Raw genomic sequence first — 230,686 nt, forward strand, 5'->3', positions numbered from 1 at the left:
CATGGGCATATTCATTGCGCAGCCTCCATGGCGACCGTCTCAGCGGCATCCGCGGCATCGACGAAACGCAGTGTGATCCCCTCCTCCTCGCAATACCCCAAGTGCACCCCGCGTGTGCGCAACTGTGCTGCCCGACGCTGCAGCAGCTGTTGGCTGAGCACCGGCAGGATCTGTTCGTTGAGCAGGCTGTCGATGTTGCGGGCCCCGGTGTCGGGCAGCAGGCAAGCGGCAACGATGGCCTCGTTCAGGGCGTCATCGATCTTGCAGTCCAAGCCATAGTGACGCTGCAAGCGACTGGCCACCTGGGCCAGCTTGATAGCGGCGATGCATTGCAGGGCATCGACTTGCAGCGGTCGATAGATAAGGGTCTGGAAGCGTGCCAACAGGGCCGGTTGGAAGTGTTCGCGCAGGATCGGCCGCATGAGCTCGTGCAGCGTGCTGTCAGCTGCGTCGGGTTGATCCAGCAGACAGGCCTGCAACGCGTCGCTGCCCAGGTTGGAGGTCATGAGAATGACGGTGTTGCGAAAGTCGATCTCGCGCCCTTCCCCATCGCGCATGAAGCCGCGGTCGAAAACCTGGTAGAACAGGTTGAGCACATCACGGTGGGCTTTTTCCACCTCGTCGAGCAGCACGACGCTATAGGGTCGCTGGCGCACGGCTTCGGTCAGCACCCCGCCCTGCCCGTAACCCACGTAACCGGGCGGCGAGCCCTTGAGCTGGCTGACGGTGTGGGCTTCCTGATATTCGGAAAGGTTGAGGGTGATGAGCGCTTTTTCTCCGCCGAACAGGCTGTCGGCCAGGGCCAAGGCGGTTTCGGTCTTGCCAACCCCGCTGGTGCCCACCAACAAAAAGACCCCCAGCGGCCCCTTGTCATCGCTGAGCCCTGTCTTGGCCGCCCGCAGGCGCTGGGCCAGGGCATCGAGTGCCGGGGCCTGGCCGATGACGCGCTCGGCCAATTGCTGTTCCAGATCCAGCAAGCTGGCTTGTTCGTCCTTGAGCAGGCTGCCAAGGGGGACGCCGGTCCAATCGGCGACGACTTCGGCCACGCTGCGGGCGTCGACGTCCAGCAGCAACAAGGGTTGGTCGCCCTGGATGGCATCCAGCTGTCGCTGCAACCGCGCACAATCAGCCCATCGCATCGGCTCTGCCTCGCGGGCGTCGAGCAATTGCTGGGACACATCGAGCGCGTGGCGGTATTGACGCTCCAGCTCGACCCGAGTGTGCTTTAACTCGGCGTGCTGCACGGCGATCTGCATCAGCCGTTCGGTGTCGACACTACCGCCCAGGACCTGGTCCGCTTCCAGCGCCTCGCGTTCCAGTTCCAGGGCGATTTGCCGCGCCTTGACGCGGACCAACGCGTGGGGCTCGCAATCGACACTCATGCGCACCCGGGCGCTGGCCGTATCCAGCAGGTCGACGGCTTTGTCCGGCAACTGACGGCCCGTAAGGTAACGCCGCGACAGGCTGACGGCGGCCTGCACCGCCGCATCCTGGATGTGCACGCCGTGGTGGCTGGCGTAACGGGCCTTGAGCCCGCGCAACATGAGGCAGGCGCGATCATCATCAGGCTCGTCGACCTTGACCTGTTGGAAGCGTCGCGCCAATGCCGCATCGCGCTCGAAGTATTGCTTGTACTCGCTCCAGGTGGTGGCGGCGATGGTGCGCAACTCGCCACGGGCCAGGGCGGGCTTGAGCAGGTTTGCCGCGTCGGCGCCCCCGGCCTGGTTGCCAGCGCCGATCAACGTGTGGGCTTCGTCGACGAACAGCAGGATCGGTGTTTCGGATTGCTGCACCGCGTCGATCACGCGCTTGAGGCGCTGCTCGAATTCGCCCTTGACCCCGGCGCCGGCCTGCAACAAGCCCAAGTCCAGCGCGCGCACGCTGACCGACTTGAGGCTGTCGGGCACGTCGCCCTGGGCAATGCGCAGCGCCAGCCCTTCGACCAGCGCGGTCTTGCCCACGCCGGGCTCGCCGACCAGGATCGGATTGTTCTTGCGTCGGCGACTCAAGATGTCGATGACCTGGCGTATTTCATCGTCGCGACCGAACACCGGATCGATCAGTCCTTCCCCTGCCCGGACAGTGAGATCCTGGGTGAACCGGTCCAGCAGCGCCTGCCGTGCATCAGGCCTGGCGCTACCGGCGGCAGGCTCGCTCAATGTCACATCCGTCCTGCCCACGACAAGGAGCTCTTGTTCGCCGGGACGCTCATCGGAGAGTTGATCCAGCAACCCGGACAACCGCTGCAATTGCGACTCGCCAAGGCTGAGGGCGATTCGCGACGATGCCAGCAATGACGCCATGCCGACCATTACCAGCCGCGCCAGCAGCGAACTGGGCAAAGGCCAGAATCCGATGGGGCAGACTGACGACCGGATCAATTCCGAGCGTTACGACCTGGGCCTGGACATGGCCTGGGAGCTGGACCTGTTCGGACGCATCCAGCGCAACCTGGAAGCGACCGATGCCGACCAGCAGGCCGCCGAGGCCGATCTCTACCAACTGCAGGTGACGATGATCGCCGAGCTGGTGGACGCCTATGGCCAACTGCGCGGCGCACAGCTGCGGGAGAAAATTGCGCTGGCGAACCTCGACAACCAGCAGGCGTCCCGCAAGATCACCGAAAGCCTGCGCGACGCCGGCGTAGGCGATCAGCTTGACGTGGTGCGTGCCGATGCCCGCCTGGCCGCGGTGGAGGCCAGCGTGCCGCAATTGCAGGCCGAACAGGCCCGCCAACGCAACCGCATCGCAACGTTGCTGGGCGAACGGCCGGACAAGCTGACCGTAGACTTGAGTCCTAAACAGTTGCCAGCCATTGCCAAGGCCCTGCCAATAGGCGATCCAGGGCAACTGCTGCAACGCCGTCCCGACATCCTCAGCGCCGAGCGTCAACTGGCCGCTGCCACGGCGCGCATCGGCGTGGCCAAGGCCGACCTTTTCCCTCGGGTCAGTCTCAGCGGTTTCCTCGGCTTCACTGCCGGGCGCGGCTCGCAGATCGGCTCTTCGGCGGCCAACGCCTGGGCGCTGGGCCCGAGCATTACCTGGGCCGCTTTTGACTTGGGCAGCGTGCGGGCTCGCTTGCGTGGCGCGAACGCCGAAGCGGATGGCGCCCTGGCCAACTACGAGCAACAAGTGCTGCTGGCCTTGGAAGAATCGGAAAACGCCTTCAGCGACTACGGCAAGCGCCAGCAACGCCTGATCTCGCTGATCCGCCAGAGCGAATCGAGCCGCGCGGCCGCCGACCTGGCCGAGATCCGCTACCGCGAAGGCACCGAGGATTTCCTTGTGCTGCTCGACGCCCAGCGTGAACGCCTGGCCGCCGAAGACAGCCAGGCCCAGGCCGAAGTCGACCTGTATCGCGGCATCGTCGCGATCTACAAGGCCCTGGGTGGCGGCTGGCAGCCGGAAACCGTCGCCAGCAACTGACCCCCTTCCCAACCGAGCTCCTTTGGTTGGCCGCAACCAACCAATTGTTTGCCCCGCGTCTCATTCGGACGCGGGGCTTTTTTATTTGTCGAGCGGGGTTCGTTGCGGGGTCGATCCATAATTCACAGGGTTTGACTCGGGCCGCCGCCTGACCGAAGCTTGCGACATTTCGCGCTACTGGTTATGGATTACCTGCATGTCTTCGTCTCGCCGCTACCTGCTTCTCAGTCTCGCCGTTGTGTCGGCGATCGGCATCGTCGCGATGTGGTTGCGCAACGCCACACCGCAGGTTCCCGAGGCCATCAAGCGCGGTTACAGCGAAGCATTGGAGAACGCTCGCAACGGCCAGCCAGGCGCGGCGCGAATGCTTTACCAGCAACTGGCACGTCCGGACCTCTCTGCGAAGCGCCGCATATGGCTACACGCCGAACTTCCCAACTATCCCAGCCCCCAAGCCTTGAAACTGGCGCAGGCGGATCTGCACAGCGAATCGCCGGCCGTGCGTCGTGCCGCCATCAGCAGCATCGTCGGGCTGGTGCCGAACGCCCAGCGCAGCCTGCTGCTCGGCCCGCTCCTGGATGACAACGAGCCGGACGTCCGCTTCGCCGCCGTGAATGCACTGCTGGGTCTGTCGCCAGATGAACTGGGCCTGTATTTCGGCGCGATGCAGATTGCCGTCGATACTTGGAAGCAAGTGCTGAACGACGGCCCACCCACGCCCGAATCGCTCTATCAGCTCGCCCGCCTGCATGTGCATGACGCCGAGCTGAAAAAAGCCCAGCAGGCGCTGGAACAGACCCTGCAGCTGCAACCGGACAACCTGCCGGCACTGGTGATGCAGATCGATGTGCTGGACAAACAAGGCCAGGGAGAAGCCGCACGCCAATTGCTCGCCCGGCAGTTGCAAGCGCAGCCGGCATCGGCTTATCTGCAACATGCATTGGGCATGTGGCTGTTGCAGCACGGGCAAAGTGAATATGCGGTGCTAGGCTTGGCGAAAGCCGTGGAGCTGGAGCCTGATAATCGCCAATACCGCTACGACCTGGCGACCACGCTGCATGCTGAGCAGGAGGTGGAAGCGGCGCAGAAACAGCTGCAGGAAATTGTCCAGCGCTATCCCGCCGACCGCAACGCTCGGGTCCTGCTGATCAACTATTGGAAGGAAACCGGTCAGTTGCAACATGTCCAGGTATTGCTGGCTCAACTGGAACAACTGAACCCCGACGACCCGGCGATACAGCAAGGTTTATAGACCGATCTGTGAGGGCAAGAAGTTGTGCAGCAGTACGCGTTTTGTCAAAGGAAGCGGAACCGCCATCACTGCCAAAGGTCAAGTATTCAGGCAGTTCATTTCAGGCACGAACCCGCCAGCTGCCCACTTCCCTAGTCATGAGAGGGCTATTTTTGACTACATCTAACGAGTTGATCAGCGCAAAAGCCGCCACCGGTATCGAAGGGCTGGACGACATCCTTTCCGGTGGTTTGTCCCGAGGCCATGTGTTCCTCCTGGAGGGAGAACCGGGCACTGGCAAAACCACGGTCGCGTTGCACTTCCTGCTAGCCGGTGCCGAGGCCGGCGAGCGCTCGTTGTACATCACGCTATCGGAGACCGAGCGTGAATTGCGCCAGGGCGCAGCGTCCCACGGGTGGACCATGGATGAAAACATCCACATCTTCGAGTTGACCCCGCCCGAGAGCCTGCTCAACGCCGAGCATCAGCAAAGCCTGCTGTATTCCTCGGACCTGGAGCTGGGCGAAGCGACCCGGCAGATCTTCGAAGTGGTCGAGCGATTCAAGCCGACCCGCGTCGTGCTGGACAGTCTTTCCGAGATCCGCCTCCTGGCGCAAAGCTCCCTGCGCTATCGCCGGCAGATCCTGGCGATCAAGCACTATTTCGTACGCTACGACGCCACGGTCCTGCTCCTGGATGACTTGACCACCGAATCCCTGGACAAGACGGTGCACAGCGTGGCCCACGGCGTGGTCCGCCTCGAAGAATTGACTCCGTCTTACGGTGCCGAGCGGCGACGGTTGCGCGTGGTCAAGTACCGCGGGCAGAAGTACCGTGGTGGCTACCACGATTTCACGATCATGGGCGACGGCGTGCATGTCTTCCCTCGCCTGGTGGCCGCCGAGCACCGTGGACAGTACGTGCGCCAGCAATTGTCCAGCGGCATCCAGGAAATGGACGCCCTGCTCGGCGGCGGTATCGAGACCGGCTCCAGCACGCTGATCCTTGGTCCGGCCGGTACCGGCAAATCGTTGATCTCCCTTATCTTCGCGGCAGCAGCTGTACAGCGCGGCGAAAAAGCCGCCCTGTTCATTTTCGATGAAGAGCTGGGTTTGCTGTTCGAGCGCATGAAGCACATCGGCATCGATCTGCTGGAGCTGCAGAAGACCGGCAACCTGCTGATCGAACAGGTCGATGCCGCCGAGCTGTCCCCCGGCGAGTTCTCCCACCGGGTACGCCGTTGCGTCAACGAAGGCGACATCAAGACGGTGGTGATCGACAGCATCAACGGCTACCAGGCCGCGATGCCTGAGGAAAACGCCCTGGTCTTGCACATGCATGAGCTTTTGCTCTACCTCAACCGCAAAGGCGCAGCGACGTTCATGACTGTCGCGCAACACGGCCTCGTGGGTGATATGCAGGCGCCGGTGGACATCACCTACCTGGCCGATACCGTTATCCTGCTGCGTTATTTCGAGGCGCTGGGGAAGGTTCGCCGCGCGATTTCCATTATCAAGAAGCGCACCGGCAGCCATGAATCCACCATCCGCGAATACCGTATCAACAAGCGGGGCATGACCATCGGCGAGCCCCTGGAAGCGTTCCAAGGCGTATTGCGCGGAGTGCCAACGTATATGGGAGCGGGTCACCCGTTGCTTGAGGATGAAGCCCAGTGACGTCGGCCGAGCCACTGTCCGAGCGGGCGCTAATTCTCGCGCCGCTGGGACGGGACAGCCAGATTGCCCTGATGATTCTCAACGAAGCCGGCTTCCATGGCCTCGTATGCAGTCATCTGGGCCATTTGTGCGAAGAGTTGGAGCACGGGGCGGGCATGCTGGTGATTTCCTCGGAAGCCCTGGTAGGTCCGGAGCTGGAGAACCTGCTCCAGCACATAGAACAGCAGCCGGCTTGGTCCGACCTGCCCATTGTCCTGCTGACGCATCACGGAGGACCGGAGCAGAATCCAGTCGCGCGCATTGGCGCGCAACTGGGCAACGTGACCTTCCTTGAGCGGCCGTTCCATCCGGTCACGCTCGTCAGCCTGGTGACCACTGCATTGCGCGGACGCCGAAGGCAATACGAAGCCCGGGACCGCCTGATCGACCTCAGCAACAGCGAGCTGCGCCTGCAAAACACCCTCGAAACCCTTGAACAGCAGGTCGAGGAGCGTACCGCCCAGTTGCGCCACAATGAGGAGGCCCTGCGCCAATCGCAGAAAATGGAAGCGGTTGGACAGCTCACCGGTGGCATCGCCCATGATTTCAACAACATGCTCACCGGCATCATCGGCAGTCTTGAACTGCTACGTCGACGCCTGGCGCGGGGCCGCACCGAAGACCTCGATAGCCTGATCGACCTGGGCGTGACCTCGGCCAATCGCGCCGCGGGCCTGACCCACAGGCTCCTGGCGTTCTCCCGTCGCCAGTCCCTGGACTCCAAGGCCGTGCAGATGAACACCTTGGTGCTGTCGATGGGCGAATTGCTGCAACGTAGCCTCAACGAAAGCATCGCCCTGGAAATGCGCCTGGACGAACAGCTCTGGATCGCCGAAGCCGACCCCAACCAACTGGAAAGCGCCCTGCTCAACCTGGTCCTCAATGCCCGCGATGCCATGCCCGACGGCGGGAAGCTGGTGGTAAAGACTTTCAACAAGTACCTGGATACCGGTTTTACCGATGCCTACACGAATCTCGAACCCGGCGACTATGTGGTATTGAGCGTACAGGACACAGGGTACGGCATGCCGGAAGCGGTGATGAGTCGCGCATTCGATCCCTTCTTCACCACCAAGCCCATCGGCCAGGGCACCGGCCTGGGGCTTTCGATGATCTACGGATTCAGCAAGCAGTCACGCGGACACGTGACCATCGACAGCGAGGTCGGCAAAGGCACCACCGTGAACCTTTACCTGCCGCGCTTCATTGGCGAAGAAATACACGAACCCCAGGTCGTCGTTCCACAAGCGCCTTATGCGCAAGATGGCGAAACCGTGCTCATCGTCGAAGATGATCCGGCGGTGCGTGTCCTGGTCAGCGCGGTGCTGGGCGAACTGGGCTACGCCTTCGTCGAAGCCGGCGACGCCAATGGCGCGATGCCGATCCTGCAATCAAGCCAACGTATCGACCTGTTGATCAGCGACGTAGGGCTACCTGGCATGAACGGCCGACAGCTGGCTGAAATCGGCCGGCAAATCCGGCCCGACCTCAAGGTGCTCTTCATCACTGGTTACGCTGAACACGCGGCAGTGCGCGGTGGTTTCCTCGACCCGGGCATGCAGATGATTACCAAGCCGTTTACATTTGATTTGTTGACGGCGAAGGTGCGGGAGATGATCAAGGTCTGAGGCGTGGCACTGCTTTTGATCTTGACCTTGACCTTGACCTTGACCTTGACCTTGACCTTGATCTTGATCTTGACCTTGACGCCCCGTTAACCACGATGGCTGAACGCAGGCCTTGCGCAGTGGGCACCTCGGCATGGATGCCGAGGTAGCCGCGCTGGGCCATGGATGGCCCTTCGCGGCGGCCCACGGAGCAAGGCCGGAGTGAGGGCACACCGAGCCTCGGCGAGGTGCCGAATGGTGGGGCAAAGCCTTTTTGGTTACTTTTTTGGCGTCTGAAAAAAGTGACCCGCTGTAAGAGCGGAACCATAAGCAGCCGTTACCGCAGAAACGGATATGTACTCAACCAGCCATTACAGCAGAGACTACGACAACATCCCCTGCATAATCCCCTGCAACACATCCAAATCAAACGGCTTATCCAGAATCGGCGCCTTGCGAGTAATGGGACTATCCGTCTCACGCACTTCCTGGGCATAACCACTGATGAAAATAACCTTCAGATCCGGACGCAACCTCACCGCCGGCTCGGCGATCTGCACACCGGAGATGCCACCCGGCAGGCGGAAGTCGGTAATCATCATGTCCAGATGAGGTTTGCTCGCCAGGATCTCGAACGCCTGCTCACCGTTTTCGGCCTGCAAGACCCGATACCCCTCGCCTGACAGATAAGCCGACAGCACCATCAGGATCGAAGGATCATCCTCGACGATCAATACAACGTCTTGCGCATCTTCACTCATGAGAAGCCTTTGTTGGATCAATAGCTGCTGATACGACCTTGGGGTCGCTCAGAGGTTGCGTCCGTTCGCCAGTTTTCTGAAAAGGCAGACAAACGCGGAACAACGCCCCTTCGTTGAGGCGACTATTGACCGTGATGATACCGCCATGGGCAGTGACGATCTGCTCGGAGATGAACAATCCCAGACCCAGGCCGGCGGCGGCGGCCTTGGACGACACCCGTTCAAATTGCTGGAAGATGCGCTTCTGGTTCTCTTCGCTGATACCGATACCGTGGTCCTGGACTTCGACACAGGCATGCTCGGGCGTCTGGTAGACCCGCACCTCGATCGGACTCTTGCTGCCATAGCGCAACGCATTGGTCAGCAGGTTGGAAACCACCTGTTCGATGCGAAACTCATCCCAGTGCCCTTCCACCAAAGGCTCGGCGATGCACGTCACGGTGCATTCGGCGGCGGCGATTTGCGGCTGGAAGTTGTGCAGCAGATTTTGCACCAGTGCCGTCAGATTGAAACGGGTCGGACGGATCGACAACTTGCCGGTGCGGATCCGCGACACATCGAGCATGTCCTCGATCAAGCGGATCAGGCTTTTGATCTGGCGCTCGTCGCGCTCGACCATCGCCTTCACCTTGTCCAGGGTGAACGCCGCGGCGTTATCCCGTGCCAGGTGCATCTTGCGCAACTGCGTTTCCAGGATCAGGCCGTTGAGCGGCGTGCGGACCTCGTGGGCGACGATCGACATGAAGTCATCGCGCATGCGCACGGCCTGCTCCAGCTCCCCGCGAGTGGCTTGCAACTGCTGGAGCAACTGCTCCTGCTCCCGACGGCTCTGCTCAAGGGCATTGACTTGCTCCTTCATCGCCTTGCGCTGGCGATAAAGTTCGACGAACACATTGACCTTGCTTTTGACCGCATGGGTGTCCAACGGCTTGTGCAGGAAATCCACCGCGCCGTTTTCGTAGCCGGTGAAGGCGTAGTTGCGTTCGCGGCCGGCGGCGCTGACAAAAATGATCGGGATGCTGCGCGTCTTTTCCGTGCTGCGCATCAACTCGGCCAGTTCAAAACCGTTCATCCCTGGCATCTGCACATCGATGATCGCCAGGGCAAAGTCATGTTGCAGAAGCAGCGACAGCGCTTCGTCCGCCGACAAGGCCTTGAACACCTCGCGGTCGTCGCGCTGGATCAGCGCTTCCAGGGCCAATAGATTCTCAGGCAGATCGTCGACGATCAGCAGTTTGGCTTGAATATCTCTTGGCATTTAGTTCATTCCAGCCCGGCCAGCAATTGGCCGATGCCCTGCAAAGTTAGGATATGGTCGGGCTCGTGCAAGCCAAGCGCCGCTTCAGGCATGGTGGCAACCTGTGCCTCTGTCGGGTCCTGGACGACCGTGATGCCGCCCAGCGCCTTGACCCTGGCCAAGCCCTTGGCCCCGTCGCTATTGGCACCCGTCAGCACCACCGCCAGCAAACGCGGGCCATAGACATCGGCGGCCGATTCGAACAGCACGTCAATCGACGGCCGAGAATGGTGAACCGGCTCTTCGAGGCTCAGCGACAGGCTACGGTCAGCCTCGACCGAGAGGTGATAACCAGGCGTCGCAACATACAAGGTGCCCGGACAGATGTCTTGCTTGTCGCGCGCTTCTTCAACGGGTATCGCGAGACGGTGGCGCAACACCTGAGCCAACTGGCTGTTGCGCTCGTCGGGCAAATGCAACACCACCAGGACAGGCAGGCGAAAACCTTTGCGCAACGGCGTGAAAATCTTGAGCAATGCTTCGACGCCACCGGCGGACGCACCGACGACGACTGCCTCGATCAACTGGCTGGATCTGTCCGTCATTGGATTCATAACTTGCGATAGATCCGTTCCTGTTTGACCAAGGGTTCGAACTGCGCACTAAAGGCTGAAAAATCCAGCGTCTCCTTGCTACCCAGCACCAGGAACCCGCGGTGGCAGAGGGACTCATGAAACAACCCGAAAGCGCGATCTTGCAGCTTTTTATTGAAATATATCAATACGTTACGACAGGAAATTAATTGAGTTTCTGAAAACACGCTGTCGGTTGCAAGGCTATGGTCGGCGAAGGTCACGTTCTTGCACAGCGTCTTGTCGAACATGGCGTAATCGTAGGCGGCCGTATAGTAGTCGGCAAACGAACGCTTACCTCCGGCAAGCTGGTAATTCTGGGTGTAGGCCCGGACGTTTTCCAGGGAAAAGATGCCCTGCTTGGCTTTTTCCAGGGACCGCGGATTGATGTCCGTGGCGTAGATGAACGTGCGATCCAGCAGTCCTTCTTCCCGCAGCAGGATCGCCATGGAGTAGACCTCTTCCCCGGTGCTGCAACCGGCGATCCAGATCTTGATCGACGGGTAGGTCTTGAGCAGCGGCACCACTTCCTCGCGAATGGCCAGGAAGTGCGCAGGGTCGCGAAACATCTCGCTGACCGGGATCGTCAGCAACTGCAACAACTGCATGAACGCGCCTGGGTCATGCAACACCCGTTCTTGCAGGGCCGATATGGTCTTGCACTCGAACTGGCTCAGCGCATGCAGCACCCGGCGCTTGATGGAAGCGCCGGAGTAATCGCGGAAGTCGTAGCTGTACTTCAGGTAGATCGCTTCGATCAACAAACGAAGTTCAATGTCTGTGTTTCGTTCCACTAAATTCTTTCCATATTTGGCAACCACACGCGAATCAGTGAAAACAGGCGATCCAGGTCAATCGGCTTGGCCAGGTAATCGTTGGAGCCCGCCGCCAGGCAACGCTCCTGATCATCCTTCATAGCCTTGGCGGTAACGGCGATGATTGGCAATTTGCGCCAGCGAGGATCCTTGCGGATCAGCGTGGTGGCTTCGAAGCCATCCATCTCGGGCATCATCACGTCCATCAGCACCAGGTCGATGTCTTCGACCTCGTTCAAGCGTTCAATCGCCTCATAACCATTGCGCCCGATAACGACGATCGCTCCTTTGGCCTCCAGGGCGCTGGTCAGGGCGAAGATATTGCGCACATCGTCGTCCACCACCAGTACCTTGCGGCCTTCGAAAACCTTGTCGCGACTGCGGGCAGTCTGGAGCATGCGCTGTCGTTCATGGGACAACCGCGATTCGACTTTGTGCAGAAAGAGTGTGACTTCATCCAACAAACGTTCCGGAGAGCGAGCCCCCTTGATGATGATCGAGCGTGAATACTTGCGCAGCTCGGCTTCTTCGTCGCGCGTCAGGTTACGCCCGGTGTAGACGATCACCGGCGGGAATGAACAGATCTCTTCGCTGGACATGCGCTTGAGCAAGTCATTGCCCAGCATGTCCGGTAGCTTGAGATCGATGATCATGCAGTCGTAGACGTTGTCGCGCAGCAGATCCAAGGCTTGCTGTGCCAGGCCGACGGCGGTGATCTCGATGTCGTCGTCGCCGATCAGGCGGGTAATGCTGTCGCGCTGCAAGTCATCGTCTTCAACCAACAGCACCCGCTTGACCTTTTGGGTCAGCTTGGCCTCCAGTCGCGCGAACACGTCCTTGAGTTCGTCCCGGGTGGTCGGCTTGACCGCGTAACCGATGGCGCCCATGTGCATGGCCGCTTCGACGCGGTCTTCGACGGAAATGACGTGCACCGGAATATGGCGGGTCTGGGCTTGTTCCTTGAGCCGTTGCAGGACGGTAAGCCCGGAGTGATCCGGCAGGCGCATGTCCAGCAGGATTGCATCAGGGCTCAGTTGCAAGGCCAGGTCAAAGCCTTCGTCGGCGCCGTGGGCCACCAGGCACTGGTAGCCCAGTTCATGGGCGAGGTCGAACAGGATACGGGCGAACTTGGGTTCGTCCTCGATGACGAGGATGCAACGGGAATCGAACGGCGCCTTGTCCCGGTCGTCAGGGAATTGCGGGAGTGGCGCGTCTACCTCGGCCACCAGTGGCGCCGGCGCGGGCGCACGGCTCAGTGCCGGGACGGTTGCGGTAGGAGTGAATGTCACCGGTTCAATGGGGTTCTCCCCTGGCTCGACGTAGCGCTCCGGCAAGACCAGCGTGAAGACACTGCCCTGTCCTGGCGCGCTGGATACCGAAATCGAACCCCCCAGCAACGTTGCCAGGTCCCGGGAAATCGACAGTCCCAGCCCAGTGCCGCCGTAACGGCGATTGGTGGTGCCATCTGCCTGGCGGAACGCCTCGAAAATACTCTGTTGTTGATCGGCGGCGATGCCGATCCCCGAATCACGCACCATGAAGGCGATGCCCGAACCCGGCTGGCCGGTCACGGACAGCTCGACGGAGCCGTGTTCGGTGAACTTCACGGCATTGGACAACAGGTTCTTGAGTATCTGTTCCAGACGCTGGCGATCGGTGTACAACATCGCCGGCGCATCAGGCAGCAGCTGCACTTCAAACGCCAGGCCCTTTTCAGCCGTCAGCGGCCTGAACACGTCCTGGAGCCCATCCACCAGACGCGCCACGCTGGTGTTTTCCGGACGCACTTCCAGCTTGCCGGCCTCGACCTTGGAAATGTCCAGGATGTCGTTGATCAGGTTAAGCAGATCATTGCCGGCAGAGTAGATCGACTCGGCAAACTTGACCTGTTCGTCGCTGAGGTTGTTATGCGGGTTCTCCGCCAGCAATTTCGACAGGATCAGCGAGCTGTTGAGCGGCGTGCGCAGTTCATGGGACATATTGGCGAGGAACTCGGACTTGTACTTGCTCGAGCGCTGCAATTCTTCGGCGCGTTCCTGCAGTTGGATCTGGGCCAGGTTCAGCTCGCTGTTCTTCTGGTCCATGGCGTCGCGCTGCTCGGCCAATTGCTCGTTGGTCTGCTCCAGTTCCTGTTGCTGGGCTTCCAGGTGCGCCTGGGACTCCTTGAGGATGCGCGACTGTTCCTCCAACTCTTCATTCGCGGTCTTGAGCTCTTCCTGCTGCACTTGCAGCTCTTCGTTCAATTGCTGGGTCTCGGCCAATACCTCTTGCAGGCGCTGGCGATAGCGAGCCGCCTCGATGGACGTGCCGATGTTGCCGGCTACCAACTCCAACAGTTCGATGTCGCGCTCGGTCAATGGCCTCAGGAAGCCCAGCTCAACGACACCGTTGATGCGATCATCGTCACGGGTCGGCACCACCAGCACACAGTTGGGCAGCCCCTGGCCGAGCCCCGAGCTGACCTTGAGGTAATCGCCCGGCACATCGTCCAGCCGGATAAGACGCCCTTGCCGCACGGCTTGGCCGACGATGCCCTCGCCGTCGATGATGACCTGCTGCAGTTCGTCATCTTCCCTGGACATGCCATAGGTGGCGATGCGTCGCAGGGTGCCGTTTTCTTCTCGTGCGTAAAGGGCGGCGACCACAGTGCCCAGGTACTGCGCGCAGAACTGCAGGATGTTGCGCCCAAGGAGGTTCAGGGTCAGTTGGCCCAGGACCTGTTCGGCCAACTGGGTCTGGCCATTGCGCAACCAAGCCTGCTTCTCCAGGTGCAACGCGCTCTGCTGCTGGACTTTCAGGCTGGCGCTGTAGTTGCCGGACAGCGTCAGGAGGTCCCGACGGCCAACATAGGCCAGTAATCCACTGACAGCCGCAACGAACAGCAAATACAGGGCGATGCTCCAGATCGTGGTAGTGCGTACCTGCTCGTTGCGCTCGGCACGCAGTTGCTGTTCGGTCTCGACGACATCTTCGAAAGACTTGCGTATCTCGTCGGTCAGCCGCTTGCCGCGCCCGGCCTTGACTGCTCCGCGGTAATCGCCGCTGCTGCGTTGCAGATCGATCATGCCTTGGGCGTAGTTGGTCCATTCCACCTGCAGCGCCTGGATCCGGTGCAGACGGTCGGTCTGTACCGGATTGTCGGCTGTCAATTCCAACAATGTGTCGAGCGCGACTGCGATCCGCGGCTTGGCGACCTCATAGGGGTCGAGGAAGTGCTCGTCGCCGCTCAACAGGTAACCGCGCATGCCTGTTTCCAGGTCGACGCTCAGCTTCAGCGCTTCATTGGCGTTATTGATCACCCGATCGGTGTGCCCGACCCATTGGATCACCGAAAGCAAGTACGTGATCAGCGCGATGAAGAACACCGCGCTGAGAGCACCGATGCCAAGAGGAAGGCTGATGTTACGGCTTAGGAGCTTGCGAAAACTTTGTTCGTCAACCGAAGACGAAGGAGTCATGGAAGAAGGCCTTGGTGAGCAGTTGAAAATCATGGAGTTTGCCCAAAATCACGGGCTGGATCCACATTTCTGACGATTCAAGGACGCAAATCCCAAAGGGTGCTGTACCTCGGTTTTAAGGATGCGACTATCCTTGTCAGCTCTTGTACTATAGATCCTTTCTTGTACAGCTTCGGGAACTTGTGCCACCTCTCGACTTACTCATGCATTAAGGCCGTTTTTATCGCCCCTCCCGATTCCATCTTTCGAGAAGTCCATTATGTCCGTCCCCACACCTGTCACCTCCCCCACCATTCTGGTCGTCGAAGACGACACCATCGTGCGCATGTTGATCGTCGATGTGCTGGAGGAATTGAAGTACACGGTGTTGGAGGCGGACGGTTGTGGCCAGGCATTGGAGTTCTTGCGCAACGACAAGCTGCCCATTGCCCTGATGATGACGGACGTGGGCCTGCCGATCATGGACGGACGGGAACTGGCCAAGCAGGCTCGAATCGAGCGGCCGCAACTGCCGGTGCTGTTTGCCAGCGGTTATGCCGAAAGCATCGATGTACCTGAAGGCATGTCGGTGATCGGCAAGCCCTTCTCCATCGATCAGTTGCGGGACAAGGTCAAAAAGATTCTTTCTTGAGCCCAGGCGCATTCTTGGTCACTATCGGCGCCCCGCGCGCCGCCCGCGCCTGAAACGCTCCAAGGATCGCCCGCCATGCCCCATCCCACCACCAAAGTCCTGGTTATCGGCTATGTCTGGCCCGAGCCACGTTCATCGGCGGCCGGCGGGCATGTCATGCAGCTCCTGGAGGCCTTTCTCGGACAAGGCTGGGACATCACCTTCAGCAGCCCCGCCAAGCCCGGCGAAAACCGCGCCGACCTGGTCGGCCTGGGCATCCGTGAAGTACCGATCGAACTCAATAACAGCAGCTTCGACGCATTCATCGCTGAATTGGCGCCAGATATCGTCCTGTTCGACCAATTCATGATGGAAGAACAGTTTGGCTGGCGCGTCGAGAAACATTGCCCCGATGCACTGCGCGTGCTGGAAACCTCGGACTTGCAAAGCCTGCGTCATGCGCGGCACCAGCGACTCAAAGATCGCTTGAAGGCCGATGAAGCCTCCCAGGACTTCAGTGACTTGTTCGCGCCGGCCCTGCGCGAGGAATTCGAGCTGATGGCCGACACTGACCTGGCCAGGCGGGAAATTGCCGCCCTGTTCCGTTGCGACCTGAACCTGATGGTGTCGGAATTCGAAATCGAGCTGTTGGTGGAACACTTCAACGTGCCCCGCGAGCTGTTGCTCTGGTGTCCGTTGATGCTGGACCTGCCCATTGAACCGTTCGCCACCTACGAAGCCCGGGCGAATTTCCTCAGCATCGGCAACTTTCGTCACGCACCGAACTGGGACGCCGTGCTCTGGATGAAAAATGCGGTATGGCCGCTGATTCGCCAACGACTGCCCGGTGCGCAGCTGCACCTCTACGGCGCCTACACTCCGCCGAAGGCGGCGGCAATGCACAATCCGAACCAAGGATTTCATATCATGAACTGGGCCGAGGACGCCTTGCAGGTCATGTCCGCGGCACGCATCTGCCTGGCGCCACTGCGTTTCGGTGCCGGCATCAAGGGCAAGCTGATCGAAGCCATGCTCTGCGGTACGCCCAGTATCACCACGCCCGTGGGCGCCGAAGCCATGCACGGCGGCATGCCCTGGCCCGGCGTGATCGCCCAGAGCGCCGAAGACATCGCCGCAGCCGCCGTGCAGTTGTATTGCGACCCGGCGCGCTGGACCCATGCCCAGCAGGCCGGATTGGCCTTGCTCAATGAACGTTTCCGCAGGCAGGTCCACGGTCCGGCCTTGATTGACAGTCTCAATGCGTGCCGTGCCGATCTGCCACGACGCCGCCGGGATAACTTCACCGGCAGCATGCTGCGCCACCACCAGCACAAGAGTACCCAGTACATGTCCCAATGGATCGAAGAAAAGAACCGCAACAGCTGAGTCCCTCATTGTTCCCGGGGCTGGAACGCGGGCGCCGAAGGGGGCATTATCCAGCGGCGATAACAACAAAAGCACCAAGCCCATGACCCGCACAGCCAGAGTCACCGACCCTTCGTACGAGTTGATGGACGACCACAACGGGCTGTCCATCATCTACCGCCAGCACGGCTTCCCCTGCCCGCTGGTGCGCTGGCATTTCCACAAGGAATACGAGCTGCACCTTATCGTCGCCAGCTCGGGCAAGGTCTTCATCGGCGACTACATCGGCAATTTTTCCCCCCAGTCGCTGTTCCTCACCGGCCCCAACCTGCCCCATAACTGGATCAGCCAGGTGGCCGAGGATGAGGTGGTACCCAAGCGCGACATGCTGGTGAACTTCACCGACGAGCTGTTTGAAAGCGGCAACCAAGTGTTCGCCGAACTCAAGACACTGGCACCGCTGCTCGAACGCGCCCAGCACGGCATCGAATTTCGCTGCAAACGCACCATTCGCCAGGCCATGACGTTGATGCAACGCATCGCCGACGCCCAAGGAATGAGCCGGCTGGGCTACTTTTTCATTCTGATGGAGCTGCTGGCGAGCTGCGACGATTATCAATTGCTGTCCGGGGCTACTACCCCACAAGCGGCGGATGAGCACAGCATCGACCGCACCAACCGCGCGGTGGACTACATTTTCGCGCACTACGCCCGGGAATTGCCCCTGGAAGAAGTCGCCGAGCACCTGGGCATGAAGCCCACTTACTTCAGCCGAGTGTTCAAGCAAGCCACCGGCCGTTGCTTCATCGAATTCGTCAATCGACTGCGCATCAGCAAATCCTGCGAACTGCTGGCCGATGGCGACAAACCGGTGACCGATGTGTGCTTTGAGTCGGGCTTCAACAATATTTCCAACTTCAACCGGCGCTTCCAGCAACTCAAGGGCATGACCCCGTCCCACTACCGGCGGCTGGCGGTGCAGCGGTTGACCGAGCAGAACCAGGGCTGAATATTCGCCTCGCACGGCTCCCTTGAAATACAACCAGTGCAAAAAAGTATCAGTCAAAGTGCGACGGATGATTTGTCACGCCGTCCATTGAGGGCTGTAATCAGCGCACATTCTTCCTCTCATCCGGAAGACACAAAAACAATAACTGTCCTTCTGCAGCCCGTGGGCGCGGAAAAGGAGTGCGCGATGAAACCTTCGGTAAAAGCTCTGCTTGTCTCCACCTGCATGACCCTCAGCAGCGTCAGTTTCGGCGCGCAAACCCTGACCATTGCCACCGTCAACAACAGCGACATGATCCGCATGCAAAAGCTCTCGAAAACCTTCGAGGCCGAGCACCCGGACATCAAGCTGAACTGGGTGGTGCTCGAAGAAAACGTCCTGCGCCAACGCCTGACCACCGACATCGCCACCCAGGGCGGGCAGTTCGACGTGCTGACCATTGGCATGTACGAAGCCGCACTCTGGGGTGCCAAGGGCTGGCTGGAACCGATGAAGGACCTGCCCGCCGCCTATGACCTGGAAGACATCTTCCCATCCGTGCGCGATGGCTTGTCGGTCAAGGGCTCGCTGTACGCCCTGCCGTTCTATGCCGAAAGCTCGATCACTTACTACCGCACAGATTTGTTCAAGGACGCCGGGCTGACCATGCCCGAACACCCGACTTGGACCCAGATCGGTGAGTTCGCTGAAAAGCTCACCGACAAGACCAAGGAACAATATGGCCTATGCCTGCGCGGCAAGGCCGGTTGGGGCGAGAACATGGCGCTGATCACGACCCTGGCCAACGGCTTTGGCGCGCGCTGGTTCGATGAGAAGTGGCAGCCGCAATTCAATGGACCCGAGTGGAAGGATGCCCTGAACTTCTACGTTGACAACATGAAGAAGTCCGGCCCGCCGGGCGCTTCCAGCAACGGTTTCAATGAAAACCTGGCCCTGTTCAACAGCGGCAAGTGCGCGGTCTGGGTCGATGCCAGCGTCGCCGGTTCGTTCGTCACCGACAAGACCCAGAGCAAAGTGGCCGATCACGTCGGTTTCACCTTCGCCCCCCACGAAAAAACCGAAAAAGGCACCTCCTGGATGTATTCCTGGTCGCTGGCGATCCCGACCAGTTCCAAAGCCAAGGACGCCGCCAAGGTGTTCACCACTTGGGCAACGTCCAAGGAGTACGGTCAGTTGGTCGCCAAGACCGACGGCATCGCCAACGTACCACCGGGCACCCGCACCTCCACCTACAGCGACGAGTACATGAAAGCCGCGCCGTTTGCCAAGGTGACGCTGGAGTCGTTGAAAGTCGCCGACCCGAAAGCCCCGACCCTCAAGCCCGTGCCCTACATTGGCATCCAGTTGGTGACCATCCCCGAGTTCCAGGCCATCGGTACCCAAGTGGGCAAGTTCTTCTCGGGTGCGCTGACCGGCCAGCAGACCGTGGACCAGGCGTTGACCGCCGCCCAATCCACCACCGAACGCGAGATGAAGCGCGCCGGGTACCCCAAGTAAAGACTTGTAAATATCCATTTGTGGCGAGGAAGCTTGCTTCCGCTGGCGGGCGAAGCCCGCCCTGGCGATCGGAACGATTGCCGATCGGCATGGGCCCGCTGCGCGGTCCAGCGGGAGCAAGTTCCCTCGCCACAGGGAATGTGTCGCATAAGAGTAAGCGCTCATGAATAGCTCAACGACAACAGTCAAAGCCCCCATCGAAATAGCCCCGCCAGCCCGCAAGATCCGACTGGCCAACCCCGGCTGGTTCCTGGTCAGCCCTTCGGTCGCCTTGTTGCTGCTGTGGATGATCGTGCCGCTGGGCATGACCGTGTACTTCTCGACGATCCGCTACAACCTGCTCTACCCCGGCGAGAACGAATTCGTCGGGCTGGAAAACTTCACCTATTTCCTGACCGACTCGGGCTTCATGCCTGGTGCCACCAATACGTTGCTGCTAGTGGGCAGCGTGCTGCTGATCAGCATCGTGCTCGGGGTATTGATCAGCGCCTTGCTGGAGGCCAGTGAGTTCTTCGGTCGCGGCATCGTGCGGGTATTGCTGATCTCGCCGTTCTTCATCATGCCCACCGTCGGTGCGCTGATCTGGAAGAACCTGATTTTCCATCCGGTCTCCGGGATCCTCGCCTCGGTGTGGAAGCTCTTCGGTGCCCAGCCAGTGGACTGGCTGGCTCATTACCCGTTGCTGTCGATCATTATCATCGTCAGCTGGCAATGGCTGCCCTTCGCGATCCTGATCCTGATGACCGCCATGCAGTCGCTGGATCAGGAACAGAAAGAAGCCGCGCGCCTGGACGGTGCCGGCCCCATCGCCATTTTCTGGCACCTGACCCTGCCGCACCTGGCCCGCCCGATTGCCGTGGTGGTGATGATCGAGACCATCTTCCTGCTGTCGGTGTTCGCCGAAATCTTCACCACTACCAACGGTGGCCCAGGCTATGCCTCCACCAACCTCGCCTACCTGATCTACAACCAGGCGCTGGTGCAGTTCGACGTCGGCATGGCGTCGGCCGGAGGCTTGATTGCCGTGGTCATCGCCAATATCGCCGCCATCATCCTGGTCCGGATGATCGGCAAAAACCTCACCGACAAGCATTGAGGCCGTCGCCATGACTCTTCAACAATCCCGTCGCCTGCAAAGCCTGCTGTTGGGCACGCTGGCCTGGGCCATCGCGATCCTGATCTTTTTCCCGATCTTCTGGATGGTGCTGACCAGCTTCAAGACCGAGATCGACGCCTTCGCCACGCCACCGCAGTTCATCTTCGCGCCAACGCTGGAGAACTACCTGCACATCAACGAGCGCAGCAACTACTTCAGCTTCGCCTGGAACTCGGTGGTGATTTCCTTCAGTGCCACCGCCCTTTGCCTGCTGATTGCAGTGCCGGCGGCGTACTCCATGGCGTTCTACGAAACCCAACGTACCAAGGGCACGTTGCTGTGGATGCTCTCCACCAAGATGCTGCCGCCGGTGGGCGTGCTGATGCCGATCTACTTGCTCGCCAAGCAATTTGGCCTGCTGGACACCCGTATCGCGTTGATCATCATCTATACGCTGATCAACCTGCCCATCGTGGTCTGGATGATCTACACCTACTTCAAGGACATTCCTCGCGACATCCTCGAAGCCGCGCGCCTGGACGGTGCCACGTTGTGGCAGGAAATGGTCCGCGTCCTGTTGCCGATCGCCAAGGGCGGCCTGGCCTCCACCGTGTTGCTGTCGCTGATCCTGTGCTGGAACGAGGCCTTCTGGTCGCTGAACCTCACCTCGTCCAAAGCCGCGCCACTGACCGCGTTGATCGCCTCTTACTCCAGCCCGGAAGGTTTGTTCTGGGCCAAGTTGTCCGCCGTCTCGACCCTCGCCTGCGCGCCGATCCTGATCTTTGGCTGGATCAGCCAGAAACAGCTGGTGCGCGGTTTGTCCTTCGGCGCGGTGAAGTAACGCGCCCTACACAGTTATCCGAAGTGGAGGCCCATCATCATGGCCAACCTGAAAATCAAGAATCTGCAAAAAGGTTTCGAAGGTTTCTCGATCATCAAGGGCATCGACCTTGAGGTGAACGACCGTGAATTCGTAGTCTTTGTCGGCCCATCGGGCTGCGGCAAGTCCACGTTGCTGCGGCTGATCGCCGGCCTGGAAGAGGTCAGCGACGGCACCATCGAACTCGATGGCCGGGACATTACCGAAGTCAGCCCGGCCAAGCGCGACCTGGCGATGGTGTTCCAGACCTACGCCCTGTACCCGCACATGAGCGTGCGCAAGAACATGTCCTTCGCCCTGGACCTGGCCGGCGTGCCCAAAGCCGACGTCGAGAAGAAGGTCAACGAAGCGGCGCGCATCCTCGAACTGGGACCGATGCTCGAGCGCAAGCCCAAGCAACTGTCCGGCGGCCAGCGCCAGCGCGTGGCAATCGGCCGGGCCATCGTACGCAATCCCAAGATTTTCCTGTTCGACGAACCGCTGTCCAACCTCGACGCTGCCCTGCGCGTGCAGATGCGCCTGGAACTGGCGCGCCTGCATAAAGAACTGCAAGCGACCATGATCTACGTGACCCACGACCAGGTCGAAGCCATGACCCTGGCCGATAAGGTCGTCGTACTCAACGGTGGGCGCATCGAACAGGTCGGCTCGCCGCTGGAGCTGTACCACCAACCGGCCAACCTGTTCGTGGCCGGATTTCTCGGCACGCCGAAGATGGGTTTCCTCAAGGGCAAGGTCACCGCTCTGGACGGCCAGGGTTGTGAAGTGCTGCTGGACGCCGGCACGCGTATCAACCTGCCGCGCAGTGGTGCCAACCTGAGCGTCGGCGGCGCGGTGACACTGGGGATTCGCCCGGAACACCTGAACCTGGCCCAACCGGGCGATTGCACGCTGCGGGTGACCGCCGATGTCAGCGAGCGCCTGGGCAGCGACACTTTCTGCCACGTCGTCACCGCTTCCGGCGAAGCCTTGACCATGCGGGTGCGCGGCGACCTGGCGAGCCGATTCGGCGAGCAACTGGACCTGCACCTGGACGCCGAACACTGCCATTTATTCGATGCCGAGGGCGTAGCGGTTTCCCGCGCGCTGCGCGCTGCCGCCTGATAGCCGAGATTTTGCGATGAAACTCAACCGACAGAACCTGCACAACCTCAACGCCGAGGTCGTCCTGCCCGCGTACAACCTGGACGACCGACGCCAAGGCATCGCCCACATCGGCGTCGGTGGCTTCCACCGTGCGCACCAGGCGTACTACACCGATGCGTTGATGAACACTGGCGAAGGCCTCGACTGGGCCATTTGCGGCGTAGGCCTTCGCCCGGACGATCGCCGCGCCCGGGATGACCTGGCCGGCCAGGATTACCTGTTCACCCTTTATGAACTGGGCGACACCGACGACACCGAAGTTCGCGTGATCGGCGCTATCACCGACATGCTGCTCGCCGAAGACAGCGCCCAGGCATTGATCGACAAACTGGCCGACCCGCAGATCCGCATCGTCTCCCTGACCATCACCGAAGGTGGCTACTGCATCGACGACAGCAACGGCGAGTTCATGGCCCATCTGCCGCAGATCCAGCACGACCTGGCCCATCCCGACGAGCCGAAGACCGTGTTCGGCTTCCTCTGCGCTGCCCTGGCCAAGCGCCGCGCCGAGGGCACGCCGGCGTTCACCCTGATGTCTTGCGACAACCTGCCCCACAACGGCGCCGTCACCCGCAAGGCGCTGCTGGCCTTCGCCGTGCTGCGCGATCCTGCGCTGGGCCAATGGATCGACCAGAACGTGAGCTTCCCCAACGCCATGGTCGACCGCATCACGCCGATGACCAGTAGCGCCCACCGCTTGCAACTGCATGACGAGCATGGCGTCGATGACGCATGGCCAGTGGTGTGCGAGCCGTTCGTGCAGTGGGTGCTCGAAGACAAGTTCGTCAATGGTCGCCCGGCCTGGGAAAACGTCGGCGTGCAATTCACCGACGACGTGTCGCCCTACGAAGAAATGAAGATCAAGCTGCTCAACGGCAGCCACCTTGCCCTGACCTACCTGGGTTTCCTCAAGGGTTATCGCTTCGTCCACGAAACCATGAACGACCCGTTGTTCGTGCGCTATATCCGCGCGTATATGGACTTGGACGTGACACCGCAGTTGGCGCCCGTGCCAGGCATCGACCTGACGCAATACAAGGACACCCTGGTGGAGCGCTTCTCCAACCAGGCCATCGCCGACCAACTGGAACGGGTGTGTTCGGATGGCTCGTCGAAATTCCCGAAATTCACCGTGCCGACCATCAATCGCCTGATTGCCGATGGGGGCGAGACCCGCCGCGCGGCATTGGTGGTGGCGGCCTGGGCGGTGTATCTGAAGGGCGTCGACGAAAATGGCACGACCTATTCGATCCCCGACCCTCGCGCGGCGTTCTGCCAGGCACTGGTGGCCGATGATGTCCTGGTGACCCAGCGGATGCTGGACGTGGAAGAAATTTTTGGCACGGCTATCCCCCGATCACCCGAATTCGTGGCAGCCTTCGAGTGGTGTTGCAACAGCCTGCGCGAGCATGGGGTAACGAGAACGCTTGAGCGGGTGCTGGCTGAAGCGGATTAATGCCTGGACGCATTTTTTGTGGCGAGGGGATTCATCCCCTCGCCACAAGTCATTCCATTGCCACAGGTTTTGTGTTTTGTTCTTTTGATCCGAGGATTTCCATGGCAAACCAACAATTGTTCCTGGGCATCGACTGCGGCACCCAAGGCACCAAGGCCCTGATCCTGGACTCGGTCAGTGGCCAGGTGCTCGGCCAGGGCGCCGCTGCCCATAGCATGATCAGCGGTGCCAACGGCCGCCGTGAACAAGACCCCCAGCAATGGCTCGATGCGTTCACCCAGGCCACTCGACAGGCATTGGCAGACGCGAACGTCGACGGCCGCGCCATCCTCGGTATCGGTGTCTCCGGCCAGCAACACGGCCTGGTGCTGCTCGATGACCAAGGTCAGGTGCTGCGCCCGGCAAAACTGTGGTGCGACACCGAGACCACGCCGGAAAACGACCGACTCCTGGCGCACCTGGGCGGTGAAGACGGCAGCCTTGAACGCCTCGGCGTGGTGATTGCGCCGGGCTACACGGTTTCCAAACTGCTCTGGACCCAGCAACAGCATCCCCTGGTCTTCGAGCGCATCGCCAGTGTCCTGCTGCCCCATGACTACCTCAACTACTGGCTCACCGGCCGCCATTGCAGCGAATACGGCGATGCCTCGGGCACCGGCTATTTCAACGTGCGCACCCGCCAATGGGACGTCGAGCTGCTGCGCCATATCGACCCCAGCGGCCGACTGCAATCGGCGTTGCCCGAACTGATCGAGGCTCACCAACCCGTCGGCCGGATCCTGCCGGAAATCGCCGCGCACCTGGGGCTCAATCCCGCGGCGATAGTATCCAGCGGTGGCGGTGACAACATGATGGGTGCCATCGGCACCGGTAATATCCAGCCCGGCGTAATCACCATGAGCCTCGGCTCCTCTGGCACCGTGTATGCCTTTGGAGCGGAGCCTACCGTCAGCCCGCAAGCGTCGGTGGCAACCTTTTGTTCTTCCAGCGGTGGTTGGCTGCCGCTGATCTGCACCATGAACCTGACCAACGCCACCGGGGCGATTCGCGAGCTGCTGGACCTGGACATCGACACCTTCAACACCCTGGTAACCCAGGCGCCGATCGGTGCGGAGGGCGTCTGCATGCTGCCGTTCCTCAACGGCGAACGCGTCCCCGCCCTGCCCCACGCCACCGGCAGCCTCCTCGGGCTGACGACCACCAACCTGACCCGGGCCAATCTGTGCCGCGCGGTCGTCGAAGGCACGACGTTCGGCCTGCGCTACGGCCTGGACCTGTTGCGCGCCAACGGCCTGAAGGCACAAAGCATCCGCTTGATCGGCGGCGGCTCGAAGAGCGCGGCCTGGCGGCAGATCGTCGCCGATATCATGGACACCACCGTCATCTGCACCGAGCAGAGCGAGGCGGCTGCGTTGGGTGCGGCGATCCAGGCGGCGTGGTGTCATTCAGGCGCGCAAGACGGCCTGGCCGAACTCTGCGAGCGCTGCGTCAAGCTCGACCCGGCCAGCGAAACCCGGCCAAACGCTGCGCGTGTCGAAGCGTCCCAGCAGGCTTATGAAATTTATCGGCAACACGTCGCGACCCTTTGAGAGCAGGCAATTATGTATTTGGTGTGTGGTGAAGCGCTGTTTGATTTCTTTAGCGCAAACGAAGCGGGAACTCCGGCTTCGCAAGTAAATTACAAGGCGATTGCCGGTGGCTCGCCCTTCAACGTGGCGGTGGGACTGCGTCGGCTAGGGGTTGAATCGGCGCTGCTTACCGGGCTTTCCACTGACTACCTGGGCCGTCGCCTGCATCAAGTGCTGGTCGATGAAGGCGTCAGCACTCGGTTTGCCCATGATTTCGACGCGCCAACAACCTTGGCGATGGTCGCCGTCGGGGCCAATGGCTCGCCGCACTACAGCTTCCGTGGCGAAGGCTGCGCGGACCGGCAACTGAACCTGGCACATCTGCCGGAGCTGGGTCCGGAGGTGCGCGGCTTGCACGTCGGCTCGTTTTCCCTGGTGGTGCAGCCAGTCGGCGACACGCTGCTTACGCTGGTTCAGCGCGAGAGCGGCAAACGCTTAATCAGCCTGGACCCGAACGTGCGGCTCAACCCGCAACCGGATATCGAGTTGTGGCGCTCGCGGATCGCGACACTGGTTGAGTATGCCGACCTGATCAAAGTCAGCGATGAAGACCTGAGCCTGCTGTATCCCGGCCAAGACCCGCAGGTGGTCATTGGTAGCTGGCTGGAGCATCGTTGCCAACTGGCATTCCTGACCCGTGGTGGCCAGGGCGCGACGGTGTTCAGCCGCCAGCATGGGGTATGGTCGCTCCCCGCTTGCCCGGTGCAAATTGCCGATACCGTGGGCGCAGGCGACACCTTCCAGGCGGCACTGATCGCCTGGCTGACCGAACAGCAATTGGATGATGTGGAGGGTTTGCATTCGCTGGACGCTGGGCAAATCGGCAAGATGCTCGACTTCGCCATGCGCGCTGCTGCGTTGACCTGCACTAAAACCGGGCCGGACCTGCCGTACCGCCAGCAACTGGACCAATAAACGTCTTCAGAGACTCGACGCCGGGCTCGAAGGGATCGGACCCGGGCGTCAAGTCAAGAAAGCCGGACTACGTTTAGCGCCCGCTCATTCGATGCTGCTGATGGAAATAATTCCCTGAACCCTGGCCGTGATCGAGTTCGGTCCGCAGTTCGGCAATCAGATCATTGATCGCACGGCAGCCCGTGAGCTTGGTGGCATCGATGTCGCTCTTGATCAGCGCCACACGATCGGTTTCATGATCGTCGTAGATCTTGACGGTCATGGACAGGTCCGGTGACAACGTGCATTGGGACCGCTTGGGCAGCAGGCTGCTTTCAATGATGTTTCGCATTTCGAGGGCAGATAAAAACATGGCAACTCTCTCCTGTTGAGCCAGCCAATTTATGTTCACGACGGCGGTATTTTCGTCCGATTCTTCCCTGCGGACTGGACTAGGAATGCCGTGCCGTTCGTTCATTTTTGGCGTTTCTGGTGTTGGGGCCCGTAGATCGGGCTCCTGTATCCAGCCGCAATAAATATGCCCATATCCTGATACATCCAGGTTGTGACAAATCAAAGACTTAGCCAGCAAGGCCGACGTACGGGTCATGCAAAATGCATGGAGCCAGTCTTTCTTCCATGCAAACTGCAATCGCGCCGTTCGGCTTGCCAGGCTCAGAGTAGCCATTATTTCGACTTCATGGCCGGGCATCCGTCGGGTGACTCAAAAATATGTGCAGCGCCATTCAAAATCAGGCGATTGCCACCGCTGCGCGTTCAGCCACGTGGCGCAAACTGTCGAAGTTGATGTTGGCGCCGGAGTTGATGGCAACCAGCGTTTGGCCTTGCGCTGCGCTTTGCGCCACGTATTGCTTGATACCTGCCACCGCCAGCGCGCCGGAGGGCTCGGTGATCGAGCGGGTATCGTCATAGATATCCCTGATCGCTGCGCAGAGCTGATCATTGGCTACAGTCATCACTTCATCGACACAGAAACGACATATATCGAAACCATGGGCACCGATTTGCGCCACTGCCACGCCATCGGCAAAGGTGCCCACTGCAGGGAGCGTCACCCGTGTGCCGGCCGCCAGTGCGGCTTGCAGGCATGCGGAGTGTTCCGATTCGACGCCGATGATGCGGATCTCCGGACGCAGGTATTTGACATATGCCGCCACCCCGGCGATCAGGCCGCCGCCGCCCACCGGAACAAAAATAGCGTCCAGCCGGCCCGGATGCTGGCGCAGGATTTCCATCGCAACGGTTCCCTGGCCGGCGATGACATCCGGATCGTCAAACGGCGAAACGAATTCCCGCCCTGTCCGGCGAGCCAGGTCCAGCGCGAACGCCAGGGCAAACGGGAAGCTTTCGCCGTGCAACAGCGCCTCGGCGCCTCGGCTACGCACACCCGTCACTTTCAGCTCTGGGGTGGTCAGCGGCATGACTATGCAGGCCGAAACGCCCAGCTCCCGTGCCGCCAGCGCTACGCCTTGGGCATGATTGCCCGCCGAGGCCGTGATGACACCACGGCTGCGCTGCTCCTGGGTCAGTTGCACCAACTTGTTATAGGCACCGCGGATCTTGAAGGAAAAGGTCGGCTGAAGATCTTCACGCTTGAGCAGGATCCGGTTGCCCAAGGCCTGGGACAACGCAGGAGCCGCCTGCAACGGCGTGGCCACCGCCAGCTCGTAGACCGGCGCGGCGAGAATTTTCTTCACGTAATGTTCCAGCAAATCCTGCTCGGCGCTGGTCGGGGTCATGGCGGTCTCCTGGTTCTGAGAGAGTCCCGGAGACAGAAAGAAAAAACCCGCCTCTAGGGCGGGTTCGGTGCAGCCGTCAGCTAGCCCGCCAATAAGGAATGGCGGTAATAATGCTTGGCTGGCTGCGCAATGGTGTGGAAGTCATGGTTGGAAACTAGCCGCGACCGCTTGGCAAGTCAATCAAAATCCCAACCTGCGCATTCCTGTGGCGAGGGAGCTTGCTCCCGCGCCACAAAGAGCTTGATCGCATCGCCGTTATTTCAGACCGACTTTGTACAGCGCACCGTCGTCTTCATCTGTCAGCACATAGAGGAAACCATCCGGGCCCTGGCGAACGTCCCGGATACGTTCCTTGAGTTCACCCAGCAAGCGCTCCTCATGAACGACCTTGTCGCCCTCGAATTCCAGGCGGATCAGGTCCTTGGACACCAACGCCCCGATAAACGCGTTGCGTTGCCAGGGCTTGAAGCGGTCATTGTCATAGAACGCCATGCCGCTGAGCCCTGGCGACACCTGCCAGACATGGTGCGGCCCGACGGTGCCTTCGACGGTCTTGCCCTGGGCCTCGGGGATCGGCGCGCCTGAATAGTTGTCGCCGTGGGTCGCCAGCGGCCAGCCATAGTTCTTGCCCCGCTCGACGATGTTCAACTCGTCACCGCCCTTGGGGCCGTGCTCGTTCTCCCACACCGTGCCGTTCCACGGGTTGAGCGCAGCGCCCTGGGGGTTGCGCAGGCCGTACGACCAGATCTCCGGGCGTACGTTCTTCTGACCGACAAAGGGGTTGTCGTCAGGCACCTTGCCGTCGGGGTAGATCCGCACGATCTTGCCCTGCAACTTGTCCAGGTCCTGGGCGGTCGGGCGATCGTTGTTTTCCCCCAGGGTGATGAACAGGTAGCCGTCCCGGTCGAACACCAGGCGGGAGCCGAAGTGATTGCCGGTGGAGAGCTTGGGCTGTTGTCGGAAAATCACGTCGAAACCGTCGAGGCTTTTCAAGTCCTTGGACAGTTGCCCCCGGCCCACGGCGGTACCGGCCTTGCCGTCCTTACCGGCCTCGGCGTAGGACAGGTAAATCGTACGGTCCTGCTTGAAGTCCGGCGACAGCACCACATCCAGCAAACCACCCTGCCCCTTGGCCCAGACCTCGGGAACACCGTTCAACGGTGCGGATAATTTGCCATCGGTGCCCACAAACCGCAGGTTGCCGGCGCGCTCCGTCACCAGCATGCCCTGCTGGTCGGGCAAGAACGCCACGGACCAGGGATGCTCGAGCCCCCTGACCACGGTTGTCACTTCGAGGGTGCCTTCCTCGCTCTTCAGTGCCTGCACTTGCGCGGCGAAGACTGGCGTGGCGAAGACCACCATAGCGCTGGCACACAGGGTGGTCCGGATTGTTTTACGCAACATGCACACTTCCTTCTGTGGTGATGTGGATCAGGACGGCGCCTCAGCGATTGCCGTTATTCATGTTCCTGGGAGGTGTCGGGGATTCGATGGTGGGGCGTGGCGAGCCGGGAGCCGAGCCAGCCCGGGGGTAACCATTGCCGATGCCGCCGTTTTCCAAGGTCGGAGGGCGTGGCACCGGCACTGTCGGGTTGCTGCGAATCGTCGGCACGTTGGGCTGGGTGCCCTGCATGCTGTTGGGATTGGCCCGGCGGATCGGGCTGTTGTATGGGTTGTTGTTGCCCGGCAGGTTCTGGGCCAGCACTGGCCCCACGCCCGGCGTGACCGCTTGCGCGGCGGCGCTCATTGATAGCGCGGTTAGAACGAGTATCAGCCTGTTCATGGAACCTCCCAGCGACACGGTGATGACACCGGCATATCGAAAGCACGCTACGCCGCAGGTTCGTTGTTGTTAAGCGAAATATCCCCGCGAAGATGTAACTAGGCATCTCCGCTGCCAGGCTATTCCAAGCGGCCAACCGCAGCCAGCCGGCGGCCGGCGGAAACTTTTTCCAAGCCCTGGGGGTCACCAGAGAGACCATTCACCGGTAAGGAAAATTGCACCATGGCACGGGCAATCTGGAAAGGCGCAATCAGTTTCGGGCTGGTCCACATTCCGGTGGCACTGGTGTCGGCCACCGCGTCCCAAGGTGTGGATTTCGACTGGCTGGACAAACGCAGCATGGATCCGGTGGGCTACAAGCGCGTCAACAAGGTCACCGGCAAGGAAGTGACCAAGGATGACATCGTCAAAGGCTTGGAATACCAGAAGGGTCAATATGTGCTGATCAGCGAGGATGAAATTCGCGCAGCCCACCCCAAGTCCACCCAGACCATCGACATTTTCTCTTTCGTGGACAGCGAAAAGATCCCGCTCCAGAACATCGACAAGCCGTATTTCCTGGCGCCGGACAAACGCGGTGGCAAGGTCTATGCGTTGCTGCGCGAGACGCTGCTCAAGACCAACAAGGTCGCCCTGGCAAATGTCGTGCTGCATACCCGCCAACACCTGGCGGCGCTCATGCCGTTGCAAGAGGCCCTGGTGCTGGTGATGCTGCGCTGGCCCGCCGAGGTCCGCGAACTCGACGTCCTGGAGCTGGGCGACGAAGTGACCAACCCAACGCTGGCAAAGGGCGAACTGGACATGGCCAAGCGCCTGGTGGAAGACATGAGCGGCGACTGGGAACCCCAGGAGTACCGCGACAGTTTCCAGGAAAAAATCATGGAACTGGTGGAAAAAAAGGCCACCGAAGGCCGCCTCGAAGCGGTGGAAACCGACCCGGGCGAAGAACAACGCAAGACCGCCGACGTCATCGACCTTACCGAGCTGCTCAAGCGCAGCCTCGGTGGCAAGGGCAAGAGCCCGGAAAAACCGGCTGAAAAAACGGCAGCAAAATCGACCAAGACGCGTAAATCCGCTCCTGCTAAAAAAGCCACCAAGGCCTCCCGGGGCTAAACCCCGGGCGCCTGTAACACAAGGGAATCTGTCATGGCCAAGGCCGAGAGTGAATCTGCCCGTCTGTCCGCCGTGCAAGCGCACGCAACAACGACTCGCAGCCGTGCCCGACGGGGCGATCAGGTGGACAACGGCCGGCTGCCGGAACGTCTGTCACCGCAATTGGCCACGCCCGTGGAACAACCGCCGGCCGGGGAATGGCGCTATGAGATCCAATTCCACGGCTATCGCCTCATGGCGCGCATCGAGAATGGCGAGGTCCGGCTGTTTAACCGCCACCACACGGACTGGACCGAGCGGCTCAAGCTGCATGCCGACGCCTTGGCGAAGCTGGACCTGGGCAATTGTTGGCTCGACGGCGAACTTGTCCTGCTCGACGACGCCGGCCATTCGGACTTCCCTGCCCTGCGCCAGGCCTTCGAAATCGGACGCAGCGTCGACATGGTGTATTTCCTGTTCGACGCGCCGTTCCTCAATGGTGTCGACCTGCGCGAGAAACCGGTGGAAGAACGCCGCTCCGCGCTCAAGAACGCCCTGAAGAACAACGCCAGCAAGCGCCTGCGGTTTTCCGAGGCATTCTCCGCCAGCCAACACGACATTTTCGAAAGTGCCACCGCGCTGTCGTTGGACAGTGTGGTCGGCAAACGTCTGGGCAGCCCTTATGTCTCGGGCCGCAATCCCGATTGGGTCAAGCTCAGATGTCGGCTGCGCCAATGCTTTGTCATCGTGGGATTCACGCGCCCACAAGGCAAACGCAACGGCTTCGGCGCCCTGTTGCTGGCGGTCAACGGGCCGTCGGGCCTGGTGTATGCCGGCCGCGTCGGCACGGGCTTCAGCCAGGCTCAACTCACGCAGTTGCACGAAAGACTCTGCGCCCAGGAGCGCGATACTTCCCCGCTGGACCAGCCACTGCGCGGTGCACAGGGACGCGGTGTGCATTGGGTCGAGCCGGCCCAAGTCTGCGAAGTCGAATTTGCCGAATGGACCGCCGAGGGCCTGGTTCGCCAAGCGGTATTCCTTGGCCTGCCGGGCGACGGGCACGCCAGCCGCGTGGTGCGCGAGCAGCCCATGCCGATAAAAGCCGCGCCTCCCAAGCCCAAGCGCCGCACCAAGGCAGACGCCGCCAAGGTCGACGGCGTGATGATCACCCACCCCGACCGCGTCGTTGACAGCGTCAGCGGCGTACAAAAAGCCGAACTGGCGCAGTATTACCTGGAGATCGCGCCATGGATCCTACCGCACCTGAAGTTGAGGCCTGTCGCACTTGTGCGGGCACCGGAGGGAATCGGCGAGCAACTGTTCTTCCAGAAACATGCAGATCGCCTTGAAATACCCCATATCAAGCAGTTGGATCCGAAGCTTGACCCGGGCCACGCGGCGCTGATGGAAATCGACAGTATCCATGCCCTGGTCGGCGCGGCGCAGATGGGCGCGGTGGAATTGCACACCTGGACGGCCACCCATGACCGAATCGAGACGCCCGATCTGTTCGTCCTGGACCTGGACCCCGACCCGTCATTGCCCTGGAGCGCCATGCTCGAAGCGACGCGCATGACCTTGTCCGTATTGGACGAGCTGGGCCTGCAGGGATTTCTCAAGACCAGCGGCGGCAAAGGCATGCACGTCATCGTGCCATTGGCTCGCAGCGAGGGATGGGAGGTCACCAAGGCTTTCGCCAAGGCCATCTCGCAATTCCTGACCCGCCAGATGCCGCAGCGGATCACCGCGACCATGGGACCCAAGAACCGCGTGGGCAAGGTATTTATCGATTATCTGCGCAACGCCCGCGGCGCCAGCACCGTGGCTGCCTACTCGGTGCGCGCAAGGCCGGGCCTGCCGGTTTCGGTCCCGATTGCCCGTGACGAACTGGACGGCCTGCGTAACGCCCAGCAGTGGGACATCCAGACTGCGTTGGAACGGGCCAAAGGCCTGGGCGCTGACCCGTGGGAAGGTTATAACCATCGCCAACGGATCACCGCCAGGATGTGGGAACAACTGGAGACAGAGAAGCCCTGAACCTTCAGATCCAGACGAAAATCGCCAGCAGAGCCCCAAAGAACGCCCACTTCTGCATGTAGTACAACGTGCGATTGCGTTTCTTCAGCGCCTTGCCTTGCAGACGGATCTTGTACAGTCGGGAAAACGCCCGGTTCAGGCCGCCGGTCTTGTCACCGGCATCGTTCGGCGCGCCAGCGGCGGCCATCACGGTACGGCTGAACCAGCGGTTGAACGCCGTGGCCCAACGGTACTTCATCGGCCGTTCCACATCGCAGAACAAGATGATGCGGTTCTGCGCCGTGGTGTTTTCGGCGTAATGGATGAACGTCTCGTCGAAGATGACCGCCTCGCCGTCGCGCCAATGATAGGGCTCGCCATCGACATCGATGTAGCAACCGGCATCGTTGGGCGTTTGCAGGCCCAGGTGATAGCGATAGGAGCCGGCATACGGATCGCGATGGCGCACCAGTTTCGAGCCGGGGGGCAATTCGGCGAACATGGCCGCCTTGATCGAGCCGATGCCCTGTACCAGTTCGGTGGTACGTGGGCAGAGCTTCATGGCCGACGGATGGCTGTCGCCGTACCACTTGAGGTAGAAACGCTTCCAGCCGGTCTTGAAGAATGAGTTGAAACCCACATCGTCGTATTGGTTGGAACGCTTGATCTCGCCTGCCTGCAACAGGTTCCGGCCTTCGGCGCGGATCTCTTCCCAATGGGCCTGCAACGGGCTCAGGTCCGGGAATTCCCTTGGGCTGAGGAACGGCTTGCTGGGCAGTTTCGAGCACAGGTAGAGCAGGCAATTGACCGGCGCGAGGAAGGAGGAGTGATCGCTCAGTTGGCGGCCGATCTTATGCCGCACGCGTCCGCGCAGGTGCACATAGCCGATGGAGAGGATGTAGATCGCAACAATGATGAGCTTCACGGAGTTCGTCACAATGCAGGAGTTGACAGGCGGCGTCTCCTGGCCAGCCAAGCGGCGAGGTGGATGGCGTCGAGTGAGATGGCATTTTAGCCAGACTTTGTAACTGAAAGTTATCCTCAGTTGTGAAAAACTGTCTTGCCCAGGCAATACCCTATCGTTAAAGCGTCCAGACCAGTACAATCGCCGCCCAATATCATGCGCCCCCTTTTGGCCGATGCCGGAAAACCGGCTTCGGCGCATACCCACTCGGGCCAGGCGCTCCGTATGCAGCTGTCCTCTTATGCCGGATGGACCCTTGCGCTTGCGACCGCGAAGCCTCTAGCGCGGTGCGGATCGGCGCAAACAGGTACTGAACAGGTACTGCCGCACCCTTAGCTACTCTGAATGTTCCGCAGGATAATCCTTTGATCTCTACAGCTAACATCACGATGCAGTTCGGCGCCAAGCCACTGTTCGAAAACGTCTCTGTCAAGTTTGGCGCGGGCAACCGCTACGGCCTGATCGGCGCCAACGGTTGCGGCAAGTCGACCTTCATGAAAATCCTCGGCGGCGACCTCGAGCCGTCCGGCGGCCAGGTGATGCTGGAGCCGAACGTGCGCCTGGGTAAACTGCGCCAGGACCAGTTCGCCTACGAGCAATTCACCGTGATCGATACCGTGATCATGGGCCACGAAGAGCTGTGGAAGGTCAAGGCCGAGCGCGACCGCATCTACTCGCTGCCGGAAATGACCGAAGAAGACGGCATGGCCGTGGCCGAGCTGGAAACCGAATTTGCCGAGATGGACGGCTACACCGCCGAATCCCGCGCCGGTGAACTGCTGCTGGGCCTGGGCATTCCCCTGGAGCAGCATTTCGGCCCGATGACCGAAGTCGCCCCAGGCTGGAAACTGCGCGTATTGCTCGCCCAGGCATTGTTCTCCGATCCGGAAGTGCTGTTGCTCGACGAACCGACCAACCACCTGGACATCAACACCATCCGTTGGCTGGAAAATATCCTCACGGCGCGTAACAGCACCATGATCATCATTTCCCACGACCGGCACTTCCTCAACAGCGTCTGCACCCACATGGCCGACCTGGACTACGGTGAGCTGCGCCTGTTCCCGGGCAACTACGACGAGTACATGATCGCGGCCACGCAGTCCCGCGAGCAATTGCTGTCGGACAACGCCAAGAAGAAAGCCCAGATCGCCGAATTGCAGACGTTTGTCAGCCGCTTCTCGGCCAACGCCTCGAAAGCCAAGCAGGCCACCTCCCGTGCCAAGCAGATCGACAAGATCCAGCTGGCCGAGGTCAAGCCATCGAGCCGCGTCAGCCCGTTCATTCGCTTCGAACAGACCAAGAAGCTGCACCGCCAGGCCGTGACCATCGAGCGCATGTCCAAGGGCTTCGACGGCAAGACCCTGTTCAAGAACTTCAGCTTCACCGTCGAAGCCGGCGAGCGCGTGGCGATCATCGGCCCGAACGGCATCGGCAAGACCACCCTGCTGCGCACCTTGATGGGCGAGCTGACACCGGACGCCGGCTCGGTCAAATGGACCGAAAGCGCGGAACTGGGCTACTACGCCCAGGACCATGCCCATGACTTCGAAGACGACGTCAGCCTGTTCGACTGGATGGGCCAGTGGACCCAGGGCGAGCAGATGATCCGGGGTACCCTGGGCCGCATGCTGTTCTCCAACGACGAGATTCTCAAGTCGGTCAAGGTCATCTCCGGTGGTGAACAGGGCCGCATGCTGTTCGGCAAGCTGATCCTGCAAAAGCCGAACGTGCTGGTGATGGACGAACCGACCAACCACTTGGACATGGAATCCATCGAAGCGCTGAACCTGGCGCTGGAAAACTATCCGGGCACGTTGATCTTCGTCAGCCACGACCGCGAATTCGTATCGTCCCTGGCCACCCGCATCATCGAGCTGAGCGCCGACGGCGTGGTTGACTTCAGCGGCACTTATGACGACTACCTGCGCAGCCAGGGTGTGATCTTCTAAGAGCACCTGCGAGCGGTAAGCTTCGAGCTACAAGTGAAAGCCCTGTCCATGTGACAGGGCTTTTGCATTTCAACGGCACAGGATCCATGGGAACGAGAACACAGGTAAACCGTTAGTCAGCTTCCTTTTATCCTCGTCACGCGCCATGATGGGACACTCCTGCTGCTGCCCGCGAACGAGCCCCATGCCAACAGCCCAGCCCGCTCCCAGCTCCTTGTCGATCACCTTGCAGATCGTCTCCATCGTTTTCTACACGTTCATCGCGTTTCTCTGCATCGGCCTGCCGATCGCCGTGTTGCCTGGCTATGTCCATGACCAGTTGGGTTTCAGCGCCGTCATCGCCGGGCTGACCATCGGTTCCCAGTACCTGGCGACCCTGCTCAGCCGGCCCATGGCCGGGCGGTTGTCGGACAGTATCGGCACCAAGCGGGCCATCGTTTATGGCTTGCTGGGGATTGTGCTCAGTGGTGTGCTGACGCTGATCTCGACATTGTTGCAGGACTTTGCCTTGCCAAGCCTGTTGATCCTGATCGTTGGTCGCGTGCTCTTGGGCGTGGCCCAAGGCCTGATCGGCGTCGGGACGATCAGTTGGTGCATGGGCCAAGTCGGCGTGGAGCATACCGCCCGATCGATTTCCTGGAACGGCATCGCTTCCTACGGGGCCATCGCCATCGGCGCGCCGCTGGGGGTGGTGATGGTCGGTAGCCTCGGTTTCGCCAGCCTGGGCATCGCCTTGTCCTTGTTGGCCGGCATGGCGCTGTTGCTGATCCGCAATAAACCCTCGGTGCCGGTCGTGCGTGGCGAGCGCCTGCCCTTCTGGGCGGTGTTCGGGCGCATTTCGCCGTTTGGCGCGAGCCTGTGCCTGGCCTCGATCGGCTACGGCACGCTCACCACGTTCATTACGCTGTTCTACGTGAGCCGCGACTGGACCGGTGCGGCGTGGTGCCTGACGGTCTTCGGCATCTGTTTCATCCTGTCGCGGCTGCTGTTCATTTCCAGCATCGCCCGTTTCGGTGGCTTCAGCTCGGCCATTGTCTGCATGAGCATCGAGACCCTGGGGCTGGTGATGCTCTGGCTCGCCCCCTCCACCGCGTTTGCCCTGGTCGGCGCGGGCCTGGCCGGCTTCGGCTTGTCGTTGGTCTATCCGGCGCTGGGCGTGGAAGCGATCAAGCAGGTGCCCAACAGCAGCCGGGGCGCCGGGTTGAGTGCCTACGCGGTGTTTTTCGACCTGGCATTGGCGATTGCCGGCCCACTGATGGGCGCAGTGGCGTTGAACCTTGGCTATTCGTCGATTTTCTTCTTCGCGGCCTTGCTGTCGCTCATCGGCCTGGGCCTGGCGCTATTGCTGCGCCGGCGGGCCGGACGCAGCGATCACTGATCGGCGGTCCTGATGCCGGCGCGGGTCGGCTTGCCCAATGCCTGGCTGAAGAAACGGCTGGCCTCGGAGACCATAGTGCGGTGGATGTCCTTGCGATCAACCCCGTCGGCATCGGTGCACAGCGCCGGCATCGCCGCAATCTGCTCGTCCGTGCAAGGCGCCATGAAGACAAAGTGGCCGGCCCCGGCCAACGTCTTGAAATCCGGCGCGGTAGGTAGTTTGCGGGCCAGGGCTGCTGCGTTCTTGTCGAACGCCACCAGTTTGTCGCCGTCGCCGCTGTAGAGCAGCACCGGCACATGGACGTCGGCCAACGTGTGACGACCGAATTTCAGGCTCAACGGCGCCATCAGCAGTAACGCGCGAACCCTGGGATCAGCCACTGGCGAGAGATCATCGCGGTCGGCAATCAACTCGCCCCGGGTATTACAGGCATCACGGTCATCGGGCCTTTCCTGGCAGTAGCGTCGCAGGCGATTGAGGTCCGGCGTGGCGCCGCAAAGGATCAAGGCAGTTTCGCCGCCGGCCGAATAGCCAATCACGCCAACCTGCGCGGCGTTGACGAATGGCGAGAGCATCGGATCATTCAGGGTTGCGCTGATGGCTTCGGATATCTGGATCGGCCGGCCGTACAGGTTGCTCAACGTGCCGAGCCGGCTGTGATCCTGGGCGTTGTCACCCGGATGAATCACCGCCACCACCAAGAACCCCTTGCGTGCCAGCGAGGTGGCCAGGTCGTGCAGGGCCAGGGGCGTGCCGGTATTGCCGTGGGACAGCATCAGCAATGGAAAGCGACCGATGGCGATCTGGGCGTCCGGCGCCGCGTCGATCTGGTAGCCGCCCAGGGAGCTGGACTGATCTTTCGCGGTGGACGGATAAAACGCGATGGCATGCATCGGCTGTTGGTCCAGCGGATCGAGGAAGTCCAGTTCGTGGAAACCGGCGCTCCAATGCGGATGCGGCGCCGGCGCGGCCTGCACCGGGCCGAGGCTGGCTACCAGACAAAACAGCAATGCTGCACCAAGACGTGTCATCGACCTTTCCACCTTCGCACGCGCACGGGAGGGTCCCCGTCGTCGCCGTTCTGGCCGTGCATGACCTGCGCCATCAAGCCCGGCGCCGGGTATGAAAAAACCCCGTACCCCAGCCGTCCCATTGACGACGAGAATACAGGGTTTTGCGCAGGTTGCCCGAAGCGCCTGGCGCCTTTACGCAAGCCTTACGCGGCGGCGAATTGCTGGCTGATCTGCAGCTTGGCCTCGCTCATCGCTTTGGTGCGCATGTCGTCACCGTAGGCCAGGCCCTCGGCGCGGACGAATTCAATGTCAGTGATGCCCAGGAAGCCGAACATCAGCTTCAGATATTCCTCGTGGCCCACGCCACTCGGTTGCCCGGCATGCACACCGCCGGAGGTGGAGACGATCACCAGTTTCTTGCCGCCGCACAGGCCTTGCGGGCCGGCTTCGGTGTAGCGGAACGTCTGGCCGGCGACAGCGATGCGGTCGATCCAGGCCTTGAGCTGGGTTGGAATGCTGAAGTTGTACATCGGCGCTGCAATCACCACCGCATCTGCGGCGAGGAACTCGGCCATGGTCGACGCACTGAGGTCGGCCTCGTGCTTGAGGGCGGCGTCACGCAGCTCAGCGCTGGTGCCGGCGGCGACCAGCGTCTGGGCGGAAAAGTGGCTGATGGCGTCGGCAGCCAAATCTCGGTAAGTGACGGTGATGTCAGAGTCGGCGGCAGTCCACGCCTGGACCAGTTCACGGCTGAGTTGGCGCGAAGCCGAGTTGTCGCCGAGGATGCTCGAATCGATGTGCAACAGTTTCATGTGAGTGCTCTCCAAGTGAGGATCGCGACCAGGCGATCAATTGAGAACAATCCTATCGATGAAACCAATGGCCGATAAGTAAGCGAAAATGCGATAGTTCGTTCCACTGACAGGACAATCGAGTTCAACATGCAAGACCTCAACGATCTTTATTACTTCGCCAAGGTGGTCGAGGCCGGCGGCTTCGCTGCGGCCGGCCGCCTGCTCGGCATCCCGAAGTCGCGGCTGTCACGGCGTATCGCCGAGCTGGAAGAACGTCTCAATGCTCGCCTGCTGCAACGTACGACCCGCCAGTTGAAGCTGACCGCAGTGGGCGAACGCTACCTGCGCCACTGCCAGGCGATGCTGCTGGAGGCGGAGATGGCCGACGAGGCCGTGGCAAGCATGTCCAGCGAACCCCGTGGACGATTGCGGGTGTCGAGCCCGGTGGGACTGGCGCATCAGTTCCTGCCATCGATCATCGAAACCTTCCTGGCTAAGTATCCGCAGGTCCAACTGGAGATGACGCTGCTCAACCGCCGGGTGGATCTGGTCAGCGAAGGCATCGACGTCGCGCTGCGCGTGCGGGACCTGGGGGACGAAGACCCACTCTTGATGACTCGCCGCTTGCGCCAGGCCCGGTTGATCATGGTCGCCAGCCCGGCCTTCACCCAGGGACGACGAATCGAAACCCCGGAAGATCTTCGGCAATTGCCGGTGCTGGGGGCATTGGAAGCGGATCGGCTGGTTCACCTGCGCCTGCTTGACAGCGATGGTCAAAGTACCGAGCTGACCCTGGAAGCACGCCTGGGCATCGATGATTTCATCGTGCGCCGCGCCTGCGCCCTCGCCGGCCTGGGCTTTACGCTGTTGCCAAGCATGTATTGCGAAGAGGAATTGCGTGACGGCAGATTAGTGGAGCTGTTGCCGGGTTGGTCGTCCCCCGATGGCTGGCTCTTGGCGGTTTATCCCCACCGACGGGGTATGCTGCCGGCGGTGCGCGCCTGGATCGATCACCTGGTAGCGGCATTCGAACAATGTGGAGATAAAACGCTATGAGCTGGAGCGAAGAGGACGTCGCACGGTTTTGCCTGGGCTTGCCAGGGGCCAGGGAAGACTATAAATGGGGCGGCGTGCGGGTATTTTCCATCGCTGGAAACAAGATGTTCGCCTTGCAGGGACTGCGCGGCGACTCATTGGCGTTCAAGGTCGACAAGGACCTGTTTCTCGGCCATTGCGACCGGCCAGGCATTCACCCGGCACCCTATCTGGCGCGTGCACAGTGGATCATCATGAACGTGCCCTACCCGCTGGGCGACGACGAATTGCGAGGGTTGCTGCAGCGCTCCCATCAACTGGTGGTCAGCAAACTGCCGAAGCGTACACAGGTTGGGTTGTTGCTGTAGCGCCTAGAACAACGCCAACAGATGCCCACCCAGGAACAACTGGTCAACCCAGAATCCCTGGTGCAACAACACGACAAACCAGAACACCACCTGGAACGTCACCTTGCGGGTCTTGTGGCGAAACACCTGTTGGGCCAGCAATGCTCCGGGCCAGCCACCGGCCAGCTCAACGGCGTGCAAGACATTTTCCGGCGTGCGCCAAGCGTCGGATTGCGCCTTTCGCTTGTCGCTCCAGTAGAGCAGGAACGCCACGACACTGACGACGCCGTAAGCTGTCATTGGCACCCAGGACTCGCCTTGCAGCCCGAGCAGCAGCGAACCGGACAACGGCAAGGCGCACAGCAGCGCGAACACCCCCAGCTTGAGCCGCAGGTTCTGCACGGCTCCGCCAGTGTGACGCGCGCCGCGCCGGCCTGAATCGTTCATGGCTTGGCCGCAGTCCAGTCCACCCAACCAAATTGCCAGGTCGCCAGGATCAGCAGGCCGAACGCAATCCGATACCAGGCGAACACCGCATAGCTGTGGCTGGCGATGAAGCGCAGCAGGCCCTTGACCGCGATCATGGCGAAGATGAACGCGGTGATGAAGCCTATGGCAAATACCGGGAAATCCGCCGGTACGAACAGCTCGCGGTATTTATAGCCGGAGTAAACCGCCGCGCCGACCATGGTCGGCATCGCCAGGAAAAACGAGAACTCCGTGGCGGTTTTGCGCGACAGGCCGAACAGCAGCCCGCCGATAATGGTTGCCCCGGAACGGGAGGTGCCAGGAATCATCGCGATGCACTGGGCCAGGCCGACTTTCAGGGCATCCTTCCAAGTCATGTCATCCACACTCTCGGCGTGCACCCTGTGTTGGCGCTTCTCGGCCCAAAGCATCACCAAACCACCCACCACCAGCGCCGTGGCGACGGTGATCGCGTTGAACAGGTAATGGTGGATCCAGTCGGCAAGCAGCACGCCCAGTATCACGGCGGGGAAGAAGGCAATCAGCAGGTTGGCGGTGAAACGACGTGCGCCGGGCTGGGTAGGCAGGCCCAGCACCACCTCGAAAATCTTGCGCCGGAACTCCCAGACCACCGCCAGGATCGCGCCTAGTTGGATAATGATGTTGAATGCCATCGCACGCTCACCACCAAACCCAAGCAAGTCTGCGACGACGATCTGATGCCCCGTGCTGGAAATCGGCAGGAATTCCGTCAAGCCTTCTACCACGCCAAGAATCAATGCCGAAAAGGCAGTCCACAAATCCATTCATCCCCCAAAAAAGGCCGGTCTATCCAGGCCTTATCTCTATTCAAACGTTACGCAGGTGCACGCAGCGGCTGCACGATAACCGCGACCTTGCAAAAAAACCAATGAAAAAACGGAACAGGCTCAGGTTTTGCGCTGCGGGGCCGAAATCCTATCAGACAAGCCCTGATAACGCTGCCGCGTTATGACCCAGGTCAATCACGCGTACCTGCCGAGCGTTAAAGTGCCGGCCGTCGTTAATGACAAGAATAAGAACCGGAGTGACAGCCTATGAATAGCTTGCGCAGTGTATCGATCAGCCGACGCTTGTGGCTCATCCTGGTCGTGGCCATCGTGATGTTGTTCACGTTGGGCGCGTTTATGCTCAAGCAGATCCACACGGATCTGTATCAGGCCAAGGTGCAGAAGACCCAGCATGTGGTCCAGACCGCCAGCGGTGTGTTGAGCTACTACCATGGCCTGGAAACCGCCGGCACCCTGACCCGCGAGGCGGCGCAGAAGCAGGCCCTGAGCGCGGTGCGCGGGCTGCGCTATGACCAGAGCGACTACTTCTGGATCAATGACCTGACACCGGTCATGGTCATGCACCCGACCAACCCGAAACTCGAAGGCCAGAATCTCTCTGCCATTCGCGACCCCAACGGTTACGCGCTGTTCAACGAAATGGTCGCCATCGCCAAGGCCAAGGGCGCCGGCATGATCAATTATCTCTGGCCCAAGCCGGGCGCCGAAGCCCCGGTCGGCAAGACCTCGTACGTCAAGCTGTTCGAACCCTGGGGTTGGATCATCGGCTCCGGCGTGTACGTGGATGACGTCCAGGCAGAGTTCCAGTCCCAGTTGATCAAGGCTTCGCTGATTGGCTTGGCGATTACCCTGGTCATGGGCCTGCTCCTGACGCTGATCGTGCGCAGCATCGTTCGCCCGCTTCAGGAGACCGTCAACGCCATGGCCAATATCGCCAGTGGCGAAAGCGACCTGACCAGGACCCTGGATACCCACGGCCAGGACGAAGTCACGCAATTGGCGCGACACTTCAACGCATTCACCGCCAAGCTGCGGCAGGTGGTGAGCCAGTTGCAGGCCTCCGCCAGCGCCCTGGGACAATCGTCCAGCGAACTGGGCAACGACGCCGCCCAGGCCCAGCAACGCAGCCAGCAACAATCCCAACAAATGGAACTGGTGGCGACCGCGATCAACGAAGTCACCTATGGCGTGCAGGACGTGGCCAAGAATGCCGAGCATGCGGCCAGTGAAATGCGCGACGCCGAGTCCCAGGCCCAGCAAGGCCAGGTCAACATCGACGGCAGCTTGCAGCAGATCGACCGGCTCTCGCAGACCATCGACCAGGCGGTGGAAGTGATCCGCACCCTGGCCAGCGAAAGCACCCAGATCGGCAGCGTGCTGGAGGTGATTCGCTCCATCGCCGAGCAGACCAACCTGCTGGCACTCAACGCGGCGATCGAAGCTGCCCGCGCCGGCGAGCAGGGCCGTGGCTTTGCCGTGGTGGCCGACGAAGTGCGCCTGTTGGCCCAGCGCACCCAAAAATCCACCGCCGAAATCCAGGCCATGATCGAACGCCTGCAAAACCATTCCGAAGCCGCAGTGAAGGTCATCAGCGACAGCAGCCGCGCTTCCCAACTGACGATCGAGCAGGCCGGCCTTGCGGGCGCCAGTCTCAATGCCATCGGCCAGGCCTTGCGCAATCTCAACAGCCTGAACGCCTCTATCGCCAGTGCGACCCTGCAACAGGCCCATGTGGTGGAGGACATCAACCAGAACGTCACCCAGGCCGCCGGCCTGTCCCACAGCACCGCCGTGGCCGCCGAGCAATCGAGCCTGGCCAGCGCGCGCCTCAAAGACCTGAGCGAACAGCTGAACGGGTTGCTCAAGCAGTTCCGGGTCTGAGAAGCACCCGGTGTGCGAGCCTGCTCGCGAAAACGGCGGGATATTCAGCACGGATGGACGCTGAAATCCCGCGTTCGCGAGCAGGCTCGCACACATTGATTCGGTGCTTACCTCAGGTACGTTGCCTACGTTGACCCTCCTTGCTCGCAATGGCTCAGAACCTCCAGCGCGGAAATTGGAGGTCTGCGCCCCTTAGCGTTTACAATCCCCGCCCTCTCCGACTTCCCCAAGGAACCGCCATGTCCGGGCTTGAACTGTTTGCCGCAGCCCTCGGCGTGATCGCTGTCTGGTTGACCGTCAAGCAGAACCCCTGGTGCTGGCCGATCGGCCTGGTCATGGTGCTGTTGTACAGCTGGATTTTCTTCGAGGTGAAGTTGTACTCCGACATGTTGTTGCAGGTGGTCTATGCCGTCCTGCAACTGTATGGCTGGTGGCAGTGGACCCGTGCCGGGCACGATCACGAGGGACGGCAGGTGACGCGCCTGGGCGCGCCGTCGGTGTGGCGCGGCCTGGCGATGGGTGCCGCGGGCAGCTTGATGCTGGGTGGGGCGATGGCCCACTGGACCGATGCCGCGCAACCCTGGCTTGACGCGGCGCTCACCGGGTTCAGCCTGGTTGCCCAGTGGTGGATGGCGCAGAAACGCGTGCAATGCTGGCCATTGTGGATCGTCCTCGACGTGATTTTTGTCGGTCTGTTCATCTATAAAGACCTGTACCTGACTGCAGCACTCTATGCCCTTTTTACCCTGCTGGCGGTGCAAGGCTGGCGAGAATGGCGCGCCGACCCGGCCCTGCGCGCATGAAAGTGGTGGTGCTGACCGGTCCGGAATCCAGCGGCAAGAGCTGGTTGGCGGCCCAGTTGCAGGCGCACTTCGGTGGCGTGCGGGTCGATGAATACGTGCGCCATTTCATGGAGCAGACCCAGCGCGATACCTCCCTGGCAGATATTTCCGATATCGCCGTCGGTCAATTGGCCTGGGAAGACGCCGCGCGGACACGGCAGCCGGACTTGCTGATCCTCGACACTCACTTGTTGAGCAATATCCTCTGGAGCCAGACCTTGTTCGGCGACTGCCCGGCCTGGCTCGAACCAGCCTTGCTGGCGCGCCATTACGATTTGCACCTGCTGCTCAGCCCCGAGCGGGTCGAATGGGTCGGCGATGGCCTGCGTTGTCAGCCTGCGCTCGCCGAACGGGTGGTTTTTTTCGAAGCCATCGAAGACTGGCTGGTTCGCCACCGGCAGCCCTTGGTCAAAATCGAGGGTGATTGGGCGCAGCGTCGCGAGCTCGTTTTTACCGCAGTCGCCCGGCTGCTCCAGGCGTAATGTCTCAACCCTGAAACATCGCGCCCTCGCCAAACCCGGATCCAATAACGCTTCACCTCATTTGGCCCGCTGACTGTCAAGTCATTGAAACACCTTCCCCAGACCCTGGATCCAGAGGCATACAGCGGCGGATGGCCCGTCGCCACCCGCCAGGCTTGTCTCACTTATGAAACAGGTCATGCACCGTCGACCCGCTGCGTTTTGCAACCGCTTGAAACAAAAGGTTTTTTCAAATGCGGCACAACACCTGCTCTTCCCCTTCGCAACGCTGACTAGGGCCAGCGTCCAGTGAAGAAGGAAACAATGTCATGGGGACTTTCCACGCAAGCGTAACCTGCCTGTTGATCGGCTGCGCCGCCAGCGCGACGCTCAGTCTGCCGGCCCAGGCCGAGGGCAACGGTGTCATCGTACTCAACCGCGACGTGCAACCCGTCCACATCGGTCGCAACGGCGGTAAAGACCCCTACCCGACCACCGTCAATGCCAATCCATCCGATCGGATCAACCAGGCAACCGCGAGCACTGAGCTCAGCGACGGCGAGTTCGCCGGCGTTGCCAGCGGCTCGACGATCCGCAACACCGTCACGCCCAACACCACAGGCATGCAGGGCCTCAATGTCGTGACCAACCCCAACGGCATGCCGGGCATGCGCGCCGGGCATAGCGGCGGTAGCGGCGGCGCCATCTCCGGCACCATCAACCGCTCGCTGAGTTCCGGCCTCGCCCCATTGGGCCGGTTGGCGGGAGGACAGTGAGATGAATTCGACCTGGCTCATGATCGCCCTGCTCGGCTCATCCACCGTGCTCGCCGATCCAGGCGTGGCAGTGAGCAGCCATTCGGATCTGCAGAATTCCGGCAGTCGCTATAGCGGCAATCTCAACGTCAACCAGGCGGCCGGGGACCAGATCCAGCAGACCAACACCCGCGCCATCGCCATCGGCACCGACGCCCAGGCGACCACCGTGGTGCGGCAACGCCTCGACACGCCAGCCAACCCGTCCATGAACGCCAGCGCGCGCATCGGCGGCAGCTCATTCACCAACGGCAACGGCGTGCTGGGCGTCAACCAGTCCGCTGGCGCCAACAACCAGATGGCCAATGTCATGCGAGTGGGCATCAGTGCTCAACCGCAAAGCATGGATGACAGCGCCCTTTCCCAACAGAACGTGGCGCTGGTACCGAACTCCGGAGCAACTGACACCCCAACCGGCAGTCGCCAGGTCGCCACGAGCGACCAGGCCTTCACCGGCAGCCGTGGGGTAATCCAGGTGAACCAGAGTGCCGGGGTGGGGAACCGCATGGCCAACACCCTGAGCATCCGGGTCGCTGATTGACCCGGCGCAGTAGATAAACGCAGCACATAAGAAAGTACCGACACTTAACCAACGACACGCAAGGAGAAACACCATGAAACCAACAATGGCGCTCAAACCATTGGTTTTCGCTCTCGCCGCTGTCATGGCAATGGCTGCACAGGCTGACGGAAGAGGTAACGGTCATGGCAACGGCCATGGCAACCATGGTCCCCAAGGGCCGACGCTGGAACAACTGCTCTCCATCAGCGCCGGCGCTGGGGCTACGGTGCTGGATGTGCAGAACAGCGACGGCAACGTAGTGACCAACCAGGCGACCCGAAACACCGCCGAGGCCGCTGACTCCCTCAATGGCAGCAACGGCAACATGGGCGCCAACATCGCCGCCGGCGATGGCAACCAGCAGGACAATGCCGCCGCACTGGCCACCGCCGATGAAAGCTTCATCTTCGGTAATGCGGTGGCCGCATCCAGCGCCACCCAGGTCAATAACAACAACTATGTGAAAAACAATTCAACGCAAAACAACGCCTCGCTCACCAACGCGGGCAACAACGGCTCCGGCAACATCGGCATCAACGTGACCGCCGGCAACTTCAACCAACAGAAAAACAACCTGGCCATCGCGGTGTCCGGCGGCCGGGTCGCCCAGGCCGCAGCGGCGGCTGACCAGTCTTCCACCGGCCTGGTGGTCGACAACAAGGGCGTGAAGAAGGACGAGGTCGTTACCCTCACCAGTTCCTATGAGGCTTCCGGCACCTTCAAGGCCAAAGGCAACGGCACCGTCGAAGACGACGGCGGCTGGGGCAACAAGGGCGGCTATGGTGGTGGTCACGACGATGACAAGTTCAAGTTCTCCGCCGTGGGGACCTTCGAACTGGCCGGCAGCAACACCCAGCAAGTGTTGACCCGCGACGGTTGGAAGAACCCTGTGTACAACAACGCCACCATGAGCAACTCCATGAACGGCTTCTCCGGCAACGGCGGCGCCAACGTGTCGGCGGGCGTGGGCAATCAGCAGAGCAACTCGCTGTCGATTGCTGCCGGCTGCAAGGCCTGCATGTAAAAAGCTTCCCCGTGGGAGCGGGCCCTACTCGTTCCCACGGGGGCTTTTCCGGATTTCCACTAGGCGTATCGATCATGCGAGCGAAAGCGCTTTGCCTGTGTCTGTGCTTTGCCTGCGCAAGTGAGGCAGCACAAATGCCCGTTGCCGCCCTGCCTGGCGGCATGCTCGTCTACAAACCGGTGCAAAGCGTGCGCGAACGCAAGTTCAGCGACATCGTCGAGCAGAAGACCGATTTCAGTTGCGGTGCCGCCGCGCTGGCCACCGTGTTACGCCAGGCCTATTGGCTTGACGTCGATGAAGAGCAGGTGATCAAGGGCATGCTGGTCAACGCCGACCAGGACTTGGTCCGCACCCAGGGTTTTTCCATGCTGGACATGAAGCGCTATGTGGAAACCATCGGCATGCGCGCCCGTGGTTATCGCATACCGCCGGAGAAACTCGCCGCAGTGACGATCCCCGTCGTGGTCCTGATGGACATACGCGGCTACAAGCATTTCGTCGTGCTGCAGCGATCGGACAAGCAATGGGTCTACATCGCCGACCCGGTGCTGGGACATAAACGCTACGCCCAGGACGAATTCACCAAAGGCTGGAACGGCATCGTCTTCGCCATCGTCGGCCCTGGCTATGACAAGGCCAACGCCTTGCGCAGCCCACCGCAGCCGCTGACGGCACGCAACCAGCTGGACGGCTTCAATCCGGTCAAGGATGCGGAACTGATGGATTTCGGCTTCATCCAGAGCGACTTTTTCTAAGCGCCGCACAACTGCCAAGAAAAATACAAAAGGAGCAGGATGCTCCGGGAGCGACACATGAAATGCTCATACTGGCTCACGCTGGCCTGCCTGGCCGCAACGACGTCGGGCCTTGCCCACGCCGGTTTCAAACCCATCGAAGTCAAGGACCAGGAGCTCGCCGAGCTTCGGGGCCGTTACGTCATGCCCGGACGAGTCATCAGCTTTGGCATCGTCATGAGCAGCACCTGGCGCAACGCCACTGGCGACCTGATCGGCGCGTCAAGCTCCATGCAGATCCAGGCCTCCACGGTCAAACCGGAGTTTTATGTCACAACCATCAAGCAGACCGGCAACGGCAACGCCCCGGAACACGGCAGCGGCACCGTCACCGGCGGCGCCGGCCTCGGCGCAGGCCAAGGCGTGACCCAGAGCGTGCGTGCCGCAGGCGACGGCAATATCGCGTACAACGATGTCAGCATCAACGTGAAGGAAAGCAGCCAGGCCCCGGCCCTGGCCCCCTCCCAAGGCCAATTGTTGACCCAAGGCCAGACCATCAGTGGCAGCAACGCCGCCGGCAGCGTCGCGGTCACCGCGACCGGCAGCGGCGTGCAGATGGCGATCCAGGCCAACCACAATCAAGGCAGCACACTGCAACAAGTGGCCCAGGGCGGCTTGCTGCAGAACACTCGCCTGCAGGGCAACAGCAACCTGGTCAACAACATGACCCAGCTCAACGTCGTGCTGAACAACAACGGCCCAGGCGCCGGGGCGTTGGACTGCAACCTGACGCAACTACGCGGCCTTCGTAACCTCGGATATTGATCTACGCTGATCTCCGACCATTGGGCATATAGGGACGGCATATTTCATGTATCGATCCGTATCGTTGCGCGCTGTGATGTGTTTAAGCACGATGTTCCCGGCAACCCTGCTGCAAGCTGCACCGGACCCGGACATCGAGGCACTGAAACAAGAACTTCTAGAGCTCAGGCAACGGTACGAGGTCCAGCAAAAAGCCCTGGCGGTACTCGAACAGCGCGTCCGCCAGGTAGAGGACCAACCCGCCGCCCCGCCTCCCAAGCGCCTGGCCAAGTCCCCGGCCGACATGAAAGGCAACCAGGGCGTGGCGGGCAACGGCTCGGCGACCGCAGGAGGCAGCGGCTACGGGCAATCCCTGGCCGACGATTCGCAGCCGGCCCAGAGCGTCTCCAACCTCTACGACGAGGCCAGCGGCTTCTTCGGCGGCGGTAAATTCAGCTTCGAAACCGGCGTGACCTACTCGCGCTACGACTCGCGGCAACTGATCCTCAACGGTTTCCTGGCCCTGGATTCGATTTTCCTCGGCAATATCAACCTCGATCGGATCAAGGCCGATACCTGGACGCTGGACCTGACGGGCCGCTACAACTTCGACAATCGCTGGCAGTTCGACCTCAACGTGCCGGTGATCTACCGCGAGTCCACCTATCAATCCGGCGGTGCCAATGACGGGGCCGCCGGGGTGACCAGTGAAGAAACCGTCACCCGCGACCCGAACATCGGCGACGTCAATTTCGGCATTGCCTACAAATTCATGGATGAATCGGTCAGCAGCCCGGATGCGGTGGTGACCCTGCGCGTCAAGGCGCCCACCGGCAAGGATCCGTTCGGCATCAAGCTGCGCCAGTCCCAGGCCAACACCAACCTCTTCGTTCCTGAAGACTTGCCAACTGGCAACGGTGTCTGGTCGATCACGCCCGGAATTTCCCTGGTCAAGACGTTCGATCCTGCGGTGCTGTTCGGCAGCCTGTCCTACACCCACAACTTCGAAGAGTCCTTTGACGACATCAGTTCCACCGTCAATCAGGAAGTGCCTGGCAAGGTGCGGATCGGCGACAGCTTCCAGATCGGCGCGGGCATCGCCTTTGCCCTGAACGAAAAGATGAGCATGTCGTTCTCGGTCTCTGACTTGATCCAAAAGAAAAGCAAGCTCAAGCAGGACGGCGGGGATTGGGAGTCGGTTACGTCCAGCGACGCCAATGCCGGCTATTTCAACATCGGCATGACAGTTGCCGCCAGCGACAACCTCACCATCGTGCCCAACCTGTCCATCGGACTGACCGACGATGCGCCGGATTTCACCTTCAGCCTGAAATTCCCTTACTACTTCTGAGGAAGGCTGCCCCCGCAATGTATCCACTGTGGGAGCGGGCCTGCTCGCTCCCCCTTGGTTATCGGGACGCTATTCAGCGAATCTGATGCTTGTGCAGCAGTCGATAGAAGGTAGGCCGCGACACGCCCAGCACACGGGCCGCCACGCTCAGGTTGTCGCTGTGGCGATTGAGCACATCGCTCAACGCCTGGCGCTCGGCGCGGGTTTTGTACTCTTCCAGGGTGGCCATCGGTGCGGCGACGCCCTGATGGCTGGCAAGACCCAGGTCCCGGGCTTCGATCTGCCGCCCTTCCGCCAACACCAGGCCACGACGAACGCGGTTGGCCAGCTCGCGCACGTTGCCGGGCCAGTCGTGCATGCCCATTGCCACCAGGGCGTCCTCGCTGAAGCTGCGCGGGCGCCGGCCGGTTTCGTGGCTGTAGAAGTGGGAAAAATGGCTCGCCAGCATCGACAAATCACCGTGGCGTTCGCGCAACGGCGCCATCACGACTTGCAGGACATTCAAGCGATAGTAGAGGTCTTCTCGGAAACGCCGTTGCTTGATGGCCGCCTCCAAATCCACATGAGTCGCCGCCAACACCCTGACATCGACGGCAATCGGCTGGCTCCCGCCGACCCGCTCGATGTGTTTTTCCTGGAGGAAACGCAGCAGGTTGGCCTGCAACTCCAGTGGCAAATCGCCAATTTCATCGAGGAACAGCGTGCCGCCGTGGGCGGCTTCGATCCGTCCGATCTTGCGTTGATGGGCACCGGTGAATGCGCCCTTCTCATGGCCGAACAATTCGGACTGGATCAGATGCTCCGGAATAGCGCCGCAATTGATAGCAATGAACGGCTTGTTGCTCCGATGCGACTGGCGATGCAGGGTGCGCGCCACCAATTCCTTGCCCGTACCGCTCTCGCCACGAATCAGCACGGGCGACTCGGCCGGCGCCAGCTTGCTCAGTAACTTGCGCAGCTCGCGAATCGGCTTGCTGTCGCCCAGCAATTCATGTTCCGGCTGATTGATGTGGACCGAACCCTGCCCCCGCAATCGCGCCATGCCGAACGCGCGACCCAACGTCACCTGGACCCGGGACACATCGAACGGCAGGGTATGGAAGTCAAAGAACCATTCGCAGACAAAGTCCCCGACGTTCTGCAGGCGCAGCACTTCCTGGCTGAGCACGGCGATCCACTCAGTCCCGCTGCGGCTGATCAGCTCCTTGACCGCTTCCGGCCGCTCCAGATGAAACGGCTGCAAACGCAGGAGACCCACATCGCAACTCCGATCGCCGGCATGTTCGAGGGAACAGCTGTCGACATCCCAGCCAATGGCGCGCAGCCCCGGCATGAGGCGATGGCAATCATCGCACGGGTCAACCACGAGAAGGCGACGCAACGCACTGGCTTCGATCATGACTGATCCTTGGCGCCAAAATAAGGAAATATGATTAGAAACAGGCGTTTGGCGAACCTGCATGTAACAGTAGCAAGAAGTTGACACTTGCTTGTATCGATTAGTTATTGGCGCAATCAGGAACTGGTTATAAGAGAGGCGTTTCGTTAGTTGGCGCTTATCGAATCTTTCAGCACCCTTTCAAACAAAAGCCGAAAAGGCGGGTCTGAAAGAAAATCGAAATTTATTCAAAGATTGTGTGACCCGGCCCCGGGTTCGGGACATCAGTACAAGTAACCAGCCGCACGGTATGCCCAACCGACGGCACATCATTTGATTGGGCACCCTTGAGAGATAACGCCATGAACGCCCCGCTCCGTATCAACGAAGCTCTTTTGATTGCCGACCGCGCATTCCGTCCTTTCCAATGCGTGGCCTGGGCCCCACAAGACGGTAACGGTGAACTGAGCCTGACCGTCATCGACCGCACCAACACCCATATCGGTCGCACCCAGATCCCAAGCAGTGCCTACACTGATCCCGCTCAATTGGCCGACCTGTTGAAACAGGCCCGTGCCGAACTGAGCCAGGAAGGCTACAAACTTCAATCCTGGTCGATGCCTGAATAAAACCCTGCGAACAAGATATTTGAATTGTTCGGTTGCAGTCCAAGCAAGAGGCCAATTTCAACGTACTGAAAGCTGACAGCAGTTCATGTCGGCTTAAGCGTTGAATATTGGCCTTTTGATTGTATCGATCTATCTGCGCCGCTGAATCACGCCAAATCGCAGGACGGCCATGCCCATCAGGGCCGACAGAATGGAGCCTGACAAGACACCGACCTTGACTTCATCCATGAGTCGCTGAGATTCGGGAAATGCCAGATTTCCAATGAACAGACTCATCGTGAAGCCGACTCCGCACAGTAACGACACCCCATAGATCTGACGCCACGTAGTTCCGGCTGGGGCTTGAGTCAGCCCTGTCTTGATCGCTATCAGCGCGAAAGTGAAAACGCCGGCCTGCTTTCCAAACAATAATCCCAAGGCGATTCCCAACGGTACCGGCCCCAACAGGTGATCTACTGTGACATCACTTAGGGATACACCCGAGTTGGCGAAGCCGAAGATCGGCAAGATGATGAAGGCCACCCAGGGGGACAAGCTGCGTTCAAGTCTTTGCAAAGGAGAGTCGTCCCCCTCTGCGTCCTTGTTCAAGGGAATGCAGAATGCAACCACGACCGCGGCGAGCGTCGCATGGATGCCGGACTTCAAGACCAACCCCCATAACAATGTTCCGAGTATCAGATAAGGCAGCAACCGCGTCACCCCGGCCTTATTCATGAGCACCAACAAGGCGATCACGGCGGCCGAAGCAAGCAGCATGGAGACATCCAGGCCGGCGGTATAGAAGAGCGCAATAATGGCTACCGCCCCGAGATCATCGATGATGGCCAAGGCGGATAAAAATATCTTCAGCGAGGTCGGCACTCTGCCGCTCAACAAGGACAGCACACCCAGTGCAAACGCGATGTCCGTGGCGGTCGGAATCGCCCACCCTACCAACGTCTCGGAAGAACCTCGATTAATGCAGACGAATAGGATCGCCGGTACGATCATTCCCCCAAGGGCCGCGAGGCCAGGCAGCGCCCTCTGGCTCCATCCACAAAGCTGCCCTATCAAGGCTTCGCGCTTGATTCCCAGGCCTACCATGAGAAAGAAGACTGACATCAGCGCATCGTTTACCCAATGCTCCATGGACATTCCAAGGAAAGAAGCCTCAAGCCCCCTCTCATAACTTGAATAGAGGGGACTATTGGCAACGATCAATGCTGCAAGTGCCGAGAGCATCAGCACGATGCCACCAGCAGGCTCCCAACTCATAAAGCGAATCAGCAGCGCAGGTGCGCGCAGGTTGGCATCCCGAGTTAACCCATTTCCCATCCACCCCTCCGAAGCTCTCTACCGATGCACAACGCTTCATGGAATCCATTTTCCCAACGGCGACGTGCCTGTGACTGGCCACCTTTAAGCGTCTGAGTCCCCCAAACAACAAACAGTTTCTCCACGCTTGGAAATGAATGCACGATAGCGCTGGACCTTGCGATATACAGGTTGTGTAGAATGGCAGCGAGGGTGTCACCGCAAAAACGCGGCAGGACAGGTTTAATCAAGCGAAGGTCGGGCCGCCAGCGCGGAGTAGTCGTGCCTATGAGTGCAGAACCGTCGCGCCTGAATAAAACCGACAAGAATCGTGAGTCAGCGTCCGCCCGGGCTTTTCTGTCCAGATTTTTCGCCGCAGAGTCAGCAGGAGGCCTGGTGTTGATGGGCGCTGCTTTGGCTGCCCTCGTGGTTGCGAACTCGCCATTGTCAGCCGACTACTTTTCTTTGCTGAAAATCCATTTCCTCGGGCTTTCAGTCGAGCACTGGATCAATGACGGCCTCATGGCAGTGTTCTTTTTGCTGGTGGGCCTTGAGATCAAGCGTGAAATGCTGATGGGTCAGCTTTCAAGCTGGGGCCAGCGCTCCCTTCCCGGATTCGCCGCGCTTGGCGGGATGTTGTTCCCTGCCTTGATCTACCTCATGGTCAATTGGGGCAGTGCAGAAACGATGAGTGGATGGGCCATTCCGGCAGCCACCGACATCGCGTTTGCTTTAGGCGTGTTATCGCTGCTGGGCAAGCGTGCCCCTCTTTCCTTGAAGGTCTTCCTTTCGGCGCTCGCGATCCTCGATGACCTTGGAGCCGTCCTTATCATCGCGCTGTTTTATACCAGCGATCTATCCATCACCATGTTACTGGCTTCGCTGGGAGCAACTGTCTTGCTGGTTGCGCTCAATCGATGCGGCGTCCGGAGACTGTTCCCCTATCTGCTTGTCGGTGCCCTGCTGTGGTTCTTCATGCTTAAGTCCGGCATCCATGCGACGCTGGCCGGCGTCATTCTTGCCTTCTTCATTCCGTTGGGTAACCCCGTGGAGGAACGCAAGTCACCGCTGCTCTATCTCGAAGAGAAAATGCACCGCTGGGTAGCTTTCGCAATCGTGCCCATCTTTGGTTTCGCCAATGCCGGCGTCTCGCTCGCCGGAATCACGCCGCACAACCTGATCGACCCGGTTCCGCTAGGTGTAGCGCTGGGGCTGCTGCTCGGCAAGCAACTCGGGGTGTTCGGCCTGGCAACGCTGGTCATCCGTTGTGGCTTGGCCAGGCTTCCTGAGGGGGCCAGCTGGATTCAGCTTTATGGGGTTGCGCTGCTATGCGGGATCGGATTTACCATGAGTCTGTTCATCGGTGCCCTAGCCTTCCCAGGCGCCCCCCACTTGGTGGACGAAGTTAAAGTGGGAGTGCTCTTGGGCTCCACTCTGGCAGCCATTCTGGGGATCATCGTCCTGATGGCAGCGAACGCTCGAAAGTCGCGGACCTGAACCGCAATAGCAGCACCTGGATGCGCCCTGCCAAGGGCGCATCCAATGCCATTGCGCAATACCAGGCCCGAGGGGAGCCGTCGGGGTTCATCGCGGCAGGATGTATCGCTCGATCGCCAACGCCGCGCCATCCTCGGTGCTCGCTGCGGTGACAACATCGGCCTGGCGCTTGATCGCTTCTTCGGCCTGCCCCATCGCGATCGACAGCCCCGCGCGGTGAAACATCGCCGGATCGTTGCCTCCATCCCCCATGGCGGCGGTCTGCTCCAACGGCACGCCGAGGAATTCAGCCAGGGTCGACAGCGCCTCCCCTTTGTTGGCCTTCATTGCCGTCACGTCCAGGTAGATCGGCTGCGACCGCGACACTTGGGCCTGGCCCTTGAGCAGCGGGTGCAGGCGCGCCTCCAGTTCGACCAGCAGATCGGTATTGGCGCTGGTCGCAACGATTTTATCGATGCGCTCCAGATAGGGTTCGAAACTGTCCACTTCGACAGGCGGATAACCCAGGCCACGGGTTTCCACCGGCACCATCGGCCCGTTGGCGTCGCGTACCAGCCAATCACCGTCGGCAAATACCCAAACCTCGATGCCCGGCTGATCGGCGTACAGCGCAAGCGTCGTCAGCGCGGCCTCGGGTGGCAGGTAATGAACGGCCAAAAAACTGCCGTCCGGATGCACCAGCGTACCGCCATTGAACGCGGCGGTGGGCAGGTCGACGCCCAATGCCTCGATCTGCTGCAACATCGCCCGTGGCGGCCGCCCGGTGGCGAGGCTGAACAACACGCCGGCCTCACGCAACGAGCGGACGGCGGCGACAGTGCGCTGGTTGAGGCTGTGATCAGGCAGCAACAAAGTACCGTCCATGTCACTGAGCAAGAAGCGAATGGGAGGTTTCAGTTGATTGCTCATCCGAGGCCATGCCAGACGCGACCGTCGCGAGTCAGTAAAGCGTCGGCGGCCGCAGGGCCATCCTCACCGGCCTTGTACGGCTGCACCGTTGCGTCCTCTCGCCACGCGTCAAGGAATGGCTGCACCGCGCGCCAGCCGTTCTCTATATTGTCGGCGCGCTGGAACAACGTCTGGTCGCCCGTCAGGCAATCGTAGATCAAGGTCTCGTAACCCGTAGACGGCTGCATTTCGAAGAAATCCTTGTAGGCAAAACCCAGTTCGATATTCGCCATGTCGAGGGCCGGGCCGGGCCGCTTGGCCAGCAGGTCGAACCACATGCCTTCGTTGGGCTGAATCTGGATTCTGAGGTGCGTAGGTTGCAATTCGTCGACCTCAGTGTCGCGAAACTGCGCGTAGGGCGCTGGCTTGAAGCAGATGACGATTTCCGTGTCGCGCACGCTCATGCGCTTGCCGGTGCGCAAATAGAATGGCACGCCGACCCAGCGCCAGTTATCGATCATGACCTTCAGGGCGACATAGGTTTCAGTGTCGCTGTCGGCCGCGACGTTGGTCTCCTCGCGGTAACCCTTCACCGCGTTGCCGCCCACTTCCCCGGTCGTGTATTGGCCACGGACCGAATTGGCGCGCGCCTGCTCCACCGACCAGGGGCGGATCGCCCCCACCACCTTGGCCTTCTCGCCACGCACCGCGTCGGCACCAAAGGCGGCGGGCGGCTCCATGGCAACCATCGCCAATAGTTGGAAAAGGTGGTTGGGCACCATGTCCCGCAGGGCGCCGGTATGTTCATAGAAACTGCCACGGGTTTCGACGCCAACGGTCTCGGCGGCGGTGATCTGCACGTGGTCGATGTAGTGATTGTTCCAGAACGCCTCGAACAGGCTGTTGGAGAAACGGCTGACGAGAATGTTCTGGACCGTCTCCTTGCCCAGGTAATGGTCGATCCGATAGATCTGTTTCTCGCTCATGACCTTGAGCAGACAGGCGTTGAGTGCCTCGGCGGTTTGCAGGTCGGAGCCGAACGGCTTTTCGATCACCACACGCCGGAAAGCATCATCCTGTTCGTGAAGCAGCCCGGCTGCGCCGAGGCGGCGGACCACTTCACTGAAAAAACGTGGCGCGGTCGCCAGGTAGAAGACCGCGTTGCCAGTGCCGCTGGCGGCGATTTTCGCCGCCAGCGCTTCGTAGGTGCTGTCGTCGAGGAAGTCACCCTGGACGTAACTGATGCCTTGGGCCAGCCTGGCCCATAGCGCCGGATCGAGCGCCCGTTCGGGATCGCCGCCCTTGCTCGCCGCTTCGTTACGAATGAAATCCTCGAGCTTCTTCGCAAAATCCACATCGCTGATAGCGTTGTGGTCGACACCGATGATCTGCAGGCCATCCCCCAACAGCCCGTCACGACTGAGGTGGTAAAGCGCCGGCATGAGCAAGCGCTTGACCAGGTCTCCATGTGCACCGAACAGGAACAGCGTGGTCGGTGGCGCAGGTTCTGCCTTGGATTTCCTGCCGATCGAGGTCATTTTTTCGGTGTCTCCACGTGGCCGCCGAAGCCGAAGCGCATGGCCGAGAGCATCTTGTCGCCATAGGTGGCCTGCTGGCGGGAGCGGAAGCGGGCGAACAGCGAACTGGACAACACCGGTACCGGCACCGCTTGCTCGATGGCCGCCTCGATGGTCCAGCGCCCTTCCCCGCTATCGGCCACTTCGCCGGAGAAGCCATCGAGCTTCGGATCGCTGGCCAACGCATCGGCGGTCAAATCCAGCAACCAGGATGAAACCACGCTACCGCGGCGCCAGACTTCGGCGATATCGGCCAGGTTCAAGTCGAATCGCTGCTCAGGCGGCAGGCTTTCGCTGGATTTGGTCTTGAGGATATCGAAGCCCTCGGCGAAGGCCTGCATCATTCCGTATTCGATACCGTTGTGGATCATCTTGACGAAATGGCCGGACCCGGCCGGGCCCGCGTGGATGTAGCCACGTTCGGCACGATCGTCGTCGGACTTGCGATCACGGGTGCGTGGGATATCGCCCATGCCCGGCGCCAGGCTTTCGAACAGTGGGTCCAGGCGTCGGACTACATCGGCCTCGCCACCGATCATCATGCAGTACCCGCGCTCGAGCCCCCAGACGCCGCCGGAGGTGCCGACGTCGATGTAGCTCAGGCCTTTTTCCGACAGCGCCTGGGCACGTCGGATGTCGTCCTTGTAGTACGTGTTGCCGCCATCGATGATGACGTCCCCTGGCTCGAGCAATTCGCCGAGCACGTTGATCGTGTCTTCCGTGGGTGCGCCGGCTGGCAGCATGACCCAGACCGCCCGAGGCTTCTGCAGCTCGGCGACCAGCGCCGGCAGGTCCGCGACGCCCGTTGCGCCTTCCTGGCTCAGGTTTTCGACAAAAGCGGCATTGCGGTCATATACGACGGTGGTGTGCCCATTGAGCATCAGGCGCCGCGCAATATTGCCGCCCATGCGGCCCAGTCCAATGATCCCGAGTTGCATGTGCTGATGCTCCCTACTACAAATAAAGGTGTGTCAAAGGTTTAGCTCAAGGTGACTTGTGGAGGTTAGTCCAGAGCATTGCTGCATAGTTTCCGGGTAAATCGCCCGATCACAAAGGATAACGTTCAAAAACCAGCCAAAGACACGGCGACCATGAAAAATAAAAAAGTTCCATTCACGAGCAAAAGTATTCAGAATCGGCGCCGATAAAGAGGTGTCGACCAAAAAAACTGGCGACATCTCTCTAGTTGATGTACGCCATTTGCGAGGTGAGCAATGGGCCCAGTCGTTACCGCACGTCCTCCCCAAACCCTTTACGTGACCATTCGTCGCGACGAATTACGCCTTCTGAAAGAAGAGCGTGATCTGCTGCTTGATGAAGTGACGCAGTTGCGCTTGCAGTTGCAACATGCACAGCTTCCTTACCAGAGCCAGGCCTTGGCTCGCTGATCCTGTCCTAGGACAGTGCCTCTGAAGTGACACTGGCGAAGCCGGTGTCACTCTCAATACACGCCCTTCTCCTAAAGTCAGCCCGGCAGCCTGAAGCCCAGCGACTAACCAATTTGTAACCAAAAAACTCACGAAATTTTCAACCCCCCCTTCGCAATAATCCAGCCATCACAAATAGTTACGGCAAAGATCTGTGGGCACCAATCCGGTGCGGACAGTCTCGCCGGCGGAAGGCTGGAGCGCTTGATGAGTGTGTTCAAACGCAGCAAAACGACTGCACCGGGTTTCGACTGGGCCGGGCTCGGGTGGTTATTTCTTTTCTTCTGGTATTTTTCAGGGATCACTCAGCTACTGATTCTGGCGAGTGGCACCTCTGGCTTCACCGGATTCCGCCAAGCCTTCGTAATGAGCGCGCTATGGTTGGCCCCCCTTTTGCTGTTCCCTGCCCGTACCCGTCTCCTCGCCGCGAGCATCGGCGTCGTGCTCTGGGCTTGCTCCATCGCCAGCCTGGGGTACTTCTTCATTTACCATCAGGAATTCTCACAAAGCGTCATCTTCATCATGTTCGAGTCGAACGTAGCCGAAGCTAGCGAATACATGACTCAGTACTTTACATGGTGGATGGTGCCCGCCTTCGTGGCGCATACCTTGGCAGCCTATTTCCTTTGGACGCGCCTTCGGCCGCTACACCTGCCCCGCAGGCAGGCCTGGATGGCGGCGATGGCGATAGTGATCGCCGTGGTCGGCTATCCGTTGACCAAGCAGACCCTGCGCACCGAAAGCCTGGCGCTCGGCGTGGGGGAGTTTGAAAATCGCATCGAGCCCGCTGTGCCATGGCAAATGCTCGTGGCGTACCATCATTACAGCCAACAGCTGAAAAACATGCAGGGCATGCTCCACAAGACCAGCAAGATTGCTCCACTGCGCAACCTTGAAGACGCGCAGGCCGGTCAGCCTGCGACGTTGGTACTGGTCATCGGCGAATCGACCGACCGTCAGCGGATGAGCCTCTACGGTTATCCGAGGGAAACGACACCGGAACTGGACAAACTCAAGGGCCAACTCTCGGTTTTTGACAACGTCATCACCCCGCGCCCCTATACCATTGAAGCACTGCAGCAAGTGTTGACGTTCGCAGACGAAGAAAACCCCGACCTGTACCTCAGCACACCGTCGCTCGTGAGCATGATGAAACAGGCCGGCTACAAGACGTTCTGGATCACCAACCAGCAGACCATGACCAAGCGCAACACCATGCTCACGACCTTCTCCCAACAGGCCGACGAGCAGGTCTACCTGAACAACAACCGCAACCAGAATGCCAAGCAGTACGATGGCGACGTGATCGAGCCGTTCAACAAGGCCTTGGCCGATACCGCGCCGCGCAAGCTGATCGTGGTGCACCTGCTCGGTACGCACATGAGTTATCAGTACCGCTATCCGCCGAGTTTCAATAAATTCACCGACCGCCAGGGCGTGCCCGCCGGAGTGCGCGACGATCAGGTACCCACCTACAACAGCTACGACAATGCGGTGCTGTACAACGACTTCGTGGTGTCCAGCCTGATCAAGGACTACGCACGCACCGACCCCAACGGTTTCCTGCTGTACCTGTCGGACCACGGCGAAGACGTATTCGACTCACCGGGTCATGCAACCTTGGGCCGCAACGAGGCCAAGCCGACCGCACCGATGTACACCATCCCGTTCATGGCCTGGGCCTCGCCCAAATGGCGCGAAACCCATGATTGGAATTTCACCGGCGACCTTTCACGGCCCTACAGCAGCGCCCACCTGATCCATACCTGGGCGGACATGGCGGGCTTGAGCTTCGATGAACTGGACCGGAGCAAAAGCCTGGTCAGCGACTCATTCACGGTGCGACCACTGTTGATCGGCAACCCCTATCAAAACCAACGTAACGCGTTGATCGATTTCAGCCTCATGGAGCCCAAGGGCCCGGCGCGCCAGGTCGTGCAAAAGTAGCCGAAAGGACCTCGCCCGCCGCTACAGGGGCTTGGTCCAGAACAACATGCGGCCGTGGGCCGGGTCGAACATGCCGGCGGAAAAACCGAACTTGGCATAGCTGGCCTGGGCCACGGCATTGCCTTCCAGCACTTCCAGGGTGATCTTGCAGCACCCGCGCTGGCGGGCAATGTCTTCGACCTTCTGCAGCATTTTCTGGCTCAAGCCCAGACCGCGAAACGCCGGCATCACCGCAACGTCATGGACGTTTACCAACGGGCGGCAGGCAAAGGTCGAAAAACCCTCGAAGCAATTGATCAACCCCGCCGGTTCGCCGTTGACGAACGCCAGCACACTGAAGGCATGCGCACGCTTGGCCAGCTCTTCGGGCAGATGCGCGAGCACCTCGGCCGGTAGCGAATGACCGCCGCCCATTGGATCCTCGGCATAGCCATTGAGCACATGGCAGATCGCTTCGGCATGGATCGGGTTGCTGTAGCTGGCTTGCAGTACAAGGATTTCCTTGGCTTCTTCCATGATTTTCCATCTCATTTCAATAAGGCCAGCGGCTTGGCCACCGGCAGGGTCCGGTCAGGCAAGCTGGCCGAAACGTTGCATTTGCATTTCCTGAAGTCGACTGAGCGTACGGCGAAACGGGAACTGCAGATAGCCCTCTGTGTACAACTGGTCCATTGGCACTTGGGCTGAGAGATACAGCGGCACCTTGCGGTCATAACATTCATCGACCAGCGCAATGAACCGGCGAACGCCGTCGTCGTGTATCGACAGCTGCGGCAACTCTCGGTCGCCGGCCTCGACCCGCTCGACCCCGTCCTCGGTGCCGCGGGCAATCCGCCCTTCCCGTTGCTCGGCGCTCAGGCATGGGACATCGCTGAGGAGGATGGCGTTGAAACGGTCACACAACACCATGAAATCCACGGCCGAGAACGGTTGCTCGCAAAGGTCCGGGTAACGACTCCAGAGCACCTTGTCGCAAGCCTTGAGCGGAACGACCTGACGATGGCCGACTTCGATCGGTTGACTGCTGGGCGTCTGCCCGGTACTCAATCGCGCGAATACTTGCGCCAATGGATCCGGCTCGGCCGGGTCGCGCACCCAATAACGCTGCTGCACCGCTCCCGGGTGCTGTCGGTGATCCTGCCAGCCATTGACGGGTACAACCTGCATGTACTGCTTGATGGCCGTGATGGTCGGCACGAATCGCTCTCGGTTATGGCCGTTGGCATAGAGCTCATCCGGCGGCAGGTTGGAGGTGCTGACCACGACCATGCCCAACTCGAACATCACTTGGAAGAGGCGGCCAAGGATGATCGCATCGCCAATGTCGGTGACGAACAGCTCGTCGAAACACAGCACCCGCACTTCTCGACTCAATTCCCGGGCCAGCGCCTGCAACGGGTCCGGTGTACCGGTGAGCTGGAACGAGCGCTGGTGCACCCAGGCCATGAAGTGGTGGAAATGTTGGCGACGAGCCGGAACCTCGAGGCTTTCGTAGAAGCGATCCATGAGCCAGGTCTTGCCGCGCCCAACCGGGCCCCAGAGATAGACGCCCTTGATCGACTTTCGACCCTCCTGCAATGCCTTGTGACACTGCTCCAGCGCCATGATTGCCAGTTCCTGGGCTTCGTCCTGGACAAAACCATGGTGCTCGATGGCATGCTGCCAAGCGCTCAAGGGGGATTTGAAAGTCATACGGCCCGGGTCCGGAAGGCGAAGGTGGGGAGTATGCCATGCAGCGCAATCGGATGCGTTTCACCGCGATCGGATTTCCACCTCGCCTCGTTGATCCCACGCCCTCTAGGCGGAAATATCCAAGCGACTGATCTTCCCCTGTTCATCGAGCCGGAAGGTGTAGCGCAACTCCAGCGGGCTGCCGGGGAAGGTGCCCGAGATCAGGTTATGCACCAACACCTTTCCGGTGCGCTGCTGCACGTTGAGCACTTGCACCCGGGGCTGGTAACGCTGCGCGGTGTCTTCCATCCATTGGGCAATGGCCTGGGTGCCGACCCGGTGATTGCCTTCATCGAACACATTGGCATCTTCGGCAAAGAAACGCGTCACCGCCGAGCTGTCGCGGGCGTTGGCGGCGGCAATGTAGCCGGCAATGGCCGGCGCCAGGGAAGAAACGGGATTGGACATGTCAGGGCTCCTTGTTGTATCGATCCGAAGCCATGCTAAAACAGCGTTGTGTCAGTTTTTGTCAGGAGTGAAACGCCCGGCTTCGTCGAGGTTCATCAGAGCAAACCAGGCGCGCAGCAAATCGCTGCGCCTGCCAGGATAGCGCTCACCCTGGACAGCGGCCGAGGCAATCCGATCCGTGCGGAACGTTCGATAGGCGCCACGCAACTCGCACCAGGCCACCACCACCCGAGCCTCATTGAAAAAGCCCAGGGCCAGGGGCCAGATCAGGCGCTGGCTCGGGGTCTTGTTCACGTCGGCATAGTCGATATGCAGCTTGGCCTGGGTGCGAATGGCCTGGCGATAGACGTTCAGGTCGACGATATTCTGTGGATAGCCATAGCCCGCCGGACCGGGCAGCACCGTGGGGTTGTGCAGCGCGTCGCGCAAACCGGGCGCCAGCACCGCCTCGACCTTGGCCAAGGCGTCGGCGGCGGCCTTGCCCAGCACCTCATCGCCGCGCTGATCGACGTAGCGCAAGCCCAGCACAATCGCTTCGATTTCGTCGGCGGTGAACATCAAGGGCGGCAGGAACAAGCCGCTGCGCAACACATAGCCAATGCCCGCCTCGCCCTGGATCGGCGCCCCGAGCGCCGTAAGTTCGGCGATGTCACGATAAAGCGTGCGCTCGGAGACCTGCAACTCGGCAGCCAATGTCGAGGCCGTGACCGGGCATCGCTTGCCCCGCAGGACTTGCAGCAAAGTGAGCAGCCGAGAGGTTCGCGACACGATGAAAAAGACCCAGGGGAAATTCGCAGCAGATTAGCAGAGGCTGATGTCAGAAACTGTCAGCAGGAATGTTATTGTCCTGCTCAGTAGCCCCAACGGGAGAACCTATCCATGCGCAGAATCCTCCGCGTGCCCTTCATCCTGATGCTGCTCAGCCTGAGCGCCTGCGCCCTCTTTCCGCAGCGTGACCCGCTGAACATCAACGTGGTCGGCATCGAGCCGTTGCCCAGCCAGGGCATGGAACTGCGCTTTGCCGTGAAACTGCGCTTGCAGAACCCCAACGAAACCACCATCGACTACAACGGCGTGGCGCTGGATCTGGAAGTCAATGGCCACACCCTGGCGACGGGCGTCAGCGACCAGAGCGGTTCGATCCCGCGTTTCTCCGAAGGCGTGTTGAGCGTGCCGGTGAGCATCTCGGCATTCTCGGTGTTGCGCCAGACACTGGGTCTGAGCCAGACCCAGCGCCTGGACAACCTGCCCTATGTACTCAAGGGCAAGCTCGCCGGCGGTTTATTCGGCACGATGCGCTTCGTCGATCGAGGGACCCTGGATCTGCCGGGGGCATCATCCACCTGGTAACTCATGCGGTGAAGCGCACGCCCGGCTTGGCCCGTTCATCCACCATCAGCTCGAAGACATCCGGCCTGGCGTAGTGGCCGACTACGTCATAGTCATAGCGCGCCCGCACCAGCTCGTCGGTATCGATCTCGGCGGTCAGCAACCCGACGGTGTCCTTCAACGGCCCTGCCAGCACGTCGCCCATGGGCCCGACGATTACGCTGCCGCCTGAGATCAACGGTCGCTGCGCCGGCCAGTTCGCCACGTCGATACCCAACGCCTGTGGCGATGCCTGGACCTGGCAGGCACTGACCACGAAGCACCGCCCTTCATGAGCGATATGTCGCATGGTCACCTGCCACATCTCCCGCTCATCCACCGTTGGCGCACACCAGACGTCCACACCTTTGGCGTACATGGCTGTGCGCAGCAACGGCATCATGTTTTCCCAGCACACCGCCGCGCCCACGCGACCGACCTGACTGTCGATCACCGGCAGGGTCGAACCGTCGCCCTTGCCCCAGATCAGTCGCTCGGTACCGGTGGGCATCAGCTTGCGGTGCTTGGCAACCAAGCCGGCGTCCGGCTCGAAGTACAGCGCCGTGCAATATAAGGTGTTGCCGGCACGCTCGATCACGCCCAGCACCAGGCTGGCCCCGGTGCGCGCCGACAGACCCGCCAACGCCTCCGTCTCCACGCCTGGCACGTCGATGGCGTTGGCGAAGTAGCGCGCGAACGCCTCGCGTCCTTCCGGTAACCGATAACCTAACTGGGTGCCAAAGCCTTCGCCCTTGGGATAACCCCCCAGCAGCGCTTCGGGCATCACCACCAAACGAGCACCCGCCTCGCGAATGTCTTGTTCATAAGACAGGATCTGCGCGAGGGTGTCGGCTTTGCCACCCGCAAGCGAGCCGATCTGCAAGGCGGCGACAATGGATTTGGGCATGGTCTGGAACTCCGTGATTTGAGGTGTTGCTGATTCTCCGGCGCCGACCGATCATGAATAAAGCCCAGTACGCTGCTAAAAGATATGAACCAAATGAATATCACTGACATCGATCTGAACCTGCTGAAAACCTTCGAAGCCCTGCATGACGAATCCAGCGCCAGCCGCGCCGCATTGCGCCTGGGCGTGACTCAGTCCGCCATCAGCGCAGCGCTGCGCAGGCTGCGAGGGCTATATGGCGATCAGTTGTTCGTGCGCACCGGGCGCGGCCTGGCTCCGACGCTACGGGCCAATCAGCTGAAACCGGTGATCAGTGAAGCACTGGACAGATGCCGGCAAAGCCTGGCGATGGTCGATCCGGGCGCGAGCCACTATGAGGGCCGTTCGGTGATCGTGGGGTTATCCGATGATTTCGAGATCGCCTATGGGCGGCGCCTGATCGAGGAAGTGGCACGGCGAGCGCCGGGCTTGCGCTTGATTTTCCGCCAGACCCATAGCCAGATCGTCGGCCGCGCCTTGATGGAACGCAGCCTGGACCTGGCGATCACCGCCGGCGGATTCACCGAACGGCTGCTGAGCCGCCAGGTGCTGGGTGAAGGCGGCTATGCCTGCCTGGTGGACCGGGCCAGCCTCCAGGAAGGTGAGCAGAGCCTGAGCCTGGAAGCCTTCGTGGCCCGGGAACACCTGTTGGTGTCGTCCGGCGGCTTCATCGGCATCACCGACGAGGGGCTGGCCGGGCTGGGTCTGCGTCGGCGAGTGTGCGCCTCGACCACTCACTTCGCGGCGCTTCCGTTCCTGCTCAAGGGCAGCCAGGCTGTAGCGACTATTCCAGGCCATGCGGCCAAGGCCATTGCGGCCCTCGGCGGCCTGGCATTGCTGCCCTGCCCGCTCGCCTTGCCCCGCTACCCCATCGAACTGGGATGGCGAACCCACACGCCAATGGAGCCGGCGGCAAGCAAAGTACGCGAAGCGATCGTCGTCACGTTCGCTTGAGCGTTTATTTATTGGCCGCCATCAGGCGATTGACCTCGCTGCGCACCATGTTCGCGTACTCCGGAGGCGACATCCCATCCAGTTCGGCGCGAACCCATTCGGCCCACTTGCCCTTGCGCTTGGAACGCTCGCCGAACAACCGGGCGGCGTCGCCCTTGGCCTTGCCCAGGTTGTTTTGCCACAGTTCGAAGAGCCGGGATTTCTCATCTTCCAGCGCGGCGCGCTCGGCCAGGGGCCTGTCAGCCAGATTGAAACTCATCGGGAATTTCCTGTTGCGTAAATAGGCGCCATCTTACACCGTGCGGGGAAACGGCTTAAGACTGAATTGGGCTGCGCTTTATGGACGCACCCTTGGCGCTGCAACTTTTACCGAGGCGTGACACTCCACTGTTCACTGCCATCCATACTCAAGGAGCATTTCAATGGCCCGTAAAAGCGCCACGCAACCGAACGGAGAGCAAATCAAGGATCAAGCCTTCAGCGAACTGAAAGCGTTGATCGAAGAATCGGAAAAATTGCTCAAGAGCAGCGCGTCCCTGGTGGGCGAGGACGCTGAAAATCTTCGCGGCCAGATCGCCCAGAAACTGCAACAGGCGTTGGATGCGGTTGCCAGCGCCCGGGAACGCACACGGCCAATGGTGGATGCCACGGAAGTTTACATCGGCGGGCATCCCTGGCAGACCGTGGCCATTTCCGCCGGTTTCGGGTTGGTGGTGGGGTTGTTGCTCGGGCGACGCTAAGCGCCGGTCCGTCGCGAGGGAGCGTGCTCCCTCGCCACGCATACAGGCGTTTTCGACCTACAGCCCAGCCAGTTCGCGCAACTGCGCCAGGGTCTGCTCGTCCAGCGTAATCCCCTGCTCATTGGACTTGCTGCGCTCACGGTGTCGACGATCACCCGGCAACCGGCGCAATCCCACCCCATGCATCTGCCTGACCAGTTCCTGGCTGCGCTCGGCAAAACCTTGCCCGGCAGCTTTACTCGGGTCGATCACAATCAGCAATTGCCCAGTCCAGGGCGTCTTGGCGCCTGGGTGATCGTGCCAATCGAACTCGAAGGAAAAATTCCCGCCGGTCAACGCCGCCGCCAGCAACTCGACCATCATCGACAGCGCAGAGCCCTTGTGCCCGCCAAACGGCAAAAGCGCGCCTCCTTCCAGGATCGCCTTCGGATCACAGGTCGGCTGGCCGAGGCTGTCCACGCCCATGCCGGGTGGCAAGCGCTCGCCTTTGCGCGCGGCAATCTGCACATCACCATGGGCAATGGCGCTGGTGGCCAGGTCAAAAACGATTGGCTCGCCTCCGGCCCGCGGCGCGGCGAACGCGATGGGATTGGTACCGAACAGCGGACGGTCCGCGCCATGGGGCACCACGCACGTCATGCTGTTGACCACGCTCAGCGCTACGAGCCCCTCATAGGCAAACGGCTCGACATCCGGCCAAAGCGCCGCGAAGTGATGGGAGTTGCGTATCGCCAGCACCGCAATCCCGGCGCTGCGAGCCTTTTGCACCAGCAACGGCCGGGCAGCCGCCAGGGCGGGTTGGGCAAAACCGTTGCAGGCGTCCACCCGGACGAAGCCGGAGGCGACGTCTTCGACCACTGGCACCGCTCGGCCATCCACCCAACCGCTGTTCAGCGTCGAGACATAGCCGGGTATACGGAACACCCCATGGCTGTGCGCCCCATCACGCTCGGCACAGGCACAGTTTTCAGCCAGGGTCCGGGCGACATCGGGTGACGTACCGTGGCGCAGGAAAACCTGTTCCAGCAAATTTGTCAGGGCGTTGAAGGACAGGGTGCAGGAAGCGGCGTGATCGGATAGCGCGGACATCTGAAGCTCCAGGATGATTATTTTGGAGGTAGCAACAGCGTAAGGGACCCACAGGGTGATTAAACACCGTCTGAGACGCGCTCTGTCAATTGTCGCCAGCGTTGCGCGGGTCGTTCCTGGCAACCAGGGAAGCCCTGAGGGTGCGGTAACTATGTACCACCCTTGCTGCCCCTCCGCGCCTTAACTTGCCGTTTTTCGAAGCTCGCGCCCTCAAGCGGCGCTCTCAATGAGAAACGACCATGACCACCAAACCAGCCCCCCTGCTGTTCTCGGAGGTATTAGGCGCAGAACGCCTGGATCAACTGACCGCCGCCCATGGACTGACACAACCGGATCTCGATTGGTTGCGCCACGCCGCCCTTCCCACCCACACGCAACGCGCCGCGAAAACACCACCGATGTTTGCCGAAACGATTATGTTGCAAGCCGGTAAAAAAACGCCCATAGCGCTGGCCGGCTGCTTCGCCCTCAGCGCTTGCGTGGAAAACAGCGAGTCGGACACCCAGCCGGCGTTTATTTATACACCGATGGGGGGTATCAGGAAGTTCGACAACCGGGCCTCTCTCGATGTCGAAATCGAACGGATGTGGCAAGACAACGAACACAACGACCTGTACAGCTTCCTGTCGATTTCCCAGCGCAGCGAACTGAAAAGCACCGCTGACATTGCACAAACCAGGCAGATCATCGATGGCGATATTTTCCAGGCCCAACACGCCTCCATCGAATCTGCGCAGGATCTCAATGCCCTGACCATGGTGAAGGAGCTGATTCAATTGCCCTCCCTAAAGGTCATGCTCGATCGCATTCTGAAGGAAACGCATCCAACCATCGACTACAGGCAAGCCCGCGTCGCACTGGGCAAAGGGACACGTGCGCAAGGTGCCGAGGACATCGGCGTAACCGAGAGCCTCCCGCTTATAGAGGCGATCCTGATCTATTTTCACAATCAGGGCTGGCCGGCTGGGCATTACAGCTACATTACGTTCCCCGGTACACCCGACTCACCCTATTCAGTGCAGCAATGGCAGGACCTGATCCGCGGTACCGCCGCAAAGCTGGTCCCTTCGCTCACGGGTTGCATCGAAGAATTCTGGGCACAAACGGCAACTTCCTTATATCTGACGCGACGAGAACTTCTTTCCCGAATCATTCACGACGGGCTACAGGCCAGCATTGTGATCAATAGAGAAAAAGAGCTGCTCACTGTCTCGGAAAGTCGTGAACTTTTTCGAGTACTCAGACCCTCCAGCCAACACCACACGCCGCTGTACGTTGAAACGATTCGTTTCTGGGAATATGAACCAAGCTTCGTCGAGCTGGCGGGTTCCTTGATGATCAGCGGCAAAGGCCACTACCTGTACACGCCCCAGCACGGTTTGCAAAAGCTCGACGGATTCCGGGATTTCAAATATGCAATCCTGGACAAATCCAGCCAAGTCGTGGGAAAGGAAGCGATCTACAGCCTCCTTGATCTGGACGAGCGCAATCGTTTCCTGCGCTTTGACGATCCGCAGCTCTCCGGGAAAGCGGTGGACTTCCCTGTTCCCGAGTGCCTGGCTGATGCAGTCATCCAGAAACAAAAAACAATCTACATTTCGCCCTTGAAATGTCACGCCAGGGCGATGTCGACGTCCATGCACTCGTCGATAAAGCCTTGGATATACGCGCTTTCATTGGCAAAAAACTATTGAATCAGCCCACCGATGGGCATTGGGGGACACATCCCGCCTTCTATGGATTGCTTCGCCTATCAAACTTGAAGGCTGACCAGCTGGAAAGAAAAGGCAAGAGCTACACCGATATCGAGAAGACCTTCGATACGTTATTAACCCAAATGCCGATCCCGGGTAAGGCATCGCTGCAGAACAGACCGAGACAACTGCTGAAGGAACTGACCAATATATTTTCGCTGGGCATACGTGCGGAGGCCGAGCTCAAGGAGCTCAACGGGACGCTGCCATTGCTCGTCAATGAGTTGATCAAGGCAGTGTTCACCTATGACTTGGAATACCCGGACCGGTCACAACGCTCAGGCGTCAGAGGTTTTCAGCCAGACGTCTACTCATTAAGGCTCGAATACAGCGATGAAACCACGACGATTCAAATGCCCCTTGCCAACTGTTTTCTCCTGACAGAACGCGGCGGACTGGACACGCCCTATTCCGGCTTGGCTGTTCTATGGACGCCCGCCCAAGGTCTGCGGATGTTTCCATCCGTTGAAGTAGCCACCCGGCAAGTCAATAGATACCTGCTCGACTCCGGGAGTCGATTTGGCTTTCTCGCCAATCTTCCTTCCGGTCAACGCAAGCCCCATGGCCGTTATCAACTCCAAGGCTTTGAATTGATCGAGGAGAACGTGCTCTTGAACCGTATGAAGTCATTCGTGTACCTCTACGAGGCTGAGCATGGTTATCTGAAAACGTTGAACGCCGGCAGTTGGCAACCGACTGAAAAGGCATTGATGCAGAGTCTTGTCGCGTTACTTGATAGAGGCGCACCCACCAACCTTGGTCACGCCACGAGAATCGCTCAGTCCGACAGACTACGACAGAAACTTCCCGCCTGGCTCGGCACCGCCGCCCTTGAAGAACAACGCCTTCATCTTGAATTGCTTGAGCAATATAAAAACAGCGTGGGCAATGGCGCGGACTATCTGGATGGGATCGAGCCTTTGCGGACCCATGTACTCAACAAACTGCAGACCTTGCTGGATAAGCGTTTTGCCCAAAGCAAAGTCAATCCGGAGACCGTTCAGATTACGCCAACGCTGGCAGTCGTTGGCCCGACGCTTTCCCTGACCGACTTTGTCTTGCGTCACGTTGATATCACCAGCAAAAGCTTCAAGGTTTCCTCAACGTCCACACAGCCCCTGCCGCACGGCTTGGACGAGACGGCTGTCAGGCAAATGTTGTCGTCACTGGACATCACCACCCTCTACAAACAAAACCTGACGCAGGCCCTGACGGGGACGACCGAGGCTGTCCAGACGCGAAGACGGCGTTTTCGCCGGCAATTGCCTTGGCAGCTGCTGCAATATGCCCATGCACGGTATCTGCAACAGCATCTTTCCTCGCCTGCGTTCGACCTGCTGCGCCAAGTGCTGGATATGCCAGACGCCGTTGCCCGTCAACTGGTCAAAAATGCCAAGGCCTTTATCCGCCCGTTGGAGCTGATCAAAACCGACGCCGCCGCCGCGGTCAAAGCATTGGGACTATACCTCTTCAGTTCAAGCGGTACTTCCGCAAGCACTCATGTCCTGTATGCGCCCTACCATGACGGCCCTCAATTAATGGAGTTCAAGGATGAAGCAAGCATTGTCGCCGCGTTCAATACACCCGGCACCCTTCAAGACCTGTTGATTCGTCGACTTCCGAATAACCAGCAAGCCACCTTCAGAAACCTGTTCGCTTCGACGCTTGGAAAATTGTCGGAAATGAGGTTGGCATCCAACCCCATCAACACCAACGCGTTCGATACGCTGTACGAGGACAACGCAACGTTACTGGCGAATATGCTCGACAGCCGAACCCAGGCAGGAGGTCATTTCGACTGGACGACCCTTGTACATGTGCTCAGCACCGGAGCCCGGTTCATCGGCAAAGAGTTGCCGGCAAAAGTGACGTTCGTAGAAACACTTTGGGAAAGCTACGAGGATTTCAAGGCCTCCAGCGAAGCCTTGCAGGAGCATGACTGGAAAGCGGGTCTGCACAACTTCATTGCTGGCGCCGCGGAAATGGTGTCGCTCGGCTTTCTGAACCGCGACGATACATTCGGCCTGCTTGATCCCATTGAACCGACCACCCCCGGCGTCGCGCCAGCACCCACGTGGAAGAATATCGCCAGCACTTCCGCGCCCCGTACCGATTTGCAAATATTCGAAACCATGGACGTCAGTCTTTCGAACCTGAAGAAGCTGCCCAATGGGATTTATCAAGCATTGGGAAGCAGCAGGTTCTATGCCCCCCTGGTCGGAAAAGTCTACGAGGTTGCGAGGTATGCGGACACGTGGCGCATCATTCACGGGGTCAATCAAGGCCCCCTGCTGCGACGCTCATCCGAGGGTCAGGCTTGGGAAATTGATCCCAAGCGTCATACCATTCGCTTTGGCAAGTCAGGGTCGAAACTGGCCATTGCCTATACCGACCTCAAGGCCCGGGGGTCGCTGAATATCGAAGCGCGGGGCATGGCTGAAATACGTCGAAAATATCCCCACCGCGCCAATGTCATCGTCCAGGCGCTGGAGACGGCCAGGTTCTATTCGTTCAACGCGTTGCATAATCTCGGTCAACTTAAACAAAGCGTCGTACCAGGGTCTCGGCTGGAAAAATTCCTCAGACTGTTTTTTGGTGTCAACCAGGTCGACAGCCGACTGCTCGCCAAGATCGAGGCGGCCATCTTACCGATATGCACGGAACTGGCCGACCCGTCGTGGATATTGAAGAATGCCGACCGTGTCGCCGTGGGCGATCTCAGATATATGGAAGACAGGGCAACCGCTTTTGTAATCGACCCTAACGCACGTGGGAGGATCTATCTCACGCAGTTCTTCTTCGATCCAGGCTTGGGCTGGTTTAAAACCGTCGTGCCGGATTCATTCAATGTCGATGCTCATGCCCAGGGAGCCACATTCATCCATGAGCTGTCCCATCAACATTTCAATACGCTCGACATCATCTACCTGGACGCGGCGTTTCCGTTCCTGGACATGATTTCAACGGTGACTCATTTAGGAAAACAGGAATACGACAGACTTGAGAAACTGCAATCCAATGGGCTGTCGCTCACGACCCCCAAGGCAAAACTCTTCACCCAGTGGGACAGCGCGGACAACACCTTCAAGAGCCTGGAATTCATACCCGTAGAGAAGGCGACCTACAGGGAAATCCTGAAGATAACCGGTGCACCAAGCATGAACGCAGCACGGGATGCATTTCTGGATCCGATTTCGCCGGACAAACGCATCGAGGTCATACTCCGCAACGCCGATTCCATTACGTTGTTGATTTGTGAAATGGGCCGGCAGTTGGAAGCACCACCGTCCCGTTGATCTTTTTTTCACGACGGTTATGCGACGGTACGGTACGGCAACACGCTCCGAACGTTTTCCAGTCGAGGAAACCGGGTCCTTTGCCGGGCAAATGCCATCATCGCTGTTCTCGGCAATGGCTGCCAAAGGTTAGAATGTGGCAAATCAGGAAGAGCCAATGACCGAACGTACCCTCTCGGAAGCCGAATACGACACCATCACCGATGCGGCCGCGCATTGGTGCATGCGTCTGCATGCCGATGACTGCACGGATACCGAGCGGCTCGCTTTCAAGCAATGGCACGACGCCGACCCCTTGCACGCGTTTGAATACGAAGCCATGTTGGAAATCTGGGGCGCTGCCGAACATTTGCCGCGTGTCGAGCCCATGCCTGCCGCACCCGCCCACCGCCCCCGGTCCCGCTGGAGCCGGATGGCTGTCGCGGCGACGGTGCTCGCGCTGGGCCTGCCCCTGGCCGCGTTCACCGGCTGGAACATGGGATGGCTGGCCAACGGCTACCAGCGATTCGAGGCCGGTACGAGCGTGCGTCACATCACCTTGGAGGACGGCAGCCAGGTAGAGCTCAACCTGGGCAGCGAACTGGTATTCGCCAATTACAAAAACGAACGCCGGGTCACGCTGAAAAAAGGCGAAGCATTCTTCGACGTCAGCCACGACAGCAGTCACCCCTTTGTCGTTCGGGCAGGCCAAGGCCAGGTGCGCGTCACCGGGACCCGTTTCAACGTCTGGATGTATCAGGATCAGGTGCGAGTCACGTTGCTGGAAGGCTCCGTGTGGGTGACCAGTCACCAGGCCTCCAACGCGGGTGGCTTGCAGCTGTCACCGGGCATGCAAGCGAGCTACAAGCCTGGCGATTTCCAGCCGCAGGTTCGTGATGTCGCGTTCGATGACAGTTCACTGGCATGGCGCAGCGGCAAGTTGGTGTTGGACAACCTGGCCCTGTCCGAGGCACTGCCACTGATCAATCGCTACCTTGAGCGTCCTGTAATGCTGGCCGACAACCCCACCGGCACCCTGCGCATCGGCGGTATCTACAACCTCAACGAGGTAAAGAACCTGGTGCCTTCGCTGCCTAAGGTATTGCCGGTCTATCTGACGCAAAACAGCGATGGCAACCTGGTATTGAACGCCATCGCTCGTGCGCCCAGAAACTGAAAAGGCCACGCCCCCCAGGGACGTGGCCTTTTTTGACGCCTGCAATTATTGCGTCGCCACCCTTCCCGCCTGCTGCCCCTCACGAATCGTCATCGCCTGGTAATGTGGATCCGCCTTGATTTGCTGTTCGGTGAACGGCAGCACGCTCCACTGCCGCTTCGAAAACGCCTGGGTCTGATCCACCGAATAAGGCGATGCGGGATCGCTGGAAAGAGAGAACGCCAAGAGCCCTTGTGCCTTGGGTCCGTTGCCGTCAAACGTCACCACTTGCAGGTAACTGGTGCCGCTGACCACTTCGCGCTGGCCGTTCTTGCCTGGCACGCTCTGGATTGCGTTATAGATGCCCAACTCGGCGGGGCCGCCATGGATGGGTATCCGATGGTCACCGCTACTCGCGACCTGCACGTCCCGCCATTGGCTGTTCGCCGGTAACCCGGCAGCCATCACCTTTTCCATGGAAACGCGCATCGCCTGGCGCAGCGCCTCGGCCACAGGCGGATTCTCAATCGCCAGGCCGCGAGGGGTATGTTGAGGATCCTTCGGGTCGAACGCGACGCGCCAGATACCGGGCACGGTCTGCAGCGCCTGCATGATGTGCTGGAAATGGACGAACCCTACACCACTGTCCAGGCTTGCGGTGCGATCCCAGCGCTTGAGGCGGCTGCATATCTCGACCAGGTCCGAGGCATCGGGGCCCAACTGACCAGAACAAAAGGCCAGCAGGTCCGGCATGACCTGGTCCGCCAGATATACCCGGTCGTCCATCACCATGCTCTGCAAATCGGTCACGGTCACCGGCCCGGACTTGGCAAGCTGGCCCAGTCGATCCAAGGCAAAGCGCGCGCGCAGGCCCAGCGGCAAATCATGCTGGCTGACCACCGGCGAATAACCGGACAAGGGCTGCGACGGGTTGACCATCCACGCCGAATCATTGGAGTTCTGCACATAATCGCGGCGCAACAACTGCGGGAGCTTATCCGCGGCATAGATACCTTTTTGCACCGCCTTGGCGTCCAGGTTCCATTCACACTCACTGCGCGATCCATCCAGCACGATCATTCGCTGGCCAGCCTTCGGATCGCTGCATCGGGCAAGCTTGCCGACATCCACATTGGGCACCACCGACACGTTCATGTACAGGCTTTGCCCTTGGTCATCCACCGCCAAGGTATTGACCCAGGGAATCCCTTGGATGCGGTGCACGGCGTCCTGCAGATCCTTGAGCGTGACGGCGCGGTTCATTGCATACCACTGCGCCAGCACCCGGTCGTTTTCCAGGTTGGCATCGCGCAAGCTATAGGCGAACCGGCTATCCCAGTCCAATTTCCCCGGCCATTGCACGATCGGCCCGAACTGCGAACCGTAGACCACCCGGGATACCGGCCGGACCTGCCCATCCGCCTGCTTGACGTCCACCGTGACCGTTTGTTGGGTCATGGCAACCGACTTGCCGTCGACCACATAGCGGGTCGGGTCCTTGGGGTCCAGTTGCAGCCGATACAGCGTGAAATGCTTGGACGTATCGACGGTATGGGTCCAGGCCAGATGCTGGCTGAACCCGATGTTGATCATCGGCAAGCCCGGCAACGCCGCGCCCATTACGTCCAGCTTGCCGGGAATCGTCAGGTGCATTTGATAGAAACGCATGCCGCCCAGCCAGGGGAAATGCGGATTCGCCAGCAGCATGCCGCGCCCATTGAAAGACCGCTCGCTGCCGATAGCCAGCGCATTGCTTCCGCGCTCCAGGGCAAAGCGTTGCTGCCGGGCGGCCGCGGTGGCGAAGCTGGACGCCGAGCCACTGGCATGCGCTGTCGCCTGGGGCGGTTGCGCGCCGGCCAAGGCCTCGGCGAACTGGCCGACGCCACCTTCCACCAGCAGGCGCCGAGTCAGCTTGACCAGATCCAGCGCGGTGATCGGCCGAACCCACTCACCCGCGCATTGTTCGGGCAGGCCTTTTTCCTTGCGCTCGGCCAGCGCACGGTTGTAACCGGCCACATAACCTTCCACCAGTTGCTGGACCTGGGGCGTTTGCGCCTGCCAGAAACCGGAGACCGCCTGGGGCGTATTGAGCCATGCAAAGAAAAGATCGCTGGCACGGTTCTCCCGCTGCTCGACCGTAACCTGCTGCGGGCCGAAATAGCGCGAGCGTTGGCCGTTGACCGTCACGATCTCGTTGGCCAGCAGGCACAGGTTGTCCTGCGCGTACGCATAGCCAATGCCATACCCCAACCCCCGCTCATCCTGGGCGCGAATATGCGGCACGCCAAAACTGGTGCGACGAATTTCGGCAGTGGCCTGCCCGGCCTCGCCTCGTGCGCTGACAACGGTACTCAAGCCCAGGGTCATCCCCAGCAAGGCACCGGCGAGGCAAAACCTCGATAACTGCCCGGACATTCTCACACTCACTCCTGATCGATAGCTTCTGAAAACCAGGACAGTCGCCGGTACGCCCTTGGAGGCCCGGCGCGGCCTGGAAATTCACCAGCGGCGCCCTTCACCGCGGATGTGCCTACCTTGAGAACGAACCGGATGAAAAAAATTAATCGCCCAGCGAGCCGCTGATACCGGGGCTTGACGGCGGCCGGGCATTTTTTTCACACACAACCCCTCATGATTTTCCGCTTTCGTTCGTCCTATACAGGAGAGCAGTGGTCATCTTTTCTGTCAGGCTGGTAAGGAGTCTTTACATGCACAACGCACAAACGCCCATGGAGGGCAAGCCAGGATCGGCCCGTGTCACGATGACAGCCAATGACCGTGCATTCCAGGGGGCCGCGGAACGCGGGGGCAACGACCAGATCAAGCGTCTGCTCAAGAGTTATGGGCTGCGGACGAGCCTGATTCGCCTGAAGGTCATCGACGCCTTGCTCAAGGCCGCCGATGAGAACCGTCGCCTGGGCGTACGCGGCGTCCATAGCCAATTGCTGGGACTGGACATTCCCTTGTCCTTCCTGAGCGTGCGCGAAGTCCTCAAGCGCCTGTGCAGCGAAGGCGTGGTCACGCTCAATCCGGATAAAAGCTACAGCTTGCACCACCAGGCCGTGGCCCTGCTCAACAGCGAGGAGTGAGCGGCGCTCAAGACTTGACCTTGCGTCGCATCACACCGTTGATCACCACGACGATGACCGCCACGGCAATGGCGATGTATTGAAACAGCTGCTCGCTGATCATGCCCTTGCCTTGCATCCAAGACAGTCCGAGCATGATCGCCAAGACCACGACAACCACCAGAATCGAGTATTTCAAACGTTGCGAATGTGTCATTTGCCAGCTTCCTGAAGGGATTCGTTCTGCCTTTCACCTGCTTTGTGGACTGCCTTGCCAGGGCCACTGCGCGATGCGGACAGCGCCCATGGTACAACCGCCCGAACATCGCGCGCGACTGGGGTTGCAGGTGACCAATCAAAAAGGCGTTCCCCGCCGTGAGATTATTTACCCTTCCCCTGCGTAATCCTCCTCCGAAGGAAGGGTCCTACAAACACCAATGTGTTTTCCCACTCCATTACAGGGGAAGACGCCTTTCGACCCTGGATAGCGCCAACGTACTCTCGAAAAAGAAGTGATTTCTTCTTTTGAAAACCAACGTTGGGTACCCATGCAAAATCAGCCCCCCCTTCTTACACCCATTCGCGTGGCAGGCTTCTGCCTGGCAATCGCCCTTTTCGAATTTCTCACCTATATGGCCAGCGACCTGGTCATGCCCGCCATGCTCATGGTGACCCAGGACCTCGATGCATCCGCCGACCAGATTCCCTACGCATTCAATTTGTATCTGCTGGGCGGCATCGTGTTGCCATGGCTGATCGGCCCACTGTCGGATCGCCATGGCAGACGCCCCTTCATGCTTGTCGGGTGTGCCGGGTTCGTGCTGGCTTGCTTGGCGATCACCCAAGTCAGCGACATGCAAGGCTTCAACGGGCTTCGTCTGATCCAGGGTATGGGGCTCGGCTTCGTGATCGCGGTCAGCTATCCCGCCATCCAGGAAATCTTCTGCGAAGCCGCCGCCGTAAAGGTCATGGCCTTGCTAGGCAATCTCGCCCTGCTCTCGCCCCTGCTAGGCCCTTTGGCCGGCGGGCTGCTACTGCAATGGCTGTCGTGGCGAGAGTTGTTCATGTTGCTGGCCGGCCTGGGGATGGTCAGCTGGTTGGCGTTGTGGGGGTTCATGCCGCGAACCATCGCTGGGGCTGACATTGGATTAGAAACGCCGAGGGTCGAGGCGTTGGACCTGCGCTCGCTCATCAAGCGATACGGCGCGTTGCTGGGCCACGGAGGATTCATGTCGGCCAGCGTCGCGCTGGGCTTGATGAGCCTGCCGCTGATTGCCTGGATCGGGCTGTCGCCCCTTCTGTTGATCCAAGGGCTGGGCCTGTCGCCATTGGCGTACGGGGTTTGGCAGGTTCCGGTTTTCGCGGCGGTCATTCTCGGCAATCTGATTCTCAACGCCCTGGTGGAACGGGTCGGCGTGCGCCGGGTGGTCCACTACAGCCTCTGGCCGTTCTGCACCGGCCTGATCGCCCTGGTCGTTGCCAGCCAATTCGCGCTTTCCCTCCCCGTTCTGGTCAGTGCCCTGTCGCTGTACGCCATCGGTCTCGGCATGGGCAATGCCGCGCTGTATCGACTGGCCCTGTTCGCCAGCGACGACAGCAAAGGCCTGGTGTCGGCCATGGTCGGAATGATCTCCATCGCGGTCATGAGCGCGGCGGGCTCGCTGCTGGCGCTGCTGGGTGCAGGAGCAAGCCTGGAATCCTTCGCGCTGATGGTCGGCATCGCCGGCCTTGGCTGTCTCGTTGCCTTGCGCCTGTTTACCTCGTGGTCTGCGGCCCACTCTTGAATCCGCTGCTCCAAAGGAATACCTGATGATTCATTTCCCACACGCTGATGCCCTGTGTGCATTACCACACCCGTATGCCATCGATTCGGTGCCCGCCGAGCTGTTCGACAAAGCCATGGCTGAAATAAGCCTGTTCCATAGCCACCATACGCCCGGCTACGAACACTGGCTCAACGCGAACGGGCTCTCGGTCGATGACCTCGAACACCTGACCGACTGGTCGCGCCTGCCCCCGATCTATGCCAGCTATTTCAAACAGAGAATGTTGCTCAGCCCCTGCGCAGAGGACGCGTTGGAGCTGACTTCCTCGGGTACCAGTGGGCAGAAAAGTCGCATGCGCTATGACGAGCGCAGCATGGCGGCGGCCCAGGGCATGGTCGCAAACATATTCGAGCACTATGGCTGGTCGACGCCGGACACCCCATGCAATTACCTCCTGTTCAGCCATGAGCCCGAAGCGGCCAATCGGCTCGGCACCGCCTATACCGATCAGTTCCTGTGCCGCTTCGCGCCTGCCCATCGCGTCGCCTATGCCCTGCGACGCACCGGGCAGGGCCATGAGTTCGACGTGTTTGGCGTCATCAGCGCTTTGCAATCATTTGCCGAAGAAGGCTTGCCAGTGCGGATCTTCGGCTTCCCGGCGCTGCTCTGGCATGTGCTTGAACGTATGCGCGAAACCGGCATTCACGACCTCAAGCTCGCTCCTGGTTCGCTGGTCTTCCTGGGGGGTGGCTGGAAAAAACAGGCGGCGCAGGAAATGCCGCGTCACGAAGTCTACCAACGCATTACCCGGCAGCTGGGCATCGAGCCCCAACGATGCCGCGACGGCTACGGTGCGGTCGAGCACGCGGTGCCTTATATCGAATGCGCCCACCATCGATTCCACGTGCCGATCTATTCGAAAGTCTTCATTCGGCACCCTTGCGACTTCAGCGTCCAGCCGTTCGGCGAGCCAGGGTTGTTGTCGTTCGTCTCGCCGTACATCTCGTCAAGCCCGGCGCACGCCGTGGTGATGAGCGACCTGGCGACCCTGCACCCGGCCAACTGTGGTTGCGGCTTGAAAACCCAATGGTTCGAGCTTCATGGCCGGGCCGGCACCAGTGCCAGCCGAAGCTGCGCCATGGCCGCCGCCGAACTGATCAAGGAAAACTGATATGTACCTCATCAATGGTCAATTGACCGCCCAGCTGACGCTCGATGCCGCGCTTGAGCGCCTGAAACTACAACTTCCCGCCTTGTTGCAAGCCCCGCCTCGCAACGAAGAAGTGCTCGACTGCGCAGAGGCGTTCGTACACTGGCTGCATTCGGCAGACCCAAACCCTTTGCTGGACGAGGAACAGCGCCAGGCCCTGATTGCTTTCTGCGCGCGCCAGCCGTTGAGCCTCAAGCTGGAGCGGGAGTTGGGCGACGACCCGCGCTCGCTTCGGCGAATCGATTACTGCGACGGCCCTTTCGAAAGTTGGCAGCCCCTGGGCCTGGTGGTGCATGTGACGCCGGGCAACTCAGCGTTGCTGGGATTCTGCGCGGTGTTGGAAGGCCTGCTGGCGGGTAATGTGAACTGGTTGCGGCCCAGCAGTCGCGACGGCGACCTTTCGGCGCACCTGCTGGCCGCATTCCTGGATTGCGATCCGAGTGGTCGATTGCGCGGTTATGTCGCGGTACTGCCTGTCGCCACGCAAGAGACCGGCCGCCTCTTTGCATTGGCCCAGGGCGTCAGCGCCTGGGGCGGCGAAACCGCGTTGAAGGCGTTGCGCGAGCAAATTCCAAGCGGCTGCCGCTGGATTGACTGGGGCCATCGGATCAGCTTTGCCTACATCACGCCGTCAGCTGCAAGCGTACAGGCCCTCGATGCGTTGGTGGATGAAGTCTGCCGCCTCGATCAACAAGCCTGTTCCAGCCCGCAATGGCTGCTGGTGGACAGCGATGACCCGGTGCACATGCAAACAGTGGGTAGCGCCTTGGCCGCTGCGTTCGAGCGTCGCACCGGGCGTTGGCCCGCCCTGGAAACCACCGCGGCCGAAGCCTGCGAAATCACCACCCGAACGGCATTGGCCCGCCTGGATTACAGTTTCGCGGGCGAAACCGGCCAAGTCTGGACCGGGAATGGCTGGCGCATCCTTTGGGAACACCACCGCAACCTGCAGCCCTCACCGCTGTTTCGCACAGTACTGCTAAGGCCGGCGCCCGAAGCGGTGCTCGCTGAAACCCTGCTGCCATGGCGCAACGTGCTGCAAAGCTGCGCCCTCGTCTGTGAGCCGGAACGGGCGCCTGAGTTGGCCCGCCGCCTGGTAAGCGCCGGGGTGTCTCGCGTTTGCTCCACGGTCGAGATACAGCAGGGTTATGACGGCGAGCCCCACGATGGGGTCTATGGGTTGCAGCGATTGAGTCGCCGGGTATCGGTCGGCCTTGACGCTGACGCAGCGAGTCATCGTGTCACGCTGGATGCACCTGCGCCGGCCCTATCGCTTCCTGCCTCCGCGCCAATCATGGACAAGGCCGCATTCCTTGCCCTGCCCCCGGCCCCTCAAGCGCAACTGTTCTTCCGCTCAGGCGGCAGCAGCGGCGTGCCGGCGCTGTCTCCCTACAGTTATCGCGATTTCGATCGCCATATGCGCGCCGCCGCCGACGGGCTGCGCGCCGCGGGCCTGGATCCATCGCAGGATCGGGTCATGAACCTCTTCTACGGCGGCAGCCTGTACGGTGGATTTTCCAGTTTCAGCAAAATCCTTGAGCAGATGAATGTCGTGCATTACCCCATGAGCGCACCAGCAGACGACAACTTCGACGAAATCGCGCAGCTGATCGTTGCTCATCGAATCAACACGCTGGTCGGCATGCCCAGTACGCTGCAGCGCCTCTTCAGCTCCCAGCGCGCAACATTGCAAGGCTATGCCGGCGTTCAGAAAGTCATGTTTGGCGGCGAGCACTTGGGGCAAGACAGCCGGAGGTTGTTCCAGGCATGCGGCGTCACCTGCATCCGCTCGGCCATCTACGGCACCGTGGACGCAGGCCCGCTCGGCCATGCCTGCGTCGCCAGCGACGATGGCGTGTTCCACCTTATGGAAAGCATCCAACACTTGGAAATCGTCGATGGCGAACAGGACACCCCCGTCGATCCAGGGGAAACCGGACGCCTGCTCTTCACCTCCCGCATACGCCAGGCGCGCCCCCTCCAACGATATGAAGTCGGCGACCTTGGACGCTGGCTTTCCGGCCCCTGCGCGTGCGGCCTGGAATCGCCCAGATTCGAGCTGCGCGAACGCCACGGCCGCCTGATACGCATTGCCACGGAGTTCATCAATACGGGCGAGCTGGCCGAGCGGGCGCAAGCGGCTGTCCAAATCGTCCTCGACCATGGAGACGGCGGTTGCGAGCGGTTGCTGATTCGTACCAGCGGCGACGCCGAAACGGTCAGGCGCAACGTGATGGAAATCGCGCCCCTTCGCGCATCTGTGAATGCAGCGATGCTCGTCCTGGATGTGCAGCACTGTCCAGCCGAACGTTTTGACCGTAATAAACACAGCGGCAAAGTCCCGCTGATCATTGACTGCAGAATGGTCGGCTAGTCGTTTCCGGCCGCTATCCGACATGCAGACCTCCAAGCCTTGAGATAGTCCCTGATGAGCATTTTTTCCTCTTACGAGCAATGGGTTGAGCATATCCGCACGTACTCAACGTTCTATAAAAAACAATTTGGCCATTTACCCAGCCAAGGGTCGGACTTCGACCAATTACCGATCGTCGACGTCAATGAATACTGGAAGGGCAGTCACGATCTGGGGAGCTGGCATGTCCTGACCGCTGAGGTGAAGGATGCGCTTGTCCTGAAAACCGGCGGGACGACCAGCCAAGGCAAGCTGTCGGTGTACACCCATGCGGAATGGCAATCGATGCTTGATTGCTTCGGTCGCAGCCTGTCCGAACAGCTATGCGCTGGGGATCGAATCGCCAATCTGTTTTTTTCCGGAGACCTGTATGCGAGCTTCGTGTTTATCCATGGAGCGCTTTGCTGCGTAGATGTCGCGATTACCGAATTCCCCTTTACCGGGTCGGTGGACTTCGATGTATTGGCCGACGCCTCCACCCAGCACAATATCAACGTGCTGGTGGGGGTACCCGCGCATCTGTTGGCATTTGCAAGTCATGTCAATGGCCACGGGCGAGCGCTGACGCAGATCACCACCGTCCTGTTTGGCGGCGAGAACCTGTTCGAAAGCCAACTGCCGACACTCAAACGCGCCTTCCCGAATGCGCGCTTCGCTTCCATCGGATATGCCAGCGTCGACGCCGGCCTGGTCGGTGCCAGCACGCCGGACTGCGGCTTGGGTGAGCACCGCGTATTCGACGAGCAGACGCGGGTTGAAATCATTGACGAACTGAGCGGCCAAGTGATCGAGGCGTGTGGTCAGGCGGGGAACCTGGTCGTGACGAACTTCACACGAACCTTGATGCCAATCGTCCGATACCCGGTGGGAGATCGCGCCAGCTGGTGCGAACCTGCCGGCACCCCGCGACGCAAGTTCGCCCTCCAGGGACGCAGCTCGGAAAGCCGTCGCGTGCGGGTTGGCGTGTTATCGCTGTTCCCCGAAGAGATCGCTGAAATTACCCGGCGCGTAGGCGGTGGTTTGCAATGGCAACTGATCATCGAGCACACGCAAGGCGATGACCGTTTGCTACTCAATTGGGTACCCGACGTACAGGCGAACGCAGGCCAAACTCGATCGCATGCGCTGAAGGCCGCCCTGATCGAACAATATCCAGGCCTCGAACAACTCCATGTCGAAGTGCAAACCTGCAACGCACAGGAGCTGGAGCGCCACCCTCGCTCCGGCAAACACCTGGCGATCATCGATCGTCGGGTGTACGGCCCGAAGGCAACGGGGGGCGCCGGATGAGCAATGTAACCATCCGACCGTTCCAGCCAGCGGACAGTATCAGCACCTGTGAGCTGTTCCGCCGGGTATACGGCGATCACTACGTCTCGCCTGACGTCTATATGCCGCAGATGATCTGCCAGCACAATCTGCTGGGGCAGTGGCATTCGTTGGTAGCCGTCATGGATGAGCGCGTGGTCGGTCATGCCGCACTGTGCCGCCAGGGACACGCCAGCCAAGACGCTGAGCTGGCGTTGGTTGCGGTGGATCCCGTCCTGCAGGGCAGACAGATCGCTACCCGACTGGGCCAGCACCTGGTGGACGGCAGTCCAGCGCTCGGGCTCGCCCGGCTATCGATCAAGCAGGTCACGAGCCATCCCTACAGCCAAAGGCTGGCCCAACGGTTGGGTTTTCATGACGTCGGCTTGCTGCCCGACTTCGTGCCCTCGCCGTTCGCAACGGACCAGGCCGAAACCATTGTGGTGGGCTGCCAAGTGGTCGGTGGCGACCTTCGACCGCTGCCGCAGCTCCATTGGCCAGCTTGCCACCAATGGTTGATCGCCCCGCTGGCGTTGCAGTTCGGGACCTGCCTCAACGACAACCCTGCCGCACTGCAACCGCTACGAATCAGTCATCTGCCCGGACGAATCGACATCGTGGCGGAGCGCATGGACGCCTGCCTAGTCCGGCAGTTGCAAGGTTTGCCGGTGCATTGGCCGCTGTCCGTGCGGCTCGGCCTCGGTCGGCACACAGCCACAGACCACCGTCTGCTGATGAGCGCCGGTTTTTTCTTTACCGGGATAATGCCAATCGACACCGCGCAAGGTTGGCAGGCGCTGTTCCACCGGGTCTCACACCCGCAGGAGCTCGATCTTCAGTCAACCTCAATGCAACGACTCCATGATGAATGGCAGGCCAGCGCCCAAGCCTGGAAAGCCACGCAGGCCTGCTCGGCCGCCTGACGAAAGGGGCCCTCTGCGCTCAAGCTCCCGGCAAGGAAGCCGACACAAATTGGAACGTTCATCCCATTTGTTTCCGAAAGACGCCTCCGTGCAAGGAACACCCACATGCCCTCATTGCGCACCATTCAGGCCCGCTACACGCTGTTTCTGGTTCTGTTCATCCTGGTGTTGTCCATCCTGACTGTGGTCGGCATCAGTTACCTGGTCGCGCCCAAGCTGCGCCACACCGAGGAACAGGTGGCACTGAACCGCATTGCCGAGGTCGCCGAGCAGATCCAAGGCGAACTGAACAAGGTCCAGGCCCAGCAACGCAGCATCACCCAGACCATTCCCTTGCTCGACAGCGATGCCATCGACAAGGTGTTGCCGGGCCTGGTGGATCAATACGGTGAGATGAAAGTGTTTGGCGGCGGGATCTGGCCACTGCCCAACCAGCGCGTGGAAGGCCGCAGCAAGTTCAGTACGTTCTGGCACCGCGATGGCTCCGGCAAGCTGATCGTCAACACGTTCTGGAACAGCGATGCCGCACCGAACTACTTCGAGCAGCCCTGGCACAAGGGCGGCATGGCCACGCCACCCGGCAAATGCGCCTGGGCCGCAGCCTACAAAGATGATGCCAGCGCCGAGCCACGCACCAACTGCGCCATGGCGATCCAGAAAAACGGCGCGCCTTATGGCGTCTCCACCATTGACGTGACCCTGGGCTTCTTCAACGACCTGATCGCTCGCAAGGAGGCCGACCTGAGCGCCGAGATGCTGATCGTCGAGGGCGACGGCAAGATCATCAGCAACAGCTCGCGAATCAGCGGCCCGATCGTGCTCAAGAACATCAGCGAACTGGCTGCAGCGTCCCCGTTCGCCGCCCAGGTCAAGGCCGGCCTGGCCCACCGCGACCAACCGCAGCGCGTCGAATTCGACAACAACGGTGAAGCCAGCACGTTCTTCATGCGGCCCATCGAAGGCTCGCCCTGGTTCCTCGCCACTGCCCTGCCGACCCGCCTGATCACTGCCCAGCGTGATGACGTATTGAGCACGCTGAGCCTGCTACAGATTCCCATGGTGATCCTGCTGGTGCTGATGCAGCTTTATGCGATCCGCCAACTGACCCACCGCATGAAGGTTCTAAAGGGCAACATCGATGCGCTGTCCACCGGCGACGCCGACCTGACCCGACGCATCACCATCCGCGCCGAAGACGAACTGGGCGCCATCGGACATTCGGTCAACCGGTTCATCGCCTATCTGCAAGACATGATTGGCGAAGTCACCCAGGCCACCGGCGCCATGGCTTCGAGCCTGGACAACCTGCAGCGCACTTCGGCCCATACCAGCGAAATCCTCATGCGTCACGCCTCGGAAACCGACCAGACCGTGACGGCCATCACCGAGATGAGCTCCACGGCCGAAAGCGTCGCGCAAAACGCGGCGCAGACGGCAGCGTTCACCCAGCGAGCCAACGAGCATGCCGATCGTTCCCGGGTCGTGGTCGGTGAAGCTTCCAACAGTGTCGTAGCGCTGGTCGATGAAGTCGCCAGCGCCACGCGCAAAGTGGAAAACATGCAGCAGGACGCGCAACGCATCACCGAGATCCTTGGCGTCATTGGCGCCATTGCCGGGCAAACCAACTTGTTGGCCCTCAACGCCGCCATCGAAGCCGCCCGTGCCGGCGAACAGGGCCGTGGCTTTGCGGTGGTGGCCGACGAGGTCCGTGCCCTCGCCGCCCGCACCCAGGCCAGCACCTCGGAAATCAACGAAATGCTGACCCGCCTGACCCAAGGCGTAAGCTCGTCGGTGGCGGCCATGGAAAACACCCAGGCCAGTTGTCAATCCGCCGCCGACGCCACCTCTCGGGTGAACTCGGGCCTGGATGAAATGGCCGGTTCCGTCAGCCAGATCAACAGCCTCAGCACGCAGATCGCCACCGCCGCCGAACAGCAAAGCGCGGTGACCGAGGAGATCAACCGCAGCATGGTGCAGATTCGCCACATGGTGGAAGAACTGGTGGAAAGCGGCCTGGCGAGTGAGAACAACACCCGGCAACTGTTGGAAGCCAACAGTCGGGTAAATGCGATCATGGGGCGGTTCAAGGTTCGCTGAAACGCCTTGCACCCACCCCTTGCTCGCGATGGCAGTGGGTCAGTCAATATTGCTATTGATTGACCCGCCGCCACCGCGAGCAGGCTCGTCCCCACCGATTCTGCCTTGCCAACCTGACAAGGCTGTAATCCGCCCCTCAGCCTCCCGTCAGGTCCCCGCCGCTACTCTGGTATCCTCCCTTCCAATCCCTTTCGCCAAGAGACCGATTCCAATGGCCAATCCCCTGCACCTGCTCGCCCTGAGCGCTGTTTTCATCTCTTCCTTGGCCCAGGCCGCCGAGCCGGTCACCATCGATGTGCACCGCGATGCCAACTGCGGCTGCTGCAAAAAATGGATCTCCCATCTGCAAGACAACGGTTTCAAAGTGAACGACCATGTCGAGGCCGATATGAGTTCGGTCAAGCAGCGCCTGGGCGTGGCGCCGAACCTGCGCTCCTGCCACACCGCCGAAATCAACGGCAAGTTCGTCGAAGGCCACGTGCCGGCCGACCAGGTGCTGGCGTTGAGCAAGCGCGACGATCTGCTTGGCATCGCAGCGCCAGGCATGCCCATGGGCTCGCCGGGCATGGAAATGGACGGAATGAGTGACGCTTACCAAGTGATCGGCCAGAAGAAGGACGGCACGCAAACCGTCGTGGCGGACTATCCAGCCCACTGATGGCCGAGGCTTACATCGGGTTGTTCCTGGCGGCGTTTGGCGCAGCGACCCTGTTGCCGCTGCAATCGGAAGCGCTGCTGGTCGGCCTGGTGCTCAGCGAGCGCAACGCGGTCTGGGCGCTGCTGGGCGTCGCCACCCTTGGCAACGTGTTGGGTTCCCTGGTGAATTGGTGGCTGGGGACCCGCGTGGACCAGTTCAAGGATCGCCGCTGGTTCCCCGTCAGCCCGTCCCACCTGGACAAGGCCCGCCAGCATTACCAGCGCTATGGCTATTGGTCGCTGTTGCTGAGCTGGGTGCCGATCATCGGTGATCCCCTGACGCTGGTGGCGGGCGTGATGGGTGAACCGTGGCGCCGCTTCCTGCTCATCGTCACCCTCGCCAAGGGCCTGCGTTATGGCGTGCTCGTGCTCGCGACCCTGGGCTGGATGGGTTGAACGTTCCGACGGTTCGGTTGCCTGTGATTAATGTCGCCATAATCCAGCCGTTCCAGGATCGGCCGATTGCCTCAAGGAGTTTGACAATGCCGCGTTTGACTACCCGCTGGAAACCCAGCCTGTTCTTGCTCGCTGCCCTGCCGCTGTTCGCCCAGGCCGAGAACCCGCCCGAAGGCCCAGCCTATGGCCATCAGCTGGAAGGTTTCAAATACCCCTACACCCTCAAGCACTTCTCCTTGCAGTCCCAGGGCAAAGCATTGCAGATGGGCTATATGGACGTGCCCGCCCAAGGCAAGGCCAACGGTCGCAGCGTCGTGCTGATGCACGGCAAGAATTTCTGCGCCGCGACCTGGGGCGACTCGATCAAGACGCTCAGCGAGGCCGGCTACCGAGTGATCGCCCCGGATCAGATCGGTTTCTGCACCTCAAGCAAGCCGGACCACTACCAGTACAGCTTCCAGCAACTGGCGAACAACACCAATGCGTTGCTCAAAGCCCTCGGTGTGCAGAAAGCCGTCGTGCTGGGCCATTCCACCGGCGGCATGCTTGCCACCCGCTACGCGCTGCAGTTTCCCGATCAGGTCGAGCGCCTGGCGATGGTCAATCCCATTGGCCTTGAAGACTGGAAGGCCCTCGGCGTTCCCTACCGCAGCGTGGACCAATGGTATGAACGCGAGCTGAAACTCAGCGCCGACGGCATCCGCACCTACGAACGCAATACTTACTACGGCGGGCGCTGGAAACCGGAGTTCGAACGTTGGGTGGACATGCTCGCCGGATTGAACAAGGGCCCGGGTCACCAGCAGGTGGCATGGAACTCGGCGCTGATCTACGACATGATCTTCACCCAACCGGTCTATTACGAGTTCAAGGACCTCAAGGCGCCGACGTTGCTGCTGATCGGCACGTCCGATACCACGGCCATCGGCAGCGACATTGCCCCGCCCGCCGTGAAAGCCAAGCTTGGCCGCTACGACGTGCTGGGCAAGCAGGTCGCGCAACTGATCCCGCGGTCGACGCTGGTGGAGTTCCCCAACTTGGGGCATGCGCCCCAGATGGAAGAGCCGGATCGGTTCCACAAGGCCCTGCTCGGCTGGCTGGACAAACCCATTCCCTGACGAGGTGTTCCATGGCGGTGCAAATAGCAGTCATCGATGATTGGCAAGGCGTGGCGCAAGATGTGGTGGATTGGTCGCCGCTGGAGAGCATCGGCCCGGTGACCTTTCTCCACGACTACCCCGCTGATCACGACACCCTCGTCTCGCGCCTGCAAGGCTTCGATGTCATCTGTGTGATGCGCGAGCGGACCCGTTTCGATGAAGCACTGCTGCGTCGCCTGCCCAACCTCAAGTTGTTGCTGACCGGTGGCATGCGCAATGCTGCGCTCGATCTAAAGGCTGCCGCGGCGCTGGGCATCCAGGTCTGTGGCACCGACAGCTACAAGCACGCCGCGCCAGAACTGACCTGGGCACTGATCATGGCGCTGACGCGCAACCTGGTCCCGGAAGCCAACGCGTTGCGTGCCGGGCTGTGGCAGCAGGGCCTGGGCGGTGACTTGCATGGCAAGACCCTGGCGATCCTCGGCCTCGGCAGCATTGGCACGCGAGTGGCGCAGTTCGGCCAGGTATTCGGTATGCGAGTCATCGCCTGGAGCGAGAACCTGACCGTCGAACGAGCCGCCGCGGCCGGCGCGACCTACGTCGATAAACAAGCGCTGTTCAAGCAGGCCGACATTCTGTCCATACACCTGGTGCTCAGCGACCGCACCCATGGCCTGGTAGATGCGCAGGCGTTGGGCTGGATGAAACCGGGGGCGCTGCTGATCAACACCGCCCGTGGGCCGATTGTCGATGAAGCCGCGCTGATCGATGCCCTGGAGCACAAGCGCCTGGCCGGTGCCGCCCTGGATGTCTTCGCCGAGGAGCCGCTGCCAGCCGACCATCCATTTCGGACCCTGGATAACGTCCTGGCGACACCCCACGTGGGTTATGTCAGCCGCCAGAACTACCAGCAGTTCTATGGGCAGATGATCGAAGCCTTGCTGGCCTGGGCCGCAGGCAAGCCGATTCGACTGTTGACCCCCACTGCCTGAGTTTCCCTGCGCTGTTGGAGCGAGTCTGCTTGCTCCAACAGGGGGCACATGAAAGCCCCGCCGCAGGGCCATCAAAAAGCCTTCATTGCGCCCGCCTCTTAATGGTGCGCGGCGCCGCTGAACCGCGCACGCGATTGATCAGTCGCCCTTCCCATACACCCTGGACATTTCAAACAAGCTGCATTTCGTCGGCTCGTATTCCCCCCCGTCGTGTAAGACATTGCCGACAGCAAGCGTGATTGTCCGACAATTCGACGAAGCGAACCGCACCGCTCTAGCTTCTGACCTAGACTGCCGATCCGGGGGGGAAACCGACCGGTCATCAGGACGAAAAAAAGTCGAAACTTTTCGCAACGGCGAAAGGTCAGGTTAGAGGAAGGGCAACAACGACTGGAGCATTCCTTGCAACGGTCCCCTCACCTGATTCGCTTCGCCGCATTGGGCAGCGCTTTGCTCTCCTTGCGTAGCGCTTGTGCGCCTGGCCGCAGGATTCGGCCAATGAAACAACAGCTCTGGCGCTTGCCGGAAACAGATCGAGAAATAGGAGTTATATATGATCAGTGCTGCCTTGGAACCACAGCAAATCCGTTCTCAACTACCGCTGGCGGCTGAATCGCCGACGGCGCCGGTGTTGGCCACCGGAGGCAAGGCACTGCTCCCTGTCGTTCGACAGAACCCCAATCGCAAGAAAATCCTGTTCGTGACATCGGAAATCGCCGACCTGGTAAAAACCGGCGGCCTGGGCGACGTTTCTTCCGCGCTGCCTCGGGCCATGGCCGGGCTGCATGATGTCCGGATTCTGATCCCCGGCTACCCGCAAGTCATGAACAGCGGCAATCCTATCCACATCATCGGCGAACTGGGTGGCCATGCGGCGCTTCCTCCTTGCAAGATCGGTCGCATGGACATGGCCGACGGCTTGGTGATCTACGTACTGATCTGTCCCGAACTCTACGCTCGTGAAGGTTCTCCCTACGGCGCCAACAACGGCCGCGACTGGCCCGACAACCACATCCGCTTTGCCCGCCTGGGCCTTGCCGCGGCGGACATTGCCGCCAACCTGGCACAGATCCACTGGTGCCCCGACCTGGTCCACGCGCACGACTGGCCCGCCGGCCTGGCGCCGGCCTATATGCATTGGCGCGGCCAACGCACCCCGACCTTGTTCACCATCCACAACCTGGCGTACCAGGGCGTGGTTAGCTTGGCGTCCTGCCCCGAGCTGGGTATTCCAGAGCATGCGCTGCAACAGGAAGGCATGGAGTTCTACGGCAAGCTGTCGTTCCTGAAGGCAGGCATGGCCTATTCCAGCCACATCACCACCGTGAGCGCCACCTACGCCCAGGAAATCACCACGCCGGCGTTCGGTTGCGGCCTCGATGGGTTCCTTGCCGCCAAGACCCAGCAAGGCCTGCTCAGTGGCATCCCCAACGGCATCGACGAAAGCTGGGACTCGGCCACCGACGCCCACCTGCAACGCCAGTTTTCCATAGGCGATTGGGATGGCAAGGCCGCCAACGCCGCCCATGTACGCGACCTGTTCGGCCTGGACGATTCCACCGGCCCACTATTCGCCGTGGTGTCGCGCCTGGTCTACCAGAAAGGCCTGGACCTGACGGAGGCCGTTGCCGAATTCATCGTCGAGTCCGGCGGACAGATCGCAATCATCGGCCGTGGCGAGCCGGAAGAAGAACAAGCCATGCGCGAACTGGCCCTGCGTTTTCCGGGACGTATCGGCGTGCGCATCGGCTTCAACGAGACCGACGCCCGGCGGATGTTCGCCGGCAGCGATTTCCTGCTGATGCCTTCGCGCTACGAGCCGTGTGGCTTGAGCCAGATGTACGCGCAACGCTTTGGCTCGCTGCCCGTTGCCCGCAACACCGGCGGCCTTGCGGACACGATCGAGGACGGCATCACCGGGTTCTTGTTCAACGAATCCACCGTGGAAAGCTACAAGGAGGCCCTGGGCCGCGCGTTCAAGGTCTTCGAATTCCCCGAACTGCTCAATGCCATGCGTTGCCGGGCAATGTCGGCGCCCTTCAACTGGAGCAAGGCGGTGGAACCCTACGCAGAACTTTACGAACAACTGGTAGCTAAATCGTTGGGAAAATCGGCCAGACAATGAGGTAACCGATGCCGTCAAGGACGCCTGAAAACCGGACCCACGGCGCGGTCCTGCTTGATCCCGAGCATACCCGTTTCGCCCTGTGGGCCCCTGATGCCTTTTACGTCAGTGTCGAACTCGACACTGGAGAATCCATACCGATGCTGCCCCAGGCCAATGGCTGGTTCATGATCCAGGCCCGTTGCCCCGCCGGCACTCGCTATCGCTACAACATCGACGGTGAACTGGAAGTGCCTGATCCGGCTTCCCGCTCCCAGGACGGTGATATTGACCGCCACAGCGTGGTGGTCGACCCCCACGCTTATCAATGGCGCCACACCAGTTGGTGCGGTCGCCCCTGGTACGATGCGGTCATCTATGAACTGCACGTCGGCGCCCTCGGCGGTTTCGAAGGTGTCGAACAGCAACTGGCGCGCCTGGCCGGGCTTGGCGTCACCGCCATTGAACTGATGCCGCTGTCGCAGTTTCCGGGAGATCGCAACTGGGGTTACGACGGCGTACTGCCTTACGCCCCCCAGGCTTCCTACGGCACGCCGGACCAGCTCAAGCACCTGATCGACAGCGCCCATGGCCATGGCCTCGCAGTCATCGTGGACGTGGTCTACAACCACTTCGGCCCCGACGGCAACTACCTGCACCGCTACGCCAAGGGCTTCTTTCGCGAAGACAAACACACGCCCTGGGGCGCGGCGATAGATTTCCGTCGCCGCGAGGTACGTGATTTCTTCATCGACAATGCGCTGATGTGGCTGTTGGAATACCGTTTCGACGGCCTGCGCCTGGATGCCGTGCACGCCATCGAGGACCCGGACTTCCTCCAGGAGTTGGCCGCCAGGGTGCGTCAGCAAGTGGACCCGACGCGGTATGTCTGGCTGACCGTCGAGAACGAACACAACCAGGCCAGCCTCCTGGAACAGGGCTACGACGCCCAGTGGAACGATGACGGACACAACGCGTTGCACGTGCTGCTGACGGGCGAGACTGACGCCTATTACGCCGACTACGCCGAACAACCGACGGAACAACTCGCCCGCTGCCTCAGCCAGGGCTTCGTGTTCCAGGGCCATACCAACCGCCATGGCGAGTCCCGTGGCGAGCCCAGCGGCCATCTTCCACCGAGCGCGTTCGTGCTGTTCCTGCAGAATCACGACCAGGTAGGCAACCGCGCCCTCGGTGAGCGCTTGCATCAACTGGCGCCGCCACAAGCGTTGCAAGCCGCGACGGCCCTTTTGCTGTTGTCGCCGATGATTCCGCTGATGTTCATGGGCGATGAAGTGGTCGCCGAACAACCGTTCCTGTTCTTCACCAGCCACCACGGCGAACTGGCAGAGCTGGTTCGCGAAGGCCGACGCAACGAGTTCAAGGCGTTCAGCGCTTTTGCCGATCCCGAAAAGCGCAAGCGGATCCCTGATCCAAATGCGGCCAGCACTTTCGAGGCCTCACGGCCAAGCCTGGAAGCACACCAGCCGGAGCAATTGGCCAGCGAAGCGCTATATCGCCAGTTGCTGAAAATCCGCCGGGAGGAAATCGTCCCGCGCCTGCCCGCGGCCCATGCCCTGGGCGCCGAGGTGCTGGGCCATGGGGCGGTCAGCGCACGCTGGCAAATGGGGGATGGCAGTGTGTTGCGCATCGACCTGAACCTCAGCGACCAGCCGGTCGAACACAGCGCCCCGCAAGACGCGCAGATTCTTTTCGAACATCCACCGCAGGCCATGGGTCTGTTGCAACAGGGGGTTCTCACGCCCTACAGCGCGCTGGTCAGTCTGACGCAAGCGGCATCCTTGCCCACCCTTACTGGAGAGCGCCTATGAGCGATGCGCAATTGGAAATCCTCGCCGGCCAGGCAGGCCTGGCGGTGGACTGGATCGACGCCAACGGTTGTGCCCAGAAAGTATCGCCGGCGGTCCTGCGTTCGGTCCTCACCGGCCTGGGTCATCCCGCCGGTAGCGCCCAGGAAATCGACGCTAGCCTGCTGCAGTTGCAAAAAGATCAACAGAACCACCGCCTGCCGCCGCTGATCACGGCGGACGTCGGCGTGAATGTCGACCTGAGCCGTTATTTCGAACCCGGCACGCCTTGCGAGATCCAGCTCGAGGACGGCGCCACGATGAACTCGAAACTCGATGCCGACGCGTCCCTGCCGGGGATCGTCCCGGTGGGGTATCAGCACGTGAGCATCCAGGGCCAGCATTTCACCCTGGCCGTGGCACCGGCCCGCTGCTACAGCGTGGCGGATGCCGTGGACGACCCAACGCCTCGGGCCTGGGGCTTGAGCGCACAACTGTATTCGCTGCGCCGCCCGGGCGATGGCGGGTTCGGCGACACCCAGGCCCTCGAAGAGCTGGCGCGGGTCGCCGGCGAACGGGGCGCCGATGCCCTTGCGATCAGCCCGATGCATGCGATGTTCAGCAGCGACACCGGCCGCTACAGCCCATACTCGCCCTCCAGCCGGTTGTTTCTCAACAGCCTGTACGCGGCGCCGGGCACCATCCTCGGCGAACGTGCGCTGCGCACGGCGATCGATGCCAGCGGCTTGACCAACCAATTGCGCAGCCTCGAAGAGCAGCCGCTCATTGACTGGCCGGTCGCCGCGCAAGCCAAGCAGCGGGTGCTTCGGGCCTTGTATGACGGCTTCAGCCAGGGCGAGCATCCGCTGCACGAAGACTTCAGCAGCTTTCGCCACAGCAGCGGCGAGGCTTTGGAAAATCACTGCCGCTTCGAAGCCCTCCAGGCCGAACGCGCGGCGCGCGGCGAAAGCCTCGACTGGCGCCAGTGGCCTGAAGAATGGCGCGATCCGCGCAGTGCGGCCATTGCCCGTTTCGCCGAGGAAAACGCTGACGAAATCGGCTTCTACGCTTTCTGCCAATGGTTGATCGCCCGCTGCCTGGAGCGCGCCCAGAGCGCGGCCAAATCCAGCGGCATGGGCATCGGCCTGATCGCTGATCTCGCGGTGGGTGCCGACGGCGGCGGCAGCCAGGCCTGGAGCCGGCAGGATGAATTGCTCGCGTCCCTTACGGTTGGCGCACCACCCGACATCCTCAATCGCTCGGGCCAAGGCTGGGGCATCTCGGCGTTTTCCCCGGAGGGGCTGGTTCGCAACGGGTTCCGTGCGTTCATCGAGATGTTGCGGGCCAACTTCGCTCACGCGGGCGGCTTGCGCATCGATCACATCATGGGATTGCAACGGTTGTGGGTGATCCCCAACGACGCCCCGCCTACCGATGGTGCCTACCTCTATTACCCGATCGATGACTTGTTGCGGCTATTGGCCCTGGAGTCCCATCGTCATCAGGCCATCGTACTGGGCGAAGACCTCGGCACCGTGCCGGATGGCCTGCGGGACAAGCTCATTGCCCGCTCCATCCTGGGCATGCGCGTGCTGCTGTTCGAACAGGACAACACCCATTTCAAGCCCATTCTCGATTGGCCGGACAACGCCCTGGCGACCACCAGCACCCATGACCTGCCGACGCTCAATGGCTGGTGGCACGGCCATGACATCGATTGGAACGCCCGGCTGGAACTGATCGACTCCCACACCGAGATGGATTGGCGCAAACATCGCCAGCGTGAACGCGACGGGTTGCGCAACGCGCTGAACCAGGATCCGCAGAATTTTCGCGAGGAGCACCGCGAAACCGACCAGGTACTGGACGCCAGCGTGCGTTTCCTGGGCCATACCCGAGCGCCACTGGTGTTGCTGCCGCTGGAAGATGCCCTGGGCATCGATGAGCAGGCCAACCTCCCCGGCACCACCGACACCCACCCCAACTGGCGGCGGCGCCTGGCTCTGGAGAGCCGAGCGCTGCTGGACGACCCGGACGCCGCGCGGCGTCTGGAAATACTCGCCTGCGCGAGACTTCAGGCGAACGAGCGTGACCGATGAACCAGACATTGATTCAACCGCTGCGGGCGACCTTGCGCCTGCAATTTCACAAAGGCTTCACCCTGGACGATGCCATCGCCCAGGTGCCGTACTTCGCCTCCCTGGGTATCAGCCACCTCTACGCGTCACCGCTACTCAAGGCCAGGGCCGGCTCCATGCACGGCTACGACGTGGTCGACCCAACCCAGGTCAACCCGGAACTGGGCGGTGAGGCCGCGCTCAGGCGCCTGGTAGCGACCTTGCGCGAACACCGGATGGGCCTGATCCTCGACATCGTGTCCAACCACATGGCCGTTGGCGGCAACGACAATCCCTGGTGGCTCGACCTGCTGGAATGGGGGCGCCTGAGCCCCTATGGCGAATTCTTCGACATCCAATGGCACTCACCCGATCCGCTGATGGAAGGCCAGTTGCTGTTGCCCTTCCTGGGGAGCGACTACGGCGTGGCGTTGCAGGAAGGCACGCTCAAACTGCGCTTCGACGCCGATCAAGGCAGCTTCTTTGTCGAGCACTATGAACACCATTTCCCCATTTGCCCGATGCAGTACGGTGAACTGCTCAAACCCTCGGACAACCTGCCGCAGGAACAGGTCGACGCGCTCAAGGCGCTGGCCGAGCGTTTCACCACCCTGAACTACCAGACCGACGCCCACTCCCTGTCCCGGCCACTGCAACAGGAGCTGCGAGAGCTGGCTTCCCAGCCGGGTATTCCTGGCGCGATCGAAGGCAATTTGCGCAGCTACGATTCGCTGGAAGCCGAAGGTTTCGAACGCCTGCATCAGCTACTGGAACGCCAGAGCTACCGCCTCGCCAGTTGGCGCACAGCGGCGGACGACATCAACTGGCGGCGCTTTTTCGATGTCAACGAATTGGGTGGCCTGCGGGTCGAACGCCCGGCGGTGTTCGAGGCAACCCACGCGAAAATTTTCGAGCTGATCGCCGAAGGCTTGGTCGACGGCCTGCGGATCGATCACATCGACGGCCTGGCCGACCCTCGCGGTTACTGCCGCAAACTGCGCCGTCGCGTCGACTCGCTTTCACCCTCGCGGCACCTGCCGATTTTCGTCGAGAAAATCCTGGGCGATGACGAAACGCTGCGCCGCGACTGGAACGTCGATGGCAGCACCGGTTATGAGTTCATGAACCAGATTTCGCTGCTGCAGCATGACCCGGCCAGTGCCGAGCGTCTCGCTGAATTCTGGAGCCGAAACAGCGAGCGGCCTGCGCATTTCATCGAAGAGGCTCGCCTGGCCCGCCAGCAGATTCTCAACGGTTCCCTGGCCGGGGATTTCGAAAGCGTGGCCCAGGCGTTGCTGCAGGTCGCCCGGGACGACGTGATGACCCGCGACTTGACCCTGGGCGCGATTCGCCGGGCCTTGCAGGAATTGATCGTGCACTTCCCGGTGTATCGCACCTACATCAGCCCTTTGGGTCGCTCCGCCGAGGACGAGGTGTTTTTCCACAAAGCCCTTGATGGCGCCCGGCAAACCCTCAGCGAGGCCGACTGGCCGGTGCTCGATTGCCTGGCGGACTGGCTCGGCGGCATGCCTTGGCGCCAACGTCCGAGGGGAAGCCAGCGTAAACGCTTGCGGCATGCCTGCGTACGCTTCCAGCAACTGACCTCGCCGGCCGCCGCCAAAGCGGTCGAGGACACCGCGCTCTATCGTTCGGCGGTGCTGCTTTCACGCAACGACGTGGGCTACAACACCGAACGGTTCAGCGCGCCGGCACAAGAGTTCCACGACGCTTGCACCGAGCGGCTCAAGCATTTTCCCGACAACCTGATCACCACCGCCACCCATGACCACAAGCGCGGCGAAGACACCCGTGCCCGGCTGGCGGTGATCAGCGAGCGCCCGGACTGGTACACCACGTGCGTGGAGCAATGGCGGATCCTTTCGCCCTCGCTGCACAGCGACCCCGCGTCGCCATCGACCGGTGATGAGTTGATTCTCTACCAGGCCCTGCTCGGCAGTTGGCCCCTGGACCTCGACCTGCAGGACCAGAAGGCCTTGAGCGACTACGCTGAACGCCTGTGGCAATGGCAACGCAAGGCCCTGCGCGAAGCCAAGCTGCAAAGCAGTTGGGCCGCCGTCAACGAGGCCTATGAACACGCGACACAAATGTTCCTGGAGCGGCTGCTGCTGTGCGACGAGGGCTTGCCGTTGCGCAGCGCCATCGCCGAAGCGGTCCAGGCCATCGCTCCGGCGGGCGCTCTCAACAGCCTGGCGCAAACTTTGCTGCGCATGACCGTGCCCGGGGTACCGGACCTGTACCAGGGCAACGAGTTCTGGGACTTCAGCCTGGTGGATCCGGACAACCGCCGCCCGGTGGATTTCGCTGCCCGCCGCGAGGCGTTGCACGCCGAGAGCTCGTCCTCAACGCTGATCAGTGAGTGGCGTGACGGGCGCGTCAAGCAGGCCCTGATCGCGCGGACGCTGGCCTTGCGGTCCGATTACCCGCAATTGTTCCGCCAGGGCAGCTACCAGCCGGTGGCGGTACAGGGGCAGCACGCCGAGCGCGTATTGGCTTTCATGCGCGAGCACCAGCAACAGCGAGCAATCGTCGTGGTGCCGATTCACGCGGCGCGCTTGCTGGAAAACAGTGCCCTGCCCCAGGTCGCTGCATCGGACTGGGGCGACACGCGCATCTCGCTACCGTTTGCCGCCGAAGGCGTAAAACTGAAGGGACTTTTTGCAAGCGCAACAGTCACACCCCAAAGGGAGCTGATGGTCAGCGCCGCGCTGGGGGATTTCCCGGTCAATGTCTTTATTGAACCTTGAGTCAAGTCAGGAGCACTGCGATGAGTACCGACGATAAACGCATACGCGAATTTGCCTATCAGATCTGGGAATCGGAGGGTAAGCCTGCCGGGCAGGAAAAACGCCATTGGGAGATGGCGCGCAAGCTGGCCGAGGCCGAAGCCTTGGCGCCGAGCAAACCGCCGAAAGCGGCAAGCAAGTCTGCGGCAAGCAAGACCGACGGCACGAAGCCGGCGGCGGCCAAGAGCACTGCTGCCAAGCCCGCCACCAAGGGCACCACGCCCAAGGCCAAGCCCGCGGCCAAACCTTCGGCGGCCACCGCCGCAGTGGTCCCGCCCGCCGACAAGGCCAGCGCCAAAAAGCCACGCGCGCCGCGCAAGCCTCCGGCCGTCTGACCCCGCGGACTCATCGTTCTCAAGCCAGTGCTTCTTTTAGCGAAGAGGCCTGCTTGTGGCGTGGGGATTCTTCCTCTCGCCACAAGCGCAAGGCACGCAGTCCTGCGTGCAGCGCACCACCGTATCTGTCTTTTGCAGGAGCAACTATGACCCGTCCGAAAAAAACCACGCCGCCGCCCGTTATCGAGGCTTCGCGGATTCGTGAAGGGCTGCCGTTTCCGCTCGGCGCGACCTGGGATGGCCTGGGGGTCAATTTCGCGTTGTTCTCAGCCAACGCCACCAAGGTCGAACTGTGTATCTTCGACGACACAGGCGAAGTCGAACTCGAGCGCATCGAACTGCCCGAATACACTGATGAGATCTACCACGGCTATCTGCCGGACGCCCATCCGGGGCTGATCTACGGCTACCGCGTCTACGGCCCGTACGACCCGGAAAACGGGCACCGCTTCAACCCCAACAAATTACTGATCGATCCCTACGCCAAGCAGTTGGTGGGCGAGTTGAAATGGTCGGAGGCCTTGTTCGGCTACACCATTGGCCACCCCGATGGCGATCTCAGCTTCGATGAGCGCGACAGCGCGCCGTTCGTGCCCAAGTCCAAGGTCATCGACCCGGCTCACACCTGGGGCCGTGATCATCGGGTCAGCGTGCCATGGGACAAGACCATCCTGTATGAAACCCACGTGCGCGGCATCTCCATGCGCCATCCCTCGGTGCCCGAGAACCTGCGGGGCACGTTCGCCGGCCTGATGGTCGATGATGTCCTGGAACATATCCGCAAGCTGGGCGTGTCGTCGGTGGAATTGTTGCCCATCCACGCATTCGTCAACGACCAGCACCTGCTGCACAAAGGCATGACCAATTACTGGGGCTACAACAGCATCGCTTTCTTTGCCCCGGACCCGCGCTACCTGGCCAGCGGCAAGATCGCCGAATTCAAGGAAATGGTTGCGCACCTGCACGAGGCAAACCTGGAAGTCATCCTCGACGTGGTCTACAACCACACCGCCGAGGGCAACGAACAAGGCCCGACGCTGTCGATGCGTGGTATCGACAACGCCTCGTATTACCGGCTGATGCCCGACGACAAGCGCTACTACATCAACGATTCGGGCACCGGCAATACCTTGGACCTGAGTCACCCCTGCGTCTTGCAAATGGTCACCGATTCCTTGCGCTACTGGGCCACGGAAATGCACGTGGACGGCTTCCGTTTCGACTTGGCGACCATTCTGGGCCGTTATCACGACGGCTTCGATGAGCGCCACAGTTTCCTCGTTGCCTGTCGCCAGGACCCGGTGCTGCGCCAGGTAAAAATGATCGCCGAACCCTGGGACTGCGGTCCGGGTGGCTATCAGGTCGGACGCTTTCCACCCGGCTGGGTCGAATGGAACGACAAGTTTCGCGACACCGTGCGCGCCTTCTGGAAAGGCGACGATGGCCAACTGGCCGACTTCGCCAGCCGAATGACCGCGTCGGGCGAGATGTTCAACCAACGTGGCCGACGCCCGTACGCCTCGGTGAACTTCGTCACTGCCCACGACGGCTTCACCTTGCACGACCTGGTGTCTTACAACGACAAGCACAACGAGGCCAACGACGAGAACAACCAGGACGGCAGCAACAACAACCTGTCCTGGAACCACGGCGTCGAAGGCCCGACGGATGACCCCGAGATCAACGCATTGCGCCACCGGCAGATGCGCAACTTCTTCGCCACGCTGTTACTGGCCCAAGGCACACCGATGATCGTCGCCGGCGATGAGTTCGCCCGCACCCAGCACGGCAACAACAATGCCTATTGCCAGGACAGCGAGATCGGCTGGGTCAATTGGGACCTGAGCGCGGATGGCGAGGCGTTGCTCAAATTCGTCAGGCGCCTGATAAAGCTGCGCATGTCCTATCCGATCCTGCGACGCGGTCGATTCCTGGTGGGCAACTACAACGAGGACATCGGCGTCAAGGACGTCACCTGGCTGGCCCCGGACGGCAGCGAGATGACCGTCGAGCAATGGGAGGACAGCCACGGTCGTTGCCTGGGCATGCTGATGGACGGTCGCGCCCAGGAGACCGGTATCCGTCGCAAGGGTGGCGACGCGACGCTGCTGTTGGTGGTCAACGCCCACCACGACATTGTCAACTTCCGCTTGCCGGAGGTGCCCGAAGGCAGCTTCTGGACGTGCATGGTCGACACCAACCAACCGGCTGTGCGCGGCCAGGAGCGTTTCGACTTCGATTCCGAATACTCCGTAACCGGGCGCTCGCTGCTGCTGTTCGAGCTTCAACGCGACGAAGAGGAATAAGGCACGTCCAGAACCGGATAGCGCAAGGACGCGCGCCGTGCCCGCATCAACTCGAACAAAAAAAACCGGTCCAGATACATATTCTGCCGCGACGAATCCGCCGGCATGGTCAATACTTCGCCTGCGGTCGATTCCAGGACTCGGAACATCGCGAATCACAGTCAGGCCTCAAGGGGCGGCATTGGGCGGTTGGCCCGATGCGTGACTGAACGATTGGACAAGACAAGGACGTAGCTCATGAAACCCGCCTCTCGCCTGCAAGGCCGACATCATCCGCAAATCTGGAACAGCGCTCCGCAACTGGCCGACATTCCGATCATCAGCACCCAGACACTCATTCCCGCAGGCGCCCGCGCGGTCATCCTTGCCCCGCACCCTGGCGACGAGGTGGGCGCTTGTGGCGGGTTGCTCCAGCTCTTGAGCAACCTGGACCAACCGATGTTATTGATCTCGGTTACCGACGGCACCCTCAGCCACCCCGGCTCACCGTTGTGGTCCGATGAGCGACTGCGCACGTTCCGCCCGCATCCCCAGGAAAGCGTGGACGCCTTGCATCGCCTGGGCGTGCCTTCCCATGGCCTGCAATGGGTACGCGGGGGGTTTCCGGAAAAGAGCCTTGCCGAACATGAAGCCCAACTGACCGCATTCATTGGCCATTACCTCAAGCCTGGCGACGTGGTGTTCAGCACCTGGCGCCTGGACGGCGACAGCGACCACGATACGGTCGGCCGGGCCGGAGCCTTGGCTGCCGAAACCGTCGGCGCGGCGTTCAATGAACTGCCGGTGTGGGCCTGGCATTGGCCGGTTCGGGAACAAAACAGGCTTCCCTGGCATCGGGCGCGTAAATTGCGCCTGGACGTCTGGACCACCGCCCGTAAGCGCCACGCCATGCACGCCTATGCCAGCCAGCTCAGCAGCGAACCGACCACCGGCATCTCACCGCTGGTGCCGCGGGTCATCCTTGATCGCATGGGCATGCCGTACGAAATCGTGTTTATCTGATCGCCAGTTCCTGTGGGAGCTCGCTCCCACATAGTTACATGACGCCTTCGAGCGTCTTATGAACCAACAATTTCGGAACTGCCTCAGCCGCCGTCAGTCGCATGAACAGAGACGACTGATTCAGGAGTGAACGTGACTCGCGATTCCCACTGGCGGGCCGAAGAATCCGTGCCGCTGGACACACCCGCGGCGATTCATCGACTGCGTGTCCTCACGGTCAATACCCACAAGGGCTTCACCGCCCTCAACCGTCGTTTCATTTTGCCGGAGCTGCGCGAAGCGGTCCGCGCCACGGGTGCCGACCTGGTTTTTCTCCAGGAAGTGCTTGGTGAACATGATCGACATGCCATGCGCTACGACAACTGGCCCCAGACCTCCCAATATGAGTTCCTGGCCGACAGCATGTGGAGCGACTTCGCCTACGGCCGGAATGCGGTGTACCCCGACGGACATCATGGCAACGCGCTGCTTTCCAAATACCCGATCCGCCAATTTCGCAACCTCGACGTGTCGATCACAGGCCCTGAACGGCGCGGACTGCTGCATTGCGTGCTGGACGTACCGGGCCATGCCGAAGTCCATGGGATCTGCGTGCATCTGAGCCTGTTGGAGAGCCATCGCCAATTGCAGCTCAAGCTGCTCTGCAAATTGCTCGACTCGCTTCCCGAAGACGCGCCGGTGATCATCGCGGGAGACTTCAACGACTGGCAATTGCGCGGAAACGTCACGCTTGCCCGTCGCCAGTACCTGCACGAAGCCTTTGAACACCATCACGGGCGTCCTGCCCGGACCTACCCTGCCCGCTTCCCGCTGCTGCGCCTGGACCGAATCTACCTGCGCAATGCCACCAGCCATGCCCCGCAGATCCTCGGCAACAAGCCCTGGACACATTTGAGCGATCACTTGCCGCTGGCTGTGGAAGTGCATCTCTGACCTGATTCGGCGCGATCGGCGTTTCAATCGGCTGTTCAATGTCTTGTGGGTAACGGCTCCGTTCCTGCTTCCCGCCCCATCAACGATGGCGGCCTGCGTGTTGTCACCCACGGCAGGCGACGATACTTACGTGTGCGACAGCGGAACCAGCGCAACCGGGCTGACCGATCTGTCGGGCAACAACGGACTGACTGTCTCCGGCAGCGGCCTCATCCAGGGCAACGTCGTCTTCGATGCCGGTAACAACCGTATCGAGATCAACGCCGACGGTGTGGTCGACGGTGACGTCGAGCAAGGTTCGGAAGCCGACGAGTTTGAAATGAACGGTGGTCGGATCCTGTCCATCCGGCCGCTGCGCAACTGACCTCGATGGCCCTGGGCACCTTCCACGACCGCCAGGGTGACAGCGCCTGCTCTGGGCCAATATCTGGCATACCTTTTCCGGCACCGACGCGGTGACGTTCGACGACACCCAACGGATCGAGACCGAGCAACGCGCCTCGACAGCGGACCTGGGTGTGGGCGTCATCGTGAGCCTGGCGTCTACGGTCAGTGCCTATGCGGGCGTCGACTACAGCAATAACCTGGACAGCAGCCAGCAACGCAGCATGAAGGGGAATATTGGTGTGCGGATTCAGTGGTGAGTCGAAACGACGAGGATTTGACGCCGAAAATGGGTCGTTTTTATTTGCATTAAATCATTGGCTTAGAACTGGATGATTTCACTCTGCCATTTGTCGGCCAATTTCTTGACGTGACCGCTCCGGTCTTCTTGACTACACTGTACTACCCCCCGGAACACAGTCAGGGGCAGGCCTCTGGAACCCGCCATCGCGGGCCGCCAGAGGTTTGCCTCATCCCATTCGGTCGCCCCTCATTCGGGGTAGGAGAGACGCCTTAAGCGAGAAATGCATGCGATTGCAAGGCAGACCCCCATGAAAACTTCCTCCCGCACCCAGGAACTCAAAACCACCTTCTGCACCGTCTCCACTTCCCTGTTGCTGTGTTCGTCGATGCCGGCGCTGGCAGAGCTGGACGATCCCCTCGCCGCGCCTTGGTATGACCGGACACCCGCCGATAACCAAGCGAGCAACGACCCCACTTCTGGCAAAAGCCCCGCGCTTTTTACCCTGCGAAACACCAGCGGCCACACCCAACGCGTCGGATTGATCGGCGGCCAGAACCGGATCATCGCCAATGGCAGCGGAATGTTGATAACGCCGGCCCTCGCCGAGCCCGGCCAGGACGCCTGGAACCTGCAGGGTCCCAACCTGGGGGCCTACTGGAGCCTGACCGGCCCTGCGGGCTGGCACGTGGATCTGAGCGCAAGCGGCGGTCGGGTCAACGGTTTCAGCCTGGACGAACAGGGCCAGCGCCATGCCACCGAGGGCAGCGCCGTCACCCTGTCGGTCGAAGGCGGCTTTCCCATCGGCATCAGCGAAAACTGGGTGGTCGAGCCCCAGGCGCAATTGATCAACCAACGCATCACCCTTGATACGCCGAACGGGGAAAATGGCGACAGCAGCGAGCTGAGTACCTGGAGCGGTCGTGTCGGCGCCCGGCTCAAGGGGACCTACCAGGTCAACGGCCTGGGCGTCGAACCCTACGTGCGCACGAACCTGTGGCACACGGTCCAGAGTGCCGACACCCTCACGCTGGACAAAGTCGACAAGATCAACAGCAGCCGTAAATCGTCGACCGTTGAAGTGGGCCTGGGCCTGGTTGCCCGGGTTACCCCGGTGGTCAGCCTGTACGTCAGCGCCGATTACAGCAGTGACGTCGACGATAACGACCTCAACGGCGTCATCGCCAGCCTGGGCGTGCGGATGCGTTGGTAAACGCCGGCTACCGGCAGCAGGCACAGCCGTGGCAAGGGCGCAGGCAGGACAGCCGCACGCCCCTGCCACTTCGAAATCACCTCCATTAAGGCGTATAACGCTAAGTGCGCTGCAGACTGTCAGCCCATGGCTCATTTCATTGATGGAGTAACGATATGACCACAGCCAACCTGTTTTCCGATTTATTCCCCAGCGCCGCTGATATCCCGGACGCCTACCGTCTTGGTGACCCCGTCGAACAACGGGAATACTTGGTCGATGGCGTCCTGAGAACCTGGCAAGGCCCACTGGCCACCGTGCGCAGCCCGGTTTACCTGGCCGGCCCGAATGGTGATGAACAGGTGATTCTCGGCAGCACGCCGCTGCTGGACGCGGAGACGGCACTGACCGCGCTCGACGCTGCCGTCCGCGCCTACGATCGCGGCCAGGGCACCTGGCCGACGATGCGCGTCGCCGAACGCATCCGCCACGTCGAAGCCTTCCTGGCGCGCATGCGCGAACAGCGCGAAGCAGTGGTCAAGCTGCTGATGTGGGAAATCGGCAAGAACCTCAAGGACTCCCAGAAGGAATTCGACCGTACCTGCGACTACATCGTCGACACCATCAATGCCCTCAAGGAACTGGACCGCCGGTCCAGCCGCTTCGAGTTGGAACAGGACACCCTGGGCCAGATCCGCCGCGTCCCCCTTGGCGTCGCCCTCTGCATGGGCCCCTATAACTATCCGCTGAACGAAACCTTCACTACCCTGATTCCCGCGCTGATCATGGGCAACACCGTGGTCTTCAAGCCCGCCAAGCTCGGCGTGCTGCTGATACGGCCGTTGCTGGAAGCCTTTCGCGACAGCTTTCCGGCGGGCGTCATCAACGTGATCTACGGCAGCGGCCGGGAAACGGTCAGCGCACTGATGGCCAGCGGCAAGATCGATATATTCGCCTTCATTGGCACCAACAAGGCCGCCAGCGACCTGAAGAAACTCCATCCGCGTCCACATCGCCTGCGTGCCGCCCTGGGTCTGGATGCCAAGAACCCCGGCCTGGTACTGCGGGAGGTCGATTTGGATAATGCCGTCAGCGAAGCACTGACCGGTTCGCTGTCGTTCAATGGACAACGGTGCACGGCGTTGAAGATCCTGTTTGTCCATGAGGACGTCGCGCCGGCGTTCATCGAGAAATTCAACGCCAAACTCGCCGCCCTTAAACCTGGCATGCCTTGGCAAGAGGGCGTGGCGCTGACGCCGTTGCCTGAAGCCGGCAAGGTCGATTACTTGCATTCCCTGGTGGCCGATGCCATCGCCAAGGGCGCAAGCGTCATGAACCAGCACGGCGGGGAATCCCGCGCGTCGTTCTTCTATCCGGCGGTGCTCTACCCGGTGAATACCGCCATGCGGGTCTACCATGAAGAACAATTCGGTCCGGTGGTGCCTATCGTGCCGTACCGCGACCTCAATACCGTGGTCGACTACGTGCTGGAATCCGACTTCGGCCAGCAACTGAGCATCTTCGGCACCAACCCGGCCGAAGTCGGCAAGCTGGTGGACACCTTCGCCAACCAGGTCGGGCGCATCAACATCAATGCCCAATGCCAGCGTGGCCCCGACACCTTCCCTTTCAATGGCCGGAAAAACTCCGCCGAAGGCACGCTGTCGGTCCACGATGCGCTGCGCACCTTTTCGATCCGCACGCTGGTGGCGACCAAGTTCCAAGAGAACAACAAAGCGCTGATCAGCGACATCATCCGGGAGCGGGATTCAAACTTCCTGACCACCGACTACATCTTCTGACAACGCTTGCCGGTCACGACAGGGCTGGGCGACGCCACTTGATGCCCCAGCCCTGCTGCATGCCGGCAGCGGCCAGCAGGATCGCCGCCACACCCAGCCATTGCAGCGGTTCGAGGCGATGGCCGAAGGCAAACCAGTCGACGAAGATCGCCGCGATCGGGTAGATAAAGGACAGCGCGCCGGTCAAGGCAGTCGGCAACCGTTGGATTGCGCTGTACAGCAGCACATACATGACACCGGTGTGGATCATGCCAAGGGTCAGCAGGCTGGCCCACGCCTCGGGTTGCTGGGGCAACGACGAGAGATTCACCCATGGCGCCAACAACAATATCCCGGTGCTGACCTGGACCAGCGCGATCAGGTGGGGCGGCGTACCGCTCAGGCGCTTGATGATCAGCGCTGCGATGGCGTATAGGAAAGCCGCACCCAACGCCAAGGCGATGCCCGCCAGATAGTCTTCGCCGCCCTGCCCTTGCTCGCCATGGGCGCTGACGATTGCCAACATTCCCAGGAACGAAACCGCCAGCCAGAACAGCTTTTGCGCGGTGATCTTCTCCCCCAGGAACAACGCCCCCAGCCCCACCAGCATGAACGGCTGGACATTGTAGACCGCCGTGCCGATCGCGATCGAAGCGCGGGAGTAGGAAGCGAACAACAGTACCCAGTTACCCACGATCGCCACGCCGCTGAGTACCGCCAGCAGGAACGTCGTGCGGGTCAGCACACCTGGGCGCAGGAAACCGAGACCCGCGCAAATCAGCAGCAACGTGCCGGCGCCAAATACGCAACGCCAGAACACCACGTCCAATACGGGCAGGCCGGCCACCAGCACGAACCAGCCTATGGTTCCGGAAATCAGCATGGCGGCGGTCATCTCGAGCGAACCGCGGCGTAGGGTCTTGTCCATCTTCAGGCTCCTTCGGTAAGTGAGCACAGTATGCCGAGCCGCCCGGCCGCTTCTCCATGGCTTGAAAAAGGCTAGACTGGCTCCTGGCCTTTTTTATCAAGGCCATTTCAGGTAATTGCCTAACGGAGCGAAAAATGACCGATGCCATCGACCAGATCCTCATCAACGCCTTGATGGAAGATTCGCGACGCTCGCTCAAGGCCTTGGCGAACCTCAGCGGCCTGTCATCCCCCAGCGTTGCCGAACGCCTGCGCCGACTTGAAGAACGCGGCGTGCTCAAGGGTTATACCGTCGAGGTCGATCCGAAGTGTTTCGGTTACCAACTCCAGGCCATCGTGCGCATTCGTCCGTTGCCGGGACAATTGCAGGAGGTGGAGCGGCAGATCCAGGCCATCGGTGAATTCACCGAATGCGACAAGGTAACGGGCGAGGATTGTTTCATCGCGCGGCTGCATGTGCGGTCGATGGAGCAGTTGGATGTTCTGCTGGATAAATTGAACGTGCTTGCCGAGACCAATACGGCCATCGTCAAGAAGACGCCGGTGAAGCGGCGATTGCCGCCGATGGAATGACCCGAACGCCACCGTTCATACCTTCGTATAGTTGCGTCACACCCAGGCATGCCGCCACTGACCCTATGTAGAAGTGTTGCAACCCGTACCGACGCCTACCATTCCCGCAGCGAGCCGAAGCTGAGTGCGCCTGATGCTTTCCTGCATCGGGCCACGCATTTTTGGGTACTTCGCAACACGGTCACGCTGAAACAAACAATTCAACGTATCGATTTCGTCTTCGGGAGCACATCATGAAACAGCACATCTTGATCGTCGGCGCCGGTTTTGGCGGCGTATGGAGCGCACTCAGCGCGGCCCGCCTGCTCGACCAACATGATCGCAACGACATACAGATCAGCGTCCTCGCGCCCCAGGCCGAGTTGCGCATCCGCCCGCGATTCTACGAGCCTGACGTCCATACCATGATGGCGCCCTTGGCCGGGTTGTTCGACTCGGTCGGCGTGAACTTCGTCCAAGGCGTCGCCGAAAGCATCGACGTCAACCGCAGGCAAGTTGGCTACCGCGACGCGTTCGGCGGCCAAGCCATCCTGGGCTACGATCGGCTGGTATTGGCCGCAGGCAGCAAGCTGATGCGCCCCGACCTGGAAGGCATGCTCGAACACGCATTCGACGTGGATGAGATCGAGCAGGCTTCGCGCCTCGAAGCCCATTTGAAATCCCTTGCAGCCCTGCCTGACAGCCCCGCTCGCAACACCGTGGTGGTGGCTGGCGGCGGCTTTACCGGGATCGAGACTGCCACCGAAATGCCCGCCCGCTTGCGCGCGGCGCTCGGCAATGATGCCAAGATTCGCGTGATCGTGGTCGACCGCGGACCGACAATCGGGGCGGCGCTGGGCGAAGGAATCAGCCCGTCGATCATCGAAGCGTCCGATCACCTGGGTATCGAGTGGATCCTCAATGCCTCGGTCGCATCGGTGGATGCCGGCGGCGTGACCTTGTCGGACGGCAAGCGGATCGAGTCCAGGACCGTCATCTGGACCGTCGGTTTCCGCGCCAGCCCCCTGACCGGGCAAATACCCGGAACCCATGATCGCCAGGGCCGCCTGCACGTCGACGGCTACCTGAAGGTGCTCGGGCAGAACGACGTCTACGCCACCGGCGACGTGGCCTATGCCGCCACCGATGACCTGGGTAATTACGCGGCCATGTCCTGCCAGCACGCCATCGCCCTGGGCCGCTACGCAGGCAACAACGTGGCCGCCGACCTGCTTGGCGTCGCGCCGATGACCTACAGCCAGCCCAAATACGTGACGTGCCTTGACCTGGGCGCCTGGGGCGCGGTGTACACCGAAGGGTGGGATCGCCAAGTCAAGTTGGTTGGCCAGGAAGCCAAGGAGCTCAAGCACCAGATCAACTCGGTGTGGATCTATCCGCCCGCCGCCGACCGCACAGCCGCACTGGCGGCGGCTGACCCGTCCATCCCGGTAGCCTGATTACGCACCCAACCCCGGCCAGTCCCTCCTTCTGTGCCGGTCTTTCCCAGGCGCCTGCCAAGGTTTTTTCGGCGGGCGTTTTTTCTGCCCGCTCGACAAGCCAGCCTGGATATCGCCACTGCCGAGCAAAATCCGTTGCAAGGCCCGTCGCCCTGCACGAGTGGCTCACGGTAAGGTACGCAAAATCATCCGGATCGAGGTGTGCCGTGGCGTCCTACTCCCTGCGTCAGTTGAAGTATTTCGTCACTACCGTGGAATGTGGCAGCGTCGCCGAAGCCTCTCGCAAGCTGTACATCGCCCAGCCGTCGATTGCCACGGCGGTCAAGGGCCTGGAAGACAGTTTCGGCGTGCAGTTGTTGATCCGTCATCACGCCCAGGGCGTCTCGCTGACTCCGGCCGGTGCGCGGTTCTATCGCAAGGCCCAGGAGCTGTTGCGCATGGCCCGGGAATTCGAGCAGAACGCGTTGGCCGACAATGACGTGGTAAGTGGCCAGATCGACATCGGCTGCTTCGAGACCGTCGCCCCGCTCTACCTGCCACGGCTGATCGCGGGTTTTCGCGAGCGCTTTCCCGGCGTGGAAATCCGCGTTCAGGATGGCGAGCAACAGGAACTGGTCCAGGGACTGACCGGTGGGCGTTTCGACCTGGCGATTTTCTATGAGCACGATCTCGACAGCACGATCGAAACCGAAGCGCTGACAGCGCCGCAGCGACCTTATGCATTGCTGCCGGCGGGCCATCGCTTCGCCGATCAAGCGCAGGTATCGCTTCGGGACCTGGCGCTCGAGCCGATGATCCTGTTGGACGTACAACCCAGCCGGACGTATTTCGTGAGTATCTTCGAGGAGCTGGGCCTGGCGCCGAACATCGTCTTCAGCTCGCCCTCCATCGAGATGGTACGCGGCATGGTCGGCCAGGGTTTTGGCTTCGCCGTGCTGGTGACCCGTCCGCAATCGACCTGCACCTACGACGGACAGCAGGTGGTGTGCGTCAGCATCGCCGAGGACGTGACCGGTTCGGCACTGGTGGCCGGTTGGCTCAAGCGCGCGCACCTGACCAAGCCGGCGCAGCTGTTCGTGGATTACTGCAAGGAGCAGTTCAAGGAGTGGTTGGCGTAGGCGAGTCACTCCGCTGTACTTGAAGACGCTATGTTTTCTGTGGCGAGGGGATTTATCCCCTCGCCACAGTGGTTATCGTGCTGTTCAGTAGCTAGCGAGCCGCCCAGGCATTGAAACGCTGTTCCAACTCCTCGCCGTGGTCGACCCAGAACTCAGCATCCACCGCTTGCGCCTGCGCCAGGTTGGCCTCCGCGGTGGGCAGTTGCTCACGGATGTCGGCAGGCAGCAACGCAAGCGTCTGGCGATGCACCGGTCCGTAGGGGATATTCTCCGAGAAGACTTTCTGAGTCTGCGGCTGGCTGGCAAAAGCGATGAATTTCTCCGCCAGGGCCTTGTTTGGCGTGCCTTTGACCACGGCCCAATATTCCGGGTCATACAGGCTCTGCGGCCAGACGATGCTCAGCTTCATGCCTTCCTTCTGCGCCGAGGCGATGCGACCGTTGTAGGCTGCGCTCATCGCCACGTCCCCGGCCACCAGCCATTGCGCCGGCTGGGCGCCTGCTTCCCACCACTGGATGTTCGGCTTGATCTGGTCCAGTTTGGCAAATGCCCGCGTCACGCCTTCCGGCGTGTTCAAGACCTTGTACAGATCCTCTGTCTTCACGCCATCCGCCAGCAAGGCGATCTCCAGGGTGTACTTGGCGCCCTTGCGCAAACCGCGCTTGCCCGGGTACTCGTTCACGTTCCAGAAGTCCGCCCAGGACGTGGGCGCCTTGGTCAGTTTGCTCTGGTCATAAGCCAGGACCATCGACCAGACGTACGTCGCCACGCCGCACTCAGTGAGCGCCCCTGGGACGAAATCCGCAGGTTTGCCTATCGCCGCCGGGTCGAGTCTTTCAAACAAACCTTCTTCGCAACCGCGCAGCAATTCGGGACTTTCCACTTCGACCACATCCCAACTGGTGTGCCCGGCCGCAACCATCGCCTTGATCTTCGACAGTTCGCCATTGTATTCGCCGGCCACGATGTTTCCCGCACCGCTGGCGTTGAAGGGTTGGAAGTAGGCCTTGTCCTGGGCCAACTTGGTGGCGCCGCCGAATGAGATCACGGTCAGGCTTTGTGGCGCGGCCAGGACGCTGGTGCTCAGCAACGCCAGGGCACACGCAATGTTGCAACGCAAGGATCTGGACATGAAACGGTTCCTCGAAAATGCCGGCTCGCCCGCACGAGTCGGCGACGGGACTCAAAAGTGACCGTAAACGCGGGCGGCGTGGTCTACAGCGATTGCAAAACTGTTCATCCCGGGTCCCTTCCATCGGGCTCGCCCAGGTGAATGGCGAGGCGCTCCATCAACCGGTCACAAGCGGCCATCTGCTCGAGGCTCACGTACTCGTCGGGCTTGTGCCCCTGGTCCATGCTGCCGGGGCCGCAAACCACCGTCGGGATGCCGGCCTGATGAAACAGCCCCCCTTCGGTGCCAAACGCCACGGTGCCAAAGGCATCGCTGCCGCAGAGGCGGGCCACCAGGCGCGCAGCGTCGCTGTCCGGCGAGGTCACCAGACCGGGGTAGGCAGACAACGGCTCGAAACGGATCGCGGTGTCACTGTTCACTGCCCGCATCCTGGGCAGCAGCGCCTGCTCGGCGTAGTCCTGCAATTTTTCCACCACCCCCTGCGGGGCGAAGTCCGGCAAGGCGCGTATTTCAAAGTCGAAGCGGCAATCGGCGGGGACGATGTTCAGCGCCGTGCCGCCCTGGATCACGCCGACCTGCACCGTTGAGTACGCCGGGTCGAAGCGGGCGTCGTGTCGCGAAGGTTGGGCCAGCTCCTCGCCGATCTCTCCCAAACGGCCAATCAAGCGCGCCGCGTGCTCGATGGCATTGACCCCGTAGGGTGCGTAGGCGGAATGACAAGGCGCGCCTTTGACATGGCAGCGCATCGCCAACTTGCCCTTGTGGCCCAGCACCGGTTGCAGTTCGGTGGGCTCGCCGATCAGGCACAAAGCCGGTTGCGGAACCCGTTGTGGCAGGACGTCCAGCAGACTGCGCACGCCCAGGCAACCGACTTCTTCGTCATAGGAAAATGCCAGGTGCACCGGGCGCCGCAGCGGGCTGGCGAGGAATGTCGGCACCGCTGCCAGCACCGAAGCAAGGTAGCCTTTCATGTCCGCTGTACCGCGTCCGAACAACTTGCCGTCCATTTCAGTCAGGCGGAAAGGCTCGACCGTCCAGGCCTGCCCGTCCGCCGGCACGACGTCGGTGTGTCCCGACAGCACCACGCCGCCCGGCACCGACGGACCGATACTCGCCAGCAGGTTGGCCTTGGTGCGCTCGGCGTTATAAATGAGCTCGCTGCTCACGCCCAGGCCATGCAGGTAATCGCGAACGAACTCGATCAAGGCCAGGTTCGAATCGCGGCTGACCGTGGCAAAGCCCACCAGTTCGGCGAGCAGGGCGCGGCTGCGCAACTCACTCATCGCCCGGCACTCCGTAGCTGGGCGCCTGGGTCGGATCGAGGGCTCGCGTGAGGTAGTCCTGCAACTGCGGCTGATAGGCGAGCCAGAGTTTTTCCAATTCGCCGATGGGGTTTTCCTCGGCCCAATCGATCCGCAGATCGACAATCGGCCAGGTCAGGTCATCCACCACCGACAATGCCGCCGAATGCACCGCCCCGGCTTCGCCACCGGCGGCCTGTCCCGCCTGCAATGCTCCCAGCAGCCGGGACGCGAGACTGCCCTCACCCTGCTCGAACGCGGCGACCATGGCGGCGATGACGTCATCGCCCGCCAGCAGGTTACCGGCCGCCACACACTGCTCACCCATCACCACGCCGTGGACGCCCAAGGCGTGGCGACCACTGAAAACCGCCGTGCGTCCCTGGGCGTCCACCACGGCGACCTGGCGATACTCGCTGTAGCCGTTGCGCGCCAGGGCACGGTCCAGTGCCTCCTGCGCAACCGAGCCGGCGGCCAGTTCGTCGAGGATCTGCGGGCCCAGCGCAGGCAAGGTGATGTTCTGGCTCGACACCGCGCCAACCCCGGCCCGCAGCCAGGGGCAGCGGGCGCCGACGGCAATGCTCGATGAACTGATGGCGATGCCCAACTGGCCGGTTTCGGCGCAGCGTCCGACGATGGAAAACGTCATGTCGTTGCTCCTTATTCGGGGATGACCGCGATCACATCGATTTCCATCAGCCACTGCGGCTGACCCAGGGCGCTGACCACCAGCCCGGTGGAAATCGGGAACACGCCCTTGAGCCATTTGCCGACCTCCTGGTACACCGGCTCGCGATAGCGCGGGTCGATCAGGTAGGTGGTGGTCTTGACGATGTGGCTCAGGTCGCTGCCGGCTTCTTCCAGCAGTTGCTTGACGTTGCGCATGGCCTGCTGGGCCTGGGCCCGCGGGTCGCCGAGACCAACCAATTGGCCGTCGAAATCAGTGCCGACCTGACCACGGACGTAAACGGTATTGCCCGCGCGCACGGCCTGGCACAGGTCGTTGTCCAGGGTCTGGTTCGGATAGGTGTCCTTGGTATTGAACATGCGGATGCGAGTGTGGGTAGGCATCAACGGACTCCCGTCAGGCTGGTTTTCAAAGGGTGCGAAACGCGTTGGGATGCATCGCGGTAGTCGAGGTAGGTGCGCTGTTTGACGATGTGGTCGGTGATATGCCGGGCGTCGTGCCACACGCCCCAGATGAACGCCGAGCCGCGACGCGACAGCCACGGCAGGCCGACGAAATAGAGGCCGGGCTCGCTGCAGACGCCACGCTGGTGCCGCGGCTTGCCGTCGGCCTTGAACGCATCGACGTTCAGCCAGCTGTAGTCCACCGAATACCCGGTGGCCCAGATGATCGTCGTGACGCCCGCCTCGGCCAGGTCCAGTTCGAGGATCGGATGGGTCATGCACTTGGGGTCGGGCAACAACCGACGCGCTTCGGGTTCGGGCGGCAGGTCCAGGCCATTGCGCTCGATATAGGCATCGGCGGCGTCGAGCAACGCCAGGTAGTTTTCATCGCCACGGGCAATGTTCTCGGCAAGGTTGGCTTCGAAACTCACCACGCTGCCCTTGAACGCCCGGGTCAGGCCCACCAGGGTGATGCCCTCGTGAGCCAGCCGACGAAAGTCCACCGTGTGGCCGCCCCGGGCGCCACTGACGGCGATGGTCACGTGCTCTTTGCCGGGCTTGACCGCTTCGGCGTCCCACTCGCCCAACACCCCCAGCCACCAGCAGAAATCCCGGTTTCGATAGGCTCGCGGCGGGCGATCATGGGCGCCGACAGAGAGGTAGACCTGCTTGCCGGCGCGCTGCAATTCATCGGCGATCTGCACCCCCGATGACCCCGCCCCCACCACCAGCACGGCGCCTTCGGCCAGCTGCTCGGGGTTGCGGTATTGCGCCGAATGAATCTGGGTGACCGTGGCCATCTCGGGCGCGATGGGCGGGATGACGGGGCGCTGGAAGGGGCCGGTGGCGACCACCACGTTAGTGGCTTCGATCAGGCCGTCCGATGTCTCGACGCAGAAGCCCGGGCGCCCGACATTGCGCTCGACTTTGCGCACCTCCACCCCGGTGCGGATCGGCGCATTGAATGTGCGGGCATAGGCTTCGAAGTACTGGGCCACCTGATCCTTGGAGGCGAAAGCATCGGGATCCAGGCCGGCAAACTCGAGCCCGGGAAAGCGGTCATGCCAGGCCGGGCCATTGGCGACCAGCGAGTCCCAGCGCGCCGTGCGCCAGGCCTCGGCGATGCGATTGCGCTCCACCACCAGATGCGGCACGCCTTGGCGGCTCAAATGTTCACTCATGGCGACACCGGCCTGGCCGGCGCCTATTACAAGCGTATCGATGCGTAGGGTTTCAACGGGCATGTCTGGGCACTTCCGGCAGTGGTTTTGGCTCAGGTCGGCGCGGTGCCGCCTCGGGTTTCGGTTTCTTGTTGTTTTGCGCTTTCAGCTATCGAGATGAGCTGTCGAGGCGATTGTGTTGGCAGGCGGGAATTTGCGAAACGAGGGTTTTTGTTGTGGCTGGGAAGGAAAAAACTGCTCGGCCAGGCGTTGCGCCAACCGAGGGCAATCCAAGGTCAAAACGTGTCGAAAAGGTGCATTCAGCTCGGCCGGGCCGGAAACGCCTTGAGCTCCAGTTTCTCCATCACCAGCGCGATGAACGCCGAAACCGCCCGCGGCAACTGCCGGCGGCTTGGGTAGAGCACGTTCAAGCCAAAGCCGTTGCGTCGGTACTGCGGCAATACCCGCACCAGCCGTCCGGCTTCCAGGTCCATGGCGCTCAACGCCGACGGCAGCACGGCAATGCCCAGTCCGGCCACCGCTGCCTTGCGCAACGCCTGGGCGGTGTTGGCGTTGAAGCGGCTGGGTATCTGCACCTCCACTGCCTGGCCGTCCGGACCGATGAGTTGCCAGTGGCTCAGTCCACTGGGGTGGGGAAAATTCACGCTGTGGTGCCGAGCCAGGTCATCCAGCGACTTCGGCATGCCCCGCGCAGCGATATAGGCCGGGCTGGCGACCATGCCGTCGCTGGCGTTGCTCAGCAGTTGCCGACCGACGTACCCCGAGTCCTGCAATACACCGCCTCGGAAGGCAACGTCGATGCGGTCGGTAATCAGGTCGACACGGGCGTCGCTGAGCACGAAATCGAGTTGCACACGCGGGTGCGCGGCGAGGAAGTCGGCAATCCATTCCATCGGGAAGAAGTCGAAGAAATCCGCCATCGCGGCGATCCGTACCAGGCCGGCCGGCTCGTCACTGCCGTGCATCAGAGCCTGGCCCGCGTCCATCAAGCCGTCCACCGCGCCCACACAACGCCCATAGAACCCCTCGCCCACATGGGTCAACGTGAGCTTGCGCGTCGACCGTTGCAGCAACCGCGTCCCCAACTGCGCTTCCAACTGCTGGACACGCCGGCTGACGGTGTTCGAAGGCATGCCCAGCCGCCTGGCCGCTTCGGCAAAACTGCCGCTGCGTACAACCTGGACAAACAGCGCCACGTCGTTCAAGTCCAGCATAGCGTCGACATTCCTGCGTTTTTTGGATGAGTTCAATCCGATTGTATCGGCTAATCAAACGATTGGAAGGCGCTTACGCTTCTTCCATCGAAGCCACCCGTGCTCCTGAACCCTCCTGAACCCAGAGCCCTTCCCATGAACAGCATTGTCGCGACACCACCGCGCGCCATCGTCCGCCGCACCACCGGCAGCAGCCATGGCCCCATCACCCGGCTGATGAGCCCCGGCGACCTCGGTCAACTGTGCAAACCCTTCGTATTCCTGGATCTGTTCGAATTCAACGCCAAGGGCATGCCCCGCGGCTTCGGCATGCACCCACATTCCGGGATCGCGACGCTGACCTACATGATCGAGGGCGAAGTGGTCTATGAAGACACCACCGGTAAATCCGGCACGCTGCCGAGTGGCGGCATGGAGTGGATGCAGGCTGGCAATGGCGTGTGGCATGACGCCCGGCCCGTCGGCGGCTCGCCGATTCGTGGATTCCAGCTCTGGGTGGCGTTGCCGCCCGACCAGGAAAACGCCCCGGCGCACAGTGAATACCTCGCGCCCGCAGAAATCCCGCGGCAAGGTCCGGCGCTGGTCATGCTCGGCGAATACGGCGCCGCGCGCAGCAGCATTGCCGCACCGCCCGGCATGAACTACCTGGCGGTGCAGCTCAAGGACAAGGAGCGCTGGCGCTACACGCCGCCGGCCGGACACGACGTTGCGTGGCTGGCCGTCAACAGCGGCAGCCTCGACGCGGACGCAAATATCACTGCTGGGGAAATGGTGATCTTCCAGGACTCCGCCGCAGCCATCGACATCGTTGCCCGGGGCGCGACCTCCTTCGTGCTCGGTTCGGCGGTCAAGCATCCCCACGACCTGGTGATGGGTCACTACTCAGTCCACACCAGCGAGGCCGCACTGGAACAGGGCGAAAGCGAAATCCGCCGCATCGGCGCCCAGTTGAAACAACAAGGGCGGCTGGCCTAGCCGTCCCTCGATACCCCTTTTCAATCCTGATAATCAAAGGTGCCTCATGAGCCACATCGGTCTTGATCTTCTGCTTTCCCGCGTCCAAGTCGGCACGCTGTCCTTGAAAAACCGCATGGTCATGGCGCCCATGACCCGCAGCCGCGCAGGCGACGGCGATGTCGCGACGCCGCTCATGGCCGAGTACTACAGCCAGCGGGCCAGCGCCGGGCTCATTGTTACCGAAGGCTCGCAGGTTTCGGCCCAAGGCAAGGGTTATCTGCGCACCCCCGGGATTTTCACCAGCCAGCAAGTCGCCGGCTGGAAACAGGTGACCGACGCTGTTCACGCCCAAGGTGGGCAAATCTACTTGCAACTCTGGCACGTGGGCCGGTTGTCCCACTCCCTGGTCCAGGCTGACGGCGCCCTGCCCGTGGCCCCGTCGGCGATCAAGGCCGACGGTGAAATCTATACCGCCGAAGGCCTCAAGCCCTATGAACTGCCGCGGGCGTTGGCGCTGGATGAAATCCCCGGGGTGATCGACGATTTCCGCCAGGCCGCCCTCAACGCCAAGCTCGCCGGTTTCGACGGTGTTGAAATCCATGGCGCCAACGGCTACCTGATCGACCAGTTCCTGCGTGACGGGACCAACCAGCGCACCGACGCCTACGGTGGCTCGATCGAGAACCGCGCACGCTTTCTAAAGGAGGTGGTCGAGTCGGTGATCGAGGTCTTTGGCGCCAGCCGCGTTGGCGTCCGCCTGTCGCCGATCTTCAGTTACTTCTCGATGAGCGACAGCCATCCCCAGGCGACTTTCGACTACACGGCCCGGATGCTCAGCCGTTATGGCTTGGCATACCTGCACATCGTGGAGCTGGGCGAAGGCTCGTTCGATTTCCTCGAACTCAAGCGACGCTTTGGCGGGCCCTACATCGCCAACGGCGGCTACAGCGCTGAACGGGCTGGCACGGCCATCAGCCAGCGCACGGCCGATCTGGTGGCATTCGGCACGCCGTTCCTGGCGAACCCGGACCTGGTGGAACGATTCCGATTGGGTGAAGCCTTGAACCCGGCCGATCCGGCCACGTTCTATCAGGGCGAGGAGCGCGGCTATACGGATTACCCAACCCTGTCAGCGCCCTAAGCCGGTACGCAGCGAGGCGCCGGCCCAGCTCGCCTCGCTGAATTGTACAAATTCGTAAAAAACTTATACAAACCTCTTTATCTCGTACAACTCATGTCGTACGCTCCGAAAACTTGTACATAAATCTAATTACGTACAATTTTTCGGAGCCCGACATGTCTGCCTTTCTCAAAGGTTTCGCTCACGCCTTCGCCGAGCTGGATGCCAGTCGCCTGGCTGAGCTCGACAGGCTCTACAGCGCCGACATCCTCTTCCAGGACCCGCTGCATCGGGTCGAAGGGCTGCCCGCCTTGCGCGAATATTTCGCCCAGCTCTACGCCAACGCCAGCGATCTGCACTACGACTTCCACGGCTACGATGAAACCGCCCCCGGCGAGGGCTACCTGCGCTGGACGCTGCGCTTTCGTCACCCGCGCCTGAACGGCGGGGCGCCGATCGAATTGCCAGGCTGCACCTACTTGCGCTGGAACGATCGGGTCTACCTGCATCGGGACTTCTTCGACGCCGGCGCCCTGCTCTACGAGCACTTGCCGCTCTTCGGCCCACTGATTCGCTGGCTCAAGCGGAGGCTGGCATGAGCCGCATCTGGCTGACCGGTGCCAGCAGCGGCATCGGCGCCGAGCTGGCTGCGGTGCTGCTTGAGCAAGGTCATCGCCTGGCATTGAGCGCGCGCCAAGTCGGCCCACTGCAGGCATTGGCTGAACGCTATCGCGATCAAGTGCTGGTGCTGCCGGGGGACCTCAGCAATTGCGCACAAGTGGCGGGGATCACCCAGCGCATCGACGACGAATGGGGCGCCCTCGATCAGGTGATTCTCAATGCCGGCACTTGCGAATACCTGGAACCGGGGCACTTCGACACGCGCCTGGTGGAACGCGTCCTCAATACCAATCTTCTGGGCACGTGCCATTGCCTGGAAGCTGCCCTGCCCTTGCTGCGCCGAGGCCAAGCTCCGCATCTGGTGGCGGTGTGCAGCGCCGTGACCTGGCTGGCCCTGCCCCGGGCCGGTGCCTACGGCGCGTCCAAGGCCGCGTTGCGTTACCTGCTCGAGTCGTTGCGCATCGACCTGGCTGCCGAAGGCATCGACGTCACCCTGGTGAGCCCCGGCTTTGTCGATACGCCTCTGACCCGGCGCAATGACTTTCCCATGCCCCAGATCTGGTCGGCACAACGGGCCGCGGAGCACATCGCGCGACGCCTGGGCCCGCGCCCGCTGGATATCGCGTTTCCGTGGGCCTTCATTTTTGTCATGCGGTTGCTCGGGCACCTGCCTGCGCGCTGGCGCCTTGCGCTTGGCCGTCGTCTTTCACGTAACGCGGAAAGGACTTGAACCATGCGCATCGCAATCATCGGCAGCGGTATCTCGGGACTGACGTGCGCCTACCTGTTGGCCCGCCAGCATCAGATTACGGTGTTCGAAGCTGACAACCGGATCGGCGGCCATACCCATACCGTGGATGTCGATTGGCAGGGCCGGCGCTACGGCGTGGACACCGGCTTCATCGTGTACAACGACTGGACCTACCCGAACTTCATTCGCTTGCTGGATCAGTTGGGCGTGGCCTCGCGCCCGACGGAAATGAGTTTTTCGGTGCACGACCCGGCGTCCGGGCAGGAATACAAAGGCCACACCCTGGGCAGCCTGTTCGCCCGCCGGCGCAACCTGCTGTCGCCAGGTTTCTGGGGGATGCTGCGGGACATTCTCAGGTTCAATCGCGAGGCAACCGCTGACTTTCAGGCGCAACGCATCGATACCACGACCCGGCTGGGTGATTACCTGCGCGACCGGCGCTACGGCCAACGCTTCATCGACCATTACATCGTGCCGATGGGCTCGGCGATCTGGTCGATGTCACCGGCCGGGATGCTGGAATTCCCCCTGCAGTTCTTCGTGCGGTTCTGCCATAACCATGGCCTGTTGTCGGTCAACCAGCGTCCGCAATGGCGAGTGCTCGAAGGCGGTTCTCGCGCCTACATCGAGCCGCTGTGCGCCCGTTTTCGCCAGCGCATTCATCTTGATTGCCCGGTGCAGCGGGTCAGCCGGGACACCGACGGAGTGACCGTGCACAGCCGTCGTGGCCCGGAGCGATTCGACAAGGTGATATTCGCCTGTCACAGCGACCAGGCCCTGGCCCTGCTCGACACTCCAAGCGTTGATGAAGTCGACGTGCTCGGCGCCTTGGCCTATGCCCACAACGAAGTGCTGCTGCACACCGACACCCGCTTGTTGCCGCAACGCCAAAAAGCCTGGGCGAGCTGGAACTATCGGCTTGGCGGCCCGCCGCAGGCACCTGCCGCGCTGACCTACAACATGAACATCCTCCAGGGGTTCGATGCTCCGGTGACGTTCTGCGTGAGCCTGAACCAAGGCGAGTCGGTGGACCCGGCCAAAGTCCTCGCCCGCTTCGACTACGCCCACCCGCAATACAGCCTCGCCGGGATTGCCGCCCAGGCTCGGCAAAATGATCTGCAAGGACAGCAGCACAGCTATTTCTGCGGCGCCTATTGGGCCAACGGTTTCCATGAAGATGGCGTGGTCAGCGCGCTCACCGTGGCGGAGCATTTCGGAGAAGCGCTTTGAACAGCAGCGTGTGCCATGGCTGGATCGATCATCGGCGCCATACGCCGCGCGTCCACGGGTTCCGGTATCCGATCGGCATGCTCTACCTGGACCTTGCCGAGCAGGCGCAGATGCTCGGCCTGTCACGCTTGCTGCGGCCATGGCGCCTGGCGCCGCTGTGCTGGCGTGAGCGTGACTACCTGCCGGCCCTCACCCACGGGGGCATGCCACTGGTTCAAGCGGTGCGCGAAATCGTCGGGCAAGCACTGGGCTGCGCTCCTCAAGGCGCGATCCACCTGCTGACCCAGCCGCGCAGTTGGGGCCTGTCCTTCAATCCGGTGAGTTTCTATTTCTGCCACGAAACCGACGGGCGCCTGGCAGCGATTCTCTGCGAAGTGCGCAACACGCCCTGGCGTGAGCGCCACCATTACGTGCTGCCAGTAACCCCCGGCGAGCCGCACCTGTTCCAGGTCGCCAAGTCGTTCCATGTCTCGCCGTTCCTACCATTGGACATGGACTATCGCATGCGCTTTCTCATCCAGGATTCGCACATCCGTGTGCGCATGGAGAACTGGCGCGCCGGCCACAAGGTGTTCGAGGCGGACCTTTCATTGCACCGTCGTCCACTCGACGCGCCAGCACTGCGTCGCCATGTGCTGGCATTTCCATGGATGAGCTTGCGCACCGTGAGCGCCATCTATTGGCAGGCCCTGCGCCTGCTCTTCAAACGCACGCCCCTGCACGATCATCAGGCCAGCGATGGTGACCTGAGTGTCGGCGAAACCGCCCATAAGGATCCAGACCATGTCCGAACCCACCCTGAGCGTCACTAAGGCCACCACGGGCTGTCCGTTGAGCGGTGGCCTGTTCAAACAGATCGTGCTCGCACAACTGCGCCGCCTGCGTCACGGCCACCTGCGCCTGGTGCTCGATGGCGAGCCGTTGAGCTTTGGCGACGTGGCCAGCCCCCTGGTGGCCGAGGTCGAGATACTGGACGGCGCCGTCTGGGGCATGGTCGCCGGCAATGGTTCGATCGGTGCCGGCGAGGCTTACATCCACGGCTACTGGCGCAGCAATGACCTTACCGCGGTCACTCGCCTGTTCGTCGCCAACCTGACGGTGCTCGACGCAATGGACAGCGGCCTGGCTCGCCTGGGCCGGCCATTGCTGCGCGGGTTGCACTGGCTCAATCGCAACAGCCGCAAGGGCTCGCGGCGCAACATCATGGCCCATTACGACCTGGGCAATGAGCTGTTCGAGCGCTTGCTCGACCCGACGATGATGTATTCGGCGGCCATGTTCGAACACCCCGAACAGAGTCTCGAACAGGCCCAGATCAACAAGCTCGAACGCATCTGCCAGAAGCTCGACTTGCGACCCGGCGACCACCTGCTGGAGATCGGCACCGGGTGGGGCAGCCTGGCCATCCATGCCGCTACCCATTACGGCTGCAAAGTCACCACCACGACCCTTTCCCAAGAGCAGTTCGCGCACACGTGCCGGCGTGTCGAGGCGCTGGGCCTGGGGCAACGCATCGAGGTGCTGTGCCAGGACTACCGCGACCTGCAGGGACGCTTCGATAAACTGGTGTCCATCGAGATGATCGAAGCGGTCGGTCATCGCTACCTGCCCGAGTATTTCCGCCGCTGCGCCGCCCTGCTCAAGGACGACGGCCTGATGCTGATCCAGGCCATCACCATCCGCGACCAGCGTTACGATCAGGCCCGGCGTTCGGTGGATTTCATCCAGCGCCACATCTTTCCCGGTGGGGCGCTGCCATCACTGTCGATGCTGCTCAGGACCGCCAGCGTCCAGACCCCACTCAACTTGCTGCACCTGGAAGATTTCGGCGCGCACTACGCCCGCACGCTGCGCCACTGGCACGACAACTTCCGGCAGTCGCGCCAGGCCCTGCTTGAGCTGGGTTATGACGAGACGTTCCAGCGCCTTTGGGAATTTTATCTGTGCTACTGCGAGGGCGGTTTCCAAGAGCGCGCCATTGGCGTCGCGCAACTGCTGTTCGCCGCACCCGGGGCCCGCCCCGCGCCCTTGCTGGAGCAGCGTCAAGCATGATCAGTCGCACCGCGCTGATCGCCAATGCGCTCTGGCTGCAATTGGGCTGGTGGGCGTGTGTGCTGGGCGCGCACCAGCCGGCATGGCTCGCTGCCGTGGTGGTCGGGTTGCTCGTTCACCTGCTGCGGTGCCCTGACCCGAAGGCCGAGCGCCTGGCAATGCTGCGTGTCGGTGTGAGCGGCATGTTGTTGGATTGGAGCCTGGGCGTCCTGGGCCTGTTCGACTTCGGTGACAGCCCGCTGCCGCTGTGGCTGGCGCTGCTTTGGCTGGTTTTCGCCAGCGGGCTGCGCCACAGCCTGGCATGGGCAGGAAAAAAACCTTGGCTTGGCGCGCTCGCGGGCGCGGTCGGCGGTCCGCTCGCCTATTGCGCTGGCGCCCCACTGGCAGGTGTTTCATTGCCGCTGGGGACGCTAGGCACCGCGCTGGTGCTGGCGCCGCTATGGGCGATAGGGCTGCCGCTGGCCGTACGCCTGGCCGACGCCCAATAGCCACGGTATCGGCCTGTCTACCAAGGCTCATCCAGGAAAAGCGGCAGGCGCAGCGGCTCGATCAGCCCTTCACGCTGGCCGCACATTTCATCATGGACAACCTGTTGAATCAGCGTACAGGGCAGGCGCGGCACATCGCGCAACAGCTCCCGCAGATGCGTGGTGGAGCGAACTCGAAACGAATGTCCCGACTCGTCAAGCAACGTGAACACTTCCCGGTCCAATCGGACACGTAGAAGGTAGATTCCGCCTTCCAGTGAGAGCAATTCCAACTCGACGATCCGACCCTCGACGGCCAGTTGGAGCAGTTCTTTCAAAGTCATGGCATGTCCCCCGCCTGGCGACGGAAGAACAGCGTCACTTGTCCCAATTCGATGCCGGCTTTGCTCATGCTGGAGCGGTTGATCAGCGTGTCCTCGTCCATAAGGTACATCCAGTCGTCAAACGTCACCTCGTAAGTGGAATCGTCCACTTGCAGGTTCAGTCGATAGCGCCAGCGCAGCGCATTGCCCGCCACCTCCCCTAACGCCTCGCCAATTACATCGTCGGCGCGACCACTCCAAAGGCCCGGGCCGGTTGGCGTCAATGTCCAGACCCTACGCTGCCGGCTTCCATCGCTGTAGAGAAAACGCTCGTCGAGTATCAGTCGATCGCCCTCGCGGCGGCTGGAAATATCCACTTCGAAACGCTTGATCACTTCGCCCGAGCGCTTCTGATAGATGCCCCAGGCCTTGACGGGTTTGCTGAAGAAACGCTCCAGGTCGAGTTGCGGTTGCTGGTCGGCATAGCGGCCTACGTTGACATTGCCGCAACTGGTCAGGCCCATCACCAGCAACAAGATGGCCAGCAGACGGATCATGGCGTGCTCCTTTTTGCGTTTGACGTATCGAGCCCCAGCAATCGTTGGCGCAACTCGGGATGACGCGTGCGCGGATCGAGCCAGATCGAGAAAAAACATCGGGAGAACAGCGTGTCGGCAATCTCGCGGGAAAGGCGTCCATCGACATAAAAGCGACTGCCTTGGCCGGGCAGGTACACGCCGGTGATGCGAGTGCCGGGTTGCACATCGACAAAGGCACCGCGCATCTGCGCCGCCCAGGCTTCCAGGCGCCCGGCATCCTGCACCGTGCCGGTGACGCGTTGCATTTCCTCAAGGCTGGTTTCGACCAGGTCCTGCTTGCTGATGCGGCGCCGATAATCGAGTTCAAGGGCAAAAGGCGTGTCCAGGCTCGGCTTGGACACGGTGCTCCAGAGCCGCGCCCGGTAGACGGCGAACCCGTACCAGCGAAAATCTGCCTCGCCGATCAGATCCGCTCCGGGCAAGGCCTCGCGCCAATCCGCCAAGGCATCACTGGCGTACAGCGCCAGCGCAAGGCTCATGGCACTTATCAAGCGGTGGCGGGCGGCTAAGGATCTGGGCATGGGCAAGCAACCGGTTTGCGAAGGCAAACCGATATTTGTACAACATCATAGTTTTGTACAGCTTTTTTGTAGGCAAATACCTTGGGATTTTCCCTAGACGCTTTCCGGTACATCAACCTGCAGCGGCACCACCCGCCTCGCCACCGGCCCTGCCAACGTGGCCGTCGCAGCCTCGACCAAGGCATCGACGGCCTCTTCCGCCAAGGCGATCAACGGATGGGAAAGTACTGCCTGGACCAACCCGGTCTTCAACGCGTCGCGGGTCAGCGGCGTGAGGTCATGGCACACCACCACGGGGAGGCGAAGCTGTTGTTCCTGAAGGCTACGCAGGGCGCGCAACACCCCGGCGATGCCGCCGCCAGCCACATAGAGCCCCGCCAGGTCGGGTTCTGCCGTGAGCAGGTCGAGCGTATTGCCATAAGCGAATTCATCGTCTTCCAGGGTCAGGCGCGAGGCGAGCAGTTCCCATTCACCGGACTGCTCCGCCAGGTAGCTGCGAAAGCTCAGTTCGCACAATTCCTGGCACTGGAAACGCTGGCTGCTGAGCATGACCGCCGCTGGACCGGGCTGCCTGGCGAGGCGGCTGATGAACCAGCCAGCCGTACGGCCTGTGAGGCGGTTGTCGAGGCCGGCGTAGCCGGTGCCGGCGCTGCTCGACAATTCCGACAGCAACGCTACCACCGATATGCCTGTCTCACGCAATTGGGCCACCGCCTCGCGCACCCTGGGGTGATCGACCGCCACCACGCCGAGGCCGTCCACCTGGTCGCGCAGGGCCAGGATGCGTTGCGCCACGTTGACGGGGTCGAGGTCGTCCAGGTAACCGATGACCACCCGAATGCGCGCTCGCGCGCAGGTGGCGGCGGCGTTTGACAGGGCGTGGGCCAGCCCTTGGTAGAACGGCACCCCGCTTTTCTGCAACAGGAAGCCCAAGCGCAAGGTGGGACGGTCGTTGAGCACCCGTTGCTCGATCACGGCCTTGGCATGAAAACCCAAGCGCCCGGCCGCCGCGGCGATGCGCTGGGCGGTGTCGGCGCGGACATCGGCGCGCAGGTTCAGAACTCGGTCGACGGTCGACAGGCTCACGCCGGCTTCCCGGGCGACGTCGGCCATGGTCGGTCGTAGTTTTCGGCGGGGTTGCTTTGACATGTCTTGACACCTCTTTCCGGCATCATGAGGGGTTTTGCCACATTAAGCCATCACCCCATGGCCCGCTCCCCGCCGAGGCAATAGCATCAGGGCAAGACAAAAACAACAACACCGCCGGAGTGCTTCCATGGCGATTCACATCTGCACGGCGCCCTGCTGCTGGGGCGTCGATGACATCAAGAACCCGTTCCTGCCGCCGTGGCAACGGGTGTTGGGCGAAGCCGCCGAGGCCGGTTATCGCGGCATCGAGTTGGGGCCTTGCGGCTATCTGCCGCTGGAGGCCGAGACCCTCAGCCCAGCGCTGTCGGAGCACGGCCTTCACATCGTCGCGGGGACGATTTTCGATGACTTGGTAAGTCCGGCCAACCTGCCGGAGTTGCTGCGCCAGGCCCACGCCATTTGCGGATTGCTCAAACAGTTGCCGCCCATCGAACCACAACCCGGCCAACGCTTCGGTGGCCCCTACCTGGTGATCATCGACTGGGGCCACGAAGAACGCGACTACGCGGCCGGCCACTCGGACCGCGCGCCACGCCTGGACGACGCGCGCTGGAACGCCATGATGGCGCACATCCGCGCCGTCGCCGACATCGCCTGGCACGCCTACGGCATCCGTGCCGTCATCCATCCTCACGCGGGCGGCCACATCGAATTCGCCGATGAGCTGGCGCGGCTGGTGGATGATATTCCCCACGACGTCGCCGGATTGTGCCTGGACACCGGGCACCTCTATTACGCAGGCATGGACCCCCTCGCATCGCTGCGTACCTACGCTCATCGCGTGGATTACCTGCACTTCAAGGACATCGACCCGGCGGTCTTCGACCAGGTGTTGAACGAACGCATCCGCTTCTTCGCAGCCTGCGCCCGGGGCGTGATGTGCCCGATCGGGCGTGGCGTCATCGATTACCCGGCGTTGCATCGCCTCCTACATGAGCTCGGTTACCAAGGCTGCATCACCGTCGAACAGGAACGCGACCCGCGCAATGCCGCCAGCAGCCTGGAAGACGTGGCGGCCAGCCGCGCCTATCTATCCCGCATCGGTTTTTAAAGGAAAAGGAGTCCTCATGATCAATGGCAGCAACATCCTTGCACGCCCCCTCCGCTGGGCCATGGTCGGCGGCGGCGAACACAGCCAGATTGGCTACATCCACCGCTCGGCCGCCCTGCGCGACCGCAACTTCGAACTGGTTGCCGCCGCGCTGGACATCGACCCCGAGCGTGGCCGGGCCTTCGGCCAACGGCTGGGGATCGACCCGGCGCGCTGTTATCCGGACTACCTGAGCCTGTTCGAGCTGGAAGCGCAGCGGCCCGACGGCATCGAGGCGGTGTCGATCGCCACCCCCAACGGCACTCACTACGCCATTACTCGCGCGGCCCTTGAAGCCGGCTTGCATGTGGTCTGCGAAAAACCGCTGTGCTTCACCCTCGACGAGGCCGAGGCGCTGCGGGACCTGGCGAAAGCCAAGGGCCGCATCGTCGGCCTCACCTACGGCTATGCCGGGCACCAGTTGATCGAGCAGGCGCGGGCGATGATCGTCGCCCACGAGCTGGGGGAGATTCGCATGGTGCACATGCAGTTCGCCCACGGTTTCCATAGCGCACCGGTAGAGGCGCAGAACCAGGCGACGCAATGGCGCGTCGACCCGCGCCAGGCAGGGCCCAGCTATGTGTTGGGCGACGTGGGCACGCATCCGCTGTACCTGTCCAAAGTCATGCTGCCCGAGTTCCGAATCAAGCGCCTGATGTGCAGCCGGCAAAGCTTCGTCGCCAGCCGCGCCCCGCTGGAGGACAACGCCTACACCTTGATGGAATACGAAAGCGGCGCGATGGGCATGGTCTGGTCCAGCGCGGTGAACGCCGGCTCGATGCACGGCCAGAAGATCCGCGTGATCGGGTCCCGGGCGAGCCTGGAATGGTGGGACGAACGCCCGAACCAGCTGAGTTTCGAAATCCAGGGCCAACCCGCGCAAACCCTCGAGCGCGGCATGGGCTACTTGCATCCCGACGCGCTGCAAGACGATCGCATCGGTGGCGGCCACCCCGAAGGGCTGTTCGAAGGCTGGTCCAATCTTTATCGCCGCTTCGCCCTCGCCATGGACGCTGCCAACCGTGGCGACACCGAGACGCTGGCCGCGCTGCGTTATCCCGATATCGACGCCGGCGTGGACGGCGTGCGCTGGGTCGAGCGTTGCGTGGAATCGGCTAATAACGATTCAACCTGGATCGCCTACTAACCCGCTGCCAGAGAATTCCTGTGGCGAGGGAGCTTGCTCCCGCTGGGGCGCGAAGCGGCCCCTTTTTGGGACTGCTGCGCAGTCCAGCGGGAGCAAGCTCCCTCGCCACGGTCATGAACGTTCCCCAAGGAGAACAACAATGAAAATCGCCCTCGATCCCTACATGCACCGCCACCTGAGCCTGCCGGACCTCTGCCGCAAGACCGCCGAGCTCGGCTACGAATACCTCGAGCTGTCGCCACGGGAAGATTTCCTGCCGTGGTGGGTTCGCCCGCGGGCCCACAAGGAACGCATCGCCGAATTCAAGAAGGCCCTGCGCGACCACGATTTGCAACTGGCTTCGCTGCTACCCATGTACCGCTGGGCCAGCCCGCACGAGGACGAGCGCCGGGCTGCGGTGAACTATTGGAAGGAAGCGATCCAGGTCGCCGTGGAGATGGGCTGCACCACGATGAACTCGGAATTCGGCCGCGGACCGTCGCCGGATCGCGGGCATAAGGTCAGTTGCTGTGGCGGCGTGCACAGCCATGAGTCGAGCGAAGCGGCCTGGTGGCGTTCGATGGAGGAATTGGTGCCGATCCTCGAATCCGAAGGCGTCACGCTCAACGTCGAGCCCCATCCGGAGGACTGGTGCGAGACGCTGCACCCGGCCCTGGACATGCTCAAGACCATTGGCTCGGACAACGTCAAGTTCCTCTACTGCACGCCCCACACCTTCTACTTCGGCGACGACATGAAAGCCATGATCGCCGAAGCCGGGCCGATGATTGCCCACGTGCACATCGCCGACACCTACAACCACAAGGCCTCGTCCGGCCTGCGCTACATCGTCAACCCACCCGGAGCGAAAGTAACGGTGCACCAGCACATGGACATGCACCAGGGCGAGATCGACTGGGACCTGTTCTTCGGCGCGCTGGCCAAGACCGGCTTCGACGGCATCGTCACCGCGTGCGTGTTCGGCTGGGAGGAACGGGCGGATGAATCCGGGCGCTTCATGCGCCAGGAGATCCAGGCCTACGTCGACAAATACTTCAGGTAGCGCTTGCCCGTCACGGCAGCAACGGCACGATCCGCGGCTCGATTCGCTGTTCGCTGATCTCCAGCAATGCCAGCGTCACCGGCAGCTTGAACCGCCGCCGGCCGGCGCTGCCGGGGTTGAGGTAGAGCCGCTCGCCCCGCCACTCGATCAGCGGCTTGTGGGAATGGCCGGTGATCACCAATCTCACATCCGGATTGAGCTTCGCCGGCACATCGGCGATGTCATGGACCAGCAGCACCTGCCATCCAGCGAGGTCGAATTGCAGGCAATCGGCGAGCTGTCTCGCCCAATCATCAGCCAAATCATTGTTTCCCCGTACCACGTAAAGCTCGCCGATGGATGCCAGGGCTTCCAGGATCTGCGGGCTGCCAATATCACCGGCATGAATGATCCGCTCGCAGCCTTGCAGTGCATCCAATGCTTCGGGGCGCAGCAAGCCGTGGGTATCGGAAATGACGCCAACTTTCATGAACCTTCCCCCCTTGCGTCGTGTGTCGTCGGCTGTATACGCCTCGTCGCAGTTAGCTAACGTGCTGAAATCGAATAGGATAGGCTGCGTGCTGCAAGCGCACGGACCCGTCGCGTAGAAGGATATGCCAATGCTCGGACGCAAACAGCCAGAGCCCAGGATTGAAAGCCCCGATCAAGCCTTTTCCCCGCAAGCGGCGAGAGCCGGGGCGGCGTTTCGGCTGACTGTGAGCTTCATGCTGGTGGTGATTCTGGTGTTCCTGGCGGTCGAAGGCTGGCGAACCTGGCGTGACTATCGTGCAGCGTTCGCGTCCGCCCGCGATTCGGTGACCAACCTGGCACGGGCAACCGCCCAACACGCCGAAGACACCATTCGACAGGTCGACGTCGTCACCGCCGCCCTCGCCGAACGCGTCGAAGGCGATGGCTTGCAGAACATGGATATCCCGCGCATCCATAAACTGCTGGTCCAGCAGGCCGAGATCATGCCGCAGTTGCACGGGCTGTTCATCTACGGCCCGGACGGCCAATGGTTGGCGACCGACAAGGAAGTGATCCCGGAAATGGCCAACAATGCCGACCGCGATTACTTCCAGTACCACCGTACCCACGCGGATCGAGGCGTTCGCATCGGCGATGTCGTCAAGAGCCGATCCACCAACGACCTGATCATTCCCATCTCCCGTCGTTTGAACAATCCCGATGGCTCGTTCGCAGGGGTGATGCTCGGAACGGTCAAGGTCAGTTATTTCGTCGATTACTACGGCGACTTCAAGATTGACGGCAAAGGCGCCCTGGTCCTGGCCAAGCGCAATGGAACGATCCTGGTGCGCCGGCCTTTCGTCGCTTCGGTGATCGGCAAGAGCCTGGTCAACAGCGTGATCTTCCGGGAGCATTTGCCTACCTCCAATCAGGGCGTCGCCGAAGCCAGGGCGGTTGTCGACGACACCGAGCGCCTGTATGGCTATCGGGCGCTGACGACTTACCCGCTGGTGGTGGAAACCGGGCTGTCCAGGGAATCGATCGTCGCCCCCTGGCGTCGCGACCTGCTCAAGACCAGCCTGGTGCTGGTGTTCCTGATCGCCATCCTGGTGGGTTTCGGGCTCATCGTCTTGAGCCAGTTGCGCCACCGCATGACCATGGAACAGCAAATCCGCAGCGCCCACCAGGCCATGCGGGACATGGCCCTGACCGACAGTCTGACCGGCCTGGGCAACCGTCGGCGGCTGGACATCGCCCTGGCCGATGAGCTGCGCCTGGCCAAGCGCCAGGGTTCTGCCCTGGCGTTGATCATGCTCGACGTCGATTACTTCAAGCGCTTCAACGACAAATACGGTCATGCCGCCGGTGACGACTGCCTGCGCGCGATTGCCGGGGCGATCGGACAGACGATCAAGCGCCCGGGAGACCTGGCGGTCCGCTACGGTGGCGAAGAGTTCACCGTGTTGCTGCCCAACACCGACGGCCCAGGCGCCGCCAAGGTCGCACAGCAGATCCTCGAAGCCGTCCGGGCCTTGAACATCGAACATGGCGACCATCCCCTGGGCATCGTCACCATCAGCGCGGGCATCACCACCTGCCAGCCGAGCAGCGAGGACGCGAGCCCCGCCATGCTGATCAAGGCTGCCGACGCGTTCCTGTACCTGGCGAAGAACACCGGGCGCAACCGCTGGTGCAGCGCCGGCGCCTCCCAGGGCTGACCGCGTATCGGTTCATTTCACCCGACCCAGGCTTGTACAGGTGCCGATCCGGCGCCTGGCGGCTACAATGCGCGCTTCGACCGTGACCAGCCTGACTAAAAAAACATGTCCTTGCCTAAACATCATCTGGAATTGCTCAGCCCCGCCCGCGACGTGACCATCGCCCGCGAGGCCATCCTGCATGGCGCCGACGCCGTGTACATCGGAGGCCCGAGTTTCGGCGCGCGTCACAACGCCTGCAACGAGGTGAGCGATATCGCCCAGTTGGTGGAGTTCGCCCACCGCTACCACGCCCGGGTGTTCACCACGATCAACACGATCCTGCACGACAACGAACTGGAGCCGGCCCGCCAGTTGATCCACCAGCTCTACGATGCTGGCGTCGATGCCCTGATCGTCCAGGACCTGGGCGTGATGGAACTGGACATCCCGCCGATCGAGCTGCACGCCAGCACCCAGACCGACATTCGTACCCTCGCCCGGGCGAAATTCCTCGACCAGGCCGGTTTCTCGCAACTGGTATTGGCCCGTGAACTGAACCTGCAGGAAATCCGCGCCATCGCCGACGAGACCGACGCGGCCATCGAATTCTTCATCCACGGCGCGCTGTGCGTGGCGTTTTCCGGGCAGTGCAACATTTCCCACGCGCAAAACGGCCGCAGCGCCAACCGTGGCGATTGCTCCCAGGCCTGCCGCCTGCCCTATACCCTCAAAGATGACCAGGGCCGGGTGGTCGCCTACGAGAAACACCTGCTGTCGATGAAAGACAACAACCAGAGCGCCAACATCCGCGCCCTGGTGGAGGCTGGCGTACGCTCGTTCAAGATCGAGGGCCGCTACAAGGATGCGGCCTATGTGAAGAACATCACTGCCTACTATCGCCAGCGCCTGGACGATGTCCTCGAAGACCGCCCCGACCTGGCCCGCGCCTCCAGTGGCCGGATCGCGCATTTCTTCGTGCCGGACCCGGACAAGACCTTTCACCGTGGCAGCACTGACTATTTCGTCAGCGAGCGCAAGATCGACATCGGCGCCTTCGATTCGCCGACGTTCACCGGCGTACCGGTGGGCGTGGTGGAAAAAGTCGGCAAGCGCGACCTGCAAGTGGTGACCTCTGATCCACTGTCCAACGGCGACGGCCTCAACGTGCTGGTCAAGCGCGAAGTGGTGGGTTTCCGGGCCAATATCGCCGAACCCAAGGGCGAGTTCCTCGATGACGAAGGCCAGAAGCGCTACCGCTACCGCGTCGAGCCCAACGAAATGCCGGCCGGCATGTATCAGTTGCGGCCCAACCATCCGCTTAACCGCAACCTCGATCACAACTGGCAGCAAGCGCTGCTCAAGACTTCCGCCGAACGTCGCGTGGGCCTGGCCTGGGTTGCACAGTTGCGCGAAGAGCGCCTGGAACTGACCGCCACCAGCGAAGAAGGCATCAGCGCCCGCGTGGCGCTCGACGGCCCCTTCGGCCTGGCGAACAAGCCGGAGCAAGCCCTGGAGCAATTGCAGGACCTGCTCGGCCAACTGGGCACCACCGAATATCACGCCACGTCGATCAAGCTGGACGCGCCCCAGGCGTTTTTCATTCCCAACTCACAACTCAAGGCGCTGCGCCGCGAGGTGATCGAAGCCTTGACCACGGCGCGCGTCGCGGCGCACCCACGGGGCGGTCGCAAGGCCGAGACCACACCGCCGCCGGTGTACCCGGAGTCGCACCTGTCGTTCCTGGCCAACGTCTACAACCAGAAGGCCCGCGACTTCTATCACCGCCACGGCGTCAAGCTGATCGACGCGGCGTTCGAGGCACACGAGGAAACCGGCGAAGTGCCGGTGATGATCACCAAGCATTGCCTGCGCTTCTCGTTCAACCTCTGCCCCAAGCAGGCCAAGGGCGTCACTGGCGTACGCACCAAGGTTGCGCCGATGCAGTTGATTCACGGTGATGAAGTGCTGACGCTGAAGTTCGACTGCAAGCCCTGCGAGATGCACGTGGTCGGCAAGATCAAGGGGCACATCCTCGACCTGCCGTTGCCAGGCAGCACCGCGCAGCCGGTGGTGGGGCATATCAGCCCGGAAGATTTGCTCAAGACGATTCCGCGCGGTACGCATTGAGTCCAGTCACCACCGAACCCTGTGGGAGCGAGCTTGCTCGCGATGGCGGCGTCACATTCAGCACGGGTGCACGCCGACCTGACGCCATCGTCGGATCGCCGCCCGGAGCAAGCTCGCTCCCACAAGGGATTTTTCATTTCTGCGCCGTTTGCGCTTTTACGGGCGACATATTCCGTTCAAGGGGCTCCCCCAATCCGCGTTCATGATGCTAGGTTGTAAGTGATTGTTTCATCAAACGACACTTTTCCCTGCAAAGGAATGCCTGCCACCATGAACTTCCCGTTCAAGCGTCTTGCTATCGCCACCCTCGTCCTGTCCACCCTCTCCTCCCTGCCGTTATCGGCCAATGCCAACATCACTGCGCAACAAAGCGCGGACTTCGTCAAAGCATTCACCGATACCTCGGTCAGCGATTTCCGCCAGTTCCTGGCAAGCGTCGCCAAGAGTGACCTGGCCAAGTCCGCCAACCTCAGCCCCGCTATCAGCGCTTTCCAAGACAACAAAACCCTGTCCGCCGAGCAACAGAACGAGATCCATCGGCTGCTGGGTCTCTACGCCCGGGTGAAGTACGGCAAGGCCGCCACCGAGACCTTGCGCCAGTTGGTGGAAATCCCGACCTATCGCAAGGACGGCGTGGCCCAGCATGAAAACCCGGAATTCCTGAAGATCGCCGACAAGATCAAGAGCCTGGCCAACGACTTCAACCTGAACTTCCGCAACATCGACAACCGCGTCTATGAGATTTCCCTCGAAGGCAGCGGCGACGAAGTCGTGGGCATTCACGCCCATGCCGACGTGGTGCCGGTGACGCCGGAAAACTGGGTGCTCAAGGACGGCACCAAGCTTGATCCGTTCAAGGTCACCCTGGTGGGCGATCGCATGTACGGTCGCGGCACCGAGGACGACAAGAACGGCATCGTCGTGGCGCTCTACGCCATGAAGATCATCAAGGAAGAAAAACTGCCGCTGGCGCGTCACTTCAAGCTGCTGGTCGATACCACCGAAGAAACCACCGGCGATGCCATCCCCTATTATTTCGAGCGCAACCCGACGCCCAATTACAACCTGGCGCTGGATGGCAGCTACCCGGTGGTGATCGCCGAGAAAGGCTACGGCACGGTCATGGCCAATTTCCCACGTCGCGCGGGCCAGGGCAAAGGCGCCGAGATCACCGGGCTGACCGGCGGCATGGCGACCAACCAGATCCCATCGACTTCAGTCGCGACATTCGCCACCGACAAGCCCGCCGAGCTGGCCGCCAGCCTGCGCAAGGCCGGCACTGACTACGCCAAGGCCAATGGCGGCGACTTTGAGGTAAAAAGCGAGGTGGACGGCAAGACGGTCAAGCTGACCTTCACTGGCGTTTCCGCCCACTCCTCCGAGCCTGAGTCAGGTGTCAACCCGGTGGCCAGGATGCTGGTGTTCATCAACGGCCTCGACGGCAAGGTCGCGCTCAAGCACAACCACATCACCGACGCCGCCCGCTATGCCACTGACAATTGGGGCCTGGATTACCTGGGCAAGAAACTGGGCATCGGCTTCTCCGACGCATTCATGGGCCCGCTGACCGCCTCGCTGACCTACGTCGGGATGGATGACAAGACTTTCAAGCTGGCCGTGAACCTGCGGGTGCCCGTGGGCAAGCCGACCGAGACGCTGAAGACGGAGATCAACGACAAGCTTTCCGCCTGGGCCAAGAAGTCCAAGGTCGCGGTGGCCTTCGATAACTCTATCGACGAACCGATGTACCGCAACCCCGAAGGCGAATGGGTCAAGGCGCTGCTGGCCGTGGCCACCGAGAACCTGGGCATGGAGCATAAGTTCGGCACCTCCGCTGGCGCCACGTCGGTCCATGACTTGCCGAACGGCGTGCAATTCGGCCTGGCCATGCCCGATGTGAAGTACACCGGTCACAACGACAACGAGTTCAAGACCGTGGAGCAGTTCCTGCTGGACCTGCAGGTCGTGACCGAAATGATGGGGCGGATCGGGCAGTTGCCGAAGCTCTAAGAAACGGCGTGATCCCCGTGGCGAGGGAGCTTGCTCCCGCTCGGTTGCGTAGCGACCGCAAGATCTTCAGGTCTGCTTCGCCCGAAGCGTCGGACCGGCCCAGCGGGAGCAAGCTCCCTCGCCACAGGGTTATTTTCATCCCTTCAGAGGGACGGCGGTTTCTTCCCCGGTCTTGTCCGTCACATCCACCACGTCTATCCCCCAATCCCCATGCAGGTACCAATCCTCGCCGATCATCTCCGCCGGGTGCATCGTGCGGTCGGCGCCGTTGCCGCACGCCAGCGCGGTCGACGCGCAGTAACGGTCGCACCCCCAACAAATGCGCTCGGGATGTTTGGGACTGATGGGAAAGGGCTTTGCCATGACGACCCCGCATGCCGGATGGATGTACCCCACCCTACCCTGGCGCCGCGCGGCGTCCCTTGATTCCGGTCAAGAACAGCGATCCGGGGAAAATCACGCTGAAAATTGACAAGAATCATTATTATTCGCAGCGAAGCTTCCTAGACTCGGCGCCATCACTTAGCCAACCAGGAAGTCATCATGCGCACACTCGCTCCCCTGTCCCTCGCCCTGTTGTGTCTCGCACCGCTGGCCCAGGCCAAGGAATACCCCATCGGCGAACCGCAACTGTGCCCTGGGCTTGAAGTCGGCGCGGTGTACCTGCAACCGATCGAAATGGCCCCCGCCGGCATGATGCGCGCCACCGCCGATTCCGATGTGCACCTGGAGGCCGACATTCGCGCCACGGCGGACAACCAGCAGGGCTTCCAGGAAGGCAGCTTCGTGCCCTATCTCAACGTCTCGTTCCAGTTGAAGAAACAAGGCAACGACACCGAGCTCAAGGGCGATTTCCACGCCATGGTCGCCAACGACGGACCGCACTACGGCGATAACGTGAAGCTGCTCGGCCCCGGCAAATACCAACTGACCTTCACCGTACTGCCGCCGGCTGGCCACGCATCCCTCGGCCGTCACACCGACAAGGAAACCGGCGTCGCGCCGTGGTTCGAGCGCTGTGAGCTGCGTTACGAATTCGTCTACGCCGGGATCGGAAAAAAAGGCGGGTACTGAAGATGAGTTGCCGATTCATCTGGCTGATGCTGGCCGGCCTGTCGCTGCCATCGATCGCCGAGGCCGAACTGCTCACTTACGAGCTGAGCATGCGCGACGGGCAGTTCACCCCGCCGCAGCTTGAAGTGCCGGCCGGCCAGCGTTTCAAGATCGTGCTGAAGAACATCGGCCAAGGCCCGGCGGAATTCGAAAGCACGCCGCTACGGGTCGAGAAGGTCCTGTCCCCCGGCGTGACCAGCTTCGTGGTGATCCACCCGCTGCGCCCCGGCCGTTACCCGTTCTTCGATGAATTCAACCCGCAGTTACCCGAGGGCAGCATTCTCGCCCGCTAATCCTCAGGAGAGGTTCGAATGACGCAATCGATGTTCATTGTCTGGCGCGAAAGCGTCGAGGCCTTGCTGGTGATCGGCATTCTCCAGGCCTGGGTGAGCCGCCAGCAGCAGGCCGACCGACTGCTGCGCTACGTTTGGAGTGGCGCGGCCCTCGGCCTGTTGCTGTCGGGCGTGCTGGCCGGTTTGATCCTGTTGGCCGGCGAAGCCATGAGCGGCGGCGCCAACGAGTGGTTCCAGGCGTCGTTGGCGCTGGTCGCCAGTCTGCTGATCGTGCAAATGGTCGGCTGGATGCATCGCAACGCCGGCACGCTCAAGCATGACCTCACGCGTCAGGCCGACCAACGCCTGGGGCGCCAGGGTGGGATGGGGCTGCTGGTGCTGGCGTTGCTTGCCGTCAGCCGCGAAGGCAGCGAAACCGTGGTCTTTCTCTACGGCGCCGGCGCCCGGCTGGAAGGTCCTTCACTGGGGTTGTTCGCGGTCGGCGCGGTGGCCGGATTGGTCTTGTCGCTGCTGACCGTTTCCCTGCTCCACGGCAGCCGTCGATTCATCTCGTGGCCGCGCTTCTTCGCCATCAGCGAAGCGATCCTGCTGCTGTTGGGCTCGGCGCTTCTGGTCAGCGGTGTCGAGCGGATCGGCGGGCAACTGTTGGCGATGGATTGGCCGGAGGCGGTGTATCGCGCCATCGGCGATGCGCTGTGGGACAGCAGCGCCGTGCTGGACGACGGCCATGGCTTGGGCGCTTTTCTCGCCGACTTCACCGGTTATCGCGCCAGCCCCAGCCTGCTGACGTTGCTGGTGTGGCTCGGTTATTGGCTGGCCGTCGCCGGTTGGCTGCGGCCACGCAGCAAGGTGGAAAACCTGCCATGCCCGACCTGAACCCGGCGCTCCAGCGCCTCGGCGACGGCATGCGCCGCCATGGCGCGACCATCCGCACCGTGCAATGGGCGGTGGTGCTGTTCTACGCCGTGCTGTTGGTTCTCCCGGCGATGTTGCCGTTGCCGGACAGCCAGGCGCATCTCCTGGACAACTTGACGTTGTTGGCGCAGTTCCTGTTCTGGGGGATCTGGTGGCCGTTCGTGTTGCTGTCTATCGTCCTGTTCGGCCGGCTCTGGTGTGGCGTGCTGTGTCCCGAAGGCGCCTTGAGCGAATGGGCCAGCCGATACGGCCGTGGCCTCGGCGTGCCACGGGGATTGCGCTGGGCCGGTTGGCCGACCCTGGCGTTCTGCCTGACCACGCTCTACGGCCAGTTGATCAGCGTCTATGACTATGCCCAGGCGGCGCTGCTGATCCTCGGTGGCTCGACCGTCGCGGCGGTCGTCGTGGGATTGCTGTTCGCCCGTGGCAAACGGGTGTGGTGCCGTTACCTGTGCCCGGTCAGCGGCGTCTTTGCCCTGCTCGCCCGCCTCGCACCCGTGCACTTCCACGTGGATGAAAAACGCTGGCTGGAAAACCCGGCGCCGCGCCGCCCGCCGCCCAACTGCGCGCCTTTGCTCGACATCCGCCGGATGCGCGGCGCCGCCGATTGCCATGCCTGTGGCCGTTGCAGCGGCCAGCGCGACGCGGTGCGGCTGATCGCCCGCTCCAGCAATCAGGAAATCCTCCAGGCCACCCCAACCACGGTCTCGCCTTGGGATGTGCGCTTGCTGTTCTTCGGGGTCATTGGCCTGGCGATGGGGGCGTTCCAATGGACCGTCAGCCCTTGGTTCATTGCCTTGAAACAGGCGCTGGCCCAATGGCTGGTGTCCCGCCAGGTGGCCTGGCCGCTGATGGACAACGCGCCATGGTGGTTACTGACGCACTATCCGCAGCTCAACGACAGCTTCAGTTGGCTTGACGGATTTTGCATCGTTGTCTACCTGGGGATGAGTGCGTTGCTGATGGGCACCGCGTTGATGCTCCTGATGCGCCTGGCAGCGAGATTCACGGGTGATGCTGCACACTATTGGCCCTTGGCCATCACCCTGCTGCCCCTCGGCGGTGCAGGGTTGTTCCTGGGCTTGTCGGCCACAACGGTCAAGCTGTTGCGCTACGAAGGGTTGTTGTTGGATTGGGTGCAGCCAGCCCGGGCGCTGCTGCTGGTCGCGGCCATTGGCTGGAGTTTGCTGCTGGGTTGGAAGGTGCTCGGCCGCGACGGCGCCGGGCCGATCCGGCGAATGCCCGCCATGACCTGCCTGGTCTTGGCGAGCGGCTTGGTGGGATACGGTTGGTGGTTGCAGTTTTGGGGCTGGTGACACTCAAGCTTCAAGCCGCCCCCAATTCCTCGTGGGCGCGGGCTTGCTCAAACTAGCAAGGCATCAAACCTTGAACCGCGCCACTGTCTCATGCAGCGACCCCGCCATCTGCGCCAGGTCCTGGCCGGCGGTGTCGGTATGGCGGGCGCCGAGCAACACTTGTTCGGACAGGTTGCGGATGCCCACCAGGTTGCGGTCTACCTCGCGGGCCACCAGCGCCTGTTGCTCCGTGGCGCTGGCGATCATCAGGTTGCGTTCGTTGATCTGCGAGATCGAGCGGGCGATTTCATCCAGCGCGTCTCCCGAGCGCTGAGCCACTTGCAGCGTGGTTCGCACCCGTTCGCTGTTGCCTTGCATCGCGGTCAGGGCCTGCTCGCTGTCCTGGCGGATATTGCCGATCATGTCTTCGACTTCCCGGGTCGAATCCTGGGTGCGATGGGCCAGGGCCCGCACTTCATCGGCCACCACCGCAAACCCGCGTCCGGCATCCCCGGCGCGGGCCGCTTCGATGGCCGCGTTCAGCGCCAGCAGGTTGGTCTGTTCGGCAATGCTGCGGATGACGTCCAGCACCGAGCTGATGTCCTGGACGCGCCCCGCCAGTTGCTGGATGCGTCCCGACGTATCGGTCACGCCGTCGGCCAAGGCATGGATCGACGCGACGGTTTCCTGGACCTGTTCACGGCCGCGCTGGGCGGTTTGCTCCGAGAGCCGCGAGGCTTCGCTGGTGCTCACGGCGTTGCGCGCCACCTCATCCACCGCCGCAGTCATCTGGTTCACCGCCGCGGCGGCCTGTTCGATTTCCTGGCCTTGCAGCTGCAACGTACTGTTGGTCTGGCTGCTCACCGCACTCAACTCCTCCGAAGAACTCGCCACCCGATCCACCGACGCCGCAATCTGCCGGACCATGGCGTTCAGGCTCTGTTGCATGTCATGCATGCTGCCCATGACGCTGTCGTTCGCTCCGACGCCCACGGGTACCCGGATCGTCAGGTCACCCCGGGCGATGTGGCCCAGCACCCGCGCCGCATCAGTGGGTTCCCCGCCGAGGGGCCGGGTCACGCTGCGGGTCACCAGCATCGCGACGGTGCTCACCACGGCCAGGCACGCCAGCACCAACGCGAGCATGTTGCGTCGCGCTTCGCTGTAGCGCGCCTGGGCCAGTTGTTCGCGCTCGACGAAAATCCTGCCCTGCAAGGCCATCATCGCCTCCAGGCTTTTGTACACCTCAAGCTCCGCCGGGATCACGCCTTGCTTGAGCTGCGTCATCGCCTCGTCCGTCGCGCCCTGGCGGATCAGCGCCTGCACCTGGACAAACGCGGCCACGTAGGCCTCGCGGCGTTTCTTCAATTCGGCGTAGACGGCCTTGCCCTCGGGCTGGTCGAACAGCGGTTCGAGCGTCGCAAAAGCCTGGGTGATGCGCTGGCGGGTGGTGTCGATGGATTGCTGGACCTGCGCGTTGTTCTTGTCGATCAACAGGTCCCGGGTGTTCCTCGCGTTATCGCGCACGCCCGTGGCGATTACCATGATGGGGTCGATCTTCGGCCAATCGCGCTGGACGATCTGTACCGCCTGGTCGCGCAGCATCGCCAGGTCATTCAAGGCGTACAGCGCCAGGGCGATCAACGCCAAGGGCGCGATGGCGAAGCCGATCACGATACGTTGGGCAGTGGTGAATCTGGTCATGTCAAATGCTCCCTGTTCAACTACCTGCCAAATGGCAGCGCATTTGAAAACCATTGGAAAAAATCTCGCCCGGTACATCCCGGGCCGCTGTCGATGAGGGTTCCCGCGATCGCTCAACTGCGTAATACGAACGAGGGGAACAACTCGCGCATCGCGGCCCACAGCTCAGGCTGCAAGGCGTGTGCCGAAACGCTGGAAAGGTGGGGGTCGAGCATCCGTGCGGTGCGCACCAGTTGCACGGCAAAACGACTGACGCCCCGCTCGCTCAAGCGACGGGCCAGGGCCAACAGTCGGTCGGGGTCGAACAGATGCCAGTGCACGGTGGTGCGGCACTCGTAGTCCACGCCACTGTCGAGCAGATGGTCGAGGCTGCGCCAGTTCGCCGCGCCGCTGCCTTCGACCCGGGTCACGTCCAGGGCATCTTCGGGCAGGGCCTTGACGTCGAAGCCGACCCAATCGGCCAGCCCGACCACTTTGGCGAAGGCCGGCGGCTTGATGCCGGCGCTGTGCAGGCCGATGCGAAAGCCCATCTGCCGCACCTCCTCCATGGCCGCGGCCAGGCCGTCCTGCAAGGTCGGTTCGCCGCCGCTGAACACCACGGCATCGAGCAGATCCTGGCGACGTTGGAGGAACGCCAGCACCCGACACCAGTCCACTTCTTCACTGCCGCGCGGCGGGATCAGTTGCGGGTTATGGCAATAACGACAGCGCCAGGCGCAGCCCTGGCAGAACAGGACGCAGGCCAGTTGGCCCGGATAATCGAGGGTGGTCAGGGGCACCATGCCCCCGACCCGTAGCACTCGACTCATGGACGCCCGGCCGCGCGTTCGGTGAAGTGCACCCGCTCGCGATGCTCGGACTGCTTGCCTGGGTTGAAGGCCGCCACCGGGCGGTGATAGCCCATGACTCGGGTCCAGACTTCGCAACGTTGACGCTGCGCCTGTGGAATCGTTTGTACTGCGCTCATGGATAAAGCTCCTTGCGGTCGATGGATCGGATCAGTGAACGCTGCCTTGGTGCTGCTGTTGCAGCAGCAAGGCTTCGTCGCATTTCGGGCAGAACTCATGTTCGCCGGCCAGGTAGCCGTGCACCGGGCAGATGGAAAACGTCGGCGTGATGGTCAGGTACGGCAGGCGGAAACGCCCCAAGGCCTTGCGTACCAGTTGCTTGCAGGCCTGCGTCGAAGAAATCTGCTCCGCCATGTACAGGTGCAGCACGGTGCCGCCGGTGTATTTGCATTGCAGTTCGTCTTGCAGCTCCAGGGCTTCGAACGGATCTTCGGTGAAGCCCACCGGCAGTTGCGAAGAGTTGGTGTAGTACGGTGCGACCGGGCTGCCGGCCTGGAGGATGTCGGGGTAGCGCTTGAGGTCTTCCTTGGCGAAGCGATACGTGGTGCCTTCGGCGGGTGTCGCTTCGAGGTTGTAGAGGTGGCCGGTTTCTTCCTGGAAACGCAGCAGCGTGGCCCGCACGTGGTCCAGCAACTTAAGCGCGAAGGCCCGGCCTGTTTCGGTGTGCAGGCCCTCCTGGTCATCGGTGAAATTGCGCAGCATTTCGTGCAGGCCGTTCACGCCGATGGTGGAAAAGTGATTGCGCAAGGTGCCGAGGTAGCGCTTGGTGTAGGGGTACAAGCCGGCATCCATGTGATGCTGGATCACCTTGCGCTTGACCTCCAGGCTCTCCTTCGCCAGTTCCATCAGGGTATCGATGCGTTGCAGCAGCCCGCTGGTGTTGCCTTTGTACAGGTAGCCCAGGCGCGCGCAGTTGATCGTCACCACGCCCAGGGAACCGGTCTGCTCCGCCGAACCGAACAAGCCGCCACCGCGCTTGAGCAGCTCACGCACGTCAAGTTGCAAGCGGCAGCACATCGACCGCACCTGGTTGGGTTGCATGTCCGAATTCAGGAAGTTCTGGAAATACGGCAGGCCATAGCGGGCAGTCATCTCGAACAGGCGGTCGGCGTTTTCGCTGTCCCACGGAAAATCATGGGTGATGTTGTAGGTCGGTATCGGGAAGGTGAACACCCGGCCCTTCGCATCGCCGGCCTGCATCACTTCGATATAGGCACGGTTGATCAACTCCATTTCCGCCTGCAGGTCACCGTAGGCGAACGGCATTTCTTCGCCGCCGATCACTGGGATCTGCTCGCGCAGATCCTGGGGGCAGACCCAGTCGAAGGTGAGGTTGGTGAACGGCGTTTGCGTGCCCCAGCGCGACGGCACGTTGAGGTTGTAGATGAACTCCTGCAGCGACTGACGGACGTCGTCGTAGCTGAGGTTGTCCTTGCGTACATAGGGCGCCAGGTAGGTGTCGAACGAACTGAAGGCCTGGGCGCCGGCCCATTCGTTTTGCAGGGTACCGAGGAAATTCACCATCTGCCCCAGGGCGCTGCTCAAATGCTTGGGCGGGCCGGCCTCGACCCGTCCCGGCACGCCGTTGAGGCCTTCATGCAATAACGAGCGCAGGGACCAACCGGCGCAATAGCCGGCGAGCATGTCCAGGTCGTGAATATGCAAATCCGCCTCGCGGTGCGCCTCGCCGATGGCCTGGCTGTAGACCTCGTCCAGCCAATAGTTGGCGGTGACCTTGCCCGAAACGTTGAGGATCAACCCGCCCAGGGAATAACCCTGGTTGGCGTTGGCCTGCACGCGCCAGTCTTCGCGGTCCAGGTATTCGTTCATCGACGTGGCGACTTCCACCAGCGTGCGGCGATCCCGACGCAGGCGTCCGTGTTGCTCGCGGTAGACGATGTAGGCGCGCATGGACAGGAAATAGCCGGCGTCCATCAATACGCGCTCGACCCGGTCCTGGATCTGCTCGACGTTCAGCCGCGCCTGCCCTTCCAACCGCGCCAACACCGCCTCGAGCAAGCCTTCGGCCTCGGCTTCGGCGTATTCGCCGGTGGCCCTGCCAGCGGCGATCAACGCCTGGCGGATCTTGTCCGCGTCAAAGGCCACGACGCTGCCATCGCGCTTGTGCAAGCGGTTGCAGCCTACTGAGATCAACGTGCTGTGCATTTTGGCTCCAGATACTACATATAGGTGTTATTTATCTTAAAGACACAATATGCAGTGGAGGATACGTCTGAAGGGATTGCTTGAAATTGACTGATGTCAAGAAGGACCACAGCTCGGAAAGCTCTTTCGTGAACACCGAACAACTTTAACCTGCCTGACACACTGGATTGACTGCATTTAGGGCCGCTACGCGCCCCAGCGGGGATAAATCCCCTCGCCACAAAAGCCGCCATCCTCAGCCACCACTCATGTTCATGAACCGCACGATCTGCACTTCCCCACCGGGGCTGAAGTCATGCTGCAAAGGTTTGCCTTTCAATGCCCGTTTGATCGACTGCATGATCGGCTCATCATCCAGCGGATAACGCCGCAACAACCCCCTGAGGTCCAGCGAATCTTCTTGGCCCAGGCACAACAGCAAGCGCCCTTCGACGGTCATGCGCACGCGGTTGCAACTGGCGCAGAAGTTGTGGGTGTTGGGCGAAATGAAACCGATCCGGGTATCTGGATGACGCTCCAGGCGCACATAACGCGCCGGTCCGCCGCTGCTCTCGGCACTGTCGAGCAAACGATGGTGCCGGGCAATTTCAGCTCGAACTTCATCACTGGAACAGAACGACTCACCACGGGAACGTCCCACCTCACCCAAGGGCATTTCCTCGATGAAACTGATGTCGATGCGCTGGTCGATGGCGTATTGCACCAGCGCCGGGACTTCATCGAAGTTGCGCCCTTTCATCACCACGCAGTTGAGTTTGATCCGCTCGAATCCCGCGCCGGTTGCCGCCTCGATACCGGCCAGCACCCGATCCAGATCGCCGTTGCGGGTGATGGCTCGGAAGCGTTCGCCGTCGAGGCTGTCGAGGCTGATGTTCATACGCTTGACGCCAGCATCCACCAGCGGCCGGGCCAAGCGGCCCAGTTGCGAGCCGTTGCTGGTCATCACCAGTTCCCGCAGGCCGGGCAACGCCGCGATGTCGCGACACAACCCGACGATGCCCGGGCGGATCAGCGGCTCGCCTCCGGTGAGGCGAATCTTCTTCACCCCCAGGCCGACGAACAACCGCGCCAGGCGCTGCAGTTCTTCCAGGGTCAATACTTGCTGGCGCGGCAGGAAGGTCATGTTTTTCGCCATGCAATACACACAACGAAAATCACAACGATCGGTCACCGACATCCGCAAATAATCGATCTGGCGCCCAAACCCATCCTGCAACACCCCGTTCATGCGTACCTCCCGGTTGAACCGCTGCTCACTGCACCAGCGGCGAGTCGGCGCCCTGAAGATGAATACCGCGAATATCCGCCGCACCGATCAGGGTTTGCAGGTACTGCACCAGCGCTTTTTGCCACACGCCCTGCTGCAACTGGGTTCGAATCGCCGTCGCCACCGCCTCGTACGGCAACGGCTGGCCGTCGATGCGCTGGTCGATGCTGATCACGTGCCAGCCATAACGACTTTCCAACGGCTTGCTCGCCAGGCCCGCCGGCAGCGTGAACAACTGGCGCTCCAGCTCCGGCACGGTCTGGCCCTTGCTGATCTGCCCCAGCGAGCCGCCCTGCTCCTTGGACGGGCACGCCGAATGCTTCAGCGCCAACTCGGCGAAACTGCCCGGGAATTGGTCCAGCCGTTCCAGCAGCAACTCGGCTTGTACATGAGCCAGGCTGCGGGCCTCGGCATCGTCCGGCGCGCATTCGAGCAGGATGTGCCGTACCGCCAGCAACGGTGCGCTGTGAAAGCGCCCGCGGTTGCTGTCGTAGTAACGCAGGCAGGTGGCCTCGTCGCACTGCGGCACCTGCACCTCGCGCTCGAGCAACAGCCGCGTCGCCGCTTCTTCTTCGTTTTCACCGGCACCGACCTGCAACGCCAGGCCCAGTTCGGCGATACGTTGCTGGAGCAGTTCACGTATCACCAAGGCGCGGGCGGCCTGGTAGACCGCCTCCTCACGACTTTGCGCCGGGTGATATTGCAGCTCTTGGGCCATCGCCTGCGGGGTGATCGACACCCCGTTGACGCTGATGATCGGCCATTCCTGCTCGCTGCTGGCGATCAACTGCGGCGCTTCATCCGCCACCGTCGGCTCGGCCTGGGCCGGCTCGAACGCCACCGCCCCTACCGGTTCGATATCGACTATCGGCGCGGCTTTAGCCGAGGAACCACAACCGCCGCCGCCATTACCGCCACCACATCCGCATCCACTCGCCATGATCTTCTCCTCAGAACTTCTGCCGAACGATTTGATAACGACGCCCCAGGTACCAGACCGGCGCGCTGACGATATGGACGAGACGGGTGAAAGGGAACAGCACGAACAGGGTCAGGCCGAGCAATACGTGGAGCTTGTAGACCAGACCCACCGGGGCCATGGCCGTGGCGGCCTCGACTGGCTTGAGTAGCACGGTGTTCTGCGCCCAGTCAGCGAGCATCACCATCACCGAACCGTCCATGTGGGCGGTGGATGCGACGATAGTCATCAGGCCGAGCACCAACTGCACCAGCAGTACTACCAGCACCAGGATGTCCGACACATTGGAGGTGGCGCGAACCCGTGGATCGGTCAGCCGGCGGTTGAGCAACATCAGCAAGCCGATCAGCCCAAGCACGCCGAAGAAACCGCCGGAAACCATCGCCAGCAACTGCTTGTTCTCGGTGCTCAGGAAGTGGTGATAAACCGCCGAAGGCGTCAGCAGCCCGACAAAATGCCCAGCCAACACGAACAGCACGCCGACGTGGAACAGGTTGCTGGCCACGCGCATGCCGCGCTTGTTCAGCATCTGGCTCGAACCGGCCTTCCAGGTGTACTGCGACAGGTCGAACCGCGCCCAGCTGCCGATCAGGCAGATCGCCAGGGCGACATAGGGATAGACCCCGAACAACAACAGATCCCATTTAGACATTGCCCACCTCCCCGGCGGGCGCTGCGGCCCGGCCTTCATGCTGAAAATCCACCCAGTGCAGCGGCACCGCACTTTCTTCCCGGGCCCGACCCGGCGCGCTCGGCATCGAACTGCAACGGTCCTGCTGCTCGGCCTTCATGAAATCCACCGCCTCTTCTTCCCAGACCTTGTCCAGGGCTTCGAGGGAGTCGTCCCGATGCTCGGCCTTCACCTGCTCAAGCATCTCGGCCACCGCCGCCTGGGGTTCGGCCCCGGCGATTTGCAGCAAGGCGCGGAAGCAACTGGCGTAGGCGCTTTCCCGTTCGTCCAGGCGCGCCGCGAGCAAGGCCAGCAGGTGCGCGACATCGGCCAGGCCCTCGCGGGCCTCAAGGTCTTCGCGGGTGGACAGGAATTCCAGGTACAACGGGATGTAATCCGGCAGTTCCTTGATGCCAATGGCAAAACCGGCTTCTTCGTACTGGGCCATCATGTCGACCATGGCCTGGCCCCGGTCGCGGGACTCGCCATGCACGTGTTCGAACAGCAGCAGCGACAGTGAACGGCCCCGGCCAAACAACGCACCGTAATGCTCCTGGCCGTCCATCAAGTCCTGGCCGCAGATCAACTCCAGCAGCTCGAACAACCCGGCACGCTGGGCGGGACTGATTTCCCGCGCCTGCACGATCGCCTGCTCCAGCTCGTCGCGACCGGCCACCAGGGTCTCGGTCGGGTAATCGAGCAGCAACGAAATCACCTTGAGAATGCGCATGCTCATTCCTCCCACAACTGCACGGTCTTGATCACGTCGCGGCGGTTGGCTTTCTTGCCACCGAACATGTTGGTGTCGGAGCTGCCGCTGCAACCACTGCCAAAGCTGAAACCACAACCGGAGCGCTCGGCGAACGCATCGCTCATGGCGTCTTCGCGGTGGGCACTCGGCACCACGAAACGGTCTTCGTAGTTGGCGATGGCCAGGTAGCGGTACATCTCTTCCACCTGGTTCACGCTCAAGCCGACATCGGCGAGCACTTGCAGGTCCTGCACGCCGTCGACCTGCTCGGCACGCTTGTAGGCGCGCATCGCCAGCAAGCGTTTCAGCGCATGCTTGACCGGTTTTTCATCGCCGGCGGTGAGCATGTTCGCCAGGTAACGCAGCGGGATGCGCAGGCTGTCGACATCCGGGATCACCCCGTTCATGCCCACGGTGCCGGCGGCGGCCGCGTTCTGGATCGGCGACAGTGGCGGCACGTACCAGACCATTGGCAAGGTGCGGTATTCCGGGTGCAGCGGCAGTGCGAGTTTCCAGTCCACGGCCATTTTGTAGACCGGCGAACGTTGGGCCGAATCGATCACCGACTGCGGCACGCCATCGGCCAGGGCCTGGCGAATCACCGCCGGGTCGTTCGGGTCGAGGAAGATTTCCAGTTGCTTCTCGTACAGGTCTTGCTCGTTGGCGGTGCTCGCCACTTCATTGATGCGGTCGGCGTCATACAGCAGCACACCGAGATAGCGAATCCGGCCAACGCAGGTTTCGGCGCAAACGGTCGGCATCCCGGCTTCGATGCGCGGGTAGCAGAAGATGCACTTTTCCGACTTGCCGCTCTTCCAGTTGAAGTAGATCTTCTTGTACGGGCAGCCGCTGATGCACATGCGCCAGCCGCGGCATTTCTCCTGGTCGATGAGGACGATGCCGTCTTCCTCGCGCTTGTAGATCGCACCGCTCGGGCAGGACGCTGCGCACGCCGGGTTCAGGCAGTGCTCGCACAGGCGCGGCAGGTACATCATGAAAGTGTTTTCGTACTCGCCGTAGATGTCCGCCTGGATCTTGTCGAAGTTCTTGTCCTTGCGTCGCTTGGCGAATTCAGTGCCGAGGATTTCCTCCCAGTTCGGGCCCCACTCGATCTTTTCCATGCGCTTGCCGGACACCACCGAACGCGGGCGCGCGGTGGGTTGGTGCTCGCCCAGCGGCGCGGTGTGCAGGTGCTGGTAGTCGAAGTCGAACGGTTCGTAGTAATCGTCCAGGCTCGGCAGGTCCGGGTTGGCGAAGATGTTCGCCAGCACGCGGAACTTGCCGCCGATGCGCGGGTTGATCGAGCCGTCGGCGTTGCGGACCCAGCCGCCCTTCCACTTGTCCTGGTTTTCCCATTCCTTGGGATAGCCGATGCCCGGCTTGGATTCGACGTTGTTGAACCAGGCGTATTCCATGCCTTCGCGGCTGGTCCAGACGTTCTTGCAGGTGATCGAGCAGGTGTGGCAGCCGATGCATTTGTCCAGGTTCAGGACCATGCCGATTTGTGAGCGAATCTTCATCTCAGTTCTCCTCGATATCAGTCGGCAGTGGACGCGGCAAATCATCGCCACTGGAACCGTCGAGCCAATCGACCTTGACCATCTTGCGCACCACGACGAATTCATCGCGGTTGCAACCGACCGTGCCGTAATAGTTGAAGCCGTAGGCCTGTTGGGCGTAGCCGCCGATCATGTGGGTGGGCTTGAGCACCACGCGGGTCACCGAGTTGTGGTGGCCGCCACGGGTCTTGGTGGTTTCCGAACCCGGCACGTTCACGATCCGTTCCTGGGCGTGGTACATCATCACCATGCCTTCCTTGACCCGCTGGCTGACCACCGCCCGGGCGGTCAGTGCGCCGTTGGCGTTGAAGCATTCGATCCAGTCGTTGTCCTCGATCCCGGCGCGCTTGGCGTCGATTTCCGAGAGCCAGACAATCGGTCCGCCACGGCTCAAGGTGAGCATCAGCAGGTTGTCGCTGTAGGTGCTGTGGATGCCCCATTTCTGGTGCGGGGTGATCCAGTTCAGGACGATCTCGGTCTCGCCATTGCTGCGTTTGCCCTTCACGCCTTCGATGGTGCGGGTGTTGACCGGCGGCCGATAACTCATCAGTTGCTCGCCGAACGCCTGCATCCACGGGTGATCCTGGTAGAACTGCTGGCGACCGGTGATGGTGCGCCATGGGATCGACTCATGGACGTTGGTGTAGCCGGCGTTGTAGCTGACGTGATCGTCTTCCAGGCCGGACCAGGTCGGGCTGGAAATGATCTTGCGCGGCTGGGCCTGGATGTCACGGAAGCGAATCGCCTCGTGCTCTTTCGACACGGCCAAGTGGCTGTGGTCGATGCCGGTGAATTCCGACAGCGCCGCCCAGGCTTTCACCGCGACATGGCCGTTGGTTTCCGGCGCCAGGGACAGGATCACTTCGGCGGCGTCGATGGCGCTGTCGATTTTTGGCCGGCCTTGGCTGATGCCCGCGTCGACTTCCTTGTGGTTCAGCTCACCGAGGAACTTCACTTCGGTGTCGGTGTTCCAGTTGATGCCCTTGCCGCCGTTGCCGAGTTTTTCCAGCATCGGGCCCAGGGAGGTGAACTGCTTGTAGATGTTCGGGTAGTCACGCTCGACCACTTGCAGGTTTGGCGCGTTCTTGCCCGGGACTGGCGCCACACCGGCGCTTTTCCAGTCGGTGCCGCCGAATGGCTGGGCCAGTTCGCCGACGCTGTCGTGCATCAGCGGTACGGTGACTAGGTCTTTCTCGACACCCAGATGACCGACTGCCATGGCCGAAAACGCCTTGGCGATGCCCTTGTAGATTTCCCAGTCCGAACGCGACTCCCAGGCCGGATCGATGGCGGCCGACAGTGGGTGGATGAACGGGTGCATGTCCGAGGTGTTCATGTCGTCTTTTTCATACCAGGTCGCGGTCGGCAAGACGATGTCGGAATACACGCAGGTCGAGGACATGCGGAAGTCCAGGGTGGTCACCAGGTCGAGTTTGCCAATGGCGCCCTCGTCGACCCATTCGGCTTCGGTAGGCTTGCAGTCACCGACCTGGCCGATGTCTTCGTTCATCACGCCGTTCTTCGTACCGAGCAGGTACTTGAGCATGTACTCGTGGCCCTTGCCCGAAGACCCGAGCAGGTTGGAACGCCAGATGAACATGTTGCGCGGGAAGTTGACCGGGCTGTCCGGCTGTTCGCAGGCAAAGCGCAGGGAACCGTCCTGCAGTGACTTGACCACGTAGTCCTTCGGATCAAGGCCTGCGGCGGCGGCATCGCGGCAGATATTCAGCGGGTTGGTGTTGAGCTGCGGCGCGCTGGGCAACCAACCGGCGCGTTCGGCGCGGATGTTGTAGTCCAGGGCGTGTTCGGGGAACTGCGACTTGTCCGCCAGGGGCGAGAGCACATCGTGCATGCTCATCTTCTCGTGGCGCCATTGCGAGCTGTGGCCATAGAAGAAGCTGGTGCCGTTCATCTGCCGTGGCGGACGGTTCCAGTCCAGGCCGAAGGCCAGGGGCAGCCAGCCGCATTGCGGACGGAGTTTTTCCTGGCCGACATAGTGGGCCCAGCCGCCGCCGGTCTGGCCGACGCAACCGCAGAGCATGAGCATGTTGATCAGCCCGCGGTAGTTCATGTCCATGTGGTACCAGTGGTTCATCGCCGCACCGACGATGATCATCGAGCGTCCCCGGGTCTTGTCGGCGTTGCCGGCGAACTCGCGGGCGATCTGGATCGCCTTCTCGCGGCTCACACCGGTGATCTGCTCCTGCCAGGCCGGAGTGCCGGGCACCGAGGCGTCGTCATAGTCCTTGGCAACGTTGGCACCACCGAGGCCACGGTCGATCGCCAGGTTGGCCGCCGACAGGTCGAACACCGTGGCGACTTTCGCCACGCTGCCATCGGCCAGCACCACGCTGTGCACCGGCACCCGGCGGAACTGCACCGCGTCACCGGCCACATGCTGGAAGTACTCCTGGGCTTCGCCGGCGAAGTACGGGAACGCCACCTCGGCGACGTCGCCGCCGATCAGGCTCAGCTTGAGGTCGATGTCACGGCCTTCGCCACCTTCGCGGGGCAGGATGTTCCACTTGCCTTTCTCGCCCCAGCGATAACCGATGGAGCCTTGGGGCGAAACCAGTTCGCCGTTGGCGTCCAGGGCGATGGTTTTCCATTCCGGGTTGTTGTCCTGGCCGAGGTTGTCGGTCAGGTCGCTGGCCCGCAGGAAACGGTCCGGCTGGTAACCCGAACCCGGCGCCGTGCCGAGCATTGGCTTGAGCATCACCAGCACCGGCAGGTCGGTGTAGCGCTTGGCGTATTCGGTGAAATAGGCGCTCGGCTTGTCCAGGTGGAATTCTTTGAAGATCACATGATTGAAGGCCTGGGCCAGCGCGGCGTCGGTGCCCTGCTTGGGGTTGAGCCACAGGTCGGTGAGCTTGGCGACTTCCGAATAGTCCGGGGTGATCGCCACGGTCTTGGTGCCCTTGTAGCGCACCTCGGTGAAGAAGTGGGCGTCAGGGGTACGGGTCTGCGGGACGTTGGAGCCCCAGGCAATGATGTAGTTGGAGTTGTACCAGTCGGCCGATTCCGGCACGTCGGTCTGCTCGCCCCAGACCATCGGCGAGGCTGGCGGCAAGTCGCAATACCAGTCGTAGAAGCTCAGGCACACGCCACCGATCAGCGACAGGTAACGCGAGCCGGCGGCGTAGCTGACCATCGACATCGCCGGGATCGGCGAGAAGCCCACCACCCGGTCCGGACCATGTTCCTTGACGGTGTAGACGTTGGCAGCGGCGATGATCTCGTTGACTTCTTCCCAGTTGGAACGGATGAAGCCACCCATGCCGCGCTTGCTTTTATAGGAGTCGGCCTTGGCCTTGTTCTCGACGATGCTGGCCCAGGCTTCCACCGGCGGCAGGGTCTGCCGGGCTTCGCGCCACAGTTTGAGCAACGGCTTGCGGATCTTCGGGTACTTGAGCCGGTTGGCGCTGTAGATGTACCAACTGTAGCTCGCACCGCGAGGGCAGCCGCGTGGTTCGTGGTTGGGCAGATCGTTGCGGGTGCGCGGGTAGTCGGTCTGCTGGGTTTCCCAAGTGATCAGGCCGTTCTTGACGTAGATTTTCCAGGAGCACGAACCGGTGCAGTTCACCCCATGGGTGGAACGCACGATCTTGTCGTACTGCCAGCGGGAACGGTAGACGTTTTCCCAGTCGCGGGACTCCTTGCGGGTCTCGCCGTGGCCGTCTGAAAACTCGCCTTGCTTGCGGTTGAAAAACCGCAGTTGATCCAGTAAATGACTCACAGTGTGTTCCTCTCAGGCTTGCTCCGCGGGGTCTGCGCCCCGCCCACGCAGGTTTAGGTTCGGCTTAGCAAGGTGTCGCGGCGCCCTTGCGGGCATACCACCACCAGGTCACCACGATGCAGCTCAGGTAGAAGCCGACGAACATGTAGAAGGCCATCTCCGGGCCGCCGGTCAGGGCCATCGAAGTGCCGAATGATTTGGGAATGAAGAAGGCTCCGAAGGCGCCCATGGCCGAGCTGAAGCCCAGCACCGCGGCCGATTCCTTGCCGGCGTTCTTGAGCGCTTGCTCACGTACCTCGGGCTTTTTGCCCAGGGCGGCTTTCTCGTGCAGGGTGCGGAAGATCACCGGGATCATGCGGAAGGTCGAACCGTTGCCCACGCCGGTGGTGATAAACAGCAACATGAACATGCCGAGGAAGCCGTAGAAGCTGCCGCCCTCGCCGCCCTTAGGCAGAAAGTGCAAGACGCCGAACACCATCACGATCATCAACACGAAGTTCCACAGGGTGACTTTGGCGCCACCGAGCTTGTCCGCCAGCCAGCCACCCAGCGGCCGCACCAAGGCACCCACCAGCGGGCCGAGGAAGGCGAATTTCAGGGCGATGACTTCCGGGAACGAGGTCTTGATCAGCAGCGGGAACGCGGCGGAGAAACCGATGAACGAACCGAAGGTGGCCAGGTACAGCCAGCACATCAACCAGTTGTGCTTGCGCTTGAAGATCACCGCCTGTTCACTGAACGATGCCCGGGCGCTGGACAGGTCGTTCATGCCGAACCAGGCAATCAGGGTCACGGCGAGGATGAACGGCACCCAGATGAAACCGGCGTTCTGCAACCACAGCGAGCTGCCGTCGGCCAACACCTGCGGCTGGCCACCCATGAAGCCGAACACACCAAAGGAAATCACCAGCGGCACGCAGAACTGCATCACCGACACGCCCAGGTTGCCCAGCCCGGCGTTGAGGCCCAGGGCGGTGCCCTGCTGGGCCTTGGGGTAGAAGAAGCTGATGTTGGACATGCTCGAGGCGAAATTGCCGCCGCCGAAACCGCAGAGCAATGCGATCAGCACGAACACGCTATAAGGCGTGGCTGGATCCTGCACGGCGAACCCCATCCACAGCGCCGGTATCAGCAGGGATGCGGTGCTCAGGGCTGTCCAACGACGGCCACCGAAGATCGGCACCATGAACGAGTAGAAAATGCGCAAGGTCGCGCCGGACAATCCCGGCAACGCCGCCAGCCAGAACAGCTGGTCGGTGCTGAAGCTGAAGCCAATGGCATTCAGGCGCACGATCACCGTGCTCCAGACCATCCACACCGCGAAGGCCAACAGCAGCGCCGGGATGGAAATCCACAGGTTGCGCCGGGCGGTCTGTTTGCCGCTGCGCCCCCAGAACGCTGGGTCTTCCGGGCGCCAGTCATGAATGACCGGGCCTTTTTCAGGCGTTTGCAGAACGGACATGTTCTTCTCCTTGGGCAATGCTGGAAAACGGGGATTGGCTGGCCGGCGGTTGTTTGCCCAGCAACGGGCGCTTGCGCACCTCGCTGAGGTACATCCAGATCAACGAGACCCAGACCACGCCGTAGAGCAACATGAAGCAGGACGAGCGCACGCCGGTGAGGTCCACCAGGGCGCCAAACATGATCGGCAGCACGAAACCACCCAAGCCACCGGCCAGGCCGACGATGCCGGACACCGCGCCCATGTTCTGCGGGTAATCGTTGGCGATGTACTTGAAGACCGAAGCCTTGCCGAACGCGAAGGCGATGCCCATCACGAACAGCAGCACGGTGAAGAGCGTGGCGTTGAGACCGATGTGGAAATCGACGATGCCGTTGACGGTCTGCACTTGCAGTTGCGTCTGGGGATAGGACAGCAGGAACAGGCAGATCCAGCTCACCCACAACACCCACCAGGTCACGCTCTGGGCGCCCCAGCGGTCGGACATCCAGCCGCCGACGGCCCGCAGCACACCGCCCGGCAGGGAAAAACACGCCGCCAGCAGCGCCGCGCTTTGCAGGCTGAAACCGTATTCCTGCACGTAGTACTTGGTCATCCACAAGGCCAAGGCTACGTAACCGCCGAACACGATGGAGTAGTACTGGCAGTAGCGCCATACGGCGGGGTCTTTCAGTGACTTGAGTTGCTCGCGCAGGGTGGCGCCGCCGGCACTGCGGTGTTCTTTCTTCTCGGCGGTGAGGAACCAGAACAGCAGCGCGGTGATGAACAGAATCGCGCTGAACACCTTTGGCACCAGGTGCCAGCTGCCCAGCGCAATCAAGGCCGGCGCGAGGAACTTGGTCACTGCGGCACCGGCGTTGCCCGCGCCAAACACGCCCATGGCAAAACCCTGGTTATGCTTGTCGAACCACTTGGCGACGTAGGCGATGCCCACCGAGAACGAGCCGCCGGCCAGGCCGACGAACAGGCCCAGCACCAGGAACTGCCAATAGGCCGTCGCCAAGGTGATCAGGTAGAGCGGCAACACGCAGGACAACATCAGCAGGAAAAACACGATGCGTCCGCCGAAGCGGTCGGTGAGCAGGCCCAGGGGCAGGCGCACCAGCGAACCGGTCAATACCGGCGTGGCGGCCAGCAGGCCAAACTGGGTTTCGTTGAGGGCCAGCAGTTCCTTGATCGGAACGCCGAGCACGGCAAACATCATCCAGACCATGAAGCACACGGTGAAGGCCAGGGTACTCATCCCCAGTACCAGCCCTTGTTGCACTTGCGCTCGCATCACGCTGCCCCCCAGTCAATTCGTTGAGCGCAGACTAGTGATGCCTACCCCGCGAAAACTTGACCTGGGTCAACGAGCGCCCCGGGGCCATTGGCCTATGCTTGGCCCGTCTACCTCCAAGGAGGTAGATCGAGACCTCGATAAAAGCCTTTGTTTATCAACGTCTTGAGCAAGTCGGCCAAAGCTTTTATGGAAACGGAACGGCCGACAACTCTTTAGAGGTAGTGCGCCCAGGATCGGCTGCAACACCCCACGACCCAGGGCGCGCTTGATGCTCGGTCTACCGTTTTTCGCCAAGAGCCAGCGCCCATGATGCGTTGGCTTCGCAGTTCCCTGCCCGCTCGCGCCGGCCTGGCGGTGATCCTCATCGCCATCCTCGCCCTGGCCAGCTCGTTGAGCGCCGGATTGATCGCCTGGTTCAGCCAGGGCGACGCGGCAGCCATCAATACCGCCGGCTCCGTGCGCATGGAGACCTATCACCTGAGCTGGAGGCTCGCGGCCGGCGACGTTGAAGACATCCCCACGATCGTCGACAGCCTGCAGCAACGTCTCGACAGCCCAGCTCTGCGCGCAGTGCTCGAAGACGGGCCGGAAACCGCACTGCACAAAAGCTATCGCGACCTGATGCAGCGCTGGAACCAGACCTTGCGCCCGGCCATCGAGCGCGGCGACTCGGCATTCTTCCAGGCCAGTGCTCGTTCGTTCGTGGAACAACTGGATCAGTTCGTTACGCTGTTGCAACGCCAGAGCGAGCACAAGCAAGGCTGGCAACAAGCAATCCAGGGCATTGCGTTGTTCAGCACCATGATCATCCTGCTGATCGGCCTGTATGAATTGCAGTACGGCGTGGTGATGCCGCTGCAAGAACTGGTTGACGCCACCCAGCGCTTTCGCCGTGGTGAATTCCAGGTGCGAGTCAACCACCAGTCCGAGGATGAACTGGGCCAGTTGGCGACCAGCTTCAACACCATGGCCGAGACCATCGAGCAATCCCACCGCACCCTGGAAGCCCAGGTGCAACAAAAGACCCTGAATCTGCAACAGGCCAACGCCGCCCTTGAGTTGCTTTACCAGAGCAGCCGCAGCCTCGCGACGCGCCAGGCCAATGCTGAAGGCCTGGATGAACTGATCCGCCGCTTCCAGCAGCGCCTGCCGGGCCTGCGTCTCACGCTGTGCCTGCAAGGACAGCTGCAGTCGCCCGCACGGCATCTGCTGGCCTTGCATGGCGCCGCCAGCCGCCAGGTCTGCGCCAGCAGCGATTGCGCCAGTTGCCACAAACACAACGCCGCGCGCCCGCAAGCTTTCAGCATCAGCAACCAGGGCACTGAGCTGGGTGAACTCAAGGCGCATTTTGTCGACGGTCACGCCGCACAGCCATGGGAAATCGCGCTGATCCAGGCCCTGGCCAACTTGATCGGGACAACGTTGTCCCTCAAGCGCCAGCGCGAACAGGACCATCGCCTGTTGCTGCTCGACGAGCGCACCATCATTGCCCGGGAGCTGCACGACTCCCTCGCCCAGGCCTTGTCGTACATGAAACTGCAAGTCAGCCGCATGCAGACCCTGATGCGTCGCGGCGAACCGGTGCAGACCCTGGAAAACGTCACCGGCGAACTGCGCGAAGGCCTCAACAACGCTTATCGACAACTGCGTGAATTGCTCACCACGTTCCGTTTGCAGATCCGCGACGACGGTTTGGTACCGGAACTCAAGGACACGGCCGAGGAATTCTCCAACCGTGGTGATTTCCAGGTGCACCTGTTCATCGACACCCTGGCCTTCGAGCTGTCGGCCAGCGAGCAGATCCACATCCTGCAGATTACCCGCGAGGCCCTATCCAACTGCTTGCGCCACGCCCATGCGCAAAACGCCTGGCTGCAATTGCGCCAGGAAGGCGAGACCGTGCGCCTTTGCATCGAGGACGATGGCCGGGGTTTCAGCGGCGAAGTGGACCAGCGCGAGCACCACGGTCTGAACATCATGAACGAACGCGCCCGCAGCCTGCGCGGCCAACTCGACATTCACTCCCGAACGCCCCAGGGCACCCGTATCCAGGTGCATTTCCAACCGGAGTTCCTGGGCCACCACACCGAAGGCATCGCAACATGAACGCCCCTTTGCGCCACACCCTGCTGCTGGTCGACGACCATCCGATGATGCGTCGCGGGATCCGCCAGATGCTCGAACTCGAAGACGATCTGCACATCGTCGGCGAAGCCAGCCACGGCGAAGAAGCCCTGGCGCTGATCGAACCGCTCAAGCCCGACCTGGTGCTGCTGGACAACAACATGCCGCAGATGAACGGCATCGAGACTCTGCGCCGGCTGCGCGCCATGCACTACACCGGCAAGGTGCTGCTGTTCACCGTGTCCGACGCCGAGGACGACATCCGCGATGCCCTGCGCCTGGACGCCAACGGTTACCTGCTCAAGGACATGGAGCCTGAGTTGCTGATCCAGTACATCCGCGACGCCCTCAACGGCGCCCTGGTGATCAGCCCCGGCCTGACCCGCGTCATGGCCCAGGCTTTGCGCTCGCCACCGCGCCAGGCCGATGTGGAACTGACCGAGCGCGAACGCCAGGTCCTCAAGACCATCGCCGGCGGTTTCAGCAACAAGGTCATCGGTCACAAGCTGGGCATCACCGAGGGCACGGTCAAGGTGCATGTGAAGAACCTGCTGCACAAGCTCGGCTTGCGTTCGCGGGTCGAAGCGGCGGTGTGGGCGATGGAGCATTTGCGCGGGGCGGGTTAGTCCCGGTTGAGTCATACAACACGCTACCGATCTGCGCTGGCAGTGAAAGATTGGATTGACCGCCTCTCCTCCCTCTTCCGAGGTAAGCCTGCCGAGGCATAGGCCGCCGACGGCTTGGGCACTACCATGACGGCACGCGGAGGTACGCCATGCTGACCCACCCTTCCATCGTTTTACTGTTGCGTCGTCATCACCTGTTCAGCCAACTGCCTGAGCGGGTCTTTGAAGATGTCTGTAGCCTGGCTGTCCTCAAACGCCTGGAATGCAACAGCACGCTCATGCACCAGGGCGATCCGGCCAAGCGATTTTTCGTGCTGGTCAGTGGCCAGATCAAGCTCTTCCGGGTCACCGGCGAGGGCCAGGAAAACCTGGTGGAAATCATCCAGCCCGGGCAGACCTTCGCCGAAGCGTTGCTGTTCAGCCAGGCCCGTTGCTACCCGGTCAGCGCGTCGGCGATCAAGGACAGCGTGCTGGTGAGTATCGAGGGGACGCATTATCTCAAGGCGCTGGAGGACCAGCCCAAGGTCTGCCTGGCGATCCTGGCGAGCATGAGCATTCATCTGCACCAGCGACTCAAGGACATCGACAACCTGACCTTGGCCAGTGCCAGTCGGCGGGTGATCAATTTTCTGTTGCAGGAGCGCGATCCGCGGGATGGTCAGGTGGTGTTGCAGGTGTCCAAGCGGCTAGTGGCTTCGAAGCTGGGGATCCAGCCGGAGACGTTTTCGCGGATTCTGCATCGGTTGGTGGATGGGGGGTTGATTGCCATGGAGCGGCGCAACATTCGCATCCTAGCTGAAGAAGAGCTTGCTGCTTACCAGCAGTAACCGAGCCAGTCTCAGATTTGATCATGGTCAAGGCGTACTACCGCCGGCCTCGCACACTGGCAGCGTCTATCAGAGGAGAACCCTCATGTCCGATTTAAGCCTTCCCTTGGTCTACTCCTGCTCCGGCTGCTCTAATGTCGCGCAGTTGGCCAATACCCTGGCCCTGCGCCTGGATCGCAGCGGCCTGGCCGAGATGTCCTGCATCGTCGGGGTCGGCGGACATGTGGCTGCGCTGGTCAAAAAAGCGCGCTCGGGACGGCGAATCCTGGCGCTGGATGGCTGCCCGCTGCAATGCGTCGAAAGCTGCCTGAACCAGCACGACCTGCACGCCGATGTGCATCTGATCTTCAGCCACCATGGTTTGCGCAAACGCAACGGCGAGGATTGCACCGAGGAGCAGAGTGACGAGTTGTTTGAGGAGATCAAGCGGTTGCTTGAAGGCCGGATGATCGAAGCCACCGAGACGGCTTGAGAAGGCGAACAGCTTTAGTGACGAACACCTAACCGGTGGCGAGGGAGCTTGCTCCCGCTGGACCGCAAAGCGGTCCTAAAACCTGTAGCCGCGGCATGTCAGTTGGAACGCAGTTGCTTTTATTCAATTTATTAAATCAGCTCAACCGATACCGCAAATCTAGTCTTGTCTGAGACAACGGGCCAAGAAACTAAAAGATCTCGGAAATTACTTACAGTAAACTCCTAAGACCCATCCTAAGACAGCAACATACCTTTCCTAATAACCTGTAAGCCAATTCCCACAATCGGCACGATTAACATTTCAGAAAATTCGCACCCCCTTCGCGACAACACAAGGTCGCAACATCCTGAAATTAGTTTTAGCTGGCACAATCTCAGATAGCTGCAAATCTCATTGGTGTTGCGCAACTAAATTCCCTCAACACAATATTACCGACAGGATAAATAAAATGGACTCTCTAGTTAACGAAGCAACCTTCGAGCTTGAACTGGACGCAGAAACCGCGGAGAAAAATTTTCCGTTATTCTGAACGATGAAAGCCTGATGCACGCCGGCTTTGTGGCACATCAGTCGAACAACAACGTATTGACGCTGGCTCTGGCTGACGACGTTAGAATCGCAGCCTGAAAAAACGGGAGGGATATAATTCCCTCCCGCTTTCTATTGTGTCGAACATGATACTTGCTTATACCTTTCATCAGTCAAAGGTGACCAATTATGCAAAGGCTTAGTTCGAGCCTCCGTCGCCGCAGTGCCGAAGAAACATTAAAAATCATCGTCAACGATATAGCGCCGCGCTTGGGCATTACCCGAGTAACCGACACAACCTGGCTGGACCGTATTGGAATTCCGGTATTCGCCAGTATACGACCCGATGCATTGAAGGGTTCGCTGTGCGTAAATGCTGGCAAAGGCCTCAGATCAGCAGAAGCGAAGATAGGCGCGTACATGGAAGCCATCGAGTTCAGCCTTGCGCAATACAACACGGCGCAACTGAAGCTGTTAAAGACCACGCCGAGGCAACTCATTGAAAGCCACGAAGGACGAATAGCTTTCAATCAGTTCTGCATGTTGTATGGCTTCTCTGCCGATGCCGACTCGCTCATCATGGCCATCGAAGTTGAGGATGTATTGCACAAGCAAAAGGTGCTTGCACCCGCCGAATTGGTGTTCATTCCCTATCCTGAAAACCCCGGGCAACAACTCTTCGGGGAAAGCTCCAGTGGCTTGGCTTCAGGCAATGACTTGGTGGAAGCCTCGGTACACGCTGTTTGCGAACTCATGGAGCGCGATGTTCAAGCCTTTAATCATCTACATGACCGCTCCTGCCTCGTCAATCTGGACCGCTACAGCGCAGAAACCGACTCTCTGATCAATAAAATCAATGACGCGGGATTGAGCCTGTCGGTTCGTTACACCGAGAACTGTTTTGGCCTGGCCTACTTCCAGGCTTTTATCATGGAAGAGTCCTCCCACGCGCCCATCTCTGTGGCCACCGGTTCAGGGTTACATCCCATCAAGGATGTCGCCTTGATCCGGGCTATCTGCGAGGCGGCCCAAAGCCGTTTAAGCCACATCCACGGGGGCCGGGACGACATCATTGAGCGCGTCAAATACTTCGAGAAGAAGGGCCGTTCGGTCGAGCTTCAGGCCATCTCACGCTTGCGTACCGTGGCCACCTCTCGGAACCAGATGATCGATTACTCCTCCATCGACTGCCAGGAAGCCGCGATCCCCACGATCGAATCGGCCTGGGAGTTGCTCATTGAGCGGTTGCAAAGTGTCGGGCTCAGTACCGTGCTAAGGGTTTTGCTCAGTAAAGCGACGGACGACATCACTGTGATCAGGATCATTATTCCGGGGCTTGAAACCTTTGAACCCGGTTTGAAAAGGGTCGGCCCGAGGTTACTTACGTATGTCAAACAAAGCGCTTGAGGCATGCACGCTTTTTGCGGGCCCCTCCCTGCAAGCGATAGACAGTCAATTACTGCGCGGTGGTGGCTTGATGGTGCGCCCGCCTGTCAAGCGTGGCGATATCGAACGCCTGGTGGCGCAATCGCCCCCTTCGAACATCGCCATTGTCGATGGCGTGTTCCATGCTCACCCTGCCGTCGGCCATGCCGAGATACTTGACGCTCTGGGTGCGGGTTGGCGCATTTGGGGATTATCGTCCATGGGGGCCATTCGCGCCTGTGAAATGGATACGCTGGGAATGACAGGCTTTGGTGAAGTGTATCGACAATTCGCTAGCGATCCGGACATGTCCGACGACGAAGTGACCCTGATACATCAAACACAGGAACCCTTTCTTTCACTCAGCGAACCACTTATTCATATCAGGCAGTTTTTAGGACAGTGGACGACTGAACGGATCATTACGCCGGCTCAAGAGCAACACATACTTCACTACCTGAAAAACATGTGGTACGGACATCGAACACTAAATTGTTTGAAAGAAGCTTTGCTGGCACTCCCTGTCGCGACGAAACAAATAGACAACGCCCTGGCCAATTTTTCTGCCTACCGAATAAAGAGCCTGGACTTGATCGAATTTCTCAAACTACAACCATGGACGAGGACGGTGAAACAGAATGTCGCCATCAGAGATACTGTGTGAAATAAACGGCTTGCCCTTTGTGCACTCCTTGTTCAATAGCACAAAACTTTTAACACTCGTCGCCGTTGTACGTAGAAATATCGAAGGAGGCGAGTTACCTTTAACCACCTATTTGCAACCAGACTTCGCCACCGCCCTGTATGCTCGGCACGTCGAAGGTGCGCCCGTGTTTCCACCCTATAAAGCGCTCGGTAACGCCGAGCAGATCATGTTGGCTGAAGCGAAGAGTAACCTCAAAGCCTTGCTGCCGGAATGGACCAGATTATTGGACCTGCCGATTAATATACATAAGTTGCTGACTCAACAAGTCAGCCTAACCAACCCTGTGTTGCCTCAACAAATGTTTCTGGGCGAAGCCGCGTTTACCAGCATGACGGACCTTGAAGAGTTACTGGTTCACGAACTGTCCCATATCTGGTCCAGTTTGATCGCTGAGATTTACGACTTCCAGCTCAAGGACAGCTCAAACGACTACATACTGCCATCAGGAACCGGAGGCAAGAACCCTAGGGGTGTCTTGCTGGCTTGCCTGTTTGCGGTCAGCGCCGTGAACTACCACCAGCGGTTGCTGATCAGCGGTTCCGTGCGAGCTCGTCCCGAACGACTCGACTACTTGCATCAGTACTTTCTCAAAAGTCTGGCCACTCTCCAGGCCTCGGCCGAACTGTCCGAAATCGGAAAACTGATCACCTCCAAGCTGGATGCGTTTTCCAGCGACCTGACAACTGACACCTTTCAAGGATGACCCATGGCCGTCGTACACTTTCCCCGGCAGTTCATGCACTACACCGAACAGCATAAAACACACGTTACTGAAGGCTTGTGTGTCAGCGATGTGCTGAACAATCTAACCGCACGATTTCCCGATCTGATTGGCCCGGTCTTCTCTGAGGATCTGTACCCGCTGCCGTTCGTGGGGTTGTTCGTCGACGGCATGCCCGTGACCAACGAGCATGACCGTCATTGCCCCCTGGACAGCAATGCGCAATTGATCCTGATCAACGCAGTGGCAGGTGGCTGACATGCATTGCAACCTCAAAACGGATACCTCCCGTTACGCCCGCCAAATCATCCTCAGCGAGGTCGGCGCTCAGGGGCAGCAACGTCTCAAAGACAGTAAAGTGCTGGTGGTCGGCGCCGGGGGGCTGGGCTGCCCGATACTTCTATACTTGGCAGGTGCGGGCGTCGGGACGATCGGCATCGTTGATAACGATATTGTCGACGTGAGCAATCTGCATCGACAAATTCTCTATGCGAATGCCGATGTAGGCGACCTGAAAGTCTCGGCAGCCAAACGTCGCATCAACCAGTTGAACCCCAACATCGTCGTCCACACCGCTGCCACGACGCTGAACTCGGACAACGTCCTGTCGCTGCTAGCCGAATACGACATCATCGTCGACGCTACTGATAACTTCGGCGCTAAATACCTCATCAGTGACGCCTGTATCGAGTGTGAGAAACCGATGGTCTATGCGTCGATCAGTCAATTCGAGGGGCAGGTGTCGGTATTCAATTATTACAATCAGCACACCCAACAACGGGGGCCGTGCTTCCGGGATCTGTTCGAAACACCGCCGCCACCGCACTTGACGCAAAATTGCTCGGAAGCGGGTGTTCTTGGCGTTATACCTGGCTTGCTCGGTTGCTTTCAGGCCAATGAGGTACTCAAGCTCATCCTCCGTGCCGGGGAGCCATTAAGCGGGCAATTGTTGTCTATCGACTGCCTGGACAACACCTTCCACCTATTGAACATCAACAAAAAAACACGGGACCGCCCCCCTGCGAGAACGCTTGGCGCTACAACCACGCCTGCGTGGCGCGATAGCGACTGGCTATCACCCGACACCCTGCATGACTGGATAGCGACACAAGCCCCATTTCAATTGGTTGATGTGCGCGATGTCAGCGAGCAGCAGCAAGGTTCGCTAGGCGGCAGACCGATTCCGCTCAAAGACATCATCAAGCGCCAGGATGAACTCGATACCGCCCGCCGTATCGTTTTCTATTGCAAATCCGGCATCAGGAGCAAGGCGGCCCTTCTGGCAATTCGTACCATCAGTCAGGAAGCAGAACTCTATAGCCTTGAGGGTGGCATCGAGCGGTATCTGGAGATTTACCCTAATGAACGTACCTCTTCTTTTTTTGAACACCCCTGATTGCGCAGCCACCTTATCCGGATCAAAGGTACGTCAATGAATGCAAATTTTTCAGGCATTACGTGGGGCTTTCCCGGCATCGACCGGCGTCTTCTGAAAGTGCAATTCAGCTTTTTGTTGATGGTTTTGGGCGGGCGGTGCAATCAACTGGCAGTGGCCTGGTGGGCCTTGCAGGAAACAGGCTCCGCGCTCTATTTCGCCAACATGATTGCCTGTTCCATCGCGGCGGAGGTGTTAGCCAAACCCCTGCTGGGATGGCTGGGGGACAAATACAACAAAATCCTGATCATCAAGCTGGCCTCATGGATCAGCCTGCTAGCAGCGCTGTTGATGGTGGTGCTGTCCGCCACGGGGTCGTTCAACCCCTGGACGGTTGGCGCGCTGATGATGATCAGCAGTGCGATTGTCGGCGTACGCGACCCTCTCCAGGCGTCGATCATTCCTTTGTTTGCAGACGACGATAAAGTCTCCCTGGCCTTTCGGACCAAAAGCGTGATGTCGTCCTTTTCCATTCTGCTGGGCCCGGTATTGGCCAGCGGGTTGATTTACGGGTTCGGTATCACGTTCGCCTTTGCCGCCGATTTTTTTGCGATTCTCATCGCCGTGGCGTTGATCGCGACCATCCCGAGCCCCATCGGTGCCACTGGCCAAGGCGAAAAAGCCCCGGGTGCCAGCGGCTTCAGCATGATCTATTCCGGCTTCAAAGTGGTTTATGGAGTGAAAGTTGAATTTTACCTGGCCATCATCGCAATGCTGATCAACTTTGCCCTGTTTCCGTTCTTCACCATCCTGATTCCACTGTATGTAAAGGACGTCATCCAGTACCCGGTCACTTACATCGGTCTTCTGGATTCGTGTTTCGGGCTGGGCATTCTGGCGGGCAGTTACAAGATCATCGGCTGGTTATCCGACCGGGTCCCCCGTGACATGTGCGTGTCCGCTGGTTTCGCATTACTGGGGTGCAACCTAGTGGTGGTCGGGACCGTTTCATCGTCGTTCATCGTGCCCGCAGCCTTTTTCTGCGGCGGCGTTGGGCTGATGTTGATTAACATCCCCACCTCCGCTGTGAGGTTGCTGGCAACGCCAAAGCTGCATCGCAATCGGATTTTTGCCACAGTTTCATTTCTGTCTGCGGCGGCCAGCCCCTTGGGCAGTTTCGCGATGAACACCCTGATCGCCAATCTGGGGGTTGCACTGACAATCACGCTGCTGGGCGTCATGGTGCTGCTGTTGTCTCTGCTGGTCTTTCTGGTACCTGACTTCAAAACTTTCATGCGTTCCCAGGATACGCAGCTCAATGATGCCTATCTGGACAAATACCCTAAAGCGTTTGCGCACTGACGTGCCTCGCCCTACCCCAGTCTCTTACAAACGGAGTTGCCTTTAACCATGCCGGACTTCAAGGATCGACCTGAATCTGCTCGACATGAATCGATCTTCTGCGGCCAATATTATGACGACATGGGCTGTACCGGTTTTCTGGGGGATCCGTCCAAGGATCGAGTCTCGGTTCTGATGCTGGGGCTATCGGACGGTGTGGCGTTGGCGCCGATCGCAGCCAGCACCAGAGTTGCGAGCCTGTTGGCCGTTGATTTGGACGAGACGGCCCTCGTACGCAGCCTCGACAACCGGAACCGACTTGCAGCGCATGTCGACTTCGACAGCGTGGTCGCCGATGCCGCGCACTTCCTGGTCGTCACTCCCGACCGGTACGACGTCATTATTGTCGACCTCTACACCGAGAGCGCGTATGCCCCGATCGTGTTTGATCACGGATTCCACCAACTATTGAAGAGCCGCCTCAATCCCCTCGGTCACGTGGTGTTCAACGGTTTTGGCGTTCCCATGAATCTGGACCCGTTCAACGGCCCTACGCCCCAGGCTTGGCTCGCCCACTGCCTGAACGACAGCTGGGGCGACATTCATCACCTGCCCCATCGACGCAATGCGACGTTCATTATCGGCCCACCGCCATCAACCGTAATGGGCACCGCACCTGCCGTGGAATTTTTATGCGCCAGTGACCGGCTCTTTATGGACATCATGAGCCTTCGCCTGCGTTACCTGACGCCCACGGTTATCCGTCACGCGCCGCTTGTGCCCCCAGCGCTGGACTTCGTAGGGATTGATCTGGAGGTGCAAAAACGCTGGATGGACTCATTACCCGCGTTGTCTGCGCTACTTCCGGCCTCGCTGAAGCTGAGCAAGCCCAACGATCTTCGTGTGTTACTGGACGCCCCCGACGCTTGCCAAGCGCTGCAAGAGAGATTATTGAAAGAAAAATCGTCGCTGCGTACCACGCTGGCGTTGCTGATCGCAGGCGAGGTCAATTTCTCGGACCGCGATATGTCATGGCTCCCCGACTGGGTTGTCGCGACACTGGAGAACAGCGTCGAGATTCACCCGCGAGACTGGCTGGAGGGTTTATTCCCTTACGCCTATGGCGTCATTACCCATAGAACCCGGGGAGACGTGTCCAAAGTGGAAGGTTTTCGACGAGCGCTAGTCCGATTGTCAACGAGCACTTCCCTTGGGCGTAGAGACTCAGACTTGATCTGACGATTACCACAGCAACTCAACCTCTCAGACCGCCGCCAACCCCTTCCCCGCCCTTTCCAGATTGCGCCAAAGCCACGGCGGCAACACCTCCGGATCAAGACTGTCGATCAAGTTCTTCAACGCCAGCCCCAACTCGGTGTCCCCCTCGATGACCAACCGCCGCCGAAAGAACAGCGTGTCCGGATCCTCCTGACGGCTGGCCAGCAAAAGAAACTCACGCCAGTTGCCGCTGATACTCACCTGGGCCTCGGCCCATTCGGCGATGCGCAATCCATCCCGCGCCAAGGTCAGGTACCAGCACAGCTTCAGGTCAGGCACCCGCAGGCACAACCAGCGCCCACGCAGCACCTCGAAACCACCGTCGCGCAGCGGCTCGGCCAGGCAGCGGTTGAGCGCCTGCTGCAACGCCAATCGCTGCACCACGAACGGCACCTTGCCCACCAGCGGCAGCAAGCGATCGGCACCTTTGAGCACCCACTTCTTCGGACTCAACACAGGCCCGCCTCCTCTACCTTCAACATGCCGGCATGGCCGTGCCAGTAACCATTGCACCCTTCCACGAACAACGGCGGTGCTTCGCCCTGGCGAACCTTGTCGAAAGCCGTGACCACCTCGGCCATGCCTTGGGCGCGCGGGCTCAGGCGCAGCATGTCGGCGCCGCAGGCGGCCAGCGCGGGGTAATCGGCCAGCAGGTTCGTGACCTCGCCGGACATCGTCTGGATGCCGTTGAGGGTGAACAGCTGTTGGCCTTCCTGACTGCTCAACGCCAGGCCATCGGGGTAGTTGATGCAACAGAATTGGCAGTCGTCCTTGGGCCGGTTTTCAGCCCGGGCGGTGAAACAGCGCGCCGAGTAAGCCAAGGGCAGATGACCATAGGCGAAGATCTCCACTTCGGGCAGATCGCGGTCCATGTCCCGCACTTGTTCCAGCACATCGGCAATCAGTGCCGCCGAGCATTCCACCGGCGGCACCCAACGAATCATGCCGCTGTCGAGCAGTTGCCCCAGGGCGTGGCCGTTGTACAGGTTCAGCGCCGGACCGCCCACAAAAGGCAATTTGCGTTCGGCCATGAACTGCACAGCGCCCATGTCGTTGGCCTCCACCAGCAACTCGCCGTTGTCACACAGACGGCGCAGCGAGGACAGCTCCGACGCCGCTTCGATCAGCGTCAGGCTCGACAACACAATCTGCGCCTGACTGCAGGCTTGCAGCTCGCGCCCCAGGCCCAGCCATTGATCCAGGGAAAACGCCCGGCGTTTCGAACAGACGGTTTCCCCCAGGTAAATCACGTCCAGTGGCAAGACCGACATCTCGACATAGAAATTTGCCAGTTGCACTTTGTCCCAATAGAACAGGACCGGTCCCAGGCTGAGTTTCATCAGGTCTCCCTCATTGCCATGATCGATGGTAGGCGCCCAAGGTGGTCTGGCTGCCTTCAGACAGACCGGCCAGGACCTGGCGCCATTCTTCCCTTACTCGGAAGCGTTGCGGCGCGGTGTGGTGGGCATCCAGCGCGGCGCGCCACACCCGCGTCACTTGCTCGACGTAGGCCGGGCTGCGCTGGCGGCCTTCAATCTTCACCGCTTCGACGCCGATGGCCGCCAGTTCCGGCAACAGGTCGAGGGTGTCGAGGCTGGTCGGTTCTTCCAGCGCATGGAAGCGCTTGCCGCCCACCAGGAAGCGACCTTTGCACAAGGTTGGATAGCCGGCCGGTTCATCGGGCGTGTAGCGGTCGATCAGCACTTCGCTCAAGCGTGCGCTCAAGCCTTGGGCGTCTTCGATCCAGCGCACCGCCTTGGCTGGGGAGCAGACGCCGCAGAGGTTCGGCGATTCGCCGGTGATGTAGGAAGATAAATGACAACGGCCCTCAGCCATGATGCACAGGCTGCCGAAGCCGAAGACTTCGATCGGCACCGGGCTGCCCGCCGCCACCTGCCTGACCTGGGCCAAGGACAACACCCGCGGCAGTACGGCGCGACGAATGTCATAGCGCTGGGCGTAGAACGCCAGCGCCGCGGCGTGGGTCGCCGAGCCCTGTACCGAAAGGTGCAGCGCTAATCGAGGATGGCGCTGGCTCGCGTAGCCGAGCACGCCTGGGTCGGCGGCGATCAGCGCATCCACGCCAAAATCGGCGGCGCGATCCACAGCCCGCTGCCAGCGTTCCCAGCCCTTGGGTTGCGGGTAGGTATTGACCGCTACGTAAAGTTTGCGTTGATGCTGGCGGATATGCGCAACCGCGGCATCGAACTGCTTGTCATCCATGTTCAGTCCGGCGAAGTGCCGGGCATTGGTGTCATCGCGAAAGCCGACATAGACGGCATCAGCGCCTTGGCGCACCGCCGCTTTGAGGGCTGGCAGATTCCCTGCCGGGCAAACCAGTTGCATGGGGCATCCTCGTGGGAAAACTAAGGGCGCCGCCAGTCTAGCCAGCCAACCGGCGGCGACCTTGACGGCAGTCAATTGCCGTCAATGCATCAGGCTCGCGAACGGCAGATACATCACTCGGTCGTGCTTGTGCACCTGGGCGTCACGCTCGACCACCGCGAGGCCATCGGCCCAGCAGGCAGCCGTCAGCATCGCCGAGCTTTGCTGCGGGTGCAGTTCGACGCACAACTGCCCATCAATGCCCGAGACCAATCGGGCCCGCAGGTATTGCCGGCGGCGGTTGCGCTTCAACCAGTCGAATCCGGCGGGCACCTGTAGCGGCGCAGGCAGTACGTCGTGCATGCCTTGGGCGCGGAACAGGAATGGCCGCACGACGATCAACGCGGTAATCAGCGCCGCCGAGGGGTTGCCCGGCAGGCCGATCCACGGTTTGCCTTCCACGTCGCCGAACGCCAGCGGCTTGCCAGGCTGGATCGCAAGCCGCCACAGATCAATGCTGCCCATGGTTTCGATGGCGTGCTTGAGGTGATCCTCTTCACCTACCGAGACACCGCCCGAGGTGATCAGTACATCGCATTCGGCCGCGGCCAGGCGCAACGCCTGTCGACTGGCCAATAGCTGGTCGGGCATGACGCCAAAGTCGTGGACCTCCAGGCCCCAGCCACGCAATAACGCGGCGAGGCTGTGGCGGTTGCTGTTGTAGATCTGCCCCGGCGCCAACGGCTCGCCCGGTTCGCGCAGTTCATCGCCGCTGCTGAGCAACCCCACCTGCAACCGACGAAATACTTCCACCTGGTCGATCCCGGCACCGGCCAGCAACCCCAGCTCCTGCGCCCGCAGCCGCGTGCCGGCACCGAGCAAGCGATCACCCCTGCGCAGCTCCTCGCCTTCCTTGCGCACGTGGTCGCCACGGTTGACCGACGGCAACCAGACCCGCTCGCCCTCGACCCGACAGCTTTCCTGCGGCACGACCGTGTCAGCACCCGGAGGCAAAGGCGCGCCGGTAAAGATGCGCACGGCCCGCCCCGCCGGCAGGGGCTCGCCCGGCCCGTCACCCGCGGCGATGCGCCCGGCCAGCGCCAGGCAGCCGCCCTCCATCGGCAGGTCTTCGGCCCGCAAGGCGTAGCCGTCCATCGCGCTGTTGTCCCAGGCCGGCAGGTTCATCGGACACAGGACATCCATCGCCAACACTCGCGCCAGGGCTTGGTCCAGGGCCACCCGTTGCACCGGTGGAGGCGGCGGCGCCTGGTCCAGCAGATGCCGGATCGCCTCGTCTACCGGCGTCAACGCGCCGCTGTCGCAAACACCGCTCATGGACGTGCCTCACAGGCAGTCGGAACGATGCCGTCCTGGGGCTTGAGGTGCGGGGTGAAATTGCACGGCCCGGTGCGGCTGTCCAGTTGCCCGACGAGGATCTGTTCCCAGCCGGTGCGGCAAGCGCCCGGCGAACCCGGCAAGCAAACGAGCAGCACGCCGTTGCTCATACCGGCCAGTGCACGGGATTGCAGGGTGGACATGCCAATTTCCGCCAACGACACCTGGCGGAATAATTCGCCGAAGCCATCGACTTGCTTGTCGAGCAGCGGCGCTACCGCTTGGGGCGTGTTGTCGCGCGCGGTGAAACCGGTGCCACCGGTCATCAACACCACCTGCACCTTGGGGTCGGCGATCCACTGCGAGACATGCGCGCGGATCTGGTAGATGTCGTCCTTCACCAGGGCACGATCGATCAGCACATGACCGGCGGTTTGCAGTAGATCGGCCAAGGTCTGGCCCGAGGAGTCGGTTTCAAAAGTGCGCGTATCGCTGATGGTGAGGACCGCGATGTTCAGCGGTTGGAAATCGCGTTGGGTCAGATGGGCCATTGGTCAGCCGTCCTGTCAGAAAAGATGGCCCAGCCTGAACCGCAATCAGTGCCGGGCCTATTCCTCCATGGAGGTACCTCCCTCGGGTGCTCAGGGCGCGAGGCGGCTGCGCTGCCAAACGCCCTCGTGCAGCCGGAAATCCATACGGTCATGCAGACGATCCGCGCGGCCCTGCCAGAACTCAAGCCGTCCTGGGCGCAGGCAATAACCGCCCCAGTGCTCGGGACGTGGCACCGGTTGCTCGGCAAAACGTTGTTCGGTGCCCGCCAACAAGGCCTCCAGCGCCGCTCGATCAGCCAGCGGACGGCTCTGCGGGGAAGCCCAGGCGCCTAGACGACTGGCGACGGAACGGGAATGAAAATAGGCATCGGACAATGCTGGATCGAGCTTGTGGACCTGCCCTTCGATGCGCACCTGGCGTTCCAGCGCAGGCCAGAAGAACGTCATCGCCGCCCAGGGATTGAGCGCCAGGTCGTGCCCCTTGCCGCTCTCGTAGTTACCGAAGAACGAAAAACCGTCCGCGCTGAAGCCCTTGAGCAGCAGCACCCGGCAATGAGGCCGCCCCTGCTCGTCCACCGTCGCCAAGGCCATGGCATTGGCTTCCACTGGTGGGCTTTCGGTCTCGCGGGCCTGTTGCATCCAAACGCCGAACAGCGCCAGGGGATCATCTGGCAGATGGGCTTCGTCCAGCCCGTCGCGAGTGTATTGGCGGCGCATGTTGGCCAGGGAAAGGGGCATGACGGTGATCTCCACTTGGGTTTGGGCCAGTGTGGAGTCGCCTGGGATGGGAGGCCTTGATCGTTATCAATGCTGGTTATCGTGGTGAATGGGAGACGGCCCTACTTGAGCCCCAACCGCCGCGCCAATTTATGCAAATTGCTCGGATCAATCTCCAACAACCGCGCCGCCCCTGCCCAATTCTGCCCGCAGCGTTCCAAGGCCCTGAGGATCGCCTGGCGCTGGCATTCATCCACCGTGACGCTCAGGGGCCGCAGCGGCGCATCAATGCTTTGCGCCGGCGTGTCGATGGCGGCTGCGTTGGTGCTGACATCCAGATCCAACACCTGCGGTTCGAGGGTCATGATCACCCCGCGACTGGCACCACGGCTCAGCTCTTTCAACGCCGCGCGACTGATGACGTGCTCCAGCTCCCGCACGTTGCCCGGCCAGTGGTACGCCAACAGCGCCTGTTCGGCGGCCGGAGACAGGCGCAAGCCACGCAAGCCCAATCGCGTGCGGTTGAGTTCGAGGAAATGCCCGGCGAGCATCAAGACATCGTGGCCGCGTTCGCGCAGCGGCGGGATCGGCACCGGGTAGACCGACAGCCGGTGGTACAGGTCGGCGCGAAACAGCCCGTCGCGGATGCTGTCGGGCAAGTGTCGGTTGGTCGCCGCGATGATCCGCACATCGACGTGCAGCGGCTTGTCCGCTCCCAGCCGCTGGATCTCACCGTTCTGCAGGGTGCGCAACAATTTGGCCTGCACGCTCAGCGGTAGCTCGCCCACTTCATCGAGAAACAACGTGCCGCCATTGGCCGCGTCGAAGCGTCCGGCGCGGTCAGTCGTCGCGCCAGAGAACGCGCCTTTGACGTGGCCGAACAACTCGCTTTCGGCGAGGGACTCGGGCAACGCCGCGCAGTTGACCTGCACCAAGGGCTTGTGACTACGCCGGGACAACCGATGCAGCCGCCGAGCGAACAACTCCTTGCCCACCCCAGTCTCGCCCAGCAACAGCACCGGCAGTTCCGAATCAGCCAAGACATCCAGCTCATTGAGCAATTGCTGCAAACCCTCGCTGCGCCCGATGATTTCGCCCTCCTCGGTCGGCAGGCGCAGGTCCGCCGGGTCACTGCGTGACGCCCGCAGGCTGCGATTCTCCTGCTCCAATCGCGTGACCCGCACCGCCGCCTCGATCTGCAACGTGCAACGCTTGAGTTCCTCCCGGGCGCGGCCGTCGAAGGTACCGGCGTGCAAGGCATCCAGGGTGATCGCGCCCCAGAGCCGGCCTTCCACGTACAGGCTCACGCCCATGCAGTCATGCACCGGCAGCGGCTCGCCGACGTGGTGATCGAGCAAGCCGTCATACGGATCCGGCAAGCGGCTGTCCGGCTCGAACCAGGTCGGTTCGCGCGAGGCCATGATCGCCGCCAGGCGCGGGTGCTGGGCAATCACGAAGCGCCGGCCCAGCGCCTCGTGGACCAGGCCCACGGTCGCCACGGGCCTGAGGCTGTCATCGTCCAGGCGCAGCAAGCCGACGGCGCCACTGTTGAAGTATTCGCGCAGGGTCTGCACCAGGCGCTGCAATCGCACCGCATTGGGCAGCTCGACGATCAGGTCGGCGGCCAGGCTTTCACGCAGCATGGTAGTGGTGACCCTCCAGGGTTCGTTTGACCCTTCGCAACCAGGGTGACAATCACCCTGGCATAAATTTAGTGCTTTGTTTTCAATGACTTGAATCTGGCATGCCGACTGCAAAGTGAGCGGTCATCTGTCCCTCCCGGGATTCAACCCAAGGAAACATGATGAGCCTCGACCTGCTTGAACAAAGCCTCGGCCAACTGGCCTGCGACATTCCCGGTGCCACCCGGACCTTCCATCATTACAACCTCGATTTCTGTTGCGGCGGACAAAAGTCCTTGCGCGAAGCGGCGCTGGGCAAAGGCCTGAACCCGCTGCTGATCGCCGATGCCCTCAGCACCTTGCAAGCCGCCGGGGAGCTGGGCCATGACTGGCGCGACGAGCCCCAGGCGACCTTGATTGCCCACATCCTGGAGCGCTACCACGCCCGCCATCGCGAACAGCTGCCGGAACTGATCCGCCTGGCCCGTCGGGTCGAAACGGTCCATGGCGCACGCGCCAGTTGCCCCAACGGCCTGGCCGATCATCTGCAGGACATGTACCAGGAACTCGAAGGCCACATGCTCAAGGAAGAACAAGTGCTGTTCCCAATGCTGCAACAGGGCCTGGGCGAACGTGCCTCGGCGCCGATCCAGGTGCTTCGCTACGAACATGACCAGCACGGCGAAGCGCTGGAAACCATGCTCGCCCTGACCGACCAGATCACCCCGCCCTCCGACGCCTGCAACACTTGGCGCGCCCTGTATCGCGGGCTGGTGGAGCTGCGGGACGACCTGATGCAGCACATTCACCTGGAAAACAATGTGTTGTTCGTCAATGCGATGAAGGCGGCCCGTTAACTTCAAATACTCCCCCGTGGGAGCGCTTGCTCGCTCCTACAGGGGTTCAGTGTTGTCCTCCCCAGCTCAAAACTGCCAATAGAACATCGCCTTCGCCAACACCACGATCATCACCATATGCCCAAGGATGCTGCGCCGCAGCCAGCAGGCCCGGCTTGGAGTCAAGCGGCCGCCCTTGAGCCAGTACGCCAGCCAGACGTAATGCCCGACGATGCTCAGGGCCAGCAAAATCTTCAAGCTCAGCAACAGGCCGAAGCTGTTGCCCAGCGGCTGGCTCAACGCGCCGCGATGTTGCCAGGCCAGGGCCATGCCGGCGCCATAAAGCACCAGCACCACGCCGTGAAGTACGTGCCGCGAGCGCTTGGCAATCGCCTGGTCCGCCCCGTCCCTGACGGCCTGCGACAAAGGCTGGCGAGCGGCATGCCAGATGAACACTTCGAAGAACAACGTGCCGATGAAGGCGATTGCCGCCAGCAGGTGCGTGACCAACAAGACCCCATACACTATCGACGCCCTCCGTCCAGCCGACTCATCCCGGATGTCCATCCACCCGGGCCTTGAGCAGCATCGGCCCATAGCGCCAGGCGTACAGACCGAACGCCAGCGTCCAGCACACGCCCGCCAGCCAGAGCCCGGTCAGCGGTAACAGCAGCACCAACAGCACGCGGCTCAGGCACGCCAGGTTCAACAGGATGAACGCCAGGGTCATCCCCGCCGGTGGGTCGAGCGCGCGCCCGGTATGGCCCAGGCTGACGCGGGCGATCATCGCCAGGATCAACCCGGCCATGGCGCCGATGGTCAGGCTGTGCACCGCCAGGCTCGGGTTCACCGGCACGCCGATGTGCCACAGCGCCATGCCCAGGCAAGCCACCGCCAGCCAAGCATAGGCCAAGTGCAACGACCACAGCAGCGGCACTCGCCATAATCCTCGGTCATGCCAACGCACCAGTCGAATCCCGTGCCCCACCGCCAACGCGGCGAACAACAGGCCAACCCAGAGGCTGGGCGCCAGCGCCGGACCGAAGGCGTACAACAGCGCCACCAGCGCCGATCCTGCCAGCAACAAGCGATCGAGCCACGGCCACGGCGCCACGCCTTCCACGCGACCGAGGCCGCGCTGGGTGAAGAACGGAATCACGCGCCCGCCGATCAATCCCATCATCGCCGCCACCAGCCAGAGGCCGGTGAGCACGCTTTGCCGTTGCAGGCCCTCGTTGTCCTGGAGCAGGCCATACACGGACAAACCGTCGGCGGCAGCCAACAGCAGCAAGACCAGCACGATCGGGTAATTGCGTTTCTGCCGCACACGCCACAACGTCACGCCCATCAATGCGGCGACGCCCAAGGCGAAAGCCAGCTCCAGGAACGCCAGCAATGGCAGTGGTGCGCCGATCAGCCAGGCCAGTCGCGCCCCCAGCCACACCAACGCCAGCGCTGCCAGTCGCTTGCCACTGACGCCCGGGCTACCCGTCCAGGTCTGTACCGCCGTGAGCAGAAACCCGGCGATGATCGCCAGGCCGAAACCGAACAACAATTCATGACGATGCCAGGCCAGCCAGCCTCCAGCCGGCTGCCAGCCGGACAACCGTCCGCTGAACACCGCCAGCCACAGCGGCACCACCAGCAGCGCGAGCAGGCAGCCGCCTAGGAAAAACGGTCGGAACGCCAGGCGCCACAACGGCGGGATGGCCATGGCCTTGCGACGGTCAAGCACTTGCATACACCACTCCTTTGCCCCCGCAGGAACGCCTGCGAGGTGCGACAAATCACGGCTCGAATGATGAGCTAACGACGCAAGCCGGCCTTGTCTCAGATCAAGCCGACGCTTCGGCAACTCATGCCTCGGCCGGGTACTTGCAAGGGGCTTGCCGAACCCGACCAGTTCCCTGTGCAAGACCCCCTGTGGAAGCGAGCCTGCTCGCGAAGAGGCCGGCGGGCTCGACATCGCCATTGCTTGTCAAAACCCATTCGCGAGCAGGCCCGCGCCCATAAAAGACAAAACAATAGGGTATCCATAACCCTTGCATGGTTGTTTTTACCCTGAAACACCAGGGTCATTTCTACCCTCCCCAGCCCCAACACCCCGCCTTTCAACGTCTCCAGGCATGGCCCGGCTCTTGCTCAAGCACGGCATCACATTCCACTTCCGGGGTCACCCATGAAATCCGTCGTCCTGCCGCTCACCTGGTTCGTTGTGCTCACCGGCATCCTGGCGCTTGCCAGCGGCCTGTCCCTGAGCCTGGTCTGACCCCGATCACCTTTTTCGCCATTACAAGGATTCCATGCCATGGTGCTCCACCGCGTCCATCACCAGATTCTGCGCAGCCATCACCTGTTCGAGCCCCTGAACGAAGAACAACTCGATGAGTTGATGAGCCACAGCCAATTGCTGAACATCGACAGGGGCGATCCGCTGTTCCGCCAGGGCGAACCGGCGCAGGCGTTCTACTTCGTGATATCCGGGGCGGTGAAAATCTACCGGTTGACCCCGGACGGCCAGGAGAAAGTCTTCGAAGTGATCGGCGAGCGCCAGACCTTCGCCGAAGCCATGATGCTGATGGACACACCCAACTACGTCGCGTCCGCCGAAGCCGTCGGCCCAACCCAGGTATATCGGCTATCCAACGCCACGTACATGCGCCTTTTGCAGAGTAACAGCCGACTGACTTTCGCCCTGCTCGGCAAGCTCTGCGTGCGCCTGCATCAGCGGGTCAACGAGATCGAAACCCTGTCGCTGAAGAACGCCACCCACCGCGTGGTGCGCTACTTGCTGACGCAACTGGTACGCCTGCAAACCGTCGACAGCCAGTTCGAGTTGCCGATGGCCAAGCAGTTGATCGCGGGGCATCTGTCGATCCAACCCGAAACTTTCTCGCGGATCATCCGCCGCCTGATCGATGAAAAGATCATCACCCAGGACGGTCGCCAGATTGCCATTCTCGACCGCCCGCGCCTGGAGCAGTTCGAATGAGTGCGCAGCCCGTTTGCCTGTACTGCCAACAGGTCAACGCCGTCGCTGCAAGCGAGTGTCGCCGCTGCGGCATGCTCTTGCCGGCGGAGGCGGCACTCGCCGGTGAACGCCGGCTGCGACGCTTCACCTGGTTCTGCGTCGGCTTGACGATCTTCTGCATCGTCATGTTCTTCTGGCTTCCGCGCAGCATCGCCTGACTTCTCAATCCTGAGTCAACTGCCGATACAGCTGCGGCAACCGCAACGGCAGTTGCTCGGGCTGGCGAATCAACGTGTAGCCGTTTGCGCCAAACATGTACGGCAGGTAATCCCCCGCTTCCCGGTCGATGGTGATGCAGAACGGCGTCAGCCCCTGGCGCCGGGCCTCCAACACCGCCTGGCGGGTGTCCTCGACACCATAGCGCCCCTCGTAAAGGTCCAGGTCATTAGGCTTGCCGTCACTTATCAACAGCAACAATTTGCGCCGTCGCTTGCACCCCGCCATGCGCTGGGTAGCCTGGCGGATCGCCGCACCCATGCGCGTGTAGTAGCCCGGCTTGAGACCCTGGATCCGGCCCCGGGTCTGGTCGTCGTAGCGCTGGTTGAACGCCTTGACTTCATGCATGCGCACGTTCTGCCGGCGCAGGGAGGAAAATCCGTACAAGGCGAAATCATCCCCCAGCACCGACAAGGTCTCACCGAACAGCAACAGGCTGTCGCGGATCACATCGATGACCCGGTGCTCGTCGTTGAGGTGGGCGTCGGTGGACATCGATAGATCGGCCAGCAGCAGGCAGGCCAGGTCGCGGCGAGTCTGGCGCTGGTCCATGAACAGCCCACGTTCGCTGCATTGACCGTGCTGGCGCTCGACATGGAAATCCAGCCACGCCTGCAAATCCAGTTCGCAGCCCTGGGTCTGCTGGCGCAACCATTGGCGATCGTTGCGCAGGTGTTCGAACTGGCGACGCAGCCGCTGGGCCGGGCCTCGTAGTCGCGAGGGCAGCGGCTGGGGTTCACAGTCGCGGGGAATAAACGTCTGCACACTGACGAAATCGTCCTGAAGGCGCTGCTTGCGATAGTCCCATTCGGGTAGCAAGACGCCTTCGCCCAGAGGAATGTCATCGACATCCGCCGGCGGCAAATCCAGGTGCAGCTTCAAGCCACCGCCCTTGCGCAGGCGCGTGCGGGAAAGGGTCAGTTGATCGAGATCTTCAGCGACGCGCGCGGCGTCCGGGTCTTCGCTGTCGTCCGACCAGCGATCCAGGTCGACGTGTTCGGTCCAGCTGAACAGGTTCTCCAGGCGCACGATCAGCAGGCCACCGTCGCGAGTGGTGTCGTCGATGCGCTCGGCGCGCTTGCGTCCGCCCTGCTGCTCACCAGGCGGTGTCGCCAGGTATTGCTCGGACTCTTCGAGGTCGGCGGCTTGCGGATTGGCCAGATGTTGGGCCGGATAGAGCCACAACGGCAACGGCCAGGCCGCTCGTTCGCTGCGGGGAAAACGCTCGACACTGCCCGGTTCGCGCAAAGCTTGGCATAACGCGCGCTCCAGGGCGGCTTCGGCCGGATTCAGTGATTCAGGATCGGGGCGCAAGGACAGGTGCGCCTCCACCAACCGCCGATAACGAAGTCGCAGCGCCGGGTAGCGTTCGAGCACGGCCAAAGTCCAGCGCTGGTTGTCCCGCCCCCAATGCGTCATCGGCCCCGACTGCGCGGCCAGCAACGCCAGCCAGCGATACAACTCCTGGTTGAGCTCGACATCCGGAAACGCCGCCACGCTCGCCGGCAACCGCAGGTTGTCGCCATCGCACCAGGCCAGCGGCACTTGCTTGCAGGTGCCGGCGATCTGCTGCAACAGGTTGCGCCGCAGCAAAAGATCACGGTCGCTGACCGCCTCGACGCCCAGGTGCCGGGCACCACCGGTGGCGCGAAACAGCACCTGCAGAGAGCGTTGCCTTGGAGTCAGCTCGACCCGTGCCTCGGGAAAGTCCGCACTGGCCCGTCGAGTGATGAAACGGTGCCAGACACTGCCGACCCATTCTTCCAGCTCCAGGGTGAATGCCATGGTTTTTTCCTCTTGATGTGGCGAGGGGATTTATCCCCTCGCCACAAATGGGTCCGGCTTAGTCGTTGTGGTGATTCAAGAAGGCACCACCGCCGCCGGTGCCCGCAGCGCAGCACGGCCGCGTTGACGGAAGCTCAGCAGGTAGCAGAGCAACCCGGCCAGGAACCCGACACCGCTGACCAATCTTGCCCAGAACAGCGGCTTCAAATGATCCATGGTCGCCATGAACGGCAAGGCACTGCCATCTTCCATCCAGCGTTGCAGCCACACCTGCACGACACCGGCCGCGGTGAGGAACAAGGTGATCATCACCATCGACAGGGTCATCAACCAGAAGCCCCAGATCTCCAGGCGCTGCGAGCGTTCGTCCGCCGCTTCACCCAAGCCGCGCAGGCGTGGCATGGCGTAGCTGATCAGCGTCATCACGATCATCGCGTAGGCGCCGTAGAAGGCAAGGTGCCCGTGGGCCGCGGTCAGTTGCGAACCGTGGGTGTAGTAGTTGACCGGGGCCAGGGTGTGAAGGAAACCCCAGACACCAGCACCAAAGAACGCGGTGACCGTGGTGCCCTTGGCCCACAACGTTGCTGCGCGGTTCGGGTGCTGCCGACGACGGTTTTTCACCATGCTGAAGGCGAACACCACCATCGCCAGGAACGGCAGCGGTTCCATCGCCGAGAAGATCGAGCCGACCCACAACCAGACCTCTGGCGCGCCGATCCAGAAGAAGTGGTGGCCGGTGCCGATGATGCCGGTGATCAGCGCCATGGCAATGATCACGTACAGCCATTTCTCCACCACTTCCCGGTCCACGCCGGTGATCTTGATCAGGACGAAGGCGAGCATCGAACCCATGATCAATTCCCACACGCCTTCCACCCAAAGATGCACCACCCACCACCAGTAGTACTTGTCGCGGGCAAGGTTTTCCGGGTTGTAGAAGGAGAAGAGAAAGAACACCGCCAGGCCGATCAACCCGGTCATCATCACCATGCTGACCGTGGTCTTGCGCCCCTTGAGCATCGTCATGCCGATGTTATAGAGAAAGCCCAGGCACACCACGACGATGCCCATCTTGGTGATCGTCGGCTGCTCCAGGAACTCCCGCCCCATGGTCGGCAGCAGGTCGTTGCCGGTGAACTTCGCCAGCGTCGCATAAGGCACCGCGAGGTAGCCCAGGATCGTCGCCACACCGGCGGCGGCGAACACCCAGAACAGCAACAGGGCCAGTTTCGGACTGTGCAGCTCGCGATCGGCCTCTTCCGGTATCAGGTAGTAAGCCGCGCCCATGAAGCCGAACAGCAGCCAGACGATCAGCAGGTTGGTGTGGACCATGCGGGCCACGTTGAAAGGGATCAGCGGGAACAGGAAATCACCGACCACGTATTGCAAGCCCATGATCAAACCGAACAGCACCTGCCCGAGGAACAGCATCAGGGCAAACACGAAATAAGGTTTGGCGACGGCCTGCGAGGCGAATTTCAGATGCGGATTAGCCATGCTCATCTCTCAGCCCTCCTTGTTTGGCGGCCAGCCGTTGGTGTTGATTTTCGAGCTCCACTTGAGGAACTCGGCGATGTCGTCGACCTCCTGCTCGCTCAGGTTGAACTGCGGCATGGCACGACGGCCCGGGACGTTCAGCGGTTGCATCTTCATCCACGCCTGGAGAAACGGCTTGAAGGCTTCATCGCCACCGCGTCGATTGACCACGTTGCCCAGCTCCGGCGCGAAGTACGCACCCTCGCCCAGCAGCGTGTGGCAGCCGATGCAATTGTTGCGCTCCCAGACGCCCTTGCCGCGTATCACCGATTCCGTCAATTGCGCCTGGTTACTGCGCTCGGGAAAGGTCTGTTCCGTGTGGTAGGTCAGGGCCAGGAATATCAGGAAAAAGAAGATGCTTCCCCCGAAGTAAATATTCCTGGCCATGCCTTTGGTGAAGGTATCTGACATGGTCACTTCCTCATTGCTTGGCGTGCCCATTCTAGAAAGCGAGGGGTTCGGAACCGCTTGATGGCGATCAAGAATCTCCGATGGTTTTGGTGGGTTGTTGCGGGCGGGATTCGGCTTGGAGGGTTCCGGGCCTACCGCCTGGAGTGATGGCTCCTTCGGAAATTTCCCAAAGTTGTAACAGCGGGTCGGCGTTGGTGGAGTAAGTCGTTGAGGTGGGGCAGGCTCGCTTCGGAAATGACTGCATCCGTTGGGCAAGGCGCCCATTCGCAGTGAAGGAAACCATCAAGGAACGATCAATGAACGACACCCGGCACCGTACGGATACGCTTAATCCATTCAAAGTCATTACCGTGGGCAAACAGAAACAGCACTGGATCGAATTCCAGTTACTGGACGAACACGGTGAACCCTTGGCGAACATGCCCTTCCGTGCGCAGAACGAGGCCACGCGCACGGCCTATGTTCCCGAATACGCCGGCGTCAGCGATGCCGATGGGGTGATCCGTATCGAGGGTTTGCACCCGCTGGCCATCACCTTGCTGCTGGAGGCCAACTCACTGGCCGGGCAATTGCAAACCCGTCGTTTGCGCGCCGAACGGCCTGAGCCCCCCAGGCCTGTAATTGGCGACCGTACCCCGCTGTACAGCCCGCAGCGTTCGGGTTTTTCTCCAATCGAACGACAGGCCATTGAGGCCGGGCATGGCTACCACTACCTGCGTATGGGGCAGTTGTGCGATCGGCTGCCCGAGCTGTCCCCGCCGTTGACCGACCCCAGCCAGCCGCCAGCGTTTCATTTCCCGGACCGGACGTTCAGTGGTTTTACGGTCGACGATGAACAACTGGACCGCCGTCATGTGCTGGAGGTTTGTCCGTTCCGGGCCTGGTTGCTGGTGCTGCATCACCAGCCGGATTACAGCCTCGCCAATGCCTACAACCTGGGGCTGATGAGCATCTTGTCGTACAGCACATGGCCGGAGCAGGACCGAGGCTCCGTCAAGGAATTTTTCGACCAGCAATGCCTGGACCTGTCACGTACACCGAGGATATGGGACGGGGGTCAGAATTGGCCTTGCCTGGTCAGTGATGTGCCTTTTGATGAGCGCTATACGATAGCCAAACCGTTGGACACCCGTCAGGCGCTTCCCCCGGAAGGAGATACGCAGCTTTTCTACGCCATCAGTGCAACCCAGGTGCTGGTGGCCTGGCGCGGCACAGAGATGGCCTACCCCTTTACCGACCTGGCGACAGACGTGACCTTTCGACCGATCCAGCCAGAAGTTGCGGCCAACTGCGAACCCAAGGTGCCCTGTGCAGACCTGACGCCGGAGGGCAGCGTGCATTTGGGCTTTCGGGATGCTTATGAGGTTGCAAGAAGGATTTATGCCAAGGATTTAGGCGAGACGATTTATGTTGAAGCTCGTGATAAAGAATTGTTTATTTGCGGCCATAGTCTTGGTGGTGCCTTAGGGCTGATTCACGCCGCCTCACTGCAAACGCGCAACCCATTGCTATACACCTACGGCATGCCGCGCACCTTCACCCTCAAGGCTGTGCAGGGCCTAGGCGAGTTGCAACACTTCCGGCACGTCAACGACACCGACACCATTCCCAGCGCGCCACCAGAAGCGGCGCTGGATAATTACCTGTACGACTTGTACGGCCCGTTGGGCACCACCCTGGGATTTACCTGGTCGTTGCTTCAGCTAACGGCCAGCACGGTGTTCAAGCATGGCGATCCGTTTTGTCACCACGGCGAAATCGCCATGTTCTTCAGGGCCGAGCAGCACGTGCAGGAACGTGGCTCGCAATACCCGGCCTATCGCAACAAGGATGGGCTCGGCGCGCCTTACTACACCACCATCGCTCGTCCCCTGCAGGAAAAGGCCAAGTTCTACCTCGTACCCAGCCTGAGCCCTGAGGACGACCAACAGGCCAAGCAGGCGCAAGAAGGCCTGATCGGCACGCTGCGACCGGGTGATCGGGCCCGTTATTTCCCGCCCCACGGCAACCCCAAGAAGGGCCGACTGAGTGGCCTCGGCAACCATTTCATGAGCGAGTATCAACCCTACCTGCATAACCATCTGCTGGAGTCGATCAACCCCGAGCGGGAGCCCTTGATGAAGGAGCAGCTTGAGCGACAACGCTTCGAGCAGCAGATGCACGAGCATTACAGCCGCATCCACGAACACGAACGGGACCGTAACCGGGTCTTCCTGGGTTTGCAGGGTTTGCTGACCCAGGCCTTGGGCACCACACGGGGGGTCGAGGGCGGTATCGAGGCGTTACAGCGCTTTGACGCCGTGGCCGACCCGAATACCTACTTTACGAAGACCTGGGGCTGAGTCCGTCGACACGAGCAAGGAGTGGATCATGATCAAGAAAATACCCATCGTCATAGTGGCAATGCTCATCAGTCTCAGCGGTTGCGCCAAGGACTACGGCCTGGCGCCACCTGCGGACAGCGAAAAAGTGACGGTAACGGTAAATCTGCCCAAGGAGCTGACAAATGAAGTCATGCAGGTCGTTTACCGCTCCACCATCTGTACCTTCACCGACCACACTGCAATGGGCAAACCCTACCAACGTGACGAGTATCAGCGAACGGATATATGGCCAGTGCGTCAAGGACAGAGTGACCTCTATCGAGCCGAGCTGCCTATGGACGGTGGCGGCGCGTGCCAATGGCGCTTGAGCAATGTGACCTTCGGCGTCGCTTATGCCACGCCGACTCCCTTTGGCGAAAACGTAACTTATCGTGCCGGAGGGGGTGTTGTAGTGATTTTTGACCGCAACAACTCGCCACGCGGTGGGGCTGACTTCAACGTCAAAGGAGATTTGATTATTAAAAAAGACTACTACCCATGGATTGATGAAGAATTTTTAGGACCATATAAGAAAACTGTCAGCTTAGCTGGCGAAGGAAATATCTATCTAAGCTATCGAGCGGTACAAGCACAGGCAGTGCACTTTGAGCCCATCCTGCACTCCAGCTATGTAGTCTATTCAGCCGGACCCAACATTAAGAGGAAAGGTAATCACACCACCTTTACTTATCCTGATGGCAGTACAGTGGCTGATGGAAGGGCCAAGCCTGATTTCACAAAACTCCAAGCCATTCGCCTGGCTGCGGAGAACAAATAAGAGATCGGTCCCTACGTCCGTATTCCAGACCAACCACTCCCCTAATTGGCCACGTCCCCCCATTCGTCCAGTGTCACATTCGTAGCGAGGGGCCCGCTCCCTCGCTACGGGGGTTTACGCAGGGACTCAAACCCCAAAAGAAACCCCCACCGCCAGCACCACCGCCCAGCTCAACACCAACCGCCGCCACAACCGCGGGGCATGGCGCAATTCCATGAAGCCGTCGGCGATCAACCAGGCCTTGGTCACGGCAACTGCCAGGATGGCGATTGCCACCAGCCCGTTGGCAGCGACCTGGGCCAAGGCAACGGTGGCGGTACTTAACACGGCCAGCATTGTCCAGCAGACGATCAGGATACGGGACGTCGACACGGGTACCTCCATTCAATCGAGGATGTAGACCACCGGAAACAACACCACCCAGACCAGATCCACCATGTGCCAATACAGCACGCCGGATTCCAGCCCGCTGTGTTGCTGCGCACCGTAGCGCCGGCGGCGGCAACCCTCGGCCAACCACGCGAGGATGACCATGCCCAGCAGCACATGGAGGAAATGGAACGCGGTGAGGATCCAGTACAAGGTGAAGAAGGTGTTGTGCTCCATGCCGAGGCCGTTCGCCAGCAGGTGCGCATACTCGCTGAGTTTGATGCCCACGTAGCCACAGGCGAGCAGCAACGCGCCGCACAACATCAACGCGGCTCGTCGTGGCCGGTCTTGCCGGGCTTGCTCCAGGGCCAGGGCGGCGAACAGTCCGGCGGTCAGCAGGCTGAGGGTCATCGCCAGGCCCGTGGAGCGGTCGAGCAATTGGCGGCCTTCGCTGAACATCTGCGGGTGCAGTGCCTGGGCGGCGGTGAACGCGAGGATCAGCAGCGCGAACACCGACAGCTCGGCGAGGATGAAGAACCACATCGCCAGATCCCCGGGCAACCGCCGGGCCACTTCAACGCGTTCAGCCGAAGTGGACATCGACCACATCCATCAGCGCGGCCACGGTTTGCGGGTCATCGCTCAACGGTTCGGCCAGGCACGCCAGGCAGGCCTGGCGCGGGTCCATGCCGGCGCCGATCATGCGGGCCGTGAAGATCAGCAAACGGGTGGACGCGACCTCCTCCAGGTCATGCTGATCGAGCCGGCGCAGCGCCTGCCCCAAGCGCACCACCTGGGCCGCCAAGGCCATATCGACGCCGGCCTCGCGGGCAACGATGCGTTCTTCGTCGGCCACCGCCGGATAGCCAAAACGCATCGCCACGAAACGCTGGCGCGTGCTCGGCTTCATGCCCTTGAGCAGGTTCTGGTAGCCGGGGTTATACGACACCACCAGCATGAACGACGGCGGCGCCTGCAAGACCTCGCCGGTGCGTTCCAGGTACAGCTGTCGACGATCGTCCGCCAGCGGGTGCAACACCACCGCCGTGTCCTGGCGCGCCTCGACGACTTCGTCCAGGTAACAGATGCCGCCCTCGCGCACCGCCCGGGTCAACGGTCCGTCCTGCCACCAAGTGCCCTGGGCGCCGATCAGGTGACGGCCGACCAGGTCGGCGGCGCTGAGGTCGTCGTGGCAGGCGACGGTGTACAGCGGCAACTTCAGGCGATGGGCCATGTGCTGGACAAAACGGGTCTTGCCGCAACCGGTCGGACCTTTGATCAGCACCGGCATGCCGTGGCGCCAGGCCTGTTCGAACAGCGCGTGCTCGTTGTCCTGGGCTTGGTAGAAGGGTTCGTCGGGGTGTTGCGCGGTAGGGATTGCGTTCATGGGATGGCCTGATCAGACAACGGATTGCCACTCAAGCTACGAGGCCCTGCGACAACCTGGCAAGGCTTGCGGCCGGCAAACTTGATCGCCGTCAAGCGGCTAACCATCGGCTCCGGCATAGCCTTGCAGCGCACCAAGAATCTGCGCGCCGGACGACATTTGCGGGGCAGCGCGGGTCATGCCTGAGGAGAAATGGAATGCTGATCAGCCACAAAAAATCGTGGGCGATAAGGGCCACGGCGCTGTGTACAGTGCTGGCCTCCCCTTACGTCTTCGCCGACCAACCGCCTGCGCAGGCCACCTCGCAGGACAGCCCGCGCATGGTCAAGACCGAAGGCGCGCCGGACCTGAGCCAGGCCGACTTCGATGCGGCCAAGGAAATCTACTTCCAGCGCTGCGCCGGCTGCCATGGCGTGCTGCGCAAGGGCGCCACCGGCAAGCCCCTGACACCTGACATCACGCAGGCGCGCGGCCAACCCTACCTGGAGGCGCTGATCACCTATGGCTCCGCCGCCGGCATGCCGAACTGGGGCACCTCCAACGCCCTGACCAAAGACCAGATCACGGTGATGGCCAAGTTCATCCAGCACACCCCGCCGACACCGCCGGAGTGGGGCATGGCCGAAACCCTCAAGACCTGGAAAGTCCTGGTCAAGCCCGAGGACCGACCCACCAGGCAACTCAACAATCTCAACCTGCAAAACCTGTTCTCGGTGACCCTGCGCGACGACGGCAAGATTGCCTTGATCGACGGCGACAGCAAGAAGATCGTCAAGCTGATCGACACCGGCTACGCGGTGCACATCTCGCGCATCTCGGCCTCTGGGCGTTATCTGCTGGTGATCGGTCGGGACGCCAAGATCGACATGATCGACCTGTGGCCGAAAGAGCCGACCAAGGTCGCGGAAATCAAGGTGGGCATCGAAGCTCGCTCGGTGGAAACCTCCAAGTTCAAGGGCTACGAAGACAAGTACACGATTGCCGGTTCGTACTGGCCGCCGCAGTTCACGATCATGGACGGCGAGACCTTGGAGCCCAAGCAGATCGTTTCCACTCGCGGCATGACCGTCGACACCCAGCAATACCACCCCGAACCCCGCGTCGCGGCGATCATCGCCTCCCATGAATGGCCGGAGTTCATCGTCAACGTCAAGGAAACCGGCAAGGTGATGCTGGTCAACTACCAGGACATCAAGAACCTCACCATCACCAGCATCGACGCCGCGCCGTTCCTGCATGACGGCGGTTGGGACAGCAGCCATCGCTACTTCATGACGGCCGCCAACAATTCCAACAAAGTCGCGGTGATCGATTCCAAGGAACGCAAGCTCACCGCCCTGGTGGACGTTGGCAAGACCCCGCACCCGGGACGCGGCGCCAACTTCAACCATCCGCTCTACGGACCGGTCTGGGCCACCAGCCACCTGGGCGATGCCGGGGTTTCGCTGATCGGCACCGACCCGGTCAAGCATCCGCAATACGCCTGGAAACAAGTGGGTTCGCTCCAGGGCCAGGGCGGCGGTTCGCTGTTCATCAAGACCCACCCGCAGTCCCGTCACCTGTACGTCGACACCACCCTCAGCCCGGACGCCAAGCTCAGCCAGTCGGTGGCGGTGTTCAACATCGACAAGCTCGACGCCGGCTACACCGTGCTGCCGATTGCCGAGTACGCAGGCATCAAGAAAGGCGCGCTGCGCGTGGTGCAACCGGAATACAACAAGGCCGGCGACGAAGTCTGGTTCTCGGTCTGGAGTGGCCAGGAAGACGAGTCGGCACTGGTGGTGATCGACGACAAGACCCTCAAGGTCAAGGACGTGATCAAGGACAAGCGCCTGATCACCCCGACCGGGAAATTCAACGTCTACAACACCCAACACGACATCTATTGAGCCCCATCAATAAGAGGAAAAAACATGAAGCCTATTCTCATCGCGCTGGCCCTGACCGCCGCCTACAGCCTGCCGGCAATGGCGCAGGACGGCCCGACATTGTTCAAGAGCAAACCGTGCGCAGCCTGCCACTCCATCGACACCAAGGTAGTGGGCCCGGCGCTCAAGGAAGTCGCGGCGAAAAACGCAGGCGTCGCCGGGGCCGAGGCGCTACTGGCCAAACACATCAAGGAAGGCACGCAGGGCAACTGGGGACCGATGCCGATGCCCGCCAACCCGGTGACGGAAGAAGAGGCCAAGATCCTCGCGGCTTGGGTCTTGACCCTTAAGTAATTACATAACCCGTGGTGAGGGAGCTTGCCCCTCGCCACGAAAGCAACATCATTCAACCCGGAGGACGTCATGGAACGACACAGCTTCACCCCCTCGATCAGCGCCCTCCTCCTGCTTATCCCCGCCTGCGCGCTGGCCGCTCCCGACCCGCCGCGCCAGGCCCAACTCCAACATCTTCTGGACCAGGACTGTGGCGCCTGCCACGGCCTGCGAATGACCGGCGGCCTCGGTCCGCCGCTGACCCGCGAAGCGCTGACGGGCAAATCCCGCGACAGCCTCATCGCCACCGTCACCCTGGGCCGCCCCGGCAGCGCGATGCCCGGTTGGGCGCCACTGCTCGGCCCCGACGATATTCGCTGGTTGGTGGACCGGCTTCTTCAAGGAAAACCCGCATCATGATCCGTACCCTCCTTTGCGTGGCCAGCGCTGCAATCCTGCTCGCCGGTTGCGCCCAGCCCACGCTGCGCGGCACGGGCGACCTGGGCGTGGTGATAGAGCGCGCCAGCGGCAGCCTGCAGATCATCGAAAGCGACAACCGCAGCCTGCTCGCCCGCGTCGAAGGCTTGGGCGACTTGTCCCATGCCTCGGTGGTGTTCTCCCGGGACCAGCGCTACGCCTACGTGTTTGGCCGCGATGGCGGGCTGAGCAAGGTCGATTTGCTGACCGCTCGCATCGACCGCCGCATCCTCCAGGGCGGCAACAGTATCGGTGGCGCGATCAGCCAGGATGGCAAGCTGATCGCCGTGTCCAACTACGAACCCGGCGGCGTGAAAGTATTCGATGCCCGGACCCTGGACCCGATCGCCGACATCCCGGCCACACCGCTGCCGGACACCGGTAGACGCTCCCGGGTGGTGGGCCTGGTGGATGCGCCCGGCCAGCGTTTTGTGTTCAGCCTGTTCGACACCGACGAGATCTGGACCGCCGACTTCAGCGAAGGCACCACACCGCGCATCGAGCGTTTCACCGGCATCGGCAAGCAACCCTACGACGCGCTGATCACCCCGGACGGGCGCTACTACATGGCCGGGCTGTTCGGCGAAGACGGCATGGCACAACTCGATCTCTGGCATCCGGAGCACGGGGTCAAGCGCGTGCTGGGCCATTACGGACGCGGCGAGGCCCGGCTGCCGGTCTACAAGATGCCCCATCTGGAAGGCTGGGCCTTGGCTGGGCAGCAAGCCTTCGTGCCCGCCGTCGGTCACCACCAAGTGCTGGTGATGGACGCGACGAATTGGCAGCAGGTCGACGCCATTGCCGTGGCCGGGCAGCCGGTGTTCGTCACCGCACGGCCGGATGGACGCCAGCTCTGGGTCAACTTCGCCTATCCGGACAACGACCACGTCCAGGTCATCGACACCCAGACCCATGCCATCGTTGCCGATCTGCGTCCCGGGCCGGCGGTGCTGCACATGGAGTTCACCGCCCGCGGCGACCAATTGTGGCTGTCCGCCCGGGATGGCGGTGAAGTGCAAGTCTGGGATCCCTATCGACTGGAACGGATCGGCACGCTGCCGTCACTGAGCCCCAGCGGCATTTTCTTCAGCAGCCGCGCGCACAAGCCAGGGTATTGACCATGACACCGAGCCCACTCGCCCGTCGCCTGATCGACCGCTTCCAACACGGCATGCCGCTGTGTGCCGAACCCTACAAGGCCATGGCCGAAACCCTCGGTTGCAGCGAGACCCAGGTCATCGACTGTCTTCAACACCTGCAACTGGCGGGGACGTTGTCGAGGGTCGGTCCGGTGTTCGAACACAGCCGGGCCGGCGCCAGCACCCTAGCCGCCCTCGCGGTGCCGCCGGAGCGCTTGCATCAAGTGGCCGGGCGCGTCAGCCAGTACCCGGAAGTCAATCACAACTACGAACGGGAGCATCGCTACAACCTCTGGTTCGTGCTGACCGGTCCCGACCGCGCCCACCTGGACAACATCCTCCAGGAACTGGAGCAGGACACCGGCCTCACGCCCCTGGACCTGCCCATGCTCACCGCCTACCGCATCGACCTGGGCTTTGCCCTGGAGGCCACCCCATGAACACCGCCCTGAGCGAGCCACAATCCCTGGCGCTGCGCCGTTCGCTGGAAACCGGTTTGCCGCTGACTCCGCGTCCCTTCCAGGCCTTGGCCGAACAGATCGAGGCCAGCGAGTCGCAGGTGCTCGAGCAAGTACGGCTATGGCACGAGCAAGGCCTGTTCCGCCGCGTTGGCCTGGTGGTCAATCACCGCGCCTTGGGATTTTCCGCCAATGCCATGTTGGTGCTGGACGTGCCGGATGCGTTGATCGATGAAGTCGGGCGACGCCTCGGCCAGGCACCGGGCATCAGCCTCTGCTACCAGCGCCCACGACGGCTGCCCCAGTGGCAATACAACCTGTTCTGCATGATTCACGGACGCCAGCGCGATCGCGTCGAGGCCCAGGTCCAGGCGTTGCTCCAGGAACATCTGCTGGATGACCTGCCCCATCAATTGTTGTTCAGCACGCACTTGTTCAAGCAATGCGGCGGACGTTTCGCCGCACCGGCCGGAGCCTCGATCGATGGATGACCTCGACCGCCGCCTGATCAACCGGCTGCAACTGGGCTTGCCCCTGGTGCGCCATCCCTGGGAGCACCTGGCCCGCGAGCTGGACAGCAACAGCGCCGAGCTGCTCGACCGTCTGCATGAGTTGCTCAACGAAGGCGTGCTGACTCGTTTCGGCCCGATGTTCGACATCGATCGCCTCGGCGGCGCGTTCACCCTCGCCGCCCTGGCCGTGCCCGAAGCGCGTTTCGAGACCATCGCCGAGCTGCTCGCCGACCTGCCCGAAGTGGCCCACAACTACCGTCGCGAGCACGCCTGGAACATGTGGTTCGTGCTTGCCTGCCCCAGCGAACAGGTGATCGCCGACACCCTGCTGCGCATCGAACGGCTGACCGGCCTGGTGCCGCTGAACCTGCCCAAGGAGGAAACCTACCATGTCGGTTTGTATTTCCCGGTTTGACTCATTGCAACAGGAAGAAACTCCGCTGGCCCTGCGCCTGGTCGAACTGACCCAGGCCGGCCTGCCCTTGCTCGAAGATCCCTGGAGCTGGCTCGCCGAACAACTGGGCTTGAGTGTCGAGTCCACCCTCGACCTGCTCAAGCGCCTGCAGGCCGAAGGCGCAATCCGTCGCATCGCCGCCGTACCCAACCATTATCGCCTGGGCTATCGCCACAACGGCATGACCGTCTGGGATGTCGCCGACACCGACATGCCGCGCCTCGGCGCGCTGTTGGGCGCGCAGCCCTTCGTCAGCCATTGCTACCGCCGCCCGCGCCGCCCCGGCTGGCGCTACAACCTGTTCGCCATGGTCCACGGGCGCAGTCGCGAAGAAATCGACAGCTACCGCGACCACCTGCGTTACCTGCTGGGGGATGCCTGCGCCGCCGACGACATGCTGGTGAGCAGCCGGATCCTGAAGAAAACCGGCTTGCGCCTGACAGCGGCCGCGCGCTGAACCTGCACATCGACCGAAGGAGCGCTTATGTTGAGGATCAGCCATTACCTGCGCGCCCTGGCCGGGCAATGCCCCGCCCCTCGCGTCGCACCCCCGGGCAGCCTGCGCGCACCGGTGGTGATCTGGAACCTGCTCAGGCGCTGCAACCTGACCTGCAAGCATTGCTACGCAACCTCCGCCGACAGCGTGTTTCACGATGAGCTGAACACGGCCGAAGCCCTGCAAGTGATCGACGACCTGCACGACGCCGGGGTGCGGGTGTTGATCCTGTCCGGCGGCGAACCGTTGCTGCGCGAGGACCTGTTCCAGCTCAGCGCCTATGCCCGTGCCAGAGGTTTCTTCGTCGCCCTGTCCACCAACGGCACGCTGATCGATGCCGCCAATATCGAGCAGATCGCGGCGGCGAATTTTGATTACGTGGGCATCAGCATCGATGGCCTGGAAGCGACCCACGATGAATTCCGGCAGCTCAAGGGCAGCTTCGCCAGCTCAATGGCGGCGATCCGGCTCTGCCGCGAACGTGGGATCCGGGTCGGATTGCGCACGACCCTGACCCAGCAGAACCATCTGCAACTGCCCAGGCTGCTGGAGCTGATGGACGAATACGATGTGCAGAAATTCTACCTGTCGCATCTCAACTACAGCGGTCGCGGCAAGCGCAGCCGCAAGCTCGATGCCCATCAGCAGATGAGCCGCGAGGCCATGGATATGATTTTCCAGCGTGCCTGGGCGGACATCGAACACGGCCGCGACAGCGATTTCGTCAGCGGCAACAACGATGCCGATGCGATCCTGCTGCTGCACTGGGTCGCCCGGTGCCTGCCCCAACACTCCACCGCGCTGGAGCAGATGCTGCGGGCCTGGGGCGGCAATGCCTCGGGCAGCGGCATCGCCAACATCGACAACACCGGCGAGGTGCATCCCGACACGTATTGGTGGCAGCACTCGGTGGGCAATGTCCGCCGGACGCCGTTCAAGTCCCTTTGGCTGGACCGCCCCGAGCCCCTTCTCCTGAAGCTGCGCGAGCACCCTCGCGCCGTCGGTGGACGCTGCGGCCAATGTCGCTGGCTGGGGATCTGCAACGGCAACACCCGCACCCGCGCCTGGGCCGACGGCGATTTGTGGGGCCAAGACCCCGGTTGCCACCTGAGCGATGAAGAAATCGGCGTGCACGCGATTCCCAGCGTTGCACTGCAACCGATATAGCCCGAAGCCGACGGCGAACCTGATGACGAACCAAGGAAGTCCCATGCCTGCCCCCATCGTTTTGCCCGCTGCCCTGCAATCGTCCTTCGTACCAGGGGAAGTCGCCCTGGTCGGCGCCGGCCCCGGTGACCCGGGCCTGCTGACGTTGCGGGCGTGGAGCCTGCTGATGCAAGCCGACGCGGTGGTCTACGACCGCTTGATCAGCCCGCAACTGCTCAGCCTGATCCCACTGACTTGCGCCCGGCATTATGTCGGCAAGGCCGCCGGTTGCCACAGCCTGCCCCAGCCGCAGATCAACCAACTGTTGGCCGATCTGGCGGACCAGGGCCAGCGGGTCGTCCGGCTCAAGGGCGGCGACCCGTTCATCTTCGGCCGTGGCGCTGAAGAGCTGCAATACCTGCTGTCTCGTGGCATCGATTGCCAAGTGGTGCCCGGCATCACCGCCGCGGCAGGTTGTACCGCCTATGCCGGCATCCCGCTGACCCATCGCGACCTGGTCAACTCCTGCCGATTCATCACCGGTCATTTGCAGCGCGACGGTGAGCTGGACTTGCCGTGGCAAAGCCTGGCCGATGACAGCCAGACGCTGGTCTTCTACATGGGCTTGTCGAACCTGCGCACCATTGCCGAGCGCTTGATGGAGGCTGGACTCGCAGCCGACACGCCGGCAGCGTTGATCAGCAACGGCACGCGCCCTGACCAACAGGTGCTGCGCGGCACACTTGGGCAGTTGCCGGAAATGGCCCAGGCCTGCGCCGACGGGCTGCCCACCCTGACCGTGATCGGCAAGGTCGTCGGCCTGTTTGCCCAGCAGCCGGTGCAGCATCCGGCACGGATTCATCCGATGCCACAGGCCCAACCCTATGCCTCGAAGGTGGCGTCATGAAGGGCTGGTGGTTCACGCCGATGCTGTGGATAGGCGCGGCCAACGGTGCCGATGTCAGCGGGCCGGACCTGGACCTGGCCGAGCGCAACTATCAGCAGCACTGCGAGCAATGCCACGGCGTCAATCGCATCGGCGGCGCCGGCCCGGCGCTATTGCCCCAGAGCCTGAGCCGGATCAAGCCCGCTGAAATCCGCCAGGTCATCGAAAACGGCCGCCCCGCCAGCCAAATGGCGGCGTTCGGCACCGTACTGGATGCCGCGCAGATCGATGGCCTGACCCATTATCTCCAGCGCCCGCCCGCCGTCGAGCCGACCTGGAACGAAGACGACACCCGTCGCAGTCATCGCCTGTTGGCGAATCTTGCCACGCTGCCGGACAAACCCCAGCACAACGCCGACCCGCTGAACCTGTTCGTGGTGGTGGAGGCCGGCGACCATCACGTCGATATCGTCGACGGCGATCGCTTCGAGGTGCTGGCGCGCTTCGCCTCGCACTTTGCCGTGCACGGCGGGCCGAAATTCTCGCCGGACGGCCGTTTCGTCTACTTCGCCTCACGGGACGGTTGGATCAGCCTGTACGACCTGCACAACCTCAAGCTCATCGCCGAGGTCCGCGCCGGGCTCAATACCCGTAATCTGGCAGTGAGCAAGGACGGCCGCTGGGTGCTGGTGGGCAACACCTTGCCGGGCAACCTGGTGGTGCTCGACGCCCGTGACCTGTCGCTGGTCAAGACCGTTGCAACGGTCGGGCTGGATGGCCAGGCATCGCGGGTCAGCGCGGTCTATACGGCGCCACCGCGGGACAGCTTCATCGTTGCGTTGAAAGATGTGAAAGAGGTTTGGGAATTATCCACCAGGCCGAACCCGGACTTTGTGCCCAGGCGCATCGAGGCCGAGGATTACCTGGATGACTTCTCCTTCTCTCCGGATTATCGGCAACTGCTCGCCACCTCGCGCAAGGCCCAGGGAGGGCAAGTGATCGACCTCGACACCGGACGGATCGTCACGGATATCGCGCTGCCGGGCATGCCGCATCTGGGCTCGGGCACCTATTGGAAACGTGACGGACATTGGGTATTCGCCACGCCCAACATCAGCAAGGGGCTGATTTCAGTGATCGACTTCGACACCTGGAAGGTCATCAAGCAGATCCCCACCCTCGGGCCGGGCTTCTTCCTGCGCAGCCATGCCAACTCCCGCTATGCCTGGACCGACGTGTTCTTCGGCCCGGACAACGATGCCATCCACCTCATCGACAAGCAGACTCTGGAAATTGCCCACACGCTGCGCCCGATGCCCGGCAAAACCGCCGCCCACGTCGAATTCACCCGCGACGGCCGCTACCTGCTGCTGAGCATCTGGGACACCGACGGCGCGCTGATCGTCTATGACAGCAGCACCCTGAAGGAGATCAAGCGCCTACCGATGAACAAGCCGTCGGGCAAATACAACGTGGGCAACAAGATCGAATTTGCCGAGGGCACCTCACACTGACATCGCAGTTCCGAGGGGCTGCTGCGCAACCCAGCGGGAGCAAGCTCCCTCGCCACAAGGGCGGCGTCGATAATCCATTTTTCCGGCCACCCTATCCCCATGGTGTTGCTTCTTCACCCGAAAGCGGTCAGTGGCTCATCGATGACATCGCGCCAGCCTGCCCGAGCAGCTTCTGGTCGATGTCCTCCAGGCGCAGGACCTTGCCGCCGGCTTCGTGGGCGAGTTTTTGTGCCGCCTCGAGGTCGGAGAACGAAGCCAGGACCACGCCCATGGCGCCCTTGAGTCGGGAGCCGATCACGAAGTAGGCGGTGCGCGCGTCGATCAGGTGAGCGTCGTCCGGTGCGTCCCAGTGGCTGTGGCCCATGTCGTGGACGTACAGCTTCACGTCGGCGCGATGATTCTCCGGTTGCAGCCACCAGCCGAGCATTTCCGCCGGTGAGCAAAACTTCTTCGTCCCGCCGGCACCGACCGCCGCGCCCTTGGGCCCGGGAAAATCGCTGATGACCATGCCACACACATGGCATTCATCCCCGGGATGAAAAGCCAACCCCGCCTGGGCTGCCGGCGGCGACTGGACCTTGTCGCAGGCCACCAGCGCCAGGCACATCAAAACCCCGGCCAGGACACGGCTCGCCTTGAAATAAACCCTGTTCATCACATGCTTCCTCATCAAGATCAGACATTCATGGACGTCGACGATTGAACAACCGATAGGCCAGCCACAACGGCACCACCAACCACAACCCCAGGCACAGCCAGAGCAGCGACCCGGCAACCGGCAAATCGCTACCCAGCGTCAGCACGCCTGCGCCGTTGGACGCGGCGTCAAACCCGGACACATTGATCAGGCGATACACATCGGTGGGATTCAACAGCAACAGCCAAGGCAACAAGTCCGGACTGAACCGGCCCTCGCTCATTACCAGCAACGCCAGGAGCGCCAGGTCGAACACCAGCACGAAGAAAAACCACACCCCCAGCGCCAACCCCGCCGCGGTGGATTTTTCCGCCGACAGGCAACTCAGCACATAGGCCAATCCGAGGAACACCCAACCCAGCAGCGTGCTGGACAGCATGAAACGGCCGAAGGCCCAGAGCAGCAGGCTCAGCTCCACGTCATCGACCAGCACCGCGATGGCCAACATCGCGCAGCCGAAGCCAATCAGGGTCGCCAGTGCCAGGATCAGACCGTGGCCGACAAACTTGCCCAACAACAGCTGCCCACGCCCCAACGGGTAGGTCAGCAACAGCAACAACGTGCCGCTTTCGTCCTCGCCAACGATCGCGTCGTAGGCCAGCAGCAAGGCAATCAACGGCATCAGGAATGTCGCCAGGCTGGCCAGGCTCGCCACCGTCGCCGGCACCGAGGTGAAGCCCAATTGACCGGACGCCGCCGCGCCGAGCCAGGCGATGCCGATCGCCAGCACCGCGAACAACAAGCTGATCGCCAGCAGCCAGCGGTTGCGAAGGCCGTCGCTGAGTTCCTTGCGGGCCATGTTCCAGATCGGGTTCATTGGCCGGCCTCCTCGGTCGCAGCGCGGTTCATGTAGTGGCGATACAGATCTTCCAGCGAGGGTGGCTTGATTTCCACATCCGTCGGGTCGTCCTGGGCCAGCAACTGGCGCAGCAACAGCAACTTGCTGCCGTCCGGCGCAGACACCTGCACCCCTTCGGCGCCCCAGCCCTGGGTGACGTGCCCTTCGCTGCGCCAGTGCTGGCGCAGCCAGTCGGCGCGGGAAAGGCCCGACGCGCGGATCAGCGTCGGCAGTCCCGCGTCCTCGCGCAAACGCGCCAGGCTGCCCAGGGCCAACAGCCGCCCCCTGGTGAGAATCGCGGCGCGGTTGATGTGCGCCTCCACACCCGGCAAGACGTGTGAGCAAAGAATGATGCTGGTGCCCTGCCAGCGCAGGCGATCAAGCAATTGATAGAGGTCCTGTGTGGCAATGGGATCCAGGCCCACGGTCGGTTCGTCCAACAGCAACAGGCGCGGCTGGCCGAGCAAGGCCTGGGCCAGGCCGAGGCGCTGGCGCATGCCCTTGGAGTAGGTGCGCACCCGACGTTTCGCCGCGCCCGCCAGCCCCACCTCCTCCAGCAAGCGCTCGACCTGCGTAGGTGCCGCGCCTTTGAGCCGGGCGAAATGCTGCAACGTTTCCAGCCCGCTCAACTGCGGATAGAACATGACGTTCTCCGGCAGGTAACCAAGCATTCGCCGCACATTCGGGTCGCTGGGCTCACGGCCGAAGACCCGCACCTCTCCCGAGCTGGGCTGCAGCAGCCCAAGAATCAATTTCATGGTGGTGGTCTTGCCCGCGCCGTTGTGGCCGAACAGGCCGAGCACTTCGCCCTGGGCCAGGGTCAGGTCAAGCCCGTGCAGCACGGCGACGTCGCCATAACGCTGGCTGACGCCTTCGATTTCGACGACGTTCAAGACGCGTCCTCCTGGGCAACGTTGCGTTGAAGGGGTTGGATGGGCGCCTGCATCAGCGGATGGCTGTCCATCACCCCGGGGGATTTCATCACCGGGAACGCCCGCTGCACCCAGCGCAGCAGTTCAACGCCCGGGCTGTTCATCAGCAAGCGAACCTGGGGATACAGCCACAGCAGCCGGTCGACGTTATCGTTGGGTTCATAGGCGACGTCGCCCAGCCCATCGCTGTTGCGGTCCCAGCCCAGGTAATCGCTCCAGTAATTACCGCGCCCGTCCGCCGACCATTCCTGCAACCGGGTGGCGACGTATTTGACTTGGCGCTGGTTATGGACGAAGGCATTGCCGGCGATGCGGTTGTCCTCCGAGCCGGCGGTGAGGTGGATGCCCACGGCGCTGCGCTCGAAACGATTGCCTTCGATGCGGTTGAACAGCGAGTTGTAGATGAACAGCGCCTTGCCCTCGGCGCCGGTGATCATGGTGTCGCCGGTGGACCCATCGCGCACGTCGCTGACGAAGTTGTCGCGCAAGGTCGAATAAGTGATGTAGTTCATCAGGATCCCGTAGTTCTGGTCCTGTTCGGAACGGTTGCCGATCACCGTCAACTGGCGGCTTTGCATCAGCGCGTAGCCCGTGCGAGTGCGGCGGGTGGTGTTGCCCAGCAGTTGGTTGTCGTTGGCGAACATGTAATGCACGCCGTAGCGCAAATCCTCCAGGGTGTTGCCCTGCAGCAGATTACCGTTGGAAGTATCGATGTAGATGCCGTCGCGGGTGTCGCGGATCTGGTTGCCGATGATCCGCGCGCCACGCACCGCGTAGAGGTGGATGCCATTGCCTCGGTCCTGGGACCGCAGGCCCGGGTCGCCCTGGATCCGGTTGTCGATGAGGCTGACGTCCCGCGTGCCATCGACCCAGATGCCGAAGCCCTGGCCCTGCATGCGGTTCGCCCGCACCACCGCGCCCTGGCCGGCAGGATGGATGAAGACGGCGGCGTTCATGGCTGTCAGGTCATGGCCCCAGTCCAGGAACGTGCAACCCTGGACCTGGACATTCGGCGCTCGGATGACCAGACCATTGCCCTCGCCCTGCCCCTGGAATACCGCGTCCGGCGCACAGGTGAGCGTCATGGCTTGATCAATGCTGAACGAGCCACGGTACTCACCGGCCGGCAGGCGCCATTGCTGGTCGCCCTCGGCCTGCAACGGCAGGTCCATGATCGATTGCGGCGCGCTGGACGCGCCGCCCGACAACAGGCAGAACATCAGTGCAATGACCGTTCGATGAGCGTTTGCGTGCGGCATGTTCCCGGTCATTGCACCTGCCTCCTCGATGAATGACTCAGGCCTTTTCAACCAGCATGCGCCCGACCATTTCCATGTGCAGCGCGTGACAGAACCAGCTGCAGTAGTACCAATGCAGGCCAGGCTTGTCGGCGATGAAGGTGATGGAGGACGTTTGCTGCGGGCTGATCTCCATGCTCGCGCCGTGGTTGGTCATGACAAAACCGTGGGACACGTCCTCGATCTGGTCGATGTTGGTGATCGTCACGGTCACCTCGTTGCCTTGCTTGACGGTGAACTCCGTCAGTCCGTAGGCCGGTGCCATGGACGTCATATAGACCCGCACCTTGTTGCCGTCGCGGATGACCTTGTTGTCGGTCTCCAGGTTGATGCCGTCCTTCTTCGCCCGGGCCACGGTGTCGGCAAAGAACGGATCGTTGCGGCTCCAGATCTTCTGGGGCTTGATCTGGTCGCGCCGGGCCAGGATGCAATCGTGAGGCTCGGCGAAAGCCGGGCCGTCATGGACCAATTTCATTTCCTCGCCGGAGATGTCGATCAGTTGGTCGTTCTCCGGGTGCAGCGGGCCGGTGGGCAGGAAGCGGTCCTTGGAAAACTTGCACAGCACCACCAGCCACTTGCCATCCGCCTCGCTGGTTTCGGTCAGGGACGCATGGTTGTGCCCGGGCTGGTACTGCACGTCGAGTTTCTGCTTGATGTAGTTGACCTTCTCACCCTTGTAGGCACGGATCGCTTCGTCCATGTTCCACTTCACCACCTGGCTGTCGATGAACAGCGTTGTGTAGGCGTTGCCGCGTCCGTCGAAGGTCGTGTGCAGCGGCCCCAGGCCCAGCTCCGGTTCGGCGACGATCACTTCCCGCGGATCTTTGTAGCGGTCGTTGAACAGATCATCGAGGCGGTCGATGGCGATCATCGAGACCGTCGGCGAGAGCTTGCCGTTGGCGATGAAATACTTGCCGTCAGAAGAGGTGTTGAGGCCATGGGGGTTCTTCGGCACCGGGATGTAGCGGGTGAATTCGCTGTCCTTGCCGTTGACTTTGCGTCCGTCGACCACCGGCACCTTGGAGCCGTCCAGGGTGATGAACTTGCCCGCCTTGACCGCCGCCTCGATGCGCGGAATGTTGTACACCACCACCCAGTCGCGCTCGTTGCGCATCATGCCGCCCAGGTCGTAGGCCTTCTCGGAGTTGTAGCAGGTGCTGGCAGCGTATTTGCCGGTGTAGTCGGCATCGGTGTTGTCCAGGTTGCCGTCGACGATGACCTGGAACGCCATCTCCATTTTCTCGGCATCGATGACGTTGAACATCGTGAAGCTGTTCTTGTCCTGCAGGTCGAAGGTGCTGCCGTCGTTGGGATGCGGGATCACGAACTCGCCGTTGGCGAATACGTACTTGGTGTGCGGGACCTTCTGCAGGCGCAGGCCATGGATCGCCTGCACATTGGGCACGGTGAGGATCTTGTCGCACTTCATGATGTCCAGGCGAATGCGCGCGACCCGCGAGTTGGCCTTGTCATTGATGAACAGATACTTGCCGTCGTACTTGCCGTCGGTCATGGAGATGTGCGGGTGATGGCAGTCGCCGTTCTGGTACTTGGCGCTGTCGCCGAGGATGCGCTTGCTCTCGTTGGTCAGGCCCCAGCCGGTCGCGGAATCGACGTTGAACACCGGGATGCGCATCAGCTCGCGCATCGACGGCACGCCCAGCACCCTCACCTCGCCTTGATGGCCACCGCTCCAGAAGCCGTAGTATTCGTCGAGCTCGCCGGGACCGACGTGGACCTTGGACTTGGCTTCCTTGGCTGCCGCCGCCCAGGACTCGCGGGTGAACGTGCCGGCCCCCAGTGCGGTGGCACCGGCCAACATCGCGCCGGTGACCGCGCCAGTGCCGAGGAAACTGCGGCGGCTGACGCCCCTGGACTCTGGCACTGCGTCAGGCGTCGGGATTTTTTTATCGCTCATGCTGTGTGTGCTCCGTGAAGGATGAAACGGTCAGGGCCAGGTCTTGCGCGCCGCTCAAGGCGTCGGCTCCACCTGCACCACCGGGATTCGTTGCGGGTCGGACGGGGTTGGCTTGCCACGCTTCTTGCGCTTGTTGATCAAGGGCGGGCATTTGTTTTCGTTGTGCCAGGTCATCTGGCAGTCGAGGCAGTAATGGCATTCGTTGGCATTGATCCGGCCATCGGGGTGAATCGCCTGGATCTCGCATTCCTTGGCGCACAGTTGGCACGGGTTACCGCACTCCTTGCGGCGCTTGAGCCAGTCGAACAGGCGCAGTCGGGTTGGCATCGCCAAGGCTGCGCCCAGCGGGCAGACGTAGCGGCAATAGACTTTGCGGGTGAACACGTTGATCACCAGCAGGCCCACCGCGTAGGCGACGAACCACCATTGACGGTCGAACTTGAGGGTGATGGCGGTCTTGAATGGCTCCACCTCGGCGAGCCGTTCGGCGGTGGCCATTGACTCCAGCGAGACGCCGAACAGCCCCAGCAAAATGATGTACTTGATCGCCCACAGCCGCTCATGAACGGCGAACGGCAATTCGTATTGCGGCACCTTGAGCTTGCGTGCCAGCTCGTTGATCAATTCCTGCAGCGCGCCGAACGGGCACAGCCAGCCACAGAACACCCCGCGCCCCCAGAGCAGGATGCTGGCGGCGGTGAACACCCAGAGAATGAAGATCAGCGGGTCGGTGAGAAACAGCTCCCAGCGAAAGCCCTCGAACAACGCGTGGACAAAGGTCAACACGTTGACCACCGACAACTGCGCCAGCGCGACGCCACCGAGAAACACCACGGTGAACACCAGATATCCACGGCGAACCCAGTGCAGCAGCGTTGGCCGTCGGGCCAGTGAGTCCTGGAAAAACAGGATCGCCGTCAGTACCAGCAACGCCGCGCCGAGCACGCCGATTTCGACGCTTTTCTGGTACCAGAGGGTCAGCCACATCGGCCGGCTGGCTTCTTCGGCCGCCGCCAGTTGCTCGGCCGTCGGCAAAGGTCGCTCGAGGTAGGGCTCGGGCAGTTGGTAGCCGAGTTCGAAACTGCTGAATGTGCCGCTGACCGGGCCGGTCTGGCGCCGCACCAACAGTTCCAGGCTCCACGGCGCGCCAGGGTCGAAACGATGGGAGGCGCGGATCGTGAAGATCGCCATTTCGTCGAAGTCCGGCATGTCGGCGGCGACGTCATCCAGGCGTTGGAAATCCAGGTCGCGGAAGCTGATGGTGTCGCCGGATTGGCGCAGTTGCACCCGGTCGAAAATCCCTCCGCGCACGTAGCCCGAACCCTTGAATGAATAACGGCCGCTGCCCATCACCGCGATCGCCTGTTCGCCTGGCTTGAGTTCGGCCATCAGCGCGCGGTATTGCGTCTCGCCCAGCAGATTGCGGCCGATGGTGGGCGGGTTGAGGTGGGTGACGTAGAGATCGATGAAGGTGTCGTCCACCTGCTCGCCGCTGGCGGTTTCGACCTGCTCGGCTTCGGTGCCTTTGAACGAGGCGTCGACCTCACCTCGGGTCAGGTGCAGGCGACGGACAGCGCCGTTGCCCGTCAGCGTGGCCCAATCGGCAGGCTGGTAGAAATCGTCCCGTACGCGGGCCGGCGCCACGGCCAATCCGGCATCGCCCTTGACCAGGCCCAGGGACACCGCGACGTCATGGGCGGCGCGCATGATGACTTCGTTGACCACCATGGCCGTCACGGTGGCGCCGGCGATCGCGTCGACTGTCACCGCATTCGGGTCGCTGGAATGCCCCACCACCACCCGTTGGTTGACCTTGATGCCGCTGTATCGAGCGCTGAAGGCGTGGAGCTTTTCTTCGGCGATGCCGATCAGCAGGATCGGTTCGTGGTGCTCCAGTACGTAGGCATCGAGGATCACACCGGCAGGGTCGAGAATGACCTGGACGTTGATCGGCTTGCCCGAATACGCCGGAATGTCCACCACGTCCAGGCTCTGGAAGACGTAGCCCAAGACCTTGCCGGCGGCGGAGAGTTTGCGAACCTTGAACGGGCCTTCGGGCTCGGAAATCGAATCGACGGGGCCCAGGACATGGTGGATGCGCTGTTGCTGGACTTCACCGTAGTCCTTGGACTGGACGATGGCGGCGAACATCAGCAGTAGAAGGAACAGCCCGGGAATCCAGGAACGGAATGGGTGCAGCATCGCAACGGGACGGGTCATGAGCGCCAGGGCTTGATTACAGGATCTTGGCGCTCATTCTGCGACCCGCCCCTGGCCTGGGCCCTTGATTGAAATCAACTTGGCAAAAAACCAGCTGCGACGGTTCTACACACCCAACCGTGGCGAGGAAGCGGTTCGGCGCGAACGGCAGGACTTGGTCCCATTTTCACCTGCAACGCTTTCGTCATCTGCCGCGCCCGGAGTAAATTCTTTTCGCACGCAAGCGGTCAAACCCGGTCGCATAATGGTCAGCGCTGTGATGCAGTCCGCTCCCCACCGCGCGTAACGCACCGATAGCCACAAGGAATCCCCGATGCCTCCACGTTCCACACCTGCTTCTACAGCCGGCACCGGCTTCGTGCGGGTGCGTGGCGCCCGCGAGCACAATCTCAAGAACGTCGACGTGGACATCCCTCGCGATGCCCTGGTGGTGTTCACCGGTGTGTCCGGTTCCGGCAAATCCTCGCTGGCCTTCTCCACGCTTTATGCCGAAGCCCAGCGGCGTTATTTCGAGTCGGTCGCACCTTATGCGCGGCGATTGATCGACCAGGTCGGCGTGCCGGACGTGGGCAGCATCGAAGGCCTGCCGCCGGCGGTCGCCTTGCAGCAGCAGCGCGGCACGCCAAGTGCGCGTTCCTCGGTGGGCAGCGTCACCACGTTGTCGAGCCTGATCCGCATGCTCTATTCCCGCGCCGGCAGCTACCCGGCCGACCAGCCGATGCTCTATGCCGAAGATTTCTCGCCCAACACCCCCCAGGGCGCCTGCCCGCAATGCCATGGTTTGGGGCGGGTCTATGAAGTGACGGAGGCCACCATGGTCCCCGACCCTTCGCTGACCATCCGCGAACGCGCCGTCGCCGCCTGGCCCATGGCGTGGCAGGGGCAGAACCTGCGGGATATCCTGGTCACCCTCGGCTATGACGTCGACATTCCCTGGCGCGACCTGCCGAAGAAACAACGCGACTGGATTCTCTTCACCGAAGAAACCCCCACCGTCCCGGTGTACGCCGGGCTCACCCCGGCCCAGACCCGCGCAGCCCTCAAGCGCAAACTCGAACCCAGCTACCAGGGCACGTTCAGCGGCGCCCGACGCTACCTGTTGCACACCTTCATGCATTCGCAAAGCGCGCAGATGCGCAAGCGCGTGGCCCAATACATGCGCGCCAGCCCCTGCCCGGCGTGCGAAGGCAAGCGCCTCAAGCGCGAGGCGCTGACCGTCACCTTCGCCGGGCTGGACATCGCCGAGTTGTCCAATCTATCGCTGTTGGCGTTGGCCGAAGTGCTCAAGGCCGTCGCGGCGCCCGACTATCTGGAGCAGCCCGAAGAGCCGGGCAATGTGCTCACTCACCGCCAGACCCGCGAAGCCCGCGAACAGCGCGCGGCCAGGGGCGACAACCCGCACGCGGGCGGGCCGGACGCCCGTCACACGCCCAACCTGTCCCTGGAAAAACGCCTGGCCGCCCAGCGCATTGCCGCCGAGCTGCTGGAGCGCATCGTCACGCTGATCGACCTGGGCCTCGGCTACCTGGCCCTGGAACGCAGCACGCCGACGCTGTCCTCCGGCGAGCTGCAGCGCCTGCGCCTGGCGACCCAGCTCAACTCCCAATTGTTCGGGGTCATCTATGTGCTGGACGAACCCTCCGCCGGCCTGCACCCGGCCGACAGTGAAGCGCTTTTCGGTGCCTTGCAGCGATTGAAAGCGGCAGGCAATTCGGTGTTCGTGGTCGAGCACGACCTGGACACCATGCGCCGCGCCGACTGGCTGATCGACGTCGGCCCCGACGCGGGCGAGCAAGGCGGCAGGGTTCTTTACAGCGGTCCACCAGAAGGCCTTGGGCAGGTGTCGGAGTCACGCACCCGCGCCTACCTGTTCGCCGAAGAACACGCCACCGCGCGCTCCCCACGCAAGCCCGAGGATTGGCTGCGCCTGGATGGCATTACCCGCAACAACCTCGACAACCTCAGCGCGGCGTTTCCCCTGGGCTGCTTCACGGCGGTCACCGGTATTTCCGGCTCCGGCAAGTCCAGCCTGGTCAGCCAGGCGTTGCTGGATCTGGTCGGCGCCCACCTGGGCCAGCCAAGCAACAACGCCGAGGCCGAGGCCGAGGCCGAGGAACAAAGCCTGGAAGACGAACCGGTGCAAACCAGCGGTGGCCGCGTCACCGCCGGGCTCGATGGGATAAAGCGACTGGTCCAGGTCGATCAGAAACCCATCGGCCGCACGCCGCGCTCCAACCTCGCCACCTACACCGGATTGTTCGATCACGTGCGCAAGCTCTTCGCCGCCACGGAACAGGCGCAGGCACTGGGATTCGATGCCGGCCGTTTCTCCTTCAACGTCGCCAAGGGCCGTTGCGAAACGTGCGAGGGCGAAGGCTTCGTCAGCGTGGAATTGTTGTTCATGCCCAGCGTGTACGCCCCTTGTCCGACCTGCCACGGAGCCCGCTACAACCCCCAGACCCTGCAAGTGACCTGGCAAGGCCTGGATATCGCCCAAGTGCTGCAACTGACGGTCAACCAGGCCCTGGAAGTCTTCGCCGAGCAAGCGCCAGCCAGGCGTTCGCTACAAGTGCTGAAGGACATCGGCCTGGGCTATCTGCGCCTGGGCCAACCGGCCACCGAACTGTCCGGCGGCGAGGCCCAGCGAATCAAGTTGGCAACGGAACTGCAACGCAAGGCCCGGGGCGCGACGCTGTACGTGCTGGACGAGCCCACCAATGGCCTGCACCCCCAGGACGTGGATCGCCTGCTGGTGCAGCTCAATCGCCTGGTGGACGAAGGCCATACCGTGGTCGTGGTGGAACATGACATGCGGGTGGTGGCGCAGAGCGACTGGGTCATCGACATCGGGCCAGGGGCTGGGACACAGGGTGGGCAGGTCGTGGTGAGTGGCGTGCCGCAGGTGGTGGCGGCTTGCGAGGAGAGCCGTACGGCGCCGTTCCTGAGAAACGCCCTGCGCTGAGCCTTGTGGCGAGAGCCGTCCCACCCACTAGCAGCCGGTGCATCAGACCGTACGCGAGTACTGCACCGTCTGCTCCCCCGCCAGATACGCGTCGAAGGCCATGGCTACGTTGCGCATCATCAGCTGTCCTTGGGGCAGTAGCACCAGCGAATCGTTGCGGATGTCCAGTAACCCATCACCCACGAGTTCCTGGAGCCGGTCGAGCGCCTCGTCAAAATAATCGGCAAAACGAATGCCGTGAGCAGCCTCGACCCGGCCGAAATCAATCCGTCCATGGCACATCAGTTCGCTGATCACCTCGCGCCGCAAGCGATCATCATCGCTCAGCCGGTAACCACGCTGGACCGCCAACAAGCCCTGGTCCAGGCGCGCGTAATACTGCGAAAGTTCCTTGACGTTCTGGCTGTAGCTGTCACCGACCTTGCCGATCGAGGACACGCCCAGGCCGATCAGGTCACAGTCGGCGTGGGTGGAGTAACCCTGGAAATTACGTTGCAACGAACCCTCGGCACGGGCGCGCACCAGCTCGTCGTCCGGCAGCGCGAAGTGGTCCATGCCCACGTAGACGTAACCGGCCGCGGTCAGGCGATTGATGGTCAGCTCCAGCAGTTCCAGCTTGCGCTCGGGCGGCGGCATGTCTTCGGGACGGATCATCCGCTGCGCCCTCACCCGCTGCGGCAAATGCGCATAGCTGTAGGCCGCGATCCGGTCCGGGCGCAGGGCGATGATCTTGCCCAGGGTGACGTCGAAACTGGCGATGGTTTGCAGTGGCAGGCCATAGATCAGGTCGACGCTCACCGACTTGAACCGCGCCCGTCGTGCGGCCGCCACCAGCTCGGCGACCTGCGCTTCGCTTTGTATGCGGTTGACGGCCGCCTGCACCTGCGCGTCGAAATCCTGGATGCCGAAGCTCAGGCGATTGAACCCCAGCTGCCGCAAGCCCTGGACTTGCTCGGCATCGATCGTGCGCGGATCGACCTCAATGGAGAACTCGTGGGCGTCGCTGTCGTCCATGTTGAACGACTGGTGCAGGCAATCCATCAGGTCGGCCAGTTGCCCGTGGGTCAGATAGGTGGGCGTGCCACCGCCCAGGTGCAGTTGGGTCAGCTTGCGCGAGCGGTCGAACAACGCCGCTTGCAAGGCAATTTCGCGCTTGAGGTAACTCAGGTATTCGGCGGCGCGGTGGGTCTTGCGGGTGATGATCTTGTTGCAGGCGCAGTAATAACAAAGGCTCTGGCAGAACGGGATATGGATGTACACCGACAACGGCTTGGGCACCGGAACCTGGTTGCTGCGCTGGGCAGCCTGGTGGTATTCATCCATGGCGAACGCCGAGTGAAACTGCGGCGCGGTGGGATAGGAGGTGTAGCGCGGCCCCGGACGATCGTATTTTTCGACCAGGGCGCGGTTGAAAGCACAGGGAGCATTCATCAAGGGTTCAACTTTTCAAAGGAGTTTGGGCCTGCGTTAACCGGCACGGAGTCGAACAGGTTGCAGATCGCATCCACGCTCAGGCGCCCGGCGGGCAGGATGCCGATGAAACGGCTCGACAGCTCGATCAATCCCTGAGCATGCAATTGCTCCAGCAACGGCCAGATGTCCGCGAAATACTCGCGGAACACCAGGCCGAAACGTGCTTCGATGGCGGGTATTTCCAGCTCCAGGTCACAGGACAACTGTTCGGTGACGGTGACCCTGATCTGATCCTGCGCTTCGCAGCGCCAGCCACGGCACACCGGCAGTTGCCCAGCATCGAGTAGCCGGCAGTACTGCAACAGATCAGCGGTGTTCTGCACGTATAAATCTTCGATCTGGGTGATCGCCGCCAGGCCGAACCCCACGTGATCGCAGCAACCGTGACGGGTGAACCCATGGCAGTTGCGGTGCAGCCGCCCATGTTCCTGAGCGACTGCCAGGTCATCGTCGGCCCGGACAAACTGTCCCATGCCAATGTAGTGATAGCCCGCACCGAGCAGTTGATCGCAGCAACTGCGGCGCATGGTGTCCTTGTCCGCCTCGCTGCAAAAAGCACCGTACCCGCCGGCACTTTTGGAACGGTAGCGATAAGGTGCGTGGGCATAGTCGAACACCTGCAGGCGATCGGGCTCCAGCTCGATCAGCGTGGCCAGTTTGCGGGCGAAACTCTGGGGTGTCTGCCAGGCGTGGCCGTAGCCGAGGTCGATGTTGATCGAGCGGAAACCGAAGGTCCGCGCCGCATCGATCAACGAATGGATCGGTGCGGGGTTCTGGTAGCAATCCACCGACAGCTCGTTGTCGAGGCCAATGTCGGGCACGCCGATGCTGACATGGGTGAAACCCTGGTCGCGAATCTGCCCCATGGTCGACCAATCGGTATGGTGCAGGTCGACCTCGATGCTGTGGTCGCCGCTTTCGCAGAAGTCGAAACGTTTGCGCAGGTCGTCCATCAGCCGTTGCAGATGAATGATCACCGGCGTTCCGCCGGTCAGGCAGAACTGCTCGACGCGTCGCCCGGCGCCCAGGTGGCAGGCGACCAGCCCCACTTCATAGGCCAGGCGTTGCAGATACCCTTCGATCTCGCCGCATTGGCATACGCTGGCCAGCGGTGAACAGGATGCCAGTCTCAAGCACGACGGCAAGTGCACCTTCAGGGACAGCGGGCGACGTTTCTGTCGGCTGCCGCGCAAGCCCCTGAGCAGGTCGAGCGAACCGATGCCGCCGTGGAATCTCTCCGTGCCGACCGGGCAATCGACATCCGCCGCCACTGGCGTACGGTCCGCGGCACGCTCACCGAGGGTATGAAACAGGTCGAACATGACAATCTCCGAGTGGCTGCGCGGCGACAGTGTCGGGCTTATCCCGTGCGGGCACCTTGACCTGTATCAAGCGCCCGGCAACCGCTACCAGGTGAGGTAGAACATGCCCTTGGCCAGCAGCACAATCGCGACCATGTGGGCAAACACGCTGGTATGGATGATCCGGACGTAACGACCATTCATGCGCCCGCTGCGGAACAGCCACATCGCCCAGAGAAAATGCCCCAATACACTGGCGGCGAGCAGGATCTTGAGCCCCAGCAACATGCCGAACGATGACTGCGACGGCGCCGCCAGCACCGGAAGATAACGCAGCCAGACCATGGCGATGCCCGCACCGAACAACACCAGCAGCACCCACGGCATCAATTGCCGGGCGCGCCGGCTGATGCCCTGCTCCAGCAGCACCATCACTTTGTTGGGCAATTGCTTGCGGATGCTCTCCAGAAACAACACCTCGAAAAACACCGTGCCGATGAAAACCAGCGCGGCGAACAGGTGCAAGGTCAGAAACAGCGGATAGGTCATGGCAGCCCTTTTTCGGCGGGGCGAATGGTTTATTCGAGGGTATCGCGCGGGCCTGGCGGTGGGGTTGATGCCAATCAAGGAAAGACCACGCCACGGGAGACCACCGTTGCCACAGGGATCAACGTTTTGCGTGAAAAGCGTCAAGGAAATGTTACACACTTGAAACTCCGCGCAACCGTTTATCAGTTTTTTGACACTTCACCGATACGCGGTCACAACTTTTTCGCTCCGTTGGGTCATAACACCGTGGTCGCCGATGGAATATTGGCATCCAACGAGGTTCTTAGCCTGATACGGAGATAAGTCCATGATTTTCAACGTACAAGATTTTGGCGCCAAAGGAGATGGCGTCACTGACGACACGGCGGCCATTCAGAGTGCAATCGATGCGGCAGCGGCCGCAGGCGGCGGGCAGGTGTACATGCCGACCGGCACCTATATCGTTTCGGGGGGCGAGGAACCGTCCGATGGCTGCCTGATGCTCAAGAGCAACGTCTACCTGTACGGCGACGGCATGGGTGACACCACGGTCAAATTGGCCGATGGCTCGGACACGAAGATCACCGGCATCATCCGTTCGGCCTATGGCGAGGAGACCCACGATTTCGGGGTCAGCAACCTCACCATCGACGGCAACCGCGACGCCACCACCGGCAAGGTGGACGGCTGGTTCAACGGTTATATTCCCGGCGAAGAAGGCTACGACTCCAACGTCACCCTCGACAGCGTCGAGATCAAGGATTGTTCCGGGTACGGCTTCGACCCCCACGAGCAAACCGTCAACATGGTCATCAAGAACAGCGTGTCCCATGGCAATGGCCTGGATGGCTTTGTCGCCGATTTCTTGAGCGACAGCATCTTTGAAAACAACATCGCCTACGACAACGACCGCCACGGTTTCAACGTCGTCACCAGCACGCACGATTTCACCCTCGCCAACAACGTCGCCTATAACAACGGCGGCAACGGCATCGTGGTGCAGCGCGGCAGCGAAGACATCCCCTCCCCCAGCAACATCACCATCACCGGCGGCGAGGTATACGGAAACGGCGCTGAAGGTGTGCTGATCAAGCTGTCCAGCGAAGTGACCGTGACCGGCGTCGATATCCATGACAACGCCAGCGCCGGCATTCGCATCTACGGCAGCAACCACGTCGACGTGCTCGACAACACGCTCAACAACAACTCGTTGGGCAGCGCCGTGCCGGAAATCATCATCCAGTCCTACGACGATACCCTCGGGGTGTCCGGCAAATACTTCAACGGCAGCGACAACCTGATCCAGGGCAACGTCATCAGTGGCAGCGACCTGTCCACCTACGGCGTCGCCGAGCGCAACGAGGACGGCACCGATCGCAACGCCATCATCGCCAACACCATCAGCCACACCAGCAAGGGCGCCACGCTGGTCTATGGCGACGGCAGCTACGTCAGCGCCACGGTGCCGATGACCACTGTGCAAGGCACTGCGGGCAACGACATTCTCACGGGCACCAGCGCCAGCGAGATTTTCTATGGCGCGGCCGGCAACGACACTATCAACGCAGGGGCCGGAAGCGACATCCTGGTGGGTGGCGCGGGCATCGACAAACTCACCGGCGGCACCGGTGCCGATACGTTCCGTTTCACCAGCCAGTCCGACAGCTATCGCAATGCAACGGCGAGCTTCGACGACACCATCACCGATTTTGATGTGACCCAGGACAAGATCGACCTCGCGGGCCTCGGTTTCACCGGACTGGGCAACGGCCGTGGCGGCACCTTGCAGGTCAGCTACAACGCCAGCAGCGACCGCACCTACATCAAGGATTACGACGCCGACGCCAGCGGCAATCGCTTCGAGCTGATTCTCTCGGGCAACCTGACGAGTACCTTGACGGCCAACAACTTCATCTTCAACCGAGTGATCACTGGCACCACCGGCAGCGATTCGTTGCTGGGCAGCGACGCCGCCGATACCCTGCTCGGCCTCGCGGGCAACGACAGCCTCAGTGGTGGCGCGGGTGACGACAAGCTCGACGGCGGCGCCGGCATGGACACCCTCACGGGCGGGACCGGGGCGGACACCTTCGTGTTTTCCAACCGGCTGGACAGCTACCGCAACTACAATACCGGCGGCGCGAACCTGGGCGACGTGATCACCGACTTCAACGTCGCCGCCGACAAGATCGACCTTTCCGCCATGGGCTTCACCGGGCTGGGCGACGGCAAGAACAATACGGTTTACCTGGTGCTCAACAGCGCGGGCACCAAGACGTACGTCAAATCCCTCGAAGCCGACGCCAATGGCAACCGCTTCGAAGTGGCCTTGGAGGGTAATTACCTCAACACCCTGACCAGCGCCAACTTCGTCTTCGCCACCTCGTCGCCGACCAACCAGGCACCGGTCGTCGCCACGCCGTTGCTGGACCAGAACGCCACCGAAAAAACGCCCTTCAACTACGTGGTCCCGGCCACCAGTTTCACCGACCCCGATAACGACAGCCTCAGCTACACCGCCAAGTTGGCCGACGGTAGCGCCCTGCCCAGCTGGCTGACGTTCGACGCCGCCACGCGCACCTTCAGCGGTACTCCGCCGGACACGGCTTCGGGCACCTATTCGATCCAGGTCACCGCAACCGACGGCAGCAATGCCACCGTCAGCGACAGCTTTACCCTGGCCGTGCAAGACGTGCCCTCGTCCGTCGTGATCAACGGCACGCCGAACAACGACACGCTGACCGGCACGGTCGCCAACGAGCAGATTTTCGGCGGCGCGGGCAACGACACGATCAACGGCGCCGCCGGCAACGACATCCTGGTGGGCGGCACCGGCGTGGACAAACTCACCGGCGGCACGGGCGCCGATGTGTTTCGCTACACCTCCAAACTCGACAGCTACCGCACCAGTTCCACCAGCGCCAGTGACCAGATCCTCGATTTCGACGTGGCCGCCGACAAGATCGACGTCGCGGCCCTGGGCTATACCGGCCTGGGCAACGGGCTCAACGGCACGCTGCAGGTCACTTACAGTTCCTCGACCAACCGCACCTACCTCAAGGACCTCACGGTCGATGCCAACGGCAACCGCTTCGAGATTTCTATGGCGGGCAACCTCGTCAGCAGCCTGACGGCCAATCACTTTGTCTTCGCCGACCAGAACACCCCGACCAACGTGGCGCCAGTGGTGGTCATCCCGCTCCTGGACCAGAACGCCAGCGAAAGCACGCCGTTCCAATACACCGTCGCCAGCAACAGCTTCAGCGACGCCAACCAGGATGTGTTGACCTACACCGCGACCCTCGCCAACGGCAGCCCCCTGCCCTCATGGCTGGCGTTCAACGCCACCAACCTGACCTTCAGCGGCACACCCACCAGCACCGCCGCCGGCAACTACGATGTACTGATCAAGGCCACCGATCCCTCGGGGGCCTCGGTCAGCGACAGCTTCGCCCTGGTGGTCGCCGATGCGCCGGCCAACACCATCACCGGTACGGCCAACGCAGAAAGCCTCAACGGCACGGCAGGCGCCGATCTGATCCTCGGGCTCGGCGGCAACGACACCATCAAGGCCGGCACCGGCGCGGACATCGTCGACGGCGGCGCCGGGCGCGATTCGCTGTATGGCGGCGACGGCGCCGACACGTTCCGCTACAACAACCTGTCCGACAGCTACCGGGACTACGACACCGGCGGTGTCACGGCCACGGACACGATCTATGACTTCACCGTGGGCGTGGACAAGATCGACGTGTCCGGCCTGGGCTTCCTTGGTCTCGGCGACGGCAGCAACGGCACGCTCTACATGACCTTGAACGCGGCGGGCGACAAGACCTATGTCAAGTCCAGCCAGGCCGACGCCGATGGCAACCGTTTCGAGATCGCCCTGAACGGCAACTACCTCAACACCCTGACCGCCAGCGACTTCGTCTTCGACGAACGCGCCCAGCAAGACATCCTTTACTTGCCGACCCTCGGCCAGTCCAACGCGCGCCTGCTGCGCATGAGCGAGGACGACGATCAATCCGGCACCTCGATGCTGGTCAACGACCTGAGCAAGTACACCACCTACGACGTGCGCAGCCAGTTCAACGATGCCGACGGCAACGGCATCGACATTGCCGTGGGCGGCAGCACGGTCAACGGCTTGTCGACGCTGGGGGCCGAGGAACTGAAATTGTGCTGGTGGCTGACCGACACCAACCAACCGGGGCCGGCGCTGTTGCGGGCCGTGACGTTGTTGCGCGACCAGCTCACCGAACTGAAGTCCATCGACAACGTGACCATGGGCATCATCTGGGGCCAGGGCGAGGAAGCCGCCCAGGAAATCGCCCGCTCAACCGACAAGGCAGCCGCCGCGGCGGCCTACAAGGCGGCGACGCTGAAGGTCTTCGATTACCTGCACGCCCAGTTCGGCAATTTCACCGTGTACATGATGGAGACCGGCCACTACGAGCAGGACGCCGCACGCGCCCGTGGCTACTCGGAGGAAAAAATCGCCGCCATCGTCGAGGGCGTGGGCTATGTCCGCGCCACCCAGGAAGCTATCGCCGCCGAGCGCGCCGACGTGAAACTGGCGGTGGACTATGACGACCTGCCCTTGCGCTATGAAGTGGACCCGCTGGTCTACCCCGACGACGTCTGGCACCTGCACGAGGAATCAGCGGAAATCGTCGGCCAGCGCCTGGCGGACTACATCGCCGATGACCTCGGTTTCCAGGGCAACCCCAACGACAACAACAGCGTGCAGGACATTTTCGACGGCGCGCAGAATGAAGGCGGGATGATTTCCGGCACCGACCAGGCCGATACCCTGGTGGGCAGCTCCGGCAACGATACGCTGGACGGTGACCTGGGCGCCGACACGTTGACCGGTGGCGATGGCAATGACATCTACATCGTCGACAACGCGTTCGACAGCGTGGTGGAAACCAACACCTCCACCTCACAGATCGATACGGTGCAGGCCTCGGTCAGCTGGACCCTCGGCGCCAACCTGGAAAACCTCGTATTGACCGGCGTCTCGGACATCGACGGCACCGGTAACGAGCGACGCAACTTCATCACCGGCAACGTCGCCAACAACGTGATCAACGGAGCCGCAGGCGCCGACAGCATGAGCGGCGGCGACGGCGACGACACCTACTATGTCGACAACGCCAGCGATACCGTGATCGAAAACAGCAGCAACCCGGTGTCGGGCGGGATCGACAGTGTCCACAGCAGCCTGGCGACCTACACCTTGGGCAACAACGTCGAGAACCTCTACCTCGACAGCCCCGGCGCCGCCAACGGGATCGGTAACGCGCTGGCCAACATTCTGTTCGCCGGTGCCGGCGACAACATCCTCGACGGACGCGATGGCAACGACACCGTCTCCTATGAGCGAGCCCTGGCCGGGGTGACCGTGAACCTCTCGACGTCCGCGCAACAGAACACCGTGGGTTCCGGGCTGGACACCTTGAAGTTCATCGAGAACCTGACCGGCAGCGCCTACGCCGATACGTTATCGGGCAACAGCGCCGGGAACATCCTCAACGGCGGCGCGGGCAACGACACCCTGGTGGGCGGCTCCGGCGATGACCGGCTGATCGGCGGCGCCGGCACCGATAACCTCACCGGCGGCACCGGCGCGGACACCTACGCGTTTGGCGCACTGTCGGACATGGACGTCGGCGCGGCGCGGGACGTGATCAACGGCTTCAAGAGCACCGAGCTGGACAAGCTGGACTTCACCGGCCTGGACGCCAACCCGCTGACCGCCACCCTCGATGCGTTCACCTTTATCGGCAGCAACGCCTTCGACGCCAACGCCACCGGCCAGCTGCGCTTTGTCGACGGCATCCTCTACGGCAGCGTCGACGCGGACGCCACCGCCGAGTTCGAAGTGCAACTGGTGGGCGTCAAGGAGCTGCATGCCAGTGACTTCACTGCCTGATTGAGCTTTTTGGGGCTGCTATGCAGCCCCTTGTGTTCCACCTGCCTTTGTGGCGAGGGAGGTTGCTCCCTCGCCACAACAACATTGCACACTTCAGATCAGAACAGGCTTTGCACCTGCTCCAGCACTGCACGGTTCATCTGGCCGGTGTGGGTGTGCAGGCTTACATAGCTTTGCAGCATGTCGAGCTTGGTATCGAGCAGGTCCCGGCGCGCCTGGAACAAGCGTTGCTGGGCGTCGAGGATATCGACGGTCGAACGCACGCCGCCCTGGAACCCCTTCTCGGTGGAGGTCAGCGCCCGCTGGTTGGACTCCACCGCCCGTAGCATCGCCTTGCTCTTGGCGAACCCCGCGACCACGCCCAGGTAATCGGTCTCGATTGATTCCGCCAGTTCCTGGCGCTGCACGTCATAGTCCGACTGGGCGCCAGCCAACTGTGCCTCGGCCTTGGCTACCGAGGCGCGGACCGCGCCGCCGCGGTACAACGGAATGTCCAGTTGAACGCCAACGTAATAGGTGTCCTGGCGCGGATCGAGCTCCTGGTACTGGCGGGTTTCCCGACGGGTCAACTGGGTGGTCAGCGACAACGTCGGATAATGCCCGGCGCGCTGGCTGTCGGCCTGGGCCTCGGCAACTTTCACCGCCGCCAGCCGTGCCGCCAATTCGGGGCTGGCCTCGCGAGCGATTGCCGTCCAGTAAGGCAAATCCTGCTCAGGCGGGATGGGGCTGCCGGTGGGCAACTCTTCGCGCATCGGCTGGATGTCGTCGATGGGCACGCTCGTACGCCCCGACAACGCCCGCAACGCAGCCACGCGGCGCGCCTGGGCTTCGGTTTCCTGGGCCTCCACCAGATCGAGCCGGGCCTGGGCCTCGTCGATATCGGTAATCGCGCCCTGGCCGCCCTCATAGAGCTTTTTGCTCTGCACGACCAAGCCACGGATGGCGGTTTTTTGCTGGGCAATCAACTTGAGTTCATTCTCGGCGCGCGCGACATCGAAGTAGCCCTTGGCGACGCGATCGAACAAGGCTTGGCCGGCCACATCGAACTGCTGGCTGCCAAGCACGCCCCGCGCCTTGCCTTCCTGGTACGCCGCCCAGCGCCCCTTATCGTAAAGGGGTTGTTGTGCCGCCAGGGTCACGCTGTTCGCCTGGTAATCGTTGCTGTTCACATAACTGCTGTCATCGCCGCCATCCGTACGCCCGCCATAGCCATAACGCGATGACAGCGACACTTGCGGATAAAGCCCGCCACGCCCGATCGCCTCCTCCTGTCGTGACGCGTCGTAGGCGTGGGTCGCGGTCTGCAAGGTTGGGTCATTGAGCCGCGAGGCGTCGTAGGCGGCGGTCAGGCTCAACCCGCCCTGCGCCGCCCAGGCGGGGCCGATCACCGCCCAACTGGTGCACAGGCTCAACAGCACACGGACGCCATAACGGCAACGGTCGGTCATGCTCATTCCTCTTTGAAGGCAGCCAGCAAGCGTTCGCGCAGGGGTTTCATCAGGTAATTCATCAGGGTGCGCTCACCCGTCACCACGGTGACGTCGGCGAGCATGCCGGGGCGCACCAGCAGCCCGGCGCTTTGCAACGAGACAACCGTCTCGGCGGGAATCTCGACCTTGGCGGAGAAGTACGGCTGGTGGGTCTGCTCGTCGATCAACTGATCCGCCGACACGGTGGTGACCGTGCCGGTCACGGTCGGCGTATCCACCCGTTGCAGGGCGGTGAAATGCACGTGCACGGGCAGCCCGGGAGTGAGTTTGTTGGCCATCAACGGATCAAAGCGCGCGGTGATCGCCATCGGTGCGTCCAACGGCACCACCTGCATCAACGTTTGCCCGGCCTGGGCGACACCGCCCACCGTATGGATGGACAAATCCATGACCTGGCCCGCCACTGGCGCGCGGATCGCACCGTTGTCGACTTCGAATTGCAAGGCGCGGATCTGATCGGCATAGCCGGCGGCTTCGGCCGACACTTCGCTGAGCTGGGTTTCAGCATCGCGGCGGAATTCCTGCTGCGCCTGCAACGCCTTGAGCCGACTCTCGTTGATGGCCTGGCGCGTGCGGCCGACGTCGCCGATGCCAGAAGCGATCTGTCCGGCCAGTTGCGCCGCGTTGCGCTCGGCCTCGAAGAGCTTGTTGCGCGGCACGTAGCCTTCGCGGGCCAGCTCCCGCAGCCCCACGAGCTCCTGTTGTTGAAAGCGCATCTGCGCGTCGTAGTTGCGCTTGACCCCTTCGTAGCCCTGCAACTGTTGCTGCAAGGCGCCGATTTCGTGCTCGATGATCTGCAAGCGACTGCCCAGCTCGGCACGTCGGGTCATGAACAATTGGCTCTGCAGGGCCATGGCTGCCTTGACGCGGGGCTCGTCGGCGCGCTCCAGCAATTGCTGCGGCCACTGGATTTCATCGGCGCCCAGGCGCTCAGCCATCAACCGCGCCTCGATACTGCGGTCGTTGAGCAGCTTGCCCAGGGTCACGTCCAACTGCGACTGGGCCTGCACCGTGTTGAGCTGCACCAACAGTTGGCCCTGGCTGACGCGGTCACCGTCACTGACCAGTAGTTTCTCCACCACGCCGCCCACCAGCGACTGCACCGCCTTGCGCTCCCCCGCCACCACCACGGTGCCGCTGCCGACCACGCCTTGATCGAGCGGTGCCAGGCACGCCCAAAGCAGAAAACCGCCCAGGGTCAGGGCGAGGAAAACCACGCCGTAGCGCGCCGCGCCGCCCGCATCAGTGCTGGCGCTGGGCAGCGTGTTGCTGCTGAGCACGCTCAAGCCATGCTCACCGTGGGCCGCTGCGGTCGGTTTCAAATCACGCATCTTTGCTTGCCTCCCGCACGGCGGTTGGCCTTGGCCCCGGCATCAGCGCCTTGAGCACCCGGTCTCGCGGGCCGAACGCTTGCTGAGTGCCGTCCTTCAACACAAGGATGTGATCGACCACCGCCAACACATTGGGCCTATGGGTGATCAACACCACGGTGCTGCCGGCGGCCTTCAGCACACCAATGGCTTGCACCAGCGCCAGTTCACCGGCTTCATCCAGATTGGAATTGGGCTCGTCGAGCACGATCAGCGACGGGCTGCCGTACAGTGCACGCGCCAGGCCCAGACGCTGCTTCTGGCCGCCCGACAAACCCAGCCCGCCGGGGCCCAGCGGCGTGTCGTAGCCCTTGGGAAATCTCAGGATCATTTCGTGGATGCCCGCGTGGCGGCTGGCGGCGATGATCTTGTCGGCGTCCTGTTCGCCGAAGCGGGCGATATTATCGGCGACGCTGCCGTCGAACAGCTCGATGTCCTGGGGCAGATAACCGAGGTACGGCCCCAGCGCATCATGGGACCACTGGCTGATCTCGGCATCGTCCAGGCGCACCGAGCCCCCCATGGCCGGCCACACGCCAACCAACGCGCGAGCCAAGGTCGACTTGCCGCTGGCACTGGGGCCAACCACCGCGAGCACTTCGCCCTTGCCGAGGCTGAAATTGATGCCCCGCAAGATCGGCTGCGAAGCCCCGGGCGGCCCCGCATACACTTGCTCCAGGCGCACCGCACCCGTGGGCGGTGGCAGCGGCATGCGCAAGCGATCACGGGGGTGTTGCTCAAGCAATTGGCTCAGGCGCTGGTAGCTCTGGCGGCCGCTGTTGAATTGCTTCCACGAGCCGATGGCGATTTCCACCGGTGCCAGGGCGCGTCCCAACAACAAAGACATGGCGATCATCATGCCCGCCGAGAGCTGCCCTTCAAGCACCAACAGCGCGCCCAATCCCAGAGCCAGGGACTGGCCGGAAATCCGCACGAAACGCGTCGCCGAGGTGATGCGCGCCCCGCGATCGCTGGCGTGGGCCTGCGCCGCAATGATCCGTTGTTGCAGCAGGCTCCAGCGTTGGCGCAGCGGCCCGAGCATGCCCAGGGCCTGGATGACTTCGGCGTTCTGAAGGGTACTGTTGACGTAGATCGAGGATTGCACGCCCAGTCGATTGGCCTCCCCCAGGCGCGTGCGGGTCGCCAGCTCGCCCCACAGCGCCAGGCCGATCAGCAACACGGCGAGCACCAGGGTCAAAACGCCGAACCAGGGATGAAAGATAAACGCCACCAACAGGAAGATCGGCAACCACGGCGCATCGAGCAAGGCGATCAGGCCCTGGCCGGTAATCAGTTGCCGCAGGGTCGCCAGGTCACTCAGCACTTGCGCCGGGTTGGCGTTGTGCTCGCGCAGGCTGCGGGCGAACGCCGCATCGAAGATCCGCTCGCCCAAGGCATCGTCCAGCCCGGCGCTCATGCGAATCATCACCTCGCCGCGCACCCACTCGATCAACGCACTGAACATGAACAGCCCGAGGGCGATCAAGGTGAGCATGAACAAAGTGGTTTCGTTGCGACTGGTGAGGACGCGGTCATAGACCTGCATCATGTACAACGACGGCACCAGCACTAGCAGATTGATCGCCCCGCTGAACAAGCCCAGGGACCAGAACACACGCCGATAACTTAACAACGCGGCGTCAATGTCATGCCGTGGATCAAGGAGCAAACCCATAGAGTGTCAACCCGCAAAAGAAATAACCGTCCCGATGCAATCCATGCGAGTCATTAGCCCGAAGGCGTCAAAAAAAGAGCGTCATCCTGCTGACATTGTCGCCATCTGTGGCGAACTCCACCCGTACGGGCGCCAACTACTGACAACGCTGCCAAAGGTAAGTGCCAGAGGCGGATGAGGGATTTTCGGCGGACGGTGAAAAACGAGGGGATGAGACGCAGGCCCCTGTGGGCGAGCTTGCTCGCGATGGCGTCGGGTCAGTGGCTGGGATTTGACTGCCACACCGCTATCGCGAGCAAGCTCGCACAGGTTTGTAGTGTTAACCCAGGGACACCGCTTCTTCAGGCTGCGGCGATTGCCGCGACGTCACCAATCCGATAAAGGAAATGACCAGGGCCAGGCCAAGGGTGGTGCTCACCTCGCTGCGGTGCTCGGGTGTCACCATCATCACCGCCAGCGCGCCGCAGATGAACAGGATTACCGCCCAGGTGAGCCAGGGAAACAACCACATGCGAAAGCCCAGCTCAACACCTTGCCGAACCAGCTGGCGGCGCATGCGTAATTGGGAGACGGCGATTGCCAGGTACACCAACAGCGCGATGGCGCCGGAGCTGGCGAGTAGGAACTGGAACAACCCGGCCGGCATGAAATAGCTGAACAAGGTGATGCCCAACCCCAACACGGTACTGGCAATCACCGCTGCCCTGGGCACCCCGGCGGACGACGTGACTTGCACCGCCCTCGGCGCATCGCCACGCCGCCCCAGGGAATAGAGCATGCGCGAAGCGATGTAGATCGAGGAGTTCATGCAACTGGCCACGGCGATCAACACCACCACGTCCACCATGAACTTGGCGTGGGGAATGTTCATCAACTCCAATGCCCGCTGGTAGGAACCCACCGAAGCCAAGAGAGGATCGTTCCACGGCACCACGGAAATCACCACGAAGATCGACAGCAGGTAGAACACGCCGATGCGCCAGATCACCGAGCGGGTGGCCTTGGCGATGTTCTGTGCGGGGTTGCTGGACTCGGCGGCAGCGATCGTCACCGCTTCCGTCCCGATGAAGCTGAACATGATCGTGATGAACGCCCCGACCACGGCCGACAAGCCATTGGGCGCGAAGCCGCCATATTCGTCCATCAAGCGACTCAAGCCGCTGGCCTCGCGCTCGGGAATCCAGCCCATCAAGACCGCGAAGCCCAGGGAGATGAAACCGATGATCGCCACCACCTTGGCCATGGCGAACCAGAACTCGAATTCACCGTATTTGGAGACGCTGAACAGGTTCGTCACCGCCAAGGCGATGATCGACACCGAAGCGAACAGCCACGCATCGACGGAGGGAAACCATTGGTTCAGCACATGACCGGCGGCCAGTGCCTCGATGGGAATCACCAGTACCCAGAACCACCAATACAGCCAACCGATGGTGAAGCCGGCCCAGCGCCCGATCGCCTGGTCGGCGTAGGTGGAAAAGGAGCCGGTATCCGGCCGCGCCACCGCCATCTCGCCGAGCATGCGCATGACGAGCACCACCAGCAGGCCGGAAAAAAGATACGCCAGCATCACGGCGGGGCCTGCGGCGGCGATGGCATGGCCCGATCCGACAAACAGGCCTGCGCCGATAATCCCGGCAATTGAAAGCATGGTGACGTGACGAGGCTTGAAGCCCTGCGCCAGGTGGCCGTTCGAATCCTTGAAGGTCGGGCTGGTCATTGTTGTTCTCTTATCGACAGTGAGGCGTGTCGAGGGACTGTCGGTGCTGGTTGGTTTTCGCTCCTCCTGAAAGCGGCACACCCTGGATGTCTGATCCAATCCCTCGTGAAGTTGGCTCTGCGGTAAACAGTTGAGCCACGTTACCCGCCTACGCTCCCGAGTCAGTTAGCTGTGAGCGTCGCTTTTTTGTCTGATCTCGCCAAGACCGGCATGGCCGCGCTGGTTAGCAGACAGCAGAGCGGCTTGGCTCCAGTCGACAGGGTGTTCTGGGCTTATTCAATGCCTGAAACCGGCGTGATGGGTGCAAAGGCGATGCGTGCTGGCTTTGGTTCGCGCCGTCAGCGATTGTTGCGCAGGATGGAGAAGTTCAGCGCAGCAGCCACGCAAAGCCACGCCAGGTAGGGAAACAGGATCAACCCGGTGATCACGTCCAGGCGCAACGCCAACACCACCATCGCGGCCACGACCAGCCAGAGCAGCGCGATGATCACCATGCCGGCGATCATGTGATGCGCGGCGAAAAACACCGGCGTCCACAACGTGTTAAGCGCAATCTGCGCCGCCCACAACGACAGCGCCAATTGGCTTCCCGGTATCAGGCTCAAGCGGTACCCTGCCCAGGCCAGCAGCAGGTAAATAACCGACCAGGCCACGGGGAACAGCCAATTGGGCGGCGTGAAGCTGGGTTTGACCAGGGATTCGTACCATGGGCCTGGTTTGAAAATGACGCCAGTGCTTGCAGCAGCACAGCAGGCGAGGAGAAAAATAAAGAAGGTCATTGTCCGTCCTTGGTTGGGGATAGAAGGCAGAGAGCACTCGAAATGGAGCCCATCGTCCCTTTAATGACCCAGCACTTATTTATAAATTCACTACGTTTGGAACGTGCCCCCTGAACCGTCCCAAAAAAGTAAGGCCGGATCTCAACACAACGCTCGCTTGCCTATTCAATATCAGATGGCCATTATTCTCGGCAGGACGCCGACGCGATACGCGCGGTGCCAATTATCAGCCGGTGAATCCAGCAAGGACGCAAAATGGGCGAATACGAGACGAAGGAACATGACGCTTTCGAAGGCAAACGTCGACAATTCACGGCACTCCTCGAAATAGAGCGCGATGAGCAAAACGAAGAAACCGGCGGATGGGTGATCTTCGATGGATTCGCCAGAACCTTCAGCGACGAACAAATCTTCGACCTGCTTGCTTTACGCACCACTTTTAACTCATTAGCGAAGCTGTTCTCCGGCCTTGCCGAATATACCGGCCAATGGGTGAGCATCGAGGTGGCCTCACACGCCGCTGCCCATTCAATTCCCGCCGAGGTGGTGATGTTTGGGGATAACACTGAGTCTATTTATCTTCACATCACAAGCTTGACTCCAGCGCAGCTGGAACCGGATGAATACAGGATGTTGACGCTCTCTGGAGAGGCTCGAACACCGGCGACTTTTATTGCTGCGATCTTGGATTTCTCTCTGCGTGCGTCGGGCGACCTCGCCGCTGCCGCCTACGATGTGGGCCAGGGGAACTGCAACGCCATAGTTGACCAATACGAGCATCCCCGGGTTTTCTTTGACTTAGGCTGGGCCCCCAACTTCCACTCTTTTACCCGACCGCCTTCACAGCCGGACTTCTTTGCCTGCGACAGACGCACTGTAGCGCCAGTAGTCCTGTCCCATTGGGATATGGACCACTGGTCTTATGCCATCAAGCGAAGCGCATTCAACCCAACGAACTTAACGACCAGGCACGAATGGAACGCGCAAGCGCTCCAGCGTTTCTGGATTGGACGCGCGCCTCAGACCAAAGCGCACCAGATCGGTCCATTGGCGATGAGTTTCTATCGCGAATTGACCAAGGTTCATCTCTTTCCTGGAATCCCAGCCATGCTTCTATGGCCAAACAATTGCCGCCGAATTGATTTCTCCGAGGGTTGGCTGGAAGCCTGCGATCCTCCCTCCCATTTGCCGCAGGACAGAAACAACACCGGTATAGCAATGTTTGTCCAACCCAATCGCAAGGGCCCAGCTATCTTGATGACTGGCGACGCGGACTTCCCGTCTATCCCCTCCTTGCAGACAAACAAACGCCTGAAATTGGCTGGCATGATCGCTCCCCACCATGGGTCAAGAATAACGGTCGCGGATGTTCCAAAACCGTTAAAGCGAGGGCCGAAAAAGCTTGTGTTGTCAGTGGGCAACGGGAATGTCTATGGGCATCCAAAGCAGGAATCCATAGATGCCTACCAAGCCAAAGGCTGGGATTGGGATGTTGTTGCCACACACCAGCGACAAACTTGTCCACACACAGTAGCGCTGTTCCCTGCGACGCATTCACATCTCCATGGGAACGTGCTGCTTAAGTTCTCGCCTGGCGCTCCGGATCCCAAATGCGGTTGTGGCCAGGTTCGGCAGGGAAACTTGTGCCTGATTCCAAGCCACGTCGTAACCTCCTGCCCCCCTTCAGGCACCAGAAAAACATACATCAGGAAGAAAAAAACAGCGGTGGTTCCATAGAGACGTAAATACTGGCTAGTCTTGGATGCTGTTGTGTGAACAGCACCCAGCCATGACCTATTGCCTTGCGATGAGCAGGGCAATCTTCAGCCGGCTTGCCCTTCGTCAGCGCACGTCTTATCGCAACTAATGCGACTCAGTCGTCCACCCCAGGAAAACGCGTGCACCTTCGATGGTTCGATTCTGTTGCGGCAAGCGACGTCCCGCTGCTGCAAGGCGCAGCCCAATCATCACAGGTCGAAACTTCTCCTGAAAAGCAATCGGCTGGCTAACGAAGTGTGCTTCGATGCCTTCGATAGTCGACGCCGTCTCGGATTCATCGAGCATCGACAGGTAAAAAATCATCTGGCGCCAGGCGTAAGCCGTGTTCTTGAGCATGATCAAGCGCCCGTGATAATGCTCGATACGCATCTGCTGGCGTCTGCAGATCCATTCAAAACAGGCCTGGGCGAGTGAGCTCACGCGCGGATACAACAGTGTTTTCAAATCGAGCTCGCAGAACAGTATCGAGAGATTCTGCGTGGTCACTATCTGTTGCTGTTCAATGATGGTGCCGTTGGTTGCGGGACGCCAGGTACCCAGCTCTGCGTTTGCACGCCGCGCGCACAAGGTCGTCAGGGGGTCGGTGCTTGTTGACGAACGTCGCCAGAAGGGTTGGCTCGCTCTCGACTTGGGTTTGTCGGGAAGCGTCGCCAGGATGTGGGTATCGATATCGTAGTAACGGGCGTACAGGGTACCTGCCAGCGCCCTGCCCGCCCGCCTGGCCGCATCAATGAACTTGTTGGAAAATTCCCCCATGAATATGTCCGAAGCGACTTCGTCCACGAACGGCAGATCCAGCCCGGCTGTTTCGGCGAGGGCACGCAGTTCCTTGAGCAGCTTGTTGGGCAGGATCGCCTGGGGAAAGGCAGTCAGCGTCAGCGCTGACGCCTCGATAAGCGCCTGCCGAGCGATGTCCGCGTCGAGCGAGTGACGTTGTCGTTGGCCTTCCATGAGCGCCACCCAGGGCAGCTCATCCAGCCTGACCTGGCTTTGGAGATCGACCAGTAACAACGAGCGGCGCTGGCGAAAAGCACGATAAGTTGCCGCGTAGAGATTGCCCAAGGCGGGGTCGCGAAACCCGGCGCTCCGTATGTCAGCGGTCATCGCCGGCAATACCCGCGCGACGGTGTCGCCCGACGTAATCAAGCCGCGCTCGATCAGTTCGGCAATCGTACCGCTACCGCAGCGCTCCACGCGCTGGCGAATCGATCGCGGAAGATCAGCCTCGCCCGCAAGGGCAAATGCGTTTGCCTCTTGCGCAGTGACCGGCTCAAGCAAGGGCGTCAAATCCGATACGCCATCATCAGCCGGAAAATGTTCCATTCGCTTGGCAACCGCCTTGGCGAGCACATGGTGGCCCGGCGCGGCGACATCCTCGCGCTGTCTGGACCGGTACTCACGATGAAGGTCGGAGTCGGGCAGACCATGCTTGCGCACGAAATCCCCAACGATCTGACGAATCCGGCCGACTTGCCGGCCTGTCAACGAGCTTGGGTCGCCAGAGCATTGTTCGAGCAGTGCGAACAGTTCCGAGAGGCGTGGTTTCGAAGCGCCAATGGTGTGCTCTTCGGCATCGCGGAATGCGTTGAAGCGCGTGCAAAGCGAAGCGGCCTCTTCGGGCCAGCCCTCGGGATAAACCCGGCACGGCCATTCATCCTGGTAAGTCAAAAGGAAATGGGCGACGGCGGCGTCGTACAGTGGCAGGTAGATTTCGATCACCTGCTTCTGAACCGCCAGACGTGGCTGAGCCCGCAACTCCAAGAGCCGTTGGCGAATCTCACCAACGTTGAATACATGGACTTGCGCCGAAGAAGATTGTGGTTTTGCGCAAGGCGATGGAAAGAAGCGCAAGCGATCGAAGAACGGGGTGATCGTCTCGATGAGCGCCCGGGCCTCATCCACTTGATGTTGATCCAGCAGCCACGCCACGCACAGCAGGGCCGACTCTTCCGCAACATCGACGCGGTAATTGCCCGTCCCCAGATACCCCCGCAAGACGTCGAGCCCTTCATCCGTCAGATACCACGCATTGAGATCCAGACGTTCAAAACCCGGACGGATGCCCGGGATCGATGCTGCCAGCACTTGCTCGTGCTCATTGAGCTGACCACCGGCCAGCAGCTGCCCCGTGGCAAACCCGCCCGTGGCAACCTCCAACGTCACCCAGACGGGAATATCCGCCATCGGCATGCGGGCGCCGTACTGCACAGTTCCCTGCACGGCATGCGCCAGTACCTGCTGCCAACGGGCGATCCGCTGAGCCACCTGGACCTGGGCTTCTGGCTCGGAATCGGCGCCTTGGGCGATGAGGGCCTTGGACAATTGGAAGGCCGCATAGCCCGCGCCGATGCCCTGTGTTCCGTCAGATTCAGTGTCGTCCTTGAGCATACGTGCTGATGACCCTGCGAATAATGGGTCCGGGGGCTGGATTCGAACCAGCGCCCACCCGGTTAAGAGCCAGGTGTTCTACCGCTGAACTACCCCGGAGCAGAGCGGGCATTGTCGGTCAGCATCACCGAGATGTGAAGCGTCTCGGATGACAGGATATGTGGCGCGATTTTACGGTCCGAAAATCTCGTAGGAAATGACGACCCGTGGCGAGGGAGCTTGCTCCCGCTGGGCTGCGAAGCGGCCTAGGATTGGCGACTCCGTTTCGTCAGACGTACCGCAGCGCCCGGTTTTGCGACGGCTGCGCCACCGAGCGGGAGCAAGCTCCCTCGCCACGGGTGGTCGGGGCGTCCTACAGGTCGGTTGTGGGGGGGTGGGATCGACTTCTATAGTTGGGGCGTCGCTGGCTTTGGCTGGTGGCTGGGTTTCGCAGCCCGAATGAACAAATTCAGATACCGTCAAATGAAATTCAGGCAAACTTGCCCGCGTTCATTTTATGGCGGTTGTGCGCGGGAGACTTACGGGTCTGCCGAGTTTTGGATTGGTTCCTCGGTCTGCGAACCCTCGCGCAACTGCCACCCATTTGATTCGCAGCAAAAAGGTGGCGATTCCTTCTATCGAATGAGTGCAATCTTATGACAACGAATGAACCGTCCGCCCGCTACACCCCCCTAACCCAAACCGCCACCACCCACCCCGTCCTACTGATCGACAGCCGCGCCCCACTGCCCGAACTTCACGCCTGCGTCAGCGAACGCCTGCACGCCACGCTCGATTTCCTGACCCTCGTAGCCTGCTCCAGCCTGCGCGACTCCTCCACCAGCGACATCAACACCCTGACCAACGTTGCCCGCATTCTGGTGCAGGACGCGACAGACGTATTCGGCGTCATCGAACAACGCGGCCTCGAAAGCTGACCTCTTTTTGTGGGAGCGAGCCTGCTCGCGAAAGCGGCGGCACAGCGAATGCAGATGCAAGCTGACCCACCGCTTTCGTCGGAACGCCGCCCGGAGCAGGCTCGCTCCCACAATGGATCGGAGTATGACCGTAAGAATCAGGTCGGTTACGCCAAACCCAAAAACATCCAGGCCGGCTGTAGAGCCAATATCCAGAGTAAGCTGCCACAGCAAATAGACCATCTACCACAAATGGAATAAACCTAAATGGAAGTAAAAAACCACCTATCCCCTGCGCAATGCACCGGCATGGAAGACATCCGCCAGGAAATCGATGCCCTCGACCAAGCCGTCATCAAACTGTTGGGCAGACGCTTTCAATACGTACTCGCTGCGTCGAAGTTCAAGACATCGGCCACGTCGGTACGTGCACCGGAGCGCTTCAAGGCAATGTTGACGACTCGGCGGGAATGGGCCGAGGCCGAGGGGCTGGACCCGGATGCCATCGAGAAGATGTACAGCGATCTGGTGAATCATTTTATTGCTGAAGAGATGAAACACTGGACGTCGCAGCAGCCCCAGACCTGAGCCATCTCATAATACTGTGGCGAGGGGATTTAGCGAAACGTCGCACCGCCCCGCTGGGTTGCGCAGCAACCCCATACCAGGCACCGCGTTGCATCTAATTAACCGTGCTGACTGGTTACGACTGCTGCGCAGCCGAGCGGGGATAAATCCCCTCGCCACAAGGGCACAGGGGCACAGGGGCACAGGGGCACAGATAGTTTTGCTTAAGTGACTCCCTCCGGCTCTTTCAACGCCGCCAACACCAATGGATGCAACACCGCATCCGGATATTTTTCCTGCCACGCCCCCAGGTCCCGGCGCATGGCGGGCGTCCAGAAGTTCTTGATGTGTTGTCGAATGCCAGCCACCGCCAGCGCCTGGTCAGGCTCGGTGGCGAAATAACGGGCGATCTCGTTGGCCATCTTGATCAGGTTCTGAGCGCTCATCGACGCACCTCGGCTTTTTCCGCATGTCGACGCTCCTTGAGCAAGCGGCGTTGTTCATCGCTGAAGGCCTGATAACGCTTCTGCCATTGCGAAGGCTGGCTGACCCGCACGATCTCCACCGCCGTCACTTTGTATTCCGGGCAGTTGGTGGCCCAGTCGGAGTTGTCGGTGGTGATCACGTTGGCCCCGGACTCGGGGAAGTGGAACGTGGTGTAGACCACGCCCGGCGCCACCCGCTCGGTCACCTTGGCCCGTAGCACGGTCTGCCCGGCGCGGCTGCTGATGCCGACCCAATCGTCTTCGGCGATACCACGGTTTTCGGCGTCGGTCGGGTGGATTTCCAGGCGATCTTCCTCGTGCCAGGCGACGTTGTCGGTGCGCCGGGTCTGGGCGCCGACGTTGTACTGGCTGAGGATGCGTCCGGTGGTCAGCAACAGCGGATAACGACCGTTGACCTTCTCGTCGGTGGGTACGTAGCCGGTGAGCATGAAACGTCCTTTGCCGCGCACGAACTCCTCCATGTGCATGGTCGGCGTGCCGTCCGGCGCGGCGTCGTTGCACGGCCATTGCAGGCTGCCGTGACGCTCCAGTTCGGCGTAGCTGACGCGGCTGAATGTCGGCGTCAGGCGGGCGATTTCATCCATGATTTCCGAAGGATGGTTGTAGTGCATCTTGTAGCCCAGGGCGTC

General features: G+C 61.6%; 199 protein-coding genes, 1 tRNA gene and 3 pseudogenes (1 of these 203 cut by a window edge). 115 read left to right on the forward strand and 88 right to left on the reverse strand.

The genetic code is table 11. The features are described from left to right. Positions 1–11 precede the first annotated feature (11 nt). Positions 12–2,312: a type VI secretion system ATPase TssH gene (tssH, locus tag JZ00_RS00005; RefSeq protein ID WP_235433042.1), complete on the reverse strand. Its 2,301-nt coding sequence runs from the start codon at positions 2,310–2,312 to the stop codon at positions 12–14. Between tssH and JZ00_RS00010 the strand changes: the two are divergent. The 4 genes and pseudogenes from JZ00_RS00010 to JZ00_RS00025 all read left to right on the forward strand — a co-directional run. Then, a pseudogene (locus tag JZ00_RS00010) lies at positions 2,269–3,426 on the forward strand (efflux transporter outer membrane subunit); the annotation flags it as partial. The gene tssH and the pseudogene JZ00_RS00010 overlap by 44 nt on opposite strands. Positions 3,427–3,622: 196 nt before the next feature. Next, positions 3,623–4,678: a tetratricopeptide repeat protein gene (locus tag JZ00_RS00015; RefSeq protein WP_039590906.1), complete on the forward strand. Its 1,056-nt coding sequence runs from the start codon at positions 3,623–3,625 to the stop codon at positions 4,676–4,678. 152 nt (positions 4,679–4,830) lie between these two features. Continuing rightward, positions 4,831–6,333, forward strand: a complete 1,503-nt coding sequence (locus tag JZ00_RS00020; protein ID WP_039590908.1) for an ATPase domain-containing protein — start codon at positions 4,831–4,833, stop codon at positions 6,331–6,333. Continuing rightward, positions 6,330–8,000: a response regulator gene (locus tag JZ00_RS00025; RefSeq protein ID WP_039590910.1), complete on the forward strand. Its 1,671-nt coding sequence runs from the start codon at positions 6,330–6,332 to the stop codon at positions 7,998–8,000. Before JZ00_RS00020 ends, JZ00_RS00025 begins: the two co-directional genes overlap by 4 nt. 79 nt (positions 8,001–8,079) lie before the next feature. Here the strand turns inward: JZ00_RS00025 and JZ00_RS31330 are convergent. From JZ00_RS31330 to JZ00_RS00050, 6 genes and pseudogenes are all read right to left on the reverse strand, one after another. Further along, positions 8,080–8,163: pseudogene (locus JZ00_RS31330) on the reverse strand (nucleoid-structuring protein H-NS); the annotation flags it as partial. A 199-nt stretch (positions 8,164–8,362) separates the two neighbouring features. Then, on the reverse strand, positions 8,363–8,740 hold the full coding sequence (locus JZ00_RS00030) for a response regulator (RefSeq protein ID WP_030142671.1): 378 nt from the start codon (positions 8,738–8,740) through the stop codon (positions 8,363–8,365). Continuing rightward, a complete protein-coding gene (locus JZ00_RS00035) occupies positions 8,733–9,998 on the reverse strand; it encodes a hybrid sensor histidine kinase/response regulator (RefSeq protein ID WP_039590912.1) in 1,266 nt (421 codons plus the stop codon). Before JZ00_RS00035 ends, JZ00_RS00030 begins: the two co-directional genes overlap by 8 nt. Positions 9,999–10,003: 5 nt before the next feature. Continuing rightward, on the reverse strand, positions 10,004–10,591 hold the full coding sequence (locus tag JZ00_RS00040; protein ID WP_039590914.1) for a chemotaxis protein CheB: 588 nt from the start codon (positions 10,589–10,591) through the stop codon (positions 10,004–10,006). Beyond that, positions 10,588–11,403: a CheR family methyltransferase gene (locus tag JZ00_RS00045; protein ID WP_039590916.1), complete on the reverse strand. Its 816-nt coding sequence runs from the start codon at positions 11,401–11,403 to the stop codon at positions 10,588–10,590. The genes JZ00_RS00040 and JZ00_RS00045 overlap by 4 nt, the downstream gene beginning before the upstream one ends. After that, entirely contained in the window at positions 11,403–14,882 is a 3,480-nt protein-coding gene (locus JZ00_RS00050) for a response regulator (RefSeq protein ID WP_039590918.1), read from the reverse strand. The genes JZ00_RS00045 and JZ00_RS00050 overlap by 1 nt, the downstream gene beginning before the upstream one ends. Positions 14,883–15,141: 259 nt before the next feature. Here JZ00_RS00050 and JZ00_RS00055 point away from each other — a divergent pair, with 259 nt between their 5' ends. The 10 genes from JZ00_RS00055 to JZ00_RS00100 all read left to right on the forward strand — a co-directional run bounded on the left by JZ00_RS00055 (position 15,142) and on the right by JZ00_RS00100 (position 26,484). Further along, positions 15,142–15,513: a response regulator gene (locus tag JZ00_RS00055; RefSeq protein ID WP_039590920.1), complete on the forward strand. Its 372-nt coding sequence runs from the start codon at positions 15,142–15,144 to the stop codon at positions 15,511–15,513. A 75-nt stretch (positions 15,514–15,588) separates the two neighbouring features. Next, entirely contained in the window at positions 15,589–16,878 is a 1,290-nt protein-coding gene (locus JZ00_RS00060) for a glycosyltransferase (RefSeq protein ID WP_039590922.1), read from the forward strand. Between the two features lie 82 nt (positions 16,879–16,960). Then, positions 16,961–17,866: an AraC family transcriptional regulator gene (locus JZ00_RS00065; protein WP_039590924.1), complete on the forward strand. Its 906-nt coding sequence runs from the start codon at positions 16,961–16,963 to the stop codon at positions 17,864–17,866. A 186-nt stretch (positions 17,867–18,052) separates the two neighbouring features. Beyond that, positions 18,053–19,363 (forward strand): ABC transporter substrate-binding protein, encoded by a 1,311-nt coding sequence (locus JZ00_RS00070; RefSeq protein WP_039590926.1) that lies wholly within the window; start codon positions 18,053–18,055, stop codon positions 19,361–19,363. A 163-nt stretch (positions 19,364–19,526) separates the two neighbouring features. Further along, positions 19,527–20,459 (forward strand): carbohydrate ABC transporter permease, encoded by a 933-nt coding sequence (locus JZ00_RS00075; protein WP_039590928.1) that lies wholly within the window; start codon positions 19,527–19,529, stop codon positions 20,457–20,459. A gap of 10 nt (positions 20,460–20,469) precedes the next feature. Further along, entirely contained in the window at positions 20,470–21,300 is an 831-nt protein-coding gene (locus JZ00_RS00080) for a carbohydrate ABC transporter permease (RefSeq protein WP_039590930.1), read from the forward strand. A 39-nt stretch (positions 21,301–21,339) separates the two neighbouring features. Next, a complete protein-coding gene (locus JZ00_RS00085; protein WP_030142682.1) occupies positions 21,340–22,443 on the forward strand; it encodes an ABC transporter ATP-binding protein in 1,104 nt (367 codons plus the stop codon). A gap of 16 nt (positions 22,444–22,459) precedes the next feature. Next, complete coding sequence (locus tag JZ00_RS00090; protein ID WP_039590932.1) at positions 22,460–23,941, forward strand: mannitol dehydrogenase family protein; 1,482 nt, start codon at positions 22,460–22,462, stop codon at positions 23,939–23,941. Between the two features lie 101 nt (positions 23,942–24,042). Beyond that, on the forward strand, positions 24,043–25,530 hold the full coding sequence (gene xylB / locus JZ00_RS00095; RefSeq protein WP_039590933.1) for a xylulokinase: 1,488 nt from the start codon (positions 24,043–24,045) through the stop codon (positions 25,528–25,530). A gap of 12 nt (positions 25,531–25,542) precedes the next feature. Further along, positions 25,543–26,484, forward strand: a complete 942-nt coding sequence (locus tag JZ00_RS00100) for a carbohydrate kinase family protein (protein WP_039590934.1) — start codon at positions 25,543–25,545, stop codon at positions 26,482–26,484. Between the two features lie 73 nt (positions 26,485–26,557). Here JZ00_RS00100 and JZ00_RS00105 read toward each other — a convergent pair whose 3' ends face one another. The 4 genes and pseudogenes from JZ00_RS00105 to JZ00_RS00120 all read right to left on the reverse strand — a co-directional run bounded on the left by JZ00_RS00105 (position 26,558) and on the right by JZ00_RS00120 (position 30,006). Continuing rightward, positions 26,558–26,836, reverse strand: a complete 279-nt coding sequence (locus JZ00_RS00105) for a DUF1652 domain-containing protein (RefSeq protein WP_039590935.1) — start codon at positions 26,834–26,836, stop codon at positions 26,558–26,560. Positions 26,837–27,233: 397 nt separating this feature from the next. Beyond that, a pseudogene (ilvA, locus tag JZ00_RS00110) lies at positions 27,234–28,223 on the reverse strand (threonine ammonia-lyase, biosynthetic); the annotation flags it as partial. A gap of 255 nt (positions 28,224–28,478) precedes the next feature. Further along, complete coding sequence (locus tag JZ00_RS00115) at positions 28,479–29,627, reverse strand: PQQ-dependent sugar dehydrogenase (RefSeq protein ID WP_039590936.1); 1,149 nt, start codon at positions 29,625–29,627, stop codon at positions 28,479–28,481. A gap of 40 nt (positions 29,628–29,667) precedes the next feature. Continuing rightward, on the reverse strand, positions 29,668–30,006 hold the full coding sequence (locus JZ00_RS00120) for a hypothetical protein (RefSeq protein WP_039590938.1): 339 nt from the start codon (positions 30,004–30,006) through the stop codon (positions 29,668–29,670). A 222-nt stretch (positions 30,007–30,228) separates the two neighbouring features. Between JZ00_RS00120 and ku the strand changes: the two genes are divergently transcribed. Both ku and ligD read left to right on the forward strand, forming a co-directional pair. Further along, positions 30,229–31,119: a non-homologous end joining protein Ku gene (ku, locus tag JZ00_RS00125; RefSeq protein WP_039590940.1), complete on the forward strand. Its 891-nt coding sequence runs from the start codon at positions 30,229–30,231 to the stop codon at positions 31,117–31,119. A 33-nt stretch (positions 31,120–31,152) separates the two neighbouring features. After that, positions 31,153–33,135, forward strand: a complete 1,983-nt coding sequence (gene ligD, locus JZ00_RS00130) for a DNA ligase D (protein WP_052742273.1) — start codon at positions 31,153–31,155, stop codon at positions 33,133–33,135. A 4-nt stretch (positions 33,136–33,139) separates the two neighbouring features. Here ligD and lpxO read toward each other — a convergent pair whose 3' ends face one another. Further along, positions 33,140–34,039, reverse strand: coding sequence for a lipid A hydroxylase LpxO (gene lpxO, locus JZ00_RS00135; RefSeq protein WP_039591379.1), 900 nt, complete (start codon positions 34,037–34,039; stop codon positions 33,140–33,142). A 404-nt stretch (positions 34,040–34,443) separates the two neighbouring features. Between lpxO and JZ00_RS00140 the strand changes: the two genes are divergently transcribed. Then, positions 34,444–36,030 (forward strand): ABC-F family ATPase, encoded by a 1,587-nt coding sequence (locus JZ00_RS00140; RefSeq protein ID WP_080942524.1) that lies wholly within the window; start codon positions 34,444–34,446, stop codon positions 36,028–36,030. Between the two features lie 184 nt (positions 36,031–36,214). Beyond that, positions 36,215–37,408: an MFS transporter gene (locus JZ00_RS00145; protein WP_039590945.1), complete on the forward strand. Its 1,194-nt coding sequence runs from the start codon at positions 36,215–36,217 to the stop codon at positions 37,406–37,408. Here JZ00_RS00145 and JZ00_RS00150 read toward each other — a convergent pair. Next, on the reverse strand, positions 37,402–38,439 hold the full coding sequence (locus JZ00_RS00150; RefSeq protein ID WP_039590947.1) for an alpha/beta hydrolase family protein: 1,038 nt from the start codon (positions 38,437–38,439) through the stop codon (positions 37,402–37,404). The two genes, JZ00_RS00145 and JZ00_RS00150, sit on opposite strands and share 7 nt — an antisense overlap. Positions 38,440–38,624: 185 nt before the next feature. After that, positions 38,625–39,233: an FMN-dependent NADH-azoreductase gene (locus JZ00_RS00155; protein ID WP_039590949.1), complete on the reverse strand. Its 609-nt coding sequence runs from the start codon at positions 39,231–39,233 to the stop codon at positions 38,625–38,627. A gap of 129 nt (positions 39,234–39,362) precedes the next feature. On the opposite strand from JZ00_RS00155, the gene JZ00_RS00160 reads away from it, so the two are divergent. After that, positions 39,363–40,271, forward strand: a complete 909-nt coding sequence (locus JZ00_RS00160; RefSeq protein WP_039590951.1) for a LysR substrate-binding domain-containing protein — start codon at positions 39,363–39,365, stop codon at positions 40,269–40,271. Further along, positions 40,268–40,618 carry an MmcQ/YjbR family DNA-binding protein gene (locus tag JZ00_RS00165; RefSeq protein ID WP_039590953.1) on the forward strand — a complete coding sequence of 117 codons (351 nt, stop codon included), beginning with the start codon at positions 40,268–40,270 and terminating at the stop codon, positions 40,616–40,618. The genes JZ00_RS00160 and JZ00_RS00165 overlap by 4 nt, the downstream gene beginning before the upstream one ends. A 3-nt stretch (positions 40,619–40,621) precedes the next feature. Here the strand turns inward: JZ00_RS00165 and JZ00_RS00170 are convergent, their stop codons facing one another. Continuing rightward, positions 40,622–41,044, reverse strand: a complete 423-nt coding sequence (locus tag JZ00_RS00170) for a DUF1294 domain-containing protein (protein ID WP_039590954.1) — start codon at positions 41,042–41,044, stop codon at positions 40,622–40,624. After that, positions 41,041–41,871, reverse strand: coding sequence for an undecaprenyl-diphosphate phosphatase (locus tag JZ00_RS00175; RefSeq protein ID WP_039590956.1), 831 nt, complete (start codon positions 41,869–41,871; stop codon positions 41,041–41,043). The genes JZ00_RS00170 and JZ00_RS00175 overlap by 4 nt, the downstream gene beginning before the upstream one ends. A gap of 270 nt (positions 41,872–42,141) precedes the next feature. Here JZ00_RS00175 and JZ00_RS00180 point away from each other — a divergent pair, with 270 nt between their 5' ends. The 9 genes from JZ00_RS00180 to JZ00_RS00220 all read left to right on the forward strand — a co-directional run bounded on the left by JZ00_RS00180 (position 42,142) and on the right by JZ00_RS00220 (position 50,369). After that, on the forward strand, positions 42,142–43,776 hold the full coding sequence (locus tag JZ00_RS00180) for a methyl-accepting chemotaxis protein (protein WP_039590958.1): 1,635 nt from the start codon (positions 42,142–42,144) through the stop codon (positions 43,774–43,776). A gap of 239 nt (positions 43,777–44,015) precedes the next feature. Next, positions 44,016–44,579 (forward strand): nicotinamide riboside transporter PnuC, encoded by a 564-nt coding sequence (gene pnuC / locus JZ00_RS00185; RefSeq protein ID WP_039590959.1) that lies wholly within the window; start codon positions 44,016–44,018, stop codon positions 44,577–44,579. Further along, on the forward strand, positions 44,576–45,100 hold the full coding sequence (locus JZ00_RS00190; protein WP_039591382.1) for an AAA family ATPase: 525 nt from the start codon (positions 44,576–44,578) through the stop codon (positions 45,098–45,100). Before pnuC ends, JZ00_RS00190 begins: the two co-directional genes overlap by 4 nt. Before the next feature lie 308 nt (positions 45,101–45,408). Further along, positions 45,409–45,855 carry a hypothetical protein gene (locus tag JZ00_RS00195; RefSeq protein WP_039590960.1) on the forward strand — a complete coding sequence of 149 codons (447 nt, stop codon included), beginning with the start codon at positions 45,409–45,411 and terminating at the stop codon, positions 45,853–45,855. 1 nt (position 45,856) lies between these two features. Continuing rightward, complete coding sequence (locus JZ00_RS00200; RefSeq protein ID WP_039590962.1) at positions 45,857–46,435, forward strand: hypothetical protein; 579 nt, start codon at positions 45,857–45,859, stop codon at positions 46,433–46,435. Between the two features lie 73 nt (positions 46,436–46,508). Next, positions 46,509–47,480, forward strand: a complete 972-nt coding sequence (locus JZ00_RS00205) for a hypothetical protein (protein WP_039590964.1) — start codon at positions 46,509–46,511, stop codon at positions 47,478–47,480. A gap of 74 nt (positions 47,481–47,554) precedes the next feature. Further along, positions 47,555–48,235: a C39 family peptidase gene (locus tag JZ00_RS00210; protein ID WP_039590967.1), complete on the forward strand. Its 681-nt coding sequence runs from the start codon at positions 47,555–47,557 to the stop codon at positions 48,233–48,235. Positions 48,236–48,292: 57 nt separating this feature from the next. After that, complete coding sequence (locus JZ00_RS00215) at positions 48,293–49,039, forward strand: hypothetical protein (RefSeq protein ID WP_039590968.1); 747 nt, start codon at positions 48,293–48,295, stop codon at positions 49,037–49,039. A gap of 46 nt (positions 49,040–49,085) precedes the next feature. Further along, positions 49,086–50,369 (forward strand): transporter, encoded by a 1,284-nt coding sequence (locus JZ00_RS00220; RefSeq protein ID WP_039590970.1) that lies wholly within the window; start codon positions 49,086–49,088, stop codon positions 50,367–50,369. A gap of 73 nt (positions 50,370–50,442) precedes the next feature. Here JZ00_RS00220 and JZ00_RS00225 read toward each other — a convergent pair whose 3' ends face one another. After that, positions 50,443–51,768: a sigma-54 dependent transcriptional regulator gene (locus JZ00_RS00225; protein ID WP_039590971.1), complete on the reverse strand. Its 1,326-nt coding sequence runs from the start codon at positions 51,766–51,768 to the stop codon at positions 50,443–50,445. Between the two features lie 341 nt (positions 51,769–52,109). Here JZ00_RS00225 and JZ00_RS00230 point away from each other — a divergent pair, with 341 nt between their 5' ends. After that, the gene (locus JZ00_RS00230) at positions 52,110–52,376 is read left to right on the forward strand and encodes a hypothetical protein (RefSeq protein WP_030142711.1); all 267 of its coding nucleotides are present in this window, start codon (positions 52,110–52,112) and stop codon (positions 52,374–52,376) included. Between the two features lie 129 nt (positions 52,377–52,505). Here the strand turns inward: JZ00_RS00230 and nhaA (JZ00_RS00235) are convergent, their stop codons facing one another. Further along, positions 52,506–53,690: a Na+/H+ antiporter NhaA gene (nhaA, locus tag JZ00_RS00235; protein WP_039590973.1), complete on the reverse strand. Its 1,185-nt coding sequence runs from the start codon at positions 53,688–53,690 to the stop codon at positions 52,506–52,508. Positions 53,691–53,957: 267 nt separating this feature from the next. Here nhaA (JZ00_RS00235) and nhaA (JZ00_RS00240) point away from each other — a divergent pair, with 267 nt between their 5' ends. Further along, complete coding sequence (gene nhaA / locus JZ00_RS00240; protein ID WP_039590978.1) at positions 53,958–55,166, forward strand: Na+/H+ antiporter NhaA; 1,209 nt, start codon at positions 53,958–53,960, stop codon at positions 55,164–55,166. A gap of 87 nt (positions 55,167–55,253) precedes the next feature. Here nhaA (JZ00_RS00240) and JZ00_RS00245 read toward each other — a convergent pair whose 3' ends face one another. Genes JZ00_RS00245 through gnd form a run of 3 tightly spaced genes read right to left on the reverse strand, consistent with a single transcriptional unit; the run spans position 55,254 to position 58,593 of the window. Next, on the reverse strand, positions 55,254–56,075 hold the full coding sequence (locus JZ00_RS00245; RefSeq protein WP_039590979.1) for a Cof-type HAD-IIB family hydrolase: 822 nt from the start codon (positions 56,073–56,075) through the stop codon (positions 55,254–55,256). Further along, positions 56,072–57,592 (reverse strand): glucose-6-phosphate dehydrogenase, encoded by a 1,521-nt coding sequence (zwf, locus tag JZ00_RS00250; protein WP_039590980.1) that lies wholly within the window; start codon positions 57,590–57,592, stop codon positions 56,072–56,074. Before zwf ends, JZ00_RS00245 begins: the two co-directional genes overlap by 4 nt. Continuing rightward, on the reverse strand, positions 57,589–58,593 hold the full coding sequence (gene gnd / locus JZ00_RS00255) for a phosphogluconate dehydrogenase (NAD(+)-dependent, decarboxylating) (protein ID WP_268794787.1): 1,005 nt from the start codon (positions 58,591–58,593) through the stop codon (positions 57,589–57,591). The genes zwf and gnd overlap by 4 nt, the downstream gene beginning before the upstream one ends. A gap of 252 nt (positions 58,594–58,845) precedes the next feature. Between gnd and JZ00_RS31145 the strand changes: the two genes are divergently transcribed. Together JZ00_RS31145 and JZ00_RS00260 are read left to right on the forward strand one after the other, a co-directional pair. Further along, complete coding sequence (locus JZ00_RS31145) at positions 58,846–59,019, forward strand: DUF6026 family protein (RefSeq protein ID WP_196304772.1); 174 nt, start codon at positions 58,846–58,848, stop codon at positions 59,017–59,019. 246 nt (positions 59,020–59,265) lie between these two features. Next, the gene (locus JZ00_RS00260; protein ID WP_039590984.1) at positions 59,266–61,005 is read left to right on the forward strand and encodes a phosphoethanolamine transferase CptA; all 1,740 of its coding nucleotides are present in this window, start codon (positions 59,266–59,268) and stop codon (positions 61,003–61,005) included. A 21-nt stretch (positions 61,006–61,026) separates the two neighbouring features. Here the strand turns inward: JZ00_RS00260 and JZ00_RS00265 are convergent, their stop codons facing one another. From JZ00_RS00265 to JZ00_RS00280, 4 genes are all read right to left on the reverse strand, one after another. After that, a complete protein-coding gene (locus JZ00_RS00265) occupies positions 61,027–61,521 on the reverse strand; it encodes a GNAT family N-acetyltransferase (RefSeq protein ID WP_039590986.1) in 495 nt (164 codons plus the stop codon). Between the two features lie 54 nt (positions 61,522–61,575). Continuing rightward, positions 61,576–62,697 (reverse strand): cell division protein ZapE, encoded by a 1,122-nt coding sequence (zapE, locus tag JZ00_RS00270; RefSeq protein WP_039590988.1) that lies wholly within the window; start codon positions 62,695–62,697, stop codon positions 61,576–61,578. Between the two features lie 105 nt (positions 62,698–62,802). Beyond that, positions 62,803–63,144 carry a nuclear transport factor 2 family protein gene (locus JZ00_RS00275; RefSeq protein ID WP_039590991.1) on the reverse strand — a complete coding sequence of 114 codons (342 nt, stop codon included), beginning with the start codon at positions 63,142–63,144 and terminating at the stop codon, positions 62,803–62,805. A 51-nt stretch (positions 63,145–63,195) separates the two neighbouring features. After that, positions 63,196–63,912 (reverse strand): helix-turn-helix transcriptional regulator, encoded by a 717-nt coding sequence (locus JZ00_RS00280; RefSeq protein WP_039590994.1) that lies wholly within the window; start codon positions 63,910–63,912, stop codon positions 63,196–63,198. 111 nt (positions 63,913–64,023) lie between these two features. On the opposite strand from JZ00_RS00280, the gene JZ00_RS00285 reads away from it, so the two are divergent. After that, the gene (locus JZ00_RS00285) at positions 64,024–64,494 is read left to right on the forward strand and encodes an LEA/WHy family protein (RefSeq protein WP_039590996.1); all 471 of its coding nucleotides are present in this window, start codon (positions 64,024–64,026) and stop codon (positions 64,492–64,494) included. 1 nt (position 64,495) lies between these two features. Here JZ00_RS00285 and JZ00_RS00290 read toward each other — a convergent pair whose 3' ends face one another. Then, positions 64,496–65,419 (reverse strand): carbon-nitrogen hydrolase family protein, encoded by a 924-nt coding sequence (locus JZ00_RS00290; protein ID WP_039590997.1) that lies wholly within the window; start codon positions 65,417–65,419, stop codon positions 64,496–64,498. An 84-nt stretch (positions 65,420–65,503) separates the two neighbouring features. Between JZ00_RS00290 and JZ00_RS00295 the strand changes: the two genes are divergently transcribed. Further along, positions 65,504–66,412 carry a LysR substrate-binding domain-containing protein gene (locus JZ00_RS00295; protein ID WP_039591000.1) on the forward strand — a complete coding sequence of 303 codons (909 nt, stop codon included), beginning with the start codon at positions 65,504–65,506 and terminating at the stop codon, positions 66,410–66,412. Positions 66,413–66,416: 4 nt separating this feature from the next. Here the strand turns inward: JZ00_RS00295 and JZ00_RS00300 are convergent, their stop codons facing one another. Beyond that, positions 66,417–66,671, reverse strand: a complete 255-nt coding sequence (locus tag JZ00_RS00300; protein WP_039591001.1) for a hypothetical protein — start codon at positions 66,669–66,671, stop codon at positions 66,417–66,419. 163 nt (positions 66,672–66,834) lie between these two features. On the opposite strand from JZ00_RS00300, the gene JZ00_RS00305 reads away from it, so the two are divergent. Next, entirely contained in the window at positions 66,835–67,152 is a 318-nt protein-coding gene (locus JZ00_RS00305; protein ID WP_039591002.1) for an ElaB/YgaM/YqjD family protein, read from the forward strand. Positions 67,153–67,209: 57 nt separating this feature from the next. Here the strand turns inward: JZ00_RS00305 and JZ00_RS00310 are convergent, their stop codons facing one another. Then, on the reverse strand, positions 67,210–68,241 hold the full coding sequence (locus JZ00_RS00310; protein ID WP_039591004.1) for an Ldh family oxidoreductase: 1,032 nt from the start codon (positions 68,239–68,241) through the stop codon (positions 67,210–67,212). A gap of 239 nt (positions 68,242–68,480) precedes the next feature. Between JZ00_RS00310 and JZ00_RS31335 the strand changes: the two genes are divergently transcribed. The 3 genes from JZ00_RS31335 to JZ00_RS00320 all read left to right on the forward strand — a co-directional run bounded on the left by JZ00_RS31335 (position 68,481) and on the right by JZ00_RS00320 (position 74,447). Then, positions 68,481–69,935, forward strand: a complete 1,455-nt coding sequence (locus JZ00_RS31335) for a hypothetical protein (RefSeq protein WP_235433033.1) — start codon at positions 68,481–68,483, stop codon at positions 69,933–69,935. After that, on the forward strand, positions 69,851–73,291 hold the full coding sequence (locus tag JZ00_RS00315) for a dermonecrotic toxin domain-containing protein (protein ID WP_235433034.1): 3,441 nt from the start codon (positions 69,851–69,853) through the stop codon (positions 73,289–73,291). The genes JZ00_RS31335 and JZ00_RS00315 overlap by 85 nt, the downstream gene beginning before the upstream one ends. Before the next feature lie 157 nt (positions 73,292–73,448). Continuing rightward, positions 73,449–74,447: a FecR family protein gene (locus JZ00_RS00320; protein WP_039591008.1), complete on the forward strand. Its 999-nt coding sequence runs from the start codon at positions 73,449–73,451 to the stop codon at positions 74,445–74,447. Positions 74,448–74,492: 45 nt separating this feature from the next. Here the strand turns inward: JZ00_RS00320 and pvdQ are convergent, their stop codons facing one another. Continuing rightward, a complete protein-coding gene (gene pvdQ / locus JZ00_RS00325) occupies positions 74,493–76,841 on the reverse strand; it encodes a bifunctional acylase PvdQ (RefSeq protein WP_039591010.1) in 2,349 nt (782 codons plus the stop codon). A gap of 347 nt (positions 76,842–77,188) precedes the next feature. On the opposite strand from pvdQ, the gene JZ00_RS00330 reads away from it, so the two are divergent. Beyond that, positions 77,189–77,515: a fe2+ zn2+ uptake regulation protein gene (locus tag JZ00_RS00330; RefSeq protein WP_230633452.1), complete on the forward strand. Its 327-nt coding sequence runs from the start codon at positions 77,189–77,191 to the stop codon at positions 77,513–77,515. 7 nt (positions 77,516–77,522) lie between these two features. Here the strand turns inward: JZ00_RS00330 and JZ00_RS00335 are convergent, their stop codons facing one another. Next, on the reverse strand, positions 77,523–77,711 hold the full coding sequence (locus JZ00_RS00335) for a hypothetical protein (RefSeq protein ID WP_030142732.1): 189 nt from the start codon (positions 77,709–77,711) through the stop codon (positions 77,523–77,525). A gap of 331 nt (positions 77,712–78,042) precedes the next feature. Here JZ00_RS00335 and JZ00_RS00340 point away from each other — a divergent pair, with 331 nt between their 5' ends. The 22 genes from JZ00_RS00340 to JZ00_RS00445 all read left to right on the forward strand — a co-directional run bounded on the left by JZ00_RS00340 (position 78,043) and on the right by JZ00_RS00445 (position 107,423). Further along, positions 78,043–79,278, forward strand: a complete 1,236-nt coding sequence (locus tag JZ00_RS00340; RefSeq protein WP_039591013.1) for an MdfA family multidrug efflux MFS transporter — start codon at positions 78,043–78,045, stop codon at positions 79,276–79,278. 25 nt (positions 79,279–79,303) lie between these two features. Then, a complete protein-coding gene (locus JZ00_RS00345; protein ID WP_039591015.1) occupies positions 79,304–80,431 on the forward strand; it encodes a LuxE/PaaK family acyltransferase in 1,128 nt (375 codons plus the stop codon). A 1-nt stretch (position 80,432) separates the two neighbouring features. Next, a complete protein-coding gene (locus JZ00_RS00350; protein ID WP_046508701.1) occupies positions 80,433–82,844 on the forward strand; it encodes an acyl-CoA reductase in 2,412 nt (803 codons plus the stop codon). A gap of 54 nt (positions 82,845–82,898) precedes the next feature. Next, positions 82,899–84,173 carry a phenylacetate--CoA ligase family protein gene (locus JZ00_RS00355; protein WP_039591016.1) on the forward strand — a complete coding sequence of 425 codons (1,275 nt, stop codon included), beginning with the start codon at positions 82,899–82,901 and terminating at the stop codon, positions 84,171–84,173. Continuing rightward, positions 84,170–85,114: a GNAT family N-acetyltransferase gene (locus JZ00_RS00360; RefSeq protein WP_039591017.1), complete on the forward strand. Its 945-nt coding sequence runs from the start codon at positions 84,170–84,172 to the stop codon at positions 85,112–85,114. Before JZ00_RS00355 ends, JZ00_RS00360 begins: the two co-directional genes overlap by 4 nt. Before the next feature lie 105 nt (positions 85,115–85,219). After that, entirely contained in the window at positions 85,220–87,211 is a 1,992-nt protein-coding gene (locus JZ00_RS00365; protein WP_039591018.1) for a methyl-accepting chemotaxis protein, read from the forward strand. A 211-nt stretch (positions 87,212–87,422) separates the two neighbouring features. Then, positions 87,423–87,869, forward strand: a complete 447-nt coding sequence (locus JZ00_RS00370; protein ID WP_039591019.1) for a DUF411 domain-containing protein — start codon at positions 87,423–87,425, stop codon at positions 87,867–87,869. Next, positions 87,869–88,303, forward strand: coding sequence for a YqaA family protein (locus tag JZ00_RS00375; protein ID WP_039591021.1), 435 nt, complete (start codon positions 87,869–87,871; stop codon positions 88,301–88,303). Before JZ00_RS00370 ends, JZ00_RS00375 begins: the two co-directional genes overlap by 1 nt. A gap of 86 nt (positions 88,304–88,389) precedes the next feature. Continuing rightward, positions 88,390–89,421: an alpha/beta fold hydrolase gene (locus tag JZ00_RS00380; protein WP_039591023.1), complete on the forward strand. Its 1,032-nt coding sequence runs from the start codon at positions 88,390–88,392 to the stop codon at positions 89,419–89,421. A gap of 11 nt (positions 89,422–89,432) precedes the next feature. After that, positions 89,433–90,395, forward strand: coding sequence for a D-2-hydroxyacid dehydrogenase family protein (locus JZ00_RS00385; protein ID WP_039591025.1), 963 nt, complete (start codon positions 89,433–89,435; stop codon positions 90,393–90,395). A gap of 553 nt (positions 90,396–90,948) precedes the next feature. Beyond that, entirely contained in the window at positions 90,949–92,520 is a 1,572-nt protein-coding gene (glgA, locus tag JZ00_RS00390; protein ID WP_039591027.1) for a glycogen synthase GlgA, read from the forward strand. Between the two features lie 8 nt (positions 92,521–92,528). After that, on the forward strand, positions 92,529–94,331 hold the full coding sequence (gene treZ / locus JZ00_RS00395; RefSeq protein ID WP_039591029.1) for a malto-oligosyltrehalose trehalohydrolase: 1,803 nt from the start codon (positions 92,529–92,531) through the stop codon (positions 94,329–94,331). Next, complete coding sequence (gene malQ / locus JZ00_RS00400; RefSeq protein WP_039591031.1) at positions 94,328–96,406, forward strand: 4-alpha-glucanotransferase; 2,079 nt, start codon at positions 94,328–94,330, stop codon at positions 96,404–96,406. Before treZ ends, malQ begins: the two co-directional genes overlap by 4 nt. Beyond that, positions 96,403–99,189, forward strand: a complete 2,787-nt coding sequence (locus JZ00_RS00405; RefSeq protein WP_039591033.1) for a malto-oligosyltrehalose synthase — start codon at positions 96,403–96,405, stop codon at positions 99,187–99,189. The genes malQ and JZ00_RS00405 overlap by 4 nt, the downstream gene beginning before the upstream one ends. Positions 99,190–99,209: 20 nt before the next feature. Further along, the gene (locus JZ00_RS00410) at positions 99,210–99,563 is read left to right on the forward strand and encodes a DUF2934 domain-containing protein (RefSeq protein ID WP_039591035.1); all 354 of its coding nucleotides are present in this window, start codon (positions 99,210–99,212) and stop codon (positions 99,561–99,563) included. Between the two features lie 146 nt (positions 99,564–99,709). Further along, positions 99,710–101,869, forward strand: a complete 2,160-nt coding sequence (gene glgX / locus JZ00_RS00415) for a glycogen debranching protein GlgX (RefSeq protein WP_039591037.1) — start codon at positions 99,710–99,712, stop codon at positions 101,867–101,869. Positions 101,870–102,106: 237 nt separating this feature from the next. Further along, a complete protein-coding gene (locus tag JZ00_RS00420) occupies positions 102,107–102,871 on the forward strand; it encodes a PIG-L deacetylase family protein (protein ID WP_039591038.1) in 765 nt (254 codons plus the stop codon). A 132-nt stretch (positions 102,872–103,003) separates the two neighbouring features. Further along, positions 103,004–103,804, forward strand: a complete 801-nt coding sequence (locus JZ00_RS00425; protein WP_039591040.1) for an endonuclease/exonuclease/phosphatase family protein — start codon at positions 103,004–103,006, stop codon at positions 103,802–103,804. Positions 103,805–103,901: 97 nt separating this feature from the next. Continuing rightward, the gene (locus JZ00_RS00430; RefSeq protein WP_235433035.1) at positions 103,902–104,168 is read left to right on the forward strand and encodes a hypothetical protein; all 267 of its coding nucleotides are present in this window, start codon (positions 103,902–103,904) and stop codon (positions 104,166–104,168) included. A 91-nt stretch (positions 104,169–104,259) separates the two neighbouring features. Then, positions 104,260–104,448, forward strand: a complete 189-nt coding sequence (locus JZ00_RS00435; RefSeq protein ID WP_039591042.1) for an autotransporter outer membrane beta-barrel domain-containing protein — start codon at positions 104,260–104,262, stop codon at positions 104,446–104,448. 291 nt (positions 104,449–104,739) lie between these two features. Next, positions 104,740–105,642, forward strand: coding sequence for an autotransporter domain-containing protein (locus JZ00_RS00440; protein WP_039591043.1), 903 nt, complete (start codon positions 104,740–104,742; stop codon positions 105,640–105,642). A gap of 155 nt (positions 105,643–105,797) precedes the next feature. Continuing rightward, positions 105,798–107,423, forward strand: a complete 1,626-nt coding sequence (locus JZ00_RS00445; protein ID WP_039591044.1) for an NADP-dependent glyceraldehyde-3-phosphate dehydrogenase — start codon at positions 105,798–105,800, stop codon at positions 107,421–107,423. Between the two features lie 13 nt (positions 107,424–107,436). On the opposite strand, the gene JZ00_RS00450 is transcribed toward JZ00_RS00445, so the two are convergent. Next, the gene (locus JZ00_RS00450) at positions 107,437–108,330 is read right to left on the reverse strand and encodes a DMT family transporter (protein WP_039591045.1); all 894 of its coding nucleotides are present in this window, start codon (positions 108,328–108,330) and stop codon (positions 107,437–107,439) included. 134 nt (positions 108,331–108,464) lie between these two features. Between JZ00_RS00450 and JZ00_RS00455 the strand changes: the two genes are divergently transcribed. The 3 genes from JZ00_RS00455 (at position 108,465) to JZ00_RS00465 (ending at position 111,456) form a co-directional block, all read left to right on the forward strand. Next, a complete protein-coding gene (locus tag JZ00_RS00455) occupies positions 108,465–108,902 on the forward strand; it encodes an Lrp/AsnC family transcriptional regulator (RefSeq protein WP_039591048.1) in 438 nt (145 codons plus the stop codon). 233 nt (positions 108,903–109,135) lie between these two features. After that, positions 109,136–110,338 carry an NAD(P)/FAD-dependent oxidoreductase gene (locus JZ00_RS00460; RefSeq protein ID WP_039591049.1) on the forward strand — a complete coding sequence of 401 codons (1,203 nt, stop codon included), beginning with the start codon at positions 109,136–109,138 and terminating at the stop codon, positions 110,336–110,338. A 206-nt stretch (positions 110,339–110,544) separates the two neighbouring features. Next, positions 110,545–111,456 carry a LysR family transcriptional regulator gene (locus tag JZ00_RS00465; RefSeq protein ID WP_039591051.1) on the forward strand — a complete coding sequence of 304 codons (912 nt, stop codon included), beginning with the start codon at positions 110,545–110,547 and terminating at the stop codon, positions 111,454–111,456. Between the two features lie 91 nt (positions 111,457–111,547). On the opposite strand, the gene JZ00_RS00470 is transcribed toward JZ00_RS00465, so the two are convergent. From JZ00_RS00470 to JZ00_RS00495, 6 genes are all read right to left on the reverse strand, one after another. Next, a complete protein-coding gene (locus JZ00_RS00470; RefSeq protein WP_039591052.1) occupies positions 111,548–112,588 on the reverse strand; it encodes an ABC transporter substrate-binding protein in 1,041 nt (346 codons plus the stop codon). A gap of 104 nt (positions 112,589–112,692) precedes the next feature. Beyond that, positions 112,693–113,871, reverse strand: coding sequence for an acetylornithine deacetylase (gene argE / locus JZ00_RS00475; RefSeq protein ID WP_039591053.1), 1,179 nt, complete (start codon positions 113,869–113,871; stop codon positions 112,693–112,695). Beyond that, entirely contained in the window at positions 113,864–114,538 is a 675-nt protein-coding gene (locus tag JZ00_RS00480) for a DUF1028 domain-containing protein (protein WP_039591055.1), read from the reverse strand. Before JZ00_RS00480 ends, argE begins: the two co-directional genes overlap by 8 nt. A gap of 11 nt (positions 114,539–114,549) precedes the next feature. Beyond that, positions 114,550–114,960 (reverse strand): RidA family protein, encoded by a 411-nt coding sequence (locus JZ00_RS00485; protein WP_039591057.1) that lies wholly within the window; start codon positions 114,958–114,960, stop codon positions 114,550–114,552. Then, positions 114,960–116,264, reverse strand: coding sequence for a flavin-containing monooxygenase (locus JZ00_RS00490; protein WP_039591058.1), 1,305 nt, complete (start codon positions 116,262–116,264; stop codon positions 114,960–114,962). Before JZ00_RS00490 ends, JZ00_RS00485 begins: the two co-directional genes overlap by 1 nt. Positions 116,265–116,500: 236 nt before the next feature. Beyond that, positions 116,501–117,415, reverse strand: a complete 915-nt coding sequence (locus tag JZ00_RS00495) for a LysR family transcriptional regulator (protein WP_039591060.1) — start codon at positions 117,413–117,415, stop codon at positions 116,501–116,503. Between the two features lie 135 nt (positions 117,416–117,550). On the opposite strand from JZ00_RS00495, the gene JZ00_RS00500 reads away from it, so the two are divergent. The 8 genes from JZ00_RS00500 to JZ00_RS00535 all read left to right on the forward strand — a co-directional run bounded on the left by JZ00_RS00500 (position 117,551) and on the right by JZ00_RS00535 (position 124,634). Further along, the gene (locus tag JZ00_RS00500) at positions 117,551–118,390 is read left to right on the forward strand and encodes a pirin family protein (protein ID WP_039591062.1); all 840 of its coding nucleotides are present in this window, start codon (positions 117,551–117,553) and stop codon (positions 118,388–118,390) included. Positions 118,391–118,436: 46 nt separating this feature from the next. Next, the gene (locus JZ00_RS00505; RefSeq protein WP_039591063.1) at positions 118,437–119,513 is read left to right on the forward strand and encodes an alkene reductase; all 1,077 of its coding nucleotides are present in this window, start codon (positions 118,437–118,439) and stop codon (positions 119,511–119,513) included. Positions 119,514–119,668: 155 nt separating this feature from the next. Beyond that, positions 119,669–120,091 carry a nuclear transport factor 2 family protein gene (locus JZ00_RS00510; RefSeq protein ID WP_039591064.1) on the forward strand — a complete coding sequence of 141 codons (423 nt, stop codon included), beginning with the start codon at positions 119,669–119,671 and terminating at the stop codon, positions 120,089–120,091. After that, complete coding sequence (locus tag JZ00_RS00515; protein ID WP_039591065.1) at positions 120,088–120,843, forward strand: SDR family NAD(P)-dependent oxidoreductase; 756 nt, start codon at positions 120,088–120,090, stop codon at positions 120,841–120,843. Before JZ00_RS00510 ends, JZ00_RS00515 begins: the two co-directional genes overlap by 4 nt. Before the next feature lie 3 nt (positions 120,844–120,846). Beyond that, on the forward strand, positions 120,847–122,094 hold the full coding sequence (locus JZ00_RS00520; protein ID WP_039591066.1) for an NAD(P)/FAD-dependent oxidoreductase: 1,248 nt from the start codon (positions 120,847–120,849) through the stop codon (positions 122,092–122,094). Continuing rightward, a complete protein-coding gene (locus JZ00_RS00525; RefSeq protein WP_039591067.1) occupies positions 122,091–122,906 on the forward strand; it encodes a DUF1365 domain-containing protein in 816 nt (271 codons plus the stop codon). The genes JZ00_RS00520 and JZ00_RS00525 overlap by 4 nt, the downstream gene beginning before the upstream one ends. After that, the gene (locus tag JZ00_RS00530) at positions 122,878–124,146 is read left to right on the forward strand and encodes an SAM-dependent methyltransferase (protein WP_039591068.1); all 1,269 of its coding nucleotides are present in this window, start codon (positions 122,878–122,880) and stop codon (positions 124,144–124,146) included. Before JZ00_RS00525 ends, JZ00_RS00530 begins: the two co-directional genes overlap by 29 nt. Further along, the gene (locus tag JZ00_RS00535) at positions 124,143–124,634 is read left to right on the forward strand and encodes a DUF2878 domain-containing protein (protein ID WP_039591070.1); all 492 of its coding nucleotides are present in this window, start codon (positions 124,143–124,145) and stop codon (positions 124,632–124,634) included. The genes JZ00_RS00530 and JZ00_RS00535 overlap by 4 nt, the downstream gene beginning before the upstream one ends. Positions 124,635–124,651: 17 nt before the next feature. On the opposite strand, the gene JZ00_RS00540 is transcribed toward JZ00_RS00535, so the two are convergent. The 4 genes from JZ00_RS00540 to JZ00_RS00555 form a co-directional block, all read right to left on the reverse strand. Further along, a complete protein-coding gene (locus JZ00_RS00540; protein ID WP_039591072.1) occupies positions 124,652–124,957 on the reverse strand; it encodes a DUF6482 family protein in 306 nt (101 codons plus the stop codon). Beyond that, complete coding sequence (locus tag JZ00_RS00545; RefSeq protein WP_030138823.1) at positions 124,954–125,493, reverse strand: DUF3833 domain-containing protein; 540 nt, start codon at positions 125,491–125,493, stop codon at positions 124,954–124,956. Before JZ00_RS00545 ends, JZ00_RS00540 begins: the two co-directional genes overlap by 4 nt. Continuing rightward, positions 125,490–126,014, reverse strand: a complete 525-nt coding sequence (locus tag JZ00_RS00550) for a chalcone isomerase family protein (protein WP_030138822.1) — start codon at positions 126,012–126,014, stop codon at positions 125,490–125,492. Before JZ00_RS00550 ends, JZ00_RS00545 begins: the two co-directional genes overlap by 4 nt. 135 nt (positions 126,015–126,149) lie before the next feature. Further along, positions 126,150–127,205 (reverse strand): LacI family DNA-binding transcriptional regulator, encoded by a 1,056-nt coding sequence (locus JZ00_RS00555; RefSeq protein ID WP_039591075.1) that lies wholly within the window; start codon positions 127,203–127,205, stop codon positions 126,150–126,152. 127 nt (positions 127,206–127,332) lie between these two features. Here JZ00_RS00555 and JZ00_RS00560 point away from each other — a divergent pair, with 127 nt between their 5' ends. The 3 genes from JZ00_RS00560 (at position 127,333) to JZ00_RS00570 (ending at position 130,484) form a co-directional block, all read left to right on the forward strand. After that, positions 127,333–128,256, forward strand: a complete 924-nt coding sequence (locus JZ00_RS00560) for a TIM barrel protein (RefSeq protein WP_039591077.1) — start codon at positions 127,333–127,335, stop codon at positions 128,254–128,256. Between the two features lie 16 nt (positions 128,257–128,272). Then, positions 128,273–129,442 carry a Gfo/Idh/MocA family protein gene (locus JZ00_RS00565; protein WP_039591079.1) on the forward strand — a complete coding sequence of 390 codons (1,170 nt, stop codon included), beginning with the start codon at positions 128,273–128,275 and terminating at the stop codon, positions 129,440–129,442. Between the two features lie 139 nt (positions 129,443–129,581). Then, a complete protein-coding gene (locus JZ00_RS00570) occupies positions 129,582–130,484 on the forward strand; it encodes a sugar phosphate isomerase/epimerase family protein (protein WP_039591080.1) in 903 nt (300 codons plus the stop codon). 10 nt (positions 130,485–130,494) lie between these two features. On the opposite strand, the gene JZ00_RS00575 is transcribed toward JZ00_RS00570, so the two are convergent. After that, on the reverse strand, positions 130,495–130,953 hold the full coding sequence (locus tag JZ00_RS00575; RefSeq protein WP_039591081.1) for a metallophosphoesterase family protein: 459 nt from the start codon (positions 130,951–130,953) through the stop codon (positions 130,495–130,497). Between the two features lie 130 nt (positions 130,954–131,083). On the opposite strand from JZ00_RS00575, the gene JZ00_RS00580 reads away from it, so the two are divergent. The 3 genes from JZ00_RS00580 (at position 131,084) to JZ00_RS00590 (ending at position 136,771) form a co-directional block, all read left to right on the forward strand. Then, positions 131,084–132,652, forward strand: a complete 1,569-nt coding sequence (locus tag JZ00_RS00580) for a sensor domain-containing diguanylate cyclase (RefSeq protein ID WP_039591083.1) — start codon at positions 131,084–131,086, stop codon at positions 132,650–132,652. 105 nt (positions 132,653–132,757) lie between these two features. After that, on the forward strand, positions 132,758–134,761 hold the full coding sequence (locus JZ00_RS00585; protein WP_039591085.1) for a peptidase U32 family protein: 2,004 nt from the start codon (positions 132,758–132,760) through the stop codon (positions 134,759–134,761). A 270-nt stretch (positions 134,762–135,031) separates the two neighbouring features. Further along, positions 135,032–136,771 carry a dipeptidase gene (locus tag JZ00_RS00590; protein ID WP_039591087.1) on the forward strand — a complete coding sequence of 580 codons (1,740 nt, stop codon included), beginning with the start codon at positions 135,032–135,034 and terminating at the stop codon, positions 136,769–136,771. Positions 136,772–136,906: 135 nt separating this feature from the next. On the opposite strand, the gene JZ00_RS00595 is transcribed toward JZ00_RS00590, so the two are convergent. Next, entirely contained in the window at positions 136,907–137,134 is a 228-nt protein-coding gene (locus JZ00_RS00595) for a DUF3079 domain-containing protein (RefSeq protein WP_039591094.1), read from the reverse strand. Between the two features lie 180 nt (positions 137,135–137,314). Between JZ00_RS00595 and JZ00_RS00600 the strand changes: the two genes are divergently transcribed. Genes JZ00_RS00600 through JZ00_RS00615 form a run of 4 tightly spaced genes read left to right on the forward strand, consistent with a single transcriptional unit; the run spans position 137,315 to position 140,408 of the window. Then, positions 137,315–137,845: an iron transporter gene (locus JZ00_RS00600; protein WP_030138811.1), complete on the forward strand. Its 531-nt coding sequence runs from the start codon at positions 137,315–137,317 to the stop codon at positions 137,843–137,845. Positions 137,846–137,847: 2 nt separating this feature from the next. After that, the gene (locus tag JZ00_RS00605) at positions 137,848–138,177 is read left to right on the forward strand and encodes a cupredoxin domain-containing protein (RefSeq protein WP_030138810.1); all 330 of its coding nucleotides are present in this window, start codon (positions 137,848–137,850) and stop codon (positions 138,175–138,177) included. 18 nt (positions 138,178–138,195) lie between these two features. Continuing rightward, complete coding sequence (locus tag JZ00_RS00610) at positions 138,196–139,053, forward strand: FTR1 family iron permease (RefSeq protein WP_030138809.1); 858 nt, start codon at positions 138,196–138,198, stop codon at positions 139,051–139,053. Beyond that, positions 139,041–140,408: a 4Fe-4S binding protein gene (locus tag JZ00_RS00615; protein WP_039591097.1), complete on the forward strand. Its 1,368-nt coding sequence runs from the start codon at positions 139,041–139,043 to the stop codon at positions 140,406–140,408. The genes JZ00_RS00610 and JZ00_RS00615 overlap by 13 nt, the downstream gene beginning before the upstream one ends. Before the next feature lie 63 nt (positions 140,409–140,471). On the opposite strand, the gene JZ00_RS00620 is transcribed toward JZ00_RS00615, so the two are convergent. From JZ00_RS00620 to JZ00_RS00675, 12 genes are all read right to left on the reverse strand, one after another. Next, a complete protein-coding gene (locus tag JZ00_RS00620) occupies positions 140,472–142,091 on the reverse strand; it encodes a methyl-accepting chemotaxis protein (protein ID WP_039591099.1) in 1,620 nt (539 codons plus the stop codon). 113 nt (positions 142,092–142,204) lie between these two features. Next, positions 142,205–142,900: an anaerobic ribonucleoside-triphosphate reductase activating protein gene (locus JZ00_RS00625; RefSeq protein WP_039591101.1), complete on the reverse strand. Its 696-nt coding sequence runs from the start codon at positions 142,898–142,900 to the stop codon at positions 142,205–142,207. Continuing rightward, positions 142,897–143,058, reverse strand: coding sequence for an anaerobic ribonucleoside-triphosphate reductase (gene nrdD / locus JZ00_RS00630; RefSeq protein ID WP_030137643.1), 162 nt, complete (start codon positions 143,056–143,058; stop codon positions 142,897–142,899). Before nrdD ends, JZ00_RS00625 begins: the two co-directional genes overlap by 4 nt. A gap of 31 nt (positions 143,059–143,089) precedes the next feature. Then, positions 143,090–145,105 (reverse strand): ribonucleoside triphosphate reductase, encoded by a 2,016-nt coding sequence (locus tag JZ00_RS00635; RefSeq protein WP_039591104.1) that lies wholly within the window; start codon positions 145,103–145,105, stop codon positions 143,090–143,092. Between the two features lie 235 nt (positions 145,106–145,340). After that, entirely contained in the window at positions 145,341–146,333 is a 993-nt protein-coding gene (moaA, locus tag JZ00_RS00640) for a GTP 3',8-cyclase MoaA (RefSeq protein ID WP_039591106.1), read from the reverse strand. Positions 146,334–146,358: 25 nt separating this feature from the next. Further along, positions 146,359–147,312 carry a peptidylprolyl isomerase gene (locus JZ00_RS00645; protein WP_039591107.1) on the reverse strand — a complete coding sequence of 318 codons (954 nt, stop codon included), beginning with the start codon at positions 147,310–147,312 and terminating at the stop codon, positions 146,359–146,361. 10 nt (positions 147,313–147,322) lie between these two features. Further along, positions 147,323–148,003 carry a respiratory nitrate reductase subunit gamma gene (gene narI / locus JZ00_RS00650; RefSeq protein WP_039591108.1) on the reverse strand — a complete coding sequence of 227 codons (681 nt, stop codon included), beginning with the start codon at positions 148,001–148,003 and terminating at the stop codon, positions 147,323–147,325. Further along, positions 147,996–148,751 carry a nitrate reductase molybdenum cofactor assembly chaperone gene (gene narJ / locus JZ00_RS00655; RefSeq protein WP_039591109.1) on the reverse strand — a complete coding sequence of 252 codons (756 nt, stop codon included), beginning with the start codon at positions 148,749–148,751 and terminating at the stop codon, positions 147,996–147,998. The genes narI and narJ overlap by 8 nt, the downstream gene beginning before the upstream one ends. 2 nt (positions 148,752–148,753) lie before the next feature. Beyond that, positions 148,754–150,292, reverse strand: a complete 1,539-nt coding sequence (narH, locus tag JZ00_RS00660) for a nitrate reductase subunit beta (protein WP_039591111.1) — start codon at positions 150,290–150,292, stop codon at positions 148,754–148,756. A gap of 1 nt (position 150,293) precedes the next feature. Beyond that, positions 150,294–154,067 carry a nitrate reductase subunit alpha gene (locus tag JZ00_RS00665; RefSeq protein ID WP_039591113.1) on the reverse strand — a complete coding sequence of 1,258 codons (3,774 nt, stop codon included), beginning with the start codon at positions 154,065–154,067 and terminating at the stop codon, positions 150,294–150,296. A 64-nt stretch (positions 154,068–154,131) separates the two neighbouring features. Beyond that, positions 154,132–155,529, reverse strand: a complete 1,398-nt coding sequence (locus JZ00_RS00670) for a NarK family nitrate/nitrite MFS transporter (protein WP_039591115.1) — start codon at positions 155,527–155,529, stop codon at positions 154,132–154,134. Then, the gene (locus tag JZ00_RS00675; RefSeq protein WP_232916770.1) at positions 155,507–156,808 is read right to left on the reverse strand and encodes an MFS transporter; all 1,302 of its coding nucleotides are present in this window, start codon (positions 156,806–156,808) and stop codon (positions 155,507–155,509) included. The genes JZ00_RS00670 and JZ00_RS00675 overlap by 23 nt, the downstream gene beginning before the upstream one ends. A gap of 309 nt (positions 156,809–157,117) precedes the next feature. On the opposite strand from JZ00_RS00675, the gene JZ00_RS00680 reads away from it, so the two are divergent. The 11 genes from JZ00_RS00680 to JZ00_RS00730 all read left to right on the forward strand — a co-directional run bounded on the left by JZ00_RS00680 (position 157,118) and on the right by JZ00_RS00730 (position 168,198). Beyond that, positions 157,118–158,917 carry a HAMP domain-containing protein gene (locus JZ00_RS00680; protein WP_039591118.1) on the forward strand — a complete coding sequence of 600 codons (1,800 nt, stop codon included), beginning with the start codon at positions 157,118–157,120 and terminating at the stop codon, positions 158,915–158,917. Continuing rightward, a complete protein-coding gene (narL, locus tag JZ00_RS00685) occupies positions 158,914–159,561 on the forward strand; it encodes a two-component system response regulator NarL (RefSeq protein WP_039591120.1) in 648 nt (215 codons plus the stop codon). Before JZ00_RS00680 ends, narL begins: the two co-directional genes overlap by 4 nt. A 149-nt stretch (positions 159,562–159,710) precedes the next feature. Beyond that, positions 159,711–160,388, forward strand: a complete 678-nt coding sequence (locus JZ00_RS00690; protein ID WP_039591123.1) for a Crp/Fnr family transcriptional regulator — start codon at positions 159,711–159,713, stop codon at positions 160,386–160,388. Between the two features lie 85 nt (positions 160,389–160,473). After that, entirely contained in the window at positions 160,474–160,860 is a 387-nt protein-coding gene (locus tag JZ00_RS00695) for a putative zinc-binding protein (RefSeq protein WP_039591124.1), read from the forward strand. Positions 160,861–161,580: 720 nt separating this feature from the next. Beyond that, positions 161,581–162,798 (forward strand): YcaO-like family protein, encoded by a 1,218-nt coding sequence (locus tag JZ00_RS00700; RefSeq protein ID WP_039591125.1) that lies wholly within the window; start codon positions 161,581–161,583, stop codon positions 162,796–162,798. Then, on the forward strand, positions 162,779–163,480 hold the full coding sequence (locus JZ00_RS00705; RefSeq protein WP_052742274.1) for a TfuA-like protein: 702 nt from the start codon (positions 162,779–162,781) through the stop codon (positions 163,478–163,480). Before JZ00_RS00700 ends, JZ00_RS00705 begins: the two co-directional genes overlap by 20 nt. Beyond that, positions 163,455–164,225 (forward strand): hypothetical protein, encoded by a 771-nt coding sequence (locus tag JZ00_RS00710; RefSeq protein WP_152668385.1) that lies wholly within the window; start codon positions 163,455–163,457, stop codon positions 164,223–164,225. The genes JZ00_RS00705 and JZ00_RS00710 overlap by 26 nt, the downstream gene beginning before the upstream one ends. A gap of 3 nt (positions 164,226–164,228) precedes the next feature. Further along, complete coding sequence (locus JZ00_RS00715) at positions 164,229–164,501, forward strand: MoaD/ThiS family protein (RefSeq protein WP_039591127.1); 273 nt, start codon at positions 164,229–164,231, stop codon at positions 164,499–164,501. A 1-nt stretch (position 164,502) separates the two neighbouring features. Continuing rightward, positions 164,503–165,639 carry a molybdopterin-synthase adenylyltransferase MoeB gene (moeB, locus tag JZ00_RS00720; RefSeq protein WP_039591129.1) on the forward strand — a complete coding sequence of 379 codons (1,137 nt, stop codon included), beginning with the start codon at positions 164,503–164,505 and terminating at the stop codon, positions 165,637–165,639. A gap of 36 nt (positions 165,640–165,675) precedes the next feature. Next, positions 165,676–166,980 carry an MFS transporter gene (locus tag JZ00_RS00725; protein ID WP_039591132.1) on the forward strand — a complete coding sequence of 435 codons (1,305 nt, stop codon included), beginning with the start codon at positions 165,676–165,678 and terminating at the stop codon, positions 166,978–166,980. A 48-nt stretch (positions 166,981–167,028) separates the two neighbouring features. Further along, positions 167,029–168,198, forward strand: coding sequence for a spermidine synthase (locus JZ00_RS00730; RefSeq protein WP_039591134.1), 1,170 nt, complete (start codon positions 167,029–167,031; stop codon positions 168,196–168,198). 24 nt (positions 168,199–168,222) lie between these two features. Here JZ00_RS00730 and ubiT read toward each other — a convergent pair whose 3' ends face one another. From ubiT to norR, 7 genes are all read right to left on the reverse strand, one after another. Next, entirely contained in the window at positions 168,223–168,693 is a 471-nt protein-coding gene (ubiT, locus tag JZ00_RS00735; protein WP_039591135.1) for a ubiquinone anaerobic biosynthesis accessory factor UbiT, read from the reverse strand. Next, complete coding sequence (locus JZ00_RS00740; RefSeq protein WP_039591136.1) at positions 168,687–169,577, reverse strand: U32 family peptidase; 891 nt, start codon at positions 169,575–169,577, stop codon at positions 168,687–168,689. The genes ubiT and JZ00_RS00740 overlap by 7 nt, the downstream gene beginning before the upstream one ends. A 10-nt stretch (positions 169,578–169,587) precedes the next feature. Then, positions 169,588–170,583, reverse strand: coding sequence for a ubiquinone anaerobic biosynthesis protein UbiU (ubiU, locus tag JZ00_RS00745; protein WP_039591138.1), 996 nt, complete (start codon positions 170,581–170,583; stop codon positions 169,588–169,590). Between the two features lie 81 nt (positions 170,584–170,664). Beyond that, the gene (locus tag JZ00_RS00750) at positions 170,665–171,897 is read right to left on the reverse strand and encodes a molybdopterin molybdotransferase MoeA (RefSeq protein ID WP_039591140.1); all 1,233 of its coding nucleotides are present in this window, start codon (positions 171,895–171,897) and stop codon (positions 170,665–170,667) included. Beyond that, positions 171,894–172,448, reverse strand: a complete 555-nt coding sequence (gene moaB, locus JZ00_RS00755; RefSeq protein ID WP_039591142.1) for a molybdenum cofactor biosynthesis protein B — start codon at positions 172,446–172,448, stop codon at positions 171,894–171,896. The genes JZ00_RS00750 and moaB overlap by 4 nt, the downstream gene beginning before the upstream one ends. Before the next feature lie 90 nt (positions 172,449–172,538). Further along, the gene (gene pdxH / locus JZ00_RS00760) at positions 172,539–173,186 is read right to left on the reverse strand and encodes a pyridoxamine 5'-phosphate oxidase (RefSeq protein ID WP_039591144.1); all 648 of its coding nucleotides are present in this window, start codon (positions 173,184–173,186) and stop codon (positions 172,539–172,541) included. Positions 173,187–173,287: 101 nt separating this feature from the next. Continuing rightward, positions 173,288–174,808, reverse strand: coding sequence for a nitric oxide reductase transcriptional regulator NorR (gene norR / locus JZ00_RS00765; protein WP_039591146.1), 1,521 nt, complete (start codon positions 174,806–174,808; stop codon positions 173,288–173,290). 161 nt (positions 174,809–174,969) lie between these two features. Here norR and ytfE point away from each other — a divergent pair, with 161 nt between their 5' ends. After that, the gene (gene ytfE / locus JZ00_RS00770) at positions 174,970–175,644 is read left to right on the forward strand and encodes an iron-sulfur cluster repair protein YtfE (protein ID WP_039591148.1); all 675 of its coding nucleotides are present in this window, start codon (positions 174,970–174,972) and stop codon (positions 175,642–175,644) included. A gap of 66 nt (positions 175,645–175,710) precedes the next feature. Here ytfE and JZ00_RS00775 read toward each other — a convergent pair whose 3' ends face one another. Beyond that, the gene (locus tag JZ00_RS00775; protein WP_080942520.1) at positions 175,711–176,148 is read right to left on the reverse strand and encodes a hypothetical protein; all 438 of its coding nucleotides are present in this window, start codon (positions 176,146–176,148) and stop codon (positions 175,711–175,713) included. Between the two features lie 25 nt (positions 176,149–176,173). Continuing rightward, the gene (locus JZ00_RS00780) at positions 176,174–177,364 is read right to left on the reverse strand and encodes an NnrS family protein (protein WP_039591149.1); all 1,191 of its coding nucleotides are present in this window, start codon (positions 177,362–177,364) and stop codon (positions 176,174–176,176) included. Between the two features lie 567 nt (positions 177,365–177,931). Here JZ00_RS00780 and JZ00_RS00785 point away from each other — a divergent pair. After that, positions 177,932–178,615: a Crp/Fnr family transcriptional regulator gene (locus JZ00_RS00785; RefSeq protein ID WP_039591151.1), complete on the forward strand. Its 684-nt coding sequence runs from the start codon at positions 177,932–177,934 to the stop codon at positions 178,613–178,615. After that, entirely contained in the window at positions 178,612–178,812 is a 201-nt protein-coding gene (locus tag JZ00_RS00790) for a hypothetical protein (protein WP_039591154.1), read from the forward strand. Before JZ00_RS00785 ends, JZ00_RS00790 begins: the two co-directional genes overlap by 4 nt. Before the next feature lie 4 nt (positions 178,813–178,816). On the opposite strand, the gene JZ00_RS00795 is transcribed toward JZ00_RS00790, so the two are convergent. From JZ00_RS00795 to JZ00_RS00805, 3 genes are all read right to left on the reverse strand, one after another. Further along, positions 178,817–180,655, reverse strand: a complete 1,839-nt coding sequence (locus tag JZ00_RS00795) for a nitric oxide reductase activation protein NorD (RefSeq protein WP_039591155.1) — start codon at positions 180,653–180,655, stop codon at positions 178,817–178,819. A 75-nt stretch (positions 180,656–180,730) separates the two neighbouring features. Continuing rightward, on the reverse strand, positions 180,731–182,158 hold the full coding sequence (locus tag JZ00_RS00800; protein ID WP_039591157.1) for a cbb3-type cytochrome c oxidase subunit I: 1,428 nt from the start codon (positions 182,156–182,158) through the stop codon (positions 180,731–180,733). Between the two features lie 3 nt (positions 182,159–182,161). After that, positions 182,162–182,602: a c-type cytochrome gene (locus tag JZ00_RS00805; RefSeq protein WP_003202495.1), complete on the reverse strand. Its 441-nt coding sequence runs from the start codon at positions 182,600–182,602 to the stop codon at positions 182,162–182,164. Positions 182,603–182,898: 296 nt separating this feature from the next. On the opposite strand from JZ00_RS00805, the gene JZ00_RS00810 reads away from it, so the two are divergent. Together JZ00_RS00810 and JZ00_RS00815 are read left to right on the forward strand one after the other, a co-directional pair. Next, on the forward strand, positions 182,899–184,944 hold the full coding sequence (locus JZ00_RS00810) for a lipase family protein (protein WP_039591160.1): 2,046 nt from the start codon (positions 182,899–182,901) through the stop codon (positions 184,942–184,944). Between the two features lie 28 nt (positions 184,945–184,972). After that, positions 184,973–185,743 carry a hypothetical protein gene (locus JZ00_RS00815; protein ID WP_039591162.1) on the forward strand — a complete coding sequence of 257 codons (771 nt, stop codon included), beginning with the start codon at positions 184,973–184,975 and terminating at the stop codon, positions 185,741–185,743. 126 nt (positions 185,744–185,869) lie between these two features. On the opposite strand, the gene JZ00_RS00820 is transcribed toward JZ00_RS00815, so the two are convergent. From JZ00_RS00820 to JZ00_RS00830, 3 genes are read right to left on the reverse strand one after another with little or no spacing between them, the layout of a single operon-like run. After that, positions 185,870–186,115, reverse strand: a complete 246-nt coding sequence (locus JZ00_RS00820) for a cytochrome C oxidase subunit IV family protein (RefSeq protein WP_046508751.1) — start codon at positions 186,113–186,115, stop codon at positions 185,870–185,872. A 12-nt stretch (positions 186,116–186,127) separates the two neighbouring features. Next, on the reverse strand, positions 186,128–186,712 hold the full coding sequence (locus tag JZ00_RS00825) for a cytochrome c oxidase subunit 3 family protein (protein ID WP_039591167.1): 585 nt from the start codon (positions 186,710–186,712) through the stop codon (positions 186,128–186,130). Next, positions 186,696–187,499 (reverse strand): CbbQ/NirQ/NorQ/GpvN family protein, encoded by an 804-nt coding sequence (locus JZ00_RS00830; RefSeq protein ID WP_039591169.1) that lies wholly within the window; start codon positions 187,497–187,499, stop codon positions 186,696–186,698. Before JZ00_RS00830 ends, JZ00_RS00825 begins: the two co-directional genes overlap by 17 nt. Before the next feature lie 197 nt (positions 187,500–187,696). On the opposite strand from JZ00_RS00830, the gene nirS reads away from it, so the two are divergent. The 11 genes from nirS to JZ00_RS00885 all read left to right on the forward strand — a co-directional run bounded on the left by nirS (position 187,697) and on the right by JZ00_RS00885 (position 196,782). Beyond that, entirely contained in the window at positions 187,697–189,388 is a 1,692-nt protein-coding gene (gene nirS, locus JZ00_RS00835; RefSeq protein WP_039591174.1) for a nitrite reductase, read from the forward strand. A 24-nt stretch (positions 189,389–189,412) separates the two neighbouring features. Continuing rightward, positions 189,413–189,721, forward strand: coding sequence for a c-type cytochrome (locus tag JZ00_RS00840; RefSeq protein WP_039591176.1), 309 nt, complete (start codon positions 189,413–189,415; stop codon positions 189,719–189,721). A 69-nt stretch (positions 189,722–189,790) separates the two neighbouring features. Further along, positions 189,791–190,120 (forward strand): c-type cytochrome, encoded by a 330-nt coding sequence (locus JZ00_RS00845; RefSeq protein WP_039591177.1) that lies wholly within the window; start codon positions 189,791–189,793, stop codon positions 190,118–190,120. After that, positions 190,117–191,295, forward strand: a complete 1,179-nt coding sequence (locus JZ00_RS00850; RefSeq protein ID WP_039591179.1) for a cytochrome D1 domain-containing protein — start codon at positions 190,117–190,119, stop codon at positions 191,293–191,295. The genes JZ00_RS00845 and JZ00_RS00850 overlap by 4 nt, the downstream gene beginning before the upstream one ends. A 2-nt stretch (positions 191,296–191,297) precedes the next feature. Further along, positions 191,298–191,756 (forward strand): Lrp/AsnC family transcriptional regulator, encoded by a 459-nt coding sequence (locus JZ00_RS00855; RefSeq protein WP_039591181.1) that lies wholly within the window; start codon positions 191,298–191,300, stop codon positions 191,754–191,756. Then, the gene (ahbB, locus tag JZ00_RS00860) at positions 191,753–192,265 is read left to right on the forward strand and encodes a siroheme decarboxylase subunit beta (RefSeq protein WP_039591184.1); all 513 of its coding nucleotides are present in this window, start codon (positions 191,753–191,755) and stop codon (positions 192,263–192,265) included. The genes JZ00_RS00855 and ahbB (JZ00_RS00860) overlap by 4 nt, the downstream gene beginning before the upstream one ends. Continuing rightward, positions 192,258–192,701, forward strand: a complete 444-nt coding sequence (locus JZ00_RS00865) for an Lrp/AsnC family transcriptional regulator (protein WP_039591185.1) — start codon at positions 192,258–192,260, stop codon at positions 192,699–192,701. The genes ahbB (JZ00_RS00860) and JZ00_RS00865 overlap by 8 nt, the downstream gene beginning before the upstream one ends. Beyond that, positions 192,676–193,197 (forward strand): siroheme decarboxylase subunit beta, encoded by a 522-nt coding sequence (ahbB, locus tag JZ00_RS00870; RefSeq protein ID WP_039591186.1) that lies wholly within the window; start codon positions 192,676–192,678, stop codon positions 193,195–193,197. Before JZ00_RS00865 ends, ahbB (JZ00_RS00870) begins: the two co-directional genes overlap by 26 nt. Positions 193,198–193,224: 27 nt before the next feature. Then, on the forward strand, positions 193,225–194,403 hold the full coding sequence (gene nirJ / locus JZ00_RS00875; protein ID WP_039591187.1) for a heme d1 biosynthesis radical SAM protein NirJ: 1,179 nt from the start codon (positions 193,225–193,227) through the stop codon (positions 194,401–194,403). Positions 194,404–194,446: 43 nt separating this feature from the next. After that, positions 194,447–195,289 carry a uroporphyrinogen-III C-methyltransferase gene (gene cobA / locus JZ00_RS00880; RefSeq protein ID WP_039591188.1) on the forward strand — a complete coding sequence of 281 codons (843 nt, stop codon included), beginning with the start codon at positions 194,447–194,449 and terminating at the stop codon, positions 195,287–195,289. After that, positions 195,286–196,782, forward strand: a complete 1,497-nt coding sequence (locus JZ00_RS00885; protein ID WP_039591189.1) for a nitrite reductase — start codon at positions 195,286–195,288, stop codon at positions 196,780–196,782. The genes cobA and JZ00_RS00885 overlap by 4 nt, the downstream gene beginning before the upstream one ends. 127 nt (positions 196,783–196,909) lie before the next feature. Here JZ00_RS00885 and JZ00_RS00890 read toward each other — a convergent pair whose 3' ends face one another. The 6 genes from JZ00_RS00890 to nosR are packed head-to-tail and all read right to left on the reverse strand — an operon-like array spanning position 196,910 to position 204,685. Further along, positions 196,910–197,437, reverse strand: coding sequence for a nitrous oxide reductase accessory protein NosL (locus JZ00_RS00890; RefSeq protein WP_039591190.1), 528 nt, complete (start codon positions 197,435–197,437; stop codon positions 196,910–196,912). 28 nt (positions 197,438–197,465) lie between these two features. After that, entirely contained in the window at positions 197,466–198,296 is an 831-nt protein-coding gene (locus JZ00_RS00895; RefSeq protein ID WP_039591191.1) for an ABC transporter permease, read from the reverse strand. Further along, positions 198,293–199,210 carry an ABC transporter ATP-binding protein gene (locus JZ00_RS00900; protein WP_039591192.1) on the reverse strand — a complete coding sequence of 306 codons (918 nt, stop codon included), beginning with the start codon at positions 199,208–199,210 and terminating at the stop codon, positions 198,293–198,295. The genes JZ00_RS00895 and JZ00_RS00900 overlap by 4 nt, the downstream gene beginning before the upstream one ends. Next, entirely contained in the window at positions 199,207–200,520 is a 1,314-nt protein-coding gene (locus tag JZ00_RS00905; RefSeq protein ID WP_039591193.1) for a nitrous oxide reductase family maturation protein NosD, read from the reverse strand. Before JZ00_RS00905 ends, JZ00_RS00900 begins: the two co-directional genes overlap by 4 nt. Positions 200,521–200,545: 25 nt before the next feature. Further along, complete coding sequence (gene nosZ, locus JZ00_RS00910; RefSeq protein ID WP_039591194.1) at positions 200,546–202,465, reverse strand: TAT-dependent nitrous-oxide reductase; 1,920 nt, start codon at positions 202,463–202,465, stop codon at positions 200,546–200,548. 54 nt (positions 202,466–202,519) lie between these two features. Further along, positions 202,520–204,685 carry a transcriptional regulator NosR gene (nosR, locus tag JZ00_RS00915; RefSeq protein WP_039591195.1) on the reverse strand — a complete coding sequence of 722 codons (2,166 nt, stop codon included), beginning with the start codon at positions 204,683–204,685 and terminating at the stop codon, positions 202,520–202,522. A 313-nt stretch (positions 204,686–204,998) separates the two neighbouring features. Between nosR and JZ00_RS00920 the strand changes: the two genes are divergently transcribed. Next, positions 204,999–207,647 carry an excinuclease ABC subunit UvrA gene (locus JZ00_RS00920; RefSeq protein ID WP_039591198.1) on the forward strand — a complete coding sequence of 883 codons (2,649 nt, stop codon included), beginning with the start codon at positions 204,999–205,001 and terminating at the stop codon, positions 207,645–207,647. A gap of 42 nt (positions 207,648–207,689) precedes the next feature. Here JZ00_RS00920 and hemN read toward each other — a convergent pair whose 3' ends face one another. The 3 genes from hemN to JZ00_RS00935 all read right to left on the reverse strand — a co-directional run bounded on the left by hemN (position 207,690) and on the right by JZ00_RS00935 (position 210,970). Then, positions 207,690–209,078: an oxygen-independent coproporphyrinogen III oxidase gene (gene hemN, locus JZ00_RS00925; RefSeq protein WP_039591199.1), complete on the reverse strand. Its 1,389-nt coding sequence runs from the start codon at positions 209,076–209,078 to the stop codon at positions 207,690–207,692. After that, positions 209,078–210,442, reverse strand: coding sequence for an oxygen-independent coproporphyrinogen III oxidase (locus JZ00_RS00930; RefSeq protein WP_039591200.1), 1,365 nt, complete (start codon positions 210,440–210,442; stop codon positions 209,078–209,080). Before JZ00_RS00930 ends, hemN begins: the two co-directional genes overlap by 1 nt. A gap of 84 nt (positions 210,443–210,526) precedes the next feature. Further along, positions 210,527–210,970 carry a CopD family copper resistance protein gene (locus JZ00_RS00935; RefSeq protein ID WP_039591201.1) on the reverse strand — a complete coding sequence of 148 codons (444 nt, stop codon included), beginning with the start codon at positions 210,968–210,970 and terminating at the stop codon, positions 210,527–210,529. 307 nt (positions 210,971–211,277) lie between these two features. Between JZ00_RS00935 and JZ00_RS00940 the strand changes: the two genes are divergently transcribed. Then, complete coding sequence (locus JZ00_RS00940) at positions 211,278–216,887, forward strand: putative Ig domain-containing protein (protein ID WP_039591203.1); 5,610 nt, start codon at positions 211,278–211,280, stop codon at positions 216,885–216,887. A 98-nt stretch (positions 216,888–216,985) separates the two neighbouring features. On the opposite strand, the gene JZ00_RS00945 is transcribed toward JZ00_RS00940, so the two are convergent. The 5 genes from JZ00_RS00945 to tspO all read right to left on the reverse strand — a co-directional run bounded on the left by JZ00_RS00945 (position 216,986) and on the right by tspO (position 223,921). Beyond that, positions 216,986–218,335: a TolC family outer membrane protein gene (locus JZ00_RS00945; protein ID WP_039591205.1), complete on the reverse strand. Its 1,350-nt coding sequence runs from the start codon at positions 218,333–218,335 to the stop codon at positions 216,986–216,988. 2 nt (positions 218,336–218,337) lie between these two features. Next, entirely contained in the window at positions 218,338–219,708 is a 1,371-nt protein-coding gene (locus JZ00_RS00950) for an HlyD family type I secretion periplasmic adaptor subunit (protein WP_039591208.1), read from the reverse strand. Next, on the reverse strand, positions 219,701–221,422 hold the full coding sequence (locus JZ00_RS00955) for a type I secretion system permease/ATPase (RefSeq protein WP_039591210.1): 1,722 nt from the start codon (positions 221,420–221,422) through the stop codon (positions 219,701–219,703). The genes JZ00_RS00950 and JZ00_RS00955 overlap by 8 nt, the downstream gene beginning before the upstream one ends. A 319-nt stretch (positions 221,423–221,741) precedes the next feature. Continuing rightward, a complete protein-coding gene (locus tag JZ00_RS00960) occupies positions 221,742–223,142 on the reverse strand; it encodes an amino acid permease (RefSeq protein ID WP_039591212.1) in 1,401 nt (466 codons plus the stop codon). 338 nt (positions 223,143–223,480) lie between these two features. Next, positions 223,481–223,921: a tryptophan-rich sensory protein TspO gene (gene tspO / locus JZ00_RS00965; RefSeq protein ID WP_039591215.1), complete on the reverse strand. Its 441-nt coding sequence runs from the start codon at positions 223,919–223,921 to the stop codon at positions 223,481–223,483. Positions 223,922–224,176: 255 nt separating this feature from the next. Here tspO and JZ00_RS00970 point away from each other — a divergent pair, with 255 nt between their 5' ends. Beyond that, a complete protein-coding gene (locus tag JZ00_RS00970) occupies positions 224,177–225,658 on the forward strand; it encodes a ComEC/Rec2 family competence protein (protein ID WP_039591218.1) in 1,482 nt (493 codons plus the stop codon). Between the two features lie 126 nt (positions 225,659–225,784). On the opposite strand, the gene JZ00_RS00975 is transcribed toward JZ00_RS00970, so the two are convergent. Further along, a complete protein-coding gene (locus JZ00_RS00975; protein ID WP_039591219.1) occupies positions 225,785–228,088 on the reverse strand; it encodes a hypothetical protein in 2,304 nt (767 codons plus the stop codon). A 24-nt stretch (positions 228,089–228,112) separates the two neighbouring features. Continuing rightward, positions 228,113–228,187: transfer RNA gene (locus tag JZ00_RS00980), tRNA-Lys, on the reverse strand. Between the two features lie 536 nt (positions 228,188–228,723). On the opposite strand from JZ00_RS00980, the gene JZ00_RS00985 reads away from it, so the two are divergent. Next, entirely contained in the window at positions 228,724–229,005 is a 282-nt protein-coding gene (locus JZ00_RS00985) for a hypothetical protein (RefSeq protein ID WP_039591220.1), read from the forward strand. 246 nt (positions 229,006–229,251) lie between these two features. Then, positions 229,252–229,572, forward strand: a complete 321-nt coding sequence (locus tag JZ00_RS00990; protein WP_039591223.1) for an isochorismate lyase — start codon at positions 229,252–229,254, stop codon at positions 229,570–229,572. Positions 229,573–229,775: 203 nt separating this feature from the next. On the opposite strand, the gene JZ00_RS00995 is transcribed toward JZ00_RS00990, so the two are convergent. Together JZ00_RS00995 and fdhF are read right to left on the reverse strand one after the other, a co-directional pair. Continuing rightward, on the reverse strand, positions 229,776–229,997 hold the full coding sequence (locus JZ00_RS00995) for a formate dehydrogenase subunit delta (protein WP_039591225.1): 222 nt from the start codon (positions 229,995–229,997) through the stop codon (positions 229,776–229,778). After that, a protein-coding gene (gene fdhF / locus JZ00_RS01000; RefSeq protein WP_039591228.1) for a formate dehydrogenase subunit alpha crosses the window boundary here: on the reverse strand, positions 229,994–230,686 show its 3' portion. It continues 2,184 nt past the right edge of the window; 693 of the gene's 2,877 nt are visible here — the last part of the coding sequence; its start codon lies beyond the right edge, outside the window; the stop codon is at positions 229,994–229,996. The genes JZ00_RS00995 and fdhF overlap by 4 nt, the downstream gene beginning before the upstream one ends.

The organism is Pseudomonas frederiksbergensis (assembly GCF_000802155.2).
Taxonomy (GTDB): domain Bacteria; phylum Pseudomonadota; class Gammaproteobacteria; order Pseudomonadales; family Pseudomonadaceae; genus Aquipseudomonas; species Aquipseudomonas frederiksbergensis_A.

What these genes read in the sequence shown, in the direction of transcription:
- tssH (WP_235433042.1), bottom strand. Translation starts at nt 2,312, where the DNA reads ATGGTCGGCATGGCGTCATTGCTGGCATCGTCGCGAATCGCCCTCAGC.
- JZ00_RS00015 (WP_039590906.1), top strand. Translation starts at nt 3,623, where the DNA reads ATGTCTTCGTCTCGCCGCTACCTGCTTCTCAGTCTCGCCGTTGTGTCG.
- JZ00_RS00030 (WP_030142671.1), bottom strand. Translation starts at nt 8,740, where the DNA reads ATGAGTGAAGATGCGCAAGACGTTGTATTGATCGTCGAGGATGATCCT.
- JZ00_RS00035 (WP_039590912.1), bottom strand. Translation starts at nt 9,998, where the DNA reads ATGCCAAGAGATATTCAAGCCAAACTGCTGATCGTCGACGATCTGCCT.
- JZ00_RS00040 (WP_039590914.1), bottom strand. Translation starts at nt 10,591, where the DNA reads ATGAATCCAATGACGGACAGATCCAGCCAGTTGATCGAGGCAGTCGTC.
- JZ00_RS00050 (WP_039590918.1), bottom strand. Translation starts at nt 14,882, where the DNA reads ATGACTCCTTCGTCTTCGGTTGACGAACAAAGTTTTCGCAAGCTCCTA.
- JZ00_RS00055 (WP_039590920.1), top strand. Translation starts at nt 15,142, where the DNA reads ATGTCCGTCCCCACACCTGTCACCTCCCCCACCATTCTGGTCGTCGAA.
- JZ00_RS00060 (WP_039590922.1), top strand. Translation starts at nt 15,589, where the DNA reads ATGCCCCATCCCACCACCAAAGTCCTGGTTATCGGCTATGTCTGGCCC.
- JZ00_RS00065 (WP_039590924.1), top strand. Translation starts at nt 16,961, where the DNA reads ATGACCCGCACAGCCAGAGTCACCGACCCTTCGTACGAGTTGATGGAC.
- JZ00_RS00070 (WP_039590926.1), top strand. Translation starts at nt 18,053, where the DNA reads ATGAAACCTTCGGTAAAAGCTCTGCTTGTCTCCACCTGCATGACCCTC.
- JZ00_RS00075 (WP_039590928.1), top strand. Translation starts at nt 19,527, where the DNA reads ATGAATAGCTCAACGACAACAGTCAAAGCCCCCATCGAAATAGCCCCG.
- JZ00_RS00080 (WP_039590930.1), top strand. Translation starts at nt 20,470, where the DNA reads ATGACTCTTCAACAATCCCGTCGCCTGCAAAGCCTGCTGTTGGGCACG.
- JZ00_RS00085 (WP_030142682.1), top strand. Translation starts at nt 21,340, where the DNA reads ATGGCCAACCTGAAAATCAAGAATCTGCAAAAAGGTTTCGAAGGTTTC.
- JZ00_RS00090 (WP_039590932.1), top strand. Translation starts at nt 22,460, where the DNA reads ATGAAACTCAACCGACAGAACCTGCACAACCTCAACGCCGAGGTCGTC.
- xylB (WP_039590933.1), top strand. Translation starts at nt 24,043, where the DNA reads ATGGCAAACCAACAATTGTTCCTGGGCATCGACTGCGGCACCCAAGGC.
- JZ00_RS00100 (WP_039590934.1), top strand. Translation starts at nt 25,543, where the DNA reads ATGTATTTGGTGTGTGGTGAAGCGCTGTTTGATTTCTTTAGCGCAAAC.
- JZ00_RS00105 (WP_039590935.1), bottom strand. Translation starts at nt 26,836, where the DNA reads ATGTTTTTATCTGCCCTCGAAATGCGAAACATCATTGAAAGCAGCCTG.
- JZ00_RS00115 (WP_039590936.1), bottom strand. Translation starts at nt 29,627, where the DNA reads ATGTTGCGTAAAACAATCCGGACCACCCTGTGTGCCAGCGCTATGGTG.
- JZ00_RS00120 (WP_039590938.1), bottom strand. Translation starts at nt 30,006, where the DNA reads ATGAACAGGCTGATACTCGTTCTAACCGCGCTATCAATGAGCGCCGCC.
- ku (WP_039590940.1), top strand. Translation starts at nt 30,229, where the DNA reads ATGGCACGGGCAATCTGGAAAGGCGCAATCAGTTTCGGGCTGGTCCAC.
- ligD (WP_052742273.1), top strand. Translation starts at nt 31,153, where the DNA reads ATGGCCAAGGCCGAGAGTGAATCTGCCCGTCTGTCCGCCGTGCAAGCG.
- JZ00_RS00145 (WP_039590945.1), top strand. Translation starts at nt 36,215, where the DNA reads ATGCCAACAGCCCAGCCCGCTCCCAGCTCCTTGTCGATCACCTTGCAG.
- JZ00_RS00150 (WP_039590947.1), bottom strand. Translation starts at nt 38,439, where the DNA reads ATGACACGTCTTGGTGCAGCATTGCTGTTTTGTCTGGTAGCCAGCCTC.
- JZ00_RS00155 (WP_039590949.1), bottom strand. Translation starts at nt 39,233, where the DNA reads ATGAAACTGTTGCACATCGATTCGAGCATCCTCGGCGACAACTCGGCT.
- JZ00_RS00160 (WP_039590951.1), top strand. Translation starts at nt 39,363, where the DNA reads ATGCAAGACCTCAACGATCTTTATTACTTCGCCAAGGTGGTCGAGGCC.
- JZ00_RS00165 (WP_039590953.1), top strand. Translation starts at nt 40,268, where the DNA reads ATGAGCTGGAGCGAAGAGGACGTCGCACGGTTTTGCCTGGGCTTGCCA.
- JZ00_RS00170 (WP_039590954.1), bottom strand. Translation starts at nt 41,044, where the DNA reads ATGAACGATTCAGGCCGGCGCGGCGCGCGTCACACTGGCGGAGCCGTG.
- JZ00_RS00175 (WP_039590956.1), bottom strand. Translation starts at nt 41,871, where the DNA reads ATGGATTTGTGGACTGCCTTTTCGGCATTGATTCTTGGCGTGGTAGAA.
- JZ00_RS00180 (WP_039590958.1), top strand. Translation starts at nt 42,142, where the DNA reads ATGAATAGCTTGCGCAGTGTATCGATCAGCCGACGCTTGTGGCTCATC.
- pnuC (WP_039590959.1), top strand. Translation starts at nt 44,016, where the DNA reads ATGTCCGGGCTTGAACTGTTTGCCGCAGCCCTCGGCGTGATCGCTGTC.
- JZ00_RS00190 (WP_039591382.1), top strand. Translation starts at nt 44,576, where the DNA reads ATGAAAGTGGTGGTGCTGACCGGTCCGGAATCCAGCGGCAAGAGCTGG.
- JZ00_RS00195 (WP_039590960.1), top strand. Translation starts at nt 45,409, where the DNA reads ATGGGGACTTTCCACGCAAGCGTAACCTGCCTGTTGATCGGCTGCGCC.
- JZ00_RS00200 (WP_039590962.1), top strand. Translation starts at nt 45,857, where the DNA reads ATGAATTCGACCTGGCTCATGATCGCCCTGCTCGGCTCATCCACCGTG.
- JZ00_RS00205 (WP_039590964.1), top strand. Translation starts at nt 46,509, where the DNA reads ATGAAACCAACAATGGCGCTCAAACCATTGGTTTTCGCTCTCGCCGCT.
- JZ00_RS00210 (WP_039590967.1), top strand. Translation starts at nt 47,555, where the DNA reads ATGCGAGCGAAAGCGCTTTGCCTGTGTCTGTGCTTTGCCTGCGCAAGT.
- JZ00_RS00215 (WP_039590968.1), top strand. Translation starts at nt 48,293, where the DNA reads ATGAAATGCTCATACTGGCTCACGCTGGCCTGCCTGGCCGCAACGACG.
- JZ00_RS00220 (WP_039590970.1), top strand. Translation starts at nt 49,086, where the DNA reads ATGTATCGATCCGTATCGTTGCGCGCTGTGATGTGTTTAAGCACGATG.
- JZ00_RS00225 (WP_039590971.1), bottom strand. Translation starts at nt 51,768, where the DNA reads ATGATCGAAGCCAGTGCGTTGCGTCGCCTTCTCGTGGTTGACCCGTGC.
- JZ00_RS00230 (WP_030142711.1), top strand. Translation starts at nt 52,110, where the DNA reads ATGAACGCCCCGCTCCGTATCAACGAAGCTCTTTTGATTGCCGACCGC.
- nhaA (WP_039590973.1), bottom strand. Translation starts at nt 53,690, where the DNA reads ATGGGAAATGGGTTAACTCGGGATGCCAACCTGCGCGCACCTGCGCTG.
- nhaA (WP_039590978.1), top strand. Translation starts at nt 53,958, where the DNA reads ATGAGTGCAGAACCGTCGCGCCTGAATAAAACCGACAAGAATCGTGAG.
- JZ00_RS00245 (WP_039590979.1), bottom strand. Translation starts at nt 56,075, where the DNA reads ATGAGCAATCAACTGAAACCTCCCATTCGCTTCTTGCTCAGTGACATG.
- zwf (WP_039590980.1), bottom strand. Translation starts at nt 57,592, where the DNA reads ATGACCTCGATCGGCAGGAAATCCAAGGCAGAACCTGCGCCACCGACC.
- JZ00_RS31145 (WP_196304772.1), top strand. Translation starts at nt 58,846, where the DNA reads ATGGGCCCAGTCGTTACCGCACGTCCTCCCCAAACCCTTTACGTGACC.
- JZ00_RS00260 (WP_039590984.1), top strand. Translation starts at nt 59,266, where the DNA reads ATGAGTGTGTTCAAACGCAGCAAAACGACTGCACCGGGTTTCGACTGG.
- JZ00_RS00265 (WP_039590986.1), bottom strand. Translation starts at nt 61,521, where the DNA reads ATGGAAGAAGCCAAGGAAATCCTTGTACTGCAAGCCAGCTACAGCAAC.
- zapE (WP_039590988.1), bottom strand. Translation starts at nt 62,697, where the DNA reads ATGACTTTCAAATCCCCCTTGAGCGCTTGGCAGCATGCCATCGAGCAC.
- JZ00_RS00275 (WP_039590991.1), bottom strand. Translation starts at nt 63,144, where the DNA reads ATGTCCAATCCCGTTTCTTCCCTGGCGCCGGCCATTGCCGGCTACATT.
- JZ00_RS00285 (WP_039590996.1), top strand. Translation starts at nt 64,024, where the DNA reads ATGCGCAGAATCCTCCGCGTGCCCTTCATCCTGATGCTGCTCAGCCTG.
- JZ00_RS00290 (WP_039590997.1), bottom strand. Translation starts at nt 65,419, where the DNA reads ATGCCCAAATCCATTGTCGCCGCCTTGCAGATCGGCTCGCTTGCGGGT.
- JZ00_RS00295 (WP_039591000.1), top strand. Translation starts at nt 65,504, where the DNA reads ATGAACCAAATGAATATCACTGACATCGATCTGAACCTGCTGAAAACC.
- JZ00_RS00300 (WP_039591001.1), bottom strand. Translation starts at nt 66,671, where the DNA reads ATGAGTTTCAATCTGGCTGACAGGCCCCTGGCCGAGCGCGCCGCGCTG.
- JZ00_RS00305 (WP_039591002.1), top strand. Translation starts at nt 66,835, where the DNA reads ATGGCCCGTAAAAGCGCCACGCAACCGAACGGAGAGCAAATCAAGGAT.
- JZ00_RS00310 (WP_039591004.1), bottom strand. Translation starts at nt 68,241, where the DNA reads ATGTCCGCGCTATCCGATCACGCCGCTTCCTGCACCCTGTCCTTCAAC.
- JZ00_RS31335 (WP_235433033.1), top strand. Translation starts at nt 68,481, where the DNA reads ATGACCACCAAACCAGCCCCCCTGCTGTTCTCGGAGGTATTAGGCGCA.
- JZ00_RS00315 (WP_235433034.1), top strand. Translation starts at nt 69,851, where the DNA reads ATGTCACGCCAGGGCGATGTCGACGTCCATGCACTCGTCGATAAAGCC.
- JZ00_RS00320 (WP_039591008.1), top strand. Translation starts at nt 73,449, where the DNA reads ATGACCGAACGTACCCTCTCGGAAGCCGAATACGACACCATCACCGAT.
- pvdQ (WP_039591010.1), bottom strand. Translation starts at nt 76,841, where the DNA reads ATGTCCGGGCAGTTATCGAGGTTTTGCCTCGCCGGTGCCTTGCTGGGG.
- JZ00_RS00330 (WP_230633452.1), top strand. Translation starts at nt 77,189, where the DNA reads ATGACAGCCAATGACCGTGCATTCCAGGGGGCCGCGGAACGCGGGGGC.
- JZ00_RS00335 (WP_030142732.1), bottom strand. Translation starts at nt 77,711, where the DNA reads ATGACACATTCGCAACGTTTGAAATACTCGATTCTGGTGGTTGTCGTG.
- JZ00_RS00340 (WP_039591013.1), top strand. Translation starts at nt 78,043, where the DNA reads ATGCAAAATCAGCCCCCCCTTCTTACACCCATTCGCGTGGCAGGCTTC.
- JZ00_RS00345 (WP_039591015.1), top strand. Translation starts at nt 79,304, where the DNA reads ATGATTCATTTCCCACACGCTGATGCCCTGTGTGCATTACCACACCCG.
- JZ00_RS00350 (WP_046508701.1), top strand. Translation starts at nt 80,433, where the DNA reads ATGTACCTCATCAATGGTCAATTGACCGCCCAGCTGACGCTCGATGCC.
- JZ00_RS00355 (WP_039591016.1), top strand. Translation starts at nt 82,899, where the DNA reads ATGAGCATTTTTTCCTCTTACGAGCAATGGGTTGAGCATATCCGCACG.
- JZ00_RS00360 (WP_039591017.1), top strand. Translation starts at nt 84,170, where the DNA reads ATGAGCAATGTAACCATCCGACCGTTCCAGCCAGCGGACAGTATCAGC.
- JZ00_RS00365 (WP_039591018.1), top strand. Translation starts at nt 85,220, where the DNA reads ATGCCCTCATTGCGCACCATTCAGGCCCGCTACACGCTGTTTCTGGTT.
- JZ00_RS00370 (WP_039591019.1), top strand. Translation starts at nt 87,423, where the DNA reads ATGGCCAATCCCCTGCACCTGCTCGCCCTGAGCGCTGTTTTCATCTCT.
- JZ00_RS00375 (WP_039591021.1), top strand. Translation starts at nt 87,869, where the DNA reads ATGGCCGAGGCTTACATCGGGTTGTTCCTGGCGGCGTTTGGCGCAGCG.
- JZ00_RS00380 (WP_039591023.1), top strand. Translation starts at nt 88,390, where the DNA reads ATGCCGCGTTTGACTACCCGCTGGAAACCCAGCCTGTTCTTGCTCGCT.
- JZ00_RS00385 (WP_039591025.1), top strand. Translation starts at nt 89,433, where the DNA reads ATGGCGGTGCAAATAGCAGTCATCGATGATTGGCAAGGCGTGGCGCAA.
- glgA (WP_039591027.1), top strand. Translation starts at nt 90,949, where the DNA reads ATGATCAGTGCTGCCTTGGAACCACAGCAAATCCGTTCTCAACTACCG.
- treZ (WP_039591029.1), top strand. Translation starts at nt 92,529, where the DNA reads ATGCCGTCAAGGACGCCTGAAAACCGGACCCACGGCGCGGTCCTGCTT.
- malQ (WP_039591031.1), top strand. Translation starts at nt 94,328, where the DNA reads ATGAGCGATGCGCAATTGGAAATCCTCGCCGGCCAGGCAGGCCTGGCG.
- JZ00_RS00405 (WP_039591033.1), top strand. Translation starts at nt 96,403, where the DNA reads ATGAACCAGACATTGATTCAACCGCTGCGGGCGACCTTGCGCCTGCAA.
- JZ00_RS00410 (WP_039591035.1), top strand. Translation starts at nt 99,210, where the DNA reads ATGAGTACCGACGATAAACGCATACGCGAATTTGCCTATCAGATCTGG.
- glgX (WP_039591037.1), top strand. Translation starts at nt 99,710, where the DNA reads ATGACCCGTCCGAAAAAAACCACGCCGCCGCCCGTTATCGAGGCTTCG.
- JZ00_RS00420 (WP_039591038.1), top strand. Translation starts at nt 102,107, where the DNA reads ATGAAACCCGCCTCTCGCCTGCAAGGCCGACATCATCCGCAAATCTGG.
- JZ00_RS00440 (WP_039591043.1), top strand. Translation starts at nt 104,740, where the DNA reads ATGAAAACTTCCTCCCGCACCCAGGAACTCAAAACCACCTTCTGCACC.
- JZ00_RS00445 (WP_039591044.1), top strand. Translation starts at nt 105,798, where the DNA reads ATGACCACAGCCAACCTGTTTTCCGATTTATTCCCCAGCGCCGCTGAT.
- JZ00_RS00450 (WP_039591045.1), bottom strand. Translation starts at nt 108,330, where the DNA reads ATGGACAAGACCCTACGCCGCGGTTCGCTCGAGATGACCGCCGCCATG.
- JZ00_RS00455 (WP_039591048.1), top strand. Translation starts at nt 108,465, where the DNA reads ATGACCGATGCCATCGACCAGATCCTCATCAACGCCTTGATGGAAGAT.
- JZ00_RS00460 (WP_039591049.1), top strand. Translation starts at nt 109,136, where the DNA reads ATGAAACAGCACATCTTGATCGTCGGCGCCGGTTTTGGCGGCGTATGG.
- JZ00_RS00470 (WP_039591052.1), bottom strand. Translation starts at nt 112,588, where the DNA reads ATGTCCAGATCCTTGCGTTGCAACATTGCGTGTGCCCTGGCGTTGCTG.
- argE (WP_039591053.1), bottom strand. Translation starts at nt 113,871, where the DNA reads ATGAGTGAGTTGCGCAGCCGCGCCCTGCTCGCCGAACTGGTGGGCTTT.
- JZ00_RS00480 (WP_039591055.1), bottom strand. Translation starts at nt 114,538, where the DNA reads ATGACGTTTTCCATCGTCGGACGCTGCGCCGAAACCGGCCAGTTGGGC.
- JZ00_RS00485 (WP_039591057.1), bottom strand. Translation starts at nt 114,960, where the DNA reads ATGCCTACCCACACTCGCATCCGCATGTTCAATACCAAGGACACCTAT.
- JZ00_RS00490 (WP_039591058.1), bottom strand. Translation starts at nt 116,264, where the DNA reads ATGCCCGTTGAAACCCTACGCATCGATACGCTTGTAATAGGCGCCGGC.
- JZ00_RS00495 (WP_039591060.1), bottom strand. Translation starts at nt 117,415, where the DNA reads ATGCTGGACTTGAACGACGTGGCGCTGTTTGTCCAGGTTGTACGCAGC.
- JZ00_RS00500 (WP_039591062.1), top strand. Translation starts at nt 117,551, where the DNA reads ATGAACAGCATTGTCGCGACACCACCGCGCGCCATCGTCCGCCGCACC.
- JZ00_RS00505 (WP_039591063.1), top strand. Translation starts at nt 118,437, where the DNA reads ATGAGCCACATCGGTCTTGATCTTCTGCTTTCCCGCGTCCAAGTCGGC.
- JZ00_RS00510 (WP_039591064.1), top strand. Translation starts at nt 119,669, where the DNA reads ATGTCTGCCTTTCTCAAAGGTTTCGCTCACGCCTTCGCCGAGCTGGAT.
- JZ00_RS00515 (WP_039591065.1), top strand. Translation starts at nt 120,088, where the DNA reads ATGAGCCGCATCTGGCTGACCGGTGCCAGCAGCGGCATCGGCGCCGAG.
- JZ00_RS00520 (WP_039591066.1), top strand. Translation starts at nt 120,847, where the DNA reads ATGCGCATCGCAATCATCGGCAGCGGTATCTCGGGACTGACGTGCGCC.
- JZ00_RS00530 (WP_039591068.1), top strand. Translation starts at nt 122,878, where the DNA reads ATGTCCGAACCCACCCTGAGCGTCACTAAGGCCACCACGGGCTGTCCG.
- JZ00_RS00535 (WP_039591070.1), top strand. Translation starts at nt 124,143, where the DNA reads ATGATCAGTCGCACCGCGCTGATCGCCAATGCGCTCTGGCTGCAATTG.
- JZ00_RS00540 (WP_039591072.1), bottom strand. Translation starts at nt 124,957, where the DNA reads ATGACTTTGAAAGAACTGCTCCAACTGGCCGTCGAGGGTCGGATCGTC.
- JZ00_RS00545 (WP_030138823.1), bottom strand. Translation starts at nt 125,493, where the DNA reads ATGATCCGTCTGCTGGCCATCTTGTTGCTGGTGATGGGCCTGACCAGT.
- JZ00_RS00550 (WP_030138822.1), bottom strand. Translation starts at nt 126,014, where the DNA reads ATGAGCCTTGCGCTGGCGCTGTACGCCAGTGATGCCTTGGCGGATTGG.
- JZ00_RS00555 (WP_039591075.1), bottom strand. Translation starts at nt 127,205, where the DNA reads ATGTCAAAGCAACCCCGCCGAAAACTACGACCGACCATGGCCGACGTC.
- JZ00_RS00560 (WP_039591077.1), top strand. Translation starts at nt 127,333, where the DNA reads ATGGCGATTCACATCTGCACGGCGCCCTGCTGCTGGGGCGTCGATGAC.
- JZ00_RS00565 (WP_039591079.1), top strand. Translation starts at nt 128,273, where the DNA reads ATGATCAATGGCAGCAACATCCTTGCACGCCCCCTCCGCTGGGCCATG.
- JZ00_RS00570 (WP_039591080.1), top strand. Translation starts at nt 129,582, where the DNA reads ATGAAAATCGCCCTCGATCCCTACATGCACCGCCACCTGAGCCTGCCG.
- JZ00_RS00575 (WP_039591081.1), bottom strand. Translation starts at nt 130,953, where the DNA reads ATGAAAGTTGGCGTCATTTCCGATACCCACGGCTTGCTGCGCCCCGAA.
- JZ00_RS00580 (WP_039591083.1), top strand. Translation starts at nt 131,084, where the DNA reads ATGCTCGGACGCAAACAGCCAGAGCCCAGGATTGAAAGCCCCGATCAA.
- JZ00_RS00585 (WP_039591085.1), top strand. Translation starts at nt 132,758, where the DNA reads ATGTCCTTGCCTAAACATCATCTGGAATTGCTCAGCCCCGCCCGCGAC.
- JZ00_RS00590 (WP_039591087.1), top strand. Translation starts at nt 135,032, where the DNA reads ATGAACTTCCCGTTCAAGCGTCTTGCTATCGCCACCCTCGTCCTGTCC.
- JZ00_RS00595 (WP_039591094.1), bottom strand. Translation starts at nt 137,134, where the DNA reads ATGGCAAAGCCCTTTCCCATCAGTCCCAAACATCCCGAGCGCATTTGT.
- JZ00_RS00600 (WP_030138811.1), top strand. Translation starts at nt 137,315, where the DNA reads ATGCGCACACTCGCTCCCCTGTCCCTCGCCCTGTTGTGTCTCGCACCG.
- JZ00_RS00605 (WP_030138810.1), top strand. Translation starts at nt 137,848, where the DNA reads ATGAGTTGCCGATTCATCTGGCTGATGCTGGCCGGCCTGTCGCTGCCA.
- JZ00_RS00610 (WP_030138809.1), top strand. Translation starts at nt 138,196, where the DNA reads ATGACGCAATCGATGTTCATTGTCTGGCGCGAAAGCGTCGAGGCCTTG.
- JZ00_RS00615 (WP_039591097.1), top strand. Translation starts at nt 139,041, where the DNA reads ATGCCCGACCTGAACCCGGCGCTCCAGCGCCTCGGCGACGGCATGCGC.
- JZ00_RS00620 (WP_039591099.1), bottom strand. Translation starts at nt 142,091, where the DNA reads ATGACCAGATTCACCACTGCCCAACGTATCGTGATCGGCTTCGCCATC.
- JZ00_RS00625 (WP_039591101.1), bottom strand. Translation starts at nt 142,900, where the DNA reads ATGAGTCGAGTGCTACGGGTCGGGGGCATGGTGCCCCTGACCACCCTC.
- nrdD (WP_030137643.1), bottom strand. Translation starts at nt 143,058, where the DNA reads ATGAGCGCAGTACAAACGATTCCACAGGCGCAGCGTCAACGTTGCGAA.
- JZ00_RS00635 (WP_039591104.1), bottom strand. Translation starts at nt 145,105, where the DNA reads ATGCACAGCACGTTGATCTCAGTAGGCTGCAACCGCTTGCACAAGCGC.
- moaA (WP_039591106.1), bottom strand. Translation starts at nt 146,333, where the DNA reads ATGAACGGGGTGTTGCAGGATGGGTTTGGGCGCCAGATCGATTATTTG.
- JZ00_RS00645 (WP_039591107.1), bottom strand. Translation starts at nt 147,312, where the DNA reads ATGGCGAGTGGATGCGGATGTGGTGGCGGTAATGGCGGCGGCGGTTGT.
- narI (WP_039591108.1), bottom strand. Translation starts at nt 148,003, where the DNA reads ATGTCTAAATGGGATCTGTTGTTGTTCGGGGTCTATCCCTATGTCGCC.
- narJ (WP_039591109.1), bottom strand. Translation starts at nt 148,751, where the DNA reads ATGCGCATTCTCAAGGTGATTTCGTTGCTGCTCGATTACCCGACCGAG.
- narH (WP_039591111.1), bottom strand. Translation starts at nt 150,292, where the DNA reads ATGAAGATTCGCTCACAAATCGGCATGGTCCTGAACCTGGACAAATGC.
- JZ00_RS00670 (WP_039591115.1), bottom strand. Translation starts at nt 155,529, where the DNA reads ATGTCCGTTCTGCAAACGCCTGAAAAAGGCCCGGTCATTCATGACTGG.
- JZ00_RS00675 (WP_232916770.1), bottom strand. Translation starts at nt 156,808, where the DNA reads ATGCGAGCGCAAGTGCAACAAGGGCTGGTACTGGGGATGAGTACCCTG.
- JZ00_RS00680 (WP_039591118.1), top strand. Translation starts at nt 157,118, where the DNA reads ATGATGCGTTGGCTTCGCAGTTCCCTGCCCGCTCGCGCCGGCCTGGCG.
- narL (WP_039591120.1), top strand. Translation starts at nt 158,914, where the DNA reads ATGAACGCCCCTTTGCGCCACACCCTGCTGCTGGTCGACGACCATCCG.
- JZ00_RS00690 (WP_039591123.1), top strand. Translation starts at nt 159,711, where the DNA reads ATGCTGACCCACCCTTCCATCGTTTTACTGTTGCGTCGTCATCACCTG.
- JZ00_RS00695 (WP_039591124.1), top strand. Translation starts at nt 160,474, where the DNA reads ATGTCCGATTTAAGCCTTCCCTTGGTCTACTCCTGCTCCGGCTGCTCT.
- JZ00_RS00700 (WP_039591125.1), top strand. Translation starts at nt 161,581, where the DNA reads ATGCAAAGGCTTAGTTCGAGCCTCCGTCGCCGCAGTGCCGAAGAAACA.
- JZ00_RS00705 (WP_052742274.1), top strand. Translation starts at nt 162,779, where the DNA reads ATGTCAAACAAAGCGCTTGAGGCATGCACGCTTTTTGCGGGCCCCTCC.
- JZ00_RS00710 (WP_152668385.1), top strand. Translation starts at nt 163,455, where the DNA reads ATGTCGCCATCAGAGATACTGTGTGAAATAAACGGCTTGCCCTTTGTG.
- JZ00_RS00715 (WP_039591127.1), top strand. Translation starts at nt 164,229, where the DNA reads ATGGCCGTCGTACACTTTCCCCGGCAGTTCATGCACTACACCGAACAG.
- moeB (WP_039591129.1), top strand. Translation starts at nt 164,503, where the DNA reads ATGCATTGCAACCTCAAAACGGATACCTCCCGTTACGCCCGCCAAATC.
- JZ00_RS00725 (WP_039591132.1), top strand. Translation starts at nt 165,676, where the DNA reads ATGAATGCAAATTTTTCAGGCATTACGTGGGGCTTTCCCGGCATCGAC.
- JZ00_RS00730 (WP_039591134.1), top strand. Translation starts at nt 167,029, where the DNA reads ATGCCGGACTTCAAGGATCGACCTGAATCTGCTCGACATGAATCGATC.
- JZ00_RS00740 (WP_039591136.1), bottom strand. Translation starts at nt 169,577, where the DNA reads ATGAAACTCAGCCTGGGACCGGTCCTGTTCTATTGGGACAAAGTGCAA.
- ubiU (WP_039591138.1), bottom strand. Translation starts at nt 170,583, where the DNA reads ATGCAACTGGTTTGCCCGGCAGGGAATCTGCCAGCCCTCAAAGCGGCG.
- JZ00_RS00750 (WP_039591140.1), bottom strand. Translation starts at nt 171,897, where the DNA reads ATGAGCGGTGTTTGCGACAGCGGCGCGTTGACGCCGGTAGACGAGGCG.
- moaB (WP_039591142.1), bottom strand. Translation starts at nt 172,448, where the DNA reads ATGGCCCATCTGACCCAACGCGATTTCCAACCGCTGAACATCGCGGTC.
- pdxH (WP_039591144.1), bottom strand. Translation starts at nt 173,186, where the DNA reads ATGCCCCTTTCCCTGGCCAACATGCGCCGCCAATACACTCGCGACGGG.
- norR (WP_039591146.1), bottom strand. Translation starts at nt 174,808, where the DNA reads ATGCTGCGTGAAAGCCTGGCCGCCGACCTGATCGTCGAGCTGCCCAAT.
- ytfE (WP_039591148.1), top strand. Translation starts at nt 174,970, where the DNA reads ATGAGCCTCGACCTGCTTGAACAAAGCCTCGGCCAACTGGCCTGCGAC.
- JZ00_RS00780 (WP_039591149.1), bottom strand. Translation starts at nt 177,364, where the DNA reads ATGCAAGTGCTTGACCGTCGCAAGGCCATGGCCATCCCGCCGTTGTGG.
- JZ00_RS00785 (WP_039591151.1), top strand. Translation starts at nt 177,932, where the DNA reads ATGGTGCTCCACCGCGTCCATCACCAGATTCTGCGCAGCCATCACCTG.
- JZ00_RS00790 (WP_039591154.1), top strand. Translation starts at nt 178,612, where the DNA reads ATGAGTGCGCAGCCCGTTTGCCTGTACTGCCAACAGGTCAACGCCGTC.
- JZ00_RS00795 (WP_039591155.1), bottom strand. Translation starts at nt 180,655, where the DNA reads ATGGCATTCACCCTGGAGCTGGAAGAATGGGTCGGCAGTGTCTGGCAC.
- JZ00_RS00800 (WP_039591157.1), bottom strand. Translation starts at nt 182,158, where the DNA reads ATGAGCATGGCTAATCCGCATCTGAAATTCGCCTCGCAGGCCGTCGCC.
- JZ00_RS00805 (WP_003202495.1), bottom strand. Translation starts at nt 182,602, where the DNA reads ATGTCAGATACCTTCACCAAAGGCATGGCCAGGAATATTTACTTCGGG.
- JZ00_RS00810 (WP_039591160.1), top strand. Translation starts at nt 182,899, where the DNA reads ATGAACGACACCCGGCACCGTACGGATACGCTTAATCCATTCAAAGTC.
- JZ00_RS00815 (WP_039591162.1), top strand. Translation starts at nt 184,973, where the DNA reads ATGATCAAGAAAATACCCATCGTCATAGTGGCAATGCTCATCAGTCTC.
- JZ00_RS00825 (WP_039591167.1), bottom strand. Translation starts at nt 186,712, where the DNA reads ATGTCCACTTCGGCTGAACGCGTTGAAGTGGCCCGGCGGTTGCCCGGG.
- JZ00_RS00830 (WP_039591169.1), bottom strand. Translation starts at nt 187,499, where the DNA reads ATGAACGCAATCCCTACCGCGCAACACCCCGACGAACCCTTCTACCAA.
- nirS (WP_039591174.1), top strand. Translation starts at nt 187,697, where the DNA reads ATGCTGATCAGCCACAAAAAATCGTGGGCGATAAGGGCCACGGCGCTG.
- JZ00_RS00840 (WP_039591176.1), top strand. Translation starts at nt 189,413, where the DNA reads ATGAAGCCTATTCTCATCGCGCTGGCCCTGACCGCCGCCTACAGCCTG.
- JZ00_RS00845 (WP_039591177.1), top strand. Translation starts at nt 189,791, where the DNA reads ATGGAACGACACAGCTTCACCCCCTCGATCAGCGCCCTCCTCCTGCTT.
- JZ00_RS00850 (WP_039591179.1), top strand. Translation starts at nt 190,117, where the DNA reads ATGATCCGTACCCTCCTTTGCGTGGCCAGCGCTGCAATCCTGCTCGCC.
- JZ00_RS00855 (WP_039591181.1), top strand. Translation starts at nt 191,298, where the DNA reads ATGACACCGAGCCCACTCGCCCGTCGCCTGATCGACCGCTTCCAACAC.
- ahbB (WP_039591184.1), top strand. Translation starts at nt 191,753, where the DNA reads ATGAACACCGCCCTGAGCGAGCCACAATCCCTGGCGCTGCGCCGTTCG.
- JZ00_RS00865 (WP_039591185.1), top strand. Translation starts at nt 192,258, where the DNA reads ATGGATGACCTCGACCGCCGCCTGATCAACCGGCTGCAACTGGGCTTG.
- ahbB (WP_039591186.1), top strand. Translation starts at nt 192,676, where the DNA reads ATGTCGGTTTGTATTTCCCGGTTTGACTCATTGCAACAGGAAGAAACT.
- nirJ (WP_039591187.1), top strand. Translation starts at nt 193,225, where the DNA reads ATGTTGAGGATCAGCCATTACCTGCGCGCCCTGGCCGGGCAATGCCCC.
- cobA (WP_039591188.1), top strand. Translation starts at nt 194,447, where the DNA reads ATGCCTGCCCCCATCGTTTTGCCCGCTGCCCTGCAATCGTCCTTCGTA.
- JZ00_RS00885 (WP_039591189.1), top strand. Translation starts at nt 195,286, where the DNA reads ATGAAGGGCTGGTGGTTCACGCCGATGCTGTGGATAGGCGCGGCCAAC.
- JZ00_RS00890 (WP_039591190.1), bottom strand. Translation starts at nt 197,437, where the DNA reads ATGAACAGGGTTTATTTCAAGGCGAGCCGTGTCCTGGCCGGGGTTTTG.
- JZ00_RS00895 (WP_039591191.1), bottom strand. Translation starts at nt 198,296, where the DNA reads ATGAACCCGATCTGGAACATGGCCCGCAAGGAACTCAGCGACGGCCTT.
- JZ00_RS00905 (WP_039591193.1), bottom strand. Translation starts at nt 200,520, where the DNA reads ATGACCGGGAACATGCCGCACGCAAACGCTCATCGAACGGTCATTGCA.
- nosZ (WP_039591194.1), bottom strand. Translation starts at nt 202,465, where the DNA reads ATGAGCGATAAAAAAATCCCGACGCCTGACGCAGTGCCAGAGTCCAGG.
- nosR (WP_039591195.1), bottom strand. Translation starts at nt 204,685, where the DNA reads ATGACCCGTCCCGTTGCGATGCTGCACCCATTCCGTTCCTGGATTCCC.
- JZ00_RS00920 (WP_039591198.1), top strand. Translation starts at nt 204,999, where the DNA reads ATGCCTCCACGTTCCACACCTGCTTCTACAGCCGGCACCGGCTTCGTG.
- hemN (WP_039591199.1), bottom strand. Translation starts at nt 209,078, where the DNA reads ATGAATGCTCCCTGTGCTTTCAACCGCGCCCTGGTCGAAAAATACGAT.
- JZ00_RS00930 (WP_039591200.1), bottom strand. Translation starts at nt 210,442, where the DNA reads ATGTTCGACCTGTTTCATACCCTCGGTGAGCGTGCCGCGGACCGTACG.
- JZ00_RS00935 (WP_039591201.1), bottom strand. Translation starts at nt 210,970, where the DNA reads ATGACCTATCCGCTGTTTCTGACCTTGCACCTGTTCGCCGCGCTGGTT.
- JZ00_RS00940 (WP_039591203.1), top strand. Translation starts at nt 211,278, where the DNA reads ATGATTTTCAACGTACAAGATTTTGGCGCCAAAGGAGATGGCGTCACT.
- JZ00_RS00945 (WP_039591205.1), bottom strand. Translation starts at nt 218,335, where the DNA reads ATGACCGACCGTTGCCGTTATGGCGTCCGTGTGCTGTTGAGCCTGTGC.
- JZ00_RS00950 (WP_039591208.1), bottom strand. Translation starts at nt 219,708, where the DNA reads ATGCGTGATTTGAAACCGACCGCAGCGGCCCACGGTGAGCATGGCTTG.
- JZ00_RS00955 (WP_039591210.1), bottom strand. Translation starts at nt 221,422, where the DNA reads ATGGGTTTGCTCCTTGATCCACGGCATGACATTGACGCCGCGTTGTTA.
- JZ00_RS00960 (WP_039591212.1), bottom strand. Translation starts at nt 223,142, where the DNA reads ATGACCAGCCCGACCTTCAAGGATTCGAACGGCCACCTGGCGCAGGGC.
- tspO (WP_039591215.1), bottom strand. Translation starts at nt 223,921, where the DNA reads ATGACCTTCTTTATTTTTCTCCTCGCCTGCTGTGCTGCTGCAAGCACT.
- JZ00_RS00970 (WP_039591218.1), top strand. Translation starts at nt 224,177, where the DNA reads ATGGGCGAATACGAGACGAAGGAACATGACGCTTTCGAAGGCAAACGT.
- JZ00_RS00975 (WP_039591219.1), bottom strand. Translation starts at nt 228,088, where the DNA reads ATGCTCAAGGACGACACTGAATCTGACGGAACACAGGGCATCGGCGCG.
- JZ00_RS00985 (WP_039591220.1), top strand. Translation starts at nt 228,724, where the DNA reads ATGACAACGAATGAACCGTCCGCCCGCTACACCCCCCTAACCCAAACC.
- JZ00_RS00990 (WP_039591223.1), top strand. Translation starts at nt 229,252, where the DNA reads ATGGAAGTAAAAAACCACCTATCCCCTGCGCAATGCACCGGCATGGAA.
- JZ00_RS00995 (WP_039591225.1), bottom strand. Translation starts at nt 229,997, where the DNA reads ATGAGCGCTCAGAACCTGATCAAGATGGCCAACGAGATCGCCCGTTAT.